Genomic DNA, 230,686 nt, shown 5'->3' on the forward strand with positions numbered 1-230,686 from the left:
ATGGCGCCCCTGCGACCTGCGGTTTTCAATGGGCCGCACCATGTCATTGATTCGCGCACTGATCAGTACCGCGCGCATGCTCCGGCACACCCCACGGCTCGGCGACGGGCTCCCGCCGGACGATGCGGTACTGCTCGACGCCCCCGACGACCGGCTCGCCCCCGCGCTCGTCACCGCCGCGCTCGGCGAGTACGAGCACGCGGCGAAGCTGCTGGCGACCACGCGCGAATCAGCCGAGTGGGAGAACCGCGACCGCTATGTGGTGCGGCTCGCCGCGTTCGCCCACAACCGCGACGCATGGCTCGGCCGCTGGCTCGCCGCGTCCCCGAACGACCCGGACGCGCTGGTCGTCAAGGCCGAGCTGGGGGTGCGCAGGGCCTGGGAGTCCCCCGACCGCGCCGAGCCGCTCCGTGAGATGGCCCCGCTGATCGGCGCGGCGGCCGAGGGAGACCCGCGCGACCCGGTGCCGTGGCGGATAGCCCTCGACCACGCGCGCGGCACGCACGCGGGCCACCAGGGCTTCGAGACGCTGTGGGGCGAGGCGGTGCGCCGCTCCTCGCACCACTACGGCTGTCATGTCGCGGCCCTCCAGTACCTCTCGGCCCAGTGGCACGGCTCGCACCGGGAGTGCTTCGACTTCGCCGAGCGGGCCGCCGAGGACGCGCTGCCGGGCTCGCTCGTGAAGGCGCTCCCGATGCGGGCCGCCTTCAGCCGGATGCCGGGCGGCGATTTCACATCCGTGACGGCGGACCGGATCGACGCGGCGTGCGACGAGGCGATCAGCCTCTCCTCCGTGTACGTGGTGGGCGACCCGTGGCCGGCGGAGGTCCGCAATCTGCTGGCGTACGTGCTGGTGGGACGGCATCGGTGGGACGAGGCGCTGGAACAGTTCCGGCTCATCGGCCCGTACGCGACGTCGTTCCCGTGGACGTCACTGACCGACGATCCACTCGGCCAGTTCCTGGAGACACGCGACGGCGTACGCCTCCAGGTGGCCTCCGGGATGCCCTTGTGGAACCGGACAGACGGAGGGCGTCCGCGCGGCCATTACGCTTGAGCGTTGTGACCACCGCACATCTCCCTCTCTTCCCGCTGAACGCGGTGCTGTTCCCGGGCCTCGTGATGCCCCTGAACATCTTCGAGGAGCGGTATCGCGCCATGATGCGCGAGCTGCTCAAGGCCGACGAGTCCGAACCGCGACGCTTCGTCGTGGTCGCCATCCGCGACGGGCACGAAGTCGCGCCGACCGCCTCCGGCATGCCCGACCCGACGGCCCTGCGGGAGCGCGGGCCCTCGGCCGGCTTCGGCTCCGAGCCGCTCAAGGCGTTCCACCCGGTGGGCTGCGTCGCCGACGCGACCACCGTCCGCGAACGCCCGGACGGCAGCTTCGAGGTACTGGCCACCGGCACCAGCCGGGTCCGGCTGCTCTCCGTCGACACCGGCGGGCCCTATCTGAGCGCCCAGGTCGAGGACCTGGCGGAGGACTCGGGCGAGGGCGCGGGAGCACTCGCCGAAGTCGTCCTGCGGGCCTTCCGCGGCTACCAGAAACGGCTGGCGGGCGCGCGTGAGCGGTCGCTGTCGACCAGCGACAACCTGCCCGACGAACCGTCCGTGGTCTCGTACCTGGTGGCCGCGGCGGCCGTCCTGGACACGGCGGCGAAACAGCGGCTGCTGGAGGCGCCGGACACCCTGACGCGCCTGCGGGAGGAGCTGAAGCTCCTGCGGGCCGAGACGGCGGTGATCCGGCACCTGCCGTCGCTGCCGGCCGTGGACCTCACCCTGAAGCCCACAAGCCCCAACTAGGGTCTGTCGTTTGGATCAGGCCGGATCAGGGAGCGGGGTCTGGTGCGTGCGACCGCAGGGCGGAGGAGGGAGGCATGGCGGAGCCGTGCCGACCGACGACAACGCGGCGGGCGTGCGTGCCGGGGACCTCGAGCCCGGCAAGACCCGAACGACAGACCCTAGGCCCTCTCCGGACCGTCTTGCGGCTCACCCGACCGACACGAGGAACACCTCCCTTGGCGAAGAAGCAGGCGAAGAAGGCCGCGGGCAGCACACCGGCCACGGTCGCGCTGACGGCGGCGAAGGCCGAGTTCACCCTGCACGCGTACGAGCACGACCCGGCGGCGCCCTCCTACGGCGAGGCGGCCGCGGAGGCGCTGGGGGTGCCGGCGGACCGGGTGTTCAAGACGCTGGTCGCCGACGTCGACGGCGAACTTACCGTGGCGGTCGTCCCGGTCTCCGGCTCGCTGGACCTGAAGGCGCTGGCCGCCGCCGTGGGCGGCAAGCGGGCGACGATGGCCGACCCGGCGGCGGCGGAGCGCACCACGGGGTACGTACGGGGCGGCATCTCACCGCTGGGCCAGCGCAGACGGCTCCGTACGGTGCTCGACTCATCGGCGGGGGCCCACCCGACGGTCTGTGTCTCGGCGGGCCGCCGGGGCCTGGAGGTGGAGCTGTCCCCGTCGGACCTGGCCGCACTGACGTCGGCGACGCTGGCCCCGATCGCGCGGGCCTGACACCGGGCGGCCCCAGGGGCGGCCCAGCCCCGTCAGTGTCCCTCGCCGGGCCCGTCCTGCCGGTCGGCGGGGAGGTACGGCGCCCCGAACGGCACCCACTCCGGCTCCGGATCGCGCGGCGCGAACAGCGCCGTGAGCGCCAGGTGTACGAGCATCGCCGCCACCGGCCACGCGAGCAGCGCGCCGCGCGCGTTCAGCTCCAGCGGGGCGTCGAACGTCGCGCCCTCCCCCACCGCGCGTGCCTGCGTCACCACGTCGTCCGGGCCCAGCCCCCAGCCGACCAGCCAGGCCAGTCCCGACGCGAGCAGCCCGCCCAGCGCCAGCCCCACGACCAGCGGGACACCGCCGCGCCGGCGGAACCAGCAGACCAGAGCGGCACTGACCGCGCCGAACCCCAGGGCCAGCAGCACGAACGTGCCGTCGGCGCCCATCGCCTCCTCGCCCTCCGTGTCCTTCAGGAACACGGCGGAGTCACCGGCGACGAGCGGCACCCGGGGCGACAGCCAGAGCCAGAGCAGTCCGAGCAGGACACCGGAGAGGGCCACGGCGACCGTCACGACGGCCGCCTGCCTCACCTCGGCCCTGATGTCGGTCCCGTCCGCGTGGGCGACGTGGGCCGCGGTCGATCCCGCGCCCTGCGGTTTCTGCCAGGGGTCGTCGTTCGGCGGCTGGTGGGGCGGCGTCAGGGGTGCTGTCACCCCGCCATCGTGCCAGGCCGGGCACGGCCGTGCCTCATCGGACCGCCGCACGCCGGTACGCCCACGTCGCGACGGCCAGCGAGACCACACCGACTGCCGCGCAGACCGCGAGGTCGAGGGCGACGGTCGGCCAGTCGGGATGCCTGTCGAAGCTGCGGGCCAGGGCCTCCACGCCGTACGTGGACGGCAGCAGGTCCCTGGCGTAGGTGATCGGCCCCGGCAGCCGGTCGGCCGGCAGCACACCCAGCAGCAGCGCGGCGGACATGCCGAGCTGCCCGAGCAGCGTGGCCAGCTCCTGGCGCGGGGCGAGCAGCCCCAGCGCCGCGCCGAGACCGGCCAGGGCCGCACCGGAGAGCGGGATCACGGCGACCAGCACCCAGAGATGGGTCATCGGCAGATCGAAGAGCAGACTGCCTGTCACGGCGGTCACGGCCGTGCCTGGCACGGTGAACGAGGCGTACGCGCCGGCCGCGCCCAGCACCACGGCGGCGGGCGGCACGGGCAGCGTCGCGTAGTGGTCGAGGCCGCCGGTGGCGCGGAGCTGACCGAAGTACTGGGCGAGCAGATTGAGCGCGACGAAGGCCACGACGAGCACGCTCGACCCGGCCACCACCGCCCGCGCCTCGGCGCCGCCGTCCACGACACCGCGCATCAGGATCATGATCCCGACGGACTGGAAGGTCGCGACGAACAGCAGCGGGATCCGCGCGACGCGCGCCCGCGACAACTGCGCGCGGTACACGGCGCCGAGCGAGGGCAGCAGCCGCGCCCGGGTCGCCAGCGCCGCCGGCTCCCCATCGACTCGGTCCGTCGCGGCACGGGCGGCCGGCACTGTCCGGCTCTTCCCGGAGACGGCCTCCGCGGGCACGATGCTCACCTGGCGCTGCTCCTGTTCGGTGCGTACGGACGGGCACGGCCGCGGCACATCGAGCCCGCCGCCAACCGGGACCAGCGTGTCATACACCCCGAACACGCCGAACTCCCCGTACGCACAGGCCTCATACCGGCGCTGACGGCGACGGAGGCGGGCACCGGGACGCCGGGGCACGCGGGCCCGCCGACGCGGACAGGGGCAACGGCGCGAGCCGGATCGGCGACAGTGGCCGGGTCGGTCGGGACGGCACCGACGGCGGCCGGGACGGACGCCACCACCCGCGCCGGGGCGACGGCGCGGCGCCCGGTGGCGGGCGGGGTGAGGGCCGGAGCCGTGAACGCGAGATCGGCCGTGACGCCAGGCGTCATGCCTTCACCAGGCCCTGTACCTGGCCGCCGAGTGCCAGGTAGACGTCCTCCAGGCTCGGCGTGGCCAGCGTGAAGTCGTCCAGTGCCGCGAAGGCCGCGCCGCCCGTCACCGCCGCGACGGCCGCGCGCGCCTCGTCGGGGGCCAGCCGCAGCACCCACCGGCGGCCCGACTCCTGCGCGGATCCGCGCAGCGCGGCGACCTCGGGGACATCGAGCGGTGCGCGTTCGCGCCAGACGAGTTCCAGCCGGACTTCACCGGCGACCTGCTCCTTGAGGCCGGACGGGGTGTCGCAGGCGATGACCTTGCCCCGGTCGAGCACGGCGACCCGGTCGAGGACGGTCTCGGCCTCGATTACGTTGTGGGTGACGAGCAGCACGGTCGCGCCGCGTTCGGCCCGGCGCCGGTCCACCGCCGCCCAGACGGCGCGCCTGGCGACCGGGTCCATGCCGGTGGTGGGCTCGTCCAGGACCAGTACGGGCCGCTCCCCCACCAGCGTGGCCGCGAAGCACGCCATCCGCCGCTGGCCGCCGGAGAGCTTCTTCAGTGGGCGGCCGGCGAGTTCCGCGAGACCGAGTTCGTCGAGGACGGCGTCGCGCTCGGCGCGCGCCTCGCGCAGGCCGAGCCCGCGCAGCCGGCCCGTGGTCTCGGCGGCGAGGCCGACCGTCAACTCGTCGAGCGCGGTGGACTCCTGGCCCAGATAGCCGATGAGACGGGAGGCCCGCTCGGGGTGCCGGACCAGATCGTGTCCGAGGACGTCGACGGTGCCGGAGTCGGGCCGCATGAGACCGGTGAGCTGGCGTACGAGAGTGGACTTGCCCGCACCGTTGGGCCCGAGCAGGCCGAAGATCTCACCGCGCCGCACGTCCAGGGAGATGCCGTCGTTGGCACGCACCTCGGGGGTGGCCGGGGCCCCACGCCTGCCGCGCGCGGCGGGGTACGTCTTGACCAGTTCCCGCACCGCGCACACCGTACTCACAAACAGCGAGCCTACGGGGTCGGCCCGCCCCGAACCCTCCGGGGGCCTCGAACGGCACCGGGGGCGGGGTCTAGTCCGTCGTGGTCGGGCGGTCCGCCGCCGCCCGCACGTCGATCTCGCGCCAGAAACCCGCCCTGATCGCGTACCGGTCGTGCTCGTCGATCTGGTCGTCCTTGTGCGCCAGCAGCCCGAAGCGGGCCGCGTACCTCAGTACCTCGCCGTCGATCCGGTGCGGGATCCGCGGATACATCGTCGACAGCTTCTGCACATGACTCGCCTCGGGCAGCCGCTCCATCCAGCGCCGGGCGAAGACCTGGCCCACCTCGAACGGATCGCCGCCGACCGTCGTGATGTCCTCCTCGCGGTCGGCCCAGCGCTGCTCGGCGCTGGTGAGCTGCGCGAGCGTGGGCAGCGACGCCGTCTCCGGCGATTCCCCGAGCTGCCCGGCGCCGCCCGCGCGCTCGACCCAGCCCCGGTCGGACGACCAGCGCAGCGTCGCGTTCGCCGGCGGGGGCGGCGACACCTGCGGTCCTGGCGCGCGCAGGGCGGCCAGATCCTTGGGGGTGGGGACCCCTTTGGTGCCGGGGGGCGCGGGATGCGCGGTCTCGGGGCCGTGGTCGTGCCCCGGCGCGTGCTCCGTGGCGGGCGGCGCCGTCCCGTTGCGCGCGGACGTGGCCTGTGCCTCGGCCGCCCGCTCGGCGGACGCGGCGAGCGCCGATTCGGGCAGCGGCGCGGAGAGGATGGCCGCGATCTCGGGGCGGGTCGCCGGCGGTGGCGCGCAGACCCCGCCGAAGTCCTTGGCGCGTACGGCCTTGGTGATCCAGGCCCGGTCGAGCACCCGGCGCTCGTCCGCCTCGGCCACCAGGTCCTCGGACTGGTTGTAGTCGCCGTCCGCCGCCTGGACGGCCCACAGATGCACGGCGACGCCGTGCTCCTTGGCGGACATCAGGCCGGGCAGCAGATCGCCGTCCCCGGTCACCAGGACCACGTCCGAGCAGGCGCGATTGCGGGCCAGCTCCGTGAGTTCGGCGTGCATCGCCGCGTCGACGCCCTTCTGCGCCCAGCGCCCGTCGCTGCGGGTCAGAGCGCCCAGCCGGACGGTGACACGTGACATGACGCGCAGCCGACGGTGCTCGGGCTGCGGCACCCGGTCGGGGGCACCGTCGAACCAGTAGATACGGAGCAGCGGCTGCTCCGTATCGGCCTCGGCGCGTTCCCGAAGACCCTGGATGAGGGCGGCGTGGTCGACGGTGATGCGTGAGCGGGCCGGTTCTCCGGCGAGGAGGCTCGCGGCGGCGCCCAGCAGATAACCGGCGTCCACCAGGACGACGCAGCGGTCCACGTGTTCCACCCTCTTTCGGGAACGTCGGGATCGGAAGTTACTACGGGTTTCCTTCGAGTCTGCCCGACCGCAACAGGCTTAACGGCCGGAACTGGATCATCGGCGTGGCGTATCCCCCGGGGCTACCCCCAGGAAGGGTGCAACCAAGGTCCGTTACAGACAGCGATGATCCAAAATGCGGTGAGTCACGGCATATGTGAATCTGGTCGCGGCCCTGGCCCCAACATCCCTCAGGAGGCAGCACCATGGCCAAGAACAAGAACCGTGACCGCGGCAAGCACCAGGACCGTTCGACCACCGAGCGTGGCTCCGAGCAGTCCTCGTCCTCCTCGTCGGAGGCCAAGGCCGAGCAGATACAGCAGCAGGTCACGCCGTCCGAGTCCGCCCACAAGGGCCGCCAGAAGCGTTTCGGCCACAACTGACGCGGCCGGCCGCACATGGCGAGAGGGGCCCGCCCGGTTTCCCGGGCGTGCCCCTCTGGTCTGTGGGCCCTGTCGGCTATCCGGCCAGACAGGACGGCCCGAGCAGTACCTTCAAGTCGCCGAAGAGCGCCGGGTCGGGCTGGACCCGGTGCCGGTCGAGCCGCAGGACCGTGGTCTTGCGCGCGCCCTGGAGCTTGATCCGCACCTCGGAGTTGCCGCGGTGGTGGCTGAGGATCTCACCGAGCCTGCTGACCATGGGCGGGGTGAGTTCCACGGTCGGAATCGTGATGGTGACCGGCGCGTTCGTCCCGGCGGACGACAGGTCGGGCACCTGGAGTTCCATCGCGACGAGGCGCGGGATGTCCTCGCGCTTGTCGAGGCGGCCCTTGACGAAGACGACGGTGTCCTCGACCAGTTGGGTGGAGACGAGCTGATACGTCGCGGGGAAGAACATGCACTCGATCGAGCCGGCCAGATCCTCCACCGTGGCGATCGCCCACGCGTTGCCCTGCTTGGTCATCTTCCGCTGGAGCCCGGAGATGATGCCGCCGATCGTCACCACCGCGCCGTCCGCGTGCTCACCCCCGGTGAGCTGCGAGATCGCCGCGTCCGACTTGTCCGACAGCACGTGCTCGATACCGAACAGCGGGTGGTCGGAGACGTACAGACCGAGCATCTCCCGCTCCTGCGCGAGCAGATACGACTTGTCCCATTCGATGTCGGAGAATTCCACGTCCAGTCCGAAGCCCGGCTCGGAGGAGGCGTCGTCACCGTCGCCCATGCCGCCGAAGAGGTCGAACTGCCCTTCCGCCTCCTTGCGCTTGACCTGCACCACGTTGTCGATCATCGGCTCGTGGTGGGCGACCAGCCCCTTTCGGGTGTGGCCCATCTCGTCGAACGCGCCCGCCTTGATGAGTGATTCGACGGTGCGCTTGTTGCAGACGACCGCCTCGACCTTGTCGAGGAAGTCGGGGAACGTGGCGTACTTACCCTTCGCCTTGCGCGAGCGGATGATCGAATCCACCACGTTCGTACCGACGTTCCGCACCGCCGTCAGCCCGAACAGAATCACGTCGTCGCCCTGCGCGGCGAAATTCGCCACCGACTCGTTCACGTTGGGCGGCAGCACCTTGATGCCCATACGACGGCACTCGTTCAGATAGACCGCCGACTTGTCCTTGTCGTCCTTCACCGAGGTCAGCAGCGCCGCCATGTACTCGGCGGGGTAGTTCGCCTTGAGGTAGGCGGTCCAGTAGGTGACGAGTCCGTACGCGGAGGAGTGCGCCTTGTTGAACGCGTATCCCGCGAACGGAACCAGCACGTCCCAGAGGGCCTTGATGGCCTCGTCGGAGAAGTTGTTCTTCTTGGCGCCGGCCTGGAACAGGACGAAGTTCTTCGCCAGTTCGTCGGCCTTCTTCTTGCCCATCACCCGGCGGAGGATGTCGGCCTCGCCGAGTGAGTAACCGGCGATGATCTGCGCGGCCTTCTGCACCTGCTCCTGGTACACGATCAGGCCGTGGGTGAGACCGAGGACCTCCTTGAGAGGCTCCTCCAGCTCCGGGTGGATCGGGGTGATCTCCTGCTGCCCGTTCTTGCGCAGCGCGTAGTTCGTGTGCGAGTTCATGCCCATCGGGCCCGGCCGGTACACGGCCGACACGGCGGAAATGTCCTCGAAGTTGTCGGGCTTCATCAGCCGCAGCAGCGAACGCATCGGACCGCCGTCGAACTGGAAGACGCCGAGCGTGTCACCCCGGCACAGCAGTTCGTACGTCTTGGGGTCGTCCAGCGGAAGGGACAGCAGGTCGAGTTCGACGCCCTTGTTGGCCTTCACCATTTTGACGGCGTCGTCCATGATGGTCAGATTCCGCAGGCCCAGGAAGTCCATCTTCAGCAGGCCGAGCGATTCGCACTGCGGGTAGTCCCACTGCGTGATGGTGACGCCGTCGGTGTGCCTGACCCAGACCGGCACATGGTCGGTGATCGTCTCGCTGGACATGATCACCCCGGCCGCGTGCACACCCATCTGCCGCACCAGGCCCTCGACACCCTTCGCCGTGTCGATGACCTTCTTCACGTCCGGTTCGTTCTCGTACATCCCCCGGATCTCGCCCGCCTCGTCGTAGCGCGGGTGCTCGGGATCGGTGATGCCGTTCAGGTCGATGCCGGTCCTTGCCGAAAATGTCCTGGTAGTCCGAAGCCGCCTGCATCGCCTCGTCGAACTGCCCCAGCCGCAGCCGCGTCTGCAGCTCACCCGACGGACACCCCGTCGACGCGATCAGACCCTCCGACCACTTCGAGATCGTCTCCCGGTCCATCCGCGGCCACTTCGTCAGCCACCCCTGCGCATACGCGTCCGACGACAACCGGAACAGATTGTGCGGACCCGTCTTGTTCGCCGCCCAGATCGTCTTGTGCGTATAACCACCCGAACCCGAGACGTCGTCACGCTTCTGATGCCGCTGCCCCCACTGCACCTTCCGCTTTACGCCGCGACTCCGGCGCCACATACGCCTCGATACCGATGATCGGCGTCACCTCCGCCTTCTTCGCCTGATGGAAGAAGTCGTACGCACCATGCAGATTCCCGTGGTCCGTCATCGCGATATGAGACATCCCCATCTCATTGCACGCCTTGCACATGTCCCCCAACCGCGCCGCACCGTCCAGCAGCGAGTACTGGGTGTGGACGTGCAAGTGCGTGAACGGCGGCTTGGTCACGGCTGAGGCCTCCAGCGAAACGAGCGGACGAGCGAGGGGTGCCCTGGGGGGGACAGCGTCGAAGTCTACGACCGCCCACCGACAATCCGAGCGAGGTCCGTCGATGTCCCGGCCACCCCGGAGCGGGGTGTGCGAACCTCCCTGTCGACGAGCGCGGGACGGGCACGCAGCGGTACGTTCGTGCGTTGCGAGTACTGACGGCGCCGTCGGCCCCCGGCGGGTGGTGTGTCAGTCCGTCCGCCCTTTTCGTCATGCCCCAGGAGGCACCACCGATGTCGGTCCCGCGCCCGGTCGAAGCCGCTGACCAGCAGCGAGGGGAGGAGATCCTCGCCGTGTTCGGCACCGCCTTCGGCGAACTGCTCGCCGCCGACCCGGCGGCCTTCCAGGTCAAATTCCGCAAGATGGCCGCCTCCGCCTTCGCCTTCTACCGAGGCACGGCGTGCCTGTTCTACAACGACCTGGAGCGGGAGCAGCACGGCGGACCGTATCTGGACGAGCGCACCGGCCGGGTCTGGATCCACGGCGATCTGCACGCCGAGAACTTCGGCACGTACATGGACGCGAACGGCCGGCTGATCTTCAACGTCAACGACTTCGACGAGGCCTATGTAGGACCGTTCACCTGGGACCTCAAGCGCCTCGCCGCCTCACTGGCGCTGATCGGCTACACGAAGGCCCTCAGCGACGAGCAGATCAGCGAGCTGGTCCGGATCTACGCCGCCGCCTACCGCGAGCGGATCCACGCGCTGGCCACGGGCGCCAAGAACGACGAGGTGCCGCCGTTCACGCTGGACACGGCCGACGGTCCGCTCCTGGACGCGCTGCGCGACGCCCGCTCACTGACCCGCTTCGGGCTGCTCGACTCGATGACCGAGATCCGTGACTTCGAGCGCCGCTTCGCGCCCGGCGGCGGTTCCATCGAGCTGGACGCGGCCACCCGCTACAAGGTCCTGGCGGCCTTCGACGGCTATCTGGAGACCCTGCCGGAGTCCAGCCTGACCCGGCCCGACTCCTACCGGGTCAAGGACGTGGTGGGACGGCGCGGCATCGGCATCGGCTCGGCCGGCCTGCCCTCGTACAACATCCTGCTGGAGGGCAACAGCGACGCCCTGGAGAACGACGTCGTGATCTACCTCAAGCAGGCGCAGACCCCGGCCGTCTCCCGGCACATCACCGACGAGCGGGTGCGCGGCTACTTCCAGCACGAGGGCCACCGCACGGTCATCTCGCAGCGGGCGCTCCAGGCGCACGCCGACCCGTGGCTCGGCTGGACCGAGCTGGACGGCGCGGGCCAGCTCGTCGCCGAGGTGTCCCCGTACGCGGTCGATCTCGACTGGTCGGACCTCGACGACCCGGCCGAGATCGCCGCGGTCGTCGCCGACCTCGGCCGGGCGACGGCCACGATGCACGGCGCGGCGGACGACGAGAGCGGCCACTCGCTGGTGCCCTTCTCCACCGAGCGGGCCATCGACGCGGCGATCGCCGCCGACGAGGAGGGCTTCTCCGAGCTGCTGGTGGAGTTCGCCCACAGCTACGGGGCGCGGGCCCGTGCGGACCACCAGATCTTCGTGGACCTCTTCCGCAACGGGCAGCTCGGCGGCAGCTGACCCGGCCCGTTCCGGCCCCGGCCGACCGGCCGGATCCGACCCGTGCCACGGGGACCTTAAGGACCCCTTACAGGCTCCCGTGGCACACTCGGCGGCAATGGACATATCAGCGGCACGGCTCAGGGCGCTGCGGGCGGCACTGTTCACGGCACTGGCCGTGACGTTGTCCGCCGGTTCCCATGTGCTGCTGTCGCGGTCCCCGCTGCCGGTGTCCGTCGTCGCCGTCCTGTGCGCCGTCGTGTTCCCGGTCTCCTACGCCCTCGCGGGCCGCGAACGGGGCTTCTGGCGCATCGCGGCCCTGCTCGTCCCGCTCGAACTGGCCGCGGACACGATCTTCACCACCGGCCAGACCGTCTGCTACGGACCCGCGGGCGGTCCCGTCGCGGGCTCGCTGCGCTCCGTCGGCTTCGACATCCTGTGCGGCGGCAGCCTCGGCTCCCCGCTGCCCGGTGTCTCGTCGGTCGCCTCGCCCGAGAGCGCGGCGGCCACCCTGCTCGGCTCCCCCGACCCCGCGCTCCCGTGGCTGCTTCTCGCCACGCATGTCGCGATCGGTCTGCTCGCCGCGCTCTGGCTGCGCCGGGGCGAGGCCGCGCTGGCGGGCGTGGTACGGGCGGTCGCCGGATTCGCCTTCCGGCCGCTGCTGGTCGCGGTCGCCGTGGCCGGCACGGTCCGCCGTACCGTACGGCGCTTCCCGCGCCCCACCGGCACCCCGCGCGCTTCCCGTACGCGCCTGTTCGCCCACTCCGTCGGACGACGGGGACCACCGCGCTCGGCCCTTCTCCCGGCCTGAGTACGACGTCGGCGGCCACCTCCGGCCGCCGCCGGTCCCCCGCGCAGCGGCGCGCTCGCATCCGCGCCCACGCGTCTCGTTCGACCCCACACGGAGTGACCCACCATGAGCGCACGCAACAGCAACGCCAACAAGGCCGCCGCCCGCGAGCGGCTGCGCGAGGAGCGCGAGCGGCAGGCGAAGAAGGACCGGGCCCGGCGACAGGTCCTCGTCGCCGGATCCACCGTCGCGATCCTCGCGATCGTCGGCGGTGTCGGCTTCGCCGTCGTCCAGGCGAACAAGCCCTCGCACTGGGAGGCGGCCAAGGACGTGAAGTCCGTCACCGCCCCGAAGCACACCTCGGGCACGAACGGCACGACCGTCGTCATCGGCAAGCCCGAGGCGGAGAAGACCCTGGAGCTGTACGAGGACTCCCGCTGCCCGATCTGCGCGACCTTCGAGCAGAAGGTCGGCGCCACGATCCAGCAGGACGTGGACGCGGGCAAGTACAAGATCAAGTACATCGGCGCCACGTTCATCGACAACACGGACAACGGCGAGGGCTCGAAGAACGCGCTGTCCGCGCTGGGCGCCGCGCTCGACGTGAGCCCCGAGGCGTTCACGGCGTACAAGACCGCGCTCTACTCGGCGCAGAACCACCCGAGCGAGAGCGACGACAAGTTCGCCGACGACGGCGCCCTGATCAAGATCGCCGACTCGGTGGACGCGCTCAAGGGGAACGCCGAGTTCAGGAAGAACGTCGAGAGCGGCACGTTCGACGCCTGGGCGATGAAGATGTCGGCCACGTTCGACAGCAGCAGCGTGCAGGGCACCCCGACGCTCCGGATGGACGGAAAGACGGTCACGGCCGAGGGCAGCGACAACGCCCCGCAGACCGTCCCGGAGTACGACGCGGCGATCGCCAAGGCGCTAGCGGGGTGACGCCGCGGGGTCACCGCGGGGCAACCGGGAGGTAACAGCGTGCGGGTCGGCCCACGTCGGCCCGTACGTTGATCCACATGACCGGGGGCACGGAGAACAGAATCGTCGACGGGCGTTTCGAGCTGCTGGAGCGGCTCGGCAGCGGCGGCATGGGGACGGTGTGGCGGGCACGCGACGCCGTGCTCCACCGAGAGGTGGCGCTGAAGGAGGTCCGGTCCCCGGACGCCGCGACGGTCGCCGCCACGCCCCGAACCGGACACGTGCTGCGCGAGCGAGTCCTGCGTGAGGCACGGCGTTGGCGAGGATCAGCCATCCGCGTGTGGTGACGATCCATCACATCGTCGACGACGGGCCGCATCCGTGGATCGTCATGGAGCTGCTGCCCGGCGACACGCTCCAGGACAGGCTCGCGCGCGGCGCGCTGACCCCCGTGGAGGCGGCCGGGATCGGCCGTCAGGTGCTGTCCGCGCTGCGGGCCGCCCACGCCGTGGGCATCCAGCACCGCGACGTGAAACCCTCCAACGTCATGCTGCGCGCGGACGGCGGCGCGGTCCTCACGGACTTCGGGATCGCGGCCCTCCAGGGCTCCACCTCGCTCACGGCGACCGGCGAACTCGTCGGATCGCCCGAGTACTTCGCCCCGGAACGCATCCGGGGCCACGACGACGACCCGGCGTCCGACCTGTGGTCGCTGGGCGTGATGCTGTACGTCTGTGTGGAGGGCGTCAGCCCGCTGCGCCGCGCCACGACCCTGGCGACGCTCGCCGCCGTTCTGGACGAATCCGTCCCGCCGCCCGTACGGTCCGGGCCGCTCGCCTCCGTACTGAACGCGCTGCTGGTACGCGACCCGGCGGCGCGGCCCGACGCGGCCCGGCTGGATCTGATGCTGGCCCAGGTCGAGTCGGGTACGACGCCGGAGTGGGCGTGGGTGACCGTCACGGAGGACACGCCGCCCGCGTCACCGCACCCGGCCCCGCCTCCGGGGTCGGCGCCCGCGACCGCACGGTCTGGCGCTCCCGAGCGGCGTGGCGGCCGTGCGCCGGTCGTCGCCGCCGCCGTGGCCGTGGCCGTCGCGCTGGTGGCGGCGACGGCGCTGGTCTTCGCCCTGCGGGACGATCCCGGCACGCCCTCGGCGGGCAACACGGGCGGGACCGGCGGCTCCTCCCCCACAAAGTCCGCGCCGTCCCCGAGCCCTGACGGGAAGTCGGCCTCGCCGACAGCGGGCACGGGCTCGGCCCCGGACGCCGACCCCACCGACGCCGACACGGACGACGACAGCGGTGACGCCCCGTCGAGCCGCGACCTGACCGGCAACTGGGTCGCGCAGCTCGCCTCCACGGAGAAGTCCGCGGGCTCCGCCGCGCGTGACAAGCAGGCGAACGCGCCCCGCGGCAAGGGGATCACCAACGCCAGGTACCTGGACAGCGACGACCACGCCTCGCTGAAACCGGGCTACTGGATGTTCTACGTCTCCGGTTTTGGCAGCGGCTCGCACGCCGTCGACTGGTGCCGCACGCGCGGCCTCGACTCGAACAGCGCCTGTGTCGGCCGCTACATCAGCGACGAGGCGGCCGACCGGCGGTATCTGTGCAGCCCGGCGCCCGGCGGCGGCACCAAGGGCCGCTGCACCCGCGACTGAGGCACCGGCGCGGCCGGGAGACGGCCGAAGGACCGGGCAGTCGAAGGGCTGGGCAGCAGCCGGACGACCGAGCGCCTACGCCCGGTCGTCCAGGGACTCGATGAAGGCCAGCCCGGTGCGCCAGGTCTGCTCGGCGGCCCGCTCGTCGTAGTCGGGGAGATCCGGGTCGGTGTAGAGGTGTCCGGGGCCCTGATAGCGGTAGATCTCCACGTCCGCCCCGATCTCCCGCATCCGCAGGTACCAGGCGGTCAGCCAGTCGTGCGGCTCGGACACGTCCGGGTCGGCGACATGCAGCTGTACGGGCAGATCGTCCACCGAGGCGTTCGCCGCGATGTCCGACGTGCCGTGCATCAGCAGCAGTCCGCGGGCCTTCGCGTCCCCCAGCGCCAGTGTCTGCGCGACCGATCCTCCGAAGGAGAATCCCGCGTACACCAGACCGCGCTCCGAGTACGGCGCCACGGCGAGTACGGCGCGCCTCAGCAGTTCGTCGGAGCCGATCCTGTCCTTCAGCGCCCTGCCCTCCTCGGCGGTCTCGGCGGTTTGGCCCTCGAAGAGGTCGGGCACGTGCACGTGGTGTCCGGCAGCGCGGAGCCGTTCGGCCCCCGCGTGCACCGCCGGGCGGAGCCCGTAGACCGAGTGAAAGAGAACGACGTCCATCCGCCCATCCTGCCAGGTGGGCCCCCTCGTCCGAATCCGGAGCCATGGAGAACGTACTGCGACCGTTGACCGTGCTGGGTGGCGCGGTCGTCCTCACGCTGCTGCTCGGCTGGGTCGTCGACCTGGCGCTGCGCCGCGCGGACGCCCGGCACCCGGAAACCCCGCTGTGGGGACTGCTGCGACGCTGTCGGCTGCCGCTCCAGGTCGTCCTCCTGACCGCACTGCTGCGTACCACGTACCGCGAGACCGGCTGGTGGATCGTCGCCGACCACCAGTCCGGCATCGGCCGGCTGCTGACGCTGACCCTGATCGCCGCCGGTGCCTGGCTGGTGATCCACATCGCGTCGGCCGTCGTGGAGTCGACGTACGCGCGCTACGCGACATCGGCCCGCGACCGGGCGAAGGTCCGCCGGGTCCGTACGCAGGTGACGCTGATCATGCGCATCGTGACCGCCGTGGTCGTGGTGGTGGCGGTCGCGGCGATCCTGCTCACCTTCCCCAGCATGCGGACGATCGGTACGTCCATGCTGGCCTCCGCGGGCATCATCGGCATCGTCGCCGGTGTCGCCGCGCAGTCCACCCTCGGCAATCTCTTCGCCGGTTTCCAGATCGCCTTCGGCGACATGGTGCGGATCGGCGACACGGTCGTGGTGGACGGCGAGTGGGGTGTGGTCGAGGAGGTGACGCTCACGTTCCTGGCGGTACGGACGTGGGACGAGCGCCGGATCACGATGCCGGTGTCGTACTTCACGAGCAAGCCGTTCGAGAACTGGTCGCGCGGCGGTGTCCAGATGACCGGCACCGTCTTCCTCCAGCTCGACCACTCGGCACCGGTCAGGCTGATGCGCGAGAAGCTGCACGAGATCCTCCAGGACTGCGCGGCCTGGGACGGCCGGGACTGGAGTCTGGCCGTCACCGACACCACCCCGAGCACCATCGAGGTGCGGGCCGTCGTCACGGCGAAGGACGCGGACGACATCTGGACGGCTCGCTGCACCGTGCGGGAGCAGCTGATCGGATGGCTGGCCGACGAGCATCCGTACGCGCTGCCGCGCATCGCGACCACGCAGGCGGCGGTGCTCCCCGCGCAGGGGCAGGGGAAGAACGGCGTCGTGGCGCGCCCGGCGGCGCACCACGAGCCCGACCCGGCGGTGACGGAGAACGCGGACGGCGACCCGCGCACCGGACGCGGCTGACGGCCACCGCGCCGAGGCCGGCCCTGTCGAGGGCCCGGCCTCAGCGCATGCTGTGCACGTCCAGATATCTGAGCACCCGGTCCACCACTTCCGGGTTCGCGTTCGGTTCGCTGCGCACCAACAGGACCTCGTGCCGGGCGGCCGACATCATCTCGCGCTGGATCCGCTGGAGGGTCTCGACCCGTTGGCTGCGCTTGGCGAACCAGTCGCGCCGCTCGTCGTCCACCACGTCCGGGCTGATCCTCGCGCCGATGTCGAACGCCCCGCGAGCCAGGCGTTCGCTCAGCTCCTCGGGCAGTTCCTCGACCTCTTCGATCTCCTTGAGGCGGCGCTTGGCGGCCCTGGCGGCGCGTACGGCCAGTTCGTGCTCGAACCCGCGCTCGGCCTCGATGTCGGCGCTCACACCGAGCCGTTTCACCAGCCACGGCAGGGTGAGTCCCTGGAAGACGAGCGTCATCATGATGACGGCGAAGGCGATGAAGATGATCTCCTCACGGCCGGGGAAGGGTGTCCCGTCGTCGGTCTCCAGCGGGATGGCCAGCGCCAGCGCGACCGAGGCGACCCCGCGCATCCCGGCCCACCACATGATGATGGTCTCCCGCCGGCTGACCGGGATCTCCTCGTCGTAGTCCCGGAGTTTGTGCAGCCGTTTGGTCACCCAGACCGCGGGGAGCAGCCACAGCAGCCGTACGCCGACGACGACCCCGACGACGGCGGCCGACCAGCCGAGCGTCTCCCCGAGATGGCCGTCCGCGGCGCCGAAGGCGTTGTGGAGTTCGAGTCCGATGAGCCCGAAGGCGATGCCCGTGACGAGGATGTCGACGACCTCCCAGAAGGTGTTCCCGGCGAGCCGTCCCATCACGTCGTCGGCGTCCGCCGAGTGCTCGGCCAGGAAGAGGGCGGTGGTCAGTACGGCGAGGACGCCGGAGCCGTGCAGTTCCTCGGCGAGTACGTAGCTGACGAACGGCACCAGCAGGGTCAGTCCGACCTGGAGGGGCGCGTCGCCGAGCAGCGCCATGAGCTTGTTGGTGATCCAGCCGAGCACGACGCCCATGGCGACCGCGACCACGGCGGAGAGCACCAGCGTCCCGGCCGCGCTCGGCCAGGAGAAGGTGCCGCTGACCACGGCGGCGACGGCCACGTGGTAGAGCACGATCGCCGTGACGTCGTTGAACAGGCCCTCGCCCTCCAGGATGGAGACGAGCCGCCGGGGCAGTCCCAGGGATCCGGCGACGGCGGTCGCGGCGACCGGGTCGGGCGGTGCGACGAGCGCGCCGAGTACGAACGCGGCGGCGAGCGGCAGTCCGGGGACGACGGAGTTGGCCACGGTCGCCACCGCGGCCATCGTGACGAAGACCAGCGCCACGGCGAGCAGGAGGATCGGCCGCACATTGGCGGTGAACTGCCGCCAGGAGGTGCGCTGTACGGCCGCGTACAGCAGGGGCGGCAGCACCAGCGGCAGGATGAGGTCCGGCGGCACGTCGACGTTCGGTACGAAGGGCAGCAGCGCCAGGACGATCCCGAGGAGGGTCATCAGCACCGGCGACGGCAGATTGAGCCGCTCCCCGAGTGGCACCGTCACCACGGCGCCCAGCAACAGCACGAGCAGCGGCGCCAATTGGGCCACGGTGCGCCCTCCGGGAGTCGTGAGTCCTGACGATCAAGGCCTCTCAACCCTGCCACGCGGGCCGGTGAAACCCGGCGAGGCGCTGCTCCTCGCAGCCCGCTTCCGGGTCGCGAGGAGACGTTTCGGCAGTGCGCCGCCCGTGACCGTTACTCGCGGATCCGGTCCCGGATCCAGACTCCGGCCTCCTTGAGGACGCCGCTGCCCGACCAATTGCCGGCGTTGCAGGAGCCCTCCTTGAAGACCGCTCCCGAGCGGTGGTCGTCGGAGTAGTTCCAGTTGGTCCAGGAGATGTTCTTCCGCTTCATCAGGTCGAGGAAGCGCTGCGACCGGCCGAAGTCGTCGGCGCCCTCACCCGCGTAGTTCTGGGTGCCGAACTCGGTGACGAAGACGGGCAGTCGGTCCGACGCCCGGTCGAGCGCGGCCAGGTACTCGTCGCGGTGGGAGGCCGCGTAGAAGTGGAACGTGTACATGATGTTGGAGGCGTTGACGGGGTTGTTCACGACCTCCTTCTCGTCGGCGCCGTCGGAGACGCCGAAGGAGGACCAGGCGCGGGTGCCGACGAGGACGACAGCGTCCGGGTCCTGGGCCCGGATGACGGGGATGATCTTCTCGGCGTACGACTTGACGGTCGCCCAGCTCATGTCGGAGGGCTCGTTGGCGATCTCGTAGAGGACGCCGGGGCTGTCCTTGTACTTCTTCGCCATGGCGGTGAAGAAGGTCTTCGCCCGTTCGAGGTTGAAGTTGGGGTCGCCGGGGCTGAGCATGTGCCAGTCGATCACCGCGTACATACCGCGCTGGTGCGCGCCGTCCACGAACTTCTGGGCGAGGGCGGTGAAGCGCTGCGGGTCGGTCTCGTAGCCGCCCTCCTGGACGTATGTGGAGACGCGCAGCACGTCGGCCCGCCACTCGTTGACGAGGACGTCGAGCGAGCCGTCGGTGACGCACTGGGAGTACCACTGGGTGCCGTGCGTGCTCATGCCGCGCAGCTGGACGGCCTGGCCCTGGCTGTTGCAGAGGCGGGTGCCGCAGACCTTGAGCTGGCCGTTCTCACTGATGGGGGAGGCGACGCCGGCGGGTGCCGCGGTGCCGGTGGAAGCGGTGGCGGCGCCCGCTCTCATCGGGGACAGCATGGCGGTGACGATACCGAGCGCGGAGACGGCGAGGAGTGCCTTGCGGCCGCGCCGGCCTCGGGTGCGGGGTGCGCGAGGCGGGTGGGAGGTGGCGTGCTGGGACATGGGGTGGTGCTCCCTTCGGGTGGGGTCCGGTACGGGAGAGCGACTGTCAGAGGCATGACAGCAAGTGAGTGAAAGTTAAGGTTGTTTCCAATTACCGTCAACAGTGTTGGGAAAGTTTCCTAACGATTGCTCCACGAGGGACGTCCGAGATCACCCGGTTGCCCCTGAACGCCCCGTGTCACCGCGGTACCGGCCACCGCACGGCCCCCTACAGCAGGCGCCGCATACCCCGGTGCGGGATCCCCACGGACTCGTACTCCACGCCGTACGCCTCGTAGCCCAGCCGTTCGTAGAACCCCAGCGCCCGCGTCTGCGCGTGCAGGTCCACCACCAGCAGACCGCGCTCGCGCGCCAGGTCCTCCACGGCCCGCACCAGCGCGACGCCGATCCCGAGACCGCGCGCCTCCTCGGCCACCGCGAGCCGGCCGAGCGAGCCGACCGCCGGGTCACCGCCGGTCCGGTCGGCCGCCTCCGGGCCGTACAGCAGCCGCGCCGTACCGAGCGGCAGCCCGTCGCCGCGCACCGCGAGCACATGCGCGGCAGCGGCGTCCAGGGCGTCGTGGGAGTCGAACTCAAGCTCCTCGGGGACGAGTTGCTCCACGACGAACACCCGCCGTCGGACCTCGAAGCACGCCTCACGGTCGGCCGCGCCGGCGGCCGGCCGGATCTCGTACACCACCCCGCCGCCGGGCCGCGGGCCGGCTCCGGTCCCGCCCGCGCTCACGCGTTGCTCTCGGCCCGTACCTTGTCCAGCGCGCTCTGGAGATCGTCCGGGTACGTGCTCTCGAACTCCACCCACCGGCCGTCCGACGGATGCTCGAAGCCCAGCTTCATCGCGTGCAGCCACTGCCGGGTCAGCCCCAGCCGCTTGGCCAGGGTCGGGTCGGCGCCGTACGTCAGGTCCCCGACGCACGGGTGGCGGTGGGCGGCCATGTGCACCCGGATCTGGTGCGTACGGCCCGTCTCCAGCTTGATGTCCAGCAGCGAGGCGGAGCGGAACGCCTCGATCAGGTCGTAGTGCGTGACCGACGGCTTGCCCTCGGCGGTCACGGCGAACTTGTAGTCGTGGTTCGGGTGCCGCCCGATGGGGGCGTCGATCGTGCCGCTCATCGGGTCCGGATGCCCCTGCACCAGCGCGTGGTAGCGCTTGTCGACGATCCGCTCCTTGAACTGCGCCTTGAGCGAGGTGTACGCGCGCTCCGACTTGGCCACGGCCATCAGCCCGGACGTGCCGACGTCCAGCCGGTGCACGACGCCCTGGCGCTCGGCGGCGCCGGAGGTCGAGACGCGGTAACCGGCGGCGGCCAGACCGCCGATGACGGTCGTACCCGTCCAGCCGGGGCTCGGGTGCGCGGCCACGCCGACCGGCTTGACGACCACGACGATGTCGTCGTCGTCGTACGCGATCTCCATGCCCTCGACCGGCTCGGCCACGACCCGCACCGGGGCCACGGGCTCCGGCATCTCCACTTCCAGCCAGGCGCCGCCGCGCACCCGTTCGGACTTGGCGACCACGGCCCCGTCGACCTGCACCTTCCCGGCGGCGGCCAGCTCGGCCGCCTTCGTACGGGAGAACCCGAACATGCGGGCGATGGCGGCGTCGACGCGCTCGCCCTCAAGGCCATCGGGAACGGGCAGGGTGCGGATATCGGGAACGGTGCTCACCCGTCGAGTATGCCTTGCCCGCAAGGCTTGACCGCCCACGGACAGCGCACACCGGCCCCGGGGCGGCGTGCGGACGGCGTGCGGGCGCCGTTCAGTCGCGGTGGACCGTCCCGTCGGGGTCGAGACCGCGGAAGGACAGGATCACGATCAGGAAACCGCCGCAGACGATCGCGGAGTCGGCGAGATTGAACACCGCGAAGTTCGCCGGCGCGATGAAGTCCACGACGGCGCCCTTGAACACCCCCGGCTCGCGGAAGATCCGGTCGGTGAGATTGCCGAGCGCCCCGCCGAGCAGCAGACCGAGCGCGAACGCCCACGGCCCGCTGTAGAGCTTGCGGGCCAGTCGCGCGATCACCACGATCACGGTCGCCGCGACGAACGTGAAGAAGACGGTGTACGCCTCACCGATGCCGAAGGCCGCGCCCGCGTTGCGCACCGCCTCGAACTTCAGCAGATCGCCGACGACCTCGATGGGCTCGTGGTGCTCCAGCTTGGCCACCACGAGCATCTTGCTGCCGAGGTCGAGCAGGTAGGCCACCAGTGCCACGGAGAAGAGCGCGACGATCTTGCGCTTTCCCCGGACCGGCTCGGCGGGAGCCGCGCCCTCGTCGTCAACATCCGGCGCTCCGATGACGCGCTCCGCCTCTGCCACGTGAGTCCCTCAAGTTAGATCCCGATTAGCGTCGAGGGTACGGCACACGCGTACGGTCTCAGCCTCGCCTTTCCTGCTTCTGCTTGTCCTCGACACACAGCGTGGCCCGCGGGAACGCCTGCATTCTGGCCTTGCCGATCGGCTTGCCGCAGACCTCGCAGAGGCCGTACGTACCGGCGTCGAGGCGCAGCAGCGCCCGTTCCGTCTGCTCGACCATCTCGCGCGCGTTCGCCGCGAGGGACATCTCGTGCTCCCGTGTGATGTTCTTGGTGCCGGTGTCGGCGTCGTCGTCGCCCGCGCCGTCGCCGGAGTCCCGCATCAGCCCGGCGAGCGCCTGCTCCGACGCCGAGATCTCGGCGTTCAGCCGGGCCGCCTCGCTCTCCAGGCCGGCCCGCGCCTCGGCGACCTCCTCCTCCGTCCAGGGGTCCTCGCCGGGCCTCACCGCGAGCTCTCCGGGGGGTGTGGTGCCACGCGCCGGGGGCACCGCGGTCGCTGTGGCGCCCGTGGCCGCCGTCGGCCTCTTACTCGCTGTCTTCTTCGCTGCCACCGTCTTGGCTCCCGTCAGTTCCGCGGCCTCGGCCGCCCCCTCGGCCGCGGACGCGGCCCTTTTCGCGGCCTTCTTGGCGGCAACCTTCTTGGGAGGCGCCGTCTTCCTGGCCGCGGTCTTCTTCGCAGGTGCCTGGTGCTCCGGCTCGGCCGCGGCGGTCTCCTCCGCGGCCGGTGCGTGCGTAGCCGGTGTCTGTCGCTCCGGTGCCTTCTTCTCAGCCGGCTTCTCGGCGGCTGCCGTCTCGGCCGTTGCCTTCTTCACAGCCGCTTTCCCGGCCGCTGTCTTCTTCGCGGCGGTCTTCTTCGCCACCATGCCGCGGCCCCTTCACATTTTGTGATCTTGCACGCGAGTCGTGCTGGGACGATAAATCGACACCAGCCACGCGGCAACGGGGCACGCTGCCGGTGAGACCCGCCTCCGCCGGTGACAAGGCGAGCCTGTCATCGGTTGTGCCCAGCTCCCCGCCGGGTAATCCGCCCCACGGGCGGCTCGGGGAAGTCCGCGGGCCCCGCCGGACCCATTCGGGTCAGCGGCGGCGCCGCGGACCGCGCAGGCCGCGCTCCCGCCCCGTGACACCTGTCCGGGGCCCTCGCGCGCCCGCCGGAAAAGCGGTCGGCCGCCCCTGTCACGGCCCCGTACACTGGGGCCAGCGAGAGGCGTGGATGGGGACGAGTAGCTCCGAGAGCGGCCATGAGCGACCCGGGGACGGTGCGAGCCCGGGGGCAGGGCACGGAGTGAAGCATCACCCCGGAGCCGCCGGAAGAAAGCCCTGGCAGTACGCGGGGCCGTAGACCCGGCAGCGCGACCCCAATGAGGGGGCCGAGGGCGGCGACGCCCGGGGCCAAGGAGGGTGGTACCGCGGGAGCCGGAGGCTCTCGTCCCTCCGACGGAGACACCGCAGATCCGTTGGAGGAGTTTCGTCCATGACGACACCGCTGTACAGCCAGGTGCCCGCCCAGGTCGACCTGCCCGCCCTCGAGCACGCCGTGCTCGCCTTCTGGCGTGAGAACAAGGTCTTCGACAAGACCCTGGCGCAGTCCGAGGGCCGCCCGGAGTGGGTCTTCTACGAAGGCCCGCCCACCGCCAACGGCATGCCCGGCGCCCACCACATCGAGGCCCGCGTCTTCAAGGACGTCTTCCCGCGCTTCCGTACGATGCGCGGCTACCACGTCGCCCGCAAGGCCGGCTGGGACTGTCACGGCCTGCCGGTGGAGATCGCCGTCGAGAAGGAGCTGGGCTTCACCGGCAAGCAGGACATCGAGAAGTACGGCATCGCGGAGTTCAACGAGAGGTGCCGCGAGTCGGTGACCCGGCACACCGGCGCCTTCTCCGAGCTGACGACCCGTATGGGTTACTGGGTCGATCTGGACGACGCGTACCAGACGATGAACCCCGAGTACATCGAATCCGTCTGGTGGTCGCTGAAGGAGATCTTCAACAAGGGCCTGCTCGTCCAGGACCACCGGGTCGCCCCGTGGTGCCCGCGTGACCAGACGAGCCTCTCGGACCACGAGCTGGCGCAGGGTTACGAGACGATCGTCGACCCGTCCGTCTTCGTCCGCTTCCCGCTGACCTCCGGCCCGCTGGCCGGTGAGGCCGCCCTCCTGGTGTGGACGACGACGCCCTGGACCCTGGTGTCCAACACCGCGGTCGCCGCCCACCCCGACGTCACGTACGTCGTCGCGACGAACGGCACGGAGAAGCTCGTCGTCGCCGAGCCGCTGGTGGAGAAGGCGCTCGGCGAGGACGGCTGGGAGCTGACCGGTGAGCGGTTCACGGGCCGCGAGATGGAGCGCTGGTCCTACGACCGTCCGTTCGCCCTCATCCCGTTCCCCGAGGACTCCCGGGCGCACTACGTCGTCAACGCGGAGTACGTGACGACGGAGGACGGTACGGGCCTGGTCCACCAGTCCCCCGCGTTCGGCGCGGACGACCTCGTGGTCTGCCGGGCGTACGGCCTCCCGGTGGTGAACCCGGTCCGTCCCGACGGCACGTTCGAGCAGGACGTACCGCTCGTCGGCGGCGTCTTCTTCAAGAAGGCCGACGAGGCGCTCACCGCCGATCTGGACGCCCGGGGTCTGCTCTTCCGGCACGTGCCGTACGAGCACAGCTATCCGCACTGCTGGCGCTGTCACACGGCGCTGCTGTACTACGCGCAGCCGTCCTGGTACATCCGCACGACCGCCGTCAAGGACCGCCTCCTTCAGGAGAACGAGAAGACCAACTGGTTCCCCGACTCGGTCAAGCACGGCCGGTACGGGGACTGGCTGAACAACAACGTCGACTGGTCCCTGTCCCGCAACCGCTACTGGGGCACGCCGCTGCCCATCTGGCACTGCGAGGACGGCCATCTCACCTGCGTGGGATCGCGCGCCGAACTGACCGAGCTGAGCGGCGAGGACCAGTCGTCGCTCGACCCGCACCGCCCGTTCATCGACGCGGTCACCTTCCCCTGCCCGACCTGCGGTGGGACGGCGACGCGTGTCCCCGAGGTCATCGACGCCTGGTACGACTCCGGTTCGATGCCCTTCGCACAGTGGGGATACCCGTACAAGAACAAGGACCTCTTCGAGAAGCGCTACCCCGCGCAGTTCATCTCGGAGGCCATCGACCAGACGCGCGGCTGGTTCTACACGCTGATGGCGGTCGGCACCCTCGTCTTCGACAAGTCGAGCTACGAGAACGTGGTCTGCCTCGGGCACATCCTCGCCGAGGACGGCCGGAAGATGTCCAAGCACCTGGGCAACATCCTTCAGCCGATCCCGCTGATGGACAAGCACGGCGCGGACGCGGTGCGCTGGTTCATGGCGGCGGGCGGCTCGCCGTGGGCGGCGAGGCGGGTCGGTGACACGACGATCCAGGAGGTCGTCCGCAAGACGCTGCTGACGTACTGGAACACGGTCGCCTTCCAGGCGCTGTACGCGCGCACGTCCGGCTGGGCCCCGTCCGCGGCGGACCCGGCGCCGGCCGAGCGGCCCGTGCTCGACCGCTGGCTGCTGAGCGAGCTGCACGCGCTGGTCGACCAGAGCACGCGCGCGATGGAGGCGTACGACACACAGCGCGTCGGCAAGCTGCTGTCGGCGTTCGTCGACGACCTGTCGAACTGGTACGTACGCCGCTCACGCCGCCGCTTCTGGCAGGGCGACAAGGCGGCCCTCCGTACGCTCCACGAGGTCGTCGAGACGGTCACGCGCCTGATGGCCCCCCTCACCCCGTTCATCACGGAGCGGGTCTGGCAGGACATGATCGTGCCCGTCACGCCGGACGCTCCGGAGTCGGTGCACCTCTCGACGTGGCCCGAGGCGGATCTGTCGGCGATCGACCCGACGCTGTCCCGGCAGATGACGCTGGTACGGCGGCTGGTCGAGCTGGGCCGCGCGACACGGGCCGAGTCGGGCGTGAAGACGCGTCAGCCGCTGTCGCGGGCGCTGGTGGCGGCGTCGGGCTTCGAGACGCTGTCGCCGGAACTGCGCGCGCAGATCACGGAGGAGCTGAACGTCTCGTCACTGGCGTCGCTCTCGGAGGTCGGCGGATCGCTCGTCGACACGACGGCGAAGGCCAACTTCCGGGCGCTGGGCAAGCGGTTCGGCAAGGGCGTCCAGGCGGTGGCGAAAGCGGTCGCCGAGGCGGACGCGGCGGCGCTGTCCGCCGCGCTGCGGGACGGGACGGCGTCGGTCACGGTCGACGGCGAACCGGTCTCGCTGGCACCGGACGAGGTGATCATCACGGAGACCCCCCGCGAGGGCTGGTCGGTCGCGTCGGACTCGGGCGCGACGGTGGCACTGGACCTGGAGATCACCCCGGAGCTGCGCCTGGCGGGCCTGGCCCGCGACGCGATCCGCCTGATCCAGGAGGCCCGAAAGAACAGCGGCCTGGACGTCGCGGACCGCATCGCCGTCCGCTGGTCGACCACGACGGACGAGACCCACGCGGCGCTGACGGCCCACACACCGCTGATCTCGGACGAGGTCCTGGCCCTGACCTTCGAACCGGGCGCCCCGGACGCGACGTTCGGCCCGGCGTTCACGGACGAGGGCCTGTCGCTGACGTTCCACCTGCGCAAGGTCTGACGACGGGGGCGGGGATCCGGCCCCGCGCGAGCGAAAAAGGGCCGGGCCCGGGGAGAATCCCCGGGCCCGGCCCTTCAGCCTGCCGACGGCTGCGCGCGAATCCCGCGCCCAGCGCCCGTCAGTTGTCGTCCTCGTCGATCAGGAACCCTCGCATCGGCGACGGAGCCTGCTGCATCGGCTGCATGGGCTGCGGCGCCTGCGGCCGCACCGGTGCCATCGGCTGGGTCATCGCCGGGGACATCTGCTGCTGGTTCCCGTACGACGGTCCGCCCGACGACGGTCCGTGCCCGCCGCCCATGGACGGGTTGCCGCCCATGGTGTGCCCCATCGCGCCCGCACCGGCCGGTGCCATGGACGGCGACGGCGGCAGTGAGGCCGCGGCCGGCGTACGCGGCGGGGCCAGCGAGTCGTCGGCCTGGGTCTCCAGCTGGCGCAGCTGGCTCTCCAGGTAGGACTTCAGCCGGGTCCGGTACTCGCGCTCGAAGCCACGCAGGTCTTCGACCTTGCGCTCCAGCGTCGCGCGCGCGGACTCCAGGGAGCCCATCGCCACGCGGTGCTTCTCCTGCGCGTCCCGCTCAAGGGCGTCCGCCTTCGCACGGGCGTCCCGCTCCAGACCCTCGGCGCGGCTGCGCGCCTCGCCGACGATCTTGTTGGCCTCGGAACGGGCCTCCGCGATCGCCTGGTCGGCGGTCTGCTGGGCGAGCGAGAGCACACGCGCGGCGCTGTCGCCGCCGGGTCCGCCCTGGCCGGGCTGCGGGCCGTGCCCCATGGGGCCGCCCATCGGTCCACCCATGGGTCCGCCCTGCATCTGCCCCTGCATCTGGCCCTGCATCGGACCACCCTGCATCTGGCCCTGCATGGGGCCGCCCTGCATGGGACCGGGACCGTGCTGACCCTGCGGGCCGGGGCCGGGGCCGTGGCCGGGGTGTCCACCCGGGCCGGGGCCGTGTCCGCCGGGGCCGGGGCCGTGTCCGCCGGGGCCGGCGGGAAGCTGCGGGGGCCCACCGGGCAGCTGGGGCTGGCCCATCTGCGGGGGCTGCTGCTGCTGGACGGGGGGTCCTGATATGGCGGCGGGGACAGGGGCACCCGGCCGCTCCTGCTGCTCGGGAGGCTTGCGCATCCCTTGCTGCTGTTGCTGCTGCTGGTTCTGCGCGGCGGCACGCGTCGCGGCGGCCAGCTTGGCGCGCAGGTCCTCGTTCTCACGAAGCAGGCGCGTCAGTTCGGCCTCGACCTCGTCTAGAAAGGCATCGACCTCGTCCTCGTCGTAGCCTTCTCGGAGGCGGACGGTCGTGAACTGCTTGTTCCGCACGTCCTCGGGGGTCAACGGCATCTCTTCTTCACCTCTACGTAGTCGTCGGCAGTCGGCAAGACCGTATCGTTCACATTGCCCTCGCAAGGCCGTTGACGACCGAGATGAGGATGTACACGATGATCATCAGAACGAAGAAGGACAGGTCGAGTGCCACGCCCCCGAGACGCAGCGGCGGAATGAACCGCCGCAGAAGCTTGAGCGGTGGATCGGTGACAGTGTAGGTGGCCTCCAGAACGACCACCATCGCCTTGCCGGGCTGCCATGAGCGGGCGAATTGGAAGACATAGTCCATGACCAGCCGGAAGATCAGCACGATGAGGAAGCACACCAGCGCGATGTAGACCACCTGTAGCGCAACGCTCATCCCGCGCTTACCTCTCCCCTGGTTTCTCTGGTTCCGGCCTCTCGGCCGGGTCGTTCCCGGTGTCGTGTCTCAGCTCTGGTTGAAGAACCCGCCCTCTGCGATACGGGCCTTGTCCTCCGCCGTGACGTCGACGTTAGCAGGCGACAACAGGAACACCTTCTGCGTCACTCGCTCAATGCTGCCATGGAGACCGAAGACAAGTCCCGCGGCAAAGTCGACAAGTCGCTTCGCATCGGTGTCGTCCATCTCCGTCAGATTCATGATCACCGGGGTGCCCTCACGGAAGTGTTCCCCGATGGTACGGGCCTCGTTGTAGGTCCGCGGGTGCAATGTGGTGATGCGGTACGGCTCTCGCTCGGACACGACCTTGGGCATGATCACTGGTGCGTTCTTCTCCAGGCTGGGGCGTTCAGGTGTGATGGATGCCACGGGGGCGATTCGGGCAGGACGTCCGCTTTCGGCCGCTACCGGCACCGGCTGACGGTCCCGGTCACGCTGCGGGGGAGGCTGCACCACTCGTACTGGTTCGTCCCGTTCGACCTGGTGCACCGGCTGGTGGCGCCGGCGTTCACGCTCGGGTTCGGGCTCGGGTTCGAAGTCGTCATCGGGGTCGAAGCCCCGGCCGTCGTACCCATCGTCCTCCACGAGGCCGAGGTAGACCGCCATCTTGCGCATCGCGCCGGCCATTCTCTGAGTCCTCCGCTCTGTGGTGGATCGGCCTCGTCACCAAGTGCCCTCGATCCACTCGGTCCATCCACTTTTCGGTGGAAATGACCATATTTTCTGCTGTGGTCCGACTTGCTTCGCGACGTTACCCGAGCCGGGGGCGGACTCCGAGTACCGCCGTACCGACGCGCACATGTGTCGCTCCGGCCGCCACGGCTGCTTCGAGATCCGCACTCATCCCTGCTGACACCATGTTCGCAGCAGGATGGTCCGCGCGCAGCAGGGATGACAATTCCAGCAGGCGCTCGAACGCGGCCTGTTCGCGATTCGCGTACGGTCCGGCGAGCGGCGCGACGGTCATCAGACCGTCCAGCCGCAGCCCCGGCGCCTCGGCCACCGCGGTCGCCAACTCCTCGACCCCGTCCGGGGAGACACCTCCGCGTTCACCGCGCGCACCCGAATCCGCGTCGAGGGCGACCTGGATCAGTGCGCCCACCTCACGCTCCGCGCGCACCGCGGCGGCGGACAGCGCCGAGACCAGCTTGAGCCGGTCGACGGACTGCACGACATCGGCGTAACCGACCACGGAACGGACTTTGTTGGTCTGCAACTGACCCACGAAGTGCCACGTCAGCGACAGATCCGCGCACGCGGCAGCCTTGGGCGCCGCGTCCTGGTCACGGTTCTCCGCGACGTGCCGCACCCCGAGTTCACTCAGCAGCCGGACGTCGCTCGCGGGGTAGGTCTTGGTGACCACGATCAGGGTCACTTCCTCCCGGTTCCGACCGGCGGACGCGCAGGCGGAGGCGATACGGGTCTCCACCTTGTGAAGATTTTCGGCGAGTTCGGTCGCGCGGTCCGTCATGACGCTCCCAGCCAGACATATCCGGCGAGCCGGCCGGTGGTGCGGTCGCGGCGGTACGAGAAGTGGTCGGCGGACTCGACGGTGCAGACCTCCGAGCGGTGCCTCTCCCCGACCCCGAGTGCGGCGAGCTGCGCGTGCACCCCGGCGGTGACGTCGACTGCGGGGGTGCCCCAACTAGTCTCGGCCCAGGACTCCGGTACGGCTTCGGCGACTTCGGCCCGCATGGCCTCGGGGACCTCGTAACAGCGTCCGCAGACCGCGGGTCCGGTCCGGGCGGTGATCCGGGCGGGCTCGGCGCCCCTCTCGACCATCGCGTCGACCACCGCCGGGACGACTCCCGCGACCAGTCCGGGGCGTCCGGCGTGCGCGGCGGCGGCGACTCCCGCCACCGGGTCGGCCAGCAGGACCGGGACACAGTCGGCGGTGAGTACGGCGAGGGCGAGTCCGCGGCGGGTGGTGACCACGGCGTCGACCGCCGGGATCTCGTCCGACTCATCTGATCCCCAGGGCCCTTCGACGACGGCGACGTCACGTCCGTGCACCTGGTTCATCCAGACGACCCGCGCCGCGTCGAGTCCGAGAGACTCGGCGGCGGCGGTCCGGTTCGCGCGTACGGCGGCGGGGTCGTCGCCGACCGCGCCGCCGAGGTTGAGCTGCTCGTACGGAGCGGCGCTCACTCCGCCCCACCTGTCGGTGAAGGCGAAATGGGCGCCGCTCGTGGAGGTCAACGCGTCGTGCTGTCCTATCACTTCAAGAAGTCCGGGACATCCAGCTCTTCGGCCTGGGGGTCCTGGTAGGGACGGGCCGTCGGGACGTGCGGGGGCGAAACCGGCGGCAGGTGCGTCTCGTTGACGGCCGGAGCAGGCTCGGGGGCGGGCTTCTCGTCGCGCGAGGGGACCGTACCGAGTCCGCCGGCGGGGCGGCCCGAGTCGGACTCGGGGGCCGATGCGCGGTACGACGGCTGGTCGTCCCGCTTGGCCGAGGTCAGTCCGGTCTCACGGCGGGTCGGCGGCTGTCCGCCGTCGAAGCCGGCCGCGATCACGGTGACCCGTACCTCGTCACCGAGGGCGTCGTCGATGACGGCGCCGAAGATGATGTTGGCCTCGGGGTGCGCCGCCTCGCTCACCAGTTGCGCGGCCTCGTTGATCTCGAAGAGACCGAGGTCGGAGCCGCCGGAGATGGAGAGCAGCACGCCACGCGCGCCGTCGATGGACGCTTCGAGGAGCGGCGAGGAGATCGCCATCTCCGCGGCGGCCACCGCGCGGTCGTCGCCGCGCGCCGAGCCGATTCCCATGAGGGCCGATCCGGCCTCGGACATCACGGACTTGACGTCGGCGAAGTCGAGGTTGATCAGGCCCGGCGTGGTGATGAGGTCGGTGATGCCCTGGACGCCCGAGAGCAGGACCTGGTCCGCGGACTTGAACGCGTCCAGGACGCTGACCTGACGGTCCGAGATGGACAGCAGGCGGTCGTTGGGGATGACGATGAGGGTGTCGACCTCTTCGCGGAGTTCGGCGATGCCGTCCTCCGCCTGGTTCGCGCGCCGACGGCCCTCGAAGGTGAAGGGGCGGGTGACGACACCGATGGTGAGGGCGCCGAGCGAGCGGGCGATGTTGGCGACGACGGGGGCGCCGCCGGTGCCGGTTCCACCGCCTTCGCCGGCGGTGACGAAGACCATGTCGGCCCCCTTGAGGACCTCCTCGATCTCCTCGCGGTGGTCCTCTGCCGCCTTGCGGCCGACTGCCGGGTTCGCTCCGGCGCCGAGGCCACGGGTGAGTTCGCGGCCGACGTCGAGTTTGACGTCGGCGTCGCTCATCAACAGGGCTTGTGCGTCGGTGTTGATCGCGATGAACTCGACGCCCTTGAGGCCGACCTCGATCATTCGGTTGATGGCATTGACACCACCGCCGCCGACACCGATGACCTTGATGACTGCGAGGTAGTTCTGCGGTGCTGCCACGTCGAAGGCCTCTCGCCTCGAGTTACGTGTCGCCGCTTCGCTGTTGTCGCGAGGCGACGACTGATGCCGATGGGACGGTCCGGACGCCGACCCGAACCCTAACCTTGAAGTTTAGGGTTACCAGAGTGTCTGCTTCTTGGACTCTTCCGAACAGGACACTAAGTCGACACGTGGCGCACGTTCAACGAACACGCCGAACCTCCCGTTTTTCTTTTCACCCTATGTGATCACGCACGGGACTGACCAACCAGGGTGCTGGTCAGCACATATACGCGTCAACTCCCCGATACGGAAGGGGCGGTGGGCGCACTCACATCGAAGTGCGCCGCCTTCGGAACTGCTTTCATGAGAGCGGCGAGAGCCCGCGCCTTCGCGGCGCCGTCCTCGCCGCTCCCCCACATCACCGTGCGCCCGCCGTTCAGCTCCAGCGAGATGGAGTCGTACGAACGGACCTTCACGACCTTGGTGTCCTTGGCGACTTCGGCCGGGAGTTCGTCCCGGACGCGTACCGCTTCGGACATCAGACGGGCGGCTGCGAAGCGTCGCACACTCGGGGAGTGATCCACCGTCAATTCCAGCAGCGGTACGCCCTTCGGGGCCTTCTCGACGGTAGCGAAACGCACGCCCTCCGCGTCCACTTCGATGAAGTTTGCGCCCTTTTCGATAACCAGCGCGGGCTTTCGCTCCGTCACTTCCAGACCGATGCCGTTCGGCCATGACCGTGTCACATCCACCGAGTCGATACGCGGCAGCTTCTGTCGAAGTCGACGCTCAATCGCATCCGTGTCGACGGAAATCAGCGGACCGGAGATCGGAACTGCCGCTACGGCTTCCACCTCGGCGGGCTTCAGGGCCTGAGTGCCCGAAGTCCGTACCTGCTCGACGCGCAGCCACGGAGAGCCGTATAGCAGCCAGATTCCCCCGGCGCCGAGTGCGATCGACGAAGTGAGAAGAAGCAGAAAACGACGTCCGGGAAGCCGGAACCGACGGGCCGGAGGGCGGCCCGAACGGGCGCGGCCGGATTCCGACTCGGCACTTGCCGCGCCTCGCTCGGCGGTCGTCGGTCCGGCCACTGACCCCTGCCTTCCTATGCCTGACGGCGCGCTGCGACCGCCTCGTACACCATGCCGACGAGCAGCTCGTCCGCGTCCCTGCGGCCGAACTCGGCGGCCGCGCGGGACATCTCGTACAGCCGGTGCGGATCGGAGAGCACCGGCAGCACATGGCCCTGGACCCATTCGGGCGTCAGTTCGGCGTCGTCGACCAGCAGTCCGCCGCCGGCCTTGACCACCGGCTGGGCGTTGAGCCGCTGTTCACCGTTGCCGACGGGCAGCGGTACGTAGGCGGCCGGGAGCCCGACGGCGGAGAGTTCGGCGACGGTCATCGCGCCGGCGCGGCAGAGCATCATGTCCGCCGCGGCGTAGGCGAGATCCATCCGGTCCACATACGGTACCGGGATGTAGGGCGGCATTCCCGGCATGTTGTCCACGCGCGGCATTTCGTTCTTCGGTCCGACCGCGTGCAGGATCTGGATGCCGGAGCGCTGGAGCAGCGGCGCGGCCTGCTGGACCACCTCGTTGAGCCTGCGGGCACCCTGTGAGCCGCCGGAGACCAGCAGGGTCGGCAGGTTGGGGTCGAGCCCGAAGGCGGCGCGCGCCTCGGGGCGCACCCGTGCCCGGTCGAGCGTGGCGATGGTGCGGCGCAGCGGGATGCCGATGTAGCGGGCGCCGCGCAGCTTGCTGTCCGGGGTGGAGACGGCGACGGCCGCCGCGTACCGCGAACCGATCTTGTTGGCGAGACCGGGGCGGGCGTTGGCCTCGTGGACGACGATCGGCACCCCGAGCCGCTTGGCGGCGAGATAGCCGGGCAGCGCGACGTAGCCGCCGAAGCCGACGACACAGTCCGCCTTCGTGCGCTCCAGGATCTGCTCGGCCGCCTTGATGGTGCCGCGCAGCCGGCCGGGGACGGTGATCAGTTCAGGGGTGGGTTTGCGCGGCAGCGGGACGGCGGGGATGAGCGCCAGCTCGTACCCCCGCTCGGGCACCAGCCTGGTCTCGAGTCCGCGCTCCGTGCCCAGGGCCGTGATCCCCACGGTGGGGTCCTGCCTCCGCAGGGCGTCCGCGAGGGCGAGCGCGGGCTCGATGTGGCCGGCGGTCCCCCCACCGGCGAGTACGACATGCACCGAAATTCACCGCTCTCCGGACGGACGCTTCTTGACGCGCCGTCTCATCGTCTTCCTTTTCACGCCGGGCCTTCGCATGGCCAGGGCCGCTTTCGCGGCCGGATCCTCTCGCGCGAACGCGATCAGCAGCCCGACAGCGAACATGGTCGGCAGCAGGGCTGAGCCTCCGTAGGAGAACAGCGGGAGCGGGACTCCGGCGATCGGCAGCAGACCGAGCACCGCGCCGACGTTGACCACGGCCTGCGCCGTGATCCACGTGGTCACGCCTCCCGCCGCGTACCTCACGAAGGGGTCCTCCGTGCGTCCGGCCACGCGGATACCCGCATAGCCTAGAGCCGCGAACAGGGCGAGTACCGACAGCGTCCCCGCCAGCCCCAGTTCCTCCCCGGTGATGGCGAAGATGAAGTCGGTGTGAGGTTCCGGGAGTTGACCCCATTTTTCCACACTCGCGCCGAGTCCGGAACCGAACCATCCGCCGGAGGCCAGCGCGTAGATGCCGTGCACGGCCTGCCAGCACTGGTCGCCGGGGCCGGGCTCCGTGGCGCCGATGCAGGCGAGCCTGGACATGCGGTTGGGGCTGGTCTTGATGAGGACGAAGCCGAGGGCGAGGGTGACGGCGAGCACACCGCCGAAGAGCCGGGTGGGCGCCCCCGCCAGCCACAGCAGTCCCAAGAGGATCGCGGCGAGGATGATCGCGGTGCCCATGTCGCCGCCGAGCATGATCAGTCCGAGCAGCATGAAGGCGACCGGGACGAGCGGCACCAGCAGATGTTTCCACTGGGTCAGCAGCCGCTTGTCCTGTTTGCGGGCGAGCAGATCGGCGCCCCACAGGATCAGCGCCAGCTTGCCGAACTCGCTGGGCTGGAGCTGGAAGGGGCCGCCGAGGTAGATCCAGTTCTGGTTGCCGTTGACCGCGTGCCCTATCCCCGGGACCTGCACGAGGACCATCAGGAAGACGGCCCCGACGAGCAGCGGGTAGGAGAGCGCGCGGTGCAGTTTGCCGGGCATCCGGGACGCGACGAGCATGAGTCCGGCGCCGATGACCGCGGCCAGGAACTGTTTGCGGAAGAAATACGAGCCGGGCAGGGAGAGCTCCAGCGCCTTGATCATCGAGGCGCTGTAGACCATCACCAGACCGAGCGCGGTGAGCAGCAGCCCGGCGCCGAAGATCAGGTAGTACGCGGTGAGGGGGCGGTCCCAGGCGCGGCGGGCCCGCTCGTACATCCGCCGTACGCGGTTGCCCCGCGGCGGGCGGGGCAACCGGGCGCCGGAGCCGCCACGGACCGCGGGAGCGCGTCGTACGGCCGCTCCGGGGGCCCGGCCACGCAGGGCGAGAGCGGGCGGCCACAGCGACCGCTCGGGACCCGTGGCGGGCCCCTCTGCCCCTCCCGGCAGGGCGAGGGACGGCGGGGCGAAGGACGGTGCGGTGAACGACGGTGCGGCGGCGCGCGGCCGTCCGCCCGCCCATGGACGCACGGGGGGCGGGGCACTGCCCGCGGTGTCGTCGGCCGGCATCTTCGCTGTCCCCTCCAGTCGTGCGCGCGCGACCGGCCGGTGGGGCTGTCGCGGCCCGCGCTCGCGGGGCTGCCGGCCGATCGGTCAGGCGTGCTCGGCGGCGAGGGCGCGGACGGCGTCCGCGAACGCCTCGCCCCGCTTGTTGTAGTTGACGAACATGTCCATCGAGGCACAGGCCGGGGCCATCAGGACGGTGTCCCCGGACTTCGCGAGGCTCGCCGCCGCACGGACCGCCGCCGACATCGCACCAGTGTCCGTCTGTTCGAGGTCGACGACAGGGACTTCGGGGGCGTGTCGCGTGAGGGCTTCGCGGATCAGCGCCCGGTCGCGGCCGATGAGAACCACGCCGCGCAGCCGCTTCGCGGACTTCTCGACCAGTTCGTCGAAGGACGCGCCCTTGGCGAGACCTCCGGCGATCCAGACGATCGGGTCGTAGGCCGCCAGGGACGCCTCCGCGGCATGGGTGTTGGTGGCCTTGGAGTCGTCGATGTAGCTGACGTCCGCGACGTCCGCGACGTGTTCGATGCGGTGCGGGTCGGGGCGGAAGGCGCGCAGTCCGTCGCGTACGGCGGCGGGTGCGACACCGTACGCGCGGGCGAGGGCCGCCGCCGCGAGGGCGTTGGCGATGTTGTGCGGGGCCGGTGGCTGGACATCCGCGACCTCGGCCAGCTCCTGGGCCTGCTCGCTTCGGTTCTCGACGAAGGCGCGGTCGACCAGGAGGCCCTCCACGACGCCGAGTTGGGAGGGTCCGGGAGTGCCGAGGGTGAAGCCGATCGCGCGGCAGCCCTCCTCGACGTCGGCCTCGCGCACCAGGTCCTCGGTCACCTTGTCGGCGACGTTGTAGACGCAGGCGACGGTGTTGCCCTCGTAGATCCGGCCCTTGGCGGCGGTGTACGCCTCCATGGAGCCGTGCCAGTCGAGGTGGTCGGGCGCGATGTTGAGGACGGCGCCGGAGTGGGCGCGCAGGCTCGGTGCCCAGTGCAACTGGTAGCTGGAGAGTTCGACGGCGAGGACGTCGTACTTCTCGCGGCCGTTGTCGTCGGGCAGGACGGCGTCGAGCAGCGAGACACCGATGTTGCCGACGGCCTCGGTACGCAGGCCGGCCGCCCGGAGGATCGCGGCGAGCATCCGCACGGTCGTGGTCTTGCCGTTGGTGCCGGTGACGGCCAGCCAGGGCGCGGCGTCGGGGCCCCTGAGCTGCCAGGCGAGTTCGACGTCTCCCCAGACCGGTACACCGGCCTCGGCGGCGGCGCGGAAGAGGGGCTTGTCGGGCTGCCAGCCGGGGGCGGTGACGACGAGTTCGGTTCCCTCGGGGAGGGTCGCGCCGTCGCCGAGCCGTACGGTGACGCCCGTCCCGGCCAGTTCGGCGGCCTGGGTACGGGCGCGCTCGTCGTCGCCGTCGTTGACGACCGTGACGTCGGCGCCGAGGTCCCGCAGGGTGCGGGCCGCCGGGATCCCGGAGACTCCGAGACCGGCGACGGTGACCCGCTTGCCCTGCCACCGGGCACGGAGCCCGGCCGCCGCGTCGGCCGGCTGGGGGCCGCTCACTTGTCGGCCGCCCAGCCCGCGTAGAAGAGTCCGAGTCCGACGATCACGCACATGCCCTGGATGATCCAGAACCGGACCACGACAAGGACTTCGGACCACCCCTTCAGTTCGAAGTGGTGCTGGAGCGGGGCCATCCTGAAGACGCGCTTGCCGGTCAGCCGGAACGAACCGACCTGGATCACCACGGACATGGTGATGAGGGCGAAGAGGCCGCCGAGCAGGGCGATCAGGAGTTCGGTACGGGAGCAGATGGCGAGGCCCGCGAGGGCGCCGCCGAGCGCCAGCGAGCCGGTGTCGCCCATGAAGATCTTGGCGGGTGAGGTGTTCCACCACAGGAAGCCGAAGCAGGAGCCCATGAGGGCGGAGGCGACGACGGCGAGGTCGAGCGGATCTCGTACCTCGAAGCATGCCTCGGGGTTGGTGAGCGTCAGCGCGTTGGCGCAGGACTCCTGGAACTGCCAGAGGCCGATGAACGTGTAGGCGCCGAAGACCATCACCGACGCACCGGTGGCCAGACCGTCCAGACCGTCCGTCAGATTCACGCCGTTGGACATCGCGAGAATCATGAACAGCGCCCAGACCACGAACAGCACCGGCCCGATGGACCAGCCGAAGTCCGTGACGAACGACAGCTTGGTGGAGGCGGGGGTGTTGCCGCGGATGTCGGCGAACTGGAGCGAGAGCACCGCGAAGGCGATGCCGACGATCAGCTGTCCGGCCATCTTCGCCTTGGCCCGCAGGCCCAGCGAACGCTGCTTGACGATCTTGATGTAGTCGTCAAGGAAACCGACCAGGCCCATCCCCGCCATCAGGAAGAGGACCAGCACACCGGAGAACGTCGGGTCCTCGCCGGTGATCACCTTCGCCAGGGCGTAGGCGATCAGCGTGGCCAGGATGAAGGCGATGCCACCCATGGTGGGCGTGCCCTGCTTGCTGCCGTGGCTGCGCGGGCCGTCGTCCCTGATGAACTGCCCGTAACCCTTGCGGGCCAGCAGTTTGATCAGCAGCGGCGTGCCGATCAGGGTCAGGAAGAGCCCGATGGCTCCCGCGAAGAGGATCTGCCTCATCGGCCGGAGACCTCGCCCTCGACTGCGTTCTCGAGCAGTGCCTGGGCGACCCGCTCCAGTCCGGCCGACCTCGAAGCCTTCACCAGCACGACGTCTCCCGAACGCAGTTCACTGCGCAACAGATCGACCGCCGCCTGCGCGTCGGACACGTGCACCGACTCCTCACCCCACGAACCCTCGTTGTAGGCGCCCAGTTGCAGCCAGGACGCTTCCCTGCCCCCGACTGCGACGAGCTTGCTGACGTTGAGCCGGACGGCGAGCCGTCCGACCGCGTCGTGCTCGGCGAGCGCCTCGTCACCGAGTTCGGCCATCGGGCCGAGCACCGCCCACGTGCGTCCGCCGGTTTCCCTGGCGGCACCGCCCATGGCGACCAGCGCGCGGAGCGCTGCCCTCATGGAGTCGGGGTTCGCGTTGTAGGCGTCGTTGACGATCGTCACGCCGTCCGCGCGCTCGGTGACCTCCATACGCCAGCGGGAGAGGGTCTCCGCCTCGGAGAGCGCCAGGGCGATCTCGTCGACGGACATGCCCAACTCATGGGCGACGGCGGTCGCGGCGAGCGCGTTCGACACGTGGTGCTCACCGTACAGCCGCAGCGTCAGCTCGCTGCACCCGGTGGGTGTTCGAAGGCGGAAGGAGGGTCTGCCGAGTCCGTCGATGTGCACGTTCTCTGCCCGTACGTCTGCTTCGTCGGACTCCCCGAACAGCACGACGCGCGCCTTGGTGCGGGAGGCCATGGCGCGTACGAGGGGGTCGTCGGCGTTCAGGACGGCGATGCCGCCCTCCTCGGCGGACGGCAGGGACTCGACCATCTCGCCCTTGGCCTGGGCGATCTGCTCGCGTCCGCCGAACTCGCCGATGTGGGCGGTGCCGACGTTCAGCACAAGGCCGATCCTCGGCGGGACGAGGCCGGTGAGGTAGCGGATGTCACCGATGTAGCGCGCCCCCATCTCCAGGACGAGGAAGCGGGTGTCCTCGGCGGCGCGCAGAGCGGTGAGCGGGAGTCCGATCTCGTTGTTGAGGTTTCCTTCGGGCCAGACGGTGGGGGCCTCGCGCCGCAGGAGTTGGGCGATGAGGTCCTTGGTGCTGGTCTTGCCCGACGATCCGGTGAGCGCGACGGTCGTGGCGCCGGTGCGCTCCACGACGGCGCGTGCGAGGGCGCCGAGGGCCTGTACGACGTCCTCGACGACGATGGCGGGGACCCCGACGGGCCGGACGGCCAGCACGGCGGTGGCGCCCGCCTCGACGGCGCGGCGGGCGTAGTTGTGGCCGTCGACGTTCTCGCCGGCGAAGGCGACGAAGAGGCTGCCGTCCGCGACCCGGCGGGAGTCGATGACGACGGGGCCGGTGACGTGGGCGTCCGGATCCGGTATGTCGTACGACTGCCCGCCGACGATGGTGGCGATCTCGGCGAGGGAGAGGGTGATCACGTGGACCGTCCGGCGAATGGAGGGCGGGTGATGGATGGGGACGCGGGCGCGGTGGGGGTGCGCGCGGGCGCCGGAGGAGAGGGTGGAGAGCTGTCCGGACGGCGCGGGGGGCGGGCGGCGGCCGGCGGGGTGAGGGGGTACGGGAGGACGGTCCGCGGGGAGAGCGTCACCGCGGCGACCGGGCGACGGCCGCCGGAACCCGGCGCCGCCGTCCGGTCGCCGGACGGTGCCCTCATTCCCGACCGGTGCTCTCGCTCCCGTGGCGGCGGGAGCGTTCGATGGCCTCGCGCAGCACCTGACGGTCGTCGAAGGCGCGTACCACCCCGGCGATGTCCTGGCCCTGTTCGTGGCCCTTGCCGGCGACGAGGACGGTGTCGCCCTCGGCCGCCCTCGACACCACGGACGCGATGGCCGCCGCGCGGTCGGCGTCGACCAGGACGTCACCGCGCTCGTGGATCGGCACCTCGGCGGCGCCCGCGAGCATCGCGGCGAGGATCGCGAGCGGGTCCTCGGAGCGCGGGTTGTCCGAGGTCAGTACGGCGGTGTCGGCGAGTCGCGCCGCCGCGGCGCCCATCGAGGGGCGCTTGGACCGGTCGCGGTCGCCGCCGCAGCCCAGGACGATGTGCACCTTGCCCCGGGTGACCTTGCGCAGGGAGCGCAGCACCGATTCGACGGCGTCCGTCTTGTGGGCGTAGTCGACGACGGCGAGGTAGGGCTGTCCGGCGTCGACCCGCTCCAGCCGGCCGGGGACGCCGGGGACGGCCGCGACGCCGTCGGCGGCGATCTGCGGATCGATTCCGGCCACGGCGAGGGTGACGACGGCGGCGAGGGTGTTGGCGACGTTGAACGGGCCGGGCAGCGGGGCCTCGGCGCGGATCCGCTCGCCCTTGGGGCTGACGACGGTGAAGAGGCTGCCCTGCCGGCCGACCTCGACGTCCTCGGCGCGCCAGTCGGCGTCCGGGTGGCCCTCGGCGGAGAACGTCGTGATGGGTACGCCCGCCTCGTGGACGAGCCGGCGGCCGTACTCGTCGTCGAAGTTCACCACGCCGACACGGCTGCGCTCGGGGGTGAACAGCCGTGCCTTGGCCTGGAAGTAGTCCTCCATGCCGGAGTGGAACTCCATGTGTTCCGGGCTGAGGTTGTTGAAGACGGCGATGTCGAAGACACAGCCGTCGACCCGGCCGAGCACCAGGGCGTGGCTGGAAACCTCCATCGCGACGGAGTCCACGCCGCGCTCGCGCATGACGGCGAGGAGCGCCTGGAGGTCGGTGGCCTCGGGGGTGGTGCGCTCGGATTTGATGCGCTCGTCGCCGATGCGCATCTCGACGGTGCCGATGAGCCCGGTGTGGTGTCCGGCGCCGCGCAGTCCGCCCTCGACGAGATACGCGGTGGTGGTCTTGCCGGAGGTGCCGGTGATGCCGATCTGGAGGAGGTCGGCGCCGGGGTGGCCGTAGATCTCGGCGGCCAGTTCACCCATGCTGCCCCGTGGATCGGGGGTCACCAGCACCGGCAGGCCGGTGGCGGCGGCGCGCTCGGCGCCCGCCGGGTCGGTGAGGATGGCCGCCGCGCCGAGGTCGGCCGCCTGGGCGGCGAAGTCGGCGCCGTGGAAGCGGGCACCGGGCAGGGCGGCGTACACGTCCCCTTCGCGTACCGCTCGCGAGTCGTGGGTGATGCCCGTCGCCGCTCCGTCGGCCGGGGGCTCGGCTCCCAGCCGGGCGGCCAGGTCCACGAGCGAGGTCGGCCGGACCTGGTCGGGGCGGGGCGCTCCGGGGTGGTTCACGGGCGCGTCCTTTGTGGTGGTTCGGTACTGATCTGCGTGGGGCACGGCGGTGAGCGTACCGGGCTCACCGGGCCGCGGGCCAAGTGAGGGGCGCCCGGTGCCGGTGCCGTCTGATGGGGGGACGGACGGGTCGTCGTGGTTCCCCGAGTCGGGGGTGATCGTTGTCACTGGGTCGTTCCCTGGGTCACTCGCCGGGTTTGAACTCGACCGGCAGGGGGGCTGCCTTCTTGCCGGTCGGTGGGACCTGGAGGCTCTTGAGAGCGAACTCCATGACCTCCTTGTAGATGGGGCCGCAGATCTGGCCGCCGAAGTAGCTGCCCTCGGTGGGGTTCTGGATGGCGCAGTAGACGGTGATCTGCGGGTCGTCGGCGGGGGCGAAGCCCGCGAAGGACGCGGTGTAGCCCTTGTAGCGTCCGGTCACGGGATCGACGCGGTTGGCCGTCCCCGTCTTGCCTGCGACGCGGTAGCCGGGGATCCGGGCCTTGGTGCCGGTGCCCGCCTCGTCGCCGACGACGGATTCGAGCATGGTGGCCAGCGTCCTGGCCGTCTTCTCGCTGATGACGCGGGTCTGCTTGGGGGCGGTCGCGGGGGTGAAGCGGCCGTCCGGGCCCTGTGTGCCGCGGACCAGGGTGGGCTCGATCCGTACGCCTCCGTTGGCGATGGTCGAGTAGACCGAGGCCGCCTGCATGGCGTTGACCGACAGTCCCTGTCCGAAGGGGATCGTGAACTGCTGGGAGGTCGACCAGTCCTTCGGCGCCGCGAGGATGCCCTGCGTCTCGCCGGGGTAGCCGAGGCCGCTGGGGCTGCCGATGCCGAATTTACGCAGGTAGGAGTGGAGGACCCGGTTGGCCTCCGGCTGGGTTCTGCCGAGCTGGCCGGTCGCCAGGATGGTGCCGATGTTGCTGGACTTGGCGAGGACCCCGTTGAGGGTGAGGTACCAGGTGGGGTGGTCGATGTCGTCCTTGAAGAGGCGGTCGCCGCGGTGGAGCCGGTTGGGCACGGTGACATGGGTGCCGGGCACGGCGGCCTTCTCCTCCAGGACGGCGGCCATGGACATGACCTTGCTGGTGGAGCCGGGTTCGAAGGCGTCCTGGAGCGCGGCGTTGCCCATGGCGGCGCCGTCGGCCTGTGACAGGTCGTTGGGGTCGAAGCCGGGGGCGTTGGCCATGGCGAGCACCTCGCCGGTCCGGGTGTTCTGCACTATGACGTAGCCGCGGTCGGCCTTGGATTCGGTGACCTGTTCGGAGATGGCCCGCTGGGCGGCCCACTGGATGTCCCGGTCGATGGTCAGCTCGATGTCCGTGCCCGGGACCGCGGGATTCTCCCGTGAACCCGCCGTGGGGACGCGCCGGCCGCCGGAGTGGGCGTAGGTGATCTCGCCGTCCTGGCCGGAGAGCTGCTTGTCGAGCATGGACTCCACGCCGCCGCCTCCGTGGCCGTCGGCGTTGACGTATCCCAGTATCCCGGCGGCGAGGTCCCCGTTGGGGTACACGCGCTTGCTGCTGGGCTCCTGGAAGACTCCGGCGAGGACGCTGGCCGGTGCGTCGGCGCCCTTGCCGCCCTTGGCGGTACGGGCCTTCTCGGCCTTCTCCGCGAGGACGGACTTGAGGTCGCTGATCTGGTTCCAGACCTGGGGGGTCTGGCGGTGGGCGAGCACCGCGAAGCGGGACTTGGGGGCCGAGAGCTGCTTCTCCAGCGTCTCGGGCTCCTTGTCGAGGATCGGCGCGAGGAGCGCGGCGGCCTGCTCGGGGGCGTTGTCGACGTTGCTGTCCTCGGGGGTGAACATCTTGGGGTCGGCCGTGATGTCGTGGGCGTCGACGCTGCTGGCGAGGGCGACACCGGCGCGGTCGGTGATCTCGCCGCGCTCGGCGGCCAGGGTGACGCTCGTGAAGCGGTTCTTCTCGGCCTTGGCCGTGTACGCGCTGGCGTCGACCGCCTGGACCTGGAGCAGCCGGACGACGAAGACCAGCATGACGACGGTCAGTCCGAGGCTGACCAGACGGAGCCGGGGGCGGTGGCTGCCGAGCCGGATACGGCGCGAGCCGCGGGCGCCGGGCCGCGCACGGCCCTGCGCGGGGCGTCGCGGTCGGCCGGACGGGCGGGGCGCGGGGCGCTGCGACGCGCGTGATTCGGGCCGGGGGCGCGCGCCGCTCCCGGAGCGCGCGGGGCCGGGGACCCGGCGGCGCGGTGGTTGCTCGGGGGGCACTGGGTCACCTGCCGGAGGTCGTCGGGGTGGGTGTGCCGGACGTCGGTCCGGGCACGGGCGGGGTGGCGGGCGCGCCGCGGGCGCCCGTCGAGGCGGACGGGACCGGCGTGCCGGTCGAGGGGGCGGCGGCCGGGTCCGTGGACTCTTCCGGGGAGGGGGACGCCGGGCTGCCCGTGGGCGACGCCGACGGGGTCACGGAGGGGGCGAGGGAGGCGGGCAGGGTGGGCGCGGCGGGCGGGAAGGCGTCCATGGCGGACGGCGCGGCGTACGGGAGCGCGCCGGCCTCGGACGGGACGCCGGTGATCCTGCCGCGCGGGTCGAGGAAGGCGGGGCTGCCGCCGGGGACCATGCCGAGTTCCCGCGCGCGGCGCTGCAGCGCGTCGGGCGCGGAGAGGCTGTCCACGTCCCGCTGGAGCGCCTGCTGCTCGTCGGTCAGATCGGTGGTCCGCTTCTTCAGCTCGCTCAGCTTGAACGACCCGACGTTGAGTGAGGAGTTCAGCAGGAGCAGGGTGATGAGCCCGCCGCCGAGGAGGAGAACGACCAGCAGGACGAAGGGGGTGCGCGCCGCGGTGCTCGGCCCGGTCGTCGGCATCAGCCGGGCGAGCCGCGCGGCGCGCCCCCTGAGCTGCCTGGCCGGTCCCCTCACCGCACGTCCTCCCGGATCCGCTCGGCGCCGCGCAGCCGGGCGGGGGCGGCCCTGCGGTTCTCGGCGACCTCTTCCTCGGCGGGCAGTTCGGCGCCGCGCGTCAGCAGTTTGAGCCTCGGCTGGTAGCGCTCGGGCACAACGGGCAGGCCGGGGGGCGCGGTGTTGGCGGCGCCGGCCGCGAAGACCTGCTTGACCAGGCGGTCTTCGAGGGAGTGGTAGGCGAGTACGGCGATACGGCCACCGACCGCGAGGGAGGCCACCGCGGCCGGGACGGCGGCTTCCACGGAGGACAGTTCGCCGTTGACCTCGATGCGCAGGGCCTGGAAGGTGCGCTTGGCGGGGTTGCCACCGGTGCGCTTGGCGGCCTGCGGCAGGGCGTCCCGGATGAGTTCGACCAGACGGGCGCTGTCGGTGAAGGGCTCGACGGCGCGTTCCCTTACGATCGCGGACACGATGCGCTTGGCCTGCTTCTCCTCGCCGTACGCCCGCAGGATCCGGACCAGTTCGCCCGGCGGGTAGGTGTTGAGGACCTCGGCCGCGCTCATTCCGGCCGACTGGTCCATGCGCATGTCGAGCGGGGCGTCCTGGGCATAGGCGAACCCCCGCTCCGCCTCGTCGAGTTGCATGGACGAGACGCCGAGGTCGAAGAGCACGGCCTGGGCCTTGGGGATGCCCAGCCGGTCGAGCACGTCGGGCAGTTCGTCGTAGACGGCGTGCACGAGGGTGGCGCGGTCGCCGAACGGGGCGAGGCGCTCGCCGGAGAGCCTCAGCGCCTCCTTGTCCCGGTCGAGCGCGACCAGCCGAGCGGCGGGGAAGGCGGTGAGCAGCGCCTCGCTGTGGCCGCCGAGGCCGAGGGTGCAGTCGACGACGACGGCGCCGGGTTCGGTGAGGGCGGGGGCGAGCAGGTCGAGGCACCGGTCGAGCATCACCGGGACGTGCCGGGTGCCGGTCATTCGCGGGCCTCGCGGGGCCTGGTTCGCTGGCTGCGCTCGCTCATGCGCCCTCTCAGGTCCGGCGTGGATGTACGTACCGCCGAGCGTGAGGAGGCCGAGCCGCACGTACGCCGCACACGCGGGGGAATTCGGGAAGTGTTCCGGTAAGTGTTCGGGATGTCCGTGAACTTCGCGTCACTTTAGTCCACAGGCCCCCTCGGTCAATCAACCGGCCAGCGCGTCGCCCGGCCCGCTGCACAGGGACCGGCGGCGCCGATCGGGCGAAGATCGGGTGAAGATCGAGTGGGGTCCCGACGGGGTGGCGACACGATCACGTGCAAGTGAAATCGGCGCCCGTCACCCGTTCGCCCTCTCGGGCTTTACCCGTGTGGCTTACCTCACACCGGGCCTCGTTGACGATGTTTGTCCGGTCGCACAGCGGGCTTCCGACGCGGGGGAGCATTACCGTCTATAGGTATGTCGACATCCGCGCACCTCCCCGCCGAGTCCGCCCGGGCATCCGCCGGTACGGCCCGAACCGACGGTACGGTCACCGATCGACTCGTGGACGCCAACCGGCACTACGCGAAAGAGTTCGACGACCCGGGGATGGACGCCCGTCCCGTACTGCGCGTCGCCGTGGTCGCCTGCATGGACGCCCGCCTCGACCTGCACGACGCGCTGGGCCTGGAGCTCGGCGACTGTCATACGATCCGCAACGCGGGCGGTGTCGTCACCGACGACGTCATTCGCTCACTCACCATCAGCCAGCGGGCGCTCCAGACCCGCAGCGTCGTGCTCATCCATCACACCGGCTGCGGCCTGGAGGCCATCACCGAGGACTTCAGGCACGAACTGGAAATGGAGGTCGGCCAGCGTCCGGCCTGGGCCGTGGAGTCCTTCAGGGACGTGGACCAGGACGTACGGCAGTCGATGCAGCGGGTGCGGACCTCACCGTTCCTCCTGCACACCGACGACGTACGCGGTTTCGTCTTCGACGTGTCGACCGGCCTTCTGCGGGAAATCGACTCGGCGAACTGACCGCGCCGCCGCACCAGAAACACGGCAACTCCGGCAATTCACACCCACTTATCCACAGGCGAGTGACACGAAGCGGTAACGGCTACAAGAATGCGTGAGTGACAGCGGTGCCCCGGAACCTTCCGGGCGCGGCGTCCGTATTTCGGGGTGGGCCGGGCCGTGAAGAAGAGCCTCGGCCCGTATGAACGGGCCGAGGAGGGCCGGGTGACGACCTATGACGATCGAGCGAGCCTCACAGATCTGACCACCACAGCGGAGCGTGTCCGCGCATCGGTGGAGGGTGTGATCGAGGGCAAGCCTGAGGTCGTACGGCTTTCGCTGACAGTGCTGCTCGCCGAGGGACATCTGCTCATCGAGGATGTCCCCGGCGTCGGCAAGACAATGCTGGCCAAGGCGCTGGCACGTTCCATCGACTGCTCGGTCCGGCGTATCCAGTTCACGCCCGACCTGCTGCCCTCGGACATCACCGGGGTCTCCATCTACGACCAGCAGCGCCGGGACTTCGAGTTCAAGCCCGGTGCGATCTTCGCGCAGATCGTGATCGGCGACGAGATCAACCGCGCCTCGCCCAAGACGCAGTCGGCGCTGCTGGAGTCGATGGAGGAGCGCCAGGTCACCATCGACGGGCAGACGTACGAACTGCCCAGCCCCTTCATGGTGGTGGCGACGCAGAACCCGGTCGAGATGGAGGGCACCTATCCGCTGCCCGAGGCGCAGCGCGACCGCTTCATGGCCAGGGTCTCCATCGGTTATCCGAGCGCGGAGGCCGAGTTGGAGATGCTGGACGTGCACGGCGGGGTCTCGCCGCTGGACGACCTCCAGCCGGTGGCCCACGCGCACGACATCGTGAAGCTCATCGACGCCGTGCGGAAGGTCCATGTGGCCGACTCCGTACGGCGGTACGCGGTGGAGCTGGTCGCGGCGACCCGTACCCACCCGGATCTCAGACTGGGCGCCTCACCGCGCGCGACGCTGCATCTGCTGCGCGCGGCGAAGGCGTCCGCCGCGCTGAGCGGCCGGGAGTACGCGCTGCCGGACGACGTGCAGGCGCTGGCGGCCGCGGTGCTGGCGCACCGGCTGCTGCCCACCGCGCAGGCACAGCTCAACCGCCGGACCGCCGAGCAGGTGGTGCTGGAGATCCTCCAGCGCGTCCCGGTGCCGACGGCCGACGGCGGCAGGCAGGCCCCCGTGGCCACCGCGCCGCTCTACGACCGGCAGCAGCCGGGCGTCCGGCGGCTGTGATGGAGCCCGGCGCCACCGCCTCGGACAGCGAGGGCAGAGGCGGGCTGCGGGCGGCGCTGGGCGGTCTCACCACCCGCGGCCGGTCGTTCTTCGCCGCGGGTATCGCGGCGGCGGTCTGCGCGTACGTACTCGGCCAGGCGGATCTGCTCCGGGTGGGGATGCTGCTGGCCGTCCTGCCGCTGGTCTGTGTGGGCGTGCTGTACCGCACGCGCTACCGGGTCGCGGGCAGCAGGCGGCTCTCGCCGTCGCGCGTGCCTGCGGGCTCCGAGGCCCGCGTCCATCTGCGGATGGACAACGTGTCGCGGCTGCCCACCGGTCTGCTGATGCTCCAGGACCATGTGCCGTACGTGCTGGGCCCGCGCCCCCGGTTCGTCCTGGACCGGGTGGAGGCGGGCGGGCGCCGCGAGGTCTCCTACCGGGTGCGTTCGGACCTGCGCGGGCGCTATCCGCTCGGGCCGCTGCAACTGCGGCTGAGCGACCCGTTCGGGATGTGCGAGCTGACGCGGTCCTTCAGCGCCCACGACACCCTGACCGTCATCCCGCGCACCGAGCCGCTGCCACCGGTCCGGCTGGCGGGCGCGACGGCGGGGTACGGGGACGGGCGGCAGCGCTCGCTGTCACTGGCCGGCGAGGACGACGTCATCCCGCGCGGCTACCGGCACGGCGACGATCTGCGCCGGGTGCACTGGCGCTCCACGGCGCGCTACGGCGAGCTGATGGTGCGCCGCGAGGAGCAGCCGCAGCGGGCCAGATGCACGGTGCTGCTCGACACCCGCCGGCTCGCCTACCAGGGCGCGGGACCGGACTCCGCCTTCGAATGGGCGGTTTCGGGAGCGGCGTCCGCGCTGGTGCACATGCTGGAACGGGGCCTCTCCGTCCGGCTGTTGACGGATACGGGGAGTTCGGTGCCCGGCCAGGGCGCCGACGGATTCGCCGGTTCGTCACAGGAGTCCGCCGACGCGGCCGGACTGATGATGGACACACTCGCCGTCGTCGACCACTCCGACGGAGCCGGTCTCTCCCGCGCGTACGACGTGCTGCGCGGCGGGACCGAGGGACTGCTGATCGCCTTCCTCGGTGATCTCGACGAGGAGCAGACCGCCGTGGCCTGCCGTATGCGCCATCGCAGCGGCGCCGCGGTGGCCTTCGTCCTGGACAGCTCCGGCTGGCTCCAGGAGGAGGGCGAACCGCCCGCGCCGGTCCGGGACCGGCTGCGGCAGTTGCGCGAGTCCGGCTGGAGCGCCCTCGCGGTGCCGGCCGGGGCGGCGCTCCCCGATCTGTGGCAGCAGGCGGCACAACAGCGCACCGGGTCGGGTGCGGCACAGGACTCGGCAGGCTTCTCCGGAGGATGGTCATGAGCGGTCGCGCGAGGCTGGCGCTGTGCGCGTTCGCCGCCACGATGATGGCGGCGGGCGCTCTGCTGCCGCTGGTCGATCCGGCCACCTGGTTCGTCCAGGCGGCCTTCATAGTGGCGGTCCTGGCGGGAGTGGGCGCGCTCGGCCGGCGGGTGCCGCTGGCCAGAACGCTGACCGTGGCGCTCCAGGCGGTCGCGGGGCTGCTCATGCTCACGGTGGTCTTCGCCTCGGAGCAGGCCCTGTTCGGTCTGCTGCCCGGCCCGGACGTCTTCCTGCGCTTCGGTGAGCTGCTGAACCAGGGCGGCGAGGAGGTCGCCCGGTACTCGGTTCCGGCACCGTCGACCAACGGCATCAGGCTGATGCTGGTCGGTGGTGTGCTGGTCATCGGTCTCGCCGTGGACGCGCTCGCCGTGACGTTCCGCAGCGCGGCGCCGGCCGGGCTGCCACTGCTCGCGCTGTACTCGGTCGCCGCCGGTCTCTCCGGCGGCGACGCGTCCTGGCTGTGGTTCCTGCTGGCGGCCAGTGGCTATCTGCTGTTGCTGCTGGCCGAGGGCCGGGACCGGCTCTCCCAGTGGGGCCGGGTCTTCGGCGGCGCTCCGCGCGCTCCGGGCCGTACGGCCGGCGGGATGGACACCGGGGGCGGCAGCACTGCGGCCCCGGTCCGTTCGGGTCACCGGATCGGTGTGATGGCGCTGGGAATCGCGCTGGTGGTGCCCGCCGCGCTGCCGTCGCTGAACGGCGGACTGCTCAACGGCACGGGGGCCGGGTCGGGTTCGGGCCTGGGCGGCGGCACGATCTCCGCCGTCAACCCGCTGGTGTCGCTCCAGGACAACCTCAACCAGCCCGAGGACCGGGAGGCGTTGCGGTACCGGACGAACGCGGAGAACACCCAGAACCTGTATCTGCGGATCATGGCGCTGGACGACTTCGACGGCACGGCCTGGCGCTTCTCCCAGCGCAGTGTCGAGGACGTGCCGAACAGGCTCCCAGACCCACCCGGTCTGCGCGCAGACGTGAGCACCACCGAGATCAAGACGAGTATCTCCGCCGCCGGTTGGTACCGGCAGAACTATCTCCCGATGCCCTATCCGGCCTCGGAGGTGGACATCGAGGGGCGCTGGCGGTTCGAACCGAGCGGCCGCACGCTGGTCGGCGACCGCGGCGAGACGACGCGAGGCGCCCAGTACCAGGTCACCAGCCTGCTGGTGGAGCCGACCCGGGAGCAGCTCTCGGCGGCGCCGAGGCCCCCGGCCTCCCTGGTGCGGGAGTACACCAAGGTGCCGGACGTCCTCCCGGAAGAGGTGGCGGCCACCGCGCGCGAGGTGACCGAGGGCGCGGCGAACGACTACGAGAGGGCCGTCAGGCTCCAGGACTGGTTCGCCGTGGACGGCGGCTTCACCTACGACACTCAGGTCGCCTCCGGCACGGGCGTCTCGGCCATCAGCCGCTTCCTCAGGGAGAAGGAGGGCTTCTGCGTCCACTTCTCCTTCTCGATGGCGGCGATGGCCCGCACGCTGGGCATCCCGGCGCGGGTGGCGGTGGGCTTCACACCGGGCACACCGCAGTCGGACGGCACGATGTCCGTCGGGCTCCGTGACGCGCACGCCTGGCCCGAGCTGTACTTCGAAGGTGTCGGCTGGACCCGCTTCGAGCCGACGCCGAGCCGGGGCAGCGCCCCGGACTACACGATTCCCGAGGCTCCCTCGGGCGAAGCCAGCGACCCGGCCCAGCCCGAGACCAGCGAGTCGTCCGCGCCGACCTCGCAGCCGTCCACCTCGGACAGCTGCCCGCCCCAGGACGCCAGGATCGGCGAGTGCGGCACGACCGCGCCGGCCGGAGCGCTGCCCCCGACCGACTCGGGGACATCCGCGGGGACGGTGGCCGCCATCACGCTGGGCGTCCTCGCCGTCCTGCTGCTGCCACTGCTGCCACTGCTGTGGCGCACCCGGATCCGGGCCCGGCGTCTCGGTTCCGGGGGCCGGACGCCCGTCGATGCCACGGCCCGCGCGCTGGGCGCGTGGCGGGAGATCATCGACACCGCCTGGGACCACGGCATCCGTCCCGACGAGTCGCGGACACCGCGCAAGACGGCGGCCCGGATCGTGCGGCTGGGGCGGCTGGAGGGTGACGCGGCCGATGCCGTGCACCGAGTCGCGCGTGCGGTGGAGCTGGTGCTGTACGCGCCGGAGCCACGGCCCGTCACGGGTCTCGCCGACGACGCCCAGCGGGTCCGCGTGGGCCTGGGCGACGCGGCGGGCCGCTGGACCAGACAGCGGGCACTTTTCCTGCCGCGCTCCTCCGTTCGAGTGATGTGGGGGCTCGGCGAGCGCTGGGCGGCCGTCACCGATCGCTGGGGAGTGCGCCGCCTGGAGCTGGGCCGCCGGTGGGCGGCGCTGTTCCGCAGGCCGTCGCGGCAGCGGGGCTGAGCGGGTCACCGGGCCGGGAACGGGCGGGGCGGGCGGTACGGGGCGGCTTACGGCCCTGTACCGCCCGCCCCTTTCGTATGTCCGGGTACGCGCCGGATGCCGGGGCGTCCGCCCGGATTCCGGGCCGGGGCAGGTACCCGGATACGGGTGAGGGGCGAGCGCATCGCGCGCGCTCGCCCCTCACCCGTATCCGCCGTCTGTCACGGCCGTCGCACCACTACTGCAAGCTTGGGAACCTCGGAATCGTCCTACTGACCCTGCTCGTCACGGCGACGCTGCCACCGCTGCTCGATCCGGTTCATGAACGAACGGCGCTGTCGAGGCTGCTGCCGACGGTCGGCCGTGGCCTCGCCGGATGCCTGTTGCTCACCCGGTTTCGGGGCCTTGCGCCAGCCGGTGACCGCGAGAACCGCGCAGCCCAGCATGACGAGGAAACCCACCACGCCGATCCAGATCTGCTTGGCGACCATACCGGTCATGAGGAGCGCGATACCCACGAGAAAGCCAGCGATCGCCTGGTAGACCCGTCGCCGGGTGTACGTACGCAGCCCGCTTCCCTCAAGCGCTGTCGCGAACTTGGGATCTTCGGCGTACAGCGCTCGCTCCATTTGCTCGAGCATTCGCTGCTCGTGCTCCGAGAGCGGCACGGAGTCCTCCTAGTCGTCGGTCGCGGGGGGCGACCGGTATGCGGCCCCTTCAGGATAGGCAGGGAATCGCCCCCGTGAAACCCGCCCTCTACGCCATTTCGCCAATCCGGGCCGCCATGCCGACTCGGCCGCTGAGGCGTTGATTCCCCAACCGTCGACCCGTCATGCCGGAAGGCGTACCCCGATCATACGGCGCCGAACGCTCTGCCGGGGGGCCTGTGGCGCACTCCATGCGCAGCTTCGTTGCTGATCAGCCCCGCGATCAATGCTCGCGAGCGTTCTCTGTCAGGCCCGCTTCTCGCCCAGGACGTGCAGCTGGCTCGCGACGGAGTGGAACGAGGGCTGCTCGGCGGCGGCCGCCTCCAGCTTCAGAAGGGCCTCCAGAGCACCCGGCTGAGTGTCCACCAGAACGCCGGGGACCAGGTCGGAGAAGACCCGTACGCCGTGTACGGCGCCCACCTCGGCGCCGGCCTTCTCGACCAGTTCGGTGAGCAGTTCCACGGTGAAGCGCCGGGGCACCGGATCGCCCTCGCCCCAGCGGCCCGCGGGGTCGGTGAGTGCCTGCCGGGCCTCGGTGAAGTGCCCGGCGAGCGCCCGGGAGAGGACGGCGCCGCCGAGGCCCGCGGCGAGCAGGCTCAGCGCACCGGCGGGACGCAGCGCCTCCACCGCGTTCCGCAGGCCCTCGGCCGGGTCGTCGACGTACTCCAGGACGCCGTGGCAGAGCACGGCGTCGTACCCGCCGCGCCCCACCACGTCGAACAGGCCGAGGATGTCGCCCTGGACGCCGTTGACGCGGTCGGCGACGCCCGCCTCGGCGGCCCGGCGCTCCAGCGCGAACAGCGCGTTGGGACTCGGGTCGACGACGGTCACCCGGTGCCCGAGGCGGGCGACGGGCACGGCGAAGTTGCCCGTGCCTCCTCCGGTGTCGAGGACGTCCAGGACCGCCGCGTCACCCACGGCGGCGGCGCGGCTGTGGAGGGCGCGTTCGAGTACCTCCCACACCACGGCGGTACGCAGGGAGCTACGGGGGCGCGACGGCGTCTCTCCACCGAAGGCAGGGGAAGGGTCCGACACGGCAGTTGACTCCTCGGCGCGGTGCAGCCCCAGGTCGCGGGGCGTGAAGGGTGCAGGCACCGCACAGCCTATTGCCTCGGTCGGCCGTCCCCGTCACCCAGCGGCGCCGCCCTTCTCCGGCTGTTCCGCCCGGGGCTGGGGCAGTACCGGTTCGAGCACGAGCAGCCGCTCCACGAGGCGCAGGAACATGGCCACGTCGCGCAGCAGGTCGTCGGCGTCGCGGCTGCTCGCCGCGCCCTGTATGCCGGCCTCGGCCCGCGCCCTGCGGGTGGCTCCGGAGGCGAACAGGGCGCTCCATTCGGTCAGCTCGGGCACGATCTCGGGCAGCACCTCCCAGGCGCTCCTTATGCGCCTGCGGCGCGGGCCGGTCGTGGGCTCGGGCCGGCCACGGGCGGCGAGGACCGCCGCGGCGGTGCGCAGGGCGGCCAGATGGGCCGTGGCATAGCGCTCGTTGGGGGTTTCGAGGGTGGCGGCCTCGTCCAGCCCCGTACGGGCCTGGGCGAGCAGGTCGAGGGCGGCGGGCGGCGCGGTCGCGCGCCGCAGAACGGGGTGGACGTCGGTCGCGGGGCCGGTCAGCGAGGGGGCAGGGCCGCCTGTGCTTCGCCGGCGTGCGGCTGCGGCGTAGGAACTGGCCATGACGAACCTCCTGGTCGTCTCTGTGACGGCTCTGTGGCCGTATGTGTCCATCGTGGAGCACACCACTGACAATCCGCCCTGACCTGCACTTTTGTCTCACCGGCAGGTTCGGAGTAGTTTTTGAACTGACTGGTCAGTACAAGAAAGTGCGAGCTCTGGGGAGGGCGTATGGGAGCCGGGCCGACCGATGAGGCGGTCGCCGAACCGCACGGCGCGGCAGTCGTGGCCGAGGGGCTCGGACTGAAGGGACCGCGCGGCTGGGTCTTCCGTGACGTCGATGTCGACGTACGTCCCGGCGGGATCCTTGCGATCGAGGGCCCCTCCGGCTCGGGCCGCACCTGTCTCCTGCTGGCGCTCACCGGGCGGATGCGCCCCACGGACGGATCCGCGGGGATCGGCGGCCTGCGGGTACCGCGCGCGATGGCCGCCGTGCGCCGTATCAGCGCGCTGGGCCCGGTCACCGGTGTCAGCGAACTCGACCCTGCCCTGACCGTCGCCGAACACCTCCGTGAACGCGTCCTGTTGCGCCGCCGCTACGACACCTCCTTGGGAGGCGCGCTCCGCGCCCTGCTGCGGCCCCGTTCCGAACGCGCCGCCGAGAGGCGGCTCCGTACGGACGACGCACTGGTGGCGGCGGAACTCGACCTCGCGGCCCTGCCCAAGGGCGCCCGTACCTCCGTACGCGATCTGGAACGGCTGGAGGCGCTGCGCCTCTCGGTGGCTCTGGCACTCATCGGCCGGCCGCGCCTGCTCGCCGTGGACGACCTCGACCTCAAGCTCTCCGACGCCGAACGGGCCGCGGCCTGGGACCTGTTGAGGTCGGTGGCCGCCGACGGCACGAGCGTCGTCGCGGTCTGCGGCCGGGCGCCCGCCGGCATCGACACCGTCCGGACGGCCGGCGCACCCCGCCGGGCCGGACGGACCGAAGCCGTGGCGAAGATCCCCGATTACGACAAGAACGAGCGCGACCTCCGTACGGAGGTGATGGCCGACCCCGTCCGGCTCGCCTCCCGCTCCACGCACGAGGCGCCCAACTACGGCACCGGTTTCGCCCCTTACTTCATCCCGCTCTCGCTCTGGGTCGGCGCGATGGTGGCGTACATGCTGATCCAGCCGCTCAACCGGCGTGCCCTCGCGGCCGGTGCCGCCGCCTGGCGGATCGCCGTCGCGGGCTGGCTGCCGGTGGTGGGCATCGGACTGCTCCAGGTGGGCGCGCTGATGTCCGTACTGCACTGGGGACTTGGCCTCCAGATGACGCGCGCCGCCGGTACGGTCGGCTTCCTGGCACTGGTCACCTGCTGCTTCGCGGCGATCACGCAGTGGCTGAACGCCCGCTTCGGGGCCGCGGGCCGGATCCTCGTCCTGGCCGTGCTGATGCTCCAGCTGACCTCGGCCGGCGGCACCTACCCCGTACAGACGAGCCCCGGCTTCTTCAACGCCATCCACCCCTTCCTGCCGATGAGTTACGTCGTGGAGTCGCTGCGCGTCCTCATCACGGGCGGCGGGCTCGGACCGGTCCGGCAGGGCTGCGCCGTACTCGCGGCGTTCACCGCGGGCGCGCTCGCGCTGACCACCGTCGCCGCGCGCCGCGGACAGGTGTGGACCCTCGACCGTCTCCATCCCGAATTGCGGCTGTGAGTCCGAAGAGTGCGCCGGCACCTGTGAGAATCGGGCGCATGGACAGCAGCAGCACCCGCCGGCGGGCCACCCGACAGAAGCTCTACGAGGCCGCGGTGACACTCATCGCCGAACAGGGCTTCTCGGCGACGACCGTCGACGAGATCGCCGAGCGGGCCGGAGTCGCCAAGGGCACGGTCTACTACAACTTCAAGAGCAAGACCGAGCTGTTCGAGGAGCTTCTGCGGCACGGCGTCGGCCTGCTCACCGCCTCCCTGCGGACCGCCGCCGAGGAGACGGCGGAGCGCGACGGGACCAGCGTGGAGGCGCTGGACGCCATGATCCGGGCGGGGCTCGCCTTCATCGACCGCTATCCGGCGTTCACCCAGCTCTACGTGGCCGAACTCTGGCGCACCAACCGCGCGTGGCAGTCCACGCTGCTGGTGGTGCGTCAGCAGGCCGTCGCCGTCGTGGAGAAGGTGCTCCAGGAGGGGATCGACGGCGGTGAGCTGAGCCGTGAGATCGATGTCCCGCTGACCGCCGCCGCGCTGGTGGGCATGGTGCTGGTGGCGGCCCTGGACTGGCAGGCGTTCCAGCCCGAGCGGTCGATCGACGACGTGCACTCGGCGCTCTCGTTACTCCTGCACGGACGGGTCGGCGGAAGCGGACCCGTTCCTCACTGAGAGCCCGGTCGACACGGGGGGACGCAGGAGGACACAGGGGGCGGGGGGACGCGGAAACGCGCCGTTCCGGTCGGGTTTCCTCACTCCCGACCGGAGCGGCGCATCGCCTCACCCCGTGGCGGTCTGGGTGCCACACCGCTCCGCCGCCCCGTGCCGGCGGTTTCGGCGTCGCGCCCCTCCCGTGCCCCACACTCTTCCGTCTTCGCAGGTGGGGGCCTATCCGCGTCTCTACTCATCTCATGTACTAGGTACGGATACTCACCACCCCGTTCGAATCCTCACCCGTCCGGCCCACACGCTGACTACGATTTCGTCCGTGTCCGTACTTCCCCTTGTCTTCACCAGCGGCTGGGCCAGCGGTATCAACGCGTACGCGGTGGTTCTGCTGCTCGGCGTATTCGGCGCGACCGGGCTGACCGACGAGGTCCCCGAGTCGCTCCAGCGCACCGATGTGCTGGTCGTCGTGGGCGTGCTCTTCGTCTGCGAGGCGGTGGCGGACAAGATCCCTTACGTCGACTCGATCTGGGACTCCGTGCACACGGTGATCAGGCCGCTGTCAGGTGCGGTGGTCGCGGCGCTGCTCGCCGGGCAGAGCGGCTCGCTCCCGGAGATCACGGCGGGCGCCGTCGGCGGATCGACCGCCCTGGTGAGTCATCTGGTGAAGGCCGGCACGAGGATGGCGGTCAACACCTCCCCGGAGCCCTTCAGCAACATCGCCGTCAGCACCCTGGAGGATCTCGGCGTCGCCGGGATCATCACGTTCGCGATCTTCCACCCGCTCGCCGCCGCGATCGTCGCGGGCGGCCTCCTGCTGCTCGGCATCGTGATCATCATCTTCCTGGCGTCGAAGATCCGCCGGTTCCGGCAGCGCAGGGCGCAGAGACGCGAGGAACGGCGCCTCGCCACGTCGTGGCCACCCTGACCCGGCGCTTCCTCGTCCCGCTCTCCCCGTTCCCGCGTTCCCGCGTTCCCCGGCCCGGCATCCCGGCTTCGGCGCCGGGAAAACAGGCCGCTAAGGTCCACTTCCATGGCACTGATTGCGGTGATCGGCGCCGGGATGGGCGCGATGGCGGCGGCTGCCCGGCTGGCAGTGGCCGGGCACCGGGTGACGGTGTACGAACGCTCGGCGACGTACGGCGGCGCCCTGGGCCGGTTCGAACGCGACGGGTTCGCGTACGACACGGGACCCACGCTGCTGCATCTGCCGGCCGTCTACCGGGACCTGTTCCTCAAGACCGGCAAGAAGCCGCTCGAGGAGTGCGTACGGATGACCCAGGTCGACCCGGCGAGCAGGCATCTCTTCCCCGACGGCACCGAGGTCCGCCTGCCGAACGCGTCGCGCGCCGGAGTCGTCTCGGCCCTGGACGCCGCGCTCGGCGACGGAGCGGGGACACGGTGGGGAGACTTCCTCGGCCGGGCCCGGGACGCCTGGGACCGTTCACGGCGGCCTCTGTTGGAGGAGCCGCTGCGGAGCGACTGGCAGGTACTGGGTCGCGATCCGTATCCGGCCGTCCGGCAGCGCAGGCTGCTGCGTGCGCCCCGGGTGGCGGGCACCGTCGCCGAGGTGGGGACGGGAGAGCTGGCCGACCGCCGGCTCGCCGCGCTGTTCGAGGGGTACGTCCTGTCGTACGGACTCGATCCGCGGCGCACCCCCGCGAGCGCCGCCCTGCTGCCGTACATGGAGCAGACTTTCGGCACCTGGTACGTGCGGGGCGGGATGCGGGCGCTGGCGCACGCGGTGTACGAGCGGTGCCTGGAGCGCAGGGTGGAGTTCGTCTTCCGGGCCGATGTGATCCGGATCGTCGAGAAGGACGGCCGCGCCGCCGGTGTCGAGCTGGCGCCGGGACCGGCCGCCTCCGCCCCGACGGTCGTGGAGGCGGACCATGTGGTGGCGGGCACGGCCCCGGAGGCGCTCGTGGACCGGGAGTTGTGGCGGGACGACGACGTACGGCCCTGGGACGCGGGCGGAAGCGGGGTGCCGTCGGTCCCCGGCAGGTTCTCGGTGCTGCTGGCCCTGCGCGGCGGCAGGCCGGACGGCACGGCGCACCGGACGGTGGTGCACTCCCCCGACGGCGGCGACGAGGCCGGCGCGGTGTTCTCCGGCCGGACGGCGCAGCGGCCGACGGTCACGGTGCTGCGGCCCGACGACCCGACGACGCGTCCGGACGACGGGCACGAGGCGCTCACCCTCACGGCGACCGTCGCACCGCACGGTCCGGTGGACTGGAACGACGCGGGGCTGCGTGAGCGGTACGCCGATGTACTGGTGGAGGCGGCCGGCGCCGCCGTGCCGGAACTGCGGGAGCGGCTGTCCTGGCGGGAGATCCGTACGCCCGCCGACACGGCGGCCGGCACCGGGGCACGGGGCGGCTCGGTGCCCGCGCCCTCGCTGGCGGGTGCGGAGGGCCGGCTGCTGCGTCCGTCGAACAGCACGCGGCTGCCCGGTCTGTATCTCGTGGGCGGCGAGGCGCACCCGGGTGGCGGGCTGGCGCACGCGGGCATGTCCGGGACGTTGGTCGCCGGGCTGATCGTGGAGGGCGCGGACTTCCGCGGGTCGCGCTGAACTCCCCGCGCGGCCGGGCGAGGACATCTGACACCGTTCGAACCCGCGCGGACGTCGCGGGAGTTGGGCGGGCCGTCAGTCAGTAGCGGTAGCGCTGCTCGTCGTGGTCGGGGTCGTAGCCGTACTGCTCGGGCGCCTGCTGCGGCATCGGGGGGATGTTCTCGCCCTCTCGCTGTTGCGGGACCCAGACCCCGCCGGGCGGCGTCTCCGCGCCGTACTCGGGCGACCCCGCCCGGCCGCCGCCCTGCCCGTTCTGGTCGCCGTAGGGGGCCGCGTACTGCTGCTGGCCGCCGTAACTGTCGTACGCGCCGTAGGAATCGCCGCCGCTGTTCGTGGCGCCGTACGGGTCGCTGTAGGCGGCGTACTGCTGCTGCCCCGTGTCGTAGTCGTACTGACCGCTCTGGCCGCTCTGCGCCGCGTACGGGTCCTGCTGACCGCCGTACGCGTCTTGGCCCTGGCTCGCGTAGGGGTCCCCGGCACCGTAGGTGTCGGTGGAGCCGTAGGCATCCTGGGCCTGACCGGAGTAGGCGTCCTGGCCCGCGTAGGCGTCGTGACCGGCGTAGGTGCCTTGGCCCGTGGGGGCGTCGTAACCGCTGTACGGGTCGTAGTTGCCGTACTGGGTCGCCTGGTAGGCCGCGTCGCTGTACACGCCGTACTGCCCGGTCTCGTCGGGCATCGGCTCCGGCTCGTAGACCGAGGCCGCGAGCGGGGGCTCGCCGGGGACGGGACCGGCGCCCATGTTGTCCGCCGCGACGGGCCGGTACTCCAAGTCCGAGACTTCCAGGCTCGGTTCGCGTGTCTCGGCCTCACCGCCGCCGGCCCTGCGGCGGCGGCTCACGCCGGGGCTGCCGCCGATCGCCCAGCCGGTGGAGAAGCCGCGGCGGAACGAGAGCGTCACATAGGTCTGGCCGACCGCGAACGCGATCGCGCCGACGGCGATGACCGGAACGGACGCGAGCAGGACACCCAGCACCACGCCGACGAAACCCGTGAAGGCGAGAAGTCGCCAACGGAGCCGCGCCTTGTACTGGAGCAGTACTTCACCCAGCAGCCACAGCGCGACGATGCCGAACGCGATGTAGAGGACCGTCCAGCCCATGCCCGCCCCTCTCCTGCGGTCACCGCCCCGGGTCGGGGCGTGTACGACCGGTCACGACTGCTCGTGCCGTCCGAGATTCTCGTAAATTTCGAGCGTCGCCGTGGAGTTGTTGAGTGTAATGAAGTGGAGTCCGGGGACACCCTCCGCGCGCAGCGTCGCGCAGAACTCAGTCGCGTACTCGATACCGATGGAGCGTACAGCGGCGGGATCCTCCGCGGCGGAGAGGATCCGCTCTTTCAGTGCGGGGGGCAGCGACGCGTTGCTGAGCTGCGAGAAGCGCTCGATCTGCCGGACGTTGGTGACCGGCATGATCTCCGGGATGATCGGGGTGTCGCAGCCGGCCGCCGCCACCTTGTCCCGCAGCCGCAGATAGTCCTCGGGGTCGAAGAACATCTGGGTGATGGCGTAGTCGGCGCCCGCGCGGCACTTGGCCACGAAATGCCGGATGTCGCTCTCCCAGTCGGGCGAGCGCGGATGCATCTCGGGGAAGGCGGCGACGCCCACGCAGAAGTCGCCGGACTCCTTGATCAGACGGACCAGGTCGGCCGCGTACGTCACGCCCTCGGGGTGTTTGACCCACTCGCCCATCGGGTCGCCGGGCGGGTCTCCGCGCACGGCGAGGATGTTCCTGATCCCGGCGTCCGCGTACTGGCCGATCATGTTCCGCAGCTCGGCGACCGAGTGGTTCACCGCGGTGAGGTGGGCGACCGGGGTGAGTGTGGTGTCGGAGGCGATCTGCTGGGTCGCCTTGACCGTGCCCGCGCGGGTGGAGCCCCCGGCGCCGTAGGTCACCGAGACGAAGTTCGGGGCGACGGCCTCGACCCGGCGCAACGCGTTCCAGAGGTTCCGCTCGCCCTTCTCCGTCTTGGGCGCCCAGAATTCGAACGAGTACGACAATTTGCCGGTCGCAAGCAGGTCACGCACCGTACGAGCGTGATCCGTCCTGGTCGAAGCTGTACCAAGGGCCATACGGGAAGGTTATCGAGGGCACGGCGATCACCCAACCAGAGCAGGCCTTTTTGTCCATTTCACACCATGCCTGTCCACCCCTCGGACAGCGCACCCGCAACCGGAGCCGGGGGTCCGGGGGTCCGGGGCTTTGGGGCGGGTGACGGTGGTGCGGCGGACCGTGTCAGGCGACCCGGTCCCGTACGCGCTTGGCGATGCCGGCGGCCGCCATGGCCGGGTCGTCCGCCTCCGTGAGGGCCCGTACGACCACGACCCGGCGGGCCCCGGCGTCCAGCACCTCTTCGAGGTTGCCCGTGTCGATCCCGCCGATCGCGAACCACGGGCGCCGGGTGGCCATCGACGCCGCGTACCGCACGAGGTCGAGTCCGGGGGCGGGTCGGCCCGGCTTGGTGGGGGTGGGCCAGCACGGCCCCGCGCAGAAGTAGTCCACGCCGGGCTCGCCGGCCGCGGCCATCACCTCGGCCTCGGAATGTGTGGAGCGGCCGATCAGCAGCTCCGTACCGAGGATGGCGCGGGCGGCGGAGACGGGCAGGTCCCCCTGGCCCAGGTGCAGCACGTCGGAACCGATGGCGTGCGCCACGTCCGCCCGGTCGTTCACGGCCAGGAGCTTGCCGTGGCGTCGGCAGGCGTCGGCGAAGACCTGAAGGTGGTCCAGCTCCTCGGCCGCCTCCATGCCCTTGTCACGAAGCTGCACGATGTCCACACCGGAGGTGAGGACGGCGTCCAGGAACTCGGGAAGATCCCCCTGCCGCTTCCGTGCGTCCGTGCAGAGATAGAGCCGGGCGTCGGACAGCAGATCGAGTGCGCTGGGCGCACCGGGCGCTGCGGGCATGCGGGTCTCCCCCGTCGGATCGTTGTCATGACGGCCGTGCGCGGGCCGGGGGCCGCCCGGCCCGCGCACGGCCGGTGGTGGTGGTGCCGTCAGACGGCGAGCGCCTGGGCGCGGCGCTTCACCTCCGTACCGCGATTCTCGCTGAGGGCCTGCGCGGGCGTGCCCGGCAGGGACGGGTCGGGAGTGAAGAGCCACTCGAGCATCTCTTCGTCGGTGAAGCTGTCGTCCCTCAGGAGCGTCAGGGTCCCGGCGAGGCCCTTGACGACCTTCTTGCCGTCGATGAAGGCGGCCGGCACCTGAAGCGCCCGATTCTCACCGCGGCGCACGGCGATCAGCTGACCCTCCTTCACCAGTTGACGCACACGCGTCACCTCGATATCGAGCATTTCCGCGATATCGGGCAGGTGAAGCCAGGCAGGGACGAGAGCATCGATCTTTGCGTCAATCTCAGTCACAGGACAAGCCTGCCATCCCGGACTGACAGTCGGAAGCCGAGCCGGGCACCGACTGGGCCGACGAGCGGTACCCCCGGCCCGGGGAGAGCGCGCGGGACACGGTCACAGAGCCGTCAGTTTGAGCGGTACGGCGGGGTCGGCGGCCCGCCGCGTGTCGATCCGCGCACCCGCCGCGACGAGCTTGCGGCCCTGCGCCAGGTCTCGCGGTCTGCCGACGGCGAGCAGCGCCACCAGCGCCCCTTCCCGCAGCCACAGGACCGACCAGGCGGCGCTCGCCGGGTCGCCGCGCCACAGGAGGGCGTCGGCCCGGTCGTGGTGGCCCGCGTACTGCACGAAACGGCCGAACTGCTCGGACCAGAAGTACGGCACCGGGTCGTAGGGCTCGTGGGACTCCCCCACGATGTCGGCGGCGACCGTGCGCGGCCCCTGGAGCGCGTTGTCCCAGTGGTGCACCATCAGCCGCTCCCCGTAGCGGGCCGAGGGGAACGAGGCGCAGTCCCCGACCGCGTACACACCGGGCGCCGAGGCGCGCAGCCGGTCGTCGGCGGTGACGGCGCCCTCGGCGCCGGTCACGATGCCGGATCCCGCCAGCCAGGCCGTCGCGGGTCTGGCGCCGATGCCCACGACCACCGCGTCCGCCGCCTGCTCACGGCCGTCGGAGAGAACCACCCGGCCGGGCTCGACGCTCGCCACGCGCGCGTGGGTGAGGAGTTCGGCGCCGCTCTCGGCGTACCAGTCGGCCATCGGAGTGGCGACCTCGGCGGGCAGGGCGCCGGCGAGCGGATGGGCCGCCGCCTCGACGACGGTCACCTCGCAGCCGGCCTCCCTGGCCGCGGTCGTGAACTCGGCGCCGATCCAGCCCGCTCCCACCACGACGACATGGTGCTTGCGCTCCAGGACGGGGCGCAGCCGCGCCGCGTCGTCCAGGGTGCGCAGCAGGTGAACACCCGGGACCCCGTCGGCGCCCGGCAGGGTGATCGGTTCGGCGCCGGTGGCGATGACCAGCGCGTCGTAGGGAACCGGCCCCGCCTCCGTGTCCACCTCGTGGTCCGCCGGGCGCACACCGGTCACTTCGAGACCCAGCCGCAACTCCGCACGGAGCGCGTCGAAGTCCACGTCGAAGGCCGAACCTTCCGCCGCACCGAGGAGGACGGCCTTCGAGAGTGGGGGCCGGTCGTAGGGCTGGTGACGCTCGGCGCCGATGAGGGTGACGGGGCCTTCGTGCCCCAGTTCGCGCAGTGCCACGGCGGTCTGCACACCCGCCATTCCCGCGCCGACGACGACGGTGCGCCGCTCGTCCGTCTGCTTCCGCTGCTCGCTCACCCGATCACCTTATGGAACCGGCGGGGTCGACGACTCCCTTACAGGGGGCGGGGACAGGGGGTTACCCTGACCGTAAAGCACTTGTCATCAGTGGCGAACAGAAGACTTCACACCTCGCGGGAGCCCGTACGCACCGGGCTGAGAGGGAGGCTGACGCGGCCTCCGACCGTACGAACCTGATCCGGGTCATGCCGGCGAAGGGAGGAGCTGGACACCCATGCGGTCATCTCATGTTCGGTACCGGGAATCCGGGCGGTCCGACGTCCTGGTGGTCGGGGGCGGGATCATCGGCCTGGTCACCGCCTGGCGCGCGGCGCAGCTCGGGCTCGGCGTCACCGTCGTCGATCCGGAGCCGGGCGGCGGCGCCGCGCGGGTCGCCGCCGGGATGCTCGCCGCCGTCAGCGAACTCGACCACGGCGAACAGACCTTGCTGGCGCTGAACATCGCCTCGGCGCAGCTGTATCCCGACTTCGTCGCCGAACTGGAGTCGGTGACGGGGCAGGAGACCGGCTACCGCGCCTGCGGCACGCTCGCCGTCGCTCTCGACAGCGACGACCGGGCGCAGCTGCGTGAACTCCACGCCCTCCAAAGGAGGTCGGGTCTGGAGTCGCAATGGCTCACCGGCCGCGAGTGCCGGCGGCTGGAGCCGATGCTCGCTCCCGGCGTCCGCGGCGGGCTGCGGGTCGACGGGGACCACCAGATCGACCCGCGCAGGCTCGCGGCCGCCCTCGTGACGGCCTGTGAGCGGTCGGGGGTGGTCTTCCACCGGGCGTGGGCCGAACGGCTGCGGGTGGCCGGGGACCGGGCCGCCGGGGTCACGGTGGCCGGCGGCGCCGAACTGGGCGCCGATCAGGTCGTCGTCGCCGGGGGCAGCCTCAGCGGGCGGCTGGCGGGCGTGCCGGACGACGTCCTGCCTCCGGTACGTCCGGTCAAGGGCCAGGTCCTGCGGCTGACGGTGCCGCGCCCGTACGCCCCGTTCCTGTCCCGGACGCTGCGGGCCGAGGTCCGCGGCAGCCACATCTATCTCGTGCCGCGCGAGAACGGCGAGCTGGTCGTCGGGGCGACGAGCGAGGAGCTGGGCTGGGACACGACGGTGACTGCGGGCGGGGTGTACGAGCTGCTGCGCGACGCCCACGAACTGCTCCCCGGCATCACCGAACTGCCGCTCACCGAGACCCTCGCCGGGCTGCGGCCGACGTCGCCGGACAACGCCCCGCTGCTCGGGCCGACCGCCCTGCCGGGGCTGCATCTGGCCACCGGGCACCACCGCAACGGGGTGCTCCTGACGCCCGTCACGGGCCGGGTGATGGCCACCGTCCTCACGACGGGTGAACTGCCGGACCACGCACGGCCCTTCACCCCCGCACGCTTCCCGCCCGGTGGCGCCTCGGCCCCCTCCCCCACCGTCCGTGCAGGTCAGGAGCAGCACGCATGACCGACACCGTGAATTCGCACCCGTCCGGCAGCGGGCCCGGGTCCATGACCGTCTCGGTGAACGGGGAAGCCCGCGTCCTCGCCGGCCCCGTCACGCTCGACGTCCTCGTCGCGACCCTGACGGCCGCTCCCTCGGGCGTCGCCGCCGCGCTCAACGAGACCGTCGTCCCGCGCGGGCGCTGGTCCGACACCACCCTGTCCGACGGCGACCGCGTCGAGATCCTCACCGCGGTCCAAGGAGGCTGACCCGATGTCCGACGACCGGCTCACCATCGGCGGCGCCGTCCTCAACTCCCGGCTCATCATGGGGACGGGCGGCGCGCCGAGCCTCGACGTCCTGGAGCGGTCCCTGACCGCGTCCGGCACCGAACTCACCACCGTCGCGATGCGCAGGCTGGACCCGAACGTGCGGGGCTCGGTCCTGTCCGTCCTCGACCGGCTGGGCATCCGGGTCCTGCCGAACACGGCGGGCTGCTTCACCGCGGGCGAGGCCGTCCTCACCGCACGGCTCGCACGCGAGGCGCTGGGCACCGACTGGATCAAGCTGGAGGTGGTGGCCGACGAACGGACGCTGCTGCCCGATCCGATCGAACTGCTGGACGCCGCCGAGACGCTGGTGGACGACGGCTTCACCGTCCTGCCGTACACGAACGACGATCCCGTGCTCGCCAGAAAGCTGGAGGACGTGGGGTGCGCGGCGATCATGCCGCTCGGCTCCCCGATCGGATCGGGTCTGGGCATCCGTAACCCGCACAACTTCCGGCTGATCACCGATCACGCGCGCGTGCCGGTGATCCTGGACGCGGGGGCGGGTACGGCGTCGGACGCCGCCCTCGCCATGGAGCTGGGCTGCGCGGCCGTGATGCTGGCTTCGGCGGTCACGCGCGCCCAGGAGCCCGTCCTGATGGCCGAGGCGATGCGGCACGCGGTCGAGGCGGGCCGGCTGGCGCACCGCGCGGGGCGCATTCCGCGCCGTCACTTCGCGGACGCCTCGTCTCCCACGGAGGGGCTGGCGGCGCTGGATCCGGAACGCCCGGCTTTCTGAGGCCCCGTGCGCCCCGCGCTCCCCGGCCGAGGTGGGGCTCCCCCGGATAAGGCGACGGCCGATTGCCGCGATGCGGTGTGCGTGCTGTCACAAGACGGCTCCAGTGGCGTGTCGGGCCCGACCCGGGGCTGCGGGAGTGTCGGCGGCGGCTCGTAGACTCAACGGGTGGATACGACCCTTAGGGACCCTCTCGTCGGGCAGGTGCTCGACGGCCGTTACCGCGTCGACGCGCGCATCGCCGTCGGCGGCATGGCCACGGTCTACCGGGCCGTCGACACCCGGCTCGACCGGGTCCTCGCCCTGAAGGTGATGCACCCGGCCCTGGCGACCGACGCCACCTTCGTGGAGCGTTTCATCCGCGAGGCCAAGTCGGTGGCGCGGCTGGCGCATCCGAACGTCGTCGGGGTCTTCGACCAGGGCGCCGAGGGCGCCTACGTGTACCTGGCGATGGAGTACGTGGAGGGCTGCACGCTGCGGGACGTCCTGCGCGAGCGCGGCGCCCTCCAGCCGCGTGCCGCCCTCGACATCCTGGAGCCGATGCTGGCCGCGCTGGGCGCCGCCCACCGGGCCGGTTTCATCCACCGGGACATCAAGCCGGAGAACGTCCTGATAGGGGACGACGGCCGGGTGAAGGTCGCCGACTTCGGCCTCGTACGGGCCGTCGGCTCGGTCACCAACACCACCGGCACGATCCTCGGCACGGTCTCCTACCTCGCCCCGGAGCAGATCGAGTACGGCACCTCCGACACCCGGGTCGACGTGTACGCGTGCGGTGTCGTCCTGCACGAGATGCTGACCGGCGCCAAACCGCACGGCGGGGACACCCCCGCGCAGGTGCTCTACCTCCATCTGAACGAGGACGTGCCCGCGCCGTCCGCCGCGGTGCCCGGTATGGCGGTCGAGCTGGACGAACTGGTCGCCGCGGCCACCGCGCGCGATCCGGAGATCCGGCCCGAGGACGCGGTGGCGATGCTCGCGCTGACCCGGCGCACGCGCGCCGCGCTCGACGACGCGCAGCTGGACGCGGTAGCGCCGCAGGCCACCGCGGAGACCTCGTCGGCCGCCCGTGCGACGAAGCGCGGGACACGGGGCGGCAACGGGGCGGTCCCGGTCGGCGCCTCGCAGCCGTCCCAGGACGGCCACGACAGCGCCACCGGCAGCGGGAGCGGGCGCTCCCACGACGCGTCACCCGCCCCGCACGGCGCCTCCCGCGGCGCGGCAGTCCACGGCTCCGACGACCGCACGAGCGTGATTCCGCGCCTCGTCCGCCCCGACGCCTCGCCCGACGATTCCGGTACCGCCGACCTGTCGGCCGCCTCCCACGGAGACGACCAGGTCCGCCGCACCAGTCGGCTCACGATGCCGCCTCCGGGCCCGGAGGCGCCCGCGCACCGGCCGCCCGCGCGCCGCCGGACCGGCAGGCTCGCCTCCGCGCCCCGCGGGAGCGTCCTGGCGGTCGTGGTCGCCGCACTGCTGGTGCTCGGTGTGGGCGTCGGCGTCTGGTATATCAACTCGGGGCAGTTCACCCGCGTCCCCTCGCTCCTCGGGCAGACCGAGCAGACGGCGAAGAAGCGCCTCGGTGCCGCCGGGCTCGACGCGAGCGTCGAGAAGGACTTCAGCGACACGTTCGAGCGCGGCACGGTCATGCGCACCGACCCGGAGCCCCGGGCGCGGATACGGGGCAACGGATCGGTGACCCTCGTCATCTCCCGCGGCCCGGAGATCGTGCGGGTCCCGGACCTGGCCGGCGAGTCGCTGGCCGACGCCAAGGACGCGCTGAGGAAGGTCGGGCTGGCGCCGGGCGTCGTCGCCCGGTCCTTCGACGAGCAGACCGATCAGGGCGACATCATCCGCACGCAGCCGAAGGCGGGTACGGAGCTGCGGCCCGACGCGGGCGTGGCGCTGGTGGTCAGCAAGGGCAGGCCGGTCCACATGCCCGATGTGACGGGCCGGTCCGAGGAGGAGGCGACCGCCTCGCTGGAGGACGCGGGACTCGATGTGAAGATCGCGGCCGAGCGCGTCAACTCCCCCGAGGAATCGGGCGCGGTGGCCAGGCAGTCCGCGAAGGAGGGCAGCAGGCTCGCCCGCGGCGACACCGTCACGCTGACGATCTCCAAGGGCCCGCGGATGCTCGCCGTCCCGGACGTCACGGGGAAGTCGACAGACGCGGCCACGAGCGAGCTGAACGACGCCGGCTTCGAGGTGGAGGTCGACCGGAGCTTCCCGTTCCTGGACGACACCGTGTCGAAGCAGTCCGTCGAGGGCGGCGAGAAGGCCGCCGAGGGCAGCACCATCACCATCTCGACCAAGGGAATCTGAGGCTTGACGCTCCCCGACCGCCCGCGCAATCCCGTCGGCGGCCACGTCCCGGTGGCGGGCGGTCTCGCCCGCGTGGGGCTGGCCTGGGCGCGTGACATCGGCGCCGAGACCGTCCAGGTCTTCGTGGCCAATCCGCGCGGCTGGGCGACGCCCGGCGGGAACCCGGCGCAGGACGAGCTGTTCCGGGACCGGTGCGCCGCCGAGGGGCTGTCCGCGTACATCCACGCGCCGTATCTGATCAACTTCGGCTCCCACACGCCGGAGACGGCGGAGAGGTCGGTGCACTCACTGCGGCACAGCCTGCGCCGGGGCCGGGAGATCGGCGCCCCGGGCGTCGTCGTCCACACCGGCTCGGCGACCGGCGGCCGGCCGCGCGAGGTGGCACTGGCGCAGGTACGGGAGCGGATGCTGCCGCTCCTGGACGAGCTGACGCACGACGACGACCCGTATCTGCTGCTGGAGTCGACAGCGGGGCAGGGCTCCTCGCTCTGCTCGCTCGCCGAGGACTTCGGTCCGTACTTCGACGCGCTCGACGCGCACCCCAGGCTCGGCATCTGTCTCGACACGTGCCACATCTTCGCGGCGGGCCACGATCTGGCCGCGCCGCACGGGGCGCACCGGACACTGGACCGGCTGGTGGAGACGGTGGGTCCCGGCCGGCTCAGGCTGATCCACGCCAACGACTCCAAGGACGTGTCGGGCGCCCGTAAGGACCGGCACGTGAACATCGGCGCGGGCCATATCGGTGAGGCGCCGTTCCAGGCGCTGTTCTCGCATCCGGCGACCGAGGGCGTGCCGCTGGTGATCGAGACCCCCGGCGGCAAGGAGGGCCACGCGGCGGACGTGGCCCTGCTGAAGAAGCTGCGCGACGCCTGAACCCATTGCGGAACCCCCAGAGGCCGGGACTTCGACGGCTAGAGCTCCGGGCCGTCCCCGGGGCCTTCCTGGTACGAGTAGCGCTGTTCGCTCCAGGGGTCGCCGATGTTGTGATAGCCGCGCTCCTCCCAGAAGCCGCGGCGGTCGGCGGTCATGTATTCCACGCCCCGGACCCATTTCGGGCCCTTCCACGCGTAAAGGTGCGGCACGACGAGCCGCAGCGGAAATCCGTGTTCGGCGGTGAGGAGTTCACCGCCGTTGTGGGTGGCGAATACGGTCCGTTCCGAGGTGAAGTCGGCAAGACGGACATTCGCGCTGTAGCCGTACTCGGCCCAGATCATGACATGGGTGACGGCCGGCGCCGGCGGAGCGAGTTCCAGGATCGTACGGGCGAGCACTCCGCCCCATTCGGCCCCGAGCATGCTGAATTTTGTCACGCAATGCAGATCGGCGACGACCGTCGAGAACGGCAGGGCCGAGAACTCCTCGTGATTCCAGCAGCGCTTGTCCCCGTCGGCCGTGGCGCCGAAGACCCGGAACTCCCAGCGCTCGGGCCTGAACTTCGGCACGGGGCCGTAATGCGTGACCGGCCAGCCACGCTGGAGCCGCTGCCCCGGCGGAAGCCCGGACTGCGCCGACTCCCGTTCTTCCCGGCTCCGCGGCTGACCCATGCCTTCCATGGTGACAGACCACGAAGGGTGGTCATGACCAGGTACAGCCCGATTCGGGCAACTGCTACTAAGTACGGCCTTACTGGACGCCCTTCGGAAGTCGGTGCGAGGATGCGCGCATCCTGGCCAGTCCCCGTGCGGAAGGAGCCTCTGCGATGCAGGGCGACCCCGAGGTCATCGAGTTCCTCAATGAGCAGCTGACCGCCGAATTGACAGCGATCAACCAGTACTTCCTCCACGCCAAAATGCAGGAGAACTTCGGTTGGACGAAGCTCGCCAAGTACACACGGTCCGAGTCCTTCGACGAAATGAAGCACGCGGAGATCCTGACGGACCGAATTCTCTTCCTGGAGGGTCTGCCGAATTATCAGCGGCTTTTCCATGTACGGATCGGCCAGACCGTCACCGAGATGTTCAACGCCGACCGGCAGATCGAGGTCGAGGCGATCGACAGGCTCCGGCGCGGGGTCGACGTCATGCGGGCCAAGGGCGACATCACGTCGGCGAAGATCTTCGAGTCGATCCTGGCGGACGAGGAGCACCACATCGACTATCTCGACACCCAGCTGGAGCTGGTCGAGAAACTCGGTGAGGCGCTGTACATCGCGCAGCTGATCGAGCAGCCCGACAGCTGACACGGCCCGCAGCCCTCGGCGCGCCGTTGCGTCAGGCGGCTTCCAGGCCCGCCGGCCTGCCCACGGCCTGTACGGCGGCCGCCTGCGCGACGGCGGTCTCCACGGCGGTGGCACTCACGGCGGCCGGCGCCGACAGCTCACGGCGCGGGCAGCCGCCGCGCCCGAGTATCGACTGGATGCTGCGCACGCACGAACCGCAGTCCGTGCCGGCCTTCGATGCCGAGGCGATCTGGCGGGGGGTGCACGCACCCGCCTCCGCGTGTTCCCGGACCTGCTTCTCGGTGATGCCGAAGCAAGAGCAGACGTACACGCGGTTCACCTCCCGGCGGGATCGTTGGCTGGCACCGTCCCCGTGGGCACGGTGAGGCAAACCTAACCTTACCTGCCGCCCCGGTGCGTGCGAAAGGCCCCCGTACGCGGGTGGGGCGCGGATCACATCGCGATCCGCGCCCCACCCCTCGTACTGCTCCGCGTGCCTGCCGCGCCCGGCCCGGTGCGCTACTGCGCCCGGTACATCTCCGCGACGAGGAAGGCCAGATCCAGCGACTGGCTGCGGTTGAGCCGGGGGTCGCAGGCCGTCTCGTAGCGCTGGTGGAGGTCGTCGACGAAGATCTCGTCGCCGCCGCCCACGCACTCGGTGACGTCCTCGCCGGTCAGCTCCACGTGGATGCCGCCGGGGTGGGTGCCCAGGCCCTTGTGGACCTCGAAGAAGCCCTTGACCTCGTCCAGCACGTCGTCGAACCGGCGGGTTTTGTGGCCGGACGCCGCCTCGAAGGTGTTGCCGTGCATCGGGTCGGTCACCCAGGCCACGGTCGCGCCGGACGCGGTGACCTTCTCGACCAGCTCGGGAAGCTTGTCCCTGACCTTCTCGGCGCCCATCCGGACGATGAAGGTCAGCCGGCCGGGCTCACGCTCGGGGTCGAGCCGGTCCACGTAGCTGAGCGCGTCGTCGACCGACGTCGTCGGGCCGAGCTTGATGCCGATCGGGTTGGCGATCTTCGAGGCGAACTCGATGTGCGCGCCGTCCAGTTGACGGGTGCGCTCACCGATCCAGACCATGTGGCCCGAGACGTCGTACAGCTTGCCGGTGCGCGAGTCCACACGGGTCAGCGCCGACTCGTAGTCGAGCAGCAGCGCCTCGTGCGAGGAGAAGAACTCGACCGTACGGAACTCCGCCGGGTCGGTGCCCGCCGCCTTCATGAAGTTCAGCGCGTTGTCGATCTCGCGGGCGAGACGCTCGTAACGCTGGCCGGACGGGGACGACTTCACGAAGTCCTGGTTCCAGGCGTGCACCTGGCGCAGGTCCGCGTAACCGCCGGTGGTGAAGGCGCGCACCAGGTTGAGCGTCGCGGCGGACGCGTGGTACATCCGCTTCAGCCGCTCGGGGTCCGGGACCCTGGCCGCCTCGGTGAAGGCGAAGCCGTTGACGGAGTCGCCCCGGTAGGTGGGCAGCGTCACACCGTCACGCGTCTCGGTGGGCTTGGAACGCGGCTTCGAGTACTGCCCGGCGATCCTGCCGACCTTCACCACCGGCACGGAGGCCGCGTAGGTGAGGACCGCGCCCATCTGGAGCAGGGTCTTGAGCTTGCTGCGGATCTGTTCGGCGGACACGCCGTCGAAGGCCTCGGCGCAGTCGCCGCCCTGGAGCAGGAACGCCTCACCCTTGGCGACGGCGCCCATCCTCGCGCGCAGTTGGTCGCACTCGCCCGCGAAGACGAGCGGCGGATAGCTCTCCAGCTCCGCGACGGCAGCGCGCAGGGCCTCGGCATCGGGATACTCGGGCTGCTGCGCCGCGGGGAGGTCTCGCCAGGTCGCCTGTGCGGCGGGTGCTCGGGTGTCAGCGTTCACGGTCACGCGGACAACATTACGGGTTCCGGGCAGCCGTCCACGCCGACTCTCAGTGGATGAGACAGATGTCCACCTTCGTGTCGCGGGCGGACGATGTCGGTTAAGATCCGCGGCATGTTGACGCAGCTGAATCAGGCTTGGTGGTGGACCGCACATCCGGCGGTCCGCTGATTCACGCGCGCAACACCGAATCGCAAGGCCGCCCGAGGGGCGGCCTTCCGTGTTTCCCGGCCCGTCGGCCGACACGGACCGGGAATCGGGGCCGTTCCTCCTCTCCGGAAGGAACCACCCCGCATGGACACCGACCCCGCCCGCGCCGACGTGGGACGCCCCGACGTCGCCCACCCCGACACCGGCGGACTTCTGGCCCGGCTCCTGGACGACGACTGCCCGCCCTTCGCCCTGCTGCGCCGCCGCACGCCGGGGCGCGACCACGACACCGTGGAACTGCTCGTCGGCGACGTGCGCGAGGTGCGCCGACTGGCCGACATCCCGGCCGACGACGAGCGTCCCTCGCTCGCCCTGGTCCCGTTCCGGCAGATCCGGGAGCGCGGCTTCGAGGCGCACGACGACGGCACACCGCTGTCGGTGCTGGTGGCGGACGAGTCGTACGAGCTGCCGCTCGCCGATGTCCTCGCGCATCTCCCCGCCCACCAGGTCCGGGTCGAGGACGGCGCCTTCGACATCGACGACGAGCGGTACGCGGACATCGTCCGGCGGGTCGTCGAGGACGAGATCGGCCGTGGCGAGGGCGCGAACTTCGTCATCCGGCGGACCTTCGAGGGCCGGATTCCCGGCTTCGGGCGCGCCGACGCGCTGGCGCTCTTCCGGCGGCTGCTGGCCGGCGAGCGGGGCGCGTACTGGACGTTCGTGGTGCACACCGGAGGGGGGAGGGGGCGGGAGCCGGGTGGGCGGACGCTGGTCGGGGCGAGCCCGGAGGCGCATGTGCGGATGAGCGGCGGCACCGTCGTGATGAACCCCATCAGCGGCACGTTCCGCTATCCGCCCGAGGGGCTGACCACCGAGGCGCTGCTCGAATTCCTCGGCGACCGCAAGGAGACCGACGAGCTGTCGATGGTCGTCGACGAGGAGCTGAAGATGATGTGCACCGTCGGTGACATGGGCGGGGTGGTCGTCGGGCCGCGGCTCAAGGAGATGGCCCATCTCGCGCACACGGAGTACGAGTTGCGCGGGCGCAGTTCGCTCGACGTCCGCGACGTCCTGCGGGAGACGATGTTCGCCGCGACCGTCACCGGGTCGCCGGTGCAGAACGCGTGCCGCGTCATCGCGCGGTACGAGCCCCTGGGGCGGGAGGGCACCGGGCGCGGCTACTACGCGGGCGCGCTGGCCCTCGTCGGACGGGACGCGGGCGGCGCGCAGACCCTCGACTCCCCGATCCTGATCCGGACCGCGGACATCGACGCCGGCGGCGGACTGCGCGTGCCGGTGGGGGCGACGCTCGTACGGCACTCCGACCCGGTGGGCGAGGTGGCCGAGACCCACGCCAAGGCGGCGGGGGTGCTGGCGGCACTGGGCGTGCACGCGGGGCGGCCGGGCGGCGCCTTCGTACAAAAGGCGCTCGCCGACGACCCGCGGGTGCGGGCCGCACTGGACTCGCGGCGGGCACATCTGGCGCCGTTCTGGCTGAGGATGCAGGAGCGCTCGGCGTCGCTGTCGGGGCACGCGCTGGTCATCGACAGCGAGGACACCTTCACGGCGATGCTCGCGCACCTGCTGCGGTCCGCCGGGCTGGATGTGACCGTACGGCGCTACGACGAACCGGGCCTCGGTACGGAGGCCGTGCTCGCGCACCGGGGACCGGTGGTGCTCGGCCCCGGACCGGGGGATCCGTCGGACCCCGCCGACCCCCGGATGCGCACGCTGCGCGCGCTGAGCGCCGCGCTGCTCCGGGAGCACCGGGGCGGGCTGCTGGGCGTCTGTCTCGGCAACGAGCTGATCGCGGCGGAACTCGGACTCGTCACGGCGCGCAAGCGGCGCCCGCACCAGGGCGCGCAGACCCGGATCGGACTCTTCGGCAGAACGGAGACGGTCGGCTTCTACAACAGCTTCACGGCCCGCTGCGACGACGCGCGGGCGGCGGAGCTGGCGACGCGCGGCATCGAGGTGAGCCGGGACGAGGCGGGAGAGGTCCACGCGCTGCGGGGTCCGGGCTTCGCCGGGGTGCAGTTCCACCCGGAGTCCGTACTGACCCTGCGCGGCCCCGAGATCGTGACCGCCCTCGTCACCGACGCGATGCGCGGCAGCGGGGTGGAGCGGCGGCGCTAGGCCGTGGGCGGAATGTCCCGCCCGGCCCGCGACGCCTGGCACGGTGCGTCTCCCCCGGAGCCCCCGAGGGGGCACGGGAGGTGCCCCCCTGCGTTGTCGGGCCGAGTACGGCCGGTCCATCCACCACACCGGCCCTCCGCCCTGCGATGCACCGCGCCGGCCGCCGCGGGCCCCGCCCCTCCGGGCGGACGGCGCTACATCCCGGACACGCCCCAGGCCGTGGGCGGTGGGCTCGTAGGGTGAGGGCTTGCCGATGCCGGGCTCGTTCGTTCCCGCGTCTCGGCAGCGGTGGCCGACACCGCGGGGAGGTGCGGGGCCGGGGCTCGCGAGTCCTCTTCGGGGCCGGGACGCCTGCGCGGGGCGGCGGATCGGTCCGGCCGGACGGGCTGTGAACGCAGCCCGTCCGGCGGTTGAGGACATGGGCGGCCCACGCGCCGCGCGAGCCGCCCTTGTGCTGGTCGGTCAGCCGAAGAAGACGCCGACTTCTTTATAGAGCTCCGGCTGGACGGTCTTGAGTTCCGCAATCGCCTCCGAGATCGGGACGCGCACGATGTCCGTGCCGCGCAGGGCGACCATCTTGCCGAAGTCGCCCTCCTTCACCGCGTCGATCGCGTGCAGCCCGAACCGCGTGGCCAGCCACCGGTCGAAGGCGCTCGGCGTGCCCCCGCGCTGGATATGGCCGAGGACCGTGGTCCGCGCCTCCTTGCCGGTGCGCTTCTCGATCTCCTTGGCGAGCCACTCGCCGACGCCCGACAGCCGTACATGGCCGAACGAGTCCAGCGTCCCGTCCTTGAGAATGACCTCGCCGTCCTTGGGCATCGCTCCCTCCGCGATGACGACTATCGGCGCGTACGAGGCCCTGAAACGCGACGTCACCCAGGCGCAGACCTGGTCGATGTCGAAGCGCTGCTCCGGGATGAGGATGACGTTCGCGCCGCCCGCCAGGCCCGAGTGCAGGGCGATCCAGCCCGCGTGCCGCCCCATCACCTCGCAGACGAGGACGCGCATGTGGGACTCGGCCGTGGTGTGGAGGCGGTCGATCGCCTCGGTCGCGATACCGACCGCCGTGTCGAATCCGAAGGTGTAGTCGGTCGCCGAGAGGTCGTTGTCAATGGTCTTGGGCACACCCACGCAGGGAATGCCGTGCACGTCGGAGAGCTGGGCCGCCACGCCCAGGGTGTCCTCACCGCCGATCACGATGAGCGCGTCGACCTCGCTGCTCGCGAGGTTCTCCTTGATCCGGCGGATCCCGTCCGCCGTCTTGAGGGGATTGGTGCGCGAGGATCCGAGGATGGTGCCGCCGCGGGGCAGGATGCCTCGCACGGTGGGGATGTCGAGCCGTACGGTGTCGCCTTCCAGCGGTCCTCGCCAGCCGTCCCGGAAGCCGGTGAACTCGAACCCGTACTCCGTGACGCCTTTGCGCACGATGCCACGAATGACCGCATTGAGCCCTGGGCAGTCGCCGCCCCCGGTCAATACTCCGACCCGCATGGAAACACTTCCCTTCGCCGTCGGTGACGCACCTGAGCCACGCGTGAGTGACACAGGTCACTCAGGCATGGTGCGCAGGGTCATTTCCGTAGCACCAGAGGGCGGTGGGAGGCGGTTGCGCGACGGCCGCGGAAAGGACCGCGCGGGACGGGCACGCGTCAGACGTCGTCGAGGCCGCGCTCGATCGCGTACCGCACCAGCTCCACGCGGTTGTGGAGCTGGAGCTTGCCGAGGGTGTTCTGCACGTGGTTCTGCACGGTGCGGTGCGAGATGACCAGGCGCTCGGCGATCTGCTTGTACGAGAGCCCCTTGGCGACCAGGCGCAGCACCTCGGTCTCGCGCTCGGTCAGTTGCGGTGCCTTGGGCTCGTCGGACGCCGCGGGGGCGGGCTCGGAGGCGAGCCTGCGGTACTCGCCGAGGACCAGCCCGGCGAGTCCGGGGGTGAAGACCGGGTCGCCGACGGCGGTGCGCCGCACCGCGTCGGTCAGCTCCGCCGTGCTGGCCGACTTCAGCAGATAGCCGGTGGCGCCGGACTTCACCGCTTCGAGTACGTCGGCGTGCTCGCCGCTCGCCGAGAGAACCAGCACCCGCAGGCCGGGCAGACTGCCGACCAGCTCCTTGCAGACCTGGACGCCGGGCATGCCGGGCAGGTTGAGGTCGAGGACGATCACGTCGGGGGTGGTGGCCGTCGCGCGGCGCACCGCCTGGGGGCCGTCACCGGCCGTCGCCACGACGTCGAATCCGGCCTCGGCCAGATCGCGGGCGACGGCGTCGCGCCACATCGGGTGGTCGTCGACGACCATCACGCGCGTCGCGCCGTCCGTGGCGCTCTCCGCGCCCGCACCCCGCCGGTCGCCGCTGCCGCCGATGTTGTTGTCCGTCTGCTCGCTCATCGCTCCGCCTTCCCCCGTGGAACCTTCAACTCGACTTCCGTGCCCTGGCCGGGGACGGAGATCAGCTCGGCCGTGCCGCCCAACTCCCGCAGCCGGCCCCGGATCGAGAGCGCGACACCGAGGCGCCCCTCCCCCTCCGCCTGCGCGAGCCGGCCCTCCGGGATGCCGGGGCCGTCGTCCCTGACGGTCACGATCACCTCGTCCGGCGAGTCCTCGACCAGGATCCAGGACCGCGCGCCGTCTCCGGCGTGCCTGCGGACATTGTCCAGGGCGGCACTGACAGCCGCCGTCAGCTCCCGCGCGGCCGCGGGCCGCAGCAGAACGGGAGCGCCCGGCTCGGCGAGCGTCACGGCGGAGCCGGAGAGCGGTGCCAGCAGCGTACGCAGATCCCACCGCCCGTCCTCGTCGGCGGCGTCGTCCGCCCCGCCGGCCCTCCCTTCCGCGTACTCCGCGTCGTCGACGGTGCGTACCACCGCCCCGAGAGAACTGTCCTCCGAGGCGCGGGTGGGCGGCACGAGACCGCTGGAGACCAGCGTCCGCAGCGCGACCTCCTGCTCCCCGGCCATACGGCCCAGCTCCGCCGCCTCACCGCCGAGGGCCGTACCGCGCCGCTGCACCATCGCCAGGACCTGGAGCACGCTGTCGTGGATGTCGCGTGCCAGCCGCTCCCGTTCCCGGGTCGCCGCCTCGATCTCCAGGGCGCGCGCCAGCGTGCGCTCGGAGGCGCGGGCCACCTCGACGATGTAGCCGATCGCGATGGACGCCACCCACACCAGCAGCACGTTGTGCAGGGTGTCGCGGCTCGGGGTGCCGCGGCCGACCAGGTTGGCGACGGCGACCAGCGAGGAGGCGAAGGCCGCCCAGCGCCAGCCGCCCTTGACGGCGAAGGCGAGGACGGAGCCCGCGGTCCATATGGTCGGCAGGGTGGGGCCGTCCGTGTACCGCGCCTGCACGTCGACGACCGGCGTGAGAAGGATGCCGACGAGCGCGATGGTGAGGTCGACGCCGAGGAAACGCCTGGTGCAGCTGACGGCGTTGGCCACCTTGGGCAGCGTGAGGACCGTCCAGACGACCAGGACGACGAAGAACCCGGTGGCGACCCAGGGGCGCTCGAACTTGTCGCGCCCGAAGGCGAAGATCAGAACGGCGTAGACCATGGTGAGCAGGCGGTACGCGGTCAGCGCGCGCCACAGCGGCTGCTCGACCGACATGCGTACGACCCGTTCGCGTCTGGCCACGTGTCCCCCACCCCCGGTGTCACGATGTGTTCTCCGTACTACGGACGTACTGTGCGGCCCACCCGCCGCGTTCAGCCGTCCCGTCGGCCCCGGCGGCCGGACGGGACACTTCTCAACTCGCCTTCGCCTTCGACTCCTCGGCGATCCTGCGCTTGGCCGCCGTCGCGTAGATGTCGACGTACTCCTGGCCGGAGAGCTTCATGATCTCGTACATGACCTCGTCGGTCAGCGAGCGCAGGATGAAGCGGTCGCCCTCCATGCCCTGATACCGGCTGAAGTCCAGCGGCTCACCGATCCTGATCCCCGGCCGCATCAGCTTCGGCATCACCGTGCCCGGCGGCTGGATCTTCTCCGTGTCGATCATGGCGACCGGGATCACGGGCGCTCCGGAGGCGAGCGCCACGCGCGCGAGGCCGCCGGGCTTGCCCCGGTAGAGCCGGCCGTCGGGCGACCGGGTGCCCTCGGGGTAGATGCCGAAGAGTTCGCCGCGCTCCAGTACCGCTATGCCGCTCTTGATGGCCGCCTCGCCCGCCCCGCGCGCTCCGGAGCGGTCGACCGGGAGCTGGCCTACTCCTTTGAAGAACGCGGCCGTGAGCCGCCCCTTCACACCCGGCGAGGTGAAGTACTCCGCCTTGGCGATGAAGGTGACCTTCCGGGTCAGTACCGCGGGGAGGAAGAACGAGTCCGAGAACGAGAGATGATTGCTCGCGAGGATCGCGGGCCCCTCCTCGGGAATGTTCTCGATGCCCTCCACCCAAGGTCTGAAAGCGAGCTTGAGCGATCCTCCGATGGAGAACTTCATCGCGCCGTAGATCAACTCGGGTGCCTCCTGTGTGCTGTCGACCGACCTTAACCCGAGGGGGGCGCGCGGGTTCCGTCACGGGGCGCCGACGGCTCTGGTCGGTGTCGGCCCGGTCGCGTACGGTGAAGTACCACTTCGAGACTCACGAACAGGAGACCCTGTGCCGGTCCTTCCTGGAGCCGAGCCGTACCGCCACGAGGGCGGAGATGTCGGCGTCCTCCTCTGTCACGGATTCACCGGTTCCCCGCAGTCGCTGCGCCCCTGGGCCGAGTATCTGGCCGCCAGGGACCTCACCGTGTCGCTGCCGCTGCTCCCCGGGCACGGCACCCGCTGGGAGGACATGCAGATCACCGGCTGGCAGGACTGGTACGCGGAGGTGGACCGGGCGCTGCGGGAGATCGGCGAGCGGTGCGAGCGGGTCTTCGTCTTCGGTCTCTCCATGGGCGGGACGCTGGCGCTGCGGCTCGCGGCCAAGCACGGGCACGCGGTCACGGGTGTCGCCGTCGTCAACCCGGCTAACAGGGTGCACGGCCTTTCGGCGTACGCCCTGCCCGTCGCCCGCCATCTCGTGCGGACGACGAAGGGCCTGCGCAGCGACATCGCGCTGGCGGGCAGCGAGGAGGTCGGCTACGACCGGGTCCCGCTGCACGCCGCGCACTCACTGCGGAACTTCTTTAGGCTGGTGGACGGGGAGCTGCCCCAGGTGACCCAGCCGCTGCTGCTGATGCGCAGCCCGCGCGACCATGTCGTGCCCCCGGCGGACTCGGCGAGGATCCTCGGCCGTGTCTCGTCGACCGACATCCGTGAGGTCGTCCTGGAACAGAGCTACCACGTGGCGACGTTGGACCACGATGCGGAGCGGATTTTCGAAGAGAGTCACGCGTTCATCGGCCGACTCGCTCCGAGCGTCGGGAAGAAGGGGAGCACAACCGGTGGCTGAGCATGACGCGGACCGCGAGCCGCAGCCGATCGACGAGGACGCCGCCTGGGCGGCGATCGTCGCGGGTTACGGGGAGGAGCCGGCCGATCCGCCGGGTGCCAAGCCCTTCAAGTCGGTCGAGGACCTGGCGCTCCTGGAGAGCGACCGGAACAGGTCGGATCCGTCTCCGCCCAAGGACAAGGAGTCCGGGACCACGAAGGCGGACCTCGGGCCGGTGAACCGGTCGGACGCAGGGCCGGGTGCCAAGGCTCCGGGCGCGGCCGAAGCGGATGACGAGGCGGTCGAGGAGCCCGACCGGGAGCACGAGCCGGACGCCAAGCCCGACAAGCCCTCGCTCGGCGGCTCGATCGTCTTCGCGCCCGGCGTCGGCGGCGCGGGCCCGCGCGACTATGTGATGCCGGAGCCGAAGGACGACGACCTCGGCGACGGGGACGAGGGCCATTTCGTACCGCCGGAGCCGCCGCCGCTGCCCGAGGCCGACGTCACGGCCAAGTTCGCCTGGCTCGCCGTGATCGGCGGACCGGTGCTCATGCTCCTGGCCGTGCTGCTGCAGTGGGAGATGACCTGGTGGCTGACGACGGTCTGTATCGGCGGCTTCCTGGGCGGCTTCGTCACGCTGGTGGCGCGGATGCAGCACGGTGACGAGGAGGACGACGATCCGGGCCGCGGCGCGGTGGTCTGACGGCCTGTCGGACCTGACGCGGTCTCAACCCCACTCCCCCTGAGGCGGTTTCAGGACGCGGGGACGCGCAGGGCGGCCAGCACCGGAAGGTGGTCCGTGGCCGCCCGCAGATCCCTCTCCTCGATGCCCGGCAGGCCCAACGGCACACCGCAGCCGAGCACTTCGACACCCTCGGTGGCGAAGATCGCGTCGATGCGCTGGTGCGGATCGGCGGGCGTGGAGGTGTACTCGCTCCCCCAGGGCTTGACAGCCCAGCCGTCCTGAAGCGCTCCGGCCAGTCGGCGGAACGAACGCCCCCGGGGCCGGTCGTTGAGATCACCGGCCACGATCGTGTGCGGTGCGCCCATCGTGCCGACCCGGTCCAGCAGCATCCCGGTCTGGGCGAGGCGCTCGTCGGTCTGGAGGCTGAGATGGCAGCTCAGCAGCCCCATACGGGCGCCGCCGATCCGTACGACCGCCGTGGCGAAGCCCCGCCGGTGCAGACCGGGTGTCAGCGGCAGCAGGACGTCCTCCGTACGCTCCACGGTCGCGCGCAGTGAGCACAGCAGCAGTGGCCCCGCCGCCGTACCGCCGCCGCTGAGGACGACGAGATCGGTCCTGGCGGCCAGCCACGCGGCCCGCTTGCGCCAGCGGAAGAACCTCGGCGCCTCCTGGACGAAGACCAGGTCGGGCTCGCACGCCCGGATCACCCGGGCCAGCGCCTCGGTGTCGTCTCGCATGGAGCGGATGTTGTAGCTGAGCACGCGGATCACGGCCGAACCGTCGGGCTCGGTACGGGAGTCGGGCAGCGAAATCATGGGGACGGGTCCACCCTGTCCACTCACCGGAGTCGTCACCGGACCACGATAGGCCAACGCCCGCCGCACCCCCGAGGGGCGCGGCGGGCGTGATCGTCCTGATGAACGACGCCTCGCGGGCGTCGCCGGGCGGGCCGTGCCGTTCAGCCCTGGCGGGCCAGGTCCGCGGCGCCCACCAGCCCTGCCTTGCCGCCCAGTTGGGCGGCGAGGACCTGGGCGTGCGGACGCCACGCGCCGCCGATCAGCCAGCGGCGGAAGGACTTGCGGATCGGGTCGAGGACCAGTTCGCCCTCGTCCGACACACCGCCGCCGACGATGAACGCCGACGGGTCGAAGAGCGAGGCCAGATCGGCCAGGCCCGCGCCGGCCCAACGGGCCAGCTCCCGGAAGGAGTCGACGGCCACCGGGTCGCCCTCGCGGGCGGCGGCGCTGACGTGCTTGCCCTCGATGCCGTCGGGTGTGCCGTCGCCGAGGCGCAGCAGGATCTCCGCGTTCTCGGGTGTGGCGTTGGCGCGTTGCTTCGCGTATCTGACGAGGGCGCGCCCCGACGCGTACTGCTCCCAGCACCCCTGGCTGCCGCAGCCGCACAGCAACCCGTCGGGAACGACCCGGATATGGCCGAATTCCGCCGCCACGCCGAAGCGTCCTCGGCGCAGTTTGTTGCCGATGATGATGCCGCCGCCGAGGCCGGTGCCGAGCGTGATGCAGATGACGTCCTCGTGGCCCTGTCCGGCCCCGAACTTGTACTCGCCCCAGGCGGCGGCGTTCGCGTCGTTCTCCACGACGACCTGCATTCCGACCCGCTGCTCGACCTTGTCCTTGAGCGGTTCGTGACGCCAGTCGATGTTCGGCGCGAAGAGGACGGTGGCGCGCTTGTCGTCGACGTAGCCGGCGGCGCCGATGCCGACGCCCTCGATGTCGTGTCCCTTGCCGGCGCCGGAGACGGCCGCGCAGATCGCGTCGACGATGCCCTCGGCGGTCGGCGGGGTGGGCACCTGGTGCGTATCGAGAATCGTGCCCTCTTCGTCGACCACGCCCGCCGCGATCTTCGTGCCGCCGATGTCGACGCCGATGGTGAGTCCCATGTGTCCCTCAGTTTTCGGTCGAGCCCCGCTGCGGCCAACCGTACCCGAGGGCGGGCCTGCTGCTGGTCAGTCCAGGTCGATGCGGTTGCCGGGGGTGGGGCCCTCATCGCGGGGATCCGAGGGGTCGTTGGCCTTTTCGTCCGACTTCTTGAGGTTGCTGTCGGGCGGTACGTCAGGTCCCCGGGTCCAGCGGCGCTCGTCGCCCTCGACGGCGGAACGGTAGGCCGCGAGCAGCTCGTTCCCGGCCGCGGCGAGGTGGTCGAAGATGTCCGGGTTGCGGTCGATCACCGGCTCGACCGCGGACTTGGCCTGATTGATGAACTGCTGGACGGCGCCCTGTGCGGCCATTCCGAGGAGCGGACTCTGGAACGAGGACACCTTGTCGGCCACGGCGTCGACGAATCGGCGCAGCTCTTCGGAGGCCGAGCCGGGCGGCGTCCCGTGGACGGCGCGGCGGCGGGCCTTCTCGGCGGCCAGGTCCTCGGCGCAGGCCGTGGCCCAGGCGTCCGGGTCGGCGGCGGGACGCTCGGTGGCATCGCTCATGGGTTACTCCCGCATCGGGCAAGGTGCCTCGTCCGGGGCGGACCGGAGGCTGTGTACCTTCGACGGTACCTGAACCCGGCTGGGACGTTCAGGGTGTGCGCGGCCAGAGGCCCGGCTCCGGCGTGAATCGGACCTTCAGGACACCGTCCGTGAGCGCGGCGCCCGAGACGGTGCAGCGCCGCAGGGCGGCCTCCAGAGGCACGATGCGGTGGAACGGGCCCACGGTCAGGAGCAGTTCGTCGCCGCGCCGCACCAGTCCGACGTCCGCCTTCTCGGCGCCGGGCAGTGGCAGGGACCACACCAGCAGGCCGTCCTCCTCCCGGCGGTCCTCGACCCACCACGGATCGGCGTGCGGCCCCGGATCCGCGTCGGGCGCCCGCTCGGCGAGGTCGTCCGGATCAGCGGGACCGCCGAGACCTCCCGGCCCGGAGAGATCATCGAGGTCGTCGAGTCCGCGCGGGTCCCGCCCCAGGTGGCGCACCGCGTGCAGCGGCCACGCGGAGCCGTACTCCTCGCTCCACCCGTCCAGGCACTTCTGCTGCTGGGCGGTGAGCGTCGCGAGCCAGGCGTCGGACGAATCGGTCGGCAGGACCTTGTTCGGTACGAGGGCGTCGACGCGCAGCCCGTACAGGCCGAGCCCGTCGCGGGCCACGCGCAGGGCGTCCCCGGCGGCCGGGCCGGGCTCGGCGACGAGCCGTACGGTCGTGGTGCGGGCCCCGATCAGCGCCTGGACGGCGGCCAGTTCCTCGTCCCTGCGGGCGGCGGCGCCGTACAGCCAGCCGGCGGGCATCGGTACGCCCGCGAGCTGCGCCATCATGGGCCGCAGCGCACGCGCGGCCTGCCGCTCGGCCGGCAGGAGGCGCCCGAGCAGCAGGCGCAGCCGCTCGGGCAGGGCGAGCACGGACAGGGCGTCGCGCAGCGGCGGCAGGTCGACGACGAGCACGTCCCAGTCACCGGCCGAGGCCCGGCGCAGCGCCTGGAGCAGGGCGAACTGTTCGCTGCCGGGCAGCTCGGTCAGCTCCTCGCCGTCGAGGCGCCGGGCTCCGAGCATGTCGAGCGCGGTGGCGGCGCGGTCCTGGAGGGCGAGGAACTCGGTACGGAAGTAGTCGGCCGGGTCGACGCGCGCGGCCCAGAGGCCGGGCGTCACCTCGGCCGGTTCCACGGCGAGGGCGGTGTCCGCGCCCAGTACGGCGCCGGGGCCCGCCGGGTCGGCGGAGAGCAGCAGCGTGCGGCTGCCGCGCCGGGCGGCGGCCAGGGCCGTCGCCGCGGCGACCGTGCTGCGGCCCGCGCCGCCGGGTCCGGTGACCAGGACCGTTCGCATGCCGCCCGTGGCCGGCGCCGTGCCTCGCGCGTGCTCCGTCATCAGACGGTGGGAGTCTCGGCCGCTCCGGCGGATCCGGCGCCGCCACCGGGGGCGCTCTCGACGCGCTTCTTCAGACCGGCCAGGGCGCGGTCGATGATGACCTTCTCCGCCTTGCGCTTGATCATGCCGAGCATCGGGATCTTGACGTCGACGGTCAGCCGGTAGGTGACCTCGGTGCGCTCGCCGCCGCCCGCGGGCGCGAGGTGGTAGGAGCCGTCGAGCGAGCGCAGCATCTGGGACTTGACCAGCGTCCAGCTGACCTCGTCACCGCCGGTCCAGGTGTACGCGAGGGTGTGGTCGTCCTTGATGGCGCCCGCGTCGAGCACCAGCCTGACCTGCTCCGCGCGGCCCTCGGCGTCGGTGGAGAGGACCTCGGCCTCCTTCACCTCGCCGGTCCACTCGGGATAGCGGGCGAAGTCGGCGATCACGCCCATCACGTCGGCGGGTGCCGCCTCGATCGTGATGCTCGACTTGGTGTGTTCCGCCATCGACGTGCTCCTCCAGATGGTGTCCCCCCGGCGCAGCGGGGCGACGGCCATGCTTACCGGTACCGGCCGTGCAGCGTGCAGGCTATCGCGTGCCCGCCGGTCACCATTCCATGGCCCAGGGCCGTCCGGTGGACGCGAAGTGCCCGACGTTCACGCACTCCGTCGAGCCGACGCGCATCCGGGGGGCGAGCGGCTGGTGGACATGGCCGAAGAGCGCGTACCTCGGTTTCGTCCGCTCGATGGCGTCCAGCAGCGCGCGGCTGCCGCGCTCGAAGCGGCGGGCGACGGTGTCGTACGTCAGCTCCGGCACCTCGGGCGGTATGTGCGAGCACAGCACGTCGACCTCGCCGAGCCGCTCGACCTTGGCCGCGTACTCCTCGTCGGAGATCTCGTACGGGGTCCGCATGGGGGTGCGCAGGCCACCGCCGACGAAGCCGAAGACGCGTCCGCCGATCTCGACCCGCTCGCCGTCGAGAACGGTCGTGCCCGGTCCGGCGTACTCGGGCCAGAGGGCGGGGATGTCGACGTTGCCGTAGGTGGCGTACGTCGGATCGGGGAGGACGGCGAACATCTCGGCGTACTGGCGGCGCACCGCCGACTCGATTGCGGTGTCCCGGTCGGTCGCCAGCGCTGCCCACAGGCGTCGGCCCAGCTCACGGGCCTCGTCGAAGCGGCGGGCAGTGCGCAGCTCCACGATCCGGTCGGCGTTCTCCTCGCCGAAGAGGTCGGGGAAGATGCCGCGGGAGTGGTCGGCGTAGTCGAGGAACAGGACGAGGTCGCCGAGACAGATCAGGGCGTCGGCGCCGTCGCCGGCCGTGGCGAGGTCCCGGGCGTTGCCGTGCACGTCGCTGACGACGTGGACACGGGTGCGTGCGCGGGCGTTCCCGCCGTTCTCGCCGTCATTCCCGCCACTGTTCCCGCCACCGCGCATGCCGCTCACCCTAGATCGCCGCCTTCCCGCTGTGTAGAGGGGTCCGGACCTGCGCTTACCGACACCTTCGTACAGCCGTGGACTACTCTGCGCGAAGGACCGTCAACGTGTGACGCGGGGAACATCTCGCCTGGCCCCCCTATCCGGAACCGAGTACCGATGGGTAACGTCCGGGCAGTCCAGTCGTGCTCGCCCCCGAGAGCACCTGCCCGATGTGGACCGCAGCCGGTTCGGCACAGTGCCGTGTCCCCGGCGCCCGACGAGGAGCAGCAGTCTTGCGCGAGTTCAGCCTTCCGGCCCTGTACGAGGTCCCCTCGGACGGCAACCTGACGGATCTCATCCGCCGCAACGCCGCTCAGCATCCCGATGTCGCGGTCCTCGGCCGCAAGGTCGCCGGTGTGTGGACGGACGTCACGGCCACCCGGTTCCTCTCCGAGGTGCGAGCGGTGGCCAAGGGGCTGATCGCGTCCGGCATCCGCCCCGGTGAGCGCGTCGCCCTGATGTCCCGCACCCGGTACGAGTGGGTGCTGCTCGACTTCGCGATCTGGAGCGCGGGCGCGGTCACCGTGCCGGTGTTCGAGACGAGCTCCGCCGAGCAGGTGCAGTGGATCCTCGGCGACTCGGGCACGGCCGCGATCGTCGTGGAGTCCGACGCGCACGCCGACGCGGTGCGGTCCGTCTCCGACGGGCTGCCGGAACTGCGGCACGTCTGGCAGCTCGACAAGGGCTGTGTGGCGGAACTGACCGCCGCCGGCGCGGAGATCCCCGAGTCGGTCGTCGACGAGCGCAGCGCGACGGCGAAGGCCGACGACCCGGCGACGATCGTCTACACGTCGGGGACCACCGGCCGCCCGAAGGGCTGCGTGCTGACGCACCGCGCCTTCTTCGCGGAGTGCGGCAACGTGGTGGAGCGTCTGAAGCCGCTGTTCCGTACGGGCGAGTGTTCCGTCCTGCTCTTCCTGCCCGCCGCGCACGTCTTCGGACGGCTGGTCGAGGTGGCGTCGGTGATGGCGCCGATCAAACTCGGCTGCGTACCGGACATCAAGGATCTGACCACGGAGCTGGCCTCGTTCCGGCCGACGCTGATCCTCGGGGTGCCGCGCGTCTTCGAGAAGGTCTACAACTCGGCGCGGGCGAAGGCCCAAGCGGACGGCAAGGGCAAGATCTTCGACCGCGCGGCGAGCACGGCGATCGGGTACAGCCGCGCGCTGAGCGGCCCGCAGGGTCCGTCCGTCGGGCTCAGGGTCAGGCACAAGGTCTTCGACGCGCTCGTGTACCGCAAACTGCGGGCGGTCCTCGGCGGCCGGGGTGAGTACGCGATCTCCGGCGGGGCCCCGCTCGGTGAACGGCTCGGGCACTTCTTCCGCGGCATCGGCTTCACCGTGCTGGAGGGGTACGGCCTGACGGAGACGTGCGCGGCCACCGCGTTCAACCCGTGGGACCGGCAGAAGATCGGCACGGTCGGGCAGCCGCTGCCCGGTTCGGTGATCCGCATCGCCGACGACGGCGAGGTGCTGCTGCACGGCGAACACCTGTTCACGGGGTACTGGAACAACGAGACGGCGACGGCGGAGGCGCTGGCCGACGGCTGGTTCCACTCCGGTGACATCGGCACCCTCGACGAGGACGGGTATCTCGCGATCACCGGCCGCAAGAAGGAGATCCTGGTGACGGCGGGCGGCAAGAACGTCGCGCCCGCGGTGATCGAGGACCGTATCCGCGCGCACGCGCTGGTCGCGGAGTGCATGGTGGTCGGCGACGGCCGTCCGTTCGTGGGCGCGCTGGTGACGATCGACGAGGAGTTCCTGGCCCACTGGGCCAGGGACCACGGCAAACCGGTGGGCTCGACGGCGGCGTCGTTGCACGACGACCCGGATCTGCTGGCGGCGGTCCAGCAGGCGGTGGACGACGGCAACGCGGCGGTCTCGAAGGCGGAGTCGGTACGCAAGTTCCGCGTCCTGACCGCGCAGTTCACGGAGGACGCGGGGCACATCACACCGTCACTGAAGCTGAAGCGCGGGGTGGTGGCGAAGGACTTCGCGGACGAGATCGAGTCGATCTACCGCGCGTAGTCACGTCCGTGGGGTGCGGGGTCCGCCGGGCGGCGGGGGGCGTCCTCGATCGCCGGACCGGCTGGAACTGCGGCCGGCTGTGATGGGTGACGAAGCGCCTCCTACAGGAGCGTGCGCAGCTTTGTTGCCAGCAGGTCCCACCGCCAGCGGTCCTCGACCCATGCGCGGCCCCGGCGGCCCATCCGCTCCCGCAGTTCGGGGTCCCGGAGCAGTGTCACGATGCGGTCCGCCGACTCCTCGGCCGCGACCGCGGCGGGGCCGCCGCGCACCACCCAGCCCGTCTCGCCGTCCAGCACCGCGTCCGGCGCGCCGCCGGAGTCGCCCGCGACCACCGGGAGCCCCGTCGCGGACGCCTCCAGGTAGACGATGCCCAGGCCCTCCACGTCGAGGCCGCCGCGGCGGGTACGGCAGGGCATCGCGAAGACGTCGCCGGCGCCGTAGTGGGCGGGCAGTTCGGACCAGGGCACGGGGCCCGTGAAACGTACGGAGTCGCCGACCCCGGTCTCCGCCGCCAGCTTCCGCAGCTCCTTCGCGTACGGTCCGCCGCCGACGATCAGCAGCACGGCGTCCGGGATCCTCGCCAGGATCGCCGGCATGGCGAGGATCAGCGTGTCCTGCCCCTTGCGCGGCACCAGCCGGGAGACGCAGACGACGACGGGGCGGTGCGCGAGCCCCAGCCGCTCGCGCACCGCGTCACCGCCCGACGCCGGATGGAACGTCTTGTCGTCGACGCCGGGCGGCAGTTGGGCCATGCGCCCGGCCGCCTCCGGGGTGAGCGCGGCGGCGATACGTGAGCGGGTGTACTCGCCGAGGTAGGTGATCGTGTCCGTGCCCTCGCCGATACGGCGCAGCAGCCGCCGCGCCGCGGGCAGTTGCGCCCAGCCCGCCTCGTGGCCGTGCGAGGTGGCCACGATCCGCCGGGCACCGGCCCGGCGCAGCGCGGGCCCCATCAGACCGAGCGGGGCCGCGGCGCCGAACCACACGGACTCGCAGCCGTGTTCACGCAGGAGTCCCACCGCCCGCCCGGTCACCCTCGGGGTCGGCAGCAGCATCGTCGTACGGTCGCGCACGACCGTGAAGGGCTGCTCGGCGTCGAAGGCCGCCGTCGCCTCCGCACCCTCGGCGCCACGCTTCCAGGTGGAGGCGTAGACGACGATCTCCCCGGGGTCCAGCCGTAGCGCCATGTTGTGCAGAAACGCCTGGATGCCACCGGGCCGGGGCGGGAAGTCGTTCGTCACGATCAAGGTCTTGTGCATCGTCGCCGACAGTACCGAACGGCCCCGCCTCACCGCTCCCGCGCCCGTCCCCCCGCATGATGGCTCCGCCACGCATATCCATATATCTGACAGAACGGGCAGGTGCTCATGGCGGTCGGGGACAGGACGCGCACCCATGTCGGGGCGGCCGGAGAAGCCGGAGAGGGCGGCGCGCTCACCCTGCTCGGGCCGATCGCGGTATGGCTGCTCACCAGGACCGTACTGATGCTCTGGGTCCTCAAGGTCGTGCTGCCGCCGGGCGTCGACGTCACGCCGGACGTCTCGGTGACCTATCAGGGCTGGTACGACGTCCTGCTCACCGGCACCTTCCCCCGCTCCGACGTCACCTGGCAGTACCCGCCCGCCGCCGCGTTCGCGATCCTCTCCCCCGCCCTGCTGCCCTTCCTGGGCTACGCCACCGCGTTCTTCACCCTGTGCCTGGTCTGCGACGCGCTGGTCCTCGGGCTGCTGCTGCGCGCGAGCCGGCGCCCGGGACGTTCGGTGCGCGGCGTGTGGGTGTGGGTGGCCGGAGTGGCCCTGCTCGGGCCCACCGTGTACGCGCGCTACGACCTGATGGTGACCGCCGTCGCCGTGTGCGCGCTGCTGGTGGGCCTCCGCAGGCCCCAACTGCTGGGCGCGCTCGCGGGGTTCGGGGCGCTGCTGAAGGTGTGGCCGGTGCTTCTGCTGATCGGTACGCCGCGTGGCCGGGCCACCCGGCTGTCCTGGTCCGCCGCCGCCGTGACGGGCCTCGCGCTGCTGGCCGTGGTGTCCGCCGCGCTGCCGGGCGCGCTGGACTTCCTCACCGCGCAGCGCGACCGGGGCACCGAGGTCGAGTCGCTGGGCGCGCTGGTCTTCCATGTGGCCCGGCATCTCGGCTGGGACGGCGCCGTGATGTTCAGTTACGGCTCGGTGGAGTTCCGCGGGCCTTACGTCCCGCTCGTCAGCGCCCTCGCTCTCGTCCTCAGCGTGACCGCCTTCGGCTGGCTGCTCGTCTGGCGGCTGCGGGCACGGACGTTCACGCCGGGCACCCTGTGCGACGCGGCGTTCGTCGCCGTCCTGCTCTTCACCGTCACGAGCCGGGTGATCAGCCCGCAGTACATGATCTGGCTGGTGGGCCTGGCCGCCGTGTGCCTGCTGGCGCGATCGAGCCCGATGACGCCGCCCGCGGTGCTCGTGGTGGCGGCCTGTGCGGTGACGGCGCTCGAATTCCCGCTGTTCTTCTCGCACGTGACGGCGAGCGACCCGCTGGGGGTGACCCTGCTCGTCGTACGCAACGGGCTGCTGGTGGCCGCGGCGCTCACCGCGTGCGGGCGGCTGTGGCGCGGGACGGTGCCCCCGCCACGGCCTCGCGGGCGCGAGGAGGCGGCGGACGCGGCCCCCGGTGGGGCCGTGGGAGCGCGGGGCGACAAGGAGGACACCTACCGGCTTCTCGGCTCCTGAGGGCCCGGCAGAGGCCCGGCACGGCCCCCTGTGGGTGCCATGGGGGCCGTACGGGCCCGTCGGCGCCCCGCACCGCTCAGCGCAGCCGCTCGCGCACGTAGTCCCGCCACAGCGCGCCGAACTCGTCGGGCGTCACCGACAGCACGTCGTTCATCGCGCTCTCCACGGCGCCCTCGCGGTGCTCCCGCTCCCCCACCGCCTGGTAGAAGTCCGTCAGCTGCGCCTCGCCCCACCGCTCGGCGATCAGATCGCACGCGAGGCGCCCGCCCTCGTACGCGCGCGCCAGTTCGTCCGCCTCCGCGTCGAAGGCGAAGTCCGCGTCCTCGGGGAGCGCGGCGGGCAGGGCGCCGCGGTGCAGGGACCGTTCGAGTTCCGGCGCGGCCTGTCCGTCGGTGCGGCCGCTGCCCCGGTAGGCGACCCAGTCGGAGAAGCCCTCCGACAGCCACATGGGGGTGGCATCGGACGTGGCGGCGCGCGTCGCCACGTGGGTGGTCTCGTGGGTGAGGACGATCCGGCGCCCGAAGTCGCCGAGCACGCCGTACGCGTCGGGGTTGACGATCACCCGGTCCGCCGGTGAGGAGCCCTTCGCCCCCGTCCCACCGGTCGTGACGGCGGCGATGCCCCGGTAGCTCCCCGCCGAGGCGCCCAGCAGACCGGCCATCGACGACACCGACGCGGGCACCAGCACGACGACGCGGCCCGACCACTCGCCCGGCCACGCCTCGTCCACCGCGGGCACCGCCTCGTCGGCCGCGGCGGCGATCTCGCGGAGCCGGGCGTTGTCCTGGCCGACGCCGAGGACCAGGCTGCGCCGGCCGTGGACGACCTCGACGGCGCCCTGCTGCCAGAGCTGCTGCACGCCCCTGTCGCCGGGCCGGTCGGCCGTCACGTACCAGCGCCCGTCCCGCTCCGTCAGCTCCAGCGTGCGGGACGAGGTGACGGGCGCGGTGTCGTAGCCCTCCAGCCGGTAGCGCAGCTCGGCCCGCGCGCTCGCGCGGGTGCCGGAGCGCTCGACGTCCCGCAGCCGGTACTCCCAGGAGCGCACGGGTACGTCGACGAGGTTCCGGTACGTCCGGCGCTCGGCGGCGAGCAGTTCACCGGCCGCTGGGTCCACTGCGGCCAGATAGCCGCTCTCGTCGCGGTCGAGGAGGGCGTCGGCCCGGTGGTCGAGGGTCTGCTGGATGTCGCGGGTGGCGGCGTCGGCCACCGGGGGCGCGGAGCAGCCGGAGGCGATCAGCAGACACCCGAGCAGCGCGACCACCGCGCCCCGGCGGGCCGTACGTCCACGACCCGCCGCACGTCTCCGAGCCGTACGTCCCTGACCTGCCACCCGGCCGATCGTACGTGGCGCCGCGAGGACGAGTCCCGACACCGCGTCGGCACCGACGCCGGCACGAGGCCCCGTCCGGCGGACCGGGCCGGACCGGGGCGCGCCCGCGCCGTTCGAGGCGGGGCCCCACCGCGGCGCGCTCCGCCGTCGACGCCTCGCGCACCCACGAAACTCCGCCGGACGGACCCAGGGCGCACTCCCGAACGGGCCGGACCGGGGCGCGCCCGCCGCGCGGCGGGCGCTGTCCGCGCCGGTGCGGCGAGCGCGGTGCCTGGGCTCGCGGGTCCGGCACCACAGGGACGACGTGCCCCAGGGCCTGTCTTCAAAGTCCTGCCCGGCACGGCACCTCTCCCCCGTAGCCCCCGAGGGGGCACGGGATGTGCCCCCCGCGTCGGACTCGGCCGAGTACGGCCGGTCTCCGCCACGCGATGCACCGCACCGGCCGCCGCGGGCTGATCCCCGAAGATCCGCCGGACAGGGCCTAGACGCGGGTGACCGACGAGACAGGCATCATGCCGACCGGGTCGTAGCGGACCGAGGCGCCGGGGTAGGGCGCGTGGACCACCTGGCCGTTGCCCATGTACATCCCGATGTGGCTGGCGTCGTCCCGGTAGGCGACCAGGTCGCCGGGTCTCGCCTCGGAGAGCGGCACCTGCTGTCCGGCGTACCGCTGCGCCTGCGAGGTACGCGGCAGCGAGACCCCGGCCTGCGCGTACGCCCACTGGGTCAGACCCGAACAGTCGAACCCCGAGGGGCCGTTGGCGCCCCACACGTACGGCAGGCCGACGGCCCCGCGGGCCGCGCGCGCGGCCGCCGCCGCGCGGGCCGACGCGGGTGCCAGGCCGCCGAGCGACATCGGGGCGCCGTCGCGCCCCGAGCGCGAGGCCCGGTCGGCGTCCCTCTCGGCGTCGGGCAGCGAGTTCAGCAGCCGCCGCGCCTCGGCCAGCTTCGCCTCGACGGTGCGCTTGTGGCGGGCGACGGCGGCCCGGCTGCGCTCCAGCTCGGCGAGGTCCTCGGTCGCCTCCTCGCGCTGCCGGCCGAGCTTGCGCTGGACCTGCCCGATCTCGCGCAGCGCCAGGGCCTGACGGTCGCTCACCCGGTCGAGGGCCTCGGCCCGGCCGAGATAGTTGTCGGGGTCGGAGGAGAGCAGCAGCGCGAGCGCCGGGTCGACGCCGCCGGAGCGGTACTGGGCGCCGGCGATCGAACCGAGCGCGCCGCGCATGCGGTTCACCCGTTCCTGGCCCCGCGCGGTGCTGTCCCGCAGCCGGTCCACCCGTGCACGCAGCGCGTCGGCGCGCTCGTCCGCCTCGTTGTACCGCTCGGTGGCCTTCTCGGCCTCCTCGAACAGCCGGTCGACGGTCGACCGGGTCGCCTCGGTCTTGTCGCGCGGGTCCGCGCTCGCCGGTACCGACCCGAGGGCTGCCGCCGCCGTGACCGCGGCGGCGGAGAGGACTGTGACCCGGGTGCCGCGGCTGTGGCCGGGGTGTGAGAAACGACGGTGGGACACCACAGGAAGCCGCACTTCCTTCCGCTGGACGCAACCACGCAGCCCCTGCCGCCCGACGGGCGGAACCATGGCCGGAGCTGCGGCGCAGCAGAGAGTAACCGCGCGGACACGCAGTGACCAAAGGCCGCGCCGGGCACACACAGTGATGCCCCGCCGGAGATCACAGGTCACCGGCGGGGCGTGCGTCAGCGGGAGCAACCGGAGTTCGCCCGAACGGGCGGTCGCGGTCGCCTCCGTGAGATGTTCCTACGTGCTCCCGCGCGTCCGTGCGGCGGACGTGTCAGACGCGGACGCCGAACTGGAAGCTGCCGGCCCACTCCATGGCCTCGTACCGCACCACGGTGCCCGGCTTGGGGGCGTGGATCACCTGGCCGTTGCCGACGTACAGCGCGACATGGCTCAGTCCGCTGAAGAAGACCAGGTCGCCCGGGGCGAGTTCGCCGCGGCCGATCTTCACACCGTCGTTGACCTGCGTGTAGGTGGTCCGGGTGAGGCTCACGCCCGCCTGGGCGTAGGCCCACTGGGTCAGCCCGGAGCAGTCGTAGGAGTTGGGGCCCTCGGCACCGGAGATGTACGGCTTGCCCAGCTGGGTCTTGGCGGCGGCCAGCGCGGCGGCGGCGCGGCCCGAAGAGGCCGCCTCGTTGCCCAGGTTGGCACGCTCGTTGCCGCGGGCAGCGCGCTCGGCGTCGTCCGCCTGTATCTGCGCGCGCTCCTCGGCGGTCAGCGTGTTGAGGAGCTTGTTCGCCGCGTTGAGCTTGGTCTGGACGTCCTTCTTCTTCTTCGCCAGCTCCGTGCGCGTGTCGGCGAGGTCCTTCAGCTTGAGGGACGCCTCCTTGCGCTGCTGCGCGAGCGTCCGCTGCTTGGCCTGGATCTTCTCCAGGGCGCCGACCTGCTTGGTGCCCATCTGGTCGAGCACGGAGGCCTTGTCCAGATAGTCGTCCGGGTCGGAGGAGAGGAAGAGCTGGAGCGCCGGGTCGATGCCGCCGGAGCGGTACTGGGCGCTGGCCATCGAACCGAGGCCGGTACGCAGCTCGTTGAGCTCGTCCTGGCCGCGGGCGACCTTGTCCTGGATCGCCTCGACCTGCTTCTCGAGCTTCTTTTCCTTCTCCTCGGCGCCGCTGTGCTTCTCGGTCGCCGCCTCCGCCTCGTGGTAGAGCTTGTCGACCTTTTCCTTGACGTCTTCCTTGGACGGCTTGGGGTCGGCCTGCGCGGCCTGGGACGTCAGGGCGACAGCTGCGGCTGCGGTCGCGGAGAGCACGGTCACGCGGGCGCGGCTCGGCTGCTTGGGACGACGGTGGGACGCCACGAAGGCGATCTCCTTCTTCCTCAGAGCCGCCTACCGGGTGTCGGGGAGTTGATCCCCGGCTCCGTGAGTCAGTTTCCCGGCGGGCCGGGAATCCGGTGGGACCGGACTGAACTACACGAATTCGGCGGTTCCTTCGCCGCCACCCCGGATGGGTGATCAACCGCGCGAAGGTTCGAGGCCCGACCTTAGTGACCTTCTTGTGATCAGTTCAAATCCTGAAGGGAAAAATTTCACCGCGGAGTGGTTTCTTCACATACATCGCACTGACAGTGACGAACAATTGACACTCTGATGCGACATTGGGTGAGCAAATGCCGCATTGGCCACAGGAGTTACTAGACGCGCGAAAGCCGCTTCAGCAGCAAGGCGGACGCCACGGGTCTCGCACCGGCCCGCGCCACCCCGTCGGCGACCTCACGGTCGGTGGAGACGACCACCACGGGACGCCCCGGCGGCTCCGCCCGTACGAGCTGGCGGATCAACTCGTCCGCCGTCACGCCCGGTTTGGAGAACAGCACCCGCACCCCGCGCGGCGGCGCGAGCAGTACGGGGGCGGCCAGTTCGGCCCCGTCGAAGACACACGTCATCTCGGCGCCCGTCTGCGCCGCGAGCATCGCCAGCCCGCCGAGCAGCCGCAGCCGCTGCTTCTCCAGCGGCATCGTCGGATAGCCGGTCTTGGTGACGTTGTAGCCGTCCACGACCAGATGCGCCTGCGGCAGCGCCAGCAACTGGTCCAGCAGGGCCGGGTCCATGTCGGACAGCGCGCGGGCCGCCACGTCCTTGGGAGACATCCGGCCGGGCTCCACGGCGTCCACCAGATCGGCGGGGTGCGCGGCGGCCGGCGGCAGCGCCAGCTCGCGCCGCAGCCCCTGCGCCGACTCCAGGACGGTGTCCAGCAGCAGCCGCAGCCGCATGTCCTCCACCGAGCGCCCCTCGCGGGCGGCCCGGCGGCTCGACTCCACCGCCGACTCCGCCTCCGTGAGCCGGGCCTTGAGACGGCGCGTCTCGCTCTCCGCCGCGGACACCTGCGCCGCGGCCTCCGCGCGGACCGTCTCGGTCTCGGCCGCCGCACGGCGCAGGGCGGCCTCGCCGCGCTTCACATCGCTCAGGGCACCGCGCAGCTTGCGCTGCGCGGACTCGGCCTCCCTGCGGGCGGCGTCCAGCTCCGTACGGAGGCGCTCCGTCTCGGCCTTCGTCGTGGCGCGGGCCTGTGCCAGCTCCTCGCGCAGCCGCTCCAGCTCGCGGCGGTTCTCCTCATCGACACGCTCGGCGTCGGCGCGCTGGACCTCCTCGCCCGCGGCGGCCACCAGCTTCACCCAGCCGACCGGACGCAGGACGTACGCGGCGGCGGCCACGTCTATGGGGTCGGCGGCAGGCGGCGGCGAGCCCGACTCCACGGCCGCCGCCAGCTCGGGATCCGCCTGGGCGAACCGCTCGCCGATCCGCTGCCGGAAGATCGGGTCGCTCTCCAGGGCCGCCGCCATCGCGTTGCCCGCGAACCGGGCGCGCCTGTTCGGCGTGAAGCGCGCGTACTGTCGTAGCTGGGCGGGCAGTTCGGTGACGGTCAGCCCGCCGAAGGCGTCGGAGACCAGCGCCACGACCCGGCGCCGGACTCCCTCGGGCAGCGGCCTGTCGAGCGCCTCGGCGTCGCCGCCGGCCGCATCGGCCGGCTCAGCGCCACTTGCGGGCTGCTCCACGATCCGTCACCCCACTACCCTTTCGGGCGGCTCCCTCAGGAACCGGCGCCCGGCCTGTCAACCAGTTCGATCTGATCCACCGCGTTGCACCAGCGGCAGCGGACGGACTCGATGGTCTCACTGACCACGTCGCGCTCCTCGATCTTCGACTCCCCGGCCAGGTCCAGATGGACGTACTCCACCACCTTGGAGGACCGTGTGACGTCGAACCGGGTGAGATTGCCGCACAGCGTGCAGCGCCACCTCGTGGCCTCGGTCGGCAAGGGAACCGTCGTCATCGTGCCGTCTCTCCTTCGTCGGGGGCTGCTGTCGTGCTGTCGAGCCTGCCGCGCCGTACCCCGGTGCGGCGCCGGAGCGCGGAAGACGCGCCCGTAACCCTACGGCCTCCCGCGTATCGCGTGTCGCGGCGAGGCGGTCCGTACCCGTCTGTCCGCGTACGGGATGATCCTTGGATGATCAATTGGCGCGCGGCGGCCGGTGCGCCGGTCGTGACCTACGGTCTGATCGGCCTGTGCGCTCTGGCCTTCCTGACCAGCCCGCTCTCGGGGTTCAACGCCGCGTACGGAACGGGCGACGCCCTGCTCGCCGCGCAGAGCGCGTACTTCGAGCGCTGGGGCGTGATCCCCGACGAGCTGATGAGCGGCGGCTCCCACGCGCTCCTCACCCCTCTCACCGCACTCTTCGTCCACGGAAGCTGGCTCCATCTGCTCGGAAACCTGCTCTTCCTCTACGTCTTCGGGGCGATGGCCGAGGAGCGGATGGGACGGGTGCGGTTCACCCTCTTCTATCTCGTCTGCGGCTATCTCGCCCTGCTCGCCTACGCGGCGGCGAACGCGGACTCCGACCAGACCCTGGTGGGCGCGTCGGGCGCGATCTCCGGCGTGCTCGGCGCCTTCCTCTGTCTCCTTCCCACTGCGCGCGTCACCAGCCTCTTTCCGTTCCTTTTCTTCCTGCCGTTGCGCTTTCCCGCCTGGATCGTCCTGATCTTCTGGTTCGCCCTCCAGTGGCTGGCGGCCCACAACGCGAAGCCGGGCCCGGGCGTCGCCTATCTGGCGCATCTGGTGGGCTTCGCGCTCGGCTTCGTCGCCGCGTGGGTGCTTTTCCGCCGTACGGCTAGAGTGAAGTTCCGTTCCGCGGCCACCGAGGGAGAACGTCAACCGTGATCACCGCGATCGTGCTCATCAAGACCAGCGTCGACCGGATCCCCGAGATCGCCGAGTCGATCGCCGCGCTGGAGAGCGTCAGCGAGGTCTTCTCCGTGACCGGCACCTACGACCTCATCGCCATGGTCCGCGTCGCCAGGCACGACGATCTGGCGGACGTCATCCCCGGCAGCATCAGCAAGATCCCCGGCGTCGAGGCCACGGACACGCACGTCGCGTTCCGCACGTACTCCCAGCACGACCTGGAGACCGCCTTCGCGATCGGCCTCGACGCCTGACGCCCGGGGCCTGCCCGTGAGGGCAGGCCCGGTCCGCGTCAGCCGCGGTCGGGGACGCAACGGCCGTCCTCGGTACGGTAGTTCCAGCGCGCCCCGTCCCTCACGAGCTCCTTGACCGCGCCGACGAACCGCTCCACGTGCTCGTCCGGCGTACCGGCCCCGAAGCTGACCCGGATCGCGTTGAGCGACCTCTCACCGGGACCGGCGTCCGGCGCGCCGCACTCCCCCGGGTCCCCGGCGTCGCCGCCCAGCAGGGTCCGCACGAGCGGGTGGGCGCAGAACAGGCCGTCCCGTACACCGATGCCGTACTCCGCCGAGAGCGCGGCGGCGAAGTGCGAGCTGTTCCAGCCGTCGACGACGAAGGAGATGACGCCCACCCGCGGGGCGTCGTCACCGAAGAGTGAGAGCACCCGCACCTCGGGCACCTCGGCGAGACCCGCGCGCACCCGCGCGACGAGCTCCTGCTCCCGCTCGACGAGCCGGTCGAATCCCGCCTCGGTCAGGGCCTTGCAGGCCGAGGCGATCGCGTACACCCCGATGACGTTCGGCGATCCGGCCTCGTGCCGGGCCGCGGTGGTGTGCCACTCGACGTCCACACCGCCGTCGGCGCGGCGCGCGACCTTGCGGCTGGCGCCGCCACCGGCGAGATACGGCTCCGCCTCCCGCAGCCAGTCGGCGCGGCCCGCGAGCACACCGGAGCCGAACGGCGCGTAGAGCTTGTGCCCGGAGAAGGCCACCCAGTCCACGTCCAGCTCCGCGATGTCGACGGGGTGGTGCGGGGCGAGCTGCGCGGCGTCGAGCACGATGCGCGCGCCGTGGGCGTGCGCGGCGGCGGCCAGTTCGTGTACGGGCCACAGCTCACCGGTCACGTTGGACGCGCCGGTGACACACACCAGAGCGGGGCCCTTCGGGTCGCGGCCCGCGAGGGCGCGCTCCAGTGTGGCGACGGCCTCGCCGGGGGTGCGGGGCGCGTCGAGGTAGCTGACGCGGGCGTCGCGCCAGGGCAGCAGCGAGGCGTGGTGCTCGGTCTCGAAGACGAACACCTCGCAGCCGGCGGGCAGCGCGGCGGCGAGCAGGTTGAGCGAGTCGGTGGTGGACCGGGTGAAGACGACCTGGTCGTCCTCGCGACAGCCGAGGAAAGCGGCGACGGTGCGGCGGCCGTTCTCGAACAGGTCGGTGGAGAGCTGCGAGAGGTATCCGGCGCCGCGGTGGACGCTGCCGTAGTACGGGGCGTAGGCGGCGACGTCGTCCCAGACCCGGCGCAGGGCGGGGGCGCTGGCCGCGTAGTCGAGGGCGGCGTAGGTGACTTCACCGCCGGTGACCAGGGGGACGGTGACCTCACATCCGAGTACGGGCAGCGGCCGGTCGGTGCTGGTGCGGTCGAGGGCGTCGGTGGGTACGGACATGGCGGTATCTCCCGGCAGGACGAGGCGGAAACGGCATCAGGACCCGGCAGGGGACGCGTCGTCGCGACGGCGGATGCCGTGACGGCGTACGGGTTCACCTGGGGGGTGGGGCTCACTGAGGAGGGCTCGGGCCCTGTGCCCGGCGCGGAACGCACCGGGAGCGGGCCGAAGGCCCTATCGCATTCGCTTGCTCACGAGACTGCTCCCTTGAGGACCAGGACCCCAGGGATGACGACATCCGAACGATGTCCAGGGGTCCGCGCTTGCCGCAGACCTCGCTGCCTGCGGCCTGGTCTTCACCCGGGGCACCCCGCCACGGACGGAGGGTTGCCGGACAGCGGGCCGGGGCCGTAGTCGCTGTCACTCATGACCTGGGCCGAGATTACCCCACGGACACGCACCGGCCCGGACGGCGTCCGCGATACGGGACGTCGGCGTCCTCGATCGCCGGACTGGCTGCGAACGCAGCCGTCGGCGGTCGAGGACAACCGTGGCGCGCGAGCCGAGCGGGCGGGCCGGCAAGCCCGGCCGAGGCCCCCGAGCCGGCCGCGGGCCCTTACGCGTTGCTCGCCGTCACCCAGCGTTCCAGCGTCGCGTTCGCCGCGCCCGAGTCGACCGCCTTCGCCGCCCGTGCCATGCCCGCCGCGAGTTGGTCGTTCAGCGTGCCGTCGCCCGGCTCCAGCGCCACCAGCGCCGCCGCCGCGTTCAGCAGGACCGCGTCCCGTACGGGGCCGGTCTCGCCGGCCAGCAGCCTGCGCGCGACGTCCGCGTTGTACGAGGCGTCCGCACCCCGCAGCGCCTCGATCGGGACCAGCTCCAGACCGATGTCCCTCGGGTCGAAGGTCTCCTCGGTCACCCGGCCGTCTTGAACCACCCATACGTGTGAAGTGGCCGTCGTCGTCAGCTCGTCCAGACCGTCGTCGCCGCGGAAGACGAGCGAGGAGTTGCCCCGCTCCGCGAGCACACCGGCAACGATCGGCGCCATCCGGCTGTCCGCCACACCCACCGCCTGGGAGCGGACCCGCGCCGGGTTGGTGAGCGGCCCCAGGATGTTGAACGTGGTCTGCGCGCCCAGCTCCTTGCGGGCCTTGGCCGCGTAACGCAGCGCCGGGTGGAACTTCACCGCGAAGCAGAAGGTGATGCCCGCCTCCTCGACGACCTCCACCACCCGCTGCGGCGTCAGCTCCAGATTGACGCCGAGCTTCTCCAGCACGTCGGAGGCGCCGCTCGCGGAAGAGGCCGCGCGGCTGCCGTGCTTGACGACCTTGCCGCCCGCCCCGGCCACCACGATCGCCGCCATCGTGGAGATGTTGACGGTCTTGGCCAGGTCACCGCCGGTGCCGACGACATCGACCGTGGCGCCGGGCACCTCGATGGTGTTGGCGTGCTCGTACATGGCGCGCACCAGTCCCGAGACCTCCTCCACGGTCTCGCCCTTGGCGCGCAGCGCGACGGCGAAGCCCGCGATCTGCGCGTCGGTGGCCTCGCCGCTCATGATGCGGTCCATGGCCCAGGCCGTGTCGACGGCGTCGAGGTCCTGGCCGCGCAGCAGCGGGTTCAGAACCCCCGGCCAGGAACGCGCCGCCAGGGTGTCGCCTCCGGCCGGTGTAACAGCGCTGCTCATGCTCGCTCCTGGGGTCTGTGGACGGGCGCACCGCCGTGCTGCCCGTGCTGCCAGGCGTCAGCCTATCCGCGCCGCCCGCGATCCGAGACCCGCCGCCCGTAGTACGGACAGCGGTATGTACGGAGCGTGGCCCGGGCGGCCCACGCTCCGTACGCACGCCCATGTACGAGGGCCCCGGCCCGGTCCCTCGAAAGGGGACCGGGCCGGGGCCCGACACGTACGGTGGTGCTCGATCAGTGGTGGCCGTGGCCGCTCGTGATCTCCTTGTACTCCTCGGCCGTCGGCTTGGGGATCTGGCTTCCCTCGCCGTAGTAGCCCTTGTTCAGCTTGACCCGCACCTTCTCCGCCGGGGACGTCTTGCGCCGGACACCGTTCTCGTCGACAGTCGGCCCGATCTCGGCCGGCTTGTACTGCTCGTGAGCGGTGAGCGTGTGCAGGTCGCCCTGGTTGAGCGGCTGGTGGATCTCCACGAACTCACCGTGCGGCAGCCGCTTGATGATGCCGGACTCACGTCCGTGCAGCACCTTCTCGGCGTCACGGCGCTGAAGTCCCAGGCAGATCCGCTTGGTGACCACGAACGCGATGACCGGGCCGACGAAGAACGCGATCCTGATGAACCAGGTGATCGTGTTGATCGACAGGTGGAAGTGGGTGGCCCAGATGTCGTTCCCGCCACCGATGAGCAGGATGAAGTACAGGGTCAGCCACGCCACGCCGAAGGCGGTCCGGGTCGGCGCGTTGCGCGGCCGGTCCAGGATGTGGTGCTCGCGCTTGTCGCCGGTGATCCAGGACTCGATGAACGGGTAGACCGCGAGGGCCACCAGTACCAGCGGGAAGATCATCAGCGGGATGAACACACCCAGGACGAGCGTGTGGCCCCAGAAGTTGATCTCCCAGCCGGGCATCACACGGATCAGACCCTCGGAGAAGCCCAGATACCAGTCCGGCTGTGCTCCGGTGGAGACCAGGTCCGGGCGGTACGGGCCGATGGCCCACACCGGGTTGATCGTGGCGATGGCCGAGATGATCGTGATGACACCGAAGACCAGGAAGAAGAACCCGCCGGCCTTGGCCATGTAGATCGGCAGGAACGGCGCGCCGACCACGTTGTTGTTGGTCTTGCCGGGGCCCGCGAACTGCGTGTGCTTGTGGTAGAAGACCAGGATCAGGTGCGCCACCACGAGTCCGAGCAGGATGCCCGGAAGAATCAGGATGTGGATGGAGTAGAACCGCGCCACGATGTCGTGGCCGGGGAACTCCCCGCCGAACAGGAACATCGAGATGTACGTGCCCACGATCGGTGTGGCCAGGATCGCGCCCTGCGCGAAGCGGACACCGGTGCCCGACAGCAGATCGTCCGGAAGCGAGTAACCGGTGAGACCGGTGAACAGCGACAGGAAGAACAGCAGGAAGCCGAACACCCAGTTGATCTCACGGGGCTTGCGGAACGCGCCCGTGAAGAAGACACGCATCATGTGCACGAACATCGCGGCCACGAAGATCAGCGCGGCCCAGTGGTGGATCTGCCGGATCAGCAGACCACCGCGGACGTCGAAGCTGATGTCCAGGGTCGAGGCGTACGCCTCGGTCATCCGGACACCCTGCATCGGTACGTAACTGCCCTCGTACACGACCTCGTTCATGCTCGGGTGGAAGAACAGCGTCAGATACACACCCGTGAGGATGATGACGACGAAGCTCCACAGGGCGACCTCGCCCAGCATGAACGACCAGTGGTCCGGAAAGACCTTCCGCAGCATGCCCTTGGCCGCGCCGTAGATCCCGAGGCGGCCGTCGGCCCAGTCGGCGACCCGCTCTCCAGCGGGTGCCTTGCGGTTCTTTTCGTCAGTCGCAGTACTCATCCGCGCTCCCAGAAGGACGGACCGACGGGCTCGTCGAAATCGCCGAGCGCGTAGAGGTAACCCTCGCCGTTCACACCGATCCGCAGCTGCGGAAGCGCGTGACCGGCCGGGCCGAAGATGACGCGGGCGCCGTCGGAGAGGTCGAAGGTGGACTGGTGGCACGGGCAGAGCACGTGGTGCGTCTGCTGCTCATACAGGCTGATGGGACAGCCGACATGGGTGCAGATCTTGGAGTACGCGACGATGCCGTCGTGCGACCACTCGAGTTCGCGCTTGTCCTTGATGTCTTCGGGCTGAATGCGAACGATCATGAGAGCCGCCTTGGCGATCTCATTGTTGAAGTTCTCATTGTGCTCGTCCAGCCCCTCGGGCTGGGCGAAGGTCAGCGACCCCACGGTGACGTCCTCGGGACGCAGCGGCTCGCTCGTGTTCTGGTTGATGAGCAGCAAGCCCTTCTTCCAGAACGTCTTGCGGAGCTTGTCCTCAGGCAGCGGGCCGAGGTCACGCAGCAGGACGATGCCGGAGAGCGGCACCATGGCCAGCGCACCGAACATCGTGTTGCGGATCAGCTTGCGGCGCCCGAAGCCGGACTCCGCCGAGCCGATCAGGAAGTCCCTCTTCGCCTGCGCGGCGACCTCGGGGGTCGCCTCGATCGGGTGGCGCTCCTGGACGATCTCCTCGTCGCTCATCAGCGTGCGCGCCCAGTGGATCGCACCCGCGCCGATGGCGAAGAGGGCGACTCCGAGCGTCATTCCCAGCGAGAAGTTGAGCGCGCTCACGTGGCCGAACGGCCAGATGTACACGATCTTGTCGACGGGGAAGACGACGAACGAGGCGATGAAGCCGACCGTGGCCAGCATCGACAGCGTGAAGAGGAAGGCCACCGCGCGCTCGGAGCGCTTGGCCGCCCGCTCGTCGATGTCCTGGATGCGCGGCCGGTGGGCCGGCAGTCCGGGGTCGGCGAAGGGGTCCTCCGCGCGCTCCACCTCGCCGTGTGCCGGCTCCTGCTCACTCGGCAGGTTCTCGTCTGAAATCCGGTTGCTACTCATGACTTCTTGGCCTTAGCGGTGTGCGCCGCGACCCAGACGGCAGTTGCGATCAGTGCGCCCAGACCGATGATCCAGGAGAACAGGCCCTCACTGACGGGCCCGATGCCACCGAGCTTGAGTCCGCCGGGGTTCGAGGACTCGTCACCGTTCACCGCATCGACGTACGCGATGATGTCCCGCTTCTCCTGCTCGGGCATCGTCGAGTCGGGGAACGACGGCATGTTCTGCGGACCGGTCAGCATTGCCTCGTACAGGTGCTTGGGCGATACCCCTTCAAGCCCCGGCGCATACTTGCCGTTCGTCAGAGCGCCGCCTTCACCGCCGAAGTTGTGGCACTGGGCGCAGTTGGAGCGGAACAGCTCACCGCCGTTGGCGGAGTCCGCGCCTTCCGGGTTGTACTGCTTGGCTGTCGGGACCGAGGGCCCGGGGCCGAGCGAGGCGACGTACGCCGCGAGTTGGTCGATCTCCTTCTGGTCGTAGATGACCTTCTTCTTCGGAACCTGCGGGCCGGGCTGCTGCGCCGGCATCCGGCCGGTGCCGACCTGGAAGTCCACGGCGGCGGCGCCGACGCCGGTCAGCGACGGACCGTCGGACGTGCCCTGACCGCCGACGCCGTGGCAGCTGGCGCAGCCCACGGCATACAGCTTCTTGCCCTCGTCGATGGCGAGGGACTGGGCGGTGTCGTCTGCCTGTGCCTTGCCCGCGGGCGCGAACGCGGCGTACAGCCCCCCGGTGGCCGCCAGCGCGAGGAGTAGGACGACGACCGCCGCCAACGGATGGCGTCGTCGTGCGGAGAGCTTTTTCACGGATTACCCCGGTGTCAGGATCTTCTGCGTCGGTGCTTCTGGACTGTGCGCGAGCGCGTCGGGCGCGTGGCCCGCTACTTGATCAGATAGATCGTGGCGAAGAGGCCGATCCAGACGACATCGACGAAGTGCCAGTAATAGGACACGACGATGGCGGCGGTTGCCTGCTCGTGGGTGAACCTCTTGGCCGCGTACGTTCTGCCGAGAACCAGCAGGAAGGCGATGAGACCGCCTGTCACGTGCAGACCATGGAAGCCGGTGGTCAGATAGAACGCGGAGCCGTACGCGTCGGACGAGAGCGAGAGGCCCTCGTGCTTCACGAGCTCCGTGTACTCGAAGATCTGACCGCCGATGAAGACCGCACCCATCACGAACGTGATCACGAACCACGAGCGGAGCTTCTTCACATCGCCCCGCTCGGCGGCGAAGACGCCGAGCTGGCAGGTGAGTGAGGAGAGCACCAGGATCGTGGTGTTCACCGCGGAGAACGGGATGTTCAGCGAATCGGCCTTCTCCGACCAGAACGCATCCCCTGTCACCGACCGCAGGGTGAAGTACATCGCGAAGAGGGCCGCGAAGAACATCAGCTCGGAGCTCAACCAGATGATCGTTCCGACACTGGTGAGGTTCGGCCGATTGACCGTCGGGTGCGCGTGCCCGGTTTCTACTGTCGTTGCTGTCGCCACGACCGACATTATGTCGGTCGCTTATCCCGCCCTCACTCCCGGGGGTCCCATTCGGAGTGTCAGCCACTTCGGACGGGACCCGGAGAGGGACCGAACGGCCCATCGCGGGCGGGCCGGGACCCGTGCTGACATGGTGTGCGACGGAGTAGCATCCGCGCAGCGGGTCTCGGCGCCCAGGCTCTGAAGCCCTCGCAGACGCGGATGTGCGGATGTCACGACGGATGTCACGGAGGAACAATGCAGCCGACTGCCACGGTCCTGGTCTACAGCGACAACGCGAGCACCCGCGAGCAGGTGCGGACGGCCGCGGGACGCAGGCCGGCCGCCGATCTGCCGCCGGTCGAGTACATCGAGTGCGCCACGATGCCCGCCGTGCTGAAGCAGCTCGACAGGGGCGGCGTGGACGCCTGTGTGTTCGACGGTGAGGCCACGCCCGTCGGCGGCATGGGCCTGTGCCGGCAGATCAAGGACGAGATCTTCAATTCCCCGCCGGTGCTGCTCCTGATGGGCCGCCCGCAGGACGCCTGGCTGGCCACCTGGAGCCGCGCGGAGTCCGCCGTGACGCTGCCGGTGGACCCGGTCGGCTTCCCCGACGCCCTGGCGGCGCTGCTGCGCACCAGGCTCGCCGTGGAAGCCTGACGGTTCCACCGGCAGGGGGCCGGTCGCCCGGCCCCCGCGTCGCGTGTGTCAGACCTGCGGGCGCAGCCGGGCCGCCTCGACCGGGCCGGTGCCGTCCCCGGCCCCGGTGCCGCCGACCAGTGCGCTGCCCTGGCGCCACTTGGCCCAGTCCAGGTTCCAGTCGCCGAAGCCGTTGCCGAACGGGTCCATGTCCTCGCCGCCGCTGTTGACGACCTTGACGATGTCGCCCTGGCGGACGGTGCCGAAGAACCACTCGGCGTTGTCGGTCGACATGCCGACACAGCCGTGGCTGACGTTCGCGGACCCCTGTGAGCCGACGGACCACGGGGCGGCGTGCACGTACTCACCGCTCCAGGTGACCCGCGTCGCCCAGTAGACGGGCAGGTCGTACGACTCGCTGCTGCCGGCCGCGATGCCGACGCTGGTGCCCCGCATCCGTACGAACTGCTGCTTCTCCAGCACGACCTTGGTGCCGTTACGGGTCGAGAAGCCGGGCTTGCCGGTGGTCACCGGGATGGTTCTGATCTCCTCGCCGTTGCGCAGGACCGTCATGTGGTGCGTGCCGGCGTCGGCGACGGCTTCGAGGCGGTCGCCCGTGGTGATCTTGAGGGGCTTCACCGGGCCGCCGTACAGCTTGTTGCCGACCTTTATGCCGTCGAGGGTGCTGGTGACGCTCACGGTCGCGTTGGCGGGCCAGTACTCCTTGGGCCGGAAGTGCAGCTTCTTGTCGTCGACCCAGTACCAGGAGCCCTCGGCGGCGGGGCTGGAGCGGACCTTGAGACCGCGTTCGACGACGGCCCTGGCCTCTTTCTCCTTGACGGGCGCGCTCAGCTCCGCGGTGATGGGCTGGCCGACGCCGTACTTGCCCGCCTGCGGGCCGAACTTGACGTTCAGGTTGCGTTGCACCGAGGACGTCTCGAAGTCGAGCGTACGGCTGCCGGGAGCGCCGTCCTCGTCCTCCGTGGAGACCTTGACGGTGTAGCGCGCACCGGCGGCCAGTGGGGCCGTGGAGTGCCAGCGGGCGCCGTCCGCGGCCAGCTCGCCCGCGAGGTGGTGGCCGGCCTTGTCGGTGACGGTCACATCGGTGATCCGCCCGTCGCCGCCCTTGGCGACGACTTCCAGCGGCTTGTCGGGGTTCGCCTTGGCGTCGCCCTTGGGCGCGTTGAGGGAGACCTGGTCGGCTGCGTCGTAGGGCTTGCCGGACAGCGGGTGGCGATCCGTATCGCCACAGCCGGTCGCCACGGCCCCCACGGACAGGACCAGCAGCGTGCAGCCGAGAACGGTGCGAAAGCGCGGCTTGTGGTTCATAAGCACACGTTAAGAAGATTATCCGGTTACGGCGCGCTGTGTGACTGCAAACGAGGGGCCCGGATCCTCCTCAGGGGTGAGGAAGATCCGGGCCCTTGTCCCGCGTAACGGCACGTCGCGGCCGTTGTGCCTACTGGTTCTGGTTCTCACCCGTGTAGTACTCGAAGACCCAGCCCCACAGGCCGATCAGGATGATCGGGAAGGAGAAGAACAGCAGCCACCAGCCGATGGCCACGGAGAGGAACGCGAGCGCTCCGCCGATGGCCAGGGAGAGCGGCTGCCAGCTGTGCGGGGAGAAGAATCCGACCTCGCCGGCCTCGTCCGCGACGTCGGCCTCCTTGTTGTCCTGCGCCATCGCGTCGACCCGCCGGGCCGTGAAGGCCAGGTAGAAGCCGATCATGAGACTCAGGCCGAAGGCCAGGAAGAGTGCGGTGGTGCCGACCGGCTCCTTCGACCAGACGCCGTAGACAGCGGCGACGACGAGGATGAAGAGGCTCAGCCAGAGGAACATCCAGCCTTGGACCTTCACTTGCCGACCTCCTTGCCACCGAGCAGAGCGGCGTCCTTCTGTCCGTCGTTCTCAAGGTGTTCGAGCGCCGCGATCTCCGGGTGGTGCAGGTCGAACGCCGGGGATTCGGAGCGGATGCGCGGCAGCGTGGTGAAGTTGTGCCGCGGGGGCGGGCACGAAGTCGCCCATTCGAGTGAACGGCCGTAGCCCCACGGGTCGTCCACCTCGACCTTCTTCCCGTACTTGGCCGTTTTCCAGACGTTGTAGAAGAACGGCAGGACCGACAGGCCCAGCAGGAACGAGCTGATCGTCGAGATGGTGTTCAGCGCGGTGAAGCCGTCGGCGGCCAGATAGTCCGCGTAACGGCGCGGCATGCCCTCCGCGCCCAGCCAGTGCTGGACCAGGAACGTGCCGTGGAATCCGATGAACAGCGTCCAGAAGGTGATCTTCCCGAGCCGTTCGTCGAGCATCTTGCCCGTCATCTTCGGCCACCAGAAGTGGAAGCCGGCGAACATCGCGAACACCACCGTGCCGAAGACGACGTAGTGGAAGTGCGCGACGACGAAGTACGAGTCGGAGACGTGGAAGTCCATCGGCGGCGAGGCCAGGATGACGCCCGTCAGGCCACCGAAGGTGAAGGTGACCAGGAAGCCGATGGTCCAGAGCATCGGTGTCTCGAAGGACAGCGACCCCTTCCACATCGTGCCGATCCAGTTGAAGAACTTCACACCCGTTGGCACCGCGATCAGGAATGTCATGAACGAGAAGAACGGTAGTAGTACACCGCCCGTCACATACATGTGGTGCGCCCACACCGTCACCGAGAGGCCGGCGATGGCGATCGTCGCCGCGACCAGACCGATGTAACCGAACATCGGCTTCCGGCTGAACACCGGAATGATCTCGGAGACGATCCCGAAGAACGGCAGGGCGATGATGTACACCTCTGGATGCCCGAAGAACCAGAACAGGTGCTGCCAGAGCAGGGCGCCGCCGTTCGCGGCGTCGAAGATGTGCGCACCGAACTTCCGGTCGGCCTCCAGCGCGAAGAGCGCGGCGGCCAGCACCGGGAAGGCGAGCAGGACCAGCACACCGGTCAGCAGCACGTTCCAGCAGAAGATCGGCATCCGGAACATCGTCATGCCGGGCGCGCGCATGCAGATGATCGTGGTGATGAAGTTGACCGAACCGAGGATCGTGCCGAAGCCGGAGAAGGCCAGGCCCATGATCCACAGGTCGGCGCCGATGCCCGGCGAACGGACCGCGTCCGACAGCGGGGAGTACGCGAACCAGCCGAAGTCGGCCGCGCCCTGCGGGGTGATGAAACCGGCCACCGCGATGATCGAGCCGAACAGGTAGAGCCAGTAGGCGAACATGTTCAGCCGCGGGAACGCCACGTCGGGCGCGCCGATCTGGAGCGGCATGATCCAGTTCGCGAATCCGGCGAACAGCGGCGTCGCGAACATCAGCAGCATGATCGTGCCGTGCATCGTGAACGCCTGGTTGAACTGCTCGTTCGACATGATCTGCGTGCCGGGACGGGCCAGCTCGGCGCGCATGAAGAGCGCGAGCACACCACCGATGCAGAAGAAGACGAACGACGTGACCAGATAGAGCGTGCCGATCGTCTTGTGATCGGTGGTGGTCAGCCACTTGACGACGACAGCGCCGGGCTGCTTGCGCCGTACCGGCAGCTCGTTCTCGTACGAGTCGTCAGCTGCTGCGGCGGCACCCTTGGGTTCGTTGAGGATGCTCACAGTTGTTTCTTCTCCGCATTCCTGGCCGGGTCCGTCAGTCCGATGCCCGACGGGATGTAGCCGGTCTGCCCCTTCTCGGCCAGCTCCTTCAGGTGCTGCTGGTAGCGCTCCGGGGAGACGACCTTGACGTTGAAGAGCATCCGGGAGTGGTCCACGCCGCAGAGTTCGGCGCACTTGCCCATGAAGGTGCCCTCCCGGTTGGGGGTCACCTCGAAGGCGTTGGTGTGCCCCGGAATGACGTCCTGCTTCATCAGGAACGGCACGACCCAGAAGGAGTGGATGACGTCACGGGACGTCAGCACGAACCGGACCTTCTCGCCCTTCGGCAGCCACAGGGTCGGACCCGGGTTGCCGTTCTGGGGATTGCGCGTGCCCGGGATTCCGGCGTCGTAGACGCCTTCGGCGCCGGCCGGGAAGTCGTCCTGGAACTTCTGCGGGATGTCACCGAGTTCCTTGGGAACCCCGGTGCCCGTGGCGGCGTCGCCGTCCACGTTCTCCACGTAGTTGAAGCCCCAGCTCCACTGGTAGCCCACCACGTTCACGGTGTGGGTGGGCTTGTCGTCGAGAGACAGGAGCTTCGACTCGTCACGCGCGGTGAAGTAGAAGAGCACCGAGACGATGATGAGCGGAACGACCGTGTACAGGGCCTCGATGGGCATGTTGTAACGGGTCTGTGGAGGAACCTCCACCTTGGTGCGGCTGCGCCGGTGGAAGATGACGCTCCACACGATCAGCCCCCACACCAGGATGCCCGTGACGAGCGCTGCCGCCCACGAGCCCTGCCAGAGGGAGAGGATTCTGGGGGCCTCCTCGGTCACCGGAGTGGGCATTCCGAGGCGGGGGAAATCCTTGTACGTGCAACCGGAGGCGGTCGCGAGGATCAGGCCCGCAGTCAGCACCTGCGGCAGCTTCCGCCGCATCGGGCGCCGCGACGAGCGGTCGGAGCCGTTGGGACTCACGTAGCGCCTTCCCGAGAGTCTCGCCCGCACAGCCGGCTGCGGCCGTCACGGTCGGCGCCGGCCCGACGCGGGCAGGGGTTTGGATGTTTATGCGGACCAAACCCTACTGGACGCAATTTGGGGTCGCGCATGGAGGGTGCCCAACGCGCCGCCCGGGGCCCCGAAGGGGTGGAACCGCCGGCTCCGGACACTTCCGACTCCCCCTTCGGCCGCTGTCGTCGCCCCGGCGATCGGGGGCGCCGTCCGGGGGGTCCGGGCAAGGCTTAGCGTGGTGGCGTGGCCTACTTCGACTCCGCGTCCTCCGCACCGCTGCACCCCGTCGCACTTGAGGCCCTGCGCGCCGCCCTGGACGAGGGCTGGGCCGATCCGGCCAGGCTGTACCGGGAGGGGCGGCGGGCCAGGCTGCTGCTGGACGCCGCGCGCGAGGCCGCCGCCGAGGCCGTCGGGTGCCGACCCGACGAACTGGTCTTCACTCCTTCGGGGACGTACGCGGTCCACTCCGGCATCGCCGGATCGCTCGCGGGCCGTCGGCGTGTCGGCGCCCATGCGGTGGTCTCGGCGGTCGAACACTCGTCGGTGCTTCATGCCGCCCACACGCGGGTCGTCGAAGGGGACGGTCCGGCGGTGACGGAGGTCCCGGTGGACCGGACGGGGGCGGTGTCCCCGTCGGCGTACGCGGCGGCCCTGCGCCCCGACACGGCGCTCGCCTGCCTCCAGTCGGCCAACCACGAGGTCGGCACCGTGCAACCGGTCGAGGCCGTCGCCGAGGCGTGCCGGGCGGCCGGGGTGCCGCTGCTGGTGGACGCCGCGCAGTCGCTGGGGTGGGGTCCGGTGGACGGGGCGTGGTCGCTGCTGACCGCGAGCGCGCACAAATGGGGCGGGCCCGCCGGGGTGGGGCTGCTCGCCGTACGCAAGGGCGTGCGGTTCGCTCCCCAAGGCCCGGTGGACGAGCGGGAGTCGGGGCGCGTACCCGGTTTCGGGAATCTGCCGGCGATCGTCGCCGCCGCCGCGTCACTGCGGGCGGTGCGGTCGGAGGCGGAGCGGGAGGCGGCCCGGCTGCGGGTGCTGGTGGACCGGATCCGGGCGCGGGTGCCCGAGTCGGTGCCCGATGTCGAGGTGGTGGGCGATCCGGTGCACAGACTCCCGCATCTCGTCACCTTCTCCTGTCTCTATGTCGACGGGGAGACTCTGCTGCACGAACTGGACCGGGCGGAGTTTTCCGTGTCGTCGGGTTCGTCCTGCACGAGCAGCACACTGACCCCCAGCCATGTGCTGCGGGCGATGGGGGTGCTCTCGGAGGGCAATGTCAGGATCTCGCTGCCCTCCGGTACGGCCGAGGCGGAGGTGGAGCGGTTCCTTGAGGTGCTGCCGGGGGTGGTCGCGGGCGTACGGGAGCGGCTGGGCGTTCCGGCGACGGCGCGGGAGGGCGGCGGCGAAACGGCGCCGGACGCGGCGTCGGTGGTCGTGGACGCGCTCGGCAGGCTGTGCCCGATCCCGGTGATCGAGCTGGCCAAGGTGATCGGGGACGTACCGGTGGGCGGCACGGTGACCGTCCTGTCCGACGACGAGGCCGCCCGCCTGGACATCCCGGCCTGGTGCGAGATGCGCGGACACGAGTACGGCGGCCGGAGCGGCACCGCGTTCCTGGTGCGCCGCCTCGTCTGAACCGCCGGCCGTACGGGTACTCCCTCTCCTCCCGCTCCTCGCTCATCCGTTCCCGTCATGTCCGGCGTATTGTCTCCGTGCGCCCGCGCGCGTACGACTCAGGTCTTCCGGTAGGCGACGCGCAGGGCCATGGCGCCGAGTTCGTCGCGCCAGACCTGGTCCATGGGCGCGGCGTCGAGCGCCGCGCGGCCACGTTGGACGAGTTCGTCGATGTGCTTCTCCACGTCGTCCGGGACGCCCGTCGCGACGAGCAGGTCGCGCAGTTCGTCCGCGTCGTGTCCGGGGGTGGTGACCAGGTCGCGGACCCGCTCGTCACGCTGCATGGCCCAGCCGAGCAGCAGCGTCATCTTGTGCTGGGAGAAGTCGAGTCCGGCGGGCTTGCCCGTCTCGGTGGGGTCCCCGAACGCGCCCAGCAGGTCGTCGCGGAGCTGGAACGCCTCGCCGACCGCGCCTCCGTACTCCTCGAAGGCCGCGGCGAGTCCGGTGGCCCCGGCGAGGGTGGCGCCGACGACGAGGGGCCGGTGAATGGTGTAGCGGCCGGACTTGGCGAGCGCGATCCAGCGGGAGAGTTCCGGGTCGACGGAGAATTCGGCCGCCGACGCGACGTCCATGTACTGACCGATGATCAGCTCCGCGCGCAGTTCGCTCCAGACGGGGACGAGCGCGGGAGGCGCCTCGGCCATCAGCCGGTCGGAGTAGATGAGCGCCAGGTCACCGGCGAGGATCGCCACGCTCTCGCCGAATCGGCGGGCCTCGCCCTGCCAGCCGCGCTCCCTGTGCTCGGCCGAGTGCTTCATATGGACGGTGGGCGCGCCGCGACGCTGTCCGGCCGCGTCCATGACGTCGTCGTGGATGAGGGCGCAGGCGTGCAGCATCTCCAGCGCGGCGGCGGCCGGTACGACTCCGGGCGCGTCCGGGGCGCCGCCCGCCGCGAGGTATCCCATGACGCAGAAGGCGGGGCGCAGCCGCTTGCCGCCGGAGTCGATCAGGTCGGCCACCGCCCCGACGGGGACCGGGGCGCGCTTGTCGACGGCCGTCCAGATCTCGTTCTCGGCCGTGAGGAAGTCGCGCAGGCGGTGTTCCACCCGCTCCAGCAGGTGGCGCGTGGTGCGGCGCGCGGAGTCCGCCGTCAGCACGCCGTTGTCGGACCGGGCGGTCACTTCGGTGGTCACACGTGTCTCCTGGGGCTCTATCGGAATTACTAAAATCTTCCTTGAGGGAAACTTGAATTACGGTCCAGTAATCCAGCACCTCAAGATGGACGTACCGCCACACACATTCACCAACAGGTCACAACTCCCTCGGGAGACAAAGTCGTTGACAAGCCCAAGCACTCATGGGAGGATCGTGGCCCTATTGTCCCGAGTTCGTTATCGGGTCAACGCGGAACCGGGGGGTCCGCATGGAAACAAAGCCTGCCCAAATATCTGGGGCAGCATCCAAGACATCCAGAACAATCGTCCTCCGCGGATTACTTCGCCTTTCGAAGATCCGCGTTTTCCAGCACTACTTCGGTCTCGCTCTCGCATGGCTGCTGCTCAGCCCGGAAGCGCTGCAACGACCGGGTGCCACGACCGCGATGCTCCTCTTCCTACTGGGCTCGGTCGCCATTGTCGCGTGTGCGTGCGCCAGCGACGACATAGCAGGATTCAGAAATGGCAGCGACCTGATGAACTACCAGTCGGACGAGCAGCTGCGCGACATTCACGCGAAGCCGCTGCTGACCGGCGCCGTCACCGAGAGACAGGCTCTCACCTTCGCCGTCGGATCAGGCTTCCTGGCCGTACCGGCCGGGGCGGCGGCATTCTGGGCGCTCGACTGGGACGCTCCCTTCAGCGCCTATGCCCTCTATCTTCTGGGATTCGCCTTCAGCGTCCAGTACTCGGTGGGCCTGAGGGTGAGCTACCGGCGCGGCGGCGGCGAGACGCTGCTCTGCTTCTCCACCGCCGCGGGGCTGCTCGCGCCCTTCCTCGCGGTGAACCGCGACTGGACCTGGCCGGCCGTCGCCCAGGCCCTCCTGCTCGGCCTCTGGCTGGTCATGGTCAGCAGCTACTCCAACGTCAACGACGTGGCGGGCGACCGGATGGCGGGCCGGCGCACCTTGGCCGTGACCACGGGCAGAACCGTCCAGAACGCGGCCATGGCCTCGTTCTTCCTGCTCTCGGCCGGTCTGCTCACCGCGCTCGCGATGACCGGCGGATGGCCGGGGTGGCTGCTCCTCACCGCGCTTCCCGCCACCGTCCTGCACGCGGCGCAGCTCTATCACGGGCCGGTCAGAGGCCAGTGGCTCCGGGCCAGGAAGCTCGGACTCATCGCGTACAACCTCGGGTTCGCCGGCATCGCCGTACCGACGTTCTTCGCCCTTCACCGGTAGCCGCGGCGGCCGGGAATCCAGAACACCACGGCGAATTCGGTTCATTCACTTGGGGGAAAGACAATGACCGGACCACTGTGCGAGCGAGACCATATGGTGGAGACGGAGTCGATGGCAGGGCTCCGGCTGTGCGCACCCTGTCTACGACAGACGGAAAGAAATCTCACCAGCCTTCCCGCTCTGCACGAGGAGTGCGTCGACCATGTTTTCGGGGGTCCCCGGAACCCGGCTCGGCAACGAGTGGCGGGAAGCCGAGACGTGTCCCCTCTCAATGATTCGGCCATCGAGACACGCAGCAACATATCCGGTGTGCTCATCGCATGGTCGAGCAGTGTCGCCGAAGAGAAAGGCACACCCGCACCCGGCTCCTCCGTGCGGCGCCTGACGCACTTTCTCCTCACCCATCTGCACTGGCTCGCCACGTCCACCGAGGCCGTGGTCTTCGCGGACGAGATCGAGAATCTGACGACGGAGGCGCGCCGGACGATCGATCCGGCACCGGAGGCCCGGCTCATCACGCTGGGCCGGTGCGTCGAACCCGACTGCGCGGAAATCATCACCGCCGCGGCACCGGGCCGGCGAATCTTGAATTCCCGCAGTATCAGCTGCGCCGCCGGGCATTCCTGGGAGGTTCACGAATGGTTCCTTCTCCAGAGCCGTATCGAGCAGAAGAAGGGGGTCAGCGCGTGACCAGGCCGCCACGCCACCGGCGCGTTCCGACGAAAGCGGCCGCGCTCGCCGTGGGTGTTCCGGAAGCGACGATCCGACAGTGGGTACGCAGGGGGAAGCTCACCCGCTACGGCACTCCCGGCCGGGCCGAGTTCGACATCGCGGAACTGACCGTGATCGCGAAGGGGCCGGACCGCTGAGCACCGCGGGGCCGGACCACCCCTCCTGGAGCGGGTGGCCCGGCCCTGCGACGGGCCGGGCTCCACGGTCCTCCGGGTGCCGGGGGTCCGTCAGAACTCGCTGATCCGCTCGGCCACCTTGATCCCGACGTGCCGTCCGGGCTCGGTGACGTGGCCGAGGAGCTCGGTGCCCGGCACTACGTCGGTGAGGTTGAGCGGTTTGCCCTCGGCGCTCATCACCCGCACGTGCCAGTCGTCCTGGAGGAAGACGTTGACCTTGACGTCCCCGTACGTGGCCTCGATGAGCCGCAGCGGACGGAGTTCGACCTTCACCCGGCCGACCACGACCTCGCGGAACGTGCCGTCCGCCGAGACGGCGTGCGAACGCTCCCCGGCGGCGAGGTCGGTGATGTACGCGGTGGTGTCCGCCCCGAAGACGTAGCTGTGCACGGCACCGGCGTTCACCCGGAACGGGCGGAGGTTCATGTACGGCAGGTAGTGCACCTCCGCGCAGACCAGGATGCCGCCGGAGGACGTCGAGCCGACGATCATGCCCTCGTCCTCGCCGAACAGCGTGGCCGTGTCGACACAGCCCCGGTAGCCCATGCCGATCGGTTCCGCGCGTACGACCTCCAGCGGCACGAGGTCCTTGCGGACCTGCCGGCGCAGCCGCAGCGCCTCGCCCACCCGGTCGATGTCGGCGAGTTGGTCACCGCGGACGACCAGGCCGGCGGGCCCGCTCTCCAGCACACCGGCGACGCTGGCCGTCTCGGCCGAGCTGAGCAGTTCCTTCAGCACCCGCGTCGTGCCGTCCTGGGCGCGGGCCAGCAGCAGCTCCAGCGGGATGTTGGTCTCGTCGATGAAGGCCGCCACCAGCACATCGGCCCTGCCGCAGAGGTCGGCCGCCACGTTCATGGTGTCGCCGTCGACGATCTCGCAGCGCACGCCGACCGGCCGGCCACCGGCGAGGGCCCGGACGGTGTCGAGCTGCGCCGGTGCCTCCACCAGCAAAATGCCCACCCGCTGGTCGTCCAGTGCGGCGGGGGCGTTGTCCGCGTCCACCAGGGCGGCCAGGGTGATCCGCTCAAGCGGTTCCCAGCCGTCGAGCTGGTCGGGGCGCAGCAGGACCGTCGTCGCGGCGGAGGACCGCGCGTGTGCGAGGGCCGCCGCCGTGTCGTCGGGGCCGAGTCCCGTGACGTCCGCCCAGAGTTCCTGTTCCGTGTCCACGTGCCATCCGTTCTGAGAGGTTCCGAGGGTTGCGAGAGCGCTGACGGCTCAGGGGTGCGGGAGGGTGACGCGTGCCCTGGCTCAGCCGGAGCCGTGCACGACACCGCGGAGTTCGGCCGTGGCCCGCGCGGGGTCGACGCTGCCGAACACCCGGCGGCCGACGCAGAGACCGGCGATGCCCGCGCCGATCGCGTTCTTGGCGGAGTTGAGGAAGGCGTCCCAGGAGCCGTCCGGGCCGCCGCCGGCGATCACCACGGGCACCGGCACCTGGGCGGCCAGATCGGTGAGGTACTGCTCGCCGGGGTGGGCCGCCTTGACGATGTCCGCGCCCAGCTCGGCCGCGATCCGCGAGGCGTGCAGCACATCGGGGCCGATGTCCGTCGCCTCGGTCCTGATGTACGTCATCACCAGCAGCGGCATGCCGAGCCGGTCGCAGGAGCGGGCGACGGCGCCGAGCCCCACGAGCGCGTCGCGGTCCTCCCGGTGGCCGCAGCCGAGGGTGATGTGCGCCGACACGGCGTCCGCGCCCATCGCGGCGGCGGTCTCCGGTTCGCAGACCGTGGCCTTGAGTTCGGACTGCGGGCTGAGCGCGGTGTTGCCCGACAGGTGCACGATCATCGCCGTGTCCCGCTGCACGGGCATCTCCCGGGCGGCCGATCCCCGGTGCGCGACGATGCCGTCCGCGCCACCACTGACCACGGAGCGCATGACGGAGCCCATGTTGGTCAGTCCGCCGACGACACCCGTGGTCACCGAGTGGTCGAGCGCCACGAGCAGCGTTCTGCCGTCCTCCGCGATCAGCCGACGCAGCCGTCGTTCTTTTCCGTTCACCGCTGTCACTGCCCTACCTCTCCCTCGCTGGTCTCCGGCACGACGCAGGGGCCGGCTCGGGCGCGGACGGCGCCGGAGCCGGCCCCTGCGGGCGGCCGGTCGGTTCGGTTGCTACGGACAACTCACATACGGTCGGGTGCGGACACGCCCTCGCGTGCCGCGGTCACCGGCACAAGGTGTTCGGCGTCCGGCGCGCCGTCGTACTCCTTCAGGCCGAACCTGGCGTGCACGCGCCGCAACGGGGCGGGTGCACGCCAGGTGGCGCGCCCGCCGAGCCGCATCAGCGCGGGCAGCAGCAGTCCGCGGATCAGGGTCGCGTCCATCAGGACGGCCAGCGGCAGGCCGATGCCGTACGCCTTGGACAGCGTGATGTCCGAGACGGCGAAGGCGAGGAACACCACGGAGATCAGCACCGCCGCGGCGGTGACGATCCGTCCGATGCGCTCCAGGCCGCGGGCGACCGCCGCGCTCCCGTCCCCGGTGATCTCGTACTCCTCCCTGATCCTGGCCAGCAGGAAGATCTGGTAGTCCATGGCCAGGCCGAAGGACAGCGCGAAGAGCATCACGGGCACCGTGGCCGCGATGTCCCCCGTGACGGTGAATCCGCCGAGCAGACCCGCGAGATGACCGTCCTGGAAGATCCACACCAGCGCCCCGAAGGTCGCCACCGGGTGTGACGTGAGTCACTCGGTGAGCCGGGGTGTGTACGGGCGGAAGAACCGCGCCGCCCACCGGGGTCCGGTTGGCGGCGCGTCGGGGCGGCGGCCCCTACCTCAGGTGCGCGCGGACCTCGGTGGCCGCTTCGTCGCCGTACGCCTTGGTGAAGCGGTCCATGAAGTTGTTCCGGCGCAGCGTGTACTCCTGGGTGCCGAGTGTCTCGATGACCAGGGTCGCGACCATGCAGCCGACCTGCGCGGCCCGCTCCAGGCCGACTCCCCACGACAGCCCGGACAGGAAGCCGGCGCGGAAGGCGTCACCGACACCGGTCGGGTCGACCTTGGCCGTCTCCTCCGCACAGCCGACCTCGATCGGGTCGTCGCCGACCCGCTCGATCCGGACACCGCGGGAGCCGAGCGTGGTGACCCGGTGGCCGACCCGGGAGAGGATCTCGGCGTCGGTCCAGCCGGTCTTGGACTCGATGAGCCCCTTCTCGTACTCGTTGGAGAACAGGTACGTGGCGCCGTCGAGCAGCAGCCTGATCTCATCGCCCTCCATCCGCGCGATCTGCTGCGAGAAGTCCGCGGCGAACGGGATGGACCTGGTGCGGCACTCCTCGGTGTGACGGAGCATCGCCTCGGGGTCGTCGGCGCCGATGAGCACCAGGTCGAGGCCGCCGACCCGGTCGGCCACCGACTTCAGCTCGATCTGCCGGGCCTCGCTCATGGCGCCGGTGTAGAAGGAGCCGATCTGGTTGTGGTCGGCGTCGGTCGTACACACGAAGCGCGCGGTGTGCAGCACTTCGGAGACCCGGACGGACGCGGTGTCGACACCGTGTCGGTCGAGCCAGGCGCGGTACTCGTCGAAGTCGGGGCCGACGGCGCCGACCAGGATCGGCGCGGTGCCGAGCTGGCCCATGCCGAAGCAGATGTTGGCGCCGACACCGCCTCTGCGTACGTCGAGGTTGTCTACGAGGAAGGAAAGCGAGACCGTGTGCAGCTGGTCCCCGACCAACTGGTCGGCGAAGCGACCGGGGAAGGTCATGAGGTGGTCAGTGGCGATGGAGCCGGTGACTGCGATTCTCACGGCGTGACTGCTCCTGTGGAGGAGAACAATGGACAGCTCACGCTATCTGGTCGGCACTCGCGCCACGACGGAGCAGAACTACCCGATAGTAGGGCTTTTCTCTCAACCGGTCCGTGCTTACGGTGCGTACATGAGGAACCACACCGTCCCCCGCGAGCGCTCCGTACGTGAGTCCGACACCAGCCTGGCCGAGCTGCGCGGCGACTGCGCCCGGATGGCGCCGCACTGGGTGAGGCCGGCCACCGCCGCTCCGGTCCCCGTCCCCCCGTCGCTCATCCATGGCGTCACGGTCCCGTCGGCCTCGGCCCGGCTGATCGACGGCATGTCGGAGTACGGGGACTAGTCCCCCCGGGGGAACCGCGCGCTCGCGCCGACCGTCCCACCGCTGTCCCGGCCCGGCAGGGTGATCCGGTCGAAGGAGCAGACGATGACGAGTACGGAACGACCTCAGGACGGCGACGGCGAACGTAACGGGTGGCGGCGCTCCCCCTTCGCCGTCGTGTCGGTGGTGGCGGCAGTCCTGCTCGCCGGCGGTGGCGGCGCCTACTTCGCCACCACCTCGTCGGAGGGCGGCGGTGACGGCAAGTCCGCCGCGCGCGGCGCGGGGGACCTCGATCCGCCGCCGCTGGCGCTCGGCGCGGACGCGGGCGGTGGGGCGGGAAGGAATCCCGGCCTCGGGATCGCGCCCGGTGAGCCGAGTCCGTACGGAGTCGAGTACCGCGCCTCGGGCACGCTGCCCGAGGGGCCCGATTCGGCCGCCGTGCACCGTCCCGAAGGATCCGTCGCCGCGGCCGACGTGGCGCGTCTCGCCAAGGCCCTGGGGGTGTCCGGCACACCGGAACGCTCCGGTACGGCCTGGAAGGTCGGCGGCCACAAGGACGGTTCGGGGCCGCTGCTCACTGTCGACCAACAGGCGCCCGGCGACTGGACGTTCGGCCGCTTCGGGCCCGCGCCCGGCGGTGACGACTGCCTCAAGGGCAAGGAGTGCCCGAGCGGCGACGGAGGCGGGAGCAACCCCGTCGTGCCCGGCGACGGGGCGGGCCCGGTGAGCGAGCGGGCCGCGAAGAAGGCCGCGGCGCCCGTGCTGAAGGCGCTGGGCCAGGAGGACGCCGCGCTCGACGCGGGCCAGCTGATGGGCGCCGTACGGGTGGTGAACGCCGCTCCCGTGGTCGCGGGGCTGCCGACGTACGGCTGGTCGACCGGTATCCAGATCGGTGCGGACGGCCAAGTGGTCGCCGGCAGCGGGAAGTTGAAGGAGCCGGCAAAGGGCGCCGAGTATCCGGTGGTGAGCGCCGTCGAGGCGCTGAAGCTGCTGAACGGGGCGGCGGGCGACCGGGGCACGAGCGGGATCGGCGGCTGCGCGTCCGCGGTGCCCCAGAAGGACGGCCGCGAGCCGGCGGCGCCGTGCGAGCCGGGAGGCACGGGCGTGAAGCCCACGCAGGTACCCGTGGGCAAGGCGGTTTTCGGACTGGCGTCGCGTCAGGTGGAGGGACGGGCCGCGCTCGTACCGTCGTGGTGGTTCGAGGTGGCGGGCGCCGGGGACGGTCCGGCGTCGTTCGTCACCCGGACGGCGGTGCTTCCCGAGTATCTGACGCGGGGCGGCGGGAGCGGTGACGGCACGGACGCGGGCCCGGGCAACGACGACGGCGCGGTCCGCCAGGACAGCGACGAACCGGGATTCCCGGTCGAGACGTACAGCGCCGACGGGAGCACGCTGAGCGTGCGCTTCAGGGGCGCCCCGTGTGGCGAGTACTCGGTGCGGGCGGAAGAGAGCGGGTCGGTGGTGAAGGTGGAGGTGGTCGACTCCGCGCCGCGCCGTGTGTGCATCGCGATCTCCAAGGCGCTCACCGAGAAGGTGACGCTGGACAAGCAGCTCGGCGACCGGAAGGTCGTGGACGCGGTCACCGGGGACGCCGTCCCACTGAGGAAGTAGGCCACGCACGCGAAAAGGCGGCGGCCCCTGATGAGGGGCCGCCGCCTTTTCGCTGTCCCGTTACGGGGCGGACGACTCGGGTCGCCGGGCGGCGATCAGTTGAAGGAGTCGCCGCAGGCGCAGGAACCGGAGGCGTTGGGGTTGTCGATCGTGAAGCCCTGCTTCTCGATCGTGTCCACGAAGTCGATCGAGGCGCCGCCCAGATACGGGGCGCTCATCCGGTCGGTGACGACCTTGACGCCGTCGAAGTCCTTCACGACGTCGCCGTCCAGCGAACGCTCGTCGAAGAACAGTTGGTAACGGAGACCGGAACAGCCGCCGGGCTGGACCGCGACGCGCAGCGCGAGGTCGTCCCTGCCTTCCTGGTCGAGCAGGGCCTTGACCTTGCCCGCGGCGGCGTCGGACAGGAGGATGCCGTCGCTCACGGTGGTGGTCTCGTCCGATACGGACATCTGCTTCTCTCCCGGGGTGGGGCCTCCCCGCCGAGGCAGGGGAAGAACGGACTCATTGCCGACAGCTACAACCGTCAAGGCCGCGGAATCATTCCGGGCTCGCCGCTCGCCTCGTCTGTCGCTCTTCTCCTCATGCTCGCACACCCGGCTCCGGAGCGGCACCGACCGCCGTTCCCGGGAATGCGTCACATCGACGCTATCGACATCGTCAAAGTGACGTGAAGCGGTTATGATAGATAACGTCAATTAGACGAAAAGGCTCCTCCGCAGAGAAGAAAGGGTGCGTGACGTGACCACGGCCCAAGCCCGTCAGGATCTCGCTGTACAGCCGACGCCCCTCGCGCTGCTCCTGCTCGGCCGCGAGGCCGACACCCGGAGCGAGCGCGGCGTGGACTGCCCCGGTGACCTGCCGTCGCCGTCCGACCCGGATCTGGTCGAACGCGCCCGCGCGGCGAAGGAGAAGCTCGGGGAGAAGGTCTTCATCCTCGGCCACCACTACCAGCGCGACGAGGTCATCCAGTTCGCCGATGTGACCGGTGACTCGTTCAAGCTCGCCAAGGACGCCGCCGCGCGCCCCGAGGCCGAGTACATCGTCTTCTGCGGTGTGCACTTCATGGCCGAGTCGGCGGACATCCTGACGGCCGACGACCAGAAGGTCGTCCTGCCCGACCTGGCCGCGGGCTGTTCGATGGCGGACATGGCGACGGCCGAGCAGGTCGCCGAGTGCTGGGACGTGCTGACCGAGGCCGGCATAGCCGAGCGGGTCGTCCCCGTCTCGTACATGAACTCCTCCGCCGACATCAAGGCGTTCACCGGCAAGCACGGCGGCACCATCTGCACCTCGTCAAACGCCGAGCGCGCCCTCGACTGGGCCTTCGAGCAGGGCGACAAGGTCCTCTTCCTCCCCGACCAGCATCTGGGGCGCAACACGGCCGTACGGGACCTGGGGCTGTCGCTGGAGGACTGCGTCCTCTACAACCCCCACAAGCCGAACGGCGGCCTGACGGCCGAGGAGCTGCGGAACGCGAAGATGATCCTGTGGCGCGGGCACTGCTCCGTGCACGGCCGTTTCTCGCTGGACTCGGTCAACGAGGTCCGCGAGCGGATTCCCGGGGTGAATGTGCTGGTGCACCCGGAGTGCAAGCACGAGGTCGTCTCCGCCGCCGACTACGTGGGCTCGACGGAGTACATCATCAAGATGCTTCAGCAGGCGCCGGCCGGCTCGAAGTGGGCGATCGGCACCGAGCTGAATCTGGTGCAGCGGCTGGCGAACCGTTTCGCCGCCGACGACAAGGAGATCGTCTTCCTCGACAGGACGGTCTGCTTCTGCTCGACGATGAACCGCATCGACCTGCCGCACCTGGTGTGGACGCTCGAATCGCTCGCCGAGGGCAAGGACATCAACCGGATCCAGGTCGAGAAGGAGACGGCGGACTTCGCCCAGCTCGCGCTGGAGCGGATGCTGGCGCTGCCGTAGCCGACAGGCCGTACGGGCGCCGCGAAGGCCGTACGGGAAACAGCGGAGAGGGGCGCCCGCCAATGGCGGGCGCCCCTCACTCGTTCACCGGTCCGGACCTCCCGGCCGGACGCCGGGCGTCAGGCGTTGACCGGCTCCGGTGACGGCGCGTCGGAGCGCGGCGTACCGCCGCCACCGCTCCCGCCGTCTCCGCCGTCCCCGCCGCCGGACTTCGCCGCCCGCTTCGCCGCCTTCTTCTTGGCGCGCCGCTCCTTGCGGAGCTCGACCATCGAGTACAGCGTCGGCACCAGCAGCAGCGTCAGCAGCGTCGACGTCAGCAGACCGCCGATCACCACCACGGCCAGCGGCTGACCGATGAAGCCACCCTCGCCGGTGATCCCCATCGCCATCGGAAGCAGCGCGAAGATCGTGGCCAGCGCGGTCATCAGGATCGGCCGCAGACGGTGCCTGCCGCCCTCGACGACCGCCTCGACCACACCGAGCCCCTGCGCCCTGTACTGGTTGATCAGGTCGATCAGCACGATCGCGTTGGTCACCACGATGCCGATCAGCATCAGCATGCCGATCATCGCCGGCACGCCCAGCGGCGTACCCGTGACGAGCAGCAGTCCGATCGCGCCGGTCGCCGCGAACGGGATGGAGACCAGCAGGATCATCGGCTGGACCAGCGACTTGAACGTGCCGACCAGCAGCATGAAGACGATCGCGACGGCCGCCAGCATGGCGAGGCCCAGCTGGAGGAACGCCTCGTCCTGGTCCTCGGACACACCGCCGATGGAGGCGGTCGCCCCCTCCGGCAGGTCGAGCGCGCTGATCTTCGTCTGGAGCGTGGTGCCGACCGCGCCGGTGTTGTCACCGACGGGCTTGGCCGAGATCGTCGCGGCCCTGGAGCCGTCGATCCGGGTCATCGACAGCGGACCCGGAGCGAGCTTCACCTCGGCGATCTGACCGAGCTTCACACCGCCCAGCGGCAGCGCCTTCAGCTCGGCGATCGTCTTGGCGGGCTTCGCGGACGTGACGTACACGTCGCGCTCGGTGTCGCCGAGGATCGCCTTGCCGGACGGGGTGCCGCGTACGGCCTGACCGACGGCCATGCCGAGCGTGGCGTCGTTGAACCCGGCTTCGGCGGCCTTCTCGTTGGCCCTGACCGAGATGCGCGGGATGCTCTGCGCCAGGTCGCTCTGTACGTCGGTGACGTCGTCGATCCCGGCGACCTCGTCCCGTACCCGCTCGGCGGCCTTCGCCAGGGTCTGCGCGTCGGACGCCTTGACGACGACGCTCAGGTCCTGGCTGCCGAAGCCGTCGCCTGCCGCGATGGTCGTCTCACCTATGCCGTCGAGCTCGCCGAGGGCCTTGTCGATGGCGTCGCTGGTCTTCTCGTACGTCCCCGAGTCCTTCAGGGTCACCTGGTAGGACGCCTGGTTGGCACCCGTACCGCCGCCGAAGGCCGCCATGAAGCCGGAGGAGCCGACGGTGACCTGGTAGTCCTTGATCCCGTCGAAGCCCGCGAGGGTCTTCTCGACCTTCTTCGCCGCCTCGTCGGCCGCCTCCAGGCTGGTGCCCGGTGCCAACTCCTGCTTGACGGTGAGGACTTCCTGCTCACCCTGGTCGAAGAAGTTGGTCTTGAGCAACGGCGCCATGGCGAACGTGCCGAGCAGGACGACGAACGCCAGGACGACGCTGGTGATCCGGCGCCGGGTCGCGAAGCGCAGCACCTTGACGTACAGGCGCTGCATCCGGCTGTTGGACTCCTTCTCCTCCGCGATCCGCCGGGCCTCCTCCGCCTCCAGCCCGCGTACGGCCTTCGGTGCGCGCAGGAACCAGTACGAGAGCACGGGGACGACGGTGAGCGAGACGAGCAGCGACGCCAGCAGGGCCGCCGTGATCGTCAGCGAGAACGAGCCGAACAGCTCGCCCACCATGCCGCCCACGAGGCCGATCGGCAGGAACACCGCGACCGTGGTGAGCGTGGAGGCGGTGACCGCGCCCGCGACCTCCTTGACCGCGGAGATGATCGCGAACTCGCGCTCCTCGCCGTAGCCGAGATGCCGCTTGATGTTCTCCAGGACCACGATCGAGTCGTCGACGACGCGTCCGATCGCGATGGTCAGCGCGCCGAGCGTGAGCATGTTGAGCGACAGGTCGCGGGTCCACAGCACGATCAGCGCGAGGACGACCGAGAGCGGGATGGAGACCGCGGTGACCAGGGTGGAGCGGATCGAGGCCAGAAATACCAGGATGACCAGAACCGCGAAGAGCAGACCGAGCGCGCCCTCGGTCGTCAGGCCGGAGATCGACTTGGAGACGGCCGGGCCCTGGTCGCTGACCACGGTCAGTTCGGCGCCGTCGCCGAGGTCCTTGCGGAGATCCGGCAGCTTGTCCTTGACGGCGTCGGAGATGGCGACGGCGCTGCCGTCGTTGTCCATCGTGGCCATCACGGCGAGGCTGGGCTCACCGTTGGTACGGGTCAGGGACGTCGCCTCGGACGGCTCCTGTTCGACGGTGGCGATGTCACCCAGGCGTACGGGGCCGCTGCCCTGCCCGCCGCCCTGCGCGGGCGCGCCCGCCTGCGGACCGCCGACCCGCAGGTCCTCGATCTGCTTCAGGTCGGTGAAGCCGTCGCCGACCTGCACGGTGCGGCTCTTGCCGTCCTCGGAGAACGATCCCGCCGGGACGGTCACGCCGCCGGCCTTCAACGCCTCGGAGAGCGCCACGGTGTTGAGGCCCGCGGCCGCGAGCTTCTTCTCGTCGGGGGTGACGGAGACCTGGAGGTCCCTGACTCCGTCGATGGAGACCTGGCCCACGCCCTCGATGTCCTCGAGGGCCGGGACGACGGTGCGCTCCAGCCGGTCGGCGAGCGCCTGCTGGTCCTCGCCGGAGGAGGCGGCGAGAACGACGGTCGGGATGTCGTCCGTCGAGCCGGCCACGACCTGCGGGTCGACGTCCTCGGGGAGCTGGGCACGGGCGCGGTTGACGGCCTGCTGGATGTCGGCGACGAGCTGCTTCGAGTCGTCACCGCCGAAGTCGAAACTGGCCATGATCACGGCGTTGCCCTCGCTCGCCGTGGAGGTGACGCCCGTGATGCCGTCGACGGCCTCGATGGAGGCTTCGATCGGCTCGACGACCTGCTTCTCGACCACGTCGGGCGAAGCGCCCTGGTAGGGGGCGAGAACCGAGACCATCGGAAGTTCGATGGAGGGCAGCAGCTGCTGCTTGAGCTGGGGGATCGCGATCGCCCCGAAGACGAGCGCGATGATCGATATCAGCCCTGTCAGGGCCCGTTGCGCGAGGCTGAATCTGGACAGCCAGGACATGGGGTCTCTCTTCTGTGGTGTACGCGTTCAGAAGGGCGCAGGGCCCTTCTATACGATCTGCCATCCGACGCGGCCGATCGGGCGACCCCAGGTCGATTTCCTCACCCCCCGCATACCGCGCCTGTAGTACGCGGCGGTGGGTGCCTACTCCACCCTTGGACGTACCAGGCCCGATTCGTATGCGATTACCACCAATTGGGCCCTGTCCCGGGCGCCCAGTTTCGCCATGGCCCGGTTGACATGGGTCTTGACGGTGAGCGGGCTGACCACCAGACGCTCCGCGATCTCGTCGTTGGAGTGGCCGCCCGCGACGAGGACGAGTACCTCGCGCTCGCGCACCGTCAGGGCGGCGAGCCGCTGGGAGTACGCGGCCGAGTCCGGCCTCTCGCCCGCGCTCCCGCCCTGCGCGAGGAAGGTGGCGATGAGCCCCTTCGTCGCGACGGGCGACAGCAGGGCCTCACCGGCGGCGGCGATCCGGATGGCGTTGAGGAGTTCTTCGGGCTCGGCGCCCTTGCCGAGGAACCCGGAGGCGCCGGCGCGCAGCGACTGCACCACGTACTCGTCGACCTCGAAGGTCGTCAGCATGACCACCCTCACCCCGTCCAGCTCCGGATCGGCGCTGATCATGCGGGTGGCGGCGAGACCGTCCGTACCGGGCATGCGGATGTCCATCAGGACGACGTCGGCCTTCTCGGAGCGGGCCAGTGCCACGGCCTCGGCCCCGTCGGCGGCCTCCCCCACGACCTCCATGTCGGGCTCCGAGTCCACCAGTACCCGGAACGCGCTGCGCAGCAGTGTCTGGTCGTCGGCCAGCAGCACCCTGATCGTCATGTGTCCTCCCCCGTCCGGCCCGTACGCGCCGTACGGACCTTGACCGGAAGTATCGCCTGGGTACGGAAGCCGCCCCCGTAGTGGGGGCCCGCGGTGAGGGTGCCGCCGAGGGCGGTCACGCGCTCGCGCATCCCGAGGAGGCCGTGGCCGCTGCCGTCGGCGGGCTCGCCGGTGCCCGAGCCGTTGTCCAGGACGGTGACCTCGACGGTCGGGCCGACCCGTACGACGCTGACCTCGGCCTTGGCGCCGGGCCCCGCGTGCTTGCGCACATTGGTCAGCGCCTCCTGGATGATCCGGTACGCCGCGAGGTCGACGGCGGCGGGCAGCCGGGTGTCCGGGTCGCCGCGGGCCACGTCGACGGGCAGGCCCGCGTGCCGGAAGGTGCCGACGAGTTCGTCGAGGAGCGCGAGACCGGGGGCCGGTTCGGTGGGGGCCGCCGGGTCGCCGGACTGGCGGAGCAGCCCGACCGTGGCGCGCAGTTCGTTGAGTGCGGAGCGGCTGGCCTCGCGTACGTGCGCCAGTGCCTCCTTGGCCTGGTCGGGGCGCTTGTCCATGACGTGCGAGGCGACGCCCGCCTGGACGTTGACCAGCGCGATGTGGTGCGCGACGACGTCGTGCAGGTCGCGGGCGATCCGCAGCCGCTCCTCCGCGACCCGGCGGCGCGCCTCCTCCTCGCGGGTGCGTTCCGCGCGCTCGGCGCGCTCGCGGATGGCGTCGATGAAGGCGCGGCGGCTGCGTACGGCGTCGCCCGCGGCGCCGGCCATACCGGTCCAGGCGAAGATCCCCAGGTTCTCCTGCGCGTACCAGGGGGTGGGTCCGGAGAGCATCGCGGCGAGCGTCAGTGTGGCCATGGTGACCAGGCCGACCCGCCAGGTGGTGGGGCGGTCGGTGCGCGAGGCGACGGTGTAGAGGGCGATGACGCAGCTCATCGCGACCGGCGACACCGCGTCGTTCATCAGCAGTTCGGCGACGCTCACGGCTCCGGTGAAGACGAGCACGGGGAAGGGGTTGCGGCGCCGGAAGACGAGCGCGCCCGCTCCGATAACCATCAGGAGCACGCTGCGCAGCCCCGGGGCCTCCTGGGCCAGTGCGGGCAGCGCGTCGTGGCGTGAGCGCGGTTCGGCGAACGCGCCCGCCACCATGCAGACCAGTACGGCCGCGGCCAGCCCGGCGTCGAACGCGAGCGGGTGGGCCCGCAGCCAGCTTCTGACGCGGTCGAAGCCGGATCCGAGTGAGGTCACAGCCGACCACGGTACGCCGGTGGCCGGTTCGTCCGGCCCAGCACGATGCCCCGTGCGCGAAAGCACGGGGCATCGGGGGTGCCGGAGAGCGGAGTGCGGGACGGGCGGAAGGTCAGGGAGAGGGGATCAGACCGTCGTCGCTGAGCAGTGCGCGTACCTCTTCGAGGGTGGCGCCCGGCGCGGGCAGGATCAGCCCCGACGGCTCAAGGGAGTCGTCGGGCACCGGCTCGCCCAGTTCGCGCACCTTGTCGAGAAGCGCGTGGAAGGTCCGGCGGAAGCCGTCCCCGTCGTCCGCGTTGATCTCGGCGAGGAGTTCGTCGTCGAGCTTGTCCAGTTCGGCCAGGTGGCTGTCCGCGAGCTTCACCTGGCCCTCCCCCATGATCCGTACGATCATGACGCGCCCTTAGCTCTTGTCGAATTTGTTCGGAGTCCCCGAGGACTGCGCGTCGTCCTGCCGGTCGGCCGCACCACCCTCGATGGCCTGCTGCGACGACGATCCGCCGGCCAGCTCGGCCTTCATCCGCTGAAGCTCCAGCTCTACATCCGTACCACCGGAGATCCGGTCCAGCTCGGCGGCGATGTCGTCCTTGGCCAGCCCCGAGTGGTCGTCCAGGGCGCCGGACGCGAGCAGCTCGTCGATCGCGCCGGCCCGTGCCTGGAGCTGCGCGGTCTTGTCCTCGGCACGCTGGATGGCCATGCCGACGTCGCCCATCTCCTCGGAGATGCCCGAGAAGGCCTCCCCGATCCGAGTCTGCGCCTGCGCGGCCGTGTAGGTGGCCTTGATGGTCTCCTTCTTCGTACGGAAGGCGTCGACCTTGGCCTGGAGACGCTGGGCCGCGAGAGTGAGCTTCTCCTCCTCGCCCTGCAGCGTGGTGTGCTGCGTCTCCAGATCGGTGACCTGCTGCTGGAGCGCGGCGCGACGGGACAGCGCCTCACGCGCCAGATCCTCACGGCCGAGCGCCAGTGCCTTGCGGCCCTGGTCCTCCAGCTTGGTGGACTGGCCCTGGAGCTGGTTCAGCTGCAGTTCCAGCCGCTTGCGCGACGTGGCCACATCGGCGACACCGCGCCGTACCTTCTGAAGCAGCTCAAGCTGCTTCTGGTACGAGTAGTCGAGGGTTTCGCGCGGATCCTCAGCCCTGTCCAGGGCCTTGTTGGCCTTCGCGCGGAAGATCATTCCCATACGTTTCATCACACCGCTCATGGGCTTCGCGCGCCCCCTTCTGACGGACTCCGGATCCAGCACTCCTACAGAACCCACAGTACGGGCCCTGCCTCTATTACCGCACTGTTCGGGCACGGATGGGCTCATCCCCAAGGACGACTGACCCCCGCTCCGGTCCGGCGCAGGGAGTAGGTGATCTTCGGGGGCGGAGGGGGCTAAGTCCCCTCTGTACCAGTAAGGACGTCGTCCGTTGCCGGATCGTTCCCCTCGGGGGTGGGGCGCCGCAGGGGAACCCCGTACCCTTGGGCTTTGTGTTCCGTAGCCGCTCCAAGGACGAGAAGGCCCCCACCGGCAAGGTGACGGCGGACCTCTCCACGCAGACCCGTGACCCGCAGGCCCCGAAGGGCCGCCCGACCCCCAAGCGCAGTGAGGCCCAGACACAACGTCGCCGTGCCTCGACGACGCCGACCGACCGCAAGTCGGCGATGAAGAAGCAGCGCGAGGCGCGCCGTATCGATCTGGCGAAGCAGCGTCAGGCGCTGGCCAGCGGTGACGAGCGCTATCTGCCGGCCCGTGACAAGGGTCCGGTGCGCCGCTTCGTCCGCGACTACGTGGACGCGCGCTTCTGCATGGCCGAGTTCTTCCTGCCGCTCGCCGTGATCATCCTCGTACTGAGCATGGTCCGCGTCGGTCAGCTCCAGAACATCGCGCTGCTGCTCTGGCTGGGCATCATCGTGCTGATCGTCGTCGACTCCATCGGCATCTGGATCCGGCTGAAGAAGCAGCTCGCCATCCGCTTCCCGGACGAGCCCAAGCGCGGCGCCATCGCCTACGCCCTGATGCGTACGCTCCAGATGCGCCGACTGCGTCTGCCCAAGCCGCAGGTCAAGCGCGGGGACCGGCCCTGAGCACTGGGGCATCCGGTTTCGCGGGGGGCTCGGCCGAATGGCTGGCCGGACTGGAAGGGCTGCGCAACGTCGTCCGTCAGGAGCTGGTCTCCCGCCAGCTCGACGAACAGCTGACCTCGCGCTATCCGGTCGGACAGCGCCTGCGGGTCCTGGACGTCGGGATGGGCCAGGGCACCCAGGCCCTGCGCCTGGCGCGTGCCGGGCACACGGTGACCGGGCTGGAATCCGATCCCGCGATGATGGCGGTGGCTCGCGAATCGCTGGAGGTCGAGCCCGCCGGGATCCGTGAGCGGGTCAGACTGGTCGAGGGCGACGGCCTGCATACGGGTGTGCACTTCCTGCCGGGCAGCTTCGACGTGGTGCTCTGCCACGGAGTGCTGATGTATGTCGAGGAGCCGGACGCCATGCTCGCGGGTCTGGCCAGGATGCTGGCGCCCGGCGGACTGCTCTCACTGCTCGTACGGAACGCGGACGCGCTCGCCCTGCGGCCGGGCATCGCCGGGGACTGGGCGGGGGCGCTGGACGCCTTCGACTCCCCCTCGTACACGAACAGGATCGGTCTGCCGGTCCGCGCGGACCGGCTGTCCGCGCTGACGGCGACGCTCGCGGGGATCGCCGCTCCGCTGCACACCTGGTACGGGGTGCGCGTCTTCTCCGACAACATATCCAACGACGCCGAACCGCCCCCGCCCGCCGAACTGGAGCGGCTGCTGGCCGCGGAGGACCGGGCGGGCCGTACGGAGCCGTACCGCAGGGTCGCGGCGCTGCTGCACCTGTGCGGTGTGCGCGGGTGACGGCGACAGGGGGCCGCGGCGGTCAGGCGAACGGGCCCGCGCCGCGTCCGTACTGATGTGAGCGCCACGGGGACGACCGGGACGGTCCGGAACACGGACGCAGACGACGACACCACCGACGGGAGCACGGGCGGGAGCGCCGGCGGGAGTAGCGGCGAATCGGCGATCGGCGGCGCCGGGAAGACTCCGAAACTGTCCGCCGGGGAGACCTGGCGGGCCCTGTACGGGCACTTCCGGCCGCACCGGTGGACCGTGGCCCTCGGCGCGCTCTTCACCCTCGTCGGCGCCGCCACGGGGCTCGCGCAGCCGCTCGCGGCCAAGGCCCTGGTCGACCGGCTCGGTGAGAACGGTTCGATCACCGGGGTCCTGCTGCTGCTCGCCGCCCTGGTGGTGGTCGGCACGGCCGTCGAGGCGGTCGGCAGCTACATCCTGGAGCGGACCGCCGAATCCGTCGTCCTCGCCGCCCGGCGCACCCTCATCGGAAGGCTGCTGCGACTACGGCTCCCGGAGGTGGAGCGGACCCAGCCGGGCGACCTGATGTCCCGCGTCACCTCGGACACCACACTGCTGCGCGCCGTGACCACCCAGTCGATCGTCTCCGCCGCCACCGGCGGGCTTTCCTTCATCGCCACGATCGTGCTGATGGGGTTCATGGACCCGGTGCTGCTCGGCGTCACGCTCGGCGTGATCGTGCTGATCGGCGGCGCGTTCGCGCTCGTCCTGCCCAAGATCGCCCAGGCCACGCGGCGTTCGCAGGAGGCGGTCGGGCGGATCTCCACCGTCCTGGAACGGGCCTTCGGCGCCTTCCGCACGCTGAAGGCGTCCGGCGCCGAGGAACGGGAGGCCGCGATCGTGGAGACGGCCGCGCGGGACGCCTGGCGGCACGGCGTCAATTCCGCGAAGTGGCAGTCGCTGACCGCGTCCTCGGTCGGCCTCGCCGTCCAGGTGTCGTTCCTCGCCGTGCTCGGGATCGGCGGCGCGCGGGTCGCGTCCGGAGCGATCTCGATCTCGACCCTGATCGCCTTCCTGCTGTTCCTCTTCTATCTGATCGATCCGGTCTCACGGCTGGTCGACGCGGCGTCGCAGTACCAGGTCGGCACGGCGGCGATCGCCCGGATCATCGAGGCGGAGCGGCTGGAGACGGAACAGGTCGAACCTCCTGAGGAGGCGTCGGCGGACGGTGCTCGCGCCGCGGCCTCCGTCGTCTTCGACGACGTCACCTTCCGCTACCGCGACGGGCTTCCGCTCGTCCATCACGGCGTCTCCTTCGAGGTGCCGGGCGCCGGGATGACGGCCTTCGTCGGCCCCTCCGGTGCGGGCAAGACGACTGTGTTCGGACTGATCGAACGGTTCTACGAGGCGACGGGCGGCCGGATCCTGATCGACGGCAGGGACGTACGCGACTGGCCGCTGGGCGAACTGCGCGCGGCCATCGGCTACGTCGAGCAGGACGCGCCCGTCCTGGCGGGCACGCTCCGCGAGAATCTGCTGTTCGCCGCGCCCGGCGCCACCGACGAGCAGATCAGGGACATCCTCGTACGGACCAGGCTGGCAGGCGTCGTGGAGCGGTTGCCGGACGGGCTCGGGACACTCGTCGGGCACCGGGGCTCCAAGCTGTCCGGCGGCGAGCGTCAGCGCGTGGCGATCGCACGCGCGCTGCTGCGCGCGCCCCGGCTGCTGCTCCTGGACGAGGCGACGTCCCAGCTGGACGCGGTCAACGAGATGGCGCTGCGGGACGTGGTCGCCGAGGTGGCCGGGGACGTGACGGTGCTGGTGGTGGCCCACCGGCTGTCGACGGTCACGCTGGCGGACCGGATCGTGGTGATGGACGCGGGGCGGGTGCGGGCGGTGGGCACGCACGAGGAGTTGGTCAGGGACGATCCGCTGTACGGGGAACTGGCGGCGACACAGTTCCTGGCGTCGGCCGGCTGAACCGGGCCGATCCGATCGGACGGCCGGTCCGGCCGCGGGCGACCGGCGCCCGCGGCCGGACACGGACCCGCTGTCAGGCCTCGTCGGGCTGGGTCTCCGGGTCGGCCTGAAGGCTCATCGGCCCGTAGATCTTGGTGCCGTCGTCGAAGAGGAACACCTGGTCGGCGCCGCCCTCCAGCAGATCCTTCCACGCCTCACCGATCCAGGACTCGGCGTCGCCCTGTGTGGTGAACTCCTCCGGTTCCACGGCCGGCTGGACTTCCGTCCCGTCGGCCTTCTCGAACCGCCACGTCCACGCCATGTCCGCCTCCAGGGGCCCGCCGAAATGATCTGTTTGCTGCCCGCAGCGTAGCCGGGCGCGCACCCGGCGCGGTGACACGGAAGGATCGACCGCGTGGAACTGACTCTGCTCGGCACCGGAGCCCCCGACGGACTCCCCCGCCCCCACTGCCCCTGCGCCGCGTGCGCCACCGCCCGCGGCCCCTTCGCGCGGGCGGCGACCGCGCTGCTCGTGGACGGTGCGCTGCTGCTCGACCTCACCCCGGGCGCCGCGCTCGCCGCCGCCCGGGCCGGGCACTCGCTCAATGGCGTACGGCAGGTGCTGCTCACGCATCCGCACGACGGCCCGCCCGTCGAGCTGCCCGCCGGACTGCCGACGGCCGGCCGGGTCGCGGACGGGCGGGTGCTGACGCTGATCAGCGGGCACCGGGTGCGCGCCGTGCCGATGGACTCCCCCGGCACGGGGTACGAGGTGACGGCGCCGGGCGGCGAGCGGCTGCTGTATCTCCCGCCGGGCGGCGCCCCCGCGGGACTCCCGACCGGCAACGGGAACGGCGAAGCCGCCGGGACGGGCCGCTCCGGCGCCCGCGCCGCGCGGGACGCGGCGCCCGCGCCGTACGACATGCTCCTCGCCGATGTGATCGGCCGCCCCGACGCGGCGGCCCGGCTGCGCGCAGCCGGATCGGTCGGCCCGACCACCGATGTCATCGCCGTCCATATCGGCCACGACGTGCCGCCCGGCGACGAGTTGGACCGCAGGCTGGCGGCGGCGGGCGCGCGGGCCGTGCCGGACGGGACGACGCTGACGGTCGGCGAGTACCACGCCGTACCCGATCTGCCGCGCCGCACCCTGGTGACGGGCGGCGCGCGCTCCGGGAAGTCCTACGAGGCGGAGCGGCGGCTGGCCGCGTTTCCCGGCGTGCTGTACGTGGCGACGGGCGGCACGCGGGAGGGCGACCCGGAGTGGCGGGCCAGGGTCTTGGCGCACCGCGACCGCCGGCCGGGGTCCTGGCGGACCGCCGAGACCTGCGACCTGGCGCCGCTGCTCGCCGGTGAGGGCCCTCCCCTGCTCGTCGACTGTCTGTCGCTGTGGCTGACGGACGCGATGGACCGGGTGGACGCCTGGGACGACGCGGCGTGGGCCGCGGGCGGCGAGGAGGCGCTGCGGGAGCGGACGGGCGAACTGGTCGGCGCCGTGCGCGCGACGCGCCGCACGGTGGTCCTGGTGACCAACGAGGTCGGTTCGGGTGTGGTGCCCGCGACGGCCTCCGGCAGGCGTTTCCGGGACGAGTTGGGGCGGCTGAACGCGGCCGTGGCCGCCGAGTGCGCACACGTCCTGCTGGTCGTCGCCGGGCAGGCGATCGCACTGCGCGGCTGACGGCGGGCGGGCCGGTACGAGCGGCGGCGCTGCCGGTACTGTTCGGCGAATGAGCTCGCTGAATCTCGACGACTTCTCCGATCTGATCGAGCGCCCCGACGGCGGTCTGCGGCGTGACGCCGAGGAACGCCGAGAGCGGCTGACCGTCCCGCCCGGCGCGCTGGGGCGGCTCGACGAACTGGCCGAGTGGCTGTCGGCCGCCCAGGCGACCGTGCCCGTCAGGGCCATCGAGCAGCCGCGCGTGGTGCTCTTCGCCGGTGACCACGGTGTCGCCGCGCTGAACGTCTCGGCGCGCCCGGCCGGCGGCGCGCATCTGCTGGTGCGGGCGGTACTCGAGGGCGAGAGCCCGGTGGCCGTGCTGGCGCGCCGCGCGGGCGTACCGGTACGGATCGTGGACGCCGGTCTCGACTGCGATCCGGAGCTGCTTCCCACAGAGGTCGTGCGCCACCGGGTACGGCGCGGCAGCGGGCGTATCGACGTCGAGGACGCGCTGACGATCGAGGAGGCCGAGCAGGCCGTACGGCTCGGCATGGCGATCGCCGACGAGGAGGCCGACTCCGGCACGGATCTCGTCGTACTCGGCGATCTGAGTGTGGGCGGTACGACAGCGGCCGCCGCACTGATCGCGGCGCTGTGCGGCACGGACGCCTCCGTGGTCACGGGGCGCGGCGGCGCGGGGATCGACGACCTGGCGTGGATGCGCAAGTGCGCGGCGATCAGGGACGCGCTGCGCAGGGCGCGGCCGGTGCTGGGCGATCAGTTGGAACTGCTGGCGACGGTGGGCGGCGCGGATCTGGCGGCGACGACCGGGTTCCTGCTCCAGAGCGCGGTGCGGCGGATGCCGGTGATCCTGGACGGCGTCGTGTCGGCGGCGTGCGCGCTGGTCGGCCAGCGGGCGGCGTTCCGGGCGCCGGACTGGTGGCTCGCGGGCCAGGTGAGCGGGGAGCCGGCCCAGGGCAAGGCGCTGGACCGGATGGCGATCGATCCGCTGCTCGACCACGGGGTGATCGTGGGCGAGGGCACGGGGGCGCTCCTGGCACTGCCGATGGTGCGGGCCGCCGCGGCGCTGGCGGCGGAACTGCCAGAGCGGCCAGAGCCTGTCGGCACGGAGGCGGCCGCGGCGGAGAGCGCCGGCATCGAGGACGTCACCTAGGCGGTGTCCTGTCGATCAGGCCGGATCGGGGAGCGCCCGCCGCGGCAGCGGCTGATGTCACGTCGGTGACCGACGACAACGCAGGGGGCACCGGGGAGAGGCGCGGCACCGGGGACCGCGAGCCCGGCAAGACGCCCCCGAGGGGGTCCGGAAAGTAGCGCCGTCCGCCCGCAGGGCGGGGCACGCGGCGGATGGTGCGGTGCACCGCAGGGCGGAGGATCGGTCCCGTACCGGCCGCGCTCGGCCGAGTGCGGCAACGCAGGGGCCACCTCCCGTGCCCCCTCGCGGGCTGCGCGGCAACGGGCCGTGCCGGGCGTCGCGGGGCGGGCGGGGCTTTGACGACAGGCCCCAGCGCAGTCGGCACCCGGCGTTCGTCGCGCCGCGGGGCCACGGCGTCGCGGGAGGGACGGCGCGGCCCCCGGTGGCGACCGGGCCCGGCCTCGGAGCCGTAAATCCGTGAGTTCTCCGGCCGCACGGCCGCCCGCACGCCTCAGCGCGGCGGGGCGGGTGTCGCGGCCCGCTTCCGCTCGTCGTCCGGGGCGCCGCCGATCCAGTCCTGGACGCGGCGGCGCGGAGCGGACCAGCGGCGGTCGCGGTGGTACGCGCGCAGCGTCATGCGGGCGCGCGCCCGGTGGCGGCGACGGTAGAAGCGGCGGGCCCACGGCGACCCCGGCCGCGCCAGCCTCAGCGCGGCGACGATCGCCACCGGGGGCACCAGCGTGCCCACGAGCGCCATCCAGAGCTTCCCCTTGGACAGCGCGATCAGTACGAAGACGAAGCTCAGGACGAGACTCAGCAGGAGCGAGGTCCGGTCCTGCCGTTCCTCCGGCGAGAGCGAGTCCACGCCGAGCGGCGAGAAGCCGCTCAGTACGAGGAGCGCGAGCGCGGCGGCGAGGACCACGACCTCCACGCTCCGCCGGCCCTGCTCGGTCCAGTACACGTCGTCCAGATGCAGGATCAGCGCGAACTCGTCGAGGACCAGACCGGCGCCGATCCCGAAGATCACCGCGCACACCGCCGCCCCGACGCCGTGTCTGCCGCTGCCGACCGCGCCGAAGCCGCCGATCACCATGAGCACCACGCCGGGCACCACGTGGTGGATGTGCATCCCGCCGGGCCGGACGTTGCGGAACGGACCCTTCCCCGCCCTGATGAGCCGGGTGATCATCCGCGTGACCATGAAGGTCAGCACGAAGGAGACCAGCGCGAGCAGCATGGGCACCTTGCCCGGCTCGACGAAGTTCTGATGGAACCAGGAACCCATGCACCCGCCTTCGCTCCGGCCCGCCCCATGTACCTTTTCGACCTGTTCTGCGTATCCATGGGCAATCTATCGCCTGGGTACCCGTCCGCCCGCCCACCTCGTCCCGGCTACTGTTCGCGCGATGAGCGCCCCCCGTTCCACACACGCGGCGGCCGACGGCATACGGTTCGCCTTCGGCACGCTCACGGCGCTCCCGGTCCGGGTCACCCGCTGGGACCGCGACGCCGCCCGCGCCGGGATGCTGGCGGCGCCGCTGGCCGGTCTCGTCGTCGGCCTCTGCGCGGCCGCCGTCGGCGGTCTGCTGCTCCTTGCCGGCGCCGGCGCGCCGCTCGCCGCCGTGGCCACCACCGCCGTCCCGGCCGTGCTCACCCGGGGGCTGCATCTGGACGGTCTGGCCGACACCGCCGACGGCCTGGGCAGTGCGAAACCGGCCGATGACGCACTGCGGATCATGAAGCGGTCGGACATCGGCCCGTTCGGTGTGATCACCCTGCTGCTCGTCCTGCTGGCGCAGGTGGCCGCGCTGACGGAGCTGTACGACGAGGGCTGGGCGTACGGCGCCGTCGCCGCCGCCCTCGCGGCCGTCACCGCGCGGCTCGCCCTCACGCTGGCCGCGCGTGGCGGCGTGCCGCCCGCACGGCCCGACGGGCTGGGCGCCGCCGTCGCGGGCTCCGTGCCCGCGCGGACGGCGGTGCTCGCCGCGCTGCTGGTGACGGCGGTCGCCGCCGCGGCGTGCGGCGGCCTGTTCGGCTGGTACGGCGCCCTGCACCACGCCCTGGCCCTGGCCGCCGGTCTCGCGGCCGCCCAGTCGCTTCTCGCGCACTGCGCGCGCCGCTTCGGCGGTGTCACGGGGGACGTCTTCGGCGCTCTCGCCGAGACGGCGGCCACCGCGGCCCTGGTCGTCCTGACACTGGGCTGACGGGCCTTCAGCCGAAATCCCCTCAGCAGGCCCGGCGCCAGACCCCCAGGTCGTACTCCTTCAGCATCGCGCTGAGCTTCAGCCGCCTCGTCTCGGGACAGAACTCCCGCGTCGACAGCTCGTACTCCACGTGAAAGACCGCTTTCCCCGCCTCGATGAACGGCGTCAGTCCGGCGCACTCGTCGTACTGCGCGCACTGTTCGTTGACCGCGAAGTCGAAGTCCCCGACCAGTTCCGGGATTTGGGGGAGGTCGTTCTTGAGGCCGACGGACAGCCCGCGTTCATGCGCGAGGCGGGCCACGAGCCGGTTGTAGCGGAGCTGGTCGGCGGCGGTGAGGGGGAATCCCGTGGGGTTTCGGTAGCCGTCCATGTTGTCGGGCTCCACCGCGTCGAAGCCCTTCTTCCTGCACATGTCGATCCGTTCGGCCATCAGCGGGCCGAGGACGTCCGTACGGCGGATGTCCAGCCACCGCTCGCCCTCCCAGCCGTTCCCCTTGCCCAGCAGGGACTTGGGGAACTTCGCGGCGTCCGGCCGGAAGTCCTCCCAGGCGCCGGTGGAGAGGTAGCAGATGACCTTGCGTCCCCGGCGGTGGAGATCGGCGACCGCCGACGCGGGATGGTCGAAGCCGTCGATGTCGTAGACGGGGACGTCGACCGTGGGGTCCAGGGCGCCGCTGAGCTGCCACTGCCAGTCGAGCCCCGGCTCGGGCCGCCAGCGCTCCCCCGCGCTCCCGTTGGGGCCGTCTTCCCGGCCCGGGGCCGCGTCGGGCCGGGTGTCACCGGCGCAGCCGCCCACGAGCAGCAGCGACACGAGGAGCAGGACAGGGGCAAGCGGGCTTTTCACGGCTGTCGCGGGTCCTTCGCGCTCGGTTCATGATCGTCGGGCCTGGGCCCGTCCCAGCAGATCACACACGGACCGCACGGGAACCGCGTACGGTTCCGGCCGGGCACGACCGCCGCCGTAAAAGAGGGCGTGCACCGCGCGTAGGCTCGTTCCAGGTGTTCCGCAGGCCGAATCACGACGCGGCGGGCACGGCCGGGCCTGCGAAAGACCGGCACCCGCCGAAGAACTTCTATGGAAGCGAGATTTCACCACCGTGACTGCTCTCACTCTCAGCACAGCCGGCGCGGCGACGTTGCGCGCCGACGCGATCGTCGTCGGCGTCGCCAAGGGCGCGAAGGGCCCGACCGTCGCGCCGGGCGCCGAGGCCGTGGACAAGGCGTACGACGGCAAGCTCGCCTCCGTCCTGGAGTCCCTCGGCGCCACGGGTGCCGAGGGCGAGGCGACCAAGCTCCCCGCGCCGTCCGGCCTCAAGGTCCCGATCGTCATCGCCGTCGGCCTCGGCACCGCCCCGGAGAAGGACGAGGCGTACGGCGCCGAGACCCTCCGCCGCGCCGCCGGTGTCGCCGCCCGCACGCTCTCCGGTGCCAAGAAGGGCGCGTTCGCGCTTCCCCTGGAGGGGGCCGAGGACATCGAGGCCGTCGCGGAGGGCGCGCTGCTCGGCGCGTACGCCTTCACCTCCTACCGCGGTACGGAGAAGTCCGCCAAGTCCGCCGGCGACAAGGGCGACGGCGGTGTGAAGCAGGCGCTCGGCGAGGTCACCCTGCTCGGCGCGAAGCCGCGCGACAAGGCGCACAAGGCCGCGGTCGAGCGCGCGGTCTCGCTGACCGAGGAGATCAACCGCGCCCGCGACCTGATCAACACCCCGCCGAACGACCTCTACCCGGAGACGTTCGCCGCCATCGCGACGGCGGCCGGCAAGGAGCACGGCGTCAAGGTCCAGGTCACCGACGAGAAGGCGCTCGTCAAGGGCGGCTACGGCGGTCTTCTCGGCGTCGGCAAGGGTTCGGAGCACGGCCCGCGTCTCGTGCGCCTGGAGTACACGCACGCCAAGGCGAAGAAGACGATCGCCCTCGTCGGCAAGGGCATCACCTACGACTCGGGCGGCATCTCGCTCAAGCCTCCGGGCCACAACGAGACGATGAAGTGCGACATGAGCGGCGCCGCCGCCGTCCTCGCCGCCGTCGTCTCGGCCGCCCGCCTCGGCCTCCAGGTCAATGTGACCGGCTGGCTCGCGCTCGCCGAGAACATGCCGTCGGGCACCGCTACGCGCCCCGGCGACGTCCTGCGCATGTACAGCGGCAAGACCGTCGAGGTCCTGAACACCGACGCCGAGGGCCGGCTCGTCCTCGCGGACGCGATCACCCGCGCCTCCGAGGAGAAGCCCGACGCGATCATCGACGTGGCGACGCTGACCGGCGCCATGGTCGTGGCGCTCGGCAGCCGCACCTTCGGCATCATGTCGAACGACGAGGCGTTCCGTACCTCCGTGCACGAGATCGCCGAGGAGGTCGGCGAGGCGTCCTGGCCGATGCCGCTCCCGACCGAGCTGCGCAAGGGCATGGACTCCCCCACCGCCGACATCGCGAACATGGGTGAGCGGATGGGCGGCGGCCTGGTCGCCGGACTCTTCCTGAAGGAGTTCGTGGGCGAGGGCATCACCTGGGCGCACCTCGACATCGCCGGCCCGGCCTTCCACGAAGGCGCGCCGTACGGCTACACGCCCAAGGGCGGTACGGGCGCGTCGATCCGCACGCTGGTCAGGCTCGCCGAGCGCACCGCCGCGGGCGACCTGGGCTGACCGGGGCGGCCGGCTCCCCGGCCGCCGCCGGGAATGTGCGGCCCGCCCCGCGGGTTCCGGCTGCGTACCGGGGCTCGCGGGGCGGGCCCCCGCGCCTCCGGCGAAACCCGTCCGGTCCGACGCCGGACGTCCCGGCGTCGGACCCGGGATGTGCCCGCGACGTGTGTACGGCGTACGGTCGGGCATCCGCACGGGCACGCGTACGGCACCGTACGAGTCAGTAACCCCTGATCGCGGCCGACCCGGCCGTCTCAGACCCCGGCCCCGCGTCCCGCCGCCCTCCGACAAGTGCGAAGATGGGTTCTCGGCAGGACAGGGCCCCCACCACAGGGCCGACGAAACAGCGGCCGAACACCAGCCGCCGCCCGGTCTTCGACCGCGCCCGGCGCACATGCATGGAGGACGTGACGTGGCGAACGACGCCAGCACCGTTTTCGACCTAGTGATCCTCGGCGGCGGTAGCGGCGGTTACGCCGCGGCGCTGCGCGGAGCGCAGCTGGGCCTGGACGTCGCACTGATCGAGAAGAACAAGCTCGGCGGCACCTGCCTGCACAACGGCTGCATCCCCACAAAGGCCCTGCTGCACGCCGGCGAGATCGCCGACCAGGCGCGCGAGTCCGAGCAGTTCGGGGTCAAGGCCACCTTCGAGGGCATCGACATCGAGGGTGTCCACAAGTACAAGGACGAGGTCGTCTCCGGCCTCTACAAGGGTCTTCAGGGTCTGGTCGCCTCCCGCAAGGTGACCTACATCGAGGGTGAGGGGCGGCTCTCCTCCCCGACCTCCGTCGACGTCGACGGCCGCCGCGTCCAGGGCCGTCACGTCCTGCTCGCCACCGGTTCCGTACCGAGGTCGCTGCCCGGCCTGGACATCGACGGCGAGCGGATCATCTCCTCGGACCACGCGCTGAAGCTGAACCGCGTCCCGGAGTCGGCGATCGTCCTGGGCGGCGGTGTCATCGGCGTCGAGTTCGCCTCGGCGTGGAAGTCCTTCGGCACGGACGTGACCGTCATCGAGGGCCTCAAGCACCTCGTACCGGTCGAGGACGAGAACAGCTCCAAGCTCCTGGAGCGTGCCTTCCGCAAGCGCGGTATCAAGTTCAACCTCGGCACCTTCTTCGAGAAGGCCGAGTACACGCAGGACGGTGTGCGCGTCACGCTGGCCGACGGCAAGACCTTCGAGGCGGAGGTGCTGCTGGTCGCGATCGGCCGCGGCCCCGTTTCGCAGGGCCTCGGCTACGAGGAGCAGGGCGTCGCGATGGACCGCGGCTTCGTGCTCGTCGACGAGTACATGCGTACGAACGTGGAGACGATCTCGGCCGTCGGCGACCTCGTCCCGACGCTCCAGCTCGCGCACGTCGGCTTCGCCGAGGGCATCCTCGTGGCGGAGCGGCTGGCGGGCCTGCACACCGTCCCCGTCGACTACGACGGCGTGCCCCGGGTGACGTACTGCCACCCCGAGGTCGCCTCCGTCGGTATCACCGAGGCCAAGGCCAAGGAGATCTACGGTGCGGACAAGGTCGTCGCTCTGAAGTACAACCTGGCGGGCAACGGCAAGAGCAAGATCCTGAAGACCGCGGGCGAGATCAAGCTCGTCCAGGTCAAGGACGGTGCCGTGGTCGGCGTCCACATGGTCGGTGACCGTATGGGCGAGCAGGTCGGCGAAGCTCAGCTGATCTACAACTGGGAGGCTCTGCCGGCCGAGGTCGCGCAGCTCATCCACGCGCACCCGACGCAGAACGAAGCCCTCGGCGAGGCCCACCTGGCCCTGGCCGGCAAGCCGCTCCACTCCCACGACTGATGCGTCAGTCCGGGCGCGACGACCACTACCGCACTTCCCCTCGCTCGGCGCTCCGCGCAAGCTGGGGAGATCCCACCGTTAGGAGCAACTGAGACCATGGCGGTTTCCGTAACCCTGCCGGCGCTCGGCGAGAGCGTCACCGAGGGCACAGTCACCCGCTGGCTGAAGGCCGAGGGCGAGCGCGTCGAGGCCGACGAGCCGTTGCTGGAGGTCTCCACCGACAAGGTCGACACCGAGATCCCCGCGCCCGCCGCCGGGGTCCTGGCCTCGATCAAGGTCGCCGAGGACGAGACGGTCGAGGTCGGCGCCGAGCTGGCCGTGATCGACGACGGTTCGGGCGGCGAGGCCGCCGCCGAGGCGCCGCAGCAGGCCGCGGCTCCGGCCGAGGCCGCGCCCGCTCCGGAGGCTCAGGAGGCTCCGGCGGCTCAGGAGGCTCCGGCCGCCGAGACCGAGGCCCCGGCGCCCGCGCCGGCCGCCGAGGCGCCGGCCGGCGGCTCCGCCGAGGGCACCGACGTCACCCTCCCGGCGCTCGGCGAGAGCGTCACCGAGGGCACCGTCACCCGCTGGCTCAAGGAGGTCGGCGACTCCGTCGAGGCCGACGAGCCGCTGCTGGAGGTCTCCACCGACAAGGTCGACACCGAGATCCCCGCGCCGGTCTCCGGTGTGCTGCTGGAGATCGTGGTCGCCGAGGACGAGACCGCCGAGGTCGGCGGGAAGCTGGCCGTGATCGGCGCCGAAGGTGCCGCTCCGGCGGCTGCCCCGGCACCGGCTCCGGCCGCGCCGAAGGAGGAGGCTCCGAAGCAGGAGGCCCCCGCCCCCGCACCGGCCCCGGCCGCCCCGAAGCAGGAAGCGCCGAAGCAGGAAGCGCCGAAGCAGGAAGCCCCTGCTCCGGCTCCCGCCCCGGCCGCCCCGAAGCAGGAGGCACCGGCGCCCGCGCCGGCCGCCGCCCCTGCCCCGTCGGCACCCGCCGCTCCCGCCGCCGGTCCGGGTGACGAGGGCGCGTACGTGACCCCGCTCGTGCGCAAGCTCGCCGCCGAGAACGGCGTCGACCTGGCCTCGGTCAAGGGCACCGGCGTCGGTGGCCGCATCCGTAAGCAGGACGTCGTCGCCGCCGCGGAGGCCGCCAAGGCCGCCGCCCAGGCCCCGGCGCCCGCCGCCGCTCCGGCTCCCGCCGCGTCGAAGGCCCCCAAGCTGGAGGTCTCCCCGCTGCGTGGCCAGACGATCAAGATGCCGCGCATGCGCAAGGTCATCGGCGAGAACATGATGAAGGCGCTGCACGGCCAGGCGCAGCTGACCTCGGTCGTCGAGATCGACATCACCAAGCTGATGCGGCTGCGCGCGCAGGCCAAGGAGGGCTTCGCCGCCCGTGAGGGCGTCAAGCTGTCCCCGATGCCGTTCTTCGTCAAGGCCGCGGCCCAGGCGCTGAAGGCGTACCCGGTGGTCAACGCCCGTATCAACGAGGACGAGGGCACCATCACGTACTTCGACTCGGAGAACATCGGCATCGCCGTGGACTCCGAGAAGGGTCTGATGACGCCGGTCATCAAGGACGCGGGCGACCTGAACCTCGCCGGCATCGCCAAGAAGACCGCCGAGCTGGCGGGCAAGGTCCGCGGCAGCAAGATCACGCCGGACGAGCTGTCCGGTGCGACCTTCACCATCAGCAACACGGGCTCGCGCGGCGCCCTGTTCGACACGATCATCGTGCCCCCGAACCAGGTCGCCATCCTGGGCATCGGCGCGACGGTCCGCCGTCCGGTGGTCATCAACCACCCGGACCTCGGCGAGACGATCGCGGTGCGCGACATGGTCCACGTCGTGCTCTCCTACGACCACCGCCTGGTGGACGGCGCGGACGCCGCCCGCTACCTGACGGCGGTCAAGGGGATCCTGGAAGCGGGCGAGTTCGAGGTGGAGCTGGGCCTGTAGTCAGCATCCGTACGGCACGTCCGTATGTCACGACGGCGCCCCCGCCCGGAGAGATCCGGCCGGGGGCGCCGTCGCGTAAAGGTCTCGTTGTCCCTCAGTCATGATCCCCCTGGCCGCCCGTCCGGGAGAGGTAACCTCGGCCACGGCCATCCGAAGGAGCCCCGTCATGATCTCGCCCGTCGTCCACTCGCTGCGCGAACAGATCCGCGAGCACATCGTGGAGGGCATCGTCAGCGGACGCTGGAAGCCGGGTGAGCGGATCGTCGAACGGCGGATCGCGACCGAGCTGGCGGTCAGTCAGACACCCGTACGTGAGGCGCTGCGCGAGCTGGAGTCGCTGCGGCTGATCGAGTCCGCGCCCAACAAGGGCGTACGCGTACGGAATCTGACCGCCGCCGATCTCGAGGAGAGCTACCCCGTGCGGGCCGGTCTGGAGCAGATCGCCGCCGAGCTGGCCGCCGAGCGGCTGGCCGCCGACACCTCCGCCCTGGAGCCGCACGTGACGGCGCTGTACGAGGCCGACCGGCGGGCCGACGGGACCGCGCAGGTGCGGCACACCGTCGACTTCCACCGCGAGCTGGTGCGCGCCGCCGGGAACAGCGTCCTGCTGCACACCTGGGAAGGGCTCGGCATCGAGGTGTTCACGGCGCTGTCCATCCGGTGGCTCGGCACCGTCCAGAAGTCTTACGCGGAGGAGCACCAGGAACTGGTGGAGGCGTTCCGGCGCCGGGATCCGCTCATCGGCGCACTGGTGAGGGACCACGTGCTCGGATGCGCACCGCGGGCCTGATCGACCGCCCGTTTCGTTCCGTTTTGCGGCGTCACTGCGTGCCCTGCCCACCGGCACTGGATGCCAATTTCTGCAGATCATGAAATTTTGCCGTCAACTCTTTGATCGATCATCGATCAGCGACTTACAGTCGTTGACGGGCTGTACCCCAGCCCTTCGCCCTGTCCTGCCAGACAAGGCTCCTCTCCACTCTCTCTCCACCCCCTCCTGTGTGACCGGAAGGCGGCGACCATGCCCGACCCCGTAGGCAAGCTTCCGAGCGAGCTCGACCAGCTCCCGGACCGCGACGCCGAGGAAACCGCCGAGTGGGCGGCCTCACTCGACGCCGTCACCGAGCACGCGGGCCCGCACCGTGCGGCGTACCTGATGCGGCGCACGCTCCAGCACGCCGAGCGCGGCGGGGTTCGACTGCCCGCTCTGCTGGAGACGGACTATGTGAACACCATCCCCACCGCCGCCGAGCCCGCCTTCGACGGCGACGAGGCGATGGAGACCCGCATCGCCGCGTGGAACCGCTGGAACGCCGCCGCGATGGTCACCCGTGGCTCGCGCCTGGGCGTGGGCGGCCACATCGCCACCTTCGCCTCGGCCGCGTGGCTCTACGAGACGGGCTTCAACCACTTCTTCCGCGGCAAGGAGGGGGACGGTTCCGGTGACCAGCTCTACATCCAGGGCCACGCCTCCCCCGGTATCTACGCCCGCGCGTTCCTCGACGGCCGGCTCACCGAGGAGCACCTCGACAACTTCCGTCAGGAGGCGGGTGGCAAGGGCCTCCCCTCCTATCCGCACCCGCGGCGGCTGCCCTGGCTCTGGGAGTTCCCCACCGTCTCCATGGGTCTCGGCCCGCTCTCCGCGATCTACCAGGCGCGCTTCAACCGCTACCTGACGAACCGCAGGATCAAGGACACCTCCGCCTCCCACGTATGGGCGTTCCTCGGCGACGGAGAGATGGACGAGCCCGAGTCGACGGCGGCACTCGCCCTCGCGGCCCGCGAAGGGCTCGACAACCTCACCTTCGTCATCAACTGCAACCTCCAGCGCCTCGACGGCCCCGTCCGCGCCAACTTCAAGATCGTGCAGGAGCTGGAGTCCCAGTTCCGCGGCGCCGGCTGGAACGTCGTCAAGTCCCTGTGGGGCTCCGCCTGGGACGAGCTGTTCGCGCTCGACACCACGGGCGCCCTCGTACGGCGGCTGCGCGAGGTGCCGGACGCGCAGTTCCAGACGTACGCGACCCGCGACGTCGCCTACATCCGTGAGCACTTCTTCGGCGCCGAGCCCGCGCTCGCCGAGCTGGCGAAGCTGCTGACCGACGCGAAGATCGACGAGTGCTTCCACAGCTCGCGCGGCGGCCACGAGGCCCGCAAGGTCTACGCGGCCTACCGCGCCGCGCTCGCCCACAAGGGCGCGCCGACCGTGGTCCTCGCCCAGACGGTGAAGGGCCACACGCTCGGCACCGGCTTCGAGTCGCGCAACGCCAACCACCAGATGAAGAAGCTCTCGGGCGACCAGTTCCGCACCATGCGGGACCTGCTCGGACTTCCCATCCCCGACTCCGAGCTGAACGACGAGCTGGTGCCGTACGGCCACCCCGGCGCCGACTCCCCCGAAGTCCGCTATCTGCAGGAGCGGCGTGCGGAGCTCGGCGGGCCCGCCCCGGCCCGCCGAGTGCATGCCGTCGCCCTGCCCGAGCCCTCCGAGAAGGCGTTCCAGTCCGTCTACAAGGGCTCCGGAAAGCAGTCGGTCGCCACGACCATGGCGTTCGTCCGGCTGGTCAAGGACCTGATGCGGGACAAGGAGACCGGCCGGCGCTGGGTCCCGATCGTCCCCGACGAGGCGCGTACGTTCGGTATGGAGGCGCTGTTCCCGTCGGCCGGCATCTACTCGCCGCTGGGCCAGACGTACGACCCGGTCGACCGCGACCAGATCATGTACTACAAGGAGGCCAAGGACGGCCAGATCCTCAACGAGGGGATCACCGAGGCCGGTTCGATGGCCGACTTCATCGCCGCCGCGACGTCGTACGCGACGCACGGCGAGACGATGATCCCGTTCTACATCTTCTACTCGATGTTCGGCTGGCAGCGCACGGGCGACCAGATGTGGCAGCTCGCCGACCAGCTCGGCAAGGGCTTCATCGTCGGCGCGACGGCCGGCCGTACGACCCTGACGGGCGAGGGCCTCCAGCACGCGGACGGCCACTCGCACCTGCTCGCGGCGACGAACCCGGCCTCGCTCAACTACGACCCGGCGTTCGCGTACGAGATCGCGGTCATCGTCAAGGACGGCCTGCGGCGGATGTACGGCCAGGCCGCCCCCGGCGAGGACTCGGACGTCTTCTACTACCTCACCGTCTACAACGAGCCGATGCCGCAGCCCGCCATGCCCGAGGGCGTGGAGGAGGGCATCGTCAAGGGCCTCTACCGCTTCAAGGAGGGCGTGCCCGCCAAGGCGGACTCGCCGAGGCTCCAGCTGCTCGCCTCCGGCACGGCCATCCACTGGGTCCTCAAGGCGCAGGAACTGCTCGCCGCCGAGTGGGGTGTCACGGCCGACGTCTGGTCGGCGACGTCCTGGGGCGAGCTGCGCAGGGACGCCCTGGAGGCCGACGAGGCGCTGCTACGGGGCGAACTGCGCACGCCGTACGTGACACAGGCCCTGGAGGGGGCACCGGGCCCGGTGCTGGCCGTCAGCGACTGGATGCGCCAGGTGCCCGACCAGATCAGCCAGTGGGTCGAGCAGGACTACTCCTCGCTCGGTACGGACGGCTTCGGCCTCTCCGACACACGTGAGGCGGCCCGCCGTCACTTCGGTGTGGACGCGCACTCGATCACGGTCGCGGCGCTGGCGCAGCTCGCGCGGCGCGGCGAGGTGCCCGCGTCGGCGGTCAAGGAGGCGCGGGAGCGCTACGGCCTCTGAAGGACGCCTCGTCCGTAAGGAAGCGGCTTCCGTCCGGCCCCTCGTGGCCGGGCGGAAGCCGCTTCCTTAGAGGGTTCCTCATGGGGTTCTCCATGAGGAACCCTCTGAGGTCGTGTCCACGGCATGCTTGACCCTGACACCGTGTGAACCCGTGCAGTAGGGAACGTCATGTTCACCATCGGAGACTTCGCCAGGCACGGCCGTGTGTCGGCCCGCATGCTGCGTCACTACGACGCGATCGGGCTGCTGCGCCCCACCCGCACCGACCCGTTCAGCGGGTACCGCTACTACACAGCGGGGCAGCTCGCCGAACTCAACCGGATCATCGCCCTCAAGGATCTCGGCTTCACGCTCCAGCAGGTGCGGGAGATCCTGGAGGGCCGTGTGGGCCCGGACGAGCTGCGCGGGATGCTCACGCTGCGGCGGGCCGAGCTGGAAGCGGCGATGGCGGCTGCGGCCGCCAGGCTGGGCCAGGTCGAGGCGCGGCTCCGGTCGATCGAGAGTGAGGGGCACATGCCCACCGAGGACGTCGTCGTCAAGAGCATCCCCGCGGTACGGGTGGCCGAACTGTCCGCCGTGGCCGCCAGTTTCGAACCCCAGGACATCGGCCCCGTCATCGGCCCTCTGTACGAGGAGCTGTTCCGGCGTCTGGAGGCGGCCGGGGTGCCGGGCACAGGGCCCGGCATCGCCTATTACGAGGACGTGCCGGACGGCGACGGCGCGGTCGTCGTGCACGCCGCTCTCACGGTCTCCGCCGAACCCGATCCCGCCCACGGCTTCCACATCGTCGACCTGCCCCCCGTCGAGCGCGCGGCGGTGATCGTGCACCGCGGCCCGATGGACGCGGCGGTCGGCGACATGCTCCGTACGGAACAGATCCTGGCCGCCTGGAAGGACGCGGGCGGCCATGTCTCGGCCGGATACCCGCGCGAGGTCAGTCTCGAATGCCCGCCGGACCGCGAGAAGTGGGTGACGGAGATCCAGGAACCCCTGGCGTAGCCCGGTCGGTCCGGGCGCACCGCGTCGTCCGTGGACAATGGCTCCATGCGTGCTGCCCGGCTGATCAAGATGGTGCTGCTCCTCCAGTCGCGGCCCTCCATGACCGGTGCCGAGCTGTCACGGGAGCTGGAGGTGTCCGAGCGGACCGTCACACGCGACGCGCTGGCCCTCTCCGAGGCCGGGGTGCCTGTCTACTCGGACCGCGGGCGTTCGGGCGGCTACCGGCTCGTCGGCGGCTACCGCACCCGCCTGACGGGACTGGCACGCGGCGAGGCGGAGGCCCTGTTCCTCTCCGGGCTGCCGAACGCGCTCCGCGAGATGGGCCTTGAGGACGCGGCGTCCGCCGCCCGGCTGAAGGTGTCGGCGGCGCTGCTCCCCTCGCTGCGGGGCGCGTCGGACTCGGCTGCGCAGCGGTTCCACCTGGACGCCCCCGGCTGGTACAAGGAGCCCCAGACGCCGGAACTGCTGCCGGCCGTCGCCGAGGCCGTGTGGGACGACCGCACCGTCGTGGCCCGCTACCGGCGCCAGGACACCGAGGTGGAGCGGGAGCTGGCACCGTACGGACTCGTGCTCAAGGCGGGCGTCTGGTATCTCTGCGCCCGCGTCGACACGTCCTTCCGGGTCTACCGGATCGACCGCTTCACGGAGATAACGCTCTCGCAGGAGCGCTTCGAACGGGACGAGTCCTTCGACCTGCCCGCCTTCTGGGACGAGCGGGCCGCGCAGTTCACCCGGTCCATCCTCCGTACGGAGGTGGTGCTCCGGCTCTCCCCGGAGGGCCTGCGCCAACTGCCGCATCTGACCGACCGGGCTTCGGCCCGGGAGGCGGCGGAGGCGGCCGGCCCGCCGGACGGGGACGGCTGGACGACCCTCACGCTTCCGGTCGAGTCGGCCGACGTGGCGTTCACCCAGCTCCTCGCCTTCGGCCCGGAGCTGGAGGTGGTGGAGCCGGCGGAGCTGCGCGCCCGCTTCGCCGACTCCGCCGAGCGCACCGCGCGTCTCTACCGGTAGCCGTCCATGGAGACCTCCGTACCGGGCGCCGCCGCCTCGGCCGCCATGTACGCCCACACGTCCGGCCGGCTGCCGTCCGCGTCCGTGACGCCGTACTCCTTCGCCAGCTGCCCGCTGGAGAGCGCCTGCCCCGCCCAGCGCTCCCGCTCCGGGTCGGCGGCGAGCGCCGCGATGCCCCGGCCCACGTAGACGGGCGTCTCCGAGAGCGCGAAGTGCCGGTGGGCCTTGATTCCGTCCCGCCAGTTCTCCTCGGTGATGCCGAAGCCGTCGAGCATCTCCTCGGAGCGCATGAAGCCGGGGGTGACCGCGACCGCCGTGCCGCCCACGCTCCTCAACTCCTCGGCCAGCAGGTAGGCCATCCGGATCGGGGCGTTCTTGGCGAGGTCGTAGTAGAGGTTGTTGCGCGGTGTCCTGTTCGACTCGGCCGTCCCGTCGGTGACCTCGACGACCAGCCCGCCGGGCTGCCGTACCAGCAGCGGCAGCGCGACGGAGCTGGTGATCAAATGGGTCTTCACCCCCAGATCGAGCATCCGCAGGCCGCGCTCCAGATCGAGTTCCCAGACCGGGGTGTCGAAGTCCAGGAGCTTGTTCCCGCCCCACACGTCGTTGACCAGCACATCCAGCCGGCCCTGCTCCCGGTCGATCCGCTCCACCAGGGCCCGTACCCGCTCGATCTCCAGATGGTCGGTCGGTACGGCGATGCCCTCGCCGCCCGCGCGGGTGACCAGCTCGGCGGTCTCCTCGATGGTCTCCGTGGCCCGCCCCACCTCGCTGACCTTCTCCCGCGTGGTGCGCCCCGTCACGTACACCGTCGCCCCCGCGGCGCCGAGCTCCACGGCGATCGCCCGCCCCGCGCCCCGGGTGGCCCCGGCGACCAGCGCGATCTTTCCCGTCAGTGGCTTGTCGTGGTTGTCGGTCATCCCGCCGGCTCCCTCTCAGTCGATCTCTCCCGGTGATCGTTCCACGCAAAGGAGACATCTTCTGTCCGGCTTCATCGCCCCGCGCGGCGCGGATGCCCCGCTTTCCGCACTCCGCGTGCGCCGCCCCTCGCCAAGCACGATGCTGTACCCGTGACCGACGAGACGGAGTTCTGGGCGATCATCGACACCACGCGCGAGGCGGCCGGTGGCGATCCCGACGAGCACGCCGATCTCCTCGTGGAGCGGTTGCTCCAGCTGGACCCCGACTCGGTCCTGGACTTCGCCCGGCACTTCGAGACCCGCTACAACCGCGCCTACCACTGGGATCTGTGGGCGGCCGCCGCGATCCTCCTCGGCGGCGCGAGCGACGACGCGTTCGACTACTTCCGCTGCTGGCTCATCGGCCAGGGCCGGGAGGTGTTCGAGGGCGCCGTGCACGAGCCGGACAGTCTCGTCGAACTCGTCGACGAGTTCGACGAGGAGATCGACGGTGACGGCGAGGAGCTGGGGTACGCGGCCGACGAGGCGTACGAACAGCTCACCGGAGCGGTCGCGCCCGATCTGGGGGTCGCCCCGCAGGCCCCGGAGCCCGAGGGCACACCCGTCGACTTCGAGGACCCACAGGCGCTGGCCGACCGGCTGCCCCGTCTGTGGGAGCGGTTCGGCGTCGACTGACCGCCCCGCGTTCCGCCGTCAGGCGTCCAGCGAACGCCCCATGAGCACGTCGTCGACGTAACCGCGGTCCAGGAAGAACTCCCCCGGCAGCACGCCCTCCACCACGAACCCCTCCGACTCGTAGAGAGCGCGCGCCGGTTTGTTGTGCCCGAGCACGCGCAGCGTGATGCGCACCGCGCCCTCCGCGCGCGCCCGCTCCATCGCCGCCCGCAGCAGCAGCCGCGCCACGCCCCGGCCGCGCGCCCACTCGTGCACGGCGAGCCCCTGGATCTGCCTGACGTGCGCGTTGCAGGCCAGCGGGGTGGGCGCCACCAGCCGGAGATAGCCGGCGATCCGGCCGTCCGCCTCGGCGACCAGATAGTCACCGGGCCGGTGGCGCGTGTCGAAGAACGGCTCGAACGGCGGCTCCTGCCTGGGCGTCACCGCGTGCAGGAACGACCAGGTGTCGTGGTCGAGGCGGCTCAGGGCGTCGTCGTCCGAGGAGAGGGCGCCACGTATGTGCGGTTCCGGCATGGCACCAACTGTCCCGCGTGGTCGGGTACGGGCAGGATGGGTTCCATGAGGATCGCGATCACCGGCTCCAACGGGCTCATCGGCACGGCGCTCACGCGCTCCCTGCGAGCGGACGGACACGAGGTGGTCCGCCTGGTCCGGCACCCCTCCCGGGCGGGCGACGAGGTCGAGTGGGACCCGTCCCGCCAGTACGTCGACGTGGGCGGGCTGTACGGCTGCGAGGCCGTCGTCCACCTCGCGGGCGCGGGGGTCGCGGACCACCGGTGGACCGACGCGTACAAGAAGGAGATCAGGGACAGCCGGGTCCTTGGTACGGCGGCGATCGCCGAGGCCGTCGCGTCCCTCGACACCGCGCCGAAGGTCCTGGTGTGCGGGTCCGCCATCGGCTTCTACGGCGACACGGGCGAGCGCGCGGTGGACGAGTCGGCGCCGCCGGGCGAGGGGTTCCTGCCCTCCGTGTGCGTCGAGTGGGAGGACGCGGCGTCGGCCGCGTCGGACGCGGGCGTACGGACGGTGTTCGCCCGCACGGGGCTCGTCGTGGCCCGCGAGGGCGGCGCGTGGGGCCGGCTGTTCCCCATCTTCCGGGCGGGACTGGGGGGCCGGCTGGGCGACGGGCGGCAGTACTGGAGCTTCATCTCCCTGCACGACCATGTGGCGGCGCTGCGGCATCTGATCGACACGGAGTCCCTGTCGGGTCCGGTGAACCTCACCGCGCCCGAGCCGGTGACCAACCGCGAGGTCACGGCGGCGATGGGTCGCGTGCTGCGCCGGCCGACGCTCTTCGCGGTGCCGTCGGTGGCGCTGAAGGTGGCGCTGGGTGAGTTCTCGGAGGACGTCCTGGGAAGCCAACGGGTGCTGCCGGGGCGGTTGCTGGAGTCGGGGTTCACGTTCGCGTTCCCGAAGATCGACGAGTCGATCCTCGCGGCGGTGCGCGTGTAGCGCGAGGTTGCGGGGTCTCGTTGACCGGGTCCGCGCCGTGCGGGCCGTCCGCGCCGTGCGGGCCGTTTTGGCCTCAATCGCCGGCCGGGCTCGGGGTGGGCGGTGGTGGCCGGGTGCCGCTCCGGGGTCATGCCCGGACGGCGTGATTTACGGCGCGTGCAAGGCTCGTTGGCGTATAGGGAACCGGGCTTCTCACGCGCCACAAATCAGCCTGAGTGTCCGGACACGACCCCTGCGCGTCCCCCTTCCATCCCGCGGGAGAGGGGACGGTGGGGTGACCCGTGACGGCGCGAGGGGGGCGGGGGCGCAGGAGGGGTGTGTTCGGACACTCAGGCTGATTTGTGGCGCGTGAACAAGATGGGTCGGCAGGTCCAACGAGCCCTGCACGCGCCGTAAAGCACGCCGTCCGGACACACCCCTCCAAAGACCCCGAACCCCGAACCCCGACCGGGAGCGCCGACCCGCAGCCAAGACCCCGGACACCCCCCACCCCGCCGGACGGCAACCCGTGCGCCCCACACGCATCCGTGCTGACCCCACTGCGCGACTGTGAACGGCCGGTTCCCTTCCTAGTCTCGAGCCGCACTCGGGTATTCCCTGAGTGGGGCCGGGGCATCAGCCCGGGACCGCACAGCCGCGCCGACCTCGGGGAGGGGCACGTGCTCAGCACAGAACATCACGCGGACGTCGTCATCATTGGCGCCGGAATCGCCGGCCTGTCGGCAGCTCACCAGCTGACCCGCGCGGGCGTAACAGTCAGCGTCCTGGAGGCCGCCCCTCACATCGGCGGCAGGATGGCCACCGAGAACCTCGACGGCTTCCGGCTCGACCGCATCGGCCAGTTGCTCAACACCTCTTACCCGGAACTGATCCGCACCCCCGCGCTCCGCGACGTCTCCCTACGGACGTTCTCTCCGGGCGTGCTCGTCCACAGCGAGGGCCGGCGCCATCGCGCGGGCGTCACCGTCACCGCGGGGAGCGCACGGGGCGCACTCACCGCCGCACGCGCCCTGGCAAGCGCCCCACGCGCCAGGACCGTAAGGAGCCGCGTCACGGGGGCCAGGGCCGCCACCCGTCCGGGCTCCCGCCCCCCGCTGGGCAACGCGCTCGACCAGGCCCGTCTCCACGCGGCCCTCGGCCGTCTCGCGACCACCCCGGTGACCCGGCTGCTGGCCCGCCCCGAACGCCCCGCGCTCGCCGCGCTGTCCGCGCGCGGTCTGCCCGCGCGGACGGTCGACGGCTTCGTACGCCCGCTCCTCTCCGCACTGCTCTGCGACCCGGACCTCACCACGTCCAGCCGCTGCGCCGACCTGGCTCTGCGCAGCTTCGCCCGGGGCCGGCTGTGCGTCCCCGAGGGCGGCGCCGCCGCCCTGCCGGAGCTGCTGGCGGCCACGCTGCCGCCCGGCACGGTGCGGACCGGTGTGTGCGTGACGGACGCGTCGATCAGCTCCGTCGGTACGAAGGAGCACGGCGAGATCACCTGCCGCTCACTGCTCGTCGCGACGGGCGCCCGCGCCGCCGCCGAGCTGCTGCCGGGGCTGCGGGTGCCGGGCTTCCATCCCGTGACGGTCCTCCACCACACGGCCCCCGCACCCCCGTTGACCGATCCCGCTCTGCTCCTGGACGGGGACCGGCGCGGCGGCCCGGTGGCGCACACGACCGTCATGAGCGCGGTGGACCCGTCGCGCGCCCCGGCCGGCCGGACGCTGATCTCCTCGACGGTGCTCGGGCTCCGTACGCCGCCCCCCGGGGCGGAACTCGACGGCGCGGTCCGCGCCCATCTGGCCACGCTGTACGGCTCGCCGACCGACGACTGGGAGCTGCTGGCCGTCCAGCACGACCCGGAGGCGGTCCCCGCCATGCCGGCGCCGCACGATCTGCGCCGTCAGGTGCGGCTGCTGTCGGGGCTGTACGTGTGCGGGGACCACCGCGACACCAGCACCGTCCAGGGCGCGCTCTCGTCGGGCCGCAGGGCCGCGTACGCGATCCTGGACGACCTGGGCGTACGGCCGGACCATGGGACGCTGCAGATCCCCACAGCGGCGTAGCGGGCCCGTGACGCCCTCCTGGACGCCTCTCAGCCGAACGCCGCGATCCGGTCGCGGTAGGTGCGTACGGCGGCCGCGTCCCGGTAGGGCTCCAGCCGCCGCTCGAAGTCCCGTACGTAGTCCACCGCGCGTGCCGAGCGGATCTCCGTCGCCTGCTGCGCCGCCTCCGCGCCCAGCGCGCACGCCTGCTCCAGTTCGCCGAGTCCCAGCCGGGCGGAGGCGAGCACCACCCGGCAGAAGAGGCGGCTGCGCGCGAACCCGGGTGCCCGTAGCTGAAGTGAGCGCTCCGCGTGCTGGACGGCCGCGCGGTACTGCTGGAGATCGCGGTAGCTGTGCCCGAACTCGTCGGCGAGCTGCCCTTCGTCGAAGGACCGTGCCCAGTGCGGCACTTCGTCGCCGGGCCGGGCCGACTCCAGGGCGCGCTCGGCCCGTACGAGCGAGGCGGTGCACGCCCGCGGCTCCCCCAGCACGGCGTGTCCGCGCGCCTCGACCGAGTGCAGCAGCGACTGCACCACGGGCGGCGCGGCCGAGCCGACGCCCTGCTGGGCCACGCGGGCGAGCTGGACCGCCTCCCGGCCGTGTCCGAGGTAGACGGCCTGGCGGCTCATGGTGATCAGGACGAAGGAGCCGTACGCCCGGTCGCCCGCCGCCTGGGACAGCCGCAGCGCCTGCACGAAGTAGCGCTGCGCGAGACCGTGCGCGGCGATGTCGTACGAGGTCCAGCCGGCGAGTCTGGTCAGGTCGGCCGCGGCGGCGAACAGCCGGCGCCCGGTGGTCTCGCCGTACACGCCGCGCAGCATCGGCTCGCACTCGTGCTCCAGGTACCGGACGAGCGCCTGCCGGGCGTGGCCTCCGCCGTACGCCTGGTCGAGGGTGCGGAACAGCTCGCCGACGGAGCGCAGGGCCGCGATGTCACCGCCGCCGACCCGCTGTCCGGCGACGCGGTCCGTCTGCCGGGCCGGCGGGACACCTGCGGGGACGGCGGCCTGCCGGGGCGCGGTGGCGCGGCCCTGGGTGGGCACCCGGACACCCGCGGCGGCCGCCGCGCGGCTCGTACCGCCACCACCGGCACCACTGTCGCCGCCGCCTCCGTAGGAGCGTGTGCCGTACGACGGTGTCCCCGGCCCCGCGCCCCCGGCGAGCTGATGTCCGGTGGGCTGTCCCGGCACCTGCGCCGCCCCTCGGCCGGTCCCCTGCCCCGGCGTCCGGGGCGGGCCGGCGGCCGTCGTCGAGGCCGAGCCGTCGTGCCCGACCCGCTCGTCCGCGCGGCCGATCAGCCAGTCGCGGCTGGGCACGACGAGCCCCGCCGGGGTGAACGCGATCTTGCGCAGCTCCGCGTGGCTCCCCGAGTCCTTGCGCCAGAGTCCGCCGACGATGTCGACGGCTTCCTCGGGGGTCGCGGCGAATTCCAGCCCCGCGTAAACGGGCGCGCAGGCGTCCAGACCCAGGTCCTGGGCGGAGAGCCGGCGGCCGAGCCGGCGGGTGAAGACCTCGGCGATCAGTGCGGGCGTGGTGCCGCGTGGCTGCTGGCCGCGCAGCCAGCGGGTCACGGACGTTTTGTCGTACCGCAGGTCGAGGCCGTGTTCGAGCCCGAGCTGGTCCACCCGGCGGGCGAGCCCTGCGTTGGAGAAACCTGCTTCTGCGATGAGCGCGGCGAGCTGGCGGTTGGGGATGCGCTGCGGAGGTCGTTCCGACATCAGCTGTACGGTCTCCTGCCTTCCGGGCCCCGGGAGCAGCCCTCATGGAACGGCGCGAATTTAGCGGTCGGAGCTGCCCGCACCGTCACGTTCGTCCCACATTCATCCGATCGTGTGAGGATTGCGGCCTTGGCTGACGGGCCGCGCATACGGGTCCGGTGCGGCCCCCTGAGCCCTTCGGGCCTGCCCGACCGCTCCGGGGGACGCGGTCGTACAGTGGCTGGGGCGCGATACGTGCACCGTGCCCGGCTGTCGTGGGGACACCCCCGGATCCCGGGCACAGAGCGAGGGAGGCAATGCCCGTGAGTGAGCTGCGGTTCGTCCATCTGGGCTTCGGCGGCGACGCCGTCGAATACCGGGAGGCGTGGCAGAAGCAGCGCGAGGTCCACGTGGCCCGCTTCGCGGACGAGATCCCCGACACCTGCCTGCTGCTCGAACATCCGCCCGTCTACACGGCGGGGCGGCGTACGGAGGACAGTGAGCGCCCCCTCGACGGCACTCCCGTCGTGGACGTCGACCGCGGCGGCAAGATCACCTGGCACGGCCCCGGACAGCTCGTCGGCTATCCGATCCTGAAGCTGCCGCGTCCTGTGGATGTGGTGGCGCACGTACGCCGTCTTGAGGAGGCGCTGATCCGTACGGCGACCGACTTCGGCGTGGCGACGACACGGGTGGAGGGCCGCAGCGGCGTATGGGTGCTCGGCGATCCGGTGGAGGAGCGCCGGTCCGTGGGCGGTCTGTCGCTGGACTTCGACCCCCGGGTGAACGACGGGGAGTTCGACCCCCGGCTGAACGGACCCGAGTACGCCCCGTCCAACGCGGGCCAGCGCCGCGAGGACCGCAAGCTCGCCCAGATCGGCATCCGTGTCGCCAAGGGCGTGACGATGCACGGCTTCTCGATGAACGTGAACCCGGACAACACCTGGTTCGACAGGATCGTGCCGTGCGGGATCCGGGACGCGGGCGTGACGTCGCTCTCGTACGAACTGGGCCACGACCTCACCGTCGCGGAGGTGCTTCCCGTCGTGGAGCACCACCTGCGGGACGTGCTGGAGCACGCGGAGCCGCAACCCCGCGAGGTCGAGGCCGAGGCGCAAGCCCCGGCCCCGGCCGTCGAGCCGGCGCGCGCCTGACCCCGGTGGCCACCGCGGCGCACGGTCGCGCCCGGAGGGGGAATGCCCTTCACCGGCCACCGGTTGTCCCTGTGCCATGCGACGCCATGGCCACGTAGTACCAAGCAATCAACGGGCGTACTCTGGTCTTCGCCGAAGATTCGAATGCCGCGCCAGCAGAGAGAGGTGCCGGACGTGTCCGCTGTCGCACCCGACGGACGCAAGATGCTGCGCCTGGAGGTCCGGAACAGCCAGACCCCCATCGAGCGCAAGCCCGAGTGGATCAAGACCCGGGCGAAGATGGGGCCCGAGTACACCGCGATGCAGAAGCTCGTGAAGAGCGAGGGTCTGCACACCGTGTGCCAGGAGGCCGGCTGTCCCAACATCTACGAATGCTGGGAGGACCGCGAGGCGACCTTCCTCATCGGCGGCGACCAGTGCACGCGGCGTTGCGACTTCTGCCAGATCGACACGGGCAAGCCCGAGGCGCTGGACCGCGACGAGCCGCGCCGGGTCGGCGAGTCCGTCGTCACGATGGACCTGAACTACGCCACGATCACCGGCGTCGCGCGCGACGACCTGGCGGACGGCGGCGCGTGGCTGTACGCGGAGACCGTGCGCCAGATCCACGCGCAGACCGCCGGACGCGAAGCGGGCCGTACGAAGGTCGAACTCCTCATCCCCGACTTCAACGCGGAGGCCGACGCGCTCGCCGAGGTCTTCTCCTCGCGCCCCGAGGTGCTCGCGCACAACGTCGAGACGGTGCCGCGGATCTTCAAGCGGATCCGCCCCGGCTTCCGTTACGAGCGCTCCCTCGACGTCATCACCCAGGCCCGCGAGGCCGGTCTGATCACGAAGTCGAATCTGATCCTCGGCATGGGCGAGACCCGCGAAGAGGTCAGTGACGCGCTGCGGGATCTGCACGACGCGGGCTGCGAGCTGATCACCATCACGCAGTATCTGCGGCCCTCCGCGCGCCACCACCCCGTCGAACGGTGGGTGAAGCCGCACGAGTTCGTGGAGCTGAAGGACGAGGCCGACGCGATCGGCTACTCCGGTGTGATGTCGGGGCCGCTGGTCCGCTCCTCGTACCGCGCGGGGCGCCTTTTCCAGCAGGCGATGGAGCGCCGGGGCACGGAGTCCGTCCACCAGACGGTGTGAATCCGCCGGCCCGCGTCCGCCCGCTGCGCGCGCCCGCCGTGTGAATCCGAGCACAAGCGACTACTCGGCAGTAACGGCCGCATCGCCGCGGCCCGTACGCTCCCCGCAGGTCGGGGGCCACGTACGGGCCGCGCCGCTGTTCGGGGGCACGGCTTCGGGCATTCACGGCCGTTTGACCGCTTGGTCACGCACTGGTAACACCGTCGGGTAATCCTGATTAGTACGCACCGCGCACACCGGCTCCCGTACCGGAGCTCGTTCCCGTACCGGAACCCGCACCGGGCCCGAACCCGCTCGCGCCCCACTCCCGCACCGTCACCGCACTCGTTCCTAGGGGGGAACAGCCACCATGCAGGCCGCGCCGGTACGACCCGTCACCCAGGTGATGGCGGCAGCCAACCGCCCCACCGCCCTGCCCTCCGTCTCCCACGCCCTGCGCGCCGTCGAGTCGCTCCTCCTCAGCGGCGGCCAGCGCACGGCTCGCAGGAACGCCTGGACGGCCGTCCTGGAGGACCGCCGCAGGGCCAAGGACCGGGTCGAGGCGCAGCACGTACTGGAGGCCGTGTCGGGCCGCGCTTCCCGGGCCACGTAAACTTCCGTACATGGCGAGGAAGGAAAACGCAGACACTGCTGCGGAAACTGGGCGACTGAAGCAGATCGCTCTTACCTACAAGATGACCCGACGGGCCGACAAGAGGGTCGGTCTCGTCGTCGCGGGCGTGGGAATCGTCACCTTCGGTGTCCTCCTCGCGATCGGTTTTCTGGTCGGTCACCCCATTTACCTGGGCATTCTGGGCTTCATTCTGGCCTTCCTCGCGATGGCGATCGTCTTCGGACGCCGCGCCGAGCGTGCTGCCTTCGGACAGATGGAGGGCCAGCCGGGAGCGGCGGCGGCCGTGCTGGAGAACGTGGGCCGAGGCTGGTCCACAACCCCGGCGGTCGCGATGAACCGCAGCCAGGACGTGATCCACCGTGCGGTCGGCAAAGCCGGCATCGTGCTGGTGGCGGAGGGCAATCCGAACCGGCTCAAGAGCCTGCTGGCGGCCGAGAAGAAGAAGATGGCGCGCATCGTCATCGATGTGCCGGTGCACGACATCATCGTCGGCGACGGTGAGGGCCAGGTGCCGCTGAAGAAGGTCCGTACGACGATGCTCAAGCTGCCTCGGGTGCTCTCCGGTCCCCAGGTGACGGCGGCCAACGACCGGTTGCGGGCGATGGGCGACCTGATGAGCAACATGCCGCTGCCGAAGGGCCCGATGCCGAAGGGCATGCGGATGCCGCGCGGCGGAAAGATGCGCTGACCGGTCTCTCCGGTCTCCGGACACATGTGAGGGCGGCGCGGAACGCGAGTTCCCGCCGCCCTCTCCTATGTCCCGCTCCTATGTCCCGCGTCCGAAGACGCGCGGCGGACAGACCCTAGATGCGTACCTGTACGGCGCGGCCGAGCCGGTCGTGCAGCCCGCGCCCGTCCCGGTCCCAGATGAGGGCGGGTACGGCGAGGCACAGCAGCACGCTGCGGACCACGGCCCGTCCGAGGCCGAGCCGGTCGCGGCGCTCGGAGATGACCCGCAGCCCGAAGAGGCGCTTGCCGATCGTGGAGCCGACCGTCCCGACGGTCAGGATGTTCATGACCAGGAGGACGCCGATCGCGTAGTTGCTCGCCGACTGCGGGTTGTCCGCGAGGAGCCCGTACGCGATCAGCATGCACAGCGCCCAGTCGACGAAGAGCGCTCCGAAGCGCCGCCCGAGAGGGGCGGCGGAACCGGGGCCTTCCTTCGGCAGCCCGAGGCGCTCGCCCCGGTATCCGAAGTCCGCACCCATCTCCTCGGACGCCGCACGCGGTCCGGAGAGCCACGACCCGATTGCTTCCCTGTTGTCCACCAGAACACGGTACTGCGCGGGTGGGCGCGTACGGGGTCCCGGGGGTACGGGACGGGCCACGGGGTAGCCGTGGGACAGGAGACCGATCCCGTGCCGAGCCACCCGCCGGGCCGGTTGTTTCCGGCCGCGGTGGCCTGTCTGTGGAACGGCACACACCCAGGCCGGTTAACTTCGGCGAAACAAACGGGTCATGCCTGAGAAATCACGCATACCTATGGTCGGGTCCTGCGTGTGCCACCGCACTGGCCACACGACCAGTAGCGATAAACCCCCGCCCCTCCCCGGGACGGGAGGAGGAGGAGCTGGATGTTCCAGAACGCCGACGAGGCCAAGAAGTTCATCGCGGACGAGGACGTGAAATTCGTAGACGTCCGCTTCTGCGACCTGCCTGGCGTGATGCAGCACTTCACGATCCCGGCGAAGGCGTTCGACCCGGCGGACGAGCTGGCTTTCGACGGCTCGTCGATCCGCGGTTTCCAGGCGATCCACGAGTCGGACATGGCACTTCGCGCGGACCTGTCCACCGCTCGCGTGGACCCCTTCCGTCGCGACAAGACGGTGAACATCAACTTCTTCATCCACGACCCGATCACGGGTGAGCAGTACAGCCGCGACCCGCGCAACATCGCCAAGAAGGCCGAGGCGTACCTCGCCTCCACCGGCATCGCGGACACCGCGTACTTCGGCCCGGAGGCCGAGTTCTACGTCTTCGACAACGTGCGCTTCAACACGACGTCGAACGAGAGCTTCTACCACATCGACTCCGAGGCCGGCGCCTGGAACACGGGCTCGACGGAGGACAACCGCGGCTACAAGGTCCGCTACAAGGGCGGCTACTTCCCGGCCCCGCCGGTCGACCACTTCGCCGACCTGCGCGCCGAGATCTCCCTGGAGCTGGACGCCGTCGGCCTCCAGGTCGAGCGCCAGCACCACGAGGTCGGCACCGCCGGCCAGGCCGAGATCAACTACAAGTTCAACACGCTGCTCGCCGCGGCGGACGACCTGATGCTCTTCAAGTACATCGTGAAGAACGTCGCCTGGCGCAACAACAGGACCGCGACCTTCATGCCCAAGCCGATCTTCGGCGACAACGGCTCCGGCATGCACGTTCACCAGTCCCTGTGGGCCGGTGGCGACCCGCTCTTCTACGACGAGCAGGGTTACGCGGGCCTGTCGGACACCGCCCGCTACTACATCGGCGGCATCCTGCGCCACGCGCCGTCGCTGCTGGCGTTCACGAACCCGACGGTGAACTCGTACCACCGCCTGGTCCCCGGCTTCGAGGCCCCGGTCAACCTGGTCTACTCGCAGCGCAACCGCTCGGCCGCGATGCGCATCCCGATCACGGGCTCCAACCCGAAGGCCAAGCGCGTCGAATTCCGCGCCCCGGACCCGTCGTCCAACCCGTACCTGGCCTTCTCGGCCCTGCTCCTCGCGGGCCTGGACGGCATCAAGAACAAGATCGAGCCGGCGGAGCCGATCGACAAGGACCTCTACGAGTTGGCCCCGGAGGAGCACGCGGGCGTGGCCCAGGTCCCGACCTCGCTCCCGGCGGTACTGGATGCCCTCGAGGCCGACAACGAGTACCTCCAGGCGGGCGGCGTGTTCACGTCGGACCTGATCGAGACGTGGATCGACTACAAGCGCACAAACGAAATCGCCCCGATCCAACTCCGCCCGCACCCGCACGAGTTCGAGCTGTACTACGACATCTAGACCGCGAAGTCGGGCCACTTGGGCGGAGGGCACACCAACAGCTCACCGCCGGGCCGATTCCCTGACGTGATGTCAGTCTTTCCGCGAGGGCCGCTACCCCGTAACCGGGGTGGCGGCCCTCGTTCGCGCGTCCGAGGGTCTGTGCAAGGCGTTGCCCCTTCGGGCCCCCGGTCAGGGCCCCTCGGCCCTCCTCCGGTGCCCGGTGGTGGCGGCACACTTGAACGGGGAGGGGGCACGTTGGAGGAGGGATCATGCGTCATGCGCCGCATCTTGTCGCCGATGTGATGACCAATCCTGTCGTCGCGGTCGGGCCCGGGGCCGGGTTCAAGGAGATTGTCGGGACCTTGAGGCGGTGGAAGGTGAGCGCTGTTCCGGTTCTGGAGGGGGACGGGCGGGTCACCGGGGTGGTGTCCGAGGCCGATCTGCTCGGGAAGGAGGAGTTCCGCGACGCGGATCCCAGCCGGCTGGAGCAGCTGCGGCGTCTCGATGATCTGCGGAAGGCCGGAGCCGTGACGGCCGGGGAGCTCATGAGTGCGCCCGCCGTCACCGTACGCGAGGACGCGACGCTGGCTCAGGCCGCGCGGATCATGGCGCAGGGGAGGCTGAAGCGGCTTCCGGTGGTCGACGGCTCCGGGATGTTGCGTGGGATCGTCAGCCGGTCCGATCTGCTCAAGGTGTTCCTGCGGTCCGACGCCGATCTCGCCGAGGAGGTACGCGTCGAGGTGGTCGAGCGTCTCTTCCTGGTGTCCCGCGAGAACGTGCGGGTGACGGTCACCGACGGGGTCGTCACGCTCAGCGGCAGGGTTCGGGACACCGCGCTCGTGCCGGTGGCGGCCCGGCTGGTGCGGGCGGTGGAGGGTGTGGTGGATGTGGAGTGCGACCTGGTGGGGCCGCGGGCCGCGGCGATGGATGGCTTCTCCTCGGAGCTGCGGTCCTGATGTCCTGATCCGTTTGCCCCCGCCGTGCACCCGCCGCACGCTGGAGGCATGACGTTCACAGCCTCCGCGCGGACCACGCACGGCTGGGCCGTCGAGAGGCCCGGCCCGATCGGCACCCACCCCCTGACCCGGGTACGGCGGCGGTCGCCCGGCCCCGGTCCCGGGGACCTGGTGCTGCGGGTGGAGGCGTGCGGCGTGTGCCGGACGGATCTGCATCTGGCCGAGGGGGATCTGGAGCCCCGGCGGCCCGCGGCCGTCCCCGGCCATGAGATCGTCGGCCGCGTCGTCGCCGTCGGCGAGGCCGTGACATCGTTCCGGGCCGGCGACCGGGCCGGCGGTGCGTGGCTGCGCTCCACGTGCGGGCGGTGCCGTTACTGCCTGGCCGGGCGGGAGAACCTCTGCCCCCGGTCCACCTACACGGGGTGGGACGAGGACGGCGGCTTCGCCGATCTGACGCTGGTACCGGCGGACTTCGCCTACCCGCTCCCGGAGACCCACGACGCCGCCTCGCTCGCGCCCCTGCTGTGCGCCGGGATCATCGGCTACCGCGCGCTGCGCCGCTCCGCGCTGCCCGTGGGCGGACGGCTCGGTATCTACGGCTTCGGCGCCTCGGCCCATCTGGCGGCCCAGGTCGCCCTGGCCGAGGGCGCCACCGTCCATGTGCTGACCAGATCGGCGCGGGCACGTGAACTGGCCCTGAGCCTGGGTGCCGCCTCGGCCGGCGGCGCGTACGACCGGCCGCCCGAACCACTCGACTCGGCCGTCCTGTTCGCTCCCGTGGGCGACCTGGTGCCGGTGGCACTGGAGGCGCTGGACCGGTCCGGCACGCTCGCCGTCGCCGGCATCCACCTCTCCGACATCCCCTCGCTGAACTACCGGCGCCATCTCTTCCAGGAGCGTGACCTGCGCAGCGTCACCTCCAACACCCGCCAGGACGGACGCGACTTCCTCGCCCTCGCCGAACGGATCGGTATCCAGGTCACCGTGAGTCCGTATCCGTTGGGCCGGGCGGACCGGGCGCTCGCCGATCTCGCCGGCGACCGGGTCAACGGCGCCGCCGTCCTCGTGCCCGACTGACCCGACTGACCCGACTGACCGGGCCGGCGCGCGGATCGAGCCCGTGCGGATCGGGCCCCGGCAGATCGAGCCAGCGGGCGGTGCCGGGCGGGACGGCCGATTCGCGGTCGCCGAGCACGACGCGTACGGGACCCTCCGCCGATCCCGGTACGCCCACCCGTACCCGCTGCGCCCGGATCCGCAGGTCCACGTCCCAGTGGTCGCGGTAGCGGACGCCGACCCGGAACTTCGACAGCTGGGGCAGCGGCGCGGGGTCGAGCCACAGCCCGTCGTCGCGGGCCTCCAGACCGGTCAGACAGCGCTGTACGAAATCCAGGGTGCCCGCCATCGCGCCCAGATGGATGCCCTCGGCCGTGGTGCCGCCCTGGATGTCCGCGACGTCCCCGATGAGGGCCTCCTCGGCGTACGCCCATGCCTCGTCCCTGCGCGCCCTGGCCAGCACCCACGCGCTGACCAGAGCGCTGAGCGTCGATCCGTGGCTGGTGCGTGGCAGGTAGTAGTCGATCGTGGCGCGCCACGACTCGTCGTCGAGCCGGTGGCCGAGCTGCCGGAAGAGATCCGCGAGTTCCCGCGGGGGGAAGAGATGGCCGAGCATCAGCACGTCCGCCTGTTTCGACGCCTTGTACCGGTTGACCGAGTCCCCCTCGGCCTCCAGGATGCGGTCCAGCCGGCGGATGTCGCCGTACTGGTCGCGGTACCGGTCCCAGTCGAGTTCGGCGAGGTCCCCGTATCCCTCGAACTGGCTGATGACGCCACCGTGGTACGGCACATGGAGGCGGTGTGCGATGTCGTCCCAGCGGTCGTGCTCGGCCGGAGCCAGCCGAAGGCGCTCGAAGAGCTCCTGTCCTCGCGAGGGCGGCAGGGCGCGGCTGAGTTCCAGAGCGCGGGTCAGTACCCACGCCGCGGTGACGTTCGTGTACGCGTTGTCGTCGAGTCCCGGCGCCGGGGCGTCCGGGTAGGCGTCGTGGTACTCGTCGGGACCGACGACACCCCGGACGCGATACCGCTCCAGCGAGGGGTCCCAGACCGCCGAGTCCGCCCAGAAGCGGGCGACCTGGATGAGGATCTCCGCGCCCTCGCCGTACAGGAACGCCGTGTCGCCGCTGGCCTGCGCGTACTGCCACACGTTGTACGCGATCGCCGATCCGACGTGGTGCTGGAGGCGGGAGTGGTCCGGCAGCCAGCGGCCCGAGCGCGGATTGAGATGGAGCTCCTGCGACTCCTCGCGCCCGTCGCTCCCGCTCTGCCAGGGGTACATCGCCCCCGCGCGTCCCACGTCCCGCGCGGCGCGGCATGCCGCGGGCAGCCGCCGGTACCGGTAGCCGAGCAGCGCGCGGGAGACCTCCGGGAAGTGCAGGTTCAGATAGGGCAGGACGAACAGTTCGTCCCAGAAGACATGACCGCGGTACGCCTCGCCGTGCAGGCCCCTCGCGGGTACCCCGACATCCAGGTCCACGGTGTGCGGGGAGAGCGTCTGGAGTACGTGGAACAGGTGCAGACGCAGGATCACGCCCGCCTCCCCCGGCACGTCGAGGGCCGCCCGCCGCCAGATCTGCCGCCAGGCGCGGTGGTGCGAGGCGAGCAGACGGGGAAAGCCCGGCGCGCGCCGTACGGCTTCGGTCGCGGCCGTGAGGGGACCGCTTGTCGCCGGATCGCGCGAGGTGTGGAGCGCCACCGTCTTGTCGACGGCCACCGACTCGCCGCTCTCCACGGGGACCGTCAGGATCTGCACGGCCCGCCGGTCGGTGAGGCGCGTACGGGGCGCGGTGTTACGACGGGGCGCGGCGCCGCGGCGGCCGGCCACCCGGGTCCGTGCGGCCAGCGCGATACGGATGTGGGAGTCGAGCGTGTGGCAGCACAGCCACACCGTGCCGGCTCCGGCATCGGCGCCGTCGCCCGTGCTCCACCGGGTCAGATGCCGGTTCGCGAGGTCCGCGTAGCGGTCGACCCCCTCGTTCCGTACGTCGCCGTCGATCGCCGACTCGACCTCCACCTCGCCCGTCCAGCCCTCGGCGGTGAACGAGGTCCGCTGCGCGGCCAGATGCGGCTCGCCCATATGAACCAGCCGGTGCTGCTCCACGCGCAGCCGGCCCGCGCCGCGCTCCCCCGCCACCGTGTAGAGCGACCGCCGCGTGAGTGTGCCGTGCCGGAGGTCCAGCGTCTGCCCGTGCTCGATCAGCTCGGGACCGTCGGGCGACAACCACGGCCCGGGGCACGCCCCTTCGACTCGTACGCGGTAGCGCAGCGGCAGCCAGTCCGGCAGGTTGACCATGTCCTCGTTCTCGACCCGGCGTCCCGCGACGGTGGACGTCAACCGGTTGTGGACGCCCGCCGCGTAGGTGCCCGGCCGGTGCGAGGGGCCCTCGGACGTCTCGGACGCCGCTCCGCGGGTGGCGAAGTAGCCGTTGCCCAGGGTGCACAGGGCTTCACGCAGGCGTTCGCGCTCCGGGTCGTATCCCTCGTACGTCCATGTCCAGGCATGCGCGGTCCGGCCACCGTCCGTCCGCGCGGTGCTCAACGCAGGGGCCCGTCGCCGCCGTGGGTGACGGGGTGCCAGGTCCAGTCGGCCACCTCGGGAAGGTCGGTCCCGTGCTCCCGGATCCAGGTGTGGTGGCGGAGTCGGGCGTCCTCCATGGCCTGTCGCGCCCGCGTGGCCCGGACCGCGAGCCCGGGGACACGGTCGATGACGTCCATGACGAGCTGGTACCGGTCCATGTTGTTGAGCACCACCATGTCGAACGGGGTCGTGGTGGTGCCGGTCTCCCGGTAGCCGCGTACGTGCAGATTCGGGTGGCCGTTACGGCGGTAGGCGAGCCGGTGGATCAGCCACGGATAGCCGTGGTACGCGAAGATCACCGGCCGGTCGCGGGTGAACAGGGCGTCGTACTGGCTGTCGGACAGTCCGTGCGGATGTTCCGTCTCGGGAAGCAGCCGGGCCAGATCGACCACGTTGACCACACGGAGCGCGAGTCGGGGAAGGTGGTGACGGATCAGCTGGGCGGCGGCGAGCACCTCCTGGGTCGGTACGTCTCCGGCACAGGCGAGCACCACATCGGGCTCGTCCCCCTCCCGTTCGGTGCCGGCCCAGTCCCAGACGCCCGCGCCGCGTGCGCAGTGCGCGCGTGCCTCGTCCAGGGTGAGCCAGTCGAAGGTGGGCTGCTTGCCGGCGACGACGACGTTGACGTAGTCGCGGCTGTGCAGGACGTGCTCGGCGACGGAGAGCAGGGTGTTGGTGTCCGGCGGCAGATAGACCCGTACGACTTCGGGGCTCTTGTTCAGCACGTGGTCGACGAAGCCGGGGTCCTGGTGGGAGAAGCCGTTGTGGTCCTGGCGCCAGACGTGCGAGGTGAGCAGGTAGTTGAGGGAGGCGATCGGCCGGCGCCAGGGCAGGGCGCGGGACACCTTCAGCCACTTGATGTGCTGGTTGACCATCGAGTCCACGATGTGCACGAAGGCCTCGTAGCAGGAGAAGAACCCGTGGCGCCCGGTGAGGAGGTAACCCTCCAGCCAGCCCTGGCAGGTGTGTTCGGAGAGGATCTCCATGACGCGGCCGTGCCGGTCGAGGTGCTCGTCCACCGGCAGTGCCGTGGCCTGCCACGCCTTTCCCGTGGCTCCGTACAGCGACTGGAGCCGGTTGGACGCGGTCTCGTCCGGACCGACGACGCGGAAGTCACGGCGCTCGGTGGTGGCCTCCATGACCGATTCGAGCAGGTCGCCCAGCACCTGCGTCGGTTCGTGCAGGGACGCGCCGGGACGGTCGACCTGCACGGCGTACGGCTCCAGGGCCGGGACGGGCAGCTCCCGCAGCAGCAGACCGCCGTTGGCGTACGGGGTCGCGCCGAGCCGGCGCGCGCCCTCGGGGACGCAGGCCAGCACCTCCGGGAGCGGACGGCCGTCACGGTCGAAGAGCTCCTCCGGCCGGTAGGAGCGCAGCCACGCCTCCAACTGCCGCAGATGGTCGGGGTTCTCGCGTACGGCGGGCAGCGGCACCTGATGGGAGCGCCAGGTGCCCTCGACCGGCAGCCCGTCCACCGTGGCCGGTCCGGTCCAGCCCTTGGGTGTGCGCAGGACGATCACCGGCCAGCGGGGGCGTTCGGTGACTCCGTCCTCCCGTGCGGTGCGCTGGATGAGGGCGATCGTGTCCAGCGCGGTGTCCATGGCCTCGGCCATGGCGCGGTGCACGGCGTACGGATCGTCTCCCGTGACGTGCAGTACCTCGTGACCGTAGCCGCGCAGCAGGTCGTCCAGCTCCTGCTCGGGGATGCGGGCGAGCACCGTCGGATTGGCGATCTTGTAGCCGTTGAGGTGGAGGATCGGGAGAACGGCGCCGTCGCGGACCGGGTCGAGGAACTTGTTGGAGTGCCACGACGCCGCCAGGGGGCCGGTTTCCGCCTCGCCGTCGCCGATGACGCATCCGACCAGAAGACCGGGATTGTCGAAGGCGGCGCCGTAGGCGTGGGAGAGGGAGTAGCCGAGTTCTCCGCCCTCGTGGATCGATCCGGGCGTCTCGGGTGCCACGTGGCTGGGTACCCCGCCGGGGAAGGAGAACTGACGGAAGAGGCGGGCCATGCCGTCCGTGTCACGCCCGATGTCGGGGTACGTCTCGGAGTAGCTTCCCTCCAGCCAGGAGTTGGCCAGCACCGCGGGGCCGCCGTGGCCCGGCCCCCAGACGCACAGGGCGTCACGGTTCCGGGCCTTGATCACGCGGTTGAGGTGGGTGTGGACCAGGTTGAGTCCTGGAGAGGTGCCCCAGTGGCCGAGGAGTCGGGGCTTGATGTGCTCCGGGCGCAGCGGTTCGTCGAGGAGCGGATTGCCCATGAGGTAGATCTGGCCGACCGCCAGATAGTTGGCGGCGCGCCAGTGCGCCACCAGGTTCGCCAGTTCCTCGTCGGTCACCGGGCCGGTGCCCCGGCCCGTCACGGGGCCGCTGGCCGAATCGGTGGCCGGGTCGTGCACCGACGTACTCGCGTCTCGCATCGGTTCCTCCGGGTCGTCGTGGAGCCGGGCGCCGTGTTCCAGCGTCCCCCCGACGGGCGTTTACGGCCAACGCACCGACGAGGCCCTGTCCGCGCGTGGGAGGCCGGACGAGGCGTGTACCCCGGAGGGAGAGCCGGAGTCCTCCGGCCGGCGCATGGGCCCGTTCGGCCCTGGCCCGGTTCCGGAAGGTGGGCCACGATGGGATCGGGGATTGGTCCACGACCGGCGGAAGGGCCGAAATGAGCGAGGTGCGGGAGTTCTCGCCGTCGAACCCGATCCGGGTTTTCCTGCTCGACGACCATGAGGTCGTACGGCGCGGCGTACAGGACCTTCTCGACGCGGAGCCCGACATCGAGGTGGTCGGCGACACGGGCACGGCCGCCCATACGCTGGCCCGGGGCCCGGCCCTGCGCCCGGATGTCGCCGTGCTCGACGTACGGATTCCGGACGGTGACGGAATCACCGTCTGCCGCGAGCTGCGCTCCCTGATGCCCCACCTCGCGTGTCTGATGCTGACGTCGTTCGACGACGACGACGCGCTCCTCGACGCGATCATGGCCGGGGCCGCGGGGTACGTGCTGAAGGAGATCAAGGGGTCGGACCTGGTCGCGGCCGTACGGACGGTCGCCTCCGGCCAGTCCATGCTCGACCCGGCGACCACGACCCGGCTGATGAAGAGTCTTCGCGGCGAGGAGGACGGGACGGCGTCCGAGCAGGACGCCCTGTCGCAGCTCTCCCCCCGTGAGCGGGAGATCCTCGTACTGATCGGCGAAGGACTCACCAACCGTGAGATCGGCGGACGCCTCTATCTGTCCGAGAAGACCGTCAAGAACCACATCTCGCGGCTGCTGGCCAAGCTCGGCGTCGAGCGGCGCATCCAGGCCGCCGTTCTCGCCACGCAGGCGGCCTCCCACGCGGAGGGTCATGTCGGCCGGCCCGACGGGCTCGCGGGCGGGGGACGCTGATCAGCGGGAATACACGGCGCGTGCCGCGGGACGTCACTCGACCGGCAGCGCGCTCTCGTTGCCGTGCGCGTACACACCCAGCAGACGTACCCGGGTCGCCTGCAACCGGTCCGCCACCACTTCCAGCACCCGGCGGGTCAGCTCCAGACCGAGGACGGGGTCCTCGTCGCACAGGGCGCGTACGGCGCGGGCGTCGAACTCGTCGGCCCGGACCATGCTGAACGCCTCGGCACCCAGCCGCCAGGTGTACGGCGGTACCAGCCACGACCATCCCAGCAGGTCACCGTGGCCCAGCATCTCCAGCGTGCCCGCGTTCTGGCCGGGACCGTGCAGATCGAGATTGACGGCGCCCGTGCGGATGACCCAGAACCGGTCCGCCGGGCCCCGGTCCTCGAAGATCCGGGTGCCCGCCGCGAAGGACACCGGACGCGAGCATTTCATCAGACGCTCCCGTCCCTGGCCGGGCAGAGCGTTCATCAGGGTCGTGGTCATGGCCGTACCTCCCGGGGCCGCTCCGGCGACGGTCCCACCACCACGCCGGACGGGTCTTGATATCCAAGACTGCCTGCCGTGGCCGGGCACGGGCAGGGGCCGTCCGGCATCGGGGGCGGGCCCGAACGGCCCGTTCGCCGTCGTGGGGGACGGGGGGGCGGGATCAGCGCGGGAGGTGACCACCACAGGACATGATCACCGCGCGACGACCGGCACCGTCCATACGAGCCGCGTCCCCCCGTCGCCCGGTGCGTCGAGCGTCATGGTGCCGCCCAGCCCGTGCGCCCGCTTTTCGAGGTTCGTCAGCCCGCTCCTCCGGCTCTCCGCCCCGATGCCCACCCCGTCGTCCGACACCGTCAGCGTCAGGACGCCGCCGCGGACCACCAGCGACACCGACGCGGAGGCGGCCCGCGCGTGCCGCGCGACGTTGCTGAGCGCCTCCGCGAGTACGGCGACGGCGTGCTCGGCGGCCTCCGGAGGAACATCCGTGTCGAGCAGGCCCTCCATGCGCAGGGACGGCGTGAAGCCGAGCGGGCGCACCGCCTGCTGGACCGTGTCGGTGACGCGCCCCCGCAGCCCGCGGTTGGCACGCCCGGCCTCACGGACCCGCAGTCCGAAGATCGTCGAGCGAATGATCTTGATGGTCTCGTCGAGGTCGTCCACGGCCCGCAGCAGCCGCTCCTGCGCACCGGGGTGCTCGACGAACCGGACGACGCTCTGGAGGGTCATCCCCGTGGCGAACAGCCGCTGGATCGCCAGATCGTGCAGATCCCGGGCGATCCGGTCCCGGTCCTCCAGCACGGTCATCTGCTCGGCGGCGCGCCGACGCTCGGCGAGCTCCATGGCCAGTGCCGCCTGCGCGGCGAACGTCTGGAGGGGCGCCGTCTCGGCCTGTGTGAACAGCGCGCCGGAGCGGAGCCTGACCAGCAGCAGGACACCCCGCGCCTCCTCGCTGGCGATCATCGGCACCGCGACGGCCGGTCCCAGACCGCCCCAGCGCGGCGGTCCCGCGGTAATCCGGGTGTCGTGCTCCACATCGGCGCTGATGAGCGGCTCTCCGGCGTGCAGAGCGGCGCCGACGAACGAACCGTGCCGGGGCAGCAGCAGACCTTGGTGGGCGTCGGCGTCGACTCCGGCGGCGAGAGCGACACGCAGCGACGTGCCGTCCCTGCCGGGGAGGGCCAGCACCCCGAGGTCGGCGGAGAGGATGTGGCGCGCCTGGTCGACGATCAGCCGCAGCACCTGTGTCTCGTCCGCTCCGGACAGCAGATCGGCCACCACTTCGGCGTTGGCCCGCAGCCAGCTCTGTCTGTCCCGCGCGGTCTCGTAGAGCCGTGCGTTCTCGATCGCCAGCCCGGCCGCCACGGCGAGAGCGGACAGGACGGTCTCGTCGTCGTCGTCGAAGTCTCCGCCGCCGCGCTTCTCGGTCAGGTAGAGGTTTCCGAACACGTTGTCGCGGACCCTGATCGGCACACCGAGGAACGAGTGCATGGGCGGATGGTTCGGCGGAAACCCGTAGGACGCCGGATGACTCGTCAGGTCCGACAGACGCAACGGCCGTGGGTGGCGGATGAGTTCACCCAGGATGCCGTGTCCTTCGGGAAGGTGTCCGATGGCGGCTGCCCTGTCCGGGTCGACGCCGACCGTCAGGAACTGGGAGAGGCGCGTGTCCTCCTCCACGACGCCCAGGGCTCCGTACTCGGCGTCCACCAGCACCACCGCGGCCTCCACGATGCGCCGCAGCACCTGAGGGAGGTCCAGCTCCCGTCCGACGGAGAGCACGGCCTGGAGCAGGCTCTGCACCGATTCGGGATTGCCGTGCTGTACGGCGCCGAGCTGCGCCCGCAACTCGGCGGGCAGCACGTCCTGCCGTTCCGGGACGTCGTCGCCGTCCGTGCCCGTGCCGTCGCCCACGAGTCCTCCGTCGGGGCAGTCCTGCCGTCGGGCCTCCACGAGGCCGCAATTCCACGGTAGCGACTGCGTCCGTCACCGCATCCCGGGACGCCGCCCCCGCCGGGTGGGCGAGGCGGCGTCCCGGGATGCGGTGACAGGCAGAGACCGGGGCAGGCAGCAGGAAGCTCAGGCAGGCGGGCCGCTTCCGGCCTGGGGCGCGGACGTCACGGGCGCCGGTTCTGCCGCTGCCGGATCCGGCGCCCGGTGATCTCGGTCGGAGTGACCCCGATCCACAGGCCGCGGTCGCCGCCGGCCCACGGCGTCGTATGAGCCCGTTCTTCCAGGCGCAGTACGAGATCGGGATCGGTCACCGCGCGGCCGTCACCGATGACGAGGACGCTCCAGCCCTGGCTGAACGCCTCGTCGATGTGGTCCACCTCGAACGCGACCTCCTGGTCCCGGGCCGCCGCCGGCGCCGCTTCCGGTGATGTCCTGAAGGCCACCAGATCGCCGTCGACCGTGTAGTTCACGGGATACACCGCGGGCGCACCGTGCTGGGTCACGGCCACTCTTCCCACCCCGTGGGTGGACAGGAGCCGTCGGCACTCCCGCTCGTCCAGCACGGTCAGCTCCGAATTCCTCCCCGCCGCCCCCAGGCCCGGCGGAAGATCGGCCGTCCCGCCGACCAGCTCCGTGACCGTGGTCTCCAGTGCGTCGGCCAGACGCAGCAGGAAGCCGGTCCCGGGCGCCGCCGCCCACTCCTCCAGGTACTGGATGTAGCCGGGGGCCGAGCCCGCCCGCACCGCGACGTCCTCACGCGTCAGCCCCATCTCCTGGCGCCGGGCCGCCACCCGCCGGCCGAGATCGGACCGATGCGGTACGGGGGCGTCGGGCCGGAAACCATGGTCCTCCCGCGTGCCGGTCATCCCGGTCGCCTCCTCCCGCTCGCGCCTTCGCCCTGGCATGCGCTCTCGTCTCCGTCTCCGTCTCTCCGTCACCGTCCGCGTCTTCCCGGGTACGGGGTGTCAGCCGTGCGGGACGATCGCGACCGGGCACGGTGCGTGGTGCACGGCCGCCCCCAGGACATTGCCCACGCGTACCGCGGTCCTCGGGTGTCTCTCCCGGCGGCCGACGACGAGGAGGCCGGCGCCCGCCGCTCCCCGTACGAGGGCCCTCGCCGGGCTCTCGGCCCGCACGGTGTCGACCACCCGCACGTCGGGGTACTTCTCGCGCCAGGGGCGCAGGGTGTCGGCCAGTTCCCGTTGGGCGCCCCTGATGACGACGCCGGGGAGGTACGGGTCGGCGACGACGCCGCCCCGTGTGTAGGCGGAGGCGGGCAGGTTCCTGCCGTGCACGGCGCGCAGCGTCGCACCGCGCCGGGCCGCGGTGGTGAACGCGAACTCCAGCAGTTCGTCGCACGGGCCGTGCAGACCCAGGGCCACCGCCACGTCGCCCTCGTCGGCCGCCGGTACGGAGTCGTCACGCTCCCGCACGAACACGGTCGGGGCCCGCGCCCGCACCATGATGTGCAGTCCGACGTCGCCGAGGAAGTAGCTCGCCAGAGGTGCCATGTCCCGCGAGCCGAGCACCAGCAGCTCCGATTCCTCCGCCGCCGCCAGCAGCGCGTCCACCGGATCCTCCGCCACCAGGTCCTCGACGACGGGCAGGCCGGGGTGGAGCGACCCGACGCTTCCGCGCGCCTGCTCGACGATCCACTTCGGCCAGTAGTTCGGGTCGTCCTCCACCGCGGGCGGCTGGTCCCACTCCTCGGAGAGCAGCACCCACGCGTGCATCATCCGCAGGGTCACCCCGCGCAGTTCCGCCTCCCGCGCGGCCCAGCGGGCGGCGGTGAGGGATTCGGGCGTGCCGTCGAGACCGACGGTGACGACACGGTTCATGACGGCCCCCTTCCAGGGTGCGGGCCGCCGGGGAGGGGGCCCGCACCGTCAAGCGTGACTCCGGTGGGCGGTGCGCAGCAGGTGCCACTCAGCCCTATCGGGCGACGACAGGCCCTGGGGGCGTCCGCCGCAAGGGGGCGACATGGCTCCGGGAAGGGGACGGTCGGCCCCTGCCCCGAGCTCCGTCGCGCCGCCACGCTGGAGGAACCGATGCGGAGCACCACCGGAACACCGGAACACCGGGCGAGAGGTCGTGGGAGTGATGGAGGTTCCGGTGGTCGCGGGAGTCGACGGATCGCAGGGCAGCCTCCGCGCGCTGGACTGGGCGGTGGCCGAAGCGGCGGGCCGCGGCCTGCCGCTGAGAATCGTCCACGCGTCCGTCTGGGAGCACTACGAGGGAGTACGGTCGGGGCTCGCCGCGGACCGTCCGTCCGAGCAGGTGTACGCCGAGACTCTGGTCGCCATGTCGCAGGAGCGCGCGCGGAGTCTGTCCGCCGAGGTGGAGGTGACCACCGACATCCGGCCCGAGGAGCCCGTGACGGCGCTTCTGGAGGAGGCGGACGACGCCGCTCTGCTCGTGCTGGGCTCCCGGGGACACGGCCCGGTCGCCGGCATGCTGCTGGGCTCCGTGAGTCTGTCCGTCGCCGCGCGGGCGCGCTGCCCGGCCGTCGTGGTCCGCGGCCGGGGGCCGGACGCGCGGCAGCCGTCGCGGCCCGGCGACGGGCACGTCGTTCTCGGGGTCGGGGACACCGCCGCGAGCGGCGCCACGGCGCGCTTCGCGTTGCGTGCGGCGCGGTCGAGGGGGTGCGAACTCGTCGCCGTACGCGCCTGGCACGGCCCCCGTCATCCGACCGTGCCCCATTCGCCCTCCGACAGTGATCAGTTGACGGCTCGTCGGCGACAGGCGGGCCGGTACGTGGACACCGCCCTCGCTGTGGGTGAGGGCCTCGCCGAGGTGACCGTCCGTCGGAAGGTCGTGCGGGGCACGGCCCACCAGACGCTGCTGGAGACGGCGGCCCCCGCGGATCTGATCGTCGTCGGTGCCCGCCGGCGGCACGGGGCCTTCGGCCTTCAGCTCGGGCAGGTCGATCACGCGATGCTGCACTACGCGCCCTGTCCCGTCGCGATCGTCCCGGAGCGGGAGCAGGGAGGCGCGGTATGACACGTCCCGTGACGGCCGGCATGAACAACACGGTGGGGAGCGTCGGCGCCGCCTGGTGGGGTGCGCACGAGGCGTCGCTCAGGGACGCGCCCCTGTGGCTGGTCAGCGCGTGGGAATGGCAGCCCTACTCGCGGGCGTCGCTCGGCTCCAACGAGATGGCCGAGCAGTGGTCCCGCCGGGTCCCGGTGGAGACGGCAGCCGAGATCCACCGCTCCTACCCCCAACTCGACATCAGGACGCAGCGGTTGACCGGGCCGCCGCCGGAGATGCTGCGCCGCGCCGCCTCGGAGAGCCAACTGCTGGCCATCGGTGTCGGAGGGCTGGGCGGACGCACCGGATTCCTCGGAGGGTCGGTGGCCTCCGCCACCGTGTCGGTCACCGAGCGGCCCGTCGTGCTTGTCGGTTCCGGTCGTCGGGCGGTGGAGCGCGGCGAGCAGACACCGGGCAACGACAATCCCGGCCCGGTGGCCGTCGGCCCGGTGGTGGTCGGCGTCGATCTCGGCCGTCCGAACGAGGAGGCGCTCACGTTCGCCTTCGAAGCGGCGTCACTTCGCTCGGCACGGCTCGATGTGATTCACGGCCGGCACCGTCCCCCGGCGCGGGACGAAGAGATGCTTCAGAACGCTCTGGCGCCGTGGTTCGAGCGCTACCCGGACGTCGCCGTCCGGGAGCACTCCGCGAACGGCAGACCCGCCCGGGAGTTGGCGGACGCCGGTACCGGGGCGGCACTCGTGGTGCTCGGCCTCGGGGCACGCCATCACCGGCGGGGCGTCATCCGTATCGGACACCTGAACCACGCAGTCCTGCACCGCTGTTGCGCTCCGGTGGCCGTGGTCCCACAGCGACAGGAGCCGGGGCCCATGTTCCCGGCGTCGCCTCGATGAGGCGGAAGACGTCGTGTCGTGAGCGACGACCTCGTCGTAACCCGCTGTGACGAACGTCGTGTCCGTCCCGCCCGGCGCGAGCGCCGGCAGCGATCTGGTCTCCGTGGTCATCCGCGGACCCCGCCCGCACATGAGCCGGCGCCGGCGGACCGGCCGGGAGATCGCATGCCGTCACTGCGGCGGCCCCTCCCCCACCCGCTATTCGCGGTTGGCGAGCGCTTCGGCCGGTGCCGTGCGCAGTGCCCGGCGGGTGGGGAGTTCGATCGTGAGGAAGGAGATGGTCACGATCGTGAGCGCGACTGCCGGGAGCAGCCAGACCGGTCCCGCCGGCCAGGGGCGGCCGAGGAAGCCGACGCCGAGCAGCGCGAGTGGGATCACGGAGACCGCGAGTCCGGCGGTGAGTGCGGCGGCCGCGATCAGGGCCGCTTCGCGGCGCATCATGGCGCGAATCTGGCGCGGGGTCGTGCCGTTGAGCCGCAGAGTGGCGATCTCGGTACGGCGCTGGGCGGTGGTGGCGGTGAGTCTGTTGGCGATGCTCAGGAGGAGGTAGCCGAGGAGGACGACGATGGTGGCGAGGTTGATCCAGACCTCGGGCGGAGCGTCGTCGAGGCCGGCGCCGGTGGTGTCGGCGGGCGAGAGAGCCAGGCCGGGGCGGGCCGAGACGAGGGCGGCGAGGCGCTCGCGCGTCGCCCCGGCGGCATCGGAGGCGCCCGAGGCACCGGAGGGGGGCGAGGCGCCGGCGGTGTCGGTGCGGATGAGGATGCTCTGGTCGAGGCGCGTGGTGGTGTGTTCCATCGCGAGATCGCGCGAGAGGACGACCGGGCCGAAGCCGAGGTCTCGGCCGTAGACGGCGACGACCCGTGGGGTGACGTGCGTGCCGTCGCCGAGGATCAGCCGGATCCGCTGCCCGACGGAGGCGCCGCGCGAGCGTGCCACGTCGCCGCCGACCGCGACCGTGTCGCCGGTGAGACGGGCCAGGCTGCCGGAGCGTACGTCCAGGTCGAGCACGTCCGGCGCGTCGGGGGTGAGGATCATCGCGGACGCCGACTCGACCACCCGGTCGCCCAGTTGCTCGTACGGCCACAGGACGGTGGTGCTCGTGACGGGAGCCGCCCCCCGTACGCCGGCGGTCTCCCGTACGGCGGCGAGCGTGCCCTCGGGCAGCCCGCCGAGGCCGGGCGCGGTCAGCCGTTCCCGGGCCAGGGTGCCGGCGCCCACGTCGTCGGTGGTGGCGGTCAGCACGGTGGTCTGGGCGAGGGTGTAGGTCAGGGTGAGGACGACGGCCATGGCGAGCGTGCTGACGACCCCGGCGATACGGATCGCGTAACCGCGGACGTTGGACATCGCCAGCCAGGTGGCGGGCGAGGCACCGGCCGGCAGCCGCCGGGAGAGCGTGTCACTGACGCGCCGGATCAGGGCGGGGCCGGCCAGGGCGAGGCCGATCGCCGCGAGAATGCCGGCGATGGAGGTGGCGGTCGCTCCGAGCGCGGTCCGGGCGAGCAGCGGCACCACCGAGAGGGTCGTCGCGGTGACGACGAGCAGCAGACCGGCGCGGGTCCGCAGGCGGGAGGGGTGGCGCGGCTCGCTGCGCGACTCGGCGACCGCGCTCGATCACCGCGCGGTGCGGGACACCACGCGGATGGGGCCCGGCGTCGAACTCCACCAGCCGCCCGTCCGCCGACCGCGCGGCTTCGAGCGCGAGGCGGTGCGCGGCGTCCCGGTCCAGGGCGCGCCAGCGGTCGAAAGTGAGGTCGGCGAGAGACATGACGGAAATTGTGGCACCTGCCTCTGACATGGCCGGGGAGTTGAGGGCGCGCGGCCCGCCCCGGGCGCCTGATGCGCCAGGTCAGTGGCCGGTTGTCGGTGGCCGGTGTCACCATGAGTCACATGGAGAAACTGGGGCGGGAGCGTTGTGTGGAGCGGTCGGGCGTGCGGGCATCGCCCGGCGGCGGGCGGTCGGAGCCGATCCGTGCCGTGGGGCACCGGGGGTCACGGCGGACCGGACGATGAGCGGCGTCGAGGCGGAAGTCATCCGGACGGAGCGGCTGGTGCTGGTGCCGCAGCGGGTGGAGCACGCGCGGGAGATGGCGGATGTGCTGTCCGACCCGGCGCTGCACACCTACATCGGGGGTGCGCCCGCGACCGCCGACGAGTTGCGCTCGCGCTACGCGCGCATGGCGGCCGGACCTGCCGATCCGGCCGAGTCCTGGTGCAACTGGGTCATCCGGCTCCGGGAGGGCGAAGAGGACGGGGAAGGCGAAGAGGGCCCGGGACAGGGGCCGTTGACGGGAACGGTCCAGGCGACGATCAGCCCGGCGGTTCCCGGGGAGAGCGGGCCCGGCTCGTGGCTCGTCGCGGAGATCGCCTGGGTGGTGGGGAGCGCCTTCCAGGGGCGGGGCATCGCGAGCGAGGCGGCGCGCGGGCTGGTCGGCTGGCTCGTCCGGCGCCCGGTGCGCGACATCGCCGCCCATGTCCACCCCGAGCACGCGGCGTCGAGGGCCGTCGCCCGCGCCGCGGGTCTGGAGCCCACCGACGAGTGGCACGACGGCGAGGTGCGGTGGGTCAGACGAGGAGCCAGGTGATCACTGTCAGGGACAGCATCGAGCAGAGCGTGGACAGGATGACGGTGTCCCTGGCGAGGTCGGTGTTCAGCCGGTACTCGGAAGCGAAGATGAAGGCGTTCTGCGCCGTCGGCAGTCCCGCGCAGATCACGACGGCGAACAGGGTGTGGCCGCTCAGTCCGAACAGCCAGTGGCCGACGGCGTAGGCGAGCAGCGGCTGGGCCACGATCTTGAGGGCGACCAGCAGGGCACGTTCGGCGCGTGCGGAGGAGTCCGCGCGCACCCGGGTGTTGAGGGACATGCCGAGCGCGAAGAGGGCGGCCGGGACGGCGGCGTCGCCGAGCAGTTCGAGCGGTGCGGTCACCTCGGCGGGCAGGGGCCGGCCGAGGGCCGACACGGCCACTCCGGCGAGGGAGGCCGCGATGATCGGGTTCCGGAAGGGCAGTTGGAGCATCCGGGCGACACGTCCGCCGGTCTCGCGCCGTACGTCCAGATCGAGGAGAACGAGCACCACCGGCGCGATGAAGAGCATCTGGAAGAGGGCCACGGTGATGACGAAGGAGGTGTCGCCCAGGACGTGTACGGCCACCGGGATACCGAGGTTGGCTGAGTTGACGTAACCGGCCGCCATCGCGCCGATGGCCTGTTCGGCCTGGCCGCGCCGGAACATCCAGCGGCTGACCAGGAGTCCGGCGGCGAAAACGACGATCAGGCTGATGGCGAAGACGAGGACGCCGACGTTCAGCAGGGCGGTCACGTCGGCTCCGGCCATCGCCAGGAACAGCAGTGCCGGCATGGCGAAGGTGAAGGCGAAGCGGCCGAGGACGTGCTGGGCCTGGTCCCCGAGGACGTCGTGGCGCGCGGCCAGCCATCCGAGGCCGGTGATCACCCAGATGGGCAGGAAGCCGAAGAGGACGGCGTTCATCGCGTCCGCGCACGGGTCGGCGGTCGCGGCGGCTCTGTCGCGGGCGACCGGCGTGTGTGCACGTGTATGTGTATGTGCCCGGCTTCGGAGGAGGTCACCGGCCTCAGCATGCCGGACACGTCGGCCGAGCGGGCACCCGCCCCCGCCGGCCCGCCCCCGGACACACGGAACCCCGGTACCGGACAGGTGCCTCCACCGGTCCCGTACCGGGGCTTCGCTATCTCACCGCCCCCCGCCCGTCGGCGCGGTCGGCCCCTTCAGCGCCCGTAGCGGATCAGGGCACGCACCATGCGGCACGTCGTGTCCGACGGCGGATGGATGCCCGTCAGCGACGCCGTCGCACGGATCTTCCGGTTGGTCGCGTTCGCCGGGTGGTACACCCCCGAGTCGAGCAGGGCGATGGCGAGGCGCATGGCCTTGAGGCGGCGGTTGTGGGTCTCGTACCACTCACGGGGCTGTCCCGCGGGCAGTGGCTTGCGCTGCACGGTCCTGGCGGCTGGCTGTGTGATGTCGAAGAGCTTCGTCGTGATTGTGGCAACGGCCATCGGCGACCTCCCGGCACGGTGGTGGAACCCTCACGAACACTCACAATTCTACCTCCCCCCACTGACAATCGCCCCTGGCCAGACGGTGTTTGAGGAAGACTCGGCCGCAGTCGCCCGCGATGTCCCGCAGGGGAGGTACGGAGCCGGAGGGCGAACTGGTCCCGGTGTCTGGGAAGTCGCTGTCGGGACGCTTGAGCGGAAGCGAACAGGTCCGTGAGCCGGGCAAGTTCCTGATCCGCAACGCCCGGATCGAACGCGTGGGCTGAGATCGGTCCGCGGACATCGGCCCACGGACGTCAGCCGGTGGTCCCGCGACCGATCAGCCCCTCCGCCTCCGCGAGGATCTCCGTCAGGCGCAGGCCGAACCGCACGTCGCACGCGTGCGGTCGGCCCGTGCGCGCCGCCGTGAGCAGCGCGTCGATCGCCGTACCGAAGATGTCCGCCGGGTCGCCCCAGCCCTCGGGGAGTACCGCCGTCCCGTGCTCGCCCCGCAGTTCGAGCCCGGCGCCCGCACCCTTCTCCGGGGCGCTCAGACTCAGCACGGCCGAACTCGTCACGCCCGACGTGTGCGTGAGCACGAGATGCGTGAGGTCGGGCTCGGCCCGTACGGCCGTCACACCCGTCACGTCGCCCAGGATCGGCAGCAGCGCGGAGAGCGCGTGCGGGCCCACGTCCCACAGGCCGCCCTTCTCCCGGCGCCAGGGCGAGTCGGCGTACGGGCTCTTGTCGCCCGCCCCGTACAGCGCGCCGAGCCAGTGGGCGCGTGCCGTGAACCAGCCGCCCACCCCGGCCTGTTCCTCGACCCACTCCGCGCTCCCGGGGGCGAAGCGGAGCGTGCAGAAGACGAGTGAGGCGACACCGGCCCGTTCGGCGGCGTCCGCGACGGCGCGCGCGCCGGGCACGGTCGTCGCGACCGGCTTGTCCATGAGGAGGTGGCAGCCGGCCGCCGCCGCGCGGGCGGCGAGCGGGGCCTGGACGTCGGGCGGCAGGGCGAAGGCGACCGCGTCGCTCACGGCGAGCAGCGCGTCGAGCCCTTCCGGACCGCCCGCGCCACCCGCGCCGCCTTCACCGTCACCGTCGCTCTCACCACCGCCGGCGTACGCCTTGGTGCCGTGGGCGGCGGCGAGCGCGGCGGCGGCTTCCGGGCGCCGCCCCCAGACGCCGCTGAACACGACGTCCGGATGCGCCGCGATGGCGGGGGCGTGCGTGCGCTCGGCCCAGGGGCCGGTGCCGAGGAGTGCGATGCGTAGCTGGCTCATACGGATCAGTGTGCCGTCCGCACCCGCCCCGGCCCAGGGCGGACCGGGAATTGGGTGGCGCCGTACCGGACCCCCGGTGCTACGTTTCGAGGGCCGGCCGCGGGCCTCCGGTGCGACTTCCGGGACTTGCCTCTGAAGCAATAATTTCGCTGATCGCGCCCCCATGCCCCGGCCGGCTTCGCCATGCGCGGAGCCGTGACGCGCGAACGCACGGGGATACGGGGAGATGAGGACATCATGACGGAGGAGACCGGCTCCGACCTGATCGCGGCCGAGGACGTACTGCTCTTCGTCAACGCCGCCGTCACGTCTACCGGTCAGCGCGAGTTCCGCTCCGACACCCACCGGCAGCGGCTCTCGCTCGACTTCCTCCACGAGTACGTACGGGTCAACTACCGCACCGTGTACGCCGCTTCGCTCGCGCTCGACATCAACGACCACAACGCGGCGCGCATCGTGGAGCAGTTGCTGCGCACGGCGGGCGAGGCCGGGGAGATGGGCCCGGACCAGAAGCGGACGGAGGGCAGGCTGATCGCCGCCCGGCTGGCGCTGCTGCCGCCGCAGCGCGTCTACCGTCTCTTCCGCGCGCTCCGCGAGGCGAAGGTCTCCAACCGCCGCACCCGCGCGATCCTGCGCGACTGGCTGGCGGCCCGCCCGGACCTGGGGCTCGACGCGGTGAAGTACCGCGCCGGGCTGAAGACCGCGGCGCGCCACTTCCATCTGCCGCTGACGACGGCCACGGGCGCGGGCCCGGCGGCCGGGGAGCTGGGCGACTTCCTCTTCGCGCCGGGCGTGCGCCGGAGATACGAGCACGGGCTTCTCGACGCGCACCGCCGAGCGCGCTACGAGCAGGCCGCGCTCTACGAGCTGCCGTTCACCGTCGCCGAGGGCTTCGCGGCCAAGCACGGCGTGAAGCGCTCGGCGTTCGTGGAGCGGATCGCGCCCCGGATGACCCGGCAGGAACGGCTGCGCACACAGCGCGAGTCGGGCGCGGACGAGAAGGGTGCGGCGGTGCGGACGAACCTCGCCGTCATGCCGCTGACCAGGCTCGCGCTCTACGCCCTGTCGCTGCCGGTGGACGAGCGGATACGGCGGCGCGCGGAGCTGACGGGCGCGCTGCGCGAGGCCGCGCGCCGGGCGGCGGCGGCGCACGCCGGGACATGGGGGCGCGTCGCCGCCGTACTGGACGACAGCTACTCCTCGTCCGGTTCGGGCGAGAAGCGCCGCCGCCCGCTCGGTGTCGCGCTCGGCGGGCACTTCCTGCTGGAGGCGCTGGCGGCGCCGGGGTCGTACGGCGCGTGGTGGACCTCGGGCCGTACGGACCCGCTGCTGGTGCGCCCCCACGGCCCGACGCCGCTCGGTACGCGCGTCGTCGACGCGCTGGAGTACGCCCCCGACCGGCTGGTCATCGTCTCCGACGGCTGGGACAACGCCCCTCCGGGACTGGCGGGCGAGGTCCTGCGGGTGTGGCGTACGCGCCTGGACTCCGAGCGGCGTACGACGGTCGTCCATCTGAATCCGGTGTACGACGCGGACGACTTCGACGTGCGCCGGCTGGCGGCGAGTGTGCCGACGGCGGGGATCCGGGACGCCGAGGACCTTCCGGCGCTGGCGGAGATCGCGCAGTTCGCCGAGGGCCGCACCGGACTGGCCGAGCTCCAGGCGTATCTGGACCGGCGGACCGAGAACTTCCTGCTCAGGTACGAGGGAGGCGGGGGACGGTGACCGGGCTGGACTTCACCGGGCTGACCGTGTGCCCGGCGCAGGTGTGGGGCGGGGTGCGCCTCGTGCCGCTGGTGCGCGAGGAGCCGCTGCCGGGGCTGCGGTTGCACCGGGAGGTGTACGACCGGTTCGGCGAGGTCCTGGTGTCACCGGGCACGGGGTACGTGTCGTACATCCCGCACGGGCTGGTCGCCGACTGGTCCGGCGAACAATCGGCTTCCTACGGAACGCAGTTGGACACCGCGCGGCCCACGGGCACGGCGATCGTCCGGCATCACCGCATGGTCAAGCGGCGGCCTTCCAAGAAGAAGGGGCAGCCGGGCCGTGCCGTCACGCGCTGCCGGTTCCTGCCGCTGCATCTGGCCATGGAGGGCTATCTGGCGCTGCACTTCGGCGGCCCCACGATCGCCTGGACCCAGTGGTCGCAGGAGGCGTTGCGGCAGGGGCTGTCGCCCCGTTCCGAGGCGGCCTACCTCGGACTCGACGTGCCCGGACTCGCCGACGCGCTGCGGGTCTTCGAGATCCACCCGGGCCAGTGCGGGGTGCTCGTGTACGTCGCGGACGCGCTCGCCGCCGCCTTCGTGGTGCCGCACCCGGACGACTACCGCACCCTGCACCCGACGCTGCTCCAGGACATGTACGGGGAGCTGATCCACCAGTACGGCCACTTCGGCGCGCCCGTACCGGACTTCGAGGCACGACTCGGCGACGGGAGGCACATCGGGACACTCGCCGATCTGCGGGCCGCCACGCGTGCGCAGGAGCGCACGTGGCGCGAGTCGCACGACACGGTCATGGCGCCTGAACTGCTGCGCGCCTCCTACTCGTTCGAGCGGGTCCGCCGCATGGCGTCGTTCGACATGTACCGCTTCCTGCCGCCGTTCCGCCTCGACTCCGGGGGGCAGCACATCGGTGAACTGATCACCGACCACAAGGGGCGCACGGCGTACCTGAAGACGTTCCGGCTGGCCCCGGCACAGATCAGACGGGGTCATCTGCTGAACAGCCTGGCCGCCAACGACTGGCATCTGCGGCGGACGGCGGACCAACTGGGCACGACGCCCGAGGAGATCGTGCGCCGCATCCGCGCGGCGGGATTCGGCACGCTGCTGAAGTGACCGCGCTGCCGGGAGCGGAAGCCGGCTGTCGGCCGCTGAGGCCGGCCGGGGCCGAAGTCGGTTGTCAGTGCCCTGTGCCAGAGTGACTCCCATGCTGGCCATCAGGGTGAAGACGGAGAACTGGCAGGAACACGAGCGGATTTCGGCGGACCGGCTCGGGGAGCTGGTCGCGCGGATCGGGTGTGTCGACGACCAGTTCCTGACCGTGGACCGGATCCCCGACCGGCCGTACGTGTTCATCCAGGTGGTGCGGGACGGCGCCGGGAGCTACACGCTGGAGCACCGGGACGGCTCCCCCGACGCCATGCTCGGCACGGAGCTGCCGGACGCGGAGTCGGTGGCCCGGATCATGGTCGCGTGGGCCCGCCAGGAGCCCGGCTGGGACGCGGGAGTGGTCTGGGATCGGGTGGAGCTGCCGAGCCGCGAGCCGGTGCCGGAGCTCGACGACGGGACCCGGCTGGAGATCGAGCGGTACGTCCGCCGGCTGATCAGGCGCGGGTACGACGGACGGGAGCAGCTCGCCGAGGCCGCCGAGGAGTGGCTGGTCGACGGGGACGAGCGGCCCGTCTTTGCCGCGCAGGCGCGGCACATCGTGGACCGGCTGTGGCTGGAGCGGGTCGAGGAGCAGGCGGGCTGGGTGGGCGAGACCGACCCCGAGCGGATCACGGCGGTCTTCGAGGGACTGGACGCGCGGGGCGTCGTGGCCCGCGAGAACTTCGCCTGCTGTCGCGGCTGCGGCCTGGCGGAGATCGGCGCCGAACGCGAGGACCGCGACACCGGGACGGTGCGGGGCTTCGTCTTCTTCCACACGCAGTGCACCGAGTCGGTGGCTCTCGGGGGCGGGCTGTCCCTGTACTACGGAGGGTTCGACGGCTCGGAGGAGACGACGGCGGCTGTCGGCAGGGAGGTCACGGCGGCCCTGACGGGCGCGGGTCTGTCGGTGAAATGGGACGGTTCGCCGGGGTCCGCGATCGACGTGCCGGACCTCGACTGGCGCAAGCGGCTCGGCTGACCGGCGTCGTCCTGCCACCGGCCCGGACGACGCCGGCGCGGGCGCGCTCCGTGAACGGGCTGTCACCCCCATGAACGGCCCATGAAATGGCCAGTGGATCTCTCCGCGCGTATCGACCGGTGAGAGAGCACTCCTGCTGCGCCGCCGTTTCTGCTTCAATGAGGTCATGGCCAGCCTTCAGCACGACGCGTCGGGTCGCATCGGCCTTGAGCCGTTCTGGCCGTCCCGGCAGCATCACGACTTCGACCGGGTGTGTTGCCGCGCGAGGAACGCGCCGGCCCTCTAAAGCCTCTTCCCAGGCCTTCGGCCGTCGCGAATGACGTACGTCCCGTCCTGTCGACTCGACGACATCCTTCGCGCGAAAGAGCTGACCCCTCATGGCGAACTCCCGCCCCTTCTCCACCGTCACCGCCGCGGCCTCACCCACCTCCGGCCGTCACCGACTCCGAGCCGTCGACCGTGACGAGGTCGTGCCGCCCGGTGCGGCCGGTACGGCAGGTGCGGCCGACCGGCTCGTGGACTTCCTGCCGCCCGGCTCCACCTGGCTGCCCGCCCCGGCGCACACCCTGCCGACGCTGCCGGGCCGACCGCCGATGATCGGCTATCTCGTGCTCGTACCGGCCGATCGGCACCCGGTCGCCACCGCCTCGCCCACACCGGGGCCCGCCCCGGCTCCCGGCGTGGGCGAGGGGCCGGTGCGGATCGACCCCGACGAGCGGACCGTCGAGGTGGACGGCCGGCCGCTGGATCTGACGTACCTCGAATTCGAGCTGCTCGCCCATCTCGTGGCGCACCCCCACCGGGTGCACTCCCGCGACCAGTTGGTGACCACCGTCTGGGGTTACGGACACGTGGGCGACGGCCGGACCGTCGACGTGCATGTGGCGAGGCTGCGCCGGAAGCTGGGTGTCGAGCACCGTCACACGATCCGTACGATCCGCCGCGTCGGCTACAAGTACGCGCCGTAAGGGCCCGGGGACCTCGGTCCCCCGGCTCGGCACGGGTGAGGCCCCCGCCGGTTCGCCCGGCGGGGGCCTCGTACGCTTGTGCGGTCCGGGCTAACCGCCGGCTGCCGTACCGGCGCGGGCGGCCCGCGCCCGCGCCACCGCGCCGAGCACCACGTCCAGGACCAGGAACGCCACCAGCGTGATGCCGAGCAGCGGGACGAACCAGCCGGCCAGCGCCGCCGCGGCGATCAGCGGCAGCAGCACGGACAGCGGGACCTTGCGCCACGCCCCGCGTGCCATCGGCTTGCCCACACCCAGCTTCCGGTCCCGGGTGGGCCTGCGCTGCCACCACATGCGGTAGCCCCAGACGATGATCAGGATCAGCGAGAGGGCGAGGGCGGCGAGGAGCAGCTGGTTGACGACGCCGAACGTGAGGCCCATGTGGGCGTCGATGCCGATCCGGGTGAGCTGGGCGAGCAACGGGTAGTCGGCGAAGCGCAGTTCGTCGAGGATGAGACCGGTGCCGGGGTCGACCGAGACGGAGTCCAGCCGGAGCGGGAACTGGTTGTCGCGCTGCGCGACGACGTACGCCGTTCCTTCGGCGGGCGGTTTCACGGTCACCGGTCCGTCGAGTCCGGCCTGGCGCGCGGCGGTCAGGGCGTTGTCGAAGCCGATGTCCATGCCCTCGTGGTCACCGCCGTGCCCCTCGTGTCCCTCGTGCCCGTCGGCACCCGCCGCGCCCTCGCCGCTCCCCAGTTCGGCGGAGACGACGGGGGTGGCGCCGCCGAGCTGGTCCTGGACGGCGCCGATGTTCTCGCCCGCGTAGGTGGACCAGGTCAGGCCGGTCGCGGAGAGCGCCAGGAATCCCGCCGCCGCCCACAGTCCGAGCGAGCCGTGCCGGCCGAGGGTCCTGCGGCGTCCGGTGGCGCCGCGCTCGGGCCGCAGCAGCGCCCGCTTGGAGGTCCTTCTGCGGCCGATCCAGAGTGCCAGCCCGCCGAGCGCGACGACCCACAGCCAGCTCGCGGCCGTCTCGCTGTAGATGCGGCCGGGTTCGCCGAGATGCAGATGGCGGTGGAGTTCGGAGAGCCAGGTACGCAGCGGGAGGGCCCCGGAACTGCCGTAGCTGTCCAGCTCGCCGCGTATCTGGGCGGTGTGGGGATCGACGAACACGGCCAGCGACTTGCTCTCCTCGCTGTCCGGCATCGTCATCAGGACGCGGGTGGACTCCTCGTCCTCGGAGGAGGGCCAGACGGCGGTGACCTCGCCGTCGGGGTGCGCGGCGCGTGCCGCCTCCACCTGCTGGGAGAGCATGGCCGTCCGGTCGCTGTCCGGGGAGCGCAGCTCCTGACGGTAGACGATCTTCTCCGCCTGGTACGAGAGCGAGTAGAGCAGTCCGCTGACGGCGGCGATCAGCAGGAGCGGGGCGATGAGCAGGCCGGCGTAGAAGTGCAGCCGCAGGACGAGCGGGCGCACGGCGCCCCAGGTGGTCGCGGGAGCGGCAGGCTTCCCGTCGTTCGCCTTCTTGCCGTTCGCCTTCTTGGCGTTCGGCTTCTTGGCGTTCGGCTTCTTGCCGTTCGCCTTCTTGGCGTTCGGCTTCTCGGTGGTGGTGCGTGGGGAGTCGGCGCCCTGTACGGGGTCGTCAATGGCCATGACTGTCCTAGGAGTTGGCGTGGCACGGGGAAATCGACCCCCGGTCCCGCCCAGGTCAGACCATGGCGGTGGCGGCCCCGGAGGCCGTCGTTCGGATCGGGAGCGCTCGATGTGCGGGCGGTCCGCGCCGGGACATCGTGTGGGCCGGGACGGCGCCGTGCGGCCGGTGCGGCGCGCGGGTGCGGTGCCGGGACCGTACGGGCGGGGGTACGGCGAGCGGCCGGGGCGCGGCGAGCAGCAGCCCGAGCGGGGTGAAGGCGAAGGCGGCGACGGTCCGGGCGAGCCGGAAGAACGCGGCCTCGCCGCGGGCCAGCCACAGCGCGCAGCCCGCGCCCGCGAGCAGGTGGGCGGCGAGCATGGCGGGCGAGGTGTCGCCCGCGGCGGCGAGGAGGGCGGTCACGCTCCCCCGGCCCGCGCTCTCCCCCATGTCCGCGCCGGCGCCCGCGGGATGACCGTGGTTCCGCGCCGGCATCGCGCCGTGCGTCCCCAGGGCGGAGAACGTCATGTGCAGCGCGCCCTGCGCGGTGAGCACGGCGGGTGCGATGAATCCGATGCCCCGGCGCCGCCCGCCCGCGAGCCACGACAGTCCGGCGAGCACGGCGAAAGCCGCCGTGAGTACACCGGGCGGAATCTCGTGGCCCGACCCGGCGGATACGGACGAATGCCCCACCGCGGCCAGTGTCACGCACACCGCCGCGAGGATCGCGGCCCGCAAGGCGCGCATCGGCGACCGGGCATCTGTCATGGTGCGCTCATGCTGCCATCCCCGTGACAAGAGCGGCAGATGGTGCTGACGCCGTTGACCTGCTATGCCCGCAGCAGAAGAGATCCGGTAATCGGACAGTCCCGTGGCAGGGTTCCCCCATGAGACTTCTGATACTGGGTGGTACCGAATTCGTGGGCCGCGCCGTGGCCGAGGCCGCGCTCGCGCGCGACTGGCAGGTGACCGTCTTCCACCGCGGGCGCCACGAACCACCGGCGGGCGTCGCCGTCCTGCACGGTGACCGCACGGCCCCGGGCGGCCTCGCGGCCCTCACCGACACGACGGACGGCTCGGCTCCCGAGTGGGACGTGGTCCTCGACACCTGGTCGGGCGCCCCGTCGGCCGTGCTCGACGCGGGCCGGCTGCTCGCCGGCCGGGCGGGGCGCTACGCGTACGTGTCGAGCCGATCCGTGTACGCCTACCCGAGCCGTGCCGGGCTCCCGGAGGACGGCCCGCTGGTCGAAGGCGCCGCGGCGGACGCCGGGCAGCGTGACTACGCGCGGGACAAGCGCGGCGGCGAGTTGGCCGCCGAGGCGGCCTTCGGAGACCGCGCGCTCCTGGTGCGCGCGGGCCTGATCCTCGGGCCCTGGGAGAACGTGGGGCGGCTGCCGTGGTGGCTGGGACGCATCGCGCGCGGCGGGCCGGTGCTCGCGCCGGGGCCGCGTGAGAACCCGTTGCAGTACATCGACGTACGCGACCTCGCCGAGTGGACCCTCGACGCGGCGCAGCGCGGCCTCGGGGGCGCGTACAACCTGGTGAGTCCGTCGGGTCACGTCACGATGGGCGGGCTGCTGGAGGCATGTGTCGCGGCCACCGGCTCGGACGCCGAGCTGCGCTGGACGGACCCGGACGCGATCCTCGCCGCCGGGGTCGAGCCGTGGTCGGACCTGCCGGTCTGGCTGCCGCGCGGCGAATCGCACGACATGATGCACGGCGGCGACGTCTCCGCGGCGCTGGCGGCGGGGCTGCGGTGCCGGCCGGCGCGGGAGACCGTCTTCGACACCTGGGCCTGGCTCCGGTCCATCGGTGGCACGGCCCCGCAACGTCCGGACCGCCCGGCTCTCGGGCTCGCGCCGGAGGTGGAGGCGGCGCTGCTGGGGCTGTGAGCCGGGGACTCGATGCCGCCCGGGAGCCCCCCGGGGCGGGGATGCCGGGGGTGTCCGAGTGGTGCTAGGTACACCACCGATTGGGGGCGGAACCCGCTCCCGCCGGACGCGCCCCGACCGGCAGACTGAGGCTCGCGCCGGTCGGGCCGAGGGCCGGGGGCCGATGGGGCACGGGCGAAAGGGAGAGGAACGACGATGAACAGGACGAAGAAGGTAGTCGCGGAGGCGGCGACCACCACGGGGCGGGGACTGGTGCTCGGGCTCAGCGCCATCGCGGGCTCGATCACACTGTTCGTCCTCTCGGTGCTGTCGATCACCTTCATCGTTCTCGGCATCGGCGTCTTCACCACCCCGCACGTCCTGCGGGCCGTGCGGGCGCACGCCAACCGGCGCCGGCTGCTGGCGGCGACCTGGTCGGACGTCAGGATCCCGGTCCCGTACCGCCCGATGCCCGCCGATCTGCGCACCGGCGTCACCGGGCAGGTGGAGCGGACGACGCTGATGCTGAAGGACCCGGCGACCTGGCGGGACCTGGCGTGGCTGCTGGTGGACATGACGGCGGGCGCGGTCGTCGCCTTCATCTCCCTGGGGCTGTTCGTCTACCCGCTGGAAGGTCTCGTGCTGGCGGCCGGACTGTGGCGGGTCTTCGAGGAGGGCGGCTCGTACTGGTACGGCTTCGTCCCCGTCCACAGCCAGTTCACGGGCCTGCTGGCCGCCGCGCTGGGTGCGGCGATCGCGGCGGTGGGTGTGCGGTACGCCGACGACGTGCAGCGCGGTCACTTCCTGCTCGCCAAGTCCCTGCTCGCCCCCAACCAGGACCAGGAGCTGGCGCAGCGCGTCGCCCATCTCACCGAGACCCGGCACGACGCCGTGGACACCTCCGCCGCCGAACTGCGCCGGATCGAGCGTGACCTGCACGACGGTGCGCAGGCCCGCCTGGTCGCCATGGGAATGGACCTGGGCACGATCGAGGCGCTCATCGAGAAGAACCCGGCCAAGGCCAAGGAGCTGATCGCGAGCGCCCGCAGGTCCTCCGCCGAGGCGCTGACCGAGCTGCGCGACCTGGTCAGGGGCATCCACCCGCCGGTGCTCGCCGAGCGCGGGCTGGGCGACGCGGTGAAGGCGCTGGCCCTGCGGCTGCCGGTGGAGACCGACGTACAGGTGGATCTGCCGGGCCGTGCGGAGGCCCCGGTGGAGTCGGCCGCGTACTTCGCGGTGAGCGAGATCCTCACCAACGCGATCAAGCACTCCGGCGCGGACCACATCTGGATCGACATGACCTGCACGGAGTCCATGCTGCGGATCGCCGTCGGCGACAACGGCGTCGGCGGCGCGAAGATCGGTTCCGGCACCGGGCTGAGCGGACTGGAGCGCCGACTCGGTACATTCGACGGCATCCTGGCCGTCAGCAGCCCCGCGGGCGGCCCCACCATGGTCACCGTGGAGATCCCTTGCGAGTTGTCCTAGCCGAAGATCTCTTCCTGCTACGTGACGGCCTGGTCCGGATGCTGGAGGCGTACGACTTCGAGGTCCTGGCCGCCGTGGAGACCGGGCCCGAACTGACGAAGGCGTTCGCGGAACTGGAGCCGGACGTCGCCGTCGTCGACGTCCGGCTCCCGCCGTCGCACACCGACGAGGGGCTCCAGTGCGCCCTCGCCGCGCGCAGGGACCGTCCCGGACTGCCCGTCCTCGTCCTGTCGCAGCACGTCGAGCAGTTGTACGCGCGCGAGTTGCTGGCCGACGGCAACGGCGGCATCGGCTATCTGCTCAAGGACCGGGTCTTCGACGCCGACCAGTTCATCGACGCGGTGCGCCGGGTCGCCGGGGGCGGTACGGCGATGGACCCCCAGGTCATCCAACAACTGCTGTCCCGGCGCGCCCAGGACGAGCCGATCGGCCGGCTGACGCCGCGTGAGCGCGAGGTCATGGAGCTGATGGCGCAGGGGCGGTCGAACGCGGCGATCGCCGCCCAACTCGTCGTCACGGAGAGGGCGGTGTCCAAGCACACGTCGAACATCTTCGGGAAGCTGGGGCTGCCGGTGTCGGACGACGACAACCGGCGGGTGCTCGCGGTGATCGCCTACCTCGACCGGGGCCAGCAGTAGCGGCGGGTCCGGCGCGTCGGCGCCCGTGTTGCCCAAGGGGCCACCGGGCGGGGTGTGTTGCGGGCATCCGCCCGGTTTGTTGATGGAGATTTCTATGAATTCCCAGTGCGGCTGAACAGGCCGCGAATGCCGTCCGTATGGAACGGAGCGCTTCCTCCCCCCGCCGGAGATCCCCCTGAACCGGCACCGAAGCTTGAGGAGTTCCATGGGACGCACGTCAAGAAAACGCTCGACAGTGGCGAACCGGGCCATCGCGGCCTCGGCAGCCTTGATTCTGGGCGGGGGTGGCCTGGTAGCGGTGAATGTCTACGCATCCGCAGGAGAAAGCCGCCCCGGTCAGGAGCGGATCGAGAACGCCGGACGGCAGATGTCCACCATCGACTGTCCCGAGGTCGCGAATGCGCTCACCAAGGTGCCGAAGCGCGCCCGAGCCACGGTCGACCGGGAACTGGCCCGGATGGACACGCAGATCACCGTCGCCTACAAGCGGTTCGCCGACAACAAGGTGAAGTTGGAGAGGGATCCGGAACTTACCGAGAAGAAGATCCTCAAGCCGCTGAAGCAGCAGCGGCTCGCCAGCCTCAAGAAGATCCGTTCCGCGCTCAAGCAGGCGGGGCACTCGCAGAAGAGCCTCGACTCGCTGGCCCCCTGCACCATGCGGCCCGACGACAGCACCGACGAGGGCGATCCGGGCGGTGGCCAGGACGGCGGCCAGGACGGCGGCCAGGACGGTGGCCAGGACGGTCAGCCTCCCGGCAACGGCCCCGAGGCCTCGGACTTCGTCGACATCGAGTCCGTCGAGCCGAACATCCAGGAGCCGCAGCCCGGCGACCAGGCCTCGACCGGCACCTTCACCACCGACTGCGGGCGCAACAAGAACGGCCTGTTCAACTCGGACAACGTCATCGCCGCGCCCGGCGTGAGCAACGGCGCCCACCACAAGCACGACTACGTGGGCAACCAGGCCAACAACGCCTTCGCGAGCGACGACGACCTGGCCAACGGTGAGACGACCTGCGACGAGCAGGGCGACAAGTCCACCTACTACTGGCCGGTGGTCCGCCTCCAGAACGGTAAGAACGAGGCCGACGCGAACGAGGACGGCGGCGGCAAGGACGGCAACGTCGGAAAGATCCAGACCCCGTCCGAGGTCACCCTGCAGTTCGCCGGCAGCGCCGCGTCGAAGGTCACGGCCATGCCCCGCTTCCTGCGCATCATCACCGGTGACGCGAAGGCGTTCGTCAACGGCGACGCCAACGCCAATGCCTCGTGGAGCTGCACCGGATTCGAGGACCGCCAACTGAAGGACAAGTACCCGATCTGCCCGGCGGACAGCCAGGTGGTGCGTTCGTTCGACTTCCAGAGCTGCTGGGACGGACAGAACACCGACAGCGCGAATCACCGCACGCACGTGGCGTTCGCCGACGAGAACGGGCAGTGCCAGGAGGGTTTCCAGGCCATTCCGCAGCTCAAGCAGCGGATCGTCTACGACCTTCCGCCGGGTCCCGGCTTCGCGGTGGACTCCTTCCCCGAGCAGTTGCACAAGCCCATCACCGACCACGGCGACTTCATCAACGTCTTCGACGAGGACGTGATGACCAAGATGGTCGACTGCATCAACACCGGTAAGAAATGCGACTGACCGCGTGAGGTGAATCCTTCGGCGTCGGCCGGGCCGCGTACGCGGCCCGGCCGACGCCGTTCGGTGTCAGTTCGTTCCGGGGTGGCCCGAGTGTCCTCCGGTGTCGTGGTCCTCGGTGTCGTGGTCCTCGCCGCCGGAGTGGTGTGCGGGGGCCGTCTCGACCGTTCCGCCCAGCCGGCCGCGCAGCGACTCGACCACCTTCGCGTCGCCGCTGGCGACCCACTTCCTGCCGACGAGATACGAACCGCCGTAGTCGTTGGCCTCGTTGATCCACTCGCGCAGACCTCGGTCGGTCGCGAACGTGGTGAGGATGTATCTGCCGTAACCCGTCTTGCAGTTGGCCTGGCGCAGTTCATCCGCGTCGGTCTGCACGTTCGGATCGCATTCGGCCTTGTCGGCCAGTTGTTCGAGGCTCCCGGTCGCCGTCTTCGGCACCTTCGGGGCCTCGTCGTCATTGGTGCCACAGCCACTCAACAGGGCCAGGGCCAGGGCCGGCACCACCAGTGCCACTCGGGGTCGCTCGGTACGCATTCGGCCATCCTGCCCTCTCCGCAAGCCCCCGCGCGAGTGAACGACACATCGCATCGTTGCCCACCCCCCTCCCCGTCATTAACGTGCGCTCCTCACGCACCTGTTGTCACACCCCGTAGCCGAGGACAGAGGACCGCTGATGATCGAGCTGCCGAGTCCCATCCCTCCCGCCCCTGTCTCCGCCCCCGCACTCCCCTCCCTTCCCGACGCCCCCTCCGCGCCCTCCCGGCGTGCCGTGCTGGCGGGCGCCGGGGCCATCGGCGCCGGTACGGCGCTGGCCGCGCACTCCCCCGCCGCCGCCCGCCCCCTCACCCCTCCGACGACCGCGGGCGCCGAAACCGCGACCGCCGCCGCCCGCGCGGCCCTGGCGCGCCTGCTCCCCCGCCACGCCGACCAGTTCCGGTTCCGGGTGACACAAGGCCCCGAGCGGTTCCGGGTCGCCGGGTCCGCCGGCCGCGTCGAGGTGTCGGGCACCGACGCCGGTGTCCTGCTCACCGGGGTGCACTGGTATCTGAAGTACGAGTGCGGCGCCCACATCAGCTGGTCGGGCAGCCAACTCGACCTGCCCGCCACGCTGCCCGCGCCCCGCCGCCCGCTGGAGCGCTCGGCGACCGTACGGCACCGGTTCGCCTTCAACGACACGCACGACGGCTACACCGCCCCGTACGCCGACTGGCCGCGCTGGGAGCGGTTGCTCGACGTCCTCGCCCTGCACGGCTGCAACGAGGTCCTGGTCACCACCGGCCAGGAGGCCGTCTACCACCGGCTGCTGACCGGCTTCGGCTACTCCGACACCGAGGCCCGCACCTGGCTGCCCGCGCCCTCGCACCAGCCGTGGTGGCTGCTCCAGAACATGAGCGCGTACGGCGGCCCGCTCTCCCCCGAGCTGATCGACGCACGCGCCGTACTCGGCCGGCGGATCACCGACCGGATGCGTGAACTGGGCATGTCCCCGGTGCTGCCCGGCTACTTCGGCACCGTCCCGGACGGCTTCGCCGTCCGCAACCCCGGCGGGCGCACCGTGCCGCAGGGCGACTGGAACGGGCTGCCGCGCCCCGACTGGCTCGACCCGCGCACCTCCGTCTTCGCCGAGGTCGCCGCCGCGTTCTACCGTCACCAGGCCGACCTCTTCGGCGAGGTGAACCACTTCAAGATGGACCTGCTGCACGAGGGCGGCAGCGCCGGGGACGTCCCCGTGCCCGACGCGGCCCGCGCGGTCGAGACCTCGCTCCACACGGCCCGCCCCGACGCGACATGGGTGATCCTGGGCTGGCAGACCAATCCCGTGCCGGCCCTGCTCGACGCCATCGACACCGACCGGGTGCTGATCGTCGACGGTCTGTCCGACCTGGACTCGGTGAGCGACCGCGAGCGGGACTGGGGCGGCGCGCCGTACGCCTTCGGCACCATCCCCAACTTCGGCGGCCGTACGACGCTGGGCGCCAACTCCGACCGCTGGACCGAGCGGTTCACGGCCTGGCGCGACAAACCGGGCAGCGCGCTCGCCGGCACCGCGTACATGCCGGAGGCCGCCGAGCGCGACCCGGCCGCCTTCGAGCTGTTCAGCGAGCTGGCGTGGCGCCAGGACGCGGTGGACCGCGAGAGCTGGTTCCGGTCGTACGCCGATCTGCGCTACGGCGGCGAGGACCGCGCCGCGCGGGAGGCGTTCGGTGTGCTGGCGGCGACCGCCTACCGGCTGAGGACCACCGACGGCCGCCCCGTCGACTCGCTCTTCTCCCGCCGCCCCTCCCTCACCTCGTCCGTCGGGACCGCCTTCGACACCGGCGAGTTCGACAAGGCCTTCGGCTCGCTGCTCGACGTGGCGGCCGGGCTGCGCGGCTCGGACGCGTACCGGCACGATGTCACCGAGCTGGCCAGGCAGGCGCTCGCCAACCGGTCGCGGCTGCTGCTGCCGCAGTTGCGCGGCGCCTTCCAAGGAGGCGACGTCGCCACGTTCCGCGCGCTGGCCGCGCTGTGGCTCGGACTGATGCGGCTGAGCGACACGATGGCCGGCTGTCACCGCTCCTTCCTGCTCGGTCCGTGGCTTCAGGACGCGAAAGGGTTCGCGACGAGTCCGGCGGAGGCCACGACGCTGGAGTGGACGGCGCGCACGCTGATCACCACCTGGGCCGACAGGTCGGCCGCCGGGCATCTGAGCAACTACGCCAACCGCGACTGGCAGGGCCTGCTCGCCGATGTCCATCTGCCGCAGTGGCAGGCGTATCTGGACGAGCTGACCGACGCCGTGGTGGCCGGACGGGAGCCGAAGGTCTTCGACTGGTACGTGGACGAGGAGGCGTGGACGCGGGCACGCGGCGCCTATCCGGTGCGGGCGACCGGTGACGCGTACCGCACGGCCCTGCGCGTACGGGAGACCCTGGCCACCGCCCCGTACCAGGGCACCGTCACCGTCACCGCCGACCCGCTCGCCTTCACACCGGGCAGCACGGGCACCGTGCGGGCCGACTTCGGATACACCAACGGGCTGCGCGGCACCGGCCCCGTCGACTTCGCCCTGACCGGCCTCGACGCCCGGCCGGACGGCCCCACGCGGCTGCCGGCCGTCGACCCGGCCGGCGCCGGGTCCGTCTCCTGGTCGGTGACCGCGCCCGGCGAGCCCCTGACGGCGCCGCTGCGCCCGCTGCCGTACGCGCTGGCGCTGGAGTACGGACCACGCGGCGAGGAGCGCGTGCGGACCGTCCAGCGGGGCGCCGTGTACGTCGCGGGCCCGCTGGCCACGGGCTGGCGCACGTACAGCAACAACGAGGCGGTCTTCGGTCAGTTCGGCGAGCGCTTCGCGGTCAACGGCGGCGGGCAGGACCTGTGGCGGGCGACCACGCAGTTCGGCACGGCCTTCAAAGAAGGCGCGTTCAGGGACGGCGTGAGTGTGACGCTGCGGGTGGACGCGCAGGAGAACACGGGTGCGTGGGCCCGCGCGGGCGTCATCGTCCGCGACCGGCTGGCGACGCCGGGCTCGCCGGGCATCGTGAACCTGGCCGTGACGCCGTCCAACGGGGTGGTGCTCTCCTACGACACGACCGGCGACGGCACGCTCGACACCTACCAGCGCGTCACCGGCGTCACCGCGCCGGTGCTGCTGCGGCTGGCCCGCGCGGGGAGCGGCTTCACCGGCTCGTGCTCGACGGACGACGGCGCGACATGGCGAACGGTGGCCACGGTCCCGGTCCCCGGCGCCGGCACCGTCCAGGACGCGGGACTGTTCATGAGCGCGACGAACGGAAGCAGCGGGCTGCGCGGCACGGTCGAGTTCAGCGGGTGGGCGGTGACGGGGTAGGCCGGGGGAGGGCGGCTGCCGCCGTGGCGGACGGCCGGTGACGCGCCGGCCGGGTCGGCCGGGGCCGAGGGCAACACGGCGCCCCCGGCAAACGCCCCTGGGCGTAAGGCGGTTGGGTGTGACCATACGGGCGGTGGATCGTTCTGCTGGGCGTGCCCCCACACGACACCGTCACGGCCGTCCCCGCCGCCCCCGGTCCTCCCGTCGCCGTCCCCATCGACGTCGAGCAGGCCGAGGCCGCCCTCGTCGAGCACTACCAGCGGCTGGCGCGGCTCGCCTATCTCGTGCTGCCTCCGGTCCTCGGGCGCAACCGCCGCGTGCTGACGGCGCACGCCCTCGTTCAGCGCTCCCTGCCGCGCGGGCGCACGGCGGCGACCGCCGACAGCGTGTACGCCTACGTACGAGGCCGGGTGCTGCGGCAGGCTCTCGACGCGGGGCGCACGCTGCGCCGCGCGGCGTGGCCCCGGCGTGCCCAGCTGCCGCCGCTGCTGCCGCACGTGTGGGGCCTGCGGCTGTTCCCGCGCTCGGGCGGCGCCGACGAACTCGCCCTCGACCGGCGCCTGTCGGGTCTCTCCGGCGGCGCCAGGGCCGCCTTCGTACTGAGGGGGCTGGAAGGGCTGCCCGACACGGACGTGCACCGGCTGCTCGCCACCGCCGGGGTCGAGGACCCGCACGCGGCGCTCGCGGAGGCGGACGGCATCGGTACGGAGGGCGTGGCGCTGCTGGAGTCCCCCGAGTACGACCCCTGTTCGCTCCAGGCCCGCCCCACCGATCTGCTGCGCCGTCGCCAGCACGCGCGCGCCGCGGTCGCGGGAGTCGCCGCCGTCGCCGTCTGCGGCGCGCTGCTCGCGCTGCCCGGCGGCGGCTGGGGCGCGAACGGCGCCGCCGCCCCCTCGTACGCGCGCAACCCGGCGGCTGAGGCCGCCCTCGACCCGGCGAAGGTGCTGCGCGTCCCGGCGAACGCCTGGCGGGCGTCGGCCCGTACCGACTTCTCCGTGTGGCCCACGCGCGGCGCGCTGGCCGCCGACCGGCCGCTGCTGCGCCGCGCGCTGGCGGTCTGGGCGAGACCGGGCGCCTCGGTGCGGGTCTCGTCGACGCCCGCGACGCCGGAGGGACCACCGATGGGACCGGCGCAGTTGCTGTACGCGGGCGAGGTGGACCGGGCGCGGGTGGTGCTGCTGTACGACGGGCTGCGGATCGCCCGGTACGCGGAACCCCGCACCGGCACGGGCCCGGTGGCGCTGGACTTCGCCCGGGTCGACGGGGCGGCGGCCGACACCGCGCCTGGCGCGGCCCCGGCCACGTACGCGCTGGTCGCCGGGCGTACGGACGGCAACGTGCGCTATCTGACGGCGCCCTGGGTGACCGCGACGTCCGTACGCGATCTGCTCGACCCGGCCGCCGACGCCGCTCCCCTGCGGCGCGGCGCGGACGGTGTGACGGACCCGCTGCCGACGCCGGGCGCGACGCGGGAGTGCGGGGCGTGGGACGTGCTGGAGGTGGCGGAGAAGGGCACGGGCGGCGGCGCGGGCTCCGTACGGCTGCTGACCGACCTCGGTGAACTGACGCCCGCGCGGCTGACGTCGGGCCCGCCGTCGGCGCCCGCCGACGTGTCGGGCGGGGCGGCGCGCGCCGCGTGGGCGCGCACGGCGTGTCTGCTGCCCGCGGTGCGCTCGCACGGTGTGCGGACGGTGAACTCCTGGCAGTACGCGAGTCAGGCCCTGCCCGAGTCCAACGGCGGCGCGCGCTGGGTGTGCACCCGCGCCGAGACGTGGCGCGGTACGGACAGCAGGGTGCTGGCGCAGTTCCAGGCGCCGTCGGCCAGGGCCGGGGCCCCGCAGCCGGGCGCGATCGCGGCGCGGGCGGAGGACTCGGCGGCGTGCGGCGCGCGCGAGCCCCACGTACTGGCGGGTGTGCTGTGGAAGTCGCGCGGCGGCCGGTGGTACGTACTGGCGGCGGGCGGCGGCGGGTTCCGCTCCGTCCGTACGACGGGCGGCGTCACGGGCGACGCGCGGGGGCGGCTCCTCGCGGTTCCGGCGAAGCCCGGTGACCGGGCGGAGCTCGACGGGCGGCTGGCCGACGGCACGCGGGTGGGCGCGCTGCGCTGACGGCCGGTGCCGCCGCCCCGGCAGGGCCCGGTGCGGCGGTGCGGCTCAGGGCAGGAGCAGCCAGTCGGTGGCCAGCGTGGCGGCGAGGCCGACGCCGAGCACCCAGGTGGCGAGGCGGGTGCGGCCGTGCCTGCTGAGTTCGATGACGACGCCGCAGAGGATCATCGCGAGCCCGTAGACGCCGACGACGAGGACGGAGCTGCGGTTGGCGAGCCGTACGGCCAACAGCGCGGCCATGGCGACCAGTAGGACCGAGGCGACGGTGACCCGGATACGGCGGGCCTGGCGCGGGGTGAGGGCCGTGTCGTCGTGCCCGGCGTCCGCGGGGTCACCGACACGGGTGTCCGGCCCGCTCTCCGGCTCGGTGTCCGGCCCGCTCGTCGGCTCGCTCTCCGGGGCCGTCTCCGACCCGGTGTCCGGGTCCCCCGCCGACGTGTCCGTCCCGGACTCCGCCTCCGGTTCCGGGTTCGGCTCCCGCTTCGACTCCGGCCGCGATTCGGGCGTTTCGGTGACCTCTTCCTGGTCAGATGCGCTCATGGTCGGCGAGCGTAACCGACAGCCTTCAACCACCGACGGTTAGGCTGTTCATATGACGACCGGGGTCCGACGCAGAATGGGCGTCGAAGAGCGACGCCAGCAACTGATCGGTGTCGCGCTGGAACTGTTCAGCCACCGCTCGCCCGATCACGTCTCCATCGACGAGATCGCGGCGGCCGCCGGCATCTCCAGGCCGCTGGTCTACCACTACTTCCCGGGCAAGCAGTCGCTGTACGAGGCCGCGCTGCGGCGGGCCGCCGACGAGTTGGCCGAGCGCTTCGTCGAACCGCGCGAAGGGCCGCTCGGCGCCCGCCTGCTACGGGTCATGGCCCGCTTCTTCGACTTCGTCGACGAACACGGTCCCGGCTTCTTCGCGCTGATGCGGGGCGGCCCCGCCGTGGGTTCGTCCACGGCCAACGCGATGATCGACGAGGTGCGGCAGTCAGCGTACGAGCAGATTCTGTCCCATCTCTCCATCCAGTCCCCGCCGCCCCGGCTGGAACTGGTCGTGCGCTCCTGGGTGTCGCTCGCGGAGTCGACGGCGCTGCTGTGGCTGGACGGCCGCCGGATCCCGCGCGGGGAGCTGGAATTGCAGCTGGTGCACGACTTCGCCGCGCTGGCCACGGTGAGCGCGGCGTACGACGAGGAGATGGCGCGGATGCTGCTGCCGGTGCTCGCCGACGAGCCGCCGGGCGGGCCGTTCGGCGATCTGCTGACCCGGCTGACGGCCCTCGCGGAGACGCTGCCGGGGCCGTCGGTACCGGTACCGGTGCCGACGGCCCTGCCGACACCGCGCACGGCATAGCCACGCGGCGCGGCACCTCACCGACGGGAGCGGCGGTCAGCCCGCCTCCCCGTAGACCACCGTCACTTCCTTGAAGCCGAGGGAGGTGAGCAGCCCTTGCAGCATGCTGGTGGTGTTCTTCTCGGCCCGTTCGGTCAGTCCGCTGTCCTTCGCGGCGTCCTGGATGTGCTTGGCGGCGAGCTTGTTGACAGCCCGCTCGTCGGCCGGGTTGTCGGAGAAGAAGTCCCCGAGCCGGTCGAGCAGTCCGCGCTGTTTGGAGACGGCGTACGACCGGTCGGCGTCCAGCGTCGCCTCGCCGAGCCGGGCGTGCGGCAGCCGCAGCGTCGCGGTGGTGCGCTCCTTGTCGACCTGTACGTTCTCGTCCCCGATCCCGCCGAGGTCCACGTACGAGCCCACGCTGCCCGCGCCCACGTAGAGCGTGCGGCTGCCCTTGACGGTGTCGGGGAGGAACTTGGCGTCCTTCTCCAGATCCACCACCACCTGGAAGTTCCCGGACGCCGCCTGGTACCGGCTGAGGTCCTGGATGGACTTGAGGAGTGTCGGCCCGGTGCGGTCCTTCGTCTTCTCGCCGAACACGTCGTCGAAGCCGGGCACGAGATCGAGCCGGCTGCCGATCCCGAGCAGCACGACAAGCACCACGAGTCCGACGGGCAGTTTGATCCACCAGGGCGCTTGCGACACACGTGACCCTGGCGTCCCGCCCCGACTCTGATCGGGTTCTGGTTTCACGTCGGTGGACGTCATACCTACCGGGTTACCCGTCCGGCGGGGTTCACGCTCCGCCGGGACCGCAACAAGTTCCGGCAACCGGCGTGCATGAAACGAGCGTTGGCGGTGCGGTCGCACGATCGCGCCGGTCAGGGCGGCGGTCCCCGCAGCGCCCCGTCCCACGGACCTGGTCGTCTCTTCGGGAAGGTGTCCCACCACGGGGACAGTCCGGCCCGGTTGGGGACCATGACTGCCACCCGTGGTGCGAACCGGTCAGGATCGGACCGGTTCCGTCAGGTGGTCGGGTCCGTCACCGGAACCTCCCACCCGTGCCCGCTCGTGGCACCTTCGCTCACGCGCCCGCCCGGAAGACCGCCACCGTCCGGGCCGGCACCGTGAAGGTGCCCGAATCCGCCTCGTACGACGCCTTCTTCACCGTCGCGTCCGAGCCCGCCGCCTGCACCGGGTGCAGACCGTACGCCCGGTCCGCCAGCGCCGGGACCCGCTGCTGCGAGCTGTCCGGGGTGGCGTTGAAGACCACCACCAGCTCGCCGAGGCGCATCGTGATGACTCCCGGCGTCTCGTCGGGTCCCGACAGCGGGAAGGACAGCGCGGACTGGACGGCGCCGGTGGAGGAGAGACGGAAAGCCGCCTCCGAGGTACGGATCCTCAGCAGATCCCGGTACGCGGCCGAGGCACCGGAGATCTCCGCGCAGCCGGGCGCGATGCCCTTGGTCCCCAACAGGGGCTTGGCGTAGGGCCACTTGTCCTCGTTGTCGGCGGCGGGCGGCAGTCCCCGGCCGAAGCCGTTGCCGTCGCGGCAGTCCCAGTTGATCACGTTGAACCAGTCGCCGCTGTCGTAGGAGTTGCGGTCCAGCGACTTGGAACGGAGCAGGTCCGTCCCCGCCTGGGACAGCGACGGCCCCTGGGTGAGCGTCGCCGTCGCCATGGCGAGCACCTGCGCCCTGGCCCGGTCGGCGGCCGGCGTGGCGCGCGGCAGCTTGAACGCCAGCGCGTCGTAGAGGCTTTCGTTGTCGTGCGCGTCCGCGTAGGCGAGCGCGTCTCCCGGTGCGTCGGCGTATCCGGCGGGCGATCCGTTGTAGTCGACGTCGGAGCCCTTGACGGTGCGGCCCGCGGTGTCGGTGAAGGAGTAGTCGGCGAGATTGCCGCTGAGACCGACCTTGATCAGGTCCTGGTAGTGCAGCAGCCTCGCCCGCTGCTCGGCCACGGTGCCGTTGGCCGCCGAGGTGTTGGGGTCGGTGAACAGCCCGGAGGCGAAGCCCTGGACGCCCGGATCCTCGTCGAAGGGGCCGCCGCCGCGCACCGCGTCGCGCGCCCGGTCGGAGAAGGTCGCGATCCCGGTGCCCGCCATGTTCTTCTGCGTGGCCTGGACGAAGCGCGCGTCACCGGCGATCTCGCCGAAGTCCCAGCCCTCCCCGTAGAGGACGATCGACTTCCCGTCGACCCCGTCCCTGGCGACGGTCAGCGCGTCCAGCGCGTCGCGCACGGCGAGGATGTTGGCCTTGGGGTGATGTCCCATCAGGTCGAAGCGGAAGCCGTCGACCTTGTACTCCTTGGCCCAGGTGACCATCGAGTCGACCACCAGCTTGCCCATCATGGCGTTCTCGGGCGCGGTGTTGGCGCAGCACGTGGATGTCGCCACCGTGCCGTCGTCGAGCAGCCGCTGGTAGTAGCCGGGCACGATGCGGTCCAGTACGGACTTGGGATCCTGCCCGGCGGCCACGGTGTGGTTGTAGACGACGTCCATCACGGTACGCAGCCCGGTGCCGTTGATGCCCTGCACCATCCGCCGGAATTCCACCGTGCGCCTGGTGCCCTCGGGGTCACTGGCGTAACTGCCCTCGGGAACGGTGTAGTGCAGCGGGTCGTAGCCCCAGTTGAAGCCGTCCTTCGCCGCCGCCTTCGCGACGCACGCCTGCTGTTCGTCGGAGTCGGGGGCGTACACGGACAGGTCGCAGGCCGGTTCCTGCTGGTCGGTCCTCTTCTCGGGGATGGTGCCGATGTCGAAGGCGGGCAGCAGATGGACGTAGCCGGTCCCCGCGTCGGCCAGCTCGGCCAGGTGCTTCATGCCCTTCGACCCGGTGTCGGTGAAGGCCAGATAGCGGCCGGGGTGGCCGGATGTGCGGTCGGCGATCGAGAAGTCGCGGACGTGCAGCTCCTGGATCTGCGCGTCACGCATCGGGACGGCCGCCGGCTTCTTCAGCGTCGACCAGCCCTTGGGCGCGAGCTTCGGGTCGGTGAGGTCGACCGCGAGACTGCGCGCCGAGTCGGTGGTCAGGGCGGTCGAGTACGGGTCGGTGACCTTGTTGGTGACCATCTTCCCGGTGCTCGGAGCCCAGACGTCGACCACGTATCGGTAGGGCTTGCCCGTCCAGCTCCGGGATCCCTCGACGGACCAGACGCCGCTGCGGTCGTCGCGCCGCATCGGCACGCTTGTGCCGTCGAGTTCGAGCGCGACCCGCCGGGCCGTGGGCGCCCACACCGACAGCGTGGGACTTCCCTTGCGGAAGACGGGGCCGAGCGAGGCACGCGTCGCGTCGGCGCTGTAGAGGTCGTCGAGCACACCGGGGATCTGTACGCCGGTGGCGTCGAGCAGCGCGCCGTTCGCGGCCCGCTGCGTCGCGATGAGCTGGCCGCGCAGGGACTCCTTCACCCTGTCCCGGTCGCGCGGGTCGACGGTGAACGCCGGGAAGTCCTTCAGATGCGGGTACTTCGCCTTCTGCGCGTCGCTCAGCGTGCCCGGTGCCAGCCGCAGCCACCGCCCCTCGTCGGACAGCGCCCCGTTCTCGACGGTGATGCCGCCGCCGGGCGCGTACACGAGCTGCTGGCTGGTGGCCTCGGTGGCCCTCACCTTCCAGACGACGGTGTCCCGGTCGATCCACTGCGCCTCGGCCCTGCCGAGATCCGGCGTGGGCACGGCGCCGGCCGTCGGCAGCAGATACTTCGGCCGGCCGCCGAGCAGCCAGACCTCGTTGCCGTACGTCGCCAGGTCGAGCGACTGGTCGGACGGCAGGTCCTTCTCGTCGCCCTTGTGCAGGATGTAGCTGAGTGATGTGGCGCCCTCGGCGAGCGGCACCTCGTACGTCACGCCGTACGCGTCCTCCTTCACCGGCGTCAGCGGCTTCGCCCAGTCGGTCGGGTCCTTGGCACCGGTCCAGGTGTGCAGACCCCAGCCGTCGTACTCGCCGTCGGCCCGCTGGTAGTGCAGTACGGCCTTGCTCCTGTCCTGCGGCGGGTAGGCGCCGTCGGGGGCCTTCTCGCTCTGGCCGTCCGCGTCCTGCTCGATCCAGACCTCGCCGGTCTTCGCGAGGTCGACGGTGCGCTCGGGTCCGTCCGGCGTGCCGTCCTTGACGACGGTGTACGGAACGGCCGCCGCGCCCTCGGTGACGTCGACCCACGCGAACGCGCCGTACGCGTCGCGACCGGTGAACTCGGCGGTCCGGTCGCCGGACTTGAGCTGCCAGCCGTCGTACTCCCCGTCGGCGCGCCTGTAGTGCACGATCGCGTGCTCGCGCTCGACGGCGGTGGGGGGCTCGGGAGCAGGCGCCCGGCCGGCGGTCGAGGAGGCGAGGTCCGATGCGGTACGGCCCCGGCTGTCGACGGCGACCGCCTTGTAGCGCAGGGGTGTTCCGGCGGCCACGCCGTCGTCCAGATGCTGGGTGACCCGGTACGGGGCGTGGTCGGCGCTGCCGAGGGTGCGCCACTTGCCGTTGCCGACCTGGGCGGCGAAGACGACACGATTGAGCTGGCCGCCGTCGACGTCCGCGGTGATCTCGACGGTTCCGGTGGCCCCGGCCGCCGGGGCTTCGAGGGTGATCGAGGGCTTGGCCGCGGGCGGCGCGAGCGGTGCGGCGGCGCGCAGGACGACCGCCGACAGCGCCGGGACGGTGACCTCGGCCTTCGCGTCCGCCCCGCTGCGTACGGTGCCCGAAGTGCCGTACAGGGCACGGAAGTCGGTGCGCGCCGACCCGGTCGGCACGTCCACGGTCCTCGGCGTCGTGGCGTTGTTGACGGCGACGACGTACTCGACCCGCTCCCGCGCGTCGGTGCGGGAGAACGCGTACACCGAGTCGGCCGCGTAGCGCTGTGTCTGTACGCCGTCCCGCAGCGCCGGGTGCCGCTCGGTGAGCTTCGACAGCTCCGCGATGGACCGGTAGAGCGGGTGCGTGGGGTCGTACGCGTCGGAGGCGTGCGTCCGGTCGGTGCCGAGCTGGTCGTCGTCCAGATAGTCGGGGGTCCTGGAGGCGAACAGGCTCTGGCGGGCGTCCTTGTCGCCGCCGGGGCCCGTGAAGCCCTGTTCGTCGCCGTAGTAGACCACCGGGTTGCCGCGCGAGAGGAACATCAGCTCGTTGGCGAGACGGGCCCGCTTCAGCAGTTCCGCGTCGCCGGCGTCCGGGTTGTCCTGCTTGAGGAAGGTGCCGATGCGGCCCATGTCGTGGTTGCCGAGGAACGTCACCTGTTCGTAGGCGTTGGCCTTGTCGGTGGTGTAGCGGTAGTCCTCGCCGAAGACCTTCGCCGGCCGCTCGGCGGACGCGCCCTGCGAGGCGTAGGCGCGCACCGCGTCCTGGAAGGGGAAGTCGAGTGTGGAGTCGAGCCGCCCGCGCGTCACGTACGGGGAGGTGACGGCCGTGTCGGCGGAGTAGACCTCGCCGAACATGAAGAAGTCGTCGCGGCCCCGCTTCGCGGCGTAGGCGTCGAGCGCGGTGGCCCACTGGGTCCAGAAGTCCAGGTCGACGTGTTTGACGGTGTCGATGCGGAAGCCGTCGATGTCGAAGTCACGGACCCACTTCTGATAGATCTCCGCCATGCCGTCGACGACCTCGGGACGCTCGGTCCACAGGTCGTCCAGCCCCGAGAAGTCGCCGTACTCGGAGCTCTCCCCGGCGAAGGTGGAGTCGCCCCGGTTGTGGTACATCGTCGGGTCGTTGAGCCAGGAGGGGACCTTCTTCTCGCCGGCCTTGGGGGCGGGTGTGTACGGGAACGCGTCCGCGTCGACCCTGCCGACACCCTCGCGGTCGTCGAAGGGGCGGCCGTCCTTGTCGAGGTACGGATAGGCGCCCTTGGGGCGGTAGCCGTACTTCTTCTCCGCGTAGTCGACGGTGTCGGCCGTGTGGTTGGTGATGACGTCGAAGAAGACCTTCATGCCCTTGTCGTGGGCCTTGCCGATCAGCTTCTCCAGCTCGGCGTTGGTGCCGAAGTGCGGGTCGACCTGGGTGAAGTCGGTGATCCAGTAGCCGTGGTAGCCGGCCGACATGTCGTCGCCCGTGCCCTGTACCGGCTTGTTCTTGAAGATCGGCGCCATCCAGATGGCGGTGGTGCCGAGCCCCTTGACGTAGTCCAGCCGATCGGTGATCCCCTTGAGGTCGCCGCCCTGGTAGAAGCCCTTGTCGGCGGGGTCGTGACCGGTCCGGTCGCGTGAACCGGTCAGTCCTCCCCGGTCGTTGGACCGGTCGCCGTTGGCGAAGCGGTCGGGCAGCACGAAGTAGAACTGTTCCCGCGTCAGGTCGTGACGGGCGGGTTCGTCGGCGAGCCGGGCGTCCGACGGCGGGGCCGGGGCGCGGGCGGCGACGGCCGGCAGCGCGGGCACCAGGGCCGCGCACAGGGCGGCGGCCACGACGGCGACGGCCGTTCTGCGCGGGAGCGCGGGCAGGGGCGGGCGTTTCACGGGAGGTTCTCCTCGGAGTACGGGAAGAGGGCCGGCCCGGCGACGCGCGGGGAGGTCGGTGCGCGTCGCCGGGGCGGCCGGATGGTGCGGGGGGTGCTGGAGTGCCGGAATACCGTTCGGGGCGGGTCGGGGAGGGTCAGCTGCGCCAGGTGTCGTTCAGCGTCAGCCCGCCCGAGGTGGTGCTCGGCACGGTCGCCGTGCGGTTGGCGCCGCTCTCCCACGTCACGTTCCCGGCCGCGTCCTTGCGGACGTACTTGTAGGCGAAGGACGTACCGGCGGGCAGCGGCACGGCCAGCTTCCACACCGGGTAGGCGGCCGGGTCGAGCTTGAGCGCGGCCCCGGTGTTCCAGGTGCCGAGTTCGGCGCGGTCACCGGTGACGTAGATGTTCTGGCCGGGCTGGGTCGTCGCGTTGACGCCGAACGTCACCCCGGACTGGCCGGGCTGCGGGTTGCCGCCGCCCCCTACGCAGTTGCGGGCCCCGGCGTGCAGGGCGACCGCCGTGTTGGCTCCGAGTGTCGCCGTGAACTGGCCGGAGCCGTTCACGGTGACGCCGTTGCCGCTCTGGACGTCGCAGTAGTCACCGGCGGGCAGCGACGTCTGGAAGGTACGGCTGAGCGAGGAGCCCGTGTAGTTGATGGCGACGTAGGCCTTGGAGCCGCGTCCGAAGGCGATCTGGTCGCCGCCGTTGTCCCACCAGTCGGTGACCGCCTGGCCGCGGGCCGCGTTGCGGAAGCCGACCATGGAGGAGATCTCGCGCCAGTCGTGCTGGCACTTCCAGCCGCTCTGGTAACAGGCGCTCACGGTGCCGCCGTTGGGCGGGCCGGCGTCGTGGTCGCTGAACTCGTAGCCGGAGTGCACGTCGGGCGAGCCGTAGGGGTGGGCCAGCATGAAGACATTGGCCAGCGTGTAGGCGGCGCCGTTCTTGTAGTTGAGGGTGTCGCCGCCGCGTTCGGTGTCGTGGTTGTCCACGAAGACGGCGGACTTGCCGCTCTCCATGAAGCCCCAGCCCTCGCCGAAGTTCTTCAGATGGGCCAGGTTCTCGTTGAGGAAGACCTGCTTGAGGCTTCGGCCGTAGCGGAATTCCTGTACGTCCCCGGTGCCCAGGTACTCGGCAGGCGACACGGCCTCGCCACCGCCGTAGATGGCCTCCTGCTTCCAGTACACGCCGGGACTGCTCAGCCTGGACTTGATGTCGGCGAGATCGGCGGCCGGCATGTGCTTGGCGGCGTCGATCCGGAAGCCGTCCACGCCGAGCGACAGCAGGTCGTTCAGGTACGTGGCGATCCGGCCGCGTACGTAGTTCTCACCGGTGTCGAGGTCGGCGAGGCCGACGAGTTCGCAGTTCTGCACATTGCCGCGGTCGCCGTAGTTGTTGATCTGCGAGCGGCAGTCGTCCATGTCGGCGCCCGAATAGATGCCGGGGTACTCGTACTTGGTGTACGAGGTGCCACCGGTGCCGGTGCCCGACCCGGCCGACATGTGGTTGATGACGGCGTCGGCGACGACCTTCACACCGGCCGCGTGGCAGGTGTTGACCATGGACTGGAAGGCGGCGCGGTCGCCGAGCCGGCCGGCGATCTTGTAGCTGACGGGCTGGTAGGAGGTCCACCACTGGCCGCCCTGGATGTGCTCCTGGGGCGGGGACACCTGGACGTAGCCGAATCCGTCGGGGCCGAGGCTGTCGGTGCAAGCCTTGGCCACCGAGTCGAACCGCCACTCGAACAGGACGGCGGTGACGTCCTTCTCGCCGGGGGGCGCCGCCTGGGCGGGACTTCCCGGCGCGACGAGGGCGGCCGCGCCTGCCACTAGGGCGAGCGCGAGGGCGGGAGCTCTGCGGGCCATATTTCCTCCTGCGTGGGGGGAGGTGCGGGTGACGGGAGAGACCTCGCACGGCAACGCGCCCTGCCCGCAAGGCTCCTGAATGTTCTTGCTGCAAGAAAGCAAAAGCTTGCCGCGGAGCAGACCGTACGAGCCCTGTCGCCCCCGGTCAACCCTCTGGACAACACCGGGTAACACGCGGGAAATATCGGAGTGATGACGTGCAAGCGCTTCCGCAAGAGATTGCGGCGAGGTACGTTCGTTCCGACTCCGGTCCGGCCGGACGGGAGGTCCCGGCGACGCCGGGGCCCCACGCGCCCGGTCGGCCGGGCCGGTCACTCCCAGGGTCAACCGGCTCCGGACGGCGGCCGGTTCGTCCTCAATCGCCCAACGGGCTCCCCATGGCCGTTCGCGCGCCCGCCGTCGATCCCCGGACCACCAGCTCCGGCTGGAACACATACTCCGTACGCTGCACGGGACTTCCCCCGATCTCCTCCAGCAGCGCGCCCACCGCCGCCCCCGCCATCGCCTGCACCGGCTGCCGGACCGTCGTGAGCGGCGGGTCGGTGAAGGCGATCAGCTGCGAGTCGTCGAAGCCGACCACCGAGACGTCCTGCGGGACCCGCAGCCCGCGCTCGCGGGCGGCCCGCACCACGCCCAGCGCCATCATGTCGCTGCCGCAGACGATGCCCGTGCAGCCGCGGTCCAGGAGCGCGCCGGCCGCGACCTGGCCGCCCTCCACGCTGAACAGCGTGCAGCACACCTGCTCCTGGGCCTCCTCGCGCGGGAGTCCGAGGCAGACGCCCAGCGCGTCGATGAAGCCCTCGCGCTTGCGCGCGGAGGGCACGTACCGCAGCGGTCCCGTCGCCAGGCCGATCCGCCGGTGCCCCAGATCGGCGAGGTGCCCGACGGCCATCCGCATGGCCGCCCGGTCGTCCAGGGAGACGAACGGCGCGCTGACACGGTCGTTGCAGCCGTTGATCATGACGAACGGCACCCCCCGGTCGATGAGCGCGGCGTAGCGCGAGGGGTCGGCCGAGGTGTCCGCGTGCAGTCCGGACAGGAAGACGATGCCGCCGACGCCGCGCTCCACCAGCTGCTCGACCAGTTCGTCCTCCGTTGCCCCGCCCGGCAGTTGGGTGCACAGGACCGGTGTGTAGCCGTGCCCGGCCAGGACCTGTTCGACGGCCTGGGCGAACGCCGGGAAGATCGGGTTGATCAGCTCCGGGGTCACCAGACCGATGAGCCCGGCGCTGCGCCGGCGCAGCCGTACGGGACGCTCGTACCCCAGGATGTCGAGGGCCGCGAGGACGCGTTGGCGTGTGCTGTCCGCGACGCCGGGCTTGCCGTTGAGCACCCGGCTGACCGTCGCCTCGCTGACCGATGCCTGTCCCGCGATGTCCGAGAGCCGTGGCGTACCGGCTCCGGACATCTTGGGGAGGGGCAGCGTCACACCGTCCACCACACCGTGGTGTCGGCGGGCAGCTCGGCCTCGTGGACGCCGTTCGTCCCCGAGGGGTCGGTGTCGGTGACGGTGCCCGGGCCGCTGGCGAGCAGCAGACTGCCGCGCACCGGGATCCGGACCGGCGAGCCGGTCGTGTTGACCGTGCAGAGGAAGCCGGGGCGCGCGAAGACCAGCACCCCCTCCGGGGCGTCCTGCCAGTCGACGGACGATCCGGCGCCGAGCCCCGGGTGTGCGCGCCGGGCGGCGATGGCCGCGCGGTACAGCTCCAGACTGGAGCCCTCCACCCCGGTCTGCGCCTCGACGCTCAGCGCGCCCCAGCCGCCGGGCTGGGGCAGCCAGCTGCCGCCGGAGCCGAAGCCGTACGACGAGCCCTCGCGGGTCCACGGGATCGGCACCCGGCAGCCGTCACGGAAGCCGTCCTGGCCCGCCGCGCGGAAGTACGAGGGGTCCTGCCTGGCCTCGTCGGGGAGGTCGGTGACGTCGGGCAGGCCCAGTTCCTCGCCCTGGTAGACGTAGGCGGAGCCGGGCAGGGCGAGCATCAGCAGCGTCGCCGCGCGGGCGCGGCGCAGTCCCAGTTCGCGGTCTCCGGCGTCCCGGAGCTGGGTGCCGAGGGCGACGGGGTGGGCGAAGCGGGTGGTGTGCCGGGTGACGTCGTGGTTGGAGAGCACCCAGGTGGTGGGCGCGCCGACGGGACGCATCGCGGCGAGCGAGGTGTCGATGACGTCGCGGAGGGCCGCGGCGTCCCAGAAGGTGCTCAGATACTGGAAGTTGAACGCCTGGTGCATCTCGTCGGGGCGCACGTAGTTCGCGGTGCGCTCGACGGTGGGTGTCCATGCCTCGGCGACGGCGATCCGCTCGCCGGGGTACTCGTCGAGGATGGTGCGCCAGCTGCGGTAGATCTCGTGCACACCGTCCTGGTCGAAGAACGGCAGACCGTATTCACTGCTGCCCAGCAGCTTGAGCTGGCTGTCGCTGCCGATGTCGGGGAGCCCGGCGGCCTTGACGAGTCCGTGGGCGACATCCACGCGGAAGCCGTCGACGCCCATGTCGAGCCAGAAGCGCAGGATGGAGCGGAACTCGTCGGCGACGGCCGGGTGGTCCCAGTTGAAGTCGGGCTGCTCGGGCGCGAAGAGGTGCAGATACCACTCGCCGGGGGTGCCGTCCGGGTCGGTGGTCCTGGTCCAGGCGGGTCCGCCGAAGATGGACTCCCAGTCGTTGGGCGGGAGTTCGCCGTCCGGGCCCTTGCCGGGACGGAAGTGGTAGCGGTCGCGCAGGGCCGATCCGGGACCGTCCTGGACGGCGCGGCGGAACCAGTCGTGCTGGTCGGAGGAGTGGTTGGGCACCACGTCGACGATGATCCGCAGGTTCAGCTCGTGCGCGTCGCGGATCAGCGCGTCCGCGTCGAGGAGGGAGCCGAACATGGGGTCGATGGCGCGGTAGTCGGCGACGTCGTAGCCCGCGTCGGCCTGCGGCGAGGCGTAGAACGGGCTGAGCCAGACGGCGTCGACACCCAGTGCGCGCAGGTACGGCAGCCGGCTCCGTACGCCTTCGAGATCGCCCATGCCGTCGCCGTTGGAGTCGGCGAAGCTGCGCGGATAGACCTGGTAGATCACCGCGTCCTGCCACCAGCCGGAGTGGTGGCCCGGGGCGTCGTCGGACGTGCCGGTGGAAGGGGCAGCGAGGTGCTGGGTCATGTCGTCCCTGGGGGGTCTGGGTGGGAGGGGGCGGGGGAGGGCGTCGTCAGCCCTTGACGGCGCCCGCGGAGACGCCGGTCACCAGATGGCGCTGCGCGAAGAGGAAGACGATCGCCGCGGGTATCGCGATGAGCACGGACGCCGCTGTCATCGGACCCCACTGGGCGCCGTACTGGTTGACGAACTTCTGCAAACCGCCCGCGAGGGTGAGGTTCTCGTCGCCGACCATGAAGGCGGAGGCGTACGCCACTTCGCCCCAGGCGGTGACGAAGGAGTAGAACGCGGTCACCGCGAGACCGGGCTTGGCGAGCGGCAGGATCAGCCGCCAGAAGGTGCCGAACGGAGTGAGCCCGTCGACCATCCCCGACTCGTCGATCTCGCGCGGGATGGTGTCGAAGAAGCCCTTCATCATCCAGGCGCAGAACGGCACGGCGATCGTCAGGTACGTGATCACCAGACCGGCGGCCTGATTGAGCAGGCCGAGGCTCGACATGATGTTGTACAGCGGCACGATGAGGACCGCCATCGGGAACATCTGCGTGATCAGCAGGGTCCACATCAGCCCGCGCTTGCCGGGGAACCGGAAGCGGCTGACGGCGTAGCCGGTGGTGGCCGCGGTGAACACGCCCAGCACGGTGGTGAGTCCGGCGATGAGCAGCGAGTTGCCGAACCAGGTGAGGAACGGTGTGTCGGCCAGCAGCTTGGTGTAGTTCTCGAACGTCGTCTCTTTGAAGAAGTCCGTCGTCGTCGCGTACGCGGCGGGCTTCAGCGACGTCAGCAGCACCCACAGCACGGGGAAGACCGCGATGACGGAGGCCACGATCAGGGTGGCGTGCAGGCCGACGGACGCGGCCCTGGAGCGGTCGCCGCGGCGCCGCACCTTGGCCGCCGGCCGCGCGGGCGTGGCGTGCGGAGTGTTCGTCCGGGGCTGGGTCACGGCGGTCACCAGGTATCTCCCTGCTTGCGGAGGACTCGTTGGTAGACCACGGCGAAGATCATCAGGAGTACGAGGATCAGCACGCCCCAGGTGGACGACTGGGCGAAGTCGCGTGGGCTGATCTCGAAGGAGAACTTGTACGCCTGGGTCACCAGGATCTGGGTGGCCTCACCGGGTCCGCCTCTGGTCAGCAGGAAGATCACCGGGAACATGTTGAACGTCCAGATGGTGCTGAGCAGGATCACGGTCGTGCTGACCGACCTGAGGCCCGGCATGGTGATGTGCCTGAAGCGCTGCCAGGGGCCGGCGCCGTCCATCTCGGCGGCCTCGTACATCTCCCCCGGAATGGACTGCAGTCCGCCGAGCAGGGCCACGAGCATGAAGGGCACACCGAGCCAGATGTTCACGGCGATGACGGAGAACTTGGCCCAGGTGGGGTCGTTCAGCCACGGCACGGCGTCGATGCCGCCGCCGGCGAGCAGCTTGTTGAGGAAGCCGCGGTCCTCGTTGTAGAGGAAGCGCCAGGCGAAGACGGACACGAAGCCCGGTACGGCCCAGGGCAGGATGAGCATCATCCGGTAGGCGGAGCGGCCCGCGATCCGGCGATTCAGCATATTCGCGAGGCCGAGGCCGAGCGCGAAGGTGATGCCGACACAGGAGACCGTCCACACCAGCGTCCAGCCGAGCGTGGACAGGAACTGACCGCCCGTCAGGGCGTCGGCGTAGTTGTCGAGGCCGACGAACTCGTAGGTGGCGGGCAGGTGGTTGACGCCGATGTTCCGCTCGACGTTGCGTTCGTTGGCGTCGGTCAGCGACAGATAGACGCCGCGGACCAGCGGGTACCCGACGATCACGCCGATCACGGCCACCACGGGGGCGACCATGGCCCAGGCGTACCAGTGGGTCGAGACCGAGCGCCGCAGCCCGCCGGGGGGTTTGCCAGTGCCGCGGCTCCGGCCGCGGGCGACATCCGAGTCACCCGCGGCCTTCACCACCGACTGGCCGGTGTGGACAGCCATCAGCCGGCCTGCCTTCCTTCCTCTCGGTCCGTCCTACTTCCAGCCCTTGAGCAGCTTGCGGTAGGAGTCGCCGGTCGCCCCGACGCCCTTCTCCGGGGTCGTCTGACCGGTGAGGACCTTGGTGTACTCGGTCACCAGCGGCGCGAACAGGCTGCCGGTCTCCGGGATCCAGGGGCGCTCGATGGCCTTGTCGACGACCGGCTTGAAGAAGCCGACGATCTCGTTCTTGGCGACGTCCGGCTGGGAGTAGACCGACGTACGGGTCGGCAGCAGGTTCAGCTCGGTGGTGATCTTCGCCTGGGACTCGGCGGAGGACATGTACTCGACGAACGCGTAGGAGGCGTCGAGGTTCTTGGAGCCCGCGTAGACACCGAGGTTGTGGCCGCCCTGCGGGGCGCCCTGGCCGGCCGAGCCGGCGGGCACCGGTGCGACGCCCAGGTTCGCCTTGTCCTTGAACTGCGGTCCGGCGTAGGTGTCGGCGATCGCCCACGGGCCGTTGATCATCATGGCCACGTCGCCGCCCTTGAAGGCGGCCTGCATGTTCTCCCAGCCGTCGGTGGCGTCGGTCTTGGCGGCCCCGGAGTCGACCAGGTCCTTCACGACCTCCATGGCCTTGACACCGGCCGGGCTGTCGACGGTGACGGTCTTGCCCTCGGCGTCGACCAGGTCGCCGCCCTCGCCGTAGAGGAACGACAGGAACCAGTACGCGTCGTCGCCGCGCAGATACATGCCGGTCTTACCGGTCTTGTCCTTGATGGTCTTCGAGACGGTCTTCAACTCGTCGATGGTCCCCGGGACTTCGACCCCCGCGTCCTTGAACAGCTTCTTGTTGTAGAAGATGCCGAGGGAGTCGATGACCTGCGGGACCGCGTACGTCTTGCCGTCGTACTTGGTGGAGGCGGCGGCCTGCGGCACGAAGTCCTTCTCGTCCTTCAGCGCGGCGGTGCCGTCCAGCGGCGCGAGGTAGCCGAGGTCGGCGAACTCGGGCGTCCACGCGACCTCGGAGCGGATCACGTCGGGGGCGCCGGAGCCGGACTGCGCGGCGTTCTTGAACTTGTTCTGCGCCTCACCGAAGGGCACGTTGACGTACTTGACGTCGACGCCCTTGTGCTTGGCCTCGAAGTCCTCGGCGAGCTTCTTGAAGACCTTGTCCTCGCTGCCCACGGTGGAGGTGTCCCACCAGGTGACCGTTCCGGTGAGCTCGCCCGAGCTCGACTTGCCGCCGGTGGACTCCTCGTCGCCGCCGCAGGCGGTCGCCGCGATCGCCAGGGTCGCGACCAGGGCGGTGGCCGTTATGCCACGTCGCATCTGAACTCCTTCAACTGCCGTACCGCTCCGTCGCGGCGCCGGGTCGACGTGAAGGTAACAAGGATGAAAGAAGGCCGAAAGAGCTTGCGGAAGATTTCCGCAAGCGACCGCGATCGTTACATTCGCGTGTCCTCACAGTTGCCGCAAGGGTTCTTGACGAAGCGCGTGCGACCTGGCAAGTACGGTACGTGTCGGCCGATACCGGCTCGGTGAGCGCCGCCGACACTCCGGCAGCGGCACTTCGCAAGGCGTTGCAAGAATTTGCTACGGACCTCGCCGCAAGGCCCTGCAAGGCCTGCCCCGCCGACCGCCCCGTCGGCGCCGGTGGCTGATTCATGCACATGGTGGGCAATCCGGCACACGCCCGGTACAGTCCATTTACATGACCGCACGGCTAGCCGACATCGCAGCCCAGGCGGGGGTCAGCGAAGCGACGGTCAGCCGGGTCCTGAACGGCAAACCGGGTGTTGCCACGGCCACCCGCGAATCCGTACTCGCCGCACTGGACGTCCTCGGCTACGAGCGCCCCGTACGGCTGCGCAGGCGCAGCGCCGGCCTCGTCGGACTGATCACGCCCGAGCTGGAGAATCCCATCTTCCCGGCGCTCGCCCAGGTCATCGGCCAGGCACTGACGCGCCAGGGCTACACCCCCGTCCTCGCCACCCAGACCCCCGGCGGCTCCACCGAGGACGAGCTGACGGAGATGCTGGTCGACCGCGGTGTCTCCGGCATCATCTTCGTCTCCGGGCTGCACGCCGACACCTCGGCCGACATGCAGCGCTACGAGCAACTGCGCGCCCAGGGTGTGCCGTTCGTCCTGGTGGACGGTTTCTCACCGAAGGTCAGGGCGCCGTTCATCTCGCCGGACGACCGGGCGGCGATGCGGCTGGCCGTGACGCATCTCGTCTCGCTCGGCCACCGCCGGATCGGTCTCGCCGTCGGTCCCAAGCGGTTCGTGCCGGTCCTGCGCAAGATCGAGGGCTTCCGCGCCACCGTGCGCGAGCAGCTCCGGCTGACCCCCGAGGAGACGGAGGAGCTGATCCAGCACTCCCTCTACACACTGGAGGGCGGCCAGGCGGCGACGGCGGCGCTCATCGGGCGCGGGTGTACGGCGGTGGTGTGCGCGAGCGACATGATGGCGCTGGGCGCGATCAGGGCCGCCAGACAGCTCGGCAAGGACGTGCCGCGCGATGTGTCCGTCGTCGGATTCGACGATTCGCCGCTCATAGCGTTCACCGATCCACCCCTGACCACGATCCGCAAGCCGGTGCCGTCGATGGGCCAGGCCGCCGTGCGCACGCTGCTGGAGGAGATCGGCGGGACGCCCGCTCCGCACAGCGAATTCGTCTTCATGCCCGAGCTGGTGGTTCGCGGTTCCACCGCCTCCGGTCCCGCGCCCGGCCCCTTGGGGAATTCCCCGGGTGAAACGGGGCGGAAGTCAGTATCAGGGACTCGTCCGTAGGGCGTACCGCATGCGCTCAGGACCCACCCGAGGGATGATCGGTCGAGGGCCGAAATCTGGCAGACTCTCTCTCCATGGGTGAAACGACCGTGAAGATTCCGGAAGGCACGAAGGCTTCGCCGACACCCCCCTCGGGTGCGACGGCCGACGAGTCCGGCCCGGTGTCAGGCAGCGGTCGGCAGCGCCGGATCCGGTCACCGAGGCGCCCCCGTATCTGGTTCGAAATCCTGCTGATCGCGGTGAGTTACTGGATCTATTCGCTGGTCCGTAACGCGGTGCCCGAGCAGAAGGCCGAGGCGCTGCGGAACGCGGACTGGATCTTTCACGCGGAGCGCTCGATGGGCCTCGGGTTCGAGGAGGCCGTCAATCACGCCGTGAATTCGGTGACATGGCTTGTCGTCGCGATGAACTACTACTACGCGACTCTGCACTTCATCGTCACGATCGCGGTACTTGTCTGGCTCTACCGTCGGCATCCCGGCCGTTACGCGGCGAGCCGGCTCATCCTGTTCGCGACCACCGCTGTGGCACTGGCCGGTTACTATCTGTATCCGCTCGCGCCGCCCCGGTTGATGAACGGGCAGAACTTCATCGACACGGTGCGGATCCACGAGACCTGGGGTTCGATGGCCTCGGGCAACTTCAAGGCCGTCTCCAACCAGTACGCGGCGATGCCCTCGATGCACATCGGCTGGTCCCTGTGGTGCGGGCTGACCATCCTCGCGCTGGCCAAGGCGCCATGGGCGAAGATCCTGGGGATGCTCTACCCGGTGCTCACGCTGGTCGTGATCGTCGCGACGGCGAACCACTTCTGGCTGGACGCGGTGGGCGGCATGATCTGCCTCGCGTTCGGATTCACGGTGTCCTACGTCTGGTACCGGGCCCTGCCGCACCAGCTGCCCCGGTGGGTCGAGGACGACCGGCCGAGACGCCGGTGGCTCCGCAGGCCCGGCACGCCGGGTGAGCCCGTCGCGCCCCGGCCGCGGCGCCTGCCCCTCGGACACGCCGTGCGCAGTACGTCGCCGACGCGGACGGCGCCGCCCGGCACCAGTTCGCCGCCCACCCCGACCGCGCCCTCTCCGCGCAGTTCGCCGTCGCCGAGGACGGCGCGGCCCGGCCGGGCCGCGCCGTCCTCTCAGACAGCCCCGTAGAACAGCTCCTCCATCACCGCGCGTGCGCGTCTGGTGGTCCGGCGGTAGTCGTCGATCATGTCGCCGCTGTGACCGCTGTGCGCGCCGTGCCCGTTCTGCGGACCCGAGCCGGGCGCCACCGAACCGGGCCCGTAGCCCAAGTACCGCCCCATCGCGGACAGTTCACGGCCGTCCGAGGGGAACGTGTCGCCCGCTCTGCCGCGCACGAGCATCACGCCGTTGCGCACGCGGGTCGCCAGCACCCAGGCCTCGTCGAGGATCTGCGCGTGCTCCACGGAGAGCAGGCCCGCGGCTTGCGCGGCGGCCAGGGCCTCGCGCGTACGGGTCGTGCGCAGGCCCGGCACGTGCCGGGCGTGCTGCATCTGGATCAGCTGCACCGTCCACTCGACGTCCGAGAGACCGCCCCGGCCCAGCTTCGTGTGGAGCGTGGGGTCGGCGCCGCGCGGCAGCCGCTCGGTCTCCATCCGCGCCTTGAGCCGGCGGATCTCCCGTACGGCGGCCTCGCTCAGGCCGTCGGCGGGATAGCGCAGCGGGTCGATCAGCTCGATGAAGTCCCGGCCCAGCTCCGCGTCCCCCGCCATCGGCTCGGCGCGCAGCAGCGCCTGGCTCTCCCAACCCAGTGACCAGCGGCGGTAGTAGGCGGCGTAGGAGGCGAGGGTCCGCACCAGCGGGCCGGTCTTGCCCTCCGGCCGCAGATCGGCGTCGATCATCAACGGCGGGTCGGTCGTGGGCAGTTGGAGGAGTCTGCGCATCTCGGAGACGACGGTGCTCGCGGCCCGTGACGCCTCGTGCTCGCTGACACCCTCACGCGGTTCGTACACGAACAGGACGTCCGCGTCGGAGCCGTACCCCTGCTCGTGGCCGCCGAAGCGGCCCATGCCGATGACCGCGAACCTGGCGGGGAGGGTGTCGCCCCAGGTCTGGCGCACGGCGGCGCGCAACGCGCCCGACAGCGTGGCGGCGTTGAGGTCGGTGACGGCTCTGCCGACCCGGTCGACCAGCTCACCGGGGTCCTCCTCCGCGGGGTTCTCCTCGGTGCCGTAACTGCCGATGATGTCGGCCGCGGCGGTGCGGAACAGCTCGCGGCGGCGGACCCCGCGGGTGACGGCGACGGCGATCTCCGCGGTCTCCGCCCGCCCCACGGCGGCCAGCACCTCCTGCTCCAGATGTTTGACGCCCCGTGGTTTCAGGCCGCCCGGGTCACCGAGGATGGCCACCGCCTCCGGGGCCCGCAGCAGCAGGTCGGGGGCGAGCCGGCCGGCGGAGAGCACGCGGGCCAGATTCTCGGCCGCGGCGCCCTCGTCCCTGAGCAGCCGCAGGTACCAGGGGGTCTTACCGAGCGCGTCGGACACCTTGCGGAAGCCCAGCAGACCGGCGTCCGGGTCGGCGGAGTCCGCGAACCAGCCCAACAGCACGGGCAGCAGCGTCCGTTGGATGGCGGCCTTGCGGCTCACACCGGACGACAGTGCCTCCAGGTGCCGGAGGGCGGCCACCGGGTCCGCGTAGCCGAGGGCTTCCAGGCGCTGGCCCGCCGCCTTCGTGCTGAGCCTGATCTCGCCGGGGGCGAGCTGGGCGACGGCGTCGAGCAGCGGCCGGTAGAAGATCTTCTCGTGCAGCCGCCGGACCACCGAAGCGTGCCGCCGCCAGGCCCTGTTGAGCTCGGAGACCGGTTCGGTGCGCAGCCCGAGGGAGCGTCCGAGACGGCGCAGATCGGCGTCGTCGTCGGGCAGCAGATGCGTGCGCCGCAGCCGGAACAGCTGGATGTGGTGCTCCATGGAGCGCAGGAAGCGGTACGCCTCGTCGAGCTGCGCCGCGTCGGTCCTGCCGACATAGCCGCCGGCGGCCAGCGCCCGCAGGGCGACGAGCGTGCTGCCGCTGCGGAGCGAGGCGTCGCTGCGGCCGTGGACCAACTGGAGGAGCTGTACGGCGAATTCGACGTCCCGCAGCCCGCCGGGGCCGAGCTTGAGTTCGCGGTCGATCTGGCCGACGGGGATGTTGTCGACGACCCGGCGGCGCATCTTCTGCACGTCGGGCACGAAGTTCTCGCGGTCGGCGGCCTGCCAGACCATGGGCGAGACGGCGTCCACGTACTCCTTGCCGAGCGCGATGTCCCCGGCGACGGCGCGGGCCTTGAGCAGGGCCTGGAACTCCCAGGTCTTGGCCCAGCGCTGGTAGTAGGCGAGATGGCTGGAGAGGGTGCGCACGAGCGGGCCGTTGCGCCCCTCGGGGCGCAGATTGGCGTCGACGGGCCAGATGGTGCCCTCGGCCGTCGTCTCGGAGCAGATCCGCATCATGTGGGCGGCCAGCCGGGTGGCCGCCTGGACGGCCTTGGCCTCGGTGTTCGAGGTGTCGGCGGCGCCGTCCTCGGTACCCCCGCGTTCGCGCACCGCCGAGTGGGCGGGCTCGCCGACGAAGATGACGTCGACGTCGGAGACGTAATTCAGCTCGTTGCCGCCGCACTTGCCGAGCGCGACGACCGCGAGCCGGCACAGCGCCGCGTCCTCGGGCGCGGCGGCGCGGGCGACGGCGAGCGCGGCGCGCAGCGTGGCGATCGCCAGGTCGGCCAGCTCGGCGGCGGTCTGGGCGACGTCGGTCGTCCCGCAGACGTCGCGGGCGGCGAGGGAGAGAAGACAGCGGCGGTAGGCGACGCGCAGCGAGTCGACGTCGTGCGCCTCGGCGAGACCGGCCTCGAACTCGGTGACGCCGGGGTGCAGATCGGCCGACTCGTAGGTGACGAGGACCTGCCAGTCGGCGGGATGCCGCGCCAGATGGTCCCCGAGGGCCTCGGACGCCCCGAGCACACCGAGCAGCCGGTCCCGCAGCGGCTTGGCCGCGAGCAGCGTGTCCAGCAGTCGGTGCCGGCCGTCGGGATCGTGCGCCTCGACCAGCCGGACGAGACCGCGGAGCGCCAGATCGGGGTCGGCGGTGGCGCCGAGGGCGTCGAGGAGGACGGAATCGGCCCGTACGGACGCGATCTCGGGAGCACCGAGCAGCCGTTCGGCCGCGGAGGGGTCGGTGAAGCCGTGCCGGAGCAGGCGGGTGAAGGTACTGCTCCTGCGTCCCTGCACCGTCATTCGGCCTTTCGTCCGTCCGATCAAGGTCGGGCCCGAGCCTAGTACTCCGGCGGTCGCGGGGGGCCGGGCCACTCCTCCGGGGTCGGATCGTGATCTCGGCCGATGAGTCCTCGCGTCGCGGCCGGTCACCACTTGCGGAAGGGTCGTGGGCGTACTCCCGTACACGGCCGCAGAGCCTTTTCCCGAAAGGACCGCGCCATGGCGCACAAGGAACCGTCCAGCACCCACCTGGATGCCCGCTACAGCGACCCGAGGGCCGCCGCGGGCGACTGGGCCGACGCGGTGACCCGGCTGACGGAGGCGGAGGTCTTCTGGCTGTCGACCGTGCGTCCCGACGGCCGCCCCCATGTCACCCCGCTGATGGCGGTCTGGCAGCGGGACACGCTGTATTTCTCCTCGGGCGAACGGGAGCGCAAGGTCCTGAATCTGAACGAGAACCCCGAGGTCGTCCTGACCACCGGCACGAACGCGCTCGACGAGGGCCACGACCTGGTGATCGAGGGCGAGGCGGTACGCGAGAGGGACGACGCGCGGCTGCGCGAACTGGCCGCCCTGTGGGAGTGCAAGTACGGGCCCGTCTGGCACTTCGATGTGAAGGACGGGGCGTTCGGGGGCGCCGAGGGCCCGGCCCTGGTCTTCGGGGTCACCCCCCGCACGGCCTTCGGCTTCGCCAAGTCCCCGTACGGCCAGACCCGCTGGCGGTTCTCCTGACACGCGCCGTCCCCGGTAGCCGCGCGGGGCCCGTCGGTACCGTCTCCCGTCCCGTCCGGTCCGCGGCCGTTCACGGGGAGCGTGCGGATCCAGGTAGCTCCGCCGGGAGATAGATCCCTGGCGGTGTGACCGACGGAGTCCGGCGTGGCACGCACCTCACCTCACCCTCTCCTCTCCCGCGCGGGCTCGATGGCCGGGGACCGCCGCCCCTGGCGTTCGGTGCGCCTGTACGGCCTGCGGTACAGGCCCGCGCCCTGGCCGGGGCGGCCCGCGCGGCCCGGTGGCCGGTGCCGGAGGCCGTACGCCGGAGCGTGGACGTCCGCTTCTGGGCGCGCGCCGACACCCGCGACCGCTGTGTGTCGTCGCGGGCCGCGATCGACGAGCGCCGGGACCGGCGGCGCCCGCGTGAGCGCCGCGCCGGCTGGTCGACGCCCCCGGCACCGGCGTACTCGCGCTCGACGCGGCGGACTCCGTGGGCGTGCCGCCCGCCCGCCACCGGCATGACGCCCGCCGGTTCTCTTGAGGTGGTCTGGACACGTGGTCGTACCATGGGTCATCGCCATGGACACGATCAGCATGTGGGAATTCGTCGCGCTCGCCGCGGCAGCCGCCCTCGTCGGCTTCTCCAAGACGGCGGTCAGCGGTGCCAACACGGTCAGCCTCGCGGTGTTCGCCGCCGTACTCCCCGCCCGCGAGTCGACCGGGGTTCTCCTGCCGATCCTCATCGTCGGTGACACGATCGCCGTCCTCACCTACCGCCGCCACGCGCACTGGCCCACGCTGTGGCGGCTGTTCCCGGCGGTCGCCGGGGGTGTGGTGGTCGGCACCGTCTTCATGCTGTGGGCCGACGACGCAGCCGTACGCGTCTCGATCGGTTCGATCCTGCTCCTGATGGCGGGGGTGACGATCTGGCGGCGCCGTCACGTGACGGAGGAGGAGGCCCCGGAGGAGACGGCCGCGCTCAAGGGCCGCGTCAAGGCCCGCTCGTACGGGGTGCTCGGCGGCTTCACGACGATGGTCGCCAACGCGGGCGGCCCCGTGATGTCGCTCTACCTGCTGTCGGCCGGCTTCCGGAAACTCGGCTTCCTGGGCACGTCCGCGTGGTTCTTCCTGATCGTCAACACCAGCAAGGTGCCCTTCAGCGTGGGCCTCGGCCTGATCGACCGCGAGTCGCTGCTGCTGGACGCGCTGCTCGTGTTCTTCGTCCTGCCCGGCGCCCTCATCGGCAAGCTCTGCGTGGACCGTATCGACCAGCGGGTCTTCGAGCGGCTGGTGATCGGCGCGACGATCCTGGGCGGTCTCCAGCTCCTCCTGCGCTGAGCCGGCGGCGCTCTGCGCACCGGCGAGACATACCCGCCCCGTCCGTGATCAGATATCTGAAGGCTCGTCAGGCACCGAGTGGGGGGAACGGACCATGAGCGGTGATCGGACCGGCGAAGACACACTGACCCGTATACGTCCGGACGATCTGGATCCGGGGGCGGTCGTGGCGCAGTCGCTGGACAACCAGTGGGTCGGCGCCGACCTGGCCCGGAGAATGATCGCGAAGGGCAAGTCCCTGAGCGATGTCCAGGATCAGCGGAACGACCAGGTGCGCGCCGAGTACTTCCGCAGCCTGATCAATACCCGGCAAATCGTTGTGAACCGCGTGTTCTTCTACAACAACCCCGCCATGAGCCGCGACCTCTCCGAGGGCGGGGAGGCCCGGCGGGCCCATCAGAAGCTGCTGGCCGACGGCGCCCTCGTCCCCTTCCTGCTCGGCGAGCGCGAGCCCACCGACCGCCCGCGCCTGGATGTGGACGAGGCCGCTTTCGACGCCTGGTGCGACACTCTGGCGGAGATGCCGGCCACGGAGCGGGTGACATGCCTGCGCATGTCCTGGAACGACCAGGAGAACGCCAGGGACGCCAAATCGGCCCTGATCAATCCGTTCGCCGCCAGGGTGCAGGGACTGACCGCCAAGGACATTCCGCTGCTCGCCTCCCAGGTCGGCGTACCGGAGAAGAGGATCAGCGCATTCGCCGAGAAGATCGGTGAGGTCGTCGACCACAGCAACCACGAACGCATACGTGACGGCGCCGTCACCCGCAATCTGCTGTACCAGAAATTCGTGTGCGTGGACGGCACGCCCGTCACCGAGGGCCGCTACGACCGCGACAAGCCCTTCGCCGCCGAGATCAAGCAATTACTGGACCTCGTCTACAACGTCAATCTCGCCGACGCCCTGGGCATGTATCCGCTCACCCCGACGGGCAGTCTGCGCCGGGTGGCGCTCCAGGAGTGGCGGGACGTGCGCGCCAATTCGGCCGACGGGATCATCCGGGACCCCGAGCAGTTGGTGAAGTTCCTCCAGCGGCAGGCGTTCTCCACCGTCCAGGACCGGCTCACTCCCTCGGCGATCGACACCCTTGGCCTCGAGGACATCTGGCGGCTGAGGCAGAGCGGCGCCTGGCACCGTTACATGGAGGCGTTCACGTCGCTGACGGGCGATCCGGCGGCTTTCCACGACAATGTCGGCGACGTCCTCGACCGGTACGTTCGGCTGAATTCCGAGATCATCGGGGTCGCCGGGGCCGGCCGCGGTCCCGCGGTCGAGGCGAACAACTGGTCGCCCGTCGTCGAAGTCGCCCTCACCATCGGCGGAGCCGTTTTCACCGCGGTGACCGGGCAGGAGGGATTCGCCGTCGCCGCGAGTGTGGGGGCCGCGGTGTCGGGATCGCGCGGCGGTTCCGTCCAGTTGGTCCTGCGCAATCGGACGGCCGGGAAACGGGAGCAGAAATTCGCCCGTGAGATCGCCTCCGTACGGCTGGACACCGAACAGGAGTGGACCCGGTTCCATGAGCTGGCCCGCCGGCTTCCGGGATATACGGAACACGCCGGATCCCCGTCCGCCACCAGTTCCACCACCATCCAGGAGACCGACGACGTACCGGAGTACTGACGCCCCATGAAGCACCCCCCTCCCACCTACGAGGAACTGCGCCGCGACCGCCCGGAGATGTTCGCCAACGTTCCGGACGGGATCGAGGTCCTCCTCGACCCGGCCGACATCGAGGCGGCCCGGCGCAGCGTCGGATCCGACGAACCGGTCGGCGTGGTGTACGGCGACCGGTTCATCACGCTCGTCCGTGACGCCGTCCGCTTCCCCGGGGGCGGGCTGGGCCTCCACCTGCGGGTCCTGCCCGCGACAGGCGCCCCCGGGGTGGTGGTCCTGCCGCTGGTCGGCGCGGGCCCGGACGGCCCCGACGTCGTCCTGGTCGAGCACTACCGGCACGCCACCCGCGCCTGGCACCTGGAGGCACCGCGCGGCAACGGGGAAGCGGGGTCGGCGGCGCCCGAGAACGCGATCCGCGAGCTCAGGGAGGAACTGGGCGTCCGGCTCGACGAGTTGATCCCGCTCGGCAGGGTCCACGCCGACACCGGACTGCTCGGCTCGCACGCCGAGCTGTACGCGGCCCGCATCTCGGCGGTCGGGGCACTGGACACCGCGGAGGGCATCCGGCGGGCCGTCGTCATGCCGCTGCGCCGGGCCGAGGAGCTGATCGGGCGGGGTGGGATCACCGACGGCTACACCATCGCCGTCCTCACCCGCGCCCGACTGGCGGGACTCTTCCCGCAGGACCGGGACCACCCGGCCACCTGACGCACGCCGACGTCCGACCGCGCCGGCGTACGGTCCGGAACCGGCCGCTACAGCACCGGCAGCAGGGCCTTCAGCTCGAAGGCGGTGACCTCGGAGCGGTACTCCTCCCACTCGCGCTTCTTGTTGCGGAGGAAGAAGTCGAAGACGTGCTCGCCCAGTGTCTCGGCGACCAGTTCGCTGCGCTCCATCAGCGAGATCGCCTCGCCGAGGTTCTGCGGCAGCGGCTCGATGCCCATCGCGCGGCGCTCGGCGTCGGACAGGGCCCACACGTCGTCGTCGGCGCCCGCCGGGAGCTCGTAGCCCTCCTCGATGCCCTTGAGGCCCGCGGCCAGCAGTACCGCGTAGGTGAGGTAGGGGTTGGCGCCGGAGTCGATGGAGCGGACCTCCACGCGCGCGGAGCCGGTCTTGCCGGGCTTGTACATCGGGACGCGGATCAGTGCGGAGCGGTTGTTGTGGCCCCAGCAGATGTAGGAGGGGGCCTCGCCGCCCGAGCCCGCGGTGCGGGTGGAGCCGCCCCAGATGCGCTTGTAGGAGTTGACCCACTGGTTGGTGACGGCCGAGATCTCGGCGGCGTGCCGGAGGAGTCCGGCGATGAAGGACCGGCCGACCTTGGAGAGCTGGTACTCGGCGCCCGACTCGTAGAACGCGTTGCGGTCCCCCTCGAAGAGGGAGAGGTGGGTGTGCATGCCGGAGCCCGGGTACTCGCTGAACGGCTTCGGCATGAAGGACGCGTGGACGCCCTGCTCCAGCGCGACCTGCTTCATGACCAGGCGGAAGGTCATGACGTTGTCGGCGGTGGAGAGCGCGTCGGCGTACCGCAGGTCGATCTCCTGCTGGCCGGGGGCGCCCTCGTGGTGGCTGAACTCCACGGAGATGCCCATGGATTCGAGCATGGTGATCGCCTGGCGGCGGAAGTCCATGCCCACGTTCTGCGGAGTGTGGTCGAAGTAGCCGGAGCTGTCCGCGGGGGTGGGGCGGGTGCCGTCGACCGGCTTGTCCTTCAGGAGGAAGAACTCGATCTCGGGGTGGGTGTAGAAGGTGAAGCCGAGGTCCGAGGTCTTGGCGAGCATCCTCTTCAGGACGTAGCGCGGGTCCGCGAACGACGGGGAGCCGTCGGGCATCAGGATGTCGCAGAACATCCGCGCGGTGCCGGGGGCCTCCGCGCGCCACGGCAGGATCTGGAAGGTCCCGGGATCGGGCTTGGCGATCATGTCCGACTCGTACACCCGCGCGAAGCCCTCGATCGCCGAGCCGTCGAAGCCGATGCCCTCGTCGAATGCCTGTTCCAGCTCGGCGGGGGCGACGGCGACCGACTTGAGGAAGCCGAGCACATCGGTGAACCACAGGCGTACGAAGCGGATGTCGCGCTCCTCCAGCGTACGGAGCACGAATTCCTGCTGCTTGTCCATGTCTGCTGTCCTACCCATCCTTGCCGGTCAGGCCGCCTGCTCCCACGCTGCCGAGTACACCGGGGCACCCGAGCATGACACCACAGGATTTCCGGAAGGTTGCACACCGGCGTACTAAAGCATTGTCGGACACGCGGCCCGTGGTGCGCGCGTCCGGGTGCCTCAGCGGCGGACGGGGGTGCGAGGACGGCCCGCGGCTCAGGCGGTGTGGGCGATCTGGATGAGATTGCCGCAGGTGTCGTCGAACACGGCGACGGTCACCGGACCCATTTCGACCGGCTCCTGCGTGAAGCGCACACCGAGCCCCTGGAGGCGCGCGAACTCGGCGTGGACGTCGTCGACGGCGAAGGAGGTGTACGGGATGCCGTCCGCGACCAGCGCGTCCCTGAAGGGCTTCACGGCGGGGTGTCCGGACGGTTCGAGCAGCAGCTCGGTGCCGTCGGGGTCGGCCGGGGACACCACGGTGATCCAGCGGTCCTCACCCACCGGGACGTCGTTCTTCTTCAGGAAGCCGAGCACCTCGGTGTAGAAGCGCAGCGCCTCGGCCTGGTCGTCGACGAAGACGCCTGCCAGATTGATCTTCATGGGGACTCTCCTGGTGGTTCGGGTGCGGGACCTGAGGCCGTCCCGGCGGGGCTCGCGGGTGCGAGCCAGCGGTCGGTGAGGTGTTCCAGCGGCCCGGTGTTCAGATGGTGGAACTTGTAGCGGCCGTCGCGTCGCGTCTCGACGAGACCGGCGGCCTCCAGAAGGCCCAGATGCTGCGAGACGCCCTGTCTGGACAGGCTGAGGCCGTGCTTGGTCAGCAGCCGGGCGCAGATCTCGAAGAGTGTCTGTCCGTCGCGTTCGGCCAACTCGTCGAGGATCGTGCGGCGAGTCGGGTCGGCCAGGGCCCTGAACACATCATCGGACACACCGGCACTATAGGCAATCATTTCCTTGCCTATCAAGTCCGGCCGCCGCCCGGCGCCGGGCGGCGGGCGGCGGCCGGACTCAGTGGAGCGGAACCGCCGTGTCCGACCAGCCCAGCGGGTACGGCTCCCCGTCGTCACCCGGCATGGGCCGCTCCCCGCCCGCCTCGGTGAACGCCGTGAGGGCCTCCACGAGCGCCGTACGCTGCTCGGGAGCCAGCCGCTGGACGATCGAGGTGATCTCCCGGCGGCGCGCCGCCGAGACGTCCCGTACGAGCGTCCGGCCCTCCTCCGTGAGCCGCAGCACGGTCTCGCGCCGGTCGCCGGGATTGACCCCGCGCTCGGCGAGCCCGGCGGCGATGAGCCGGTCGACCATCCGCATCGCGGTGGAGGGGTTCACCCCCAGCCGCTCGGCGAGCGACACGAGTTTGGCGCCGCCCTGGCCCGAGAGGACCTTCAGCAGCCGGAACTGGGGCAGGGTGACCCGGTCCTGGACGGTGGCCAGTGAACGGACGGAGACGGCCACCAGCAGCCGTGAGGCGATCAGCACGGCCCGGGTGACATCGTCGACGTCGGGCTCGCTCGGCAGGGGTTCCGGAGGGTCGGCCATGCCTCTTTGTACCGCGCCGGGGCCCCCGCCGGCCCCTCCTCGTACCCCTGTGGTCACCACCGCCACAGGCACGTTCCGGACTCGGAACCCGCTGCGCCCTCCTGCTCGGCCACCTGTACGGACTACGATCTGCGCCCATGGGGGGACGGCGGCACATACGCGACGCGCGTCCCACGGCCTTGCTGAGCGCCGTGGTGACGCTGCTCGCCGCGCTCTACGTCTGTCTGGGCCCCTCCGACACGCACGACGCGCGGTCCTCGACCGTGCGGGCGGCAAAGGGCGTGGCGGCACAGCACACGGAGCGGACGGCCGGCGTCGGCATCACCCTCCGTACGGATGCGGAGGCGGCGGGGCCCGCCGCGGCCCCCGAGTACACCTGCCCCTACGACCGGGGCAACTGCCGCTTCGTCCCGCACCTCAGTCCGGCCGTGCTCACCGCGCCGCACCCCGCCGACCCGCTCGGCACCGACGACGTGGGTCCCGCGCGCCTCGCGCCGCCCTCCCACACCGGCCGGGTGTCCCGCTCCGGAGCGTTGCCCCGCGCGCCGGATCTCCACGTCCTTCAAGTACTGCGGACGTAGCCGGGCCCGCGCCCCCACCGGGTTCCAGTACCTCCCCCACCCCCGTTCCGCAGGTTTTCGAGAAGGACGAAACACACACCATGGCTTCCAAGTCCCAGAGCACCGAGCGCAAGGCCCGAATAGAGCAGATGCGCAAGGCCGAGCGCGCGCGTGAGCGGCGCAACCGCATCATCACGATCACGGCGAGCACGGTCGTGGTCGTGGCCCTCGTCGCCTTCGGCGCGTTCGTGCTGAACAAAGAGTCCGAGGACCAGAAGAAGGAAGAGCAGGCCGCCGCCGAGCCCGTGAAGGGCGAGAAGTCCTGGGACGCGAAGGAGCTGGGCCGCGACCACGTCGCCGAGGCGGTCGAGTACCCGCAGACGCCGCCGGTCGGCGGCAACCACAACCAGGTCTGGATGAACTGCGCCGGCGACGTCTACAAGGACGCCGTCCCCAACGTGAACGCGGTGCACTCGCTGGAGCACGGCGCGGTCTGGGTGACGTACAACGACAAGGCGCCCGAGAGTGACGTGAAGGCGCTCGGCGACCTCGTGGGCAAGACGCAGTACACGCTGATGAGCCCCGTGAAGGAGCAGGCCGGGGCGATCATGCTGACCGCGTGGGGCAAGCAGGTCACCGTCGACAGTGCGAAGGACCCGCGCGTCGACCAGTTCTTCGCCAAGTACGTGCAGGGCCCGCAGACACCTGAGCCGGGTGCCGCGTGCACCGGCGGAATGGGCGACCAGTGACCCGCACGAACTGGGCGGCCGTCACGGCGGTCGTACTCGCCCTGCTGTTCGCGGGCGCGGCCACGGTCGCCTCCGCGGGGCGCGAGGACCCGCCCCGCGCGAGCGCCACGCCCACGGAGAACTCGGCCGAGGCGGGCTTCGCCCGTGACATGGCGGTCCACCACCAGCAGGCGGTGGAGATGTCGTTCCTCGTGCGGGACGGCACGGACGACGAGGAGGTGCGCCGCCTCGCGTACGACATCGCCAACACCCAGGCGAACCAGCGCGGCATGCTGCTGGGCTGGCTGGACATGTGGAAGCTGCCCAAGGTCTCCACCGGCCAGGAGCCGATGGCCTGGATGGCGCGGGACGGCGGGCACGCGGGCATGGACGGCATGGAGGGCATGGATCACGGCGCCCACGAGGTCCGTG

General features: G+C 71.2%; 195 protein-coding genes, 5 pseudogenes and 2 riboswitches (1 of these 202 running past the window's edge). Of the genes and pseudogenes, 89 read left to right on the top strand and 111 right to left on the bottom strand.

The genetic code is table 11. The features are described from left to right. Positions 1-28 precede the first annotated feature (28 nt). The 3 genes from SSPS47_RS07585 to ybaK all read left to right on the top strand — a co-directional run bounded on the left by SSPS47_RS07585 (position 29) and on the right by ybaK (position 2,519). Positions 29-1,057: a hypothetical protein gene (locus SSPS47_RS07585; RefSeq protein WP_164249712.1), complete on the top strand. Its 1,029-nt coding sequence runs from the start codon at positions 29-31 to the stop codon at positions 1,055-1,057. Between the two features lie 5 nt (positions 1,058-1,062). Next, positions 1,063-1,803 (top strand): LON peptidase substrate-binding domain-containing protein, encoded by a 741-nt coding sequence (locus tag SSPS47_RS07590; protein WP_164249713.1) that lies wholly within the window; start codon positions 1,063-1,065, stop codon positions 1,801-1,803. Positions 1,804-2,018: 215 nt separating this feature from the next. After that, entirely contained in the window at positions 2,019-2,519 is a 501-nt protein-coding gene (ybaK, locus tag SSPS47_RS07595; RefSeq protein ID WP_164249715.1) for a Cys-tRNA(Pro) deacylase, read from the top strand. A 32-nt stretch (positions 2,520-2,551) separates the two neighbouring features. On the opposite strand, the gene SSPS47_RS07600 is transcribed toward ybaK, so the two are convergent. The 4 genes from SSPS47_RS07600 to SSPS47_RS07615 all read right to left on the bottom strand — a co-directional run bounded on the left by SSPS47_RS07600 (position 2,552) and on the right by SSPS47_RS07615 (position 6,787). Beyond that, entirely contained in the window at positions 2,552-3,217 is a 666-nt protein-coding gene (locus tag SSPS47_RS07600) for a hypothetical protein (protein ID WP_164249717.1), read from the bottom strand. A gap of 34 nt (positions 3,218-3,251) precedes the next feature. Further along, a complete protein-coding gene (locus SSPS47_RS07605; RefSeq protein WP_239065229.1) occupies positions 3,252-4,049 on the bottom strand; it encodes an ABC transporter permease in 798 nt (265 codons plus the stop codon). Between the two features lie 406 nt (positions 4,050-4,455). Then, positions 4,456-5,427, bottom strand: coding sequence for an ABC transporter ATP-binding protein (locus tag SSPS47_RS07610; RefSeq protein WP_187279977.1), 972 nt, complete (start codon positions 5,425-5,427; stop codon positions 4,456-4,458). Positions 5,428-5,506: 79 nt separating this feature from the next. After that, positions 5,507-6,787: an NYN domain-containing protein gene (locus SSPS47_RS07615; protein ID WP_164249719.1), complete on the bottom strand. Its 1,281-nt coding sequence runs from the start codon at positions 6,785-6,787 to the stop codon at positions 5,507-5,509. 236 nt (positions 6,788-7,023) lie between these two features. Between SSPS47_RS07615 and SSPS47_RS34765 the strand changes: the two genes are divergently transcribed. Continuing rightward, entirely contained in the window at positions 7,024-7,200 is a 177-nt protein-coding gene (locus tag SSPS47_RS34765) for a hypothetical protein (protein WP_187279965.1), read from the top strand. Positions 7,201-7,276: 76 nt separating this feature from the next. Here SSPS47_RS34765 and dnaE read toward each other — a convergent pair. Next, positions 7,277-9,918: pseudogene (gene dnaE, locus SSPS47_RS07620) on the bottom strand (DNA polymerase III subunit alpha). A 272-nt stretch (positions 9,919-10,190) separates the two neighbouring features. Here dnaE and SSPS47_RS07625 point away from each other — a divergent pair. The 4 genes and pseudogenes from SSPS47_RS07625 to SSPS47_RS07640 all read left to right on the top strand — a co-directional run bounded on the left by SSPS47_RS07625 (position 10,191) and on the right by SSPS47_RS07640 (position 14,875). Continuing rightward, the gene (locus tag SSPS47_RS07625) at positions 10,191-11,525 is read left to right on the top strand and encodes a DUF2252 domain-containing protein (RefSeq protein WP_164249721.1); all 1,335 of its coding nucleotides are present in this window, start codon (positions 10,191-10,193) and stop codon (positions 11,523-11,525) included. A 97-nt stretch (positions 11,526-11,622) separates the two neighbouring features. Next, positions 11,623-12,315 (top strand): hypothetical protein, encoded by a 693-nt coding sequence (locus tag SSPS47_RS07630; protein WP_164249723.1) that lies wholly within the window; start codon positions 11,623-11,625, stop codon positions 12,313-12,315. 105 nt (positions 12,316-12,420) lie between these two features. Beyond that, entirely contained in the window at positions 12,421-13,236 is an 816-nt protein-coding gene (locus tag SSPS47_RS07635) for a DsbA family protein (RefSeq protein WP_164249724.1), read from the top strand. 77 nt (positions 13,237-13,313) lie between these two features. Then, a pseudogene (locus tag SSPS47_RS07640) lies at positions 13,314-14,875 on the top strand (serine/threonine-protein kinase). A gap of 75 nt (positions 14,876-14,950) precedes the next feature. On the opposite strand, the gene SSPS47_RS07645 reads toward SSPS47_RS07640, so the two are convergent. Continuing rightward, positions 14,951-15,568: a dienelactone hydrolase family protein gene (locus tag SSPS47_RS07645; RefSeq protein ID WP_275405189.1), complete on the bottom strand. Its 618-nt coding sequence runs from the start codon at positions 15,566-15,568 to the stop codon at positions 14,951-14,953. Positions 15,569-15,576: 8 nt separating this feature from the next. Here SSPS47_RS07645 and SSPS47_RS07650 point away from each other — a divergent pair, with 8 nt between their 5' ends. Then, a complete protein-coding gene (locus tag SSPS47_RS07650) occupies positions 15,577-16,728 on the top strand; it encodes a mechanosensitive ion channel domain-containing protein (protein WP_164249728.1) in 1,152 nt (383 codons plus the stop codon). A 40-nt stretch (positions 16,729-16,768) separates the two neighbouring features. Here SSPS47_RS07650 and SSPS47_RS07655 read toward each other — a convergent pair whose 3' ends face one another. From SSPS47_RS07655 to SSPS47_RS07680, 6 genes are all read right to left on the bottom strand, one after another. After that, complete coding sequence (locus tag SSPS47_RS07655; protein WP_164249730.1) at positions 16,769-18,355, bottom strand: Na+/H+ antiporter; 1,587 nt, start codon at positions 18,353-18,355, stop codon at positions 16,769-16,771. A gap of 146 nt (positions 18,356-18,501) precedes the next feature. Then, positions 18,502-19,590 (bottom strand): glycoside hydrolase family 5 protein, encoded by a 1,089-nt coding sequence (locus SSPS47_RS07660; protein ID WP_164249732.1) that lies wholly within the window; start codon positions 19,588-19,590, stop codon positions 18,502-18,504. Positions 19,591-19,798: 208 nt separating this feature from the next. After that, positions 19,799-20,314, bottom strand: coding sequence for a GNAT family N-acetyltransferase (locus tag SSPS47_RS07665; RefSeq protein WP_239064805.1), 516 nt, complete (start codon positions 20,312-20,314; stop codon positions 19,799-19,801). Beyond that, positions 20,311-21,255, bottom strand: coding sequence for an RluA family pseudouridine synthase (locus SSPS47_RS07670; protein WP_164249734.1), 945 nt, complete (start codon positions 21,253-21,255; stop codon positions 20,311-20,313). The genes SSPS47_RS07665 and SSPS47_RS07670 overlap by 4 nt, the downstream gene beginning before the upstream one ends. A gap of 91 nt (positions 21,256-21,346) precedes the next feature. Continuing rightward, complete coding sequence (lspA, locus tag SSPS47_RS07675) at positions 21,347-21,907, bottom strand: signal peptidase II (RefSeq protein WP_164249736.1); 561 nt, start codon at positions 21,905-21,907, stop codon at positions 21,347-21,349. Between the two features lie 58 nt (positions 21,908-21,965). Then, entirely contained in the window at positions 21,966-22,766 is an 801-nt protein-coding gene (locus SSPS47_RS07680; protein WP_164249738.1) for a TraR/DksA C4-type zinc finger protein, read from the bottom strand. Positions 22,767-23,377: 611 nt separating this feature from the next. On the opposite strand from SSPS47_RS07680, the gene ileS reads away from it, so the two are divergent. Then, entirely contained in the window at positions 23,378-26,524 is a 3,147-nt protein-coding gene (ileS, locus tag SSPS47_RS07685; protein WP_164249740.1) for an isoleucine--tRNA ligase, read from the top strand. A 118-nt stretch (positions 26,525-26,642) separates the two neighbouring features. Here the strand turns inward: ileS and SSPS47_RS07690 are convergent, their stop codons facing one another. From SSPS47_RS07690 to rsmH, 16 genes are all read right to left on the bottom strand, one after another. Then, positions 26,643-27,854: a DivIVA domain-containing protein gene (locus SSPS47_RS07690; RefSeq protein WP_164249742.1), complete on the bottom strand. Its 1,212-nt coding sequence runs from the start codon at positions 27,852-27,854 to the stop codon at positions 26,643-26,645. A 49-nt stretch (positions 27,855-27,903) separates the two neighbouring features. Continuing rightward, a complete protein-coding gene (locus SSPS47_RS07695) occupies positions 27,904-28,200 on the bottom strand; it encodes a YggT family protein (RefSeq protein ID WP_147872448.1) in 297 nt (98 codons plus the stop codon). 69 nt (positions 28,201-28,269) lie between these two features. Beyond that, on the bottom strand, positions 28,270-28,887 hold the full coding sequence (gene sepF / locus SSPS47_RS07700; RefSeq protein WP_164249743.1) for a cell division protein SepF: 618 nt from the start codon (positions 28,885-28,887) through the stop codon (positions 28,270-28,272). Positions 28,888-29,011: 124 nt separating this feature from the next. Then, the gene (locus tag SSPS47_RS07705) at positions 29,012-29,731 is read right to left on the bottom strand and encodes a YggS family pyridoxal phosphate-dependent enzyme (protein ID WP_164249745.1); all 720 of its coding nucleotides are present in this window, start codon (positions 29,729-29,731) and stop codon (positions 29,012-29,014) included. After that, positions 29,728-30,480 (bottom strand): peptidoglycan editing factor PgeF, encoded by a 753-nt coding sequence (pgeF, locus tag SSPS47_RS07710; RefSeq protein ID WP_164249747.1) that lies wholly within the window; start codon positions 30,478-30,480, stop codon positions 29,728-29,730. The genes SSPS47_RS07705 and pgeF overlap by 4 nt, the downstream gene beginning before the upstream one ends. Then, the gene (ftsZ, locus tag SSPS47_RS07715) at positions 30,477-31,691 is read right to left on the bottom strand and encodes a cell division protein FtsZ (protein WP_147872454.1); all 1,215 of its coding nucleotides are present in this window, start codon (positions 31,689-31,691) and stop codon (positions 30,477-30,479) included. The genes pgeF and ftsZ overlap by 4 nt, the downstream gene beginning before the upstream one ends. A 275-nt stretch (positions 31,692-31,966) precedes the next feature. Then, positions 31,967-32,764: an FtsQ-type POTRA domain-containing protein gene (locus SSPS47_RS07720; RefSeq protein ID WP_164249749.1), complete on the bottom strand. Its 798-nt coding sequence runs from the start codon at positions 32,762-32,764 to the stop codon at positions 31,967-31,969. Positions 32,765-32,778: 14 nt separating this feature from the next. Then, complete coding sequence (murG, locus tag SSPS47_RS07725) at positions 32,779-33,873, bottom strand: undecaprenyldiphospho-muramoylpentapeptide beta-N-acetylglucosaminyltransferase (RefSeq protein ID WP_078077789.1); 1,095 nt, start codon at positions 33,871-33,873, stop codon at positions 32,779-32,781. A gap of 6 nt (positions 33,874-33,879) precedes the next feature. After that, entirely contained in the window at positions 33,880-35,388 is a 1,509-nt protein-coding gene (gene ftsW / locus SSPS47_RS07730; RefSeq protein WP_203557797.1) for a putative lipid II flippase FtsW, read from the bottom strand. Positions 35,389-35,472: 84 nt separating this feature from the next. After that, positions 35,473-36,936, bottom strand: a complete 1,464-nt coding sequence (murD, locus tag SSPS47_RS07735; protein WP_164249750.1) for a UDP-N-acetylmuramoyl-L-alanine--D-glutamate ligase — start codon at positions 36,934-36,936, stop codon at positions 35,473-35,475. After that, positions 36,933-38,003: a phospho-N-acetylmuramoyl-pentapeptide-transferase gene (gene mraY / locus SSPS47_RS07740; RefSeq protein ID WP_147872459.1), complete on the bottom strand. Its 1,071-nt coding sequence runs from the start codon at positions 38,001-38,003 to the stop codon at positions 36,933-36,935. Before mraY ends, murD begins: the two co-directional genes overlap by 4 nt. Then, complete coding sequence (murF, locus tag SSPS47_RS07745) at positions 38,000-39,430, bottom strand: UDP-N-acetylmuramoyl-tripeptide--D-alanyl-D-alanine ligase (protein ID WP_164249752.1); 1,431 nt, start codon at positions 39,428-39,430, stop codon at positions 38,000-38,002. Before murF ends, mraY begins: the two co-directional genes overlap by 4 nt. A 232-nt stretch (positions 39,431-39,662) precedes the next feature. Continuing rightward, positions 39,663-41,210, bottom strand: a complete 1,548-nt coding sequence (locus SSPS47_RS07750; protein ID WP_343234868.1) for a UDP-N-acetylmuramoyl-L-alanyl-D-glutamate--2,6-diaminopimelate ligase — start codon at positions 41,208-41,210, stop codon at positions 39,663-39,665. A 184-nt stretch (positions 41,211-41,394) separates the two neighbouring features. Then, a complete protein-coding gene (locus SSPS47_RS07755) occupies positions 41,395-43,416 on the bottom strand; it encodes a penicillin-binding protein 2 (protein ID WP_164249754.1) in 2,022 nt (673 codons plus the stop codon). A 4-nt stretch (positions 43,417-43,420) separates the two neighbouring features. After that, the gene (locus tag SSPS47_RS07760) at positions 43,421-44,008 is read right to left on the bottom strand and encodes a hypothetical protein (RefSeq protein ID WP_164254439.1); all 588 of its coding nucleotides are present in this window, start codon (positions 44,006-44,008) and stop codon (positions 43,421-43,423) included. A 50-nt stretch (positions 44,009-44,058) separates the two neighbouring features. Beyond that, positions 44,059-45,015 carry a 16S rRNA (cytosine(1402)-N(4))-methyltransferase RsmH gene (gene rsmH / locus SSPS47_RS07765; RefSeq protein ID WP_164249756.1) on the bottom strand — a complete coding sequence of 319 codons (957 nt, stop codon included), beginning with the start codon at positions 45,013-45,015 and terminating at the stop codon, positions 44,059-44,061. 456 nt (positions 45,016-45,471) lie between these two features. Between rsmH and SSPS47_RS07770 the strand changes: the two genes are divergently transcribed. The 4 genes from SSPS47_RS07770 to SSPS47_RS07785 all read left to right on the top strand — a co-directional run bounded on the left by SSPS47_RS07770 (position 45,472) and on the right by SSPS47_RS07785 (position 51,058). Next, on the top strand, positions 45,472-46,035 hold the full coding sequence (locus SSPS47_RS07770; protein WP_147872468.1) for a carbonic anhydrase: 564 nt from the start codon (positions 45,472-45,474) through the stop codon (positions 46,033-46,035). Between the two features lie 204 nt (positions 46,036-46,239). Then, on the top strand, positions 46,240-47,277 hold the full coding sequence (locus tag SSPS47_RS07775; protein ID WP_164249758.1) for a MoxR family ATPase: 1,038 nt from the start codon (positions 46,240-46,242) through the stop codon (positions 47,275-47,277). Then, the gene (locus tag SSPS47_RS07780; RefSeq protein WP_203557798.1) at positions 47,277-48,635 is read left to right on the top strand and encodes a DUF58 domain-containing protein; all 1,359 of its coding nucleotides are present in this window, start codon (positions 47,277-47,279) and stop codon (positions 48,633-48,635) included. Before SSPS47_RS07775 ends, SSPS47_RS07780 begins: the two co-directional genes overlap by 1 nt. After that, complete coding sequence (locus tag SSPS47_RS07785) at positions 48,632-51,058, top strand: DUF3488 and transglutaminase-like domain-containing protein (RefSeq protein WP_164249761.1); 2,427 nt, start codon at positions 48,632-48,634, stop codon at positions 51,056-51,058. The genes SSPS47_RS07780 and SSPS47_RS07785 overlap by 4 nt, the downstream gene beginning before the upstream one ends. 248 nt (positions 51,059-51,306) lie before the next feature. Here SSPS47_RS07785 and SSPS47_RS07790 read toward each other — a convergent pair whose 3' ends face one another. From SSPS47_RS07790 to SSPS47_RS07800, 3 genes are all read right to left on the bottom strand, one after another. Continuing rightward, the gene (locus SSPS47_RS07790) at positions 51,307-51,705 is read right to left on the bottom strand and encodes a DUF3040 domain-containing protein (protein WP_147872475.1); all 399 of its coding nucleotides are present in this window, start codon (positions 51,703-51,705) and stop codon (positions 51,307-51,309) included. Positions 51,706-51,990: 285 nt separating this feature from the next. Further along, positions 51,991-52,779 (bottom strand): methyltransferase, encoded by a 789-nt coding sequence (locus tag SSPS47_RS07795; RefSeq protein ID WP_147872476.1) that lies wholly within the window; start codon positions 52,777-52,779, stop codon positions 51,991-51,993. Positions 52,780-52,872: 93 nt separating this feature from the next. Next, positions 52,873-53,415, bottom strand: coding sequence for an SAV_6107 family HEPN domain-containing protein (locus SSPS47_RS07800; RefSeq protein WP_147872478.1), 543 nt, complete (start codon positions 53,413-53,415; stop codon positions 52,873-52,875). A gap of 168 nt (positions 53,416-53,583) precedes the next feature. On the opposite strand from SSPS47_RS07800, the pseudogene SSPS47_RS34770 reads away from it, so the two are divergent. From SSPS47_RS34770 to SSPS47_RS07820, 5 genes and pseudogenes are all read left to right on the top strand, one after another. Next, positions 53,584-54,168: pseudogene (locus SSPS47_RS34770) on the top strand (ATP-binding cassette domain-containing protein); the annotation flags it as partial. A 183-nt stretch (positions 54,169-54,351) separates the two neighbouring features. Continuing rightward, positions 54,352-55,053, top strand: a pseudogene (locus tag SSPS47_RS34775) (YhgE/Pip family protein); the annotation flags it as partial. A 38-nt stretch (positions 55,054-55,091) separates the two neighbouring features. Further along, positions 55,092-55,715 (top strand): TetR/AcrR family transcriptional regulator, encoded by a 624-nt coding sequence (locus tag SSPS47_RS07810; RefSeq protein WP_147872484.1) that lies wholly within the window; start codon positions 55,092-55,094, stop codon positions 55,713-55,715. Between the two features lie 316 nt (positions 55,716-56,031). After that, positions 56,032-56,637: a DUF4126 domain-containing protein gene (locus tag SSPS47_RS07815; protein ID WP_164249765.1), complete on the top strand. Its 606-nt coding sequence runs from the start codon at positions 56,032-56,034 to the stop codon at positions 56,635-56,637. A gap of 105 nt (positions 56,638-56,742) precedes the next feature. Further along, entirely contained in the window at positions 56,743-58,278 is a 1,536-nt protein-coding gene (locus SSPS47_RS07820) for an NAD(P)/FAD-dependent oxidoreductase (protein WP_164249767.1), read from the top strand. Between the two features lie 79 nt (positions 58,279-58,357). On the opposite strand, the gene SSPS47_RS07825 is transcribed toward SSPS47_RS07820, so the two are convergent. From SSPS47_RS07825 to SSPS47_RS07845, 5 genes are all read right to left on the bottom strand, one after another. Next, on the bottom strand, positions 58,358-59,377 hold the full coding sequence (locus SSPS47_RS07825; RefSeq protein ID WP_164249769.1) for a hypothetical protein: 1,020 nt from the start codon (positions 59,375-59,377) through the stop codon (positions 58,358-58,360). A 51-nt stretch (positions 59,378-59,428) separates the two neighbouring features. After that, positions 59,429-60,346 (bottom strand): methylenetetrahydrofolate reductase [NAD(P)H], encoded by a 918-nt coding sequence (gene metF, locus SSPS47_RS07830; RefSeq protein ID WP_164249771.1) that lies wholly within the window; start codon positions 60,344-60,346, stop codon positions 59,429-59,431. Between the two features lie 163 nt (positions 60,347-60,509). Next, positions 60,510-61,178 (bottom strand): thiamine phosphate synthase, encoded by a 669-nt coding sequence (thiE, locus tag SSPS47_RS07835; RefSeq protein WP_147872494.1) that lies wholly within the window; start codon positions 61,176-61,178, stop codon positions 60,510-60,512. A gap of 89 nt (positions 61,179-61,267) precedes the next feature. Continuing rightward, complete coding sequence (locus SSPS47_RS07840) at positions 61,268-61,633, bottom strand: Rv2175c family DNA-binding protein (RefSeq protein WP_147872496.1); 366 nt, start codon at positions 61,631-61,633, stop codon at positions 61,268-61,270. 102 nt (positions 61,634-61,735) lie between these two features. Further along, entirely contained in the window at positions 61,736-62,956 is a 1,221-nt protein-coding gene (locus SSPS47_RS07845; protein WP_164249773.1) for an FAD-dependent oxidoreductase, read from the bottom strand. A 106-nt stretch (positions 62,957-63,062) separates the two neighbouring features. After that, a riboswitch (TPP riboswitch) is annotated at positions 63,063-63,177 on the top strand. Here SSPS47_RS07845 and thiO point away from each other — a divergent pair. The 5 genes from thiO (at position 63,174) to SSPS47_RS07870 (ending at position 68,630) form a co-directional block, all read left to right on the top strand. After that, entirely contained in the window at positions 63,174-64,391 is a 1,218-nt protein-coding gene (gene thiO / locus SSPS47_RS07850) for a glycine oxidase ThiO (RefSeq protein WP_164249774.1), read from the top strand. Its footprint overlaps the riboswitch before it by 4 nt. Before the next feature lie 44 nt (positions 64,392-64,435). Continuing rightward, positions 64,436-64,636: a sulfur carrier protein ThiS gene (thiS, locus tag SSPS47_RS07855; RefSeq protein WP_164254440.1), complete on the top strand. Its 201-nt coding sequence runs from the start codon at positions 64,436-64,438 to the stop codon at positions 64,634-64,636. Between the two features lie 4 nt (positions 64,637-64,640). Continuing rightward, the gene (locus SSPS47_RS07860; protein WP_164249776.1) at positions 64,641-65,435 is read left to right on the top strand and encodes a thiazole synthase; all 795 of its coding nucleotides are present in this window, start codon (positions 64,641-64,643) and stop codon (positions 65,433-65,435) included. 165 nt (positions 65,436-65,600) lie between these two features. Beyond that, positions 65,601-67,754, top strand: a complete 2,154-nt coding sequence (locus SSPS47_RS07865; protein WP_164249778.1) for a PASTA domain-containing protein — start codon at positions 65,601-65,603, stop codon at positions 67,752-67,754. 3 nt (positions 67,755-67,757) lie between these two features. Continuing rightward, on the top strand, positions 67,758-68,630 hold the full coding sequence (locus SSPS47_RS07870) for a deoxyribonuclease IV (protein WP_164249780.1): 873 nt from the start codon (positions 67,758-67,760) through the stop codon (positions 68,628-68,630). Between the two features lie 38 nt (positions 68,631-68,668). On the opposite strand, the gene SSPS47_RS07875 is transcribed toward SSPS47_RS07870, so the two are convergent. Beyond that, positions 68,669-69,301, bottom strand: a complete 633-nt coding sequence (locus SSPS47_RS07875; RefSeq protein WP_147872507.1) for a sulfite oxidase-like oxidoreductase — start codon at positions 69,299-69,301, stop codon at positions 68,669-68,671. A gap of 155 nt (positions 69,302-69,456) precedes the next feature. Between SSPS47_RS07875 and bfr the strand changes: the two genes are divergently transcribed. Then, complete coding sequence (gene bfr / locus SSPS47_RS07880) at positions 69,457-69,936, top strand: bacterioferritin (RefSeq protein ID WP_147872509.1); 480 nt, start codon at positions 69,457-69,459, stop codon at positions 69,934-69,936. A gap of 31 nt (positions 69,937-69,967) precedes the next feature. Here the strand turns inward: bfr and SSPS47_RS07885 are convergent, their stop codons facing one another. Then, positions 69,968-70,255, bottom strand: a complete 288-nt coding sequence (locus SSPS47_RS07885) for a (2Fe-2S)-binding protein (RefSeq protein ID WP_239064807.1) — start codon at positions 70,253-70,255, stop codon at positions 69,968-69,970. A 179-nt stretch (positions 70,256-70,434) separates the two neighbouring features. Further along, positions 70,435-71,790 (bottom strand): 3-deoxy-7-phosphoheptulonate synthase class II, encoded by a 1,356-nt coding sequence (locus tag SSPS47_RS07890; RefSeq protein WP_164249783.1) that lies wholly within the window; start codon positions 71,788-71,790, stop codon positions 70,435-70,437. A 288-nt stretch (positions 71,791-72,078) separates the two neighbouring features. Here SSPS47_RS07890 and SSPS47_RS07895 point away from each other — a divergent pair, with 288 nt between their 5' ends. Continuing rightward, on the top strand, positions 72,079-74,070 hold the full coding sequence (locus SSPS47_RS07895; RefSeq protein WP_164249785.1) for an anthranilate synthase family protein: 1,992 nt from the start codon (positions 72,079-72,081) through the stop codon (positions 74,068-74,070). Between the two features lie 462 nt (positions 74,071-74,532). Here SSPS47_RS07895 and SSPS47_RS07900 read toward each other — a convergent pair whose 3' ends face one another. From SSPS47_RS07900 to SSPS47_RS07915, 4 genes are all read right to left on the bottom strand, one after another. After that, positions 74,533-75,561: a 6-phosphofructokinase gene (locus tag SSPS47_RS07900; protein WP_147872516.1), complete on the bottom strand. Its 1,029-nt coding sequence runs from the start codon at positions 75,559-75,561 to the stop codon at positions 74,533-74,535. A 158-nt stretch (positions 75,562-75,719) separates the two neighbouring features. Next, complete coding sequence (locus SSPS47_RS07905) at positions 75,720-76,364, bottom strand: response regulator transcription factor (RefSeq protein ID WP_147872780.1); 645 nt, start codon at positions 76,362-76,364, stop codon at positions 75,720-75,722. Between the two features lie 86 nt (positions 76,365-76,450). After that, complete coding sequence (locus SSPS47_RS07910; protein ID WP_164249787.1) at positions 76,451-77,692, bottom strand: DUF5931 domain-containing protein; 1,242 nt, start codon at positions 77,690-77,692, stop codon at positions 76,451-76,453. Between the two features lie 112 nt (positions 77,693-77,804). After that, a complete protein-coding gene (locus SSPS47_RS07915) occupies positions 77,805-78,509 on the bottom strand; it encodes a lysophospholipid acyltransferase family protein (protein WP_147872519.1) in 705 nt (234 codons plus the stop codon). A 145-nt stretch (positions 78,510-78,654) separates the two neighbouring features. Between SSPS47_RS07915 and SSPS47_RS07920 the strand changes: the two genes are divergently transcribed. Together SSPS47_RS07920 and SSPS47_RS07925 are read left to right on the top strand one after the other, a co-directional pair. Next, positions 78,655-79,434: an alpha/beta fold hydrolase gene (locus SSPS47_RS07920; RefSeq protein WP_164249789.1), complete on the top strand. Its 780-nt coding sequence runs from the start codon at positions 78,655-78,657 to the stop codon at positions 79,432-79,434. Then, complete coding sequence (locus SSPS47_RS07925; RefSeq protein WP_164249791.1) at positions 79,427-80,116, top strand: hypothetical protein; 690 nt, start codon at positions 79,427-79,429, stop codon at positions 80,114-80,116. Before SSPS47_RS07920 ends, SSPS47_RS07925 begins: the two co-directional genes overlap by 8 nt. Before the next feature lie 50 nt (positions 80,117-80,166). Here the strand turns inward: SSPS47_RS07925 and SSPS47_RS07930 are convergent, their stop codons facing one another. The 6 genes from SSPS47_RS07930 to SSPS47_RS07955 all read right to left on the bottom strand — a co-directional run bounded on the left by SSPS47_RS07930 (position 80,167) and on the right by SSPS47_RS07955 (position 85,323). Further along, positions 80,167-80,913, bottom strand: a complete 747-nt coding sequence (locus SSPS47_RS07930; RefSeq protein WP_164249793.1) for an endonuclease/exonuclease/phosphatase family protein — start codon at positions 80,911-80,913, stop codon at positions 80,167-80,169. A 143-nt stretch (positions 80,914-81,056) separates the two neighbouring features. Further along, complete coding sequence (locus tag SSPS47_RS07935; protein ID WP_147872527.1) at positions 81,057-81,998, bottom strand: ROK family glucokinase; 942 nt, start codon at positions 81,996-81,998, stop codon at positions 81,057-81,059. A 66-nt stretch (positions 81,999-82,064) separates the two neighbouring features. Beyond that, a complete protein-coding gene (locus SSPS47_RS07940; protein WP_164249795.1) occupies positions 82,065-82,541 on the bottom strand; it encodes a DUF5304 domain-containing protein in 477 nt (158 codons plus the stop codon). Between the two features lie 88 nt (positions 82,542-82,629). Beyond that, positions 82,630-83,862 (bottom strand): ArsA family ATPase, encoded by a 1,233-nt coding sequence (locus SSPS47_RS07945; RefSeq protein ID WP_164254441.1) that lies wholly within the window; start codon positions 83,860-83,862, stop codon positions 82,630-82,632. Positions 83,863-83,903: 41 nt separating this feature from the next. Continuing rightward, complete coding sequence (locus SSPS47_RS07950; protein ID WP_078077750.1) at positions 83,904-84,392, bottom strand: SRPBCC family protein; 489 nt, start codon at positions 84,390-84,392, stop codon at positions 83,904-83,906. Positions 84,393-84,492: 100 nt separating this feature from the next. Beyond that, positions 84,493-85,323, bottom strand: a complete 831-nt coding sequence (locus SSPS47_RS07955) for a metallophosphoesterase (protein WP_164249797.1) — start codon at positions 85,321-85,323, stop codon at positions 84,493-84,495. A gap of 275 nt (positions 85,324-85,598) precedes the next feature. On the opposite strand from SSPS47_RS07955, the gene SSPS47_RS07960 reads away from it, so the two are divergent. After that, positions 85,599-87,395, top strand: coding sequence for an AMP-dependent synthetase/ligase (locus SSPS47_RS07960; protein WP_164249799.1), 1,797 nt, complete (start codon positions 85,599-85,601; stop codon positions 87,393-87,395). 101 nt (positions 87,396-87,496) lie between these two features. On the opposite strand, the gene SSPS47_RS07965 is transcribed toward SSPS47_RS07960, so the two are convergent. Then, positions 87,497-88,651, bottom strand: coding sequence for a glycosyltransferase family 4 protein (locus SSPS47_RS07965; protein ID WP_164249801.1), 1,155 nt, complete (start codon positions 88,649-88,651; stop codon positions 87,497-87,499). A 108-nt stretch (positions 88,652-88,759) separates the two neighbouring features. Here SSPS47_RS07965 and SSPS47_RS07970 point away from each other — a divergent pair, with 108 nt between their 5' ends. Beyond that, positions 88,760-90,091 carry a glycosyltransferase family 87 protein gene (locus SSPS47_RS07970; protein WP_164249803.1) on the top strand — a complete coding sequence of 444 codons (1,332 nt, stop codon included), beginning with the start codon at positions 88,760-88,762 and terminating at the stop codon, positions 90,089-90,091. Positions 90,092-90,167: 76 nt separating this feature from the next. Here the strand turns inward: SSPS47_RS07970 and SSPS47_RS07975 are convergent, their stop codons facing one another. The 5 genes from SSPS47_RS07975 to SSPS47_RS07995 form a co-directional block, all read right to left on the bottom strand. Continuing rightward, the gene (locus SSPS47_RS07975; RefSeq protein ID WP_164249805.1) at positions 90,168-91,421 is read right to left on the bottom strand and encodes a hypothetical protein; all 1,254 of its coding nucleotides are present in this window, start codon (positions 91,419-91,421) and stop codon (positions 90,168-90,170) included. Positions 91,422-91,902: 481 nt separating this feature from the next. Continuing rightward, positions 91,903-92,931, bottom strand: a complete 1,029-nt coding sequence (locus SSPS47_RS07980; protein ID WP_164249806.1) for a C40 family peptidase — start codon at positions 92,929-92,931, stop codon at positions 91,903-91,905. A gap of 277 nt (positions 92,932-93,208) precedes the next feature. Next, positions 93,209-94,234: an NlpC/P60 family protein gene (locus SSPS47_RS07985; protein WP_147872543.1), complete on the bottom strand. Its 1,026-nt coding sequence runs from the start codon at positions 94,232-94,234 to the stop codon at positions 93,209-93,211. A 335-nt stretch (positions 94,235-94,569) separates the two neighbouring features. Next, the gene (locus SSPS47_RS07990; RefSeq protein WP_164249808.1) at positions 94,570-95,931 is read right to left on the bottom strand and encodes an NYN domain-containing protein; all 1,362 of its coding nucleotides are present in this window, start codon (positions 95,929-95,931) and stop codon (positions 94,570-94,572) included. Between the two features lie 35 nt (positions 95,932-95,966). Further along, on the bottom strand, positions 95,967-96,209 hold the full coding sequence (locus tag SSPS47_RS07995; RefSeq protein WP_147872546.1) for a hypothetical protein: 243 nt from the start codon (positions 96,207-96,209) through the stop codon (positions 95,967-95,969). Between the two features lie 174 nt (positions 96,210-96,383). On the opposite strand from SSPS47_RS07995, the gene SSPS47_RS08000 reads away from it, so the two are divergent. Next, the gene (locus SSPS47_RS08000) at positions 96,384-97,094 is read left to right on the top strand and encodes a rhomboid family intramembrane serine protease (RefSeq protein WP_147872548.1); all 711 of its coding nucleotides are present in this window, start codon (positions 96,384-96,386) and stop codon (positions 97,092-97,094) included. Beyond that, positions 97,091-97,372, top strand: coding sequence for an Lrp/AsnC ligand binding domain-containing protein (locus tag SSPS47_RS08005; protein WP_147872550.1), 282 nt, complete (start codon positions 97,091-97,093; stop codon positions 97,370-97,372). Before SSPS47_RS08000 ends, SSPS47_RS08005 begins: the two co-directional genes overlap by 4 nt. Before the next feature lie 38 nt (positions 97,373-97,410). Here SSPS47_RS08005 and SSPS47_RS08010 read toward each other — a convergent pair whose 3' ends face one another. The 6 genes from SSPS47_RS08010 to SSPS47_RS08035 form a co-directional block, all read right to left on the bottom strand. Continuing rightward, positions 97,411-98,778, bottom strand: coding sequence for an aminotransferase class V-fold PLP-dependent enzyme (locus SSPS47_RS08010; RefSeq protein WP_164249811.1), 1,368 nt, complete (start codon positions 98,776-98,778; stop codon positions 97,411-97,413). 254 nt (positions 98,779-99,032) lie between these two features. Then, positions 99,033-99,150: riboswitch (SAM riboswitch) on the bottom strand. Between the two features lie 184 nt (positions 99,151-99,334). Beyond that, positions 99,335-100,402, bottom strand: coding sequence for an anthranilate phosphoribosyltransferase (trpD, locus tag SSPS47_RS08015; protein WP_164249812.1), 1,068 nt, complete (start codon positions 100,400-100,402; stop codon positions 99,335-99,337). Positions 100,403-100,635: 233 nt separating this feature from the next. Further along, complete coding sequence (locus SSPS47_RS08020) at positions 100,636-102,264, bottom strand: cytochrome b N-terminal domain-containing protein (RefSeq protein ID WP_147872555.1); 1,629 nt, start codon at positions 102,262-102,264, stop codon at positions 100,636-100,638. Continuing rightward, the gene (locus tag SSPS47_RS08025) at positions 102,261-103,313 is read right to left on the bottom strand and encodes a Rieske 2Fe-2S domain-containing protein (protein WP_147872557.1); all 1,053 of its coding nucleotides are present in this window, start codon (positions 103,311-103,313) and stop codon (positions 102,261-102,263) included. The genes SSPS47_RS08020 and SSPS47_RS08025 overlap by 4 nt, the downstream gene beginning before the upstream one ends. After that, entirely contained in the window at positions 103,310-104,119 is an 810-nt protein-coding gene (locus SSPS47_RS08030) for a c-type cytochrome (protein ID WP_147872559.1), read from the bottom strand. The genes SSPS47_RS08025 and SSPS47_RS08030 overlap by 4 nt, the downstream gene beginning before the upstream one ends. 74 nt (positions 104,120-104,193) lie before the next feature. Continuing rightward, positions 104,194-104,814 carry a heme-copper oxidase subunit III gene (locus tag SSPS47_RS08035; RefSeq protein ID WP_031231895.1) on the bottom strand — a complete coding sequence of 207 codons (621 nt, stop codon included), beginning with the start codon at positions 104,812-104,814 and terminating at the stop codon, positions 104,194-104,196. A 228-nt stretch (positions 104,815-105,042) separates the two neighbouring features. On the opposite strand from SSPS47_RS08035, the gene SSPS47_RS08040 reads away from it, so the two are divergent. Continuing rightward, on the top strand, positions 105,043-105,444 hold the full coding sequence (locus SSPS47_RS08040; RefSeq protein WP_164249815.1) for a hypothetical protein: 402 nt from the start codon (positions 105,043-105,045) through the stop codon (positions 105,442-105,444). Positions 105,445-105,492: 48 nt separating this feature from the next. Here SSPS47_RS08040 and SSPS47_RS08045 read toward each other — a convergent pair whose 3' ends face one another. The 4 genes from SSPS47_RS08045 to coxB form a co-directional block, all read right to left on the bottom strand. Further along, positions 105,493-106,752, bottom strand: a complete 1,260-nt coding sequence (locus SSPS47_RS08045) for an Ig-like domain-containing protein (protein ID WP_164249817.1) — start codon at positions 106,750-106,752, stop codon at positions 105,493-105,495. Between the two features lie 130 nt (positions 106,753-106,882). Next, positions 106,883-107,281: a cytochrome c oxidase subunit 4 gene (locus SSPS47_RS08050; protein WP_147872564.1), complete on the bottom strand. Its 399-nt coding sequence runs from the start codon at positions 107,279-107,281 to the stop codon at positions 106,883-106,885. After that, entirely contained in the window at positions 107,278-109,017 is a 1,740-nt protein-coding gene (gene ctaD, locus SSPS47_RS08055; protein WP_147872566.1) for a cytochrome c oxidase subunit I, read from the bottom strand. Before ctaD ends, SSPS47_RS08050 begins: the two co-directional genes overlap by 4 nt. Next, entirely contained in the window at positions 109,014-109,976 is a 963-nt protein-coding gene (coxB, locus tag SSPS47_RS08060; protein WP_147872568.1) for a cytochrome c oxidase subunit II, read from the bottom strand. The genes ctaD and coxB overlap by 4 nt, the downstream gene beginning before the upstream one ends. Positions 109,977-110,252: 276 nt before the next feature. Here coxB and SSPS47_RS08065 point away from each other — a divergent pair, with 276 nt between their 5' ends. Continuing rightward, positions 110,253-111,641, top strand: a complete 1,389-nt coding sequence (locus SSPS47_RS08065) for a cysteine desulfurase/sulfurtransferase TusA family protein (RefSeq protein ID WP_164249819.1) — start codon at positions 110,253-110,255, stop codon at positions 111,639-111,641. Between the two features lie 98 nt (positions 111,642-111,739). On the opposite strand, the gene SSPS47_RS08070 is transcribed toward SSPS47_RS08065, so the two are convergent. Beyond that, positions 111,740-112,813, bottom strand: a complete 1,074-nt coding sequence (locus tag SSPS47_RS08070; RefSeq protein WP_239064808.1) for a polyprenyl synthetase family protein — start codon at positions 112,811-112,813, stop codon at positions 111,740-111,742. Positions 112,814-113,043: 230 nt separating this feature from the next. Between SSPS47_RS08070 and SSPS47_RS08075 the strand changes: the two genes are divergently transcribed. The 3 genes from SSPS47_RS08075 to SSPS47_RS08085 all read left to right on the top strand — a co-directional run bounded on the left by SSPS47_RS08075 (position 113,044) and on the right by SSPS47_RS08085 (position 114,884). Further along, positions 113,044-114,015: a UbiA family prenyltransferase gene (locus SSPS47_RS08075; protein ID WP_343234869.1), complete on the top strand. Its 972-nt coding sequence runs from the start codon at positions 113,044-113,046 to the stop codon at positions 114,013-114,015. Positions 114,016-114,324: 309 nt separating this feature from the next. Further along, positions 114,325-114,705 carry a hypothetical protein gene (locus SSPS47_RS08080; RefSeq protein ID WP_164249823.1) on the top strand — a complete coding sequence of 127 codons (381 nt, stop codon included), beginning with the start codon at positions 114,325-114,327 and terminating at the stop codon, positions 114,703-114,705. Further along, positions 114,702-114,884, top strand: a complete 183-nt coding sequence (locus SSPS47_RS08085) for a hypothetical protein (RefSeq protein ID WP_164249825.1) — start codon at positions 114,702-114,704, stop codon at positions 114,882-114,884. Before SSPS47_RS08080 ends, SSPS47_RS08085 begins: the two co-directional genes overlap by 4 nt. A 90-nt stretch (positions 114,885-114,974) precedes the next feature. On the opposite strand, the gene SSPS47_RS08090 is transcribed toward SSPS47_RS08085, so the two are convergent. From SSPS47_RS08090 to SSPS47_RS08105, 4 genes are all read right to left on the bottom strand, one after another. Continuing rightward, positions 114,975-116,090 carry a 3-dehydroquinate synthase II gene (locus SSPS47_RS08090; RefSeq protein WP_164249827.1) on the bottom strand — a complete coding sequence of 372 codons (1,116 nt, stop codon included), beginning with the start codon at positions 116,088-116,090 and terminating at the stop codon, positions 114,975-114,977. Between the two features lie 81 nt (positions 116,091-116,171). Beyond that, on the bottom strand, positions 116,172-116,930 hold the full coding sequence (locus SSPS47_RS08095) for a fructose-bisphosphate aldolase (protein ID WP_164249829.1): 759 nt from the start codon (positions 116,928-116,930) through the stop codon (positions 116,172-116,174). A gap of 113 nt (positions 116,931-117,043) precedes the next feature. After that, positions 117,044-117,589 carry an MMPL family transporter gene (locus SSPS47_RS08100; RefSeq protein ID WP_164249831.1) on the bottom strand — a complete coding sequence of 182 codons (546 nt, stop codon included), beginning with the start codon at positions 117,587-117,589 and terminating at the stop codon, positions 117,044-117,046. A gap of 100 nt (positions 117,590-117,689) precedes the next feature. Continuing rightward, entirely contained in the window at positions 117,690-118,664 is a 975-nt protein-coding gene (locus tag SSPS47_RS08105; RefSeq protein WP_164249833.1) for a carbohydrate kinase family protein, read from the bottom strand. A gap of 130 nt (positions 118,665-118,794) precedes the next feature. Between SSPS47_RS08105 and SSPS47_RS08110 the strand changes: the two genes are divergently transcribed. Beyond that, positions 118,795-119,007 (top strand): hypothetical protein, encoded by a 213-nt coding sequence (locus SSPS47_RS08110; protein ID WP_164249834.1) that lies wholly within the window; start codon positions 118,795-118,797, stop codon positions 119,005-119,007. Between the two features lie 84 nt (positions 119,008-119,091). Beyond that, the gene (locus tag SSPS47_RS08115; RefSeq protein ID WP_164249836.1) at positions 119,092-120,597 is read left to right on the top strand and encodes a hypothetical protein; all 1,506 of its coding nucleotides are present in this window, start codon (positions 119,092-119,094) and stop codon (positions 120,595-120,597) included. 95 nt (positions 120,598-120,692) lie between these two features. Here the strand turns inward: SSPS47_RS08115 and SSPS47_RS08120 are convergent, their stop codons facing one another. Continuing rightward, the gene (locus tag SSPS47_RS08120) at positions 120,693-121,049 is read right to left on the bottom strand and encodes an iron-sulfur cluster assembly accessory protein (RefSeq protein ID WP_078077727.1); all 357 of its coding nucleotides are present in this window, start codon (positions 121,047-121,049) and stop codon (positions 120,693-120,695) included. 289 nt (positions 121,050-121,338) lie between these two features. Between SSPS47_RS08120 and nadA the strand changes: the two genes are divergently transcribed. Beyond that, the gene (gene nadA, locus SSPS47_RS08125; RefSeq protein ID WP_164249838.1) at positions 121,339-122,526 is read left to right on the top strand and encodes a quinolinate synthase NadA; all 1,188 of its coding nucleotides are present in this window, start codon (positions 121,339-121,341) and stop codon (positions 122,524-122,526) included. 119 nt (positions 122,527-122,645) lie between these two features. Here nadA and SSPS47_RS08130 read toward each other — a convergent pair whose 3' ends face one another. The 5 genes from SSPS47_RS08130 to SSPS47_RS08150 form a co-directional block, all read right to left on the bottom strand. Beyond that, entirely contained in the window at positions 122,646-125,840 is a 3,195-nt protein-coding gene (locus tag SSPS47_RS08130; protein WP_164249841.1) for an efflux RND transporter permease subunit, read from the bottom strand. A 144-nt stretch (positions 125,841-125,984) separates the two neighbouring features. Beyond that, complete coding sequence (locus SSPS47_RS08135) at positions 125,985-126,671, bottom strand: response regulator transcription factor (protein ID WP_147872599.1); 687 nt, start codon at positions 126,669-126,671, stop codon at positions 125,985-125,987. Further along, positions 126,668-127,912 (bottom strand): sensor histidine kinase, encoded by a 1,245-nt coding sequence (locus SSPS47_RS08140; protein ID WP_164249843.1) that lies wholly within the window; start codon positions 127,910-127,912, stop codon positions 126,668-126,670. Before SSPS47_RS08140 ends, SSPS47_RS08135 begins: the two co-directional genes overlap by 4 nt. A gap of 112 nt (positions 127,913-128,024) precedes the next feature. Beyond that, on the bottom strand, positions 128,025-128,306 hold the full coding sequence (locus SSPS47_RS08145) for a hypothetical protein (protein WP_078077724.1): 282 nt from the start codon (positions 128,304-128,306) through the stop codon (positions 128,025-128,027). 9 nt (positions 128,307-128,315) lie between these two features. Further along, positions 128,316-129,113: a PspA/IM30 family protein gene (locus tag SSPS47_RS08150; protein ID WP_164249845.1), complete on the bottom strand. Its 798-nt coding sequence runs from the start codon at positions 129,111-129,113 to the stop codon at positions 128,316-128,318. 272 nt (positions 129,114-129,385) lie between these two features. On the opposite strand from SSPS47_RS08150, the gene SSPS47_RS08155 reads away from it, so the two are divergent. The 3 genes from SSPS47_RS08155 (at position 129,386) to SSPS47_RS08165 (ending at position 132,708) form a co-directional block, all read left to right on the top strand. Beyond that, positions 129,386-129,982, top strand: a complete 597-nt coding sequence (locus SSPS47_RS08155; RefSeq protein WP_164249847.1) for a DUF3043 domain-containing protein — start codon at positions 129,386-129,388, stop codon at positions 129,980-129,982. Positions 129,983-130,023: 41 nt separating this feature from the next. After that, entirely contained in the window at positions 130,024-130,776 is a 753-nt protein-coding gene (locus tag SSPS47_RS08160; RefSeq protein WP_239065230.1) for a methyltransferase domain-containing protein, read from the top strand. Between the two features lie 165 nt (positions 130,777-130,941). Further along, on the top strand, positions 130,942-132,708 hold the full coding sequence (locus tag SSPS47_RS08165) for an ABC transporter ATP-binding protein (RefSeq protein WP_164254444.1): 1,767 nt from the start codon (positions 130,942-130,944) through the stop codon (positions 132,706-132,708). Positions 132,709-132,781: 73 nt separating this feature from the next. Here SSPS47_RS08165 and SSPS47_RS08170 read toward each other — a convergent pair whose 3' ends face one another. Then, positions 132,782-133,009, bottom strand: a complete 228-nt coding sequence (locus tag SSPS47_RS08170; protein ID WP_078077720.1) for a hypothetical protein — start codon at positions 133,007-133,009, stop codon at positions 132,782-132,784. A 93-nt stretch (positions 133,010-133,102) separates the two neighbouring features. On the opposite strand from SSPS47_RS08170, the gene SSPS47_RS08175 reads away from it, so the two are divergent. Beyond that, positions 133,103-134,365, top strand: coding sequence for a bifunctional adenosylcobinamide kinase/adenosylcobinamide-phosphate guanylyltransferase (locus SSPS47_RS08175; protein WP_164249849.1), 1,263 nt, complete (start codon positions 133,103-133,105; stop codon positions 134,363-134,365). 58 nt (positions 134,366-134,423) lie between these two features. Further along, positions 134,424-135,518, top strand: a complete 1,095-nt coding sequence (gene cobT, locus SSPS47_RS08180; RefSeq protein WP_203558044.1) for a nicotinate-nucleotide--dimethylbenzimidazole phosphoribosyltransferase — start codon at positions 134,424-134,426, stop codon at positions 135,516-135,518. 490 nt (positions 135,519-136,008) lie between these two features. Here cobT and SSPS47_RS08185 read toward each other — a convergent pair whose 3' ends face one another. Next, a complete protein-coding gene (locus SSPS47_RS08185; RefSeq protein ID WP_147872609.1) occupies positions 136,009-136,782 on the bottom strand; it encodes a hypothetical protein in 774 nt (257 codons plus the stop codon). 121 nt (positions 136,783-136,903) lie between these two features. Here SSPS47_RS08185 and SSPS47_RS08190 point away from each other — a divergent pair, with 121 nt between their 5' ends. Then, entirely contained in the window at positions 136,904-137,701 is a 798-nt protein-coding gene (locus SSPS47_RS08190) for an adenosylcobinamide-GDP ribazoletransferase (RefSeq protein WP_164249853.1), read from the top strand. 22 nt (positions 137,702-137,723) lie between these two features. On the opposite strand, the gene SSPS47_RS08195 is transcribed toward SSPS47_RS08190, so the two are convergent. Next, positions 137,724-138,545 (bottom strand): endo alpha-1,4 polygalactosaminidase, encoded by an 822-nt coding sequence (locus tag SSPS47_RS08195; RefSeq protein ID WP_164249855.1) that lies wholly within the window; start codon positions 138,543-138,545, stop codon positions 137,724-137,726. A 253-nt stretch (positions 138,546-138,798) separates the two neighbouring features. Here SSPS47_RS08195 and SSPS47_RS08200 point away from each other — a divergent pair, with 253 nt between their 5' ends. From SSPS47_RS08200 to SSPS47_RS08230, 7 genes are all read left to right on the top strand, one after another. After that, entirely contained in the window at positions 138,799-140,343 is a 1,545-nt protein-coding gene (locus SSPS47_RS08200; RefSeq protein WP_147872615.1) for a leucyl aminopeptidase, read from the top strand. A gap of 409 nt (positions 140,344-140,752) precedes the next feature. Next, the gene (gene lpdA, locus SSPS47_RS08205) at positions 140,753-142,141 is read left to right on the top strand and encodes a dihydrolipoyl dehydrogenase (RefSeq protein ID WP_164249857.1); all 1,389 of its coding nucleotides are present in this window, start codon (positions 140,753-140,755) and stop codon (positions 142,139-142,141) included. A 96-nt stretch (positions 142,142-142,237) separates the two neighbouring features. Beyond that, a complete protein-coding gene (sucB, locus tag SSPS47_RS08210; RefSeq protein ID WP_164249859.1) occupies positions 142,238-144,070 on the top strand; it encodes a 2-oxoglutarate dehydrogenase, E2 component, dihydrolipoamide succinyltransferase in 1,833 nt (610 codons plus the stop codon). A 166-nt stretch (positions 144,071-144,236) separates the two neighbouring features. Continuing rightward, positions 144,237-144,860, top strand: a complete 624-nt coding sequence (locus SSPS47_RS08215; protein WP_164249861.1) for a GntR family transcriptional regulator — start codon at positions 144,237-144,239, stop codon at positions 144,858-144,860. A 231-nt stretch (positions 144,861-145,091) separates the two neighbouring features. Next, on the top strand, positions 145,092-147,773 hold the full coding sequence (aceE, locus tag SSPS47_RS08220) for a pyruvate dehydrogenase (acetyl-transferring), homodimeric type (protein WP_164249862.1): 2,682 nt from the start codon (positions 145,092-145,094) through the stop codon (positions 147,771-147,773). A 168-nt stretch (positions 147,774-147,941) separates the two neighbouring features. After that, positions 147,942-148,772, top strand: a complete 831-nt coding sequence (locus tag SSPS47_RS08225; RefSeq protein ID WP_164249864.1) for a MerR family transcriptional regulator — start codon at positions 147,942-147,944, stop codon at positions 148,770-148,772. Positions 148,773-148,817: 45 nt separating this feature from the next. Next, a complete protein-coding gene (locus SSPS47_RS08230; protein WP_164249866.1) occupies positions 148,818-149,783 on the top strand; it encodes a WYL domain-containing protein in 966 nt (321 codons plus the stop codon). On the opposite strand, the gene SSPS47_RS08235 is transcribed toward SSPS47_RS08230, so the two are convergent. Further along, the gene (locus tag SSPS47_RS08235) at positions 149,774-150,703 is read right to left on the bottom strand and encodes an SDR family oxidoreductase (RefSeq protein ID WP_164249868.1); all 930 of its coding nucleotides are present in this window, start codon (positions 150,701-150,703) and stop codon (positions 149,774-149,776) included. The genes SSPS47_RS08230 and SSPS47_RS08235 overlap by 10 nt on opposite strands. Positions 150,704-150,853: 150 nt before the next feature. On the opposite strand from SSPS47_RS08235, the gene SSPS47_RS08240 reads away from it, so the two are divergent. Continuing rightward, the gene (locus SSPS47_RS08240; protein WP_164249870.1) at positions 150,854-151,378 is read left to right on the top strand and encodes a DUF4240 domain-containing protein; all 525 of its coding nucleotides are present in this window, start codon (positions 150,854-150,856) and stop codon (positions 151,376-151,378) included. 18 nt (positions 151,379-151,396) lie between these two features. Here SSPS47_RS08240 and SSPS47_RS08245 read toward each other — a convergent pair whose 3' ends face one another. After that, positions 151,397-151,891, bottom strand: coding sequence for a GNAT family N-acetyltransferase (locus SSPS47_RS08245; protein WP_164249872.1), 495 nt, complete (start codon positions 151,889-151,891; stop codon positions 151,397-151,399). A gap of 36 nt (positions 151,892-151,927) precedes the next feature. Between SSPS47_RS08245 and SSPS47_RS08250 the strand changes: the two genes are divergently transcribed. Both SSPS47_RS08250 and SSPS47_RS08255 read left to right on the top strand, forming a co-directional pair. Beyond that, positions 151,928-152,830 (top strand): TIGR01777 family oxidoreductase, encoded by a 903-nt coding sequence (locus SSPS47_RS08250; RefSeq protein WP_164249874.1) that lies wholly within the window; start codon positions 151,928-151,930, stop codon positions 152,828-152,830. 659 nt (positions 152,831-153,489) lie between these two features. Then, positions 153,490-154,878: an NAD(P)/FAD-dependent oxidoreductase gene (locus tag SSPS47_RS08255; protein WP_164249876.1), complete on the top strand. Its 1,389-nt coding sequence runs from the start codon at positions 153,490-153,492 to the stop codon at positions 154,876-154,878. 29 nt (positions 154,879-154,907) lie between these two features. Here SSPS47_RS08255 and SSPS47_RS08260 read toward each other — a convergent pair whose 3' ends face one another. Further along, positions 154,908-156,575, bottom strand: a complete 1,668-nt coding sequence (locus SSPS47_RS08260; protein WP_164249878.1) for a regulator — start codon at positions 156,573-156,575, stop codon at positions 154,908-154,910. Positions 156,576-156,877: 302 nt separating this feature from the next. Between SSPS47_RS08260 and lipB the strand changes: the two genes are divergently transcribed. The 4 genes from lipB (at position 156,878) to SSPS47_RS08280 (ending at position 160,149) form a co-directional block, all read left to right on the top strand. After that, positions 156,878-157,708 (top strand): lipoyl(octanoyl) transferase LipB, encoded by an 831-nt coding sequence (lipB, locus tag SSPS47_RS08265; protein WP_164249880.1) that lies wholly within the window; start codon positions 156,878-156,880, stop codon positions 157,706-157,708. A gap of 174 nt (positions 157,709-157,882) precedes the next feature. Continuing rightward, on the top strand, positions 157,883-158,848 hold the full coding sequence (gene lipA / locus SSPS47_RS08270; protein WP_147872642.1) for a lipoyl synthase: 966 nt from the start codon (positions 157,883-157,885) through the stop codon (positions 158,846-158,848). Between the two features lie 385 nt (positions 158,849-159,233). After that, positions 159,234-159,440 (top strand): hypothetical protein, encoded by a 207-nt coding sequence (locus tag SSPS47_RS08275; RefSeq protein WP_164254445.1) that lies wholly within the window; start codon positions 159,234-159,236, stop codon positions 159,438-159,440. 10 nt (positions 159,441-159,450) lie between these two features. After that, the gene (locus SSPS47_RS08280; protein ID WP_147872644.1) at positions 159,451-160,149 is read left to right on the top strand and encodes a DUF4191 domain-containing protein; all 699 of its coding nucleotides are present in this window, start codon (positions 159,451-159,453) and stop codon (positions 160,147-160,149) included. 115 nt (positions 160,150-160,264) lie between these two features. Here the strand turns inward: SSPS47_RS08280 and SSPS47_RS08285 are convergent, their stop codons facing one another. Beyond that, positions 160,265-160,729, bottom strand: a complete 465-nt coding sequence (locus tag SSPS47_RS08285) for an RDD family protein (RefSeq protein WP_147872646.1) — start codon at positions 160,727-160,729, stop codon at positions 160,265-160,267. Positions 160,730-161,035: 306 nt separating this feature from the next. On the opposite strand from SSPS47_RS08285, the gene glnA (SSPS47_RS08290) reads away from it, so the two are divergent. The 3 genes from glnA (SSPS47_RS08290) to SSPS47_RS08300 all read left to right on the top strand — a co-directional run bounded on the left by glnA (SSPS47_RS08290) (position 161,036) and on the right by SSPS47_RS08300 (position 164,460). Beyond that, positions 161,036-162,445 carry a type I glutamate--ammonia ligase gene (gene glnA / locus SSPS47_RS08290; protein WP_164249882.1) on the top strand — a complete coding sequence of 470 codons (1,410 nt, stop codon included), beginning with the start codon at positions 161,036-161,038 and terminating at the stop codon, positions 162,443-162,445. 251 nt (positions 162,446-162,696) lie between these two features. Beyond that, entirely contained in the window at positions 162,697-163,383 is a 687-nt protein-coding gene (locus SSPS47_RS08295; RefSeq protein ID WP_164249884.1) for a CBS domain-containing protein, read from the top strand. Positions 163,384-163,431: 48 nt separating this feature from the next. Beyond that, on the top strand, positions 163,432-164,460 hold the full coding sequence (locus tag SSPS47_RS08300; RefSeq protein WP_164249886.1) for a zinc-dependent alcohol dehydrogenase family protein: 1,029 nt from the start codon (positions 163,432-163,434) through the stop codon (positions 164,458-164,460). Here the strand turns inward: SSPS47_RS08300 and SSPS47_RS08305 are convergent. Beyond that, positions 164,429-166,978, bottom strand: coding sequence for a glycoside hydrolase family 65 protein (locus SSPS47_RS08305; RefSeq protein WP_164249888.1), 2,550 nt, complete (start codon positions 166,976-166,978; stop codon positions 164,429-164,431). The genes SSPS47_RS08300 and SSPS47_RS08305 overlap by 32 nt on opposite strands. Continuing rightward, entirely contained in the window at positions 166,975-169,437 is a 2,463-nt protein-coding gene (locus SSPS47_RS08310; RefSeq protein ID WP_164249890.1) for a phosphoketolase family protein, read from the bottom strand. The genes SSPS47_RS08305 and SSPS47_RS08310 overlap by 4 nt, the downstream gene beginning before the upstream one ends. Before the next feature lie 239 nt (positions 169,438-169,676). Between SSPS47_RS08310 and SSPS47_RS08315 the strand changes: the two genes are divergently transcribed. Then, positions 169,677-170,402, top strand: coding sequence for a response regulator transcription factor (locus SSPS47_RS08315; RefSeq protein ID WP_147872658.1), 726 nt, complete (start codon positions 169,677-169,679; stop codon positions 170,400-170,402). Positions 170,403-170,435: 33 nt separating this feature from the next. On the opposite strand, the gene SSPS47_RS08320 is transcribed toward SSPS47_RS08315, so the two are convergent. From SSPS47_RS08320 to SSPS47_RS08335, 4 genes are all read right to left on the bottom strand, one after another. Further along, positions 170,436-170,894: a cyclic nucleotide-binding domain-containing protein gene (locus SSPS47_RS08320; protein WP_164249892.1), complete on the bottom strand. Its 459-nt coding sequence runs from the start codon at positions 170,892-170,894 to the stop codon at positions 170,436-170,438. Positions 170,895-171,089: 195 nt separating this feature from the next. Further along, positions 171,090-172,808: a GAF domain-containing protein gene (locus SSPS47_RS08325; protein WP_164249895.1), complete on the bottom strand. Its 1,719-nt coding sequence runs from the start codon at positions 172,806-172,808 to the stop codon at positions 171,090-171,092. Between the two features lie 203 nt (positions 172,809-173,011). Further along, positions 173,012-173,713, bottom strand: coding sequence for a pyridoxamine 5'-phosphate oxidase family protein (locus SSPS47_RS08330; RefSeq protein ID WP_164249897.1), 702 nt, complete (start codon positions 173,711-173,713; stop codon positions 173,012-173,014). Positions 173,714-173,812: 99 nt separating this feature from the next. Beyond that, positions 173,813-174,685 carry a universal stress protein gene (locus SSPS47_RS08335; RefSeq protein ID WP_164249899.1) on the bottom strand — a complete coding sequence of 291 codons (873 nt, stop codon included), beginning with the start codon at positions 174,683-174,685 and terminating at the stop codon, positions 173,813-173,815. A gap of 262 nt (positions 174,686-174,947) precedes the next feature. Here SSPS47_RS08335 and SSPS47_RS08340 point away from each other — a divergent pair, with 262 nt between their 5' ends. Beyond that, positions 174,948-175,847, top strand: a complete 900-nt coding sequence (locus SSPS47_RS08340) for a universal stress protein (protein WP_164249901.1) — start codon at positions 174,948-174,950, stop codon at positions 175,845-175,847. Further along, entirely contained in the window at positions 175,844-176,731 is an 888-nt protein-coding gene (locus SSPS47_RS08345) for a universal stress protein (protein ID WP_239064809.1), read from the top strand. Before SSPS47_RS08340 ends, SSPS47_RS08345 begins: the two co-directional genes overlap by 4 nt. Before the next feature lie 12 nt (positions 176,732-176,743). Here SSPS47_RS08345 and SSPS47_RS35250 read toward each other — a convergent pair. Continuing rightward, positions 176,744-176,842, bottom strand: a pseudogene (locus tag SSPS47_RS35250) (AraC family transcriptional regulator); the annotation flags it as partial. A gap of 87 nt (positions 176,843-176,929) precedes the next feature. Then, entirely contained in the window at positions 176,930-178,240 is a 1,311-nt protein-coding gene (locus SSPS47_RS08350) for an ABC transporter permease (RefSeq protein ID WP_164249903.1), read from the bottom strand. Positions 178,241-178,259: 19 nt separating this feature from the next. Between SSPS47_RS08350 and SSPS47_RS08355 the strand changes: the two genes are divergently transcribed. Both SSPS47_RS08355 and SSPS47_RS08360 read left to right on the top strand, forming a co-directional pair. After that, positions 178,260-178,523, top strand: a complete 264-nt coding sequence (locus tag SSPS47_RS08355; RefSeq protein WP_164249905.1) for a hypothetical protein — start codon at positions 178,260-178,262, stop codon at positions 178,521-178,523. A 214-nt stretch (positions 178,524-178,737) separates the two neighbouring features. Then, positions 178,738-179,313 carry a GNAT family N-acetyltransferase gene (locus SSPS47_RS08360; protein ID WP_164249907.1) on the top strand — a complete coding sequence of 192 codons (576 nt, stop codon included), beginning with the start codon at positions 178,738-178,740 and terminating at the stop codon, positions 179,311-179,313. On the opposite strand, the gene SSPS47_RS08365 is transcribed toward SSPS47_RS08360, so the two are convergent. Continuing rightward, positions 179,294-180,217: an AEC family transporter gene (locus SSPS47_RS08365; protein WP_164249909.1), complete on the bottom strand. Its 924-nt coding sequence runs from the start codon at positions 180,215-180,217 to the stop codon at positions 179,294-179,296. The two genes, SSPS47_RS08360 and SSPS47_RS08365, sit on opposite strands and share 20 nt — an antisense overlap. Positions 180,218-180,474: 257 nt before the next feature. Further along, positions 180,475-180,762, bottom strand: coding sequence for a hypothetical protein (locus SSPS47_RS08370; protein WP_147872689.1), 288 nt, complete (start codon positions 180,760-180,762; stop codon positions 180,475-180,477). Positions 180,763-180,881: 119 nt separating this feature from the next. Here SSPS47_RS08370 and SSPS47_RS08375 point away from each other — a divergent pair, with 119 nt between their 5' ends. Then, positions 180,882-181,028 (top strand): hypothetical protein, encoded by a 147-nt coding sequence (locus tag SSPS47_RS08375; protein ID WP_164247412.1) that lies wholly within the window; start codon positions 180,882-180,884, stop codon positions 181,026-181,028. 30 nt (positions 181,029-181,058) lie between these two features. Here SSPS47_RS08375 and SSPS47_RS08380 read toward each other — a convergent pair whose 3' ends face one another. Then, complete coding sequence (locus SSPS47_RS08380; RefSeq protein ID WP_164249911.1) at positions 181,059-182,021, bottom strand: Gfo/Idh/MocA family oxidoreductase; 963 nt, start codon at positions 182,019-182,021, stop codon at positions 181,059-181,061. 237 nt (positions 182,022-182,258) lie between these two features. Here SSPS47_RS08380 and SSPS47_RS08385 point away from each other — a divergent pair, with 237 nt between their 5' ends. From SSPS47_RS08385 to SSPS47_RS08400, 4 genes are all read left to right on the top strand, one after another. Then, positions 182,259-183,746: a hypothetical protein gene (locus SSPS47_RS08385; protein WP_164249913.1), complete on the top strand. Its 1,488-nt coding sequence runs from the start codon at positions 182,259-182,261 to the stop codon at positions 183,744-183,746. Then, entirely contained in the window at positions 183,743-184,861 is a 1,119-nt protein-coding gene (locus tag SSPS47_RS08390) for a hypothetical protein (RefSeq protein ID WP_164249915.1), read from the top strand. The genes SSPS47_RS08385 and SSPS47_RS08390 overlap by 4 nt, the downstream gene beginning before the upstream one ends. A gap of 91 nt (positions 184,862-184,952) precedes the next feature. Further along, positions 184,953-185,873 carry a hypothetical protein gene (locus tag SSPS47_RS08395; protein WP_164249917.1) on the top strand — a complete coding sequence of 307 codons (921 nt, stop codon included), beginning with the start codon at positions 184,953-184,955 and terminating at the stop codon, positions 185,871-185,873. Positions 185,874-186,250: 377 nt separating this feature from the next. Next, the gene (locus tag SSPS47_RS08400) at positions 186,251-186,841 is read left to right on the top strand and encodes a winged helix-turn-helix domain-containing protein (protein WP_164249919.1); all 591 of its coding nucleotides are present in this window, start codon (positions 186,251-186,253) and stop codon (positions 186,839-186,841) included. Between the two features lie 90 nt (positions 186,842-186,931). Here the strand turns inward: SSPS47_RS08400 and SSPS47_RS08405 are convergent, their stop codons facing one another. Continuing rightward, complete coding sequence (locus SSPS47_RS08405) at positions 186,932-188,470, bottom strand: PepSY domain-containing protein (protein ID WP_164249921.1); 1,539 nt, start codon at positions 188,468-188,470, stop codon at positions 186,932-186,934. A gap of 55 nt (positions 188,471-188,525) precedes the next feature. Further along, the gene (locus SSPS47_RS08410) at positions 188,526-189,215 is read right to left on the bottom strand and encodes a hypothetical protein (protein WP_239064810.1); all 690 of its coding nucleotides are present in this window, start codon (positions 189,213-189,215) and stop codon (positions 188,526-188,528) included. Between the two features lie 119 nt (positions 189,216-189,334). Here SSPS47_RS08410 and SSPS47_RS08415 point away from each other — a divergent pair, with 119 nt between their 5' ends. The 4 genes from SSPS47_RS08415 to SSPS47_RS08430 all read left to right on the top strand — a co-directional run bounded on the left by SSPS47_RS08415 (position 189,335) and on the right by SSPS47_RS08430 (position 194,086). After that, positions 189,335-190,339 (top strand): NAD-dependent epimerase/dehydratase family protein, encoded by a 1,005-nt coding sequence (locus tag SSPS47_RS08415; protein WP_164249923.1) that lies wholly within the window; start codon positions 189,335-189,337, stop codon positions 190,337-190,339. 195 nt (positions 190,340-190,534) lie between these two features. Beyond that, the gene (locus tag SSPS47_RS08420; protein ID WP_164249925.1) at positions 190,535-191,806 is read left to right on the top strand and encodes a sensor histidine kinase; all 1,272 of its coding nucleotides are present in this window, start codon (positions 190,535-190,537) and stop codon (positions 191,804-191,806) included. Next, a complete protein-coding gene (locus SSPS47_RS08425; protein WP_164249927.1) occupies positions 191,791-192,444 on the top strand; it encodes a response regulator transcription factor in 654 nt (217 codons plus the stop codon). Before SSPS47_RS08420 ends, SSPS47_RS08425 begins: the two co-directional genes overlap by 16 nt. A gap of 205 nt (positions 192,445-192,649) precedes the next feature. Then, positions 192,650-194,086 (top strand): DUF1996 domain-containing protein, encoded by a 1,437-nt coding sequence (locus tag SSPS47_RS08430; RefSeq protein ID WP_164249929.1) that lies wholly within the window; start codon positions 192,650-192,652, stop codon positions 194,084-194,086. Positions 194,087-194,152: 66 nt separating this feature from the next. Here SSPS47_RS08430 and SSPS47_RS08435 read toward each other — a convergent pair whose 3' ends face one another. Continuing rightward, positions 194,153-194,617: a hypothetical protein gene (locus SSPS47_RS08435; RefSeq protein WP_203557800.1), complete on the bottom strand. Its 465-nt coding sequence runs from the start codon at positions 194,615-194,617 to the stop codon at positions 194,153-194,155. A gap of 139 nt (positions 194,618-194,756) precedes the next feature. On the opposite strand from SSPS47_RS08435, the gene SSPS47_RS08440 reads away from it, so the two are divergent. Further along, positions 194,757-197,912, top strand: coding sequence for an alpha-N-acetylglucosaminidase (locus SSPS47_RS08440; RefSeq protein WP_164249931.1), 3,156 nt, complete (start codon positions 194,757-194,759; stop codon positions 197,910-197,912). 215 nt (positions 197,913-198,127) lie between these two features. Next, on the top strand, positions 198,128-200,020 hold the full coding sequence (locus tag SSPS47_RS08445; protein ID WP_164254449.1) for a hypothetical protein: 1,893 nt from the start codon (positions 198,128-198,130) through the stop codon (positions 200,018-200,020). A gap of 45 nt (positions 200,021-200,065) precedes the next feature. Here SSPS47_RS08445 and SSPS47_RS08450 read toward each other — a convergent pair whose 3' ends face one another. After that, positions 200,066-200,557, bottom strand: coding sequence for a hypothetical protein (locus SSPS47_RS08450; RefSeq protein ID WP_164249933.1), 492 nt, complete (start codon positions 200,555-200,557; stop codon positions 200,066-200,068). A 52-nt stretch (positions 200,558-200,609) separates the two neighbouring features. Between SSPS47_RS08450 and SSPS47_RS08455 the strand changes: the two genes are divergently transcribed. Further along, a complete protein-coding gene (locus SSPS47_RS08455) occupies positions 200,610-201,362 on the top strand; it encodes a TetR/AcrR family transcriptional regulator (protein WP_164249935.1) in 753 nt (250 codons plus the stop codon). 36 nt (positions 201,363-201,398) lie between these two features. Here SSPS47_RS08455 and SSPS47_RS08460 read toward each other — a convergent pair whose 3' ends face one another. The 8 genes from SSPS47_RS08460 to SSPS47_RS08495 form a co-directional block, all read right to left on the bottom strand. Next, positions 201,399-202,043, bottom strand: a complete 645-nt coding sequence (locus SSPS47_RS08460) for a DUF4230 domain-containing protein (protein ID WP_239064811.1) — start codon at positions 202,041-202,043, stop codon at positions 201,399-201,401. A gap of 379 nt (positions 202,044-202,422) precedes the next feature. Continuing rightward, a complete protein-coding gene (gene pulA, locus SSPS47_RS08465) occupies positions 202,423-207,756 on the bottom strand; it encodes a pullulanase-type alpha-1,6-glucosidase (RefSeq protein WP_164249939.1) in 5,334 nt (1,777 codons plus the stop codon). Positions 207,757-207,892: 136 nt separating this feature from the next. Then, positions 207,893-209,599: a carbohydrate-binding module family 20 domain-containing protein gene (locus SSPS47_RS08470; RefSeq protein ID WP_164249941.1), complete on the bottom strand. Its 1,707-nt coding sequence runs from the start codon at positions 209,597-209,599 to the stop codon at positions 207,893-207,895. 355 nt (positions 209,600-209,954) lie between these two features. Further along, on the bottom strand, positions 209,955-211,040 hold the full coding sequence (locus SSPS47_RS08475) for a LacI family DNA-binding transcriptional regulator (RefSeq protein ID WP_164249943.1): 1,086 nt from the start codon (positions 211,038-211,040) through the stop codon (positions 209,955-209,957). Continuing rightward, positions 211,025-212,734 (bottom strand): glycoside hydrolase family 13 protein, encoded by a 1,710-nt coding sequence (locus SSPS47_RS08480; protein WP_164249945.1) that lies wholly within the window; start codon positions 212,732-212,734, stop codon positions 211,025-211,027. The genes SSPS47_RS08475 and SSPS47_RS08480 overlap by 16 nt, the downstream gene beginning before the upstream one ends. Positions 212,735-212,780: 46 nt before the next feature. Beyond that, positions 212,781-213,671: a carbohydrate ABC transporter permease gene (locus tag SSPS47_RS08485; protein ID WP_239065232.1), complete on the bottom strand. Its 891-nt coding sequence runs from the start codon at positions 213,669-213,671 to the stop codon at positions 212,781-212,783. Between the two features lie 5 nt (positions 213,672-213,676). Further along, positions 213,677-214,690, bottom strand: coding sequence for a sugar ABC transporter permease (locus SSPS47_RS08490; RefSeq protein ID WP_164249947.1), 1,014 nt, complete (start codon positions 214,688-214,690; stop codon positions 213,677-213,679). Positions 214,691-214,723: 33 nt separating this feature from the next. After that, positions 214,724-215,998, bottom strand: coding sequence for an extracellular solute-binding protein (locus SSPS47_RS08495; RefSeq protein ID WP_147872730.1), 1,275 nt, complete (start codon positions 215,996-215,998; stop codon positions 214,724-214,726). A 382-nt stretch (positions 215,999-216,380) separates the two neighbouring features. Between SSPS47_RS08495 and SSPS47_RS08500 the strand changes: the two genes are divergently transcribed. Further along, the gene (locus tag SSPS47_RS08500; RefSeq protein ID WP_164249949.1) at positions 216,381-217,460 is read left to right on the top strand and encodes a LacI family DNA-binding transcriptional regulator; all 1,080 of its coding nucleotides are present in this window, start codon (positions 216,381-216,383) and stop codon (positions 217,458-217,460) included. A gap of 74 nt (positions 217,461-217,534) precedes the next feature. Beyond that, a complete protein-coding gene (locus tag SSPS47_RS08505; RefSeq protein WP_164249951.1) occupies positions 217,535-218,611 on the top strand; it encodes a phosphatase PAP2 family protein in 1,077 nt (358 codons plus the stop codon). On the opposite strand, the gene SSPS47_RS08510 is transcribed toward SSPS47_RS08505, so the two are convergent. Then, the gene (locus tag SSPS47_RS08510; protein WP_164249953.1) at positions 218,596-221,685 is read right to left on the bottom strand and encodes a bifunctional [glutamine synthetase] adenylyltransferase/[glutamine synthetase]-adenylyl-L-tyrosine phosphorylase; all 3,090 of its coding nucleotides are present in this window, start codon (positions 221,683-221,685) and stop codon (positions 218,596-218,598) included. The genes SSPS47_RS08505 and SSPS47_RS08510 overlap by 16 nt on opposite strands. A 198-nt stretch (positions 221,686-221,883) precedes the next feature. Here SSPS47_RS08510 and SSPS47_RS08515 point away from each other — a divergent pair, with 198 nt between their 5' ends. The 4 genes from SSPS47_RS08515 (at position 221,884) to SSPS47_RS08530 (ending at position 226,039) form a co-directional block, all read left to right on the top strand. After that, positions 221,884-222,396 (top strand): pyridoxamine 5'-phosphate oxidase family protein, encoded by a 513-nt coding sequence (locus SSPS47_RS08515; RefSeq protein WP_164249955.1) that lies wholly within the window; start codon positions 221,884-221,886, stop codon positions 222,394-222,396. 561 nt (positions 222,397-222,957) lie between these two features. After that, positions 222,958-223,716 carry a sulfite exporter TauE/SafE family protein gene (locus tag SSPS47_RS08520; RefSeq protein ID WP_164254450.1) on the top strand — a complete coding sequence of 253 codons (759 nt, stop codon included), beginning with the start codon at positions 222,958-222,960 and terminating at the stop codon, positions 223,714-223,716. 94 nt (positions 223,717-223,810) lie between these two features. Beyond that, the gene (locus SSPS47_RS08525) at positions 223,811-225,337 is read left to right on the top strand and encodes a hypothetical protein (RefSeq protein WP_164249957.1); all 1,527 of its coding nucleotides are present in this window, start codon (positions 223,811-223,813) and stop codon (positions 225,335-225,337) included. A gap of 6 nt (positions 225,338-225,343) precedes the next feature. Next, a complete protein-coding gene (locus tag SSPS47_RS08530; protein ID WP_164249959.1) occupies positions 225,344-226,039 on the top strand; it encodes an NUDIX hydrolase in 696 nt (231 codons plus the stop codon). A 47-nt stretch (positions 226,040-226,086) separates the two neighbouring features. Here the strand turns inward: SSPS47_RS08530 and glnA (SSPS47_RS08535) are convergent, their stop codons facing one another. From glnA (SSPS47_RS08535) to SSPS47_RS08550, 4 genes are all read right to left on the bottom strand, one after another. Then, complete coding sequence (gene glnA / locus SSPS47_RS08535) at positions 226,087-227,448, bottom strand: type I glutamate--ammonia ligase (protein WP_078077637.1); 1,362 nt, start codon at positions 227,446-227,448, stop codon at positions 226,087-226,089. 198 nt (positions 227,449-227,646) lie between these two features. Continuing rightward, the gene (locus SSPS47_RS08540; RefSeq protein WP_164249961.1) at positions 227,647-228,033 is read right to left on the bottom strand and encodes a VOC family protein; all 387 of its coding nucleotides are present in this window, start codon (positions 228,031-228,033) and stop codon (positions 227,647-227,649) included. Then, positions 228,030-228,359 (bottom strand): metalloregulator ArsR/SmtB family transcription factor, encoded by a 330-nt coding sequence (locus SSPS47_RS08545; protein ID WP_203557801.1) that lies wholly within the window; start codon positions 228,357-228,359, stop codon positions 228,030-228,032. Before SSPS47_RS08545 ends, SSPS47_RS08540 begins: the two co-directional genes overlap by 4 nt. A gap of 79 nt (positions 228,360-228,438) precedes the next feature. Beyond that, entirely contained in the window at positions 228,439-228,966 is a 528-nt protein-coding gene (locus SSPS47_RS08550) for a MarR family transcriptional regulator (protein WP_147872748.1), read from the bottom strand. A gap of 137 nt (positions 228,967-229,103) precedes the next feature. Between SSPS47_RS08550 and SSPS47_RS08555 the strand changes: the two genes are divergently transcribed. The 3 genes from SSPS47_RS08555 to SSPS47_RS08565 all read left to right on the top strand — a co-directional run. Continuing rightward, positions 229,104-229,547 (top strand): hypothetical protein, encoded by a 444-nt coding sequence (locus SSPS47_RS08555; protein WP_164249965.1) that lies wholly within the window; start codon positions 229,104-229,106, stop codon positions 229,545-229,547. 80 nt (positions 229,548-229,627) lie between these two features. Next, on the top strand, positions 229,628-230,275 hold the full coding sequence (locus tag SSPS47_RS08560; protein ID WP_164249968.1) for a DUF3105 domain-containing protein: 648 nt from the start codon (positions 229,628-229,630) through the stop codon (positions 230,273-230,275). Continuing rightward, on the top strand, positions 230,272-230,686 hold the 5' portion of the coding sequence (locus SSPS47_RS08565) for a DUF305 domain-containing protein (RefSeq protein ID WP_164249970.1). It continues 263 nt past the right edge of the window; only the first 415 of its 678 coding nucleotides appear in the window; its start codon is at positions 230,272-230,274; the stop codon falls past the right edge of the window. The genes SSPS47_RS08560 and SSPS47_RS08565 overlap by 4 nt, the downstream gene beginning before the upstream one ends.

It is taken from the genome of Streptomyces sp. S4.7 (assembly GCF_010384365.1).
In the GTDB taxonomy this organism is placed as follows: domain Bacteria; phylum Actinomycetota; class Actinomycetes; order Streptomycetales; family Streptomycetaceae; genus Streptomyces.

What these genes read in the sequence shown, in the direction of transcription:
- SSPS47_RS07585 (WP_164249712.1), top strand. Translation starts at nt 29, where the DNA reads ATGGGCCGCACCATGTCATTGATTCGCGCACTGATCAGTACCGCGCGC.
- SSPS47_RS34765 (WP_187279965.1), top strand. Translation starts at nt 7,024, where the DNA reads ATGGCCAAGAACAAGAACCGTGACCGCGGCAAGCACCAGGACCGTTCG.
- SSPS47_RS07625 (WP_164249721.1), top strand. Translation starts at nt 10,191, where the DNA reads ATGTCGGTCCCGCGCCCGGTCGAAGCCGCTGACCAGCAGCGAGGGGAG.
- SSPS47_RS07630 (WP_164249723.1), top strand. Translation starts at nt 11,623, where the DNA reads ATGGACATATCAGCGGCACGGCTCAGGGCGCTGCGGGCGGCACTGTTC.
- SSPS47_RS07635 (WP_164249724.1), top strand. Translation starts at nt 12,421, where the DNA reads ATGAGCGCACGCAACAGCAACGCCAACAAGGCCGCCGCCCGCGAGCGG.
- SSPS47_RS07650 (WP_164249728.1), top strand. Translation starts at nt 15,577, where the DNA reads ATGGAGAACGTACTGCGACCGTTGACCGTGCTGGGTGGCGCGGTCGTC.
- SSPS47_RS07660 (WP_164249732.1), bottom strand. Translation starts at nt 19,590, where the DNA reads ATGTCCCAGCACGCCACCTCCCACCCGCCTCGCGCACCCCGCACCCGA.
- SSPS47_RS07680 (WP_164249738.1), bottom strand. Translation starts at nt 22,766, where the DNA reads ATGGTGGCGAAGAAGACCGCCGCGAAGAAGACAGCGGCCGGGAAAGCG.
- ileS (WP_164249740.1), top strand. Translation starts at nt 23,378, where the DNA reads ATGACGACACCGCTGTACAGCCAGGTGCCCGCCCAGGTCGACCTGCCC.
- SSPS47_RS07690 (WP_164249742.1), bottom strand. Translation starts at nt 27,854, where the DNA reads ATGCCGTTGACCCCCGAGGACGTGCGGAACAAGCAGTTCACGACCGTC.
- SSPS47_RS07695 (WP_147872448.1), bottom strand. Translation starts at nt 28,200, where the DNA reads ATGAGCGTTGCGCTACAGGTGGTCTACATCGCGCTGGTGTGCTTCCTC.
- sepF (WP_164249743.1), bottom strand. Translation starts at nt 28,887, where the DNA reads ATGGCCGGCGCGATGCGCAAGATGGCGGTCTACCTCGGCCTCGTGGAG.
- SSPS47_RS07705 (WP_164249745.1), bottom strand. Translation starts at nt 29,731, where the DNA reads ATGACGGACCGCGCGACCGAACTCGCCGAAAATCTTCACAAGGTGGAG.
- ftsW (WP_203557797.1), bottom strand. Translation starts at nt 35,388, where the DNA reads ATGCCGGCCGACGACACCGCGGGCAGTGCCCCGCCCCCCGTGCGTCCA.
- mraY (WP_147872459.1), bottom strand. Translation starts at nt 38,003, where the DNA reads ATGAGGCAGATCCTCTTCGCGGGAGCCATCGGGCTCTTCCTGACCCTG.
- SSPS47_RS07760 (WP_164254439.1), bottom strand. Translation starts at nt 44,008, where the DNA reads ATGCCGACGACCGGGCCGAGCACCGCGGCGCGCACCCCCTTCGTCCTG.
- rsmH (WP_164249756.1), bottom strand. Translation starts at nt 45,015, where the DNA reads ATGACCGGCACCCGGCACGTCCCGGTGATGCTCGACCGGTGCCTCGAC.
- SSPS47_RS07770 (WP_147872468.1), top strand. Translation starts at nt 45,472, where the DNA reads ATGTCGACATCCGCGCACCTCCCCGCCGAGTCCGCCCGGGCATCCGCC.
- SSPS47_RS07780 (WP_203557798.1), top strand. Translation starts at nt 47,277, where the DNA reads ATGGAGCCCGGCGCCACCGCCTCGGACAGCGAGGGCAGAGGCGGGCTG.
- SSPS47_RS07785 (WP_164249761.1), top strand. Translation starts at nt 48,632, where the DNA reads ATGAGCGGTCGCGCGAGGCTGGCGCTGTGCGCGTTCGCCGCCACGATG.
- SSPS47_RS07800 (WP_147872478.1), bottom strand. Translation starts at nt 53,415, where the DNA reads ATGGCCAGTTCCTACGCCGCAGCCGCACGCCGGCGAAGCACAGGCGGC.
- SSPS47_RS07810 (WP_147872484.1), top strand. Translation starts at nt 55,092, where the DNA reads ATGGACAGCAGCAGCACCCGCCGGCGGGCCACCCGACAGAAGCTCTAC.
- SSPS47_RS07820 (WP_164249767.1), top strand. Translation starts at nt 56,743, where the DNA reads ATGGCACTGATTGCGGTGATCGGCGCCGGGATGGGCGCGATGGCGGCG.
- SSPS47_RS07825 (WP_164249769.1), bottom strand. Translation starts at nt 59,377, where the DNA reads ATGGGCTGGACGGTCCTCTACATCGCGTTCGGCATCGTCGCGCTGTGG.
- metF (WP_164249771.1), bottom strand. Translation starts at nt 60,346, where the DNA reads ATGGCCCTTGGTACAGCTTCGACCAGGACGGATCACGCTCGTACGGTG.
- thiE (WP_147872494.1), bottom strand. Translation starts at nt 61,178, where the DNA reads ATGCCCGCAGCGCCCGGTGCGCCCAGCGCACTCGATCTGCTGTCCGAC.
- thiO (WP_164249774.1), top strand. Translation starts at nt 63,174, where the DNA reads ATGCGGTCATCTCATGTTCGGTACCGGGAATCCGGGCGGTCCGACGTC.
- thiS (WP_164254440.1), top strand. Translation starts at nt 64,436, where the DNA reads ATGACCGTCTCGGTGAACGGGGAAGCCCGCGTCCTCGCCGGCCCCGTC.
- SSPS47_RS07860 (WP_164249776.1), top strand. Translation starts at nt 64,641, where the DNA reads ATGTCCGACGACCGGCTCACCATCGGCGGCGCCGTCCTCAACTCCCGG.
- SSPS47_RS07875 (WP_147872507.1), bottom strand. Translation starts at nt 69,301, where the DNA reads ATGGGTCAGCCGCGGAGCCGGGAAGAACGGGAGTCGGCGCAGTCCGGG.
- bfr (WP_147872509.1), top strand. Translation starts at nt 69,457, where the DNA reads ATGCAGGGCGACCCCGAGGTCATCGAGTTCCTCAATGAGCAGCTGACC.
- SSPS47_RS07895 (WP_164249785.1), top strand. Translation starts at nt 72,079, where the DNA reads ATGGACACCGACCCCGCCCGCGCCGACGTGGGACGCCCCGACGTCGCC.
- SSPS47_RS07900 (WP_147872516.1), bottom strand. Translation starts at nt 75,561, where the DNA reads ATGCGGGTCGGAGTATTGACCGGGGGCGGCGACTGCCCAGGGCTCAAT.
- SSPS47_RS07905 (WP_147872780.1), bottom strand. Translation starts at nt 76,364, where the DNA reads ATGGTCGTCGACGACCACCCGATGTGGCGCGACGCCGTCGCCCGCGAT.
- SSPS47_RS07930 (WP_164249793.1), bottom strand. Translation starts at nt 80,913, where the DNA reads ATGATTTCGCTGCCCGACTCCCGTACCGAGCCCGACGGTTCGGCCGTG.
- SSPS47_RS07935 (WP_147872527.1), bottom strand. Translation starts at nt 81,998, where the DNA reads ATGGGACTCACCATCGGCGTCGACATCGGCGGCACGAAGATCGCGGCG.
- SSPS47_RS07940 (WP_164249795.1), bottom strand. Translation starts at nt 82,541, where the DNA reads ATGAGCGATGCCACCGAGCGTCCCGCCGCCGACCCGGACGCCTGGGCC.
- SSPS47_RS07945 (WP_164254441.1), bottom strand. Translation starts at nt 83,862, where the DNA reads ATGCGAACGGTCCTGGTCACCGGACCCGGCGGCGCGGGCCGCAGCACG.
- SSPS47_RS07950 (WP_078077750.1), bottom strand. Translation starts at nt 84,392, where the DNA reads ATGGCGGAACACACCAAGTCGAGCATCACGATCGAGGCGGCACCCGCC.
- SSPS47_RS07955 (WP_164249797.1), bottom strand. Translation starts at nt 85,323, where the DNA reads ATGCGCGGTGGCGGGAACAGTGGCGGGAATGACGGCGAGAACGGCGGG.
- SSPS47_RS07965 (WP_164249801.1), bottom strand. Translation starts at nt 88,651, where the DNA reads ATGCACAAGACCTTGATCGTGACGAACGACTTCCCGCCCCGGCCCGGT.
- SSPS47_RS07970 (WP_164249803.1), top strand. Translation starts at nt 88,760, where the DNA reads ATGGCGGTCGGGGACAGGACGCGCACCCATGTCGGGGCGGCCGGAGAA.
- SSPS47_RS07995 (WP_147872546.1), bottom strand. Translation starts at nt 96,209, where the DNA reads ATGACGACGGTTCCCTTGCCGACCGAGGCCACGAGGTGGCGCTGCACG.
- SSPS47_RS08000 (WP_147872548.1), top strand. Translation starts at nt 96,384, where the DNA reads ATGATCAATTGGCGCGCGGCGGCCGGTGCGCCGGTCGTGACCTACGGT.
- SSPS47_RS08010 (WP_164249811.1), bottom strand. Translation starts at nt 98,778, where the DNA reads ATGTCCGTACCCACCGACGCCCTCGACCGCACCAGCACCGACCGGCCG.
- trpD (WP_164249812.1), bottom strand. Translation starts at nt 100,402, where the DNA reads ATGAGCAGCGCTGTTACACCGGCCGGAGGCGACACCCTGGCGGCGCGT.
- SSPS47_RS08020 (WP_147872555.1), bottom strand. Translation starts at nt 102,264, where the DNA reads ATGAGTACTGCGACTGACGAAAAGAACCGCAAGGCACCCGCTGGAGAG.
- SSPS47_RS08025 (WP_147872557.1), bottom strand. Translation starts at nt 103,313, where the DNA reads ATGAGTAGCAACCGGATTTCAGACGAGAACCTGCCGAGTGAGCAGGAG.
- SSPS47_RS08035 (WP_031231895.1), bottom strand. Translation starts at nt 104,814, where the DNA reads ATGTCGGTCGTGGCGACAGCAACGACAGTAGAAACCGGGCACGCGCAC.
- SSPS47_RS08040 (WP_164249815.1), top strand. Translation starts at nt 105,043, where the DNA reads ATGCAGCCGACTGCCACGGTCCTGGTCTACAGCGACAACGCGAGCACC.
- SSPS47_RS08045 (WP_164249817.1), bottom strand. Translation starts at nt 106,752, where the DNA reads ATGAACCACAAGCCGCGCTTTCGCACCGTTCTCGGCTGCACGCTGCTG.
- SSPS47_RS08075 (WP_343234869.1), top strand. Translation starts at nt 113,044, where the DNA reads ATGGAAACAAAGCCTGCCCAAATATCTGGGGCAGCATCCAAGACATCC.
- SSPS47_RS08110 (WP_164249834.1), top strand. Translation starts at nt 118,795, where the DNA reads ATGAGGAACCACACCGTCCCCCGCGAGCGCTCCGTACGTGAGTCCGAC.
- SSPS47_RS08115 (WP_164249836.1), top strand. Translation starts at nt 119,092, where the DNA reads ATGACGAGTACGGAACGACCTCAGGACGGCGACGGCGAACGTAACGGG.
- SSPS47_RS08120 (WP_078077727.1), bottom strand. Translation starts at nt 121,049, where the DNA reads ATGTCCGTATCGGACGAGACCACCACCGTGAGCGACGGCATCCTCCTG.
- SSPS47_RS08130 (WP_164249841.1), bottom strand. Translation starts at nt 125,840, where the DNA reads ATGTCCTGGCTGTCCAGATTCAGCCTCGCGCAACGGGCCCTGACAGGG.
- SSPS47_RS08135 (WP_147872599.1), bottom strand. Translation starts at nt 126,671, where the DNA reads ATGACGATCAGGGTGCTGCTGGCCGACGACCAGACACTGCTGCGCAGC.
- SSPS47_RS08145 (WP_078077724.1), bottom strand. Translation starts at nt 128,306, where the DNA reads ATGATCGTACGGATCATGGGGGAGGGCCAGGTGAAGCTCGCGGACAGC.
- SSPS47_RS08150 (WP_164249845.1), bottom strand. Translation starts at nt 129,113, where the DNA reads ATGAGCGGTGTGATGAAACGTATGGGAATGATCTTCCGCGCGAAGGCC.
- SSPS47_RS08170 (WP_078077720.1), bottom strand. Translation starts at nt 133,009, where the DNA reads ATGGCGTGGACGTGGCGGTTCGAGAAGGCCGACGGGACGGAAGTCCAG.
- SSPS47_RS08185 (WP_147872609.1), bottom strand. Translation starts at nt 136,782, where the DNA reads ATGGGTTCCTGGTTCCATCAGAACTTCGTCGAGCCGGGCAAGGTGCCC.
- SSPS47_RS08190 (WP_164249853.1), top strand. Translation starts at nt 136,904, where the DNA reads ATGAGCGCCCCCCGTTCCACACACGCGGCGGCCGACGGCATACGGTTC.
- sucB (WP_164249859.1), top strand. Translation starts at nt 142,238, where the DNA reads ATGGCGGTTTCCGTAACCCTGCCGGCGCTCGGCGAGAGCGTCACCGAG.
- SSPS47_RS08215 (WP_164249861.1), top strand. Translation starts at nt 144,237, where the DNA reads ATGATCTCGCCCGTCGTCCACTCGCTGCGCGAACAGATCCGCGAGCAC.
- aceE (WP_164249862.1), top strand. Translation starts at nt 145,092, where the DNA reads ATGCCCGACCCCGTAGGCAAGCTTCCGAGCGAGCTCGACCAGCTCCCG.
- SSPS47_RS08225 (WP_164249864.1), top strand. Translation starts at nt 147,942, where the DNA reads ATGTTCACCATCGGAGACTTCGCCAGGCACGGCCGTGTGTCGGCCCGC.
- SSPS47_RS08230 (WP_164249866.1), top strand. Translation starts at nt 148,818, where the DNA reads ATGCGTGCTGCCCGGCTGATCAAGATGGTGCTGCTCCTCCAGTCGCGG.
- SSPS47_RS08235 (WP_164249868.1), bottom strand. Translation starts at nt 150,703, where the DNA reads ATGACCGACAACCACGACAAGCCACTGACGGGAAAGATCGCGCTGGTC.
- SSPS47_RS08245 (WP_164249872.1), bottom strand. Translation starts at nt 151,891, where the DNA reads ATGCCGGAACCGCACATACGTGGCGCCCTCTCCTCGGACGACGACGCC.
- SSPS47_RS08250 (WP_164249874.1), top strand. Translation starts at nt 151,928, where the DNA reads ATGGGTTCCATGAGGATCGCGATCACCGGCTCCAACGGGCTCATCGGC.
- SSPS47_RS08260 (WP_164249878.1), bottom strand. Translation starts at nt 156,575, where the DNA reads ATGTCGGAACGACCTCCGCAGCGCATCCCCAACCGCCAGCTCGCCGCG.
- SSPS47_RS08275 (WP_164254445.1), top strand. Translation starts at nt 159,234, where the DNA reads ATGGCGGCAGCCAACCGCCCCACCGCCCTGCCCTCCGTCTCCCACGCC.
- SSPS47_RS08280 (WP_147872644.1), top strand. Translation starts at nt 159,451, where the DNA reads ATGGCGAGGAAGGAAAACGCAGACACTGCTGCGGAAACTGGGCGACTG.
- glnA (WP_164249882.1), top strand. Translation starts at nt 161,036, where the DNA reads ATGTTCCAGAACGCCGACGAGGCCAAGAAGTTCATCGCGGACGAGGAC.
- SSPS47_RS08295 (WP_164249884.1), top strand. Translation starts at nt 162,697, where the DNA reads ATGCGTCATGCGCCGCATCTTGTCGCCGATGTGATGACCAATCCTGTC.
- SSPS47_RS08300 (WP_164249886.1), top strand. Translation starts at nt 163,432, where the DNA reads ATGACGTTCACAGCCTCCGCGCGGACCACGCACGGCTGGGCCGTCGAG.
- SSPS47_RS08310 (WP_164249890.1), bottom strand. Translation starts at nt 169,437, where the DNA reads ATGCGAGACGCGAGTACGTCGGTGCACGACCCGGCCACCGATTCGGCC.
- SSPS47_RS08315 (WP_147872658.1), top strand. Translation starts at nt 169,677, where the DNA reads ATGAGCGAGGTGCGGGAGTTCTCGCCGTCGAACCCGATCCGGGTTTTC.
- SSPS47_RS08320 (WP_164249892.1), bottom strand. Translation starts at nt 170,894, where the DNA reads ATGACCACGACCCTGATGAACGCTCTGCCCGGCCAGGGACGGGAGCGT.
- SSPS47_RS08330 (WP_164249897.1), bottom strand. Translation starts at nt 173,713, where the DNA reads ATGACCGGCACGCGGGAGGACCATGGTTTCCGGCCCGACGCCCCCGTA.
- SSPS47_RS08335 (WP_164249899.1), bottom strand. Translation starts at nt 174,685, where the DNA reads ATGAACCGTGTCGTCACCGTCGGTCTCGACGGCACGCCCGAATCCCTC.
- SSPS47_RS08340 (WP_164249901.1), top strand. Translation starts at nt 174,948, where the DNA reads ATGGAGGTTCCGGTGGTCGCGGGAGTCGACGGATCGCAGGGCAGCCTC.
- SSPS47_RS08345 (WP_239064809.1), top strand. Translation starts at nt 175,844, where the DNA reads ATGACACGTCCCGTGACGGCCGGCATGAACAACACGGTGGGGAGCGTC.
- SSPS47_RS08360 (WP_164249907.1), top strand. Translation starts at nt 178,738, where the DNA reads ATGAGCGGCGTCGAGGCGGAAGTCATCCGGACGGAGCGGCTGGTGCTG.
- SSPS47_RS08365 (WP_164249909.1), bottom strand. Translation starts at nt 180,217, where the DNA reads ATGAACGCCGTCCTCTTCGGCTTCCTGCCCATCTGGGTGATCACCGGC.
- SSPS47_RS08370 (WP_147872689.1), bottom strand. Translation starts at nt 180,762, where the DNA reads ATGGCCGTTGCCACAATCACGACGAAGCTCTTCGACATCACACAGCCA.
- SSPS47_RS08375 (WP_164247412.1), top strand. Translation starts at nt 180,882, where the DNA reads ATGTCCCGCAGGGGAGGTACGGAGCCGGAGGGCGAACTGGTCCCGGTG.
- SSPS47_RS08380 (WP_164249911.1), bottom strand. Translation starts at nt 182,021, where the DNA reads ATGAGCCAGCTACGCATCGCACTCCTCGGCACCGGCCCCTGGGCCGAG.
- SSPS47_RS08385 (WP_164249913.1), top strand. Translation starts at nt 182,259, where the DNA reads ATGACGGAGGAGACCGGCTCCGACCTGATCGCGGCCGAGGACGTACTG.
- SSPS47_RS08395 (WP_164249917.1), top strand. Translation starts at nt 184,953, where the DNA reads ATGCTGGCCATCAGGGTGAAGACGGAGAACTGGCAGGAACACGAGCGG.
- SSPS47_RS08400 (WP_164249919.1), top strand. Translation starts at nt 186,251, where the DNA reads ATGGCGAACTCCCGCCCCTTCTCCACCGTCACCGCCGCGGCCTCACCC.
- SSPS47_RS08405 (WP_164249921.1), bottom strand. Translation starts at nt 188,470, where the DNA reads ATGGCCATTGACGACCCCGTACAGGGCGCCGACTCCCCACGCACCACC.
- SSPS47_RS08410 (WP_239064810.1), bottom strand. Translation starts at nt 189,215, where the DNA reads ATGACAGATGCCCGGTCGCCGATGCGCGCCTTGCGGGCCGCGATCCTC.
- SSPS47_RS08415 (WP_164249923.1), top strand. Translation starts at nt 189,335, where the DNA reads ATGAGACTTCTGATACTGGGTGGTACCGAATTCGTGGGCCGCGCCGTG.
- SSPS47_RS08420 (WP_164249925.1), top strand. Translation starts at nt 190,535, where the DNA reads ATGAACAGGACGAAGAAGGTAGTCGCGGAGGCGGCGACCACCACGGGG.
- SSPS47_RS08430 (WP_164249929.1), top strand. Translation starts at nt 192,650, where the DNA reads ATGGGACGCACGTCAAGAAAACGCTCGACAGTGGCGAACCGGGCCATC.
- SSPS47_RS08435 (WP_203557800.1), bottom strand. Translation starts at nt 194,617, where the DNA reads ATGCGTACCGAGCGACCCCGAGTGGCACTGGTGGTGCCGGCCCTGGCC.
- SSPS47_RS08440 (WP_164249931.1), top strand. Translation starts at nt 194,757, where the DNA reads ATGATCGAGCTGCCGAGTCCCATCCCTCCCGCCCCTGTCTCCGCCCCC.
- SSPS47_RS08450 (WP_164249933.1), bottom strand. Translation starts at nt 200,557, where the DNA reads ATGAGCGCATCTGACCAGGAAGAGGTCACCGAAACGCCCGAATCGCGG.
- SSPS47_RS08455 (WP_164249935.1), top strand. Translation starts at nt 200,610, where the DNA reads ATGACGACCGGGGTCCGACGCAGAATGGGCGTCGAAGAGCGACGCCAG.
- SSPS47_RS08470 (WP_164249941.1), bottom strand. Translation starts at nt 209,599, where the DNA reads ATGGCCCGCAGAGCTCCCGCCCTCGCGCTCGCCCTAGTGGCAGGCGCG.
- SSPS47_RS08480 (WP_164249945.1), bottom strand. Translation starts at nt 212,734, where the DNA reads ATGACCCAGCACCTCGCTGCCCCTTCCACCGGCACGTCCGACGACGCC.
- SSPS47_RS08490 (WP_164249947.1), bottom strand. Translation starts at nt 214,690, where the DNA reads ATGGCTGTCCACACCGGCCAGTCGGTGGTGAAGGCCGCGGGTGACTCG.
- SSPS47_RS08495 (WP_147872730.1), bottom strand. Translation starts at nt 215,998, where the DNA reads ATGCGACGTGGCATAACGGCCACCGCCCTGGTCGCGACCCTGGCGATC.
- SSPS47_RS08500 (WP_164249949.1), top strand. Translation starts at nt 216,381, where the DNA reads ATGACCGCACGGCTAGCCGACATCGCAGCCCAGGCGGGGGTCAGCGAA.
- SSPS47_RS08505 (WP_164249951.1), top strand. Translation starts at nt 217,535, where the DNA reads ATGGGTGAAACGACCGTGAAGATTCCGGAAGGCACGAAGGCTTCGCCG.
- SSPS47_RS08510 (WP_164249953.1), bottom strand. Translation starts at nt 221,685, where the DNA reads ATGACGGTGCAGGGACGCAGGAGCAGTACCTTCACCCGCCTGCTCCGG.
- SSPS47_RS08515 (WP_164249955.1), top strand. Translation starts at nt 221,884, where the DNA reads ATGGCGCACAAGGAACCGTCCAGCACCCACCTGGATGCCCGCTACAGC.
- SSPS47_RS08520 (WP_164254450.1), top strand. Translation starts at nt 222,958, where the DNA reads ATGGACACGATCAGCATGTGGGAATTCGTCGCGCTCGCCGCGGCAGCC.
- SSPS47_RS08525 (WP_164249957.1), top strand. Translation starts at nt 223,811, where the DNA reads ATGAGCGGTGATCGGACCGGCGAAGACACACTGACCCGTATACGTCCG.
- SSPS47_RS08530 (WP_164249959.1), top strand. Translation starts at nt 225,344, where the DNA reads ATGAAGCACCCCCCTCCCACCTACGAGGAACTGCGCCGCGACCGCCCG.
- glnA (WP_078077637.1), bottom strand. Translation starts at nt 227,448, where the DNA reads ATGGACAAGCAGCAGGAATTCGTGCTCCGTACGCTGGAGGAGCGCGAC.
- SSPS47_RS08540 (WP_164249961.1), bottom strand. Translation starts at nt 228,033, where the DNA reads ATGAAGATCAATCTGGCAGGCGTCTTCGTCGACGACCAGGCCGAGGCG.
- SSPS47_RS08550 (WP_147872748.1), bottom strand. Translation starts at nt 228,966, where the DNA reads ATGGCCGACCCTCCGGAACCCCTGCCGAGCGAGCCCGACGTCGACGAT.
- SSPS47_RS08555 (WP_164249965.1), top strand. Translation starts at nt 229,104, where the DNA reads ATGGGGGGACGGCGGCACATACGCGACGCGCGTCCCACGGCCTTGCTG.
- SSPS47_RS08560 (WP_164249968.1), top strand. Translation starts at nt 229,628, where the DNA reads ATGGCTTCCAAGTCCCAGAGCACCGAGCGCAAGGCCCGAATAGAGCAG.